This is a genomic window from Chryseobacterium sp. CS2K3, assembly GCF_059515185.1.
Genome location: NZ_JCAKRW010000002.1, coordinates 230,686 through 461,371, shown reverse-complemented (window position 1 = coordinate 461,371; position 230,686 = coordinate 230,686). Strand labels below are relative to the sequence as shown.

221 protein-coding genes, 16 tRNA genes and 1 pseudogene (2 of these 238 running past the window's edge) are annotated in these 230,686 nt (G+C 34.4%); 119 read left to right on the top strand and 119 right to left on the bottom strand.

Annotation, left to right across the window (positions count from 1 at the left end; genetic code table 11):
* Positions 1–59, bottom strand: the start of a protein-coding gene (gene ligA / locus AC5YGG_RS05320; RefSeq protein WP_496143422.1) for an NAD-dependent DNA ligase LigA. The gene continues 1,948 nt to the left of window position 1, outside the view; 59 of the gene's 2,007 nt are visible here — the first part of the coding sequence; it begins with the start codon at positions 57–59; its stop codon lies beyond the left edge, outside the window.
* Positions 60–514: 455 nt separating this feature from the next.
* Between ligA and AC5YGG_RS05315 the strand changes: the two genes are divergently transcribed.
* The 8 genes from AC5YGG_RS05315 (at position 515) to AC5YGG_RS05280 (ending at position 14,105) form a co-directional block, all read left to right on the top strand.
* Positions 515–3,598 (top strand): TonB-dependent receptor, encoded by a 3,084-nt coding sequence (locus tag AC5YGG_RS05315; protein WP_496143421.1) that lies wholly within the window; start codon positions 515–517, stop codon positions 3,596–3,598.
* 163 nt (positions 3,599–3,761) lie between these two features.
* Positions 3,762–4,508, top strand: a complete 747-nt coding sequence (locus tag AC5YGG_RS05310) for a glycerophosphodiester phosphodiesterase family protein (protein WP_496143419.1) — start codon at positions 3,762–3,764, stop codon at positions 4,506–4,508.
* A 515-nt stretch (positions 4,509–5,023) separates the two neighbouring features.
* Positions 5,024–7,996, top strand: a complete 2,973-nt coding sequence (locus AC5YGG_RS05305) for a SusC/RagA family TonB-linked outer membrane protein (RefSeq protein WP_496143417.1) — start codon at positions 5,024–5,026, stop codon at positions 7,994–7,996.
* Positions 7,997–8,008: 12 nt separating this feature from the next.
* Positions 8,009–9,454, top strand: coding sequence for a SusD/RagB family nutrient-binding outer membrane lipoprotein (locus AC5YGG_RS05300; protein ID WP_496143415.1), 1,446 nt, complete (start codon positions 8,009–8,011; stop codon positions 9,452–9,454).
* A gap of 43 nt (positions 9,455–9,497) precedes the next feature.
* On the top strand, positions 9,498–11,063 hold the full coding sequence (locus tag AC5YGG_RS05295) for a calcineurin-like phosphoesterase C-terminal domain-containing protein (RefSeq protein ID WP_496143438.1): 1,566 nt from the start codon (positions 9,498–9,500) through the stop codon (positions 11,061–11,063).
* Between the two features lie 346 nt (positions 11,064–11,409).
* A complete protein-coding gene (locus tag AC5YGG_RS05290) occupies positions 11,410–12,123 on the top strand; it encodes a 3-ketoacyl-ACP reductase (protein ID WP_496143414.1) in 714 nt (237 codons plus the stop codon).
* A 291-nt stretch (positions 12,124–12,414) separates the two neighbouring features.
* Positions 12,415–13,242, top strand: coding sequence for a 50S ribosomal protein L11 methyltransferase (prmA, locus tag AC5YGG_RS05285; protein ID WP_496143413.1), 828 nt, complete (start codon positions 12,415–12,417; stop codon positions 13,240–13,242).
* Between the two features lie 17 nt (positions 13,243–13,259).
* Complete coding sequence (locus AC5YGG_RS05280; RefSeq protein WP_496143412.1) at positions 13,260–14,105, top strand: SH3 domain-containing protein; 846 nt, start codon at positions 13,260–13,262, stop codon at positions 14,103–14,105.
* Between the two features lie 418 nt (positions 14,106–14,523).
* Here the strand turns inward: AC5YGG_RS05280 and AC5YGG_RS05275 are convergent, their stop codons facing one another.
* From AC5YGG_RS05275 to AC5YGG_RS05255, 5 genes are all read right to left on the bottom strand, one after another.
* Positions 14,524–15,348 (bottom strand): 5'-nucleotidase, lipoprotein e(P4) family, encoded by an 825-nt coding sequence (locus AC5YGG_RS05275; protein ID WP_496143411.1) that lies wholly within the window; start codon positions 15,346–15,348, stop codon positions 14,524–14,526.
* Between the two features lie 550 nt (positions 15,349–15,898).
* Positions 15,899–15,972, bottom strand: a tRNA-Arg gene (locus tag AC5YGG_RS05270).
* 33 nt (positions 15,973–16,005) lie between these two features.
* Positions 16,006–16,080: transfer RNA gene (locus AC5YGG_RS05265), tRNA-Pro, on the bottom strand.
* A 106-nt stretch (positions 16,081–16,186) separates the two neighbouring features.
* Positions 16,187–16,260, bottom strand: a tRNA-Arg gene (locus AC5YGG_RS05260).
* Positions 16,261–16,293: 33 nt separating this feature from the next.
* A tRNA-Pro gene (locus AC5YGG_RS05255) sits at positions 16,294–16,368 on the bottom strand.
* Positions 16,369–16,859: 491 nt separating this feature from the next.
* On the opposite strand from AC5YGG_RS05255, the gene AC5YGG_RS05250 reads away from it, so the two are divergent.
* Positions 16,860–17,357, top strand: a complete 498-nt coding sequence (locus AC5YGG_RS05250; protein WP_496143410.1) for a hypothetical protein — start codon at positions 16,860–16,862, stop codon at positions 17,355–17,357.
* Between the two features lie 167 nt (positions 17,358–17,524).
* Positions 17,525–18,049, top strand: coding sequence for a thermonuclease family protein (locus AC5YGG_RS05245; protein WP_496143409.1), 525 nt, complete (start codon positions 17,525–17,527; stop codon positions 18,047–18,049).
* A gap of 102 nt (positions 18,050–18,151) precedes the next feature.
* Here AC5YGG_RS05245 and AC5YGG_RS05240 read toward each other — a convergent pair whose 3' ends face one another.
* The 3 genes from AC5YGG_RS05240 to AC5YGG_RS05230 are packed head-to-tail and all read right to left on the bottom strand — an operon-like array spanning position 18,152 to position 21,106.
* Positions 18,152–18,934, bottom strand: coding sequence for an ABC transporter permease (locus tag AC5YGG_RS05240; RefSeq protein ID WP_496143408.1), 783 nt, complete (start codon positions 18,932–18,934; stop codon positions 18,152–18,154).
* On the bottom strand, positions 18,927–19,829 hold the full coding sequence (locus AC5YGG_RS05235; RefSeq protein ID WP_496143407.1) for an ABC transporter ATP-binding protein: 903 nt from the start codon (positions 19,827–19,829) through the stop codon (positions 18,927–18,929). Before AC5YGG_RS05235 ends, AC5YGG_RS05240 begins: the two co-directional genes overlap by 8 nt.
* Positions 19,829–21,106: an erythromycin esterase family protein gene (locus AC5YGG_RS05230; RefSeq protein ID WP_496143406.1), complete on the bottom strand. Its 1,278-nt coding sequence runs from the start codon at positions 21,104–21,106 to the stop codon at positions 19,829–19,831. The genes AC5YGG_RS05235 and AC5YGG_RS05230 overlap by 1 nt, the downstream gene beginning before the upstream one ends.
* 210 nt (positions 21,107–21,316) lie before the next feature.
* On the opposite strand from AC5YGG_RS05230, the gene AC5YGG_RS05225 reads away from it, so the two are divergent.
* A complete protein-coding gene (locus tag AC5YGG_RS05225; protein ID WP_496143405.1) occupies positions 21,317–21,937 on the top strand; it encodes a Crp/Fnr family transcriptional regulator in 621 nt (206 codons plus the stop codon).
* A gap of 211 nt (positions 21,938–22,148) precedes the next feature.
* On the top strand, positions 22,149–22,427 hold the full coding sequence (locus AC5YGG_RS05220; protein ID WP_496143403.1) for an MBL fold metallo-hydrolase: 279 nt from the start codon (positions 22,149–22,151) through the stop codon (positions 22,425–22,427).
* A gap of 152 nt (positions 22,428–22,579) precedes the next feature.
* On the opposite strand, the gene AC5YGG_RS05215 is transcribed toward AC5YGG_RS05220, so the two are convergent.
* The 4 genes from AC5YGG_RS05215 to AC5YGG_RS05200 form a co-directional block, all read right to left on the bottom strand.
* Positions 22,580–22,720 carry a bacteriocin-like protein gene (locus AC5YGG_RS05215; RefSeq protein ID WP_496143402.1) on the bottom strand — a complete coding sequence of 47 codons (141 nt, stop codon included), beginning with the start codon at positions 22,718–22,720 and terminating at the stop codon, positions 22,580–22,582.
* A 361-nt stretch (positions 22,721–23,081) separates the two neighbouring features.
* A tRNA-Arg gene (locus AC5YGG_RS05210) sits at positions 23,082–23,155 on the bottom strand.
* 41 nt (positions 23,156–23,196) lie between these two features.
* Positions 23,197–23,271: transfer RNA gene (locus AC5YGG_RS05205), tRNA-Pro, on the bottom strand.
* Between the two features lie 14 nt (positions 23,272–23,285).
* Positions 23,286–23,370: transfer RNA gene (locus AC5YGG_RS05200), tRNA-Ser, on the bottom strand.
* Positions 23,371–23,505: 135 nt separating this feature from the next.
* Between AC5YGG_RS05200 and AC5YGG_RS05195 the strand changes: the two are divergent.
* The 4 genes and pseudogenes from AC5YGG_RS05195 (at position 23,506) to AC5YGG_RS05180 (ending at position 28,063) form a co-directional block, all read left to right on the top strand.
* Positions 23,506–24,530, top strand: a pseudogene (locus AC5YGG_RS05195) (N-acetylmuramoyl-L-alanine amidase).
* A gap of 73 nt (positions 24,531–24,603) precedes the next feature.
* Complete coding sequence (gene aspA / locus AC5YGG_RS05190) at positions 24,604–26,004, top strand: aspartate ammonia-lyase (protein WP_496143400.1); 1,401 nt, start codon at positions 24,604–24,606, stop codon at positions 26,002–26,004.
* Between the two features lie 66 nt (positions 26,005–26,070).
* The gene (locus tag AC5YGG_RS05185) at positions 26,071–26,925 is read left to right on the top strand and encodes a glycosyltransferase family 2 protein (RefSeq protein ID WP_496143399.1); all 855 of its coding nucleotides are present in this window, start codon (positions 26,071–26,073) and stop codon (positions 26,923–26,925) included.
* 97 nt (positions 26,926–27,022) lie between these two features.
* Positions 27,023–28,063 (top strand): hypothetical protein, encoded by a 1,041-nt coding sequence (locus AC5YGG_RS05180; protein ID WP_496143398.1) that lies wholly within the window; start codon positions 27,023–27,025, stop codon positions 28,061–28,063.
* Here AC5YGG_RS05180 and AC5YGG_RS05175 read toward each other — a convergent pair.
* The 3 genes from AC5YGG_RS05175 to AC5YGG_RS05165 all read right to left on the bottom strand — a co-directional run bounded on the left by AC5YGG_RS05175 (position 28,056) and on the right by AC5YGG_RS05165 (position 31,274).
* Complete coding sequence (locus AC5YGG_RS05175) at positions 28,056–29,534, bottom strand: lipopolysaccharide biosynthesis protein (RefSeq protein ID WP_496143397.1); 1,479 nt, start codon at positions 29,532–29,534, stop codon at positions 28,056–28,058. The two genes, AC5YGG_RS05180 and AC5YGG_RS05175, sit on opposite strands and share 8 nt — an antisense overlap.
* A gap of 9 nt (positions 29,535–29,543) precedes the next feature.
* On the bottom strand, positions 29,544–30,338 hold the full coding sequence (locus tag AC5YGG_RS05170; RefSeq protein WP_496143396.1) for an FkbM family methyltransferase: 795 nt from the start codon (positions 30,336–30,338) through the stop codon (positions 29,544–29,546).
* Between the two features lie 267 nt (positions 30,339–30,605).
* Positions 30,606–31,274 carry a DUF2461 domain-containing protein gene (locus tag AC5YGG_RS05165; protein WP_496143395.1) on the bottom strand — a complete coding sequence of 223 codons (669 nt, stop codon included), beginning with the start codon at positions 31,272–31,274 and terminating at the stop codon, positions 30,606–30,608.
* 350 nt (positions 31,275–31,624) lie between these two features.
* Here AC5YGG_RS05165 and AC5YGG_RS05160 point away from each other — a divergent pair, with 350 nt between their 5' ends.
* From AC5YGG_RS05160 to AC5YGG_RS05125, 8 genes are all read left to right on the top strand, one after another.
* A complete protein-coding gene (locus AC5YGG_RS05160) occupies positions 31,625–33,328 on the top strand; it encodes a DEAD/DEAH box helicase (protein WP_496143394.1) in 1,704 nt (567 codons plus the stop codon).
* Between the two features lie 152 nt (positions 33,329–33,480).
* Complete coding sequence (locus AC5YGG_RS05155; protein WP_065393534.1) at positions 33,481–34,119, top strand: DUF47 domain-containing protein; 639 nt, start codon at positions 33,481–33,483, stop codon at positions 34,117–34,119.
* A 23-nt stretch (positions 34,120–34,142) separates the two neighbouring features.
* Entirely contained in the window at positions 34,143–35,285 is a 1,143-nt protein-coding gene (locus AC5YGG_RS05150) for an inorganic phosphate transporter (protein ID WP_496143393.1), read from the top strand.
* Positions 35,286–35,388: 103 nt separating this feature from the next.
* Entirely contained in the window at positions 35,389–36,360 is a 972-nt protein-coding gene (locus AC5YGG_RS05145; protein ID WP_496143391.1) for a polyprenyl synthetase family protein, read from the top strand.
* Positions 36,361–36,437: 77 nt separating this feature from the next.
* Positions 36,438–37,394 (top strand): GSCFA domain-containing protein, encoded by a 957-nt coding sequence (locus AC5YGG_RS05140; protein ID WP_496143390.1) that lies wholly within the window; start codon positions 36,438–36,440, stop codon positions 37,392–37,394.
* Positions 37,391–37,918 (top strand): DUF4269 domain-containing protein, encoded by a 528-nt coding sequence (locus AC5YGG_RS05135; protein WP_496143389.1) that lies wholly within the window; start codon positions 37,391–37,393, stop codon positions 37,916–37,918. The genes AC5YGG_RS05140 and AC5YGG_RS05135 overlap by 4 nt, the downstream gene beginning before the upstream one ends.
* 3 nt (positions 37,919–37,921) lie before the next feature.
* Positions 37,922–38,686 (top strand): TatD family hydrolase, encoded by a 765-nt coding sequence (locus tag AC5YGG_RS05130; RefSeq protein ID WP_496143388.1) that lies wholly within the window; start codon positions 37,922–37,924, stop codon positions 38,684–38,686.
* A gap of 8 nt (positions 38,687–38,694) precedes the next feature.
* Positions 38,695–39,759, top strand: a complete 1,065-nt coding sequence (locus AC5YGG_RS05125) for an acyltransferase family protein (protein WP_496143387.1) — start codon at positions 38,695–38,697, stop codon at positions 39,757–39,759.
* A 7-nt stretch (positions 39,760–39,766) separates the two neighbouring features.
* On the opposite strand, the gene AC5YGG_RS05120 is transcribed toward AC5YGG_RS05125, so the two are convergent.
* The 4 genes from AC5YGG_RS05120 to AC5YGG_RS05105 all read right to left on the bottom strand — a co-directional run bounded on the left by AC5YGG_RS05120 (position 39,767) and on the right by AC5YGG_RS05105 (position 43,623).
* Complete coding sequence (locus AC5YGG_RS05120) at positions 39,767–41,071, bottom strand: DEAD/DEAH box helicase (RefSeq protein WP_496143386.1); 1,305 nt, start codon at positions 41,069–41,071, stop codon at positions 39,767–39,769.
* A 214-nt stretch (positions 41,072–41,285) separates the two neighbouring features.
* A complete protein-coding gene (obgE, locus tag AC5YGG_RS05115; RefSeq protein WP_496143385.1) occupies positions 41,286–42,269 on the bottom strand; it encodes a GTPase ObgE in 984 nt (327 codons plus the stop codon).
* Between the two features lie 64 nt (positions 42,270–42,333).
* A complete protein-coding gene (locus AC5YGG_RS05110) occupies positions 42,334–42,912 on the bottom strand; it encodes an adenylate kinase (RefSeq protein ID WP_496143384.1) in 579 nt (192 codons plus the stop codon).
* 156 nt (positions 42,913–43,068) lie between these two features.
* Positions 43,069–43,623 (bottom strand): phosphoribosyltransferase, encoded by a 555-nt coding sequence (locus tag AC5YGG_RS05105; protein WP_065393544.1) that lies wholly within the window; start codon positions 43,621–43,623, stop codon positions 43,069–43,071.
* Positions 43,624–43,818: 195 nt separating this feature from the next.
* Between AC5YGG_RS05105 and AC5YGG_RS05100 the strand changes: the two genes are divergently transcribed.
* Entirely contained in the window at positions 43,819–45,408 is a 1,590-nt protein-coding gene (locus tag AC5YGG_RS05100; protein WP_496143383.1) for an ABC-F family ATP-binding cassette domain-containing protein, read from the top strand.
* A gap of 207 nt (positions 45,409–45,615) precedes the next feature.
* On the opposite strand, the gene AC5YGG_RS05095 is transcribed toward AC5YGG_RS05100, so the two are convergent.
* The 3 genes from AC5YGG_RS05095 to AC5YGG_RS05085 all read right to left on the bottom strand — a co-directional run bounded on the left by AC5YGG_RS05095 (position 45,616) and on the right by AC5YGG_RS05085 (position 47,804).
* Entirely contained in the window at positions 45,616–46,134 is a 519-nt protein-coding gene (locus AC5YGG_RS05095) for a hypothetical protein (RefSeq protein WP_496143382.1), read from the bottom strand.
* 76 nt (positions 46,135–46,210) lie between these two features.
* Positions 46,211–47,137, bottom strand: coding sequence for an alpha/beta fold hydrolase (locus AC5YGG_RS05090; RefSeq protein WP_496143381.1), 927 nt, complete (start codon positions 47,135–47,137; stop codon positions 46,211–46,213).
* Between the two features lie 58 nt (positions 47,138–47,195).
* Positions 47,196–47,804, bottom strand: a complete 609-nt coding sequence (locus tag AC5YGG_RS05085; protein WP_496143380.1) for a YrhB domain-containing protein — start codon at positions 47,802–47,804, stop codon at positions 47,196–47,198.
* Positions 47,805–47,972: 168 nt separating this feature from the next.
* Between AC5YGG_RS05085 and AC5YGG_RS05080 the strand changes: the two genes are divergently transcribed.
* The 24 genes from AC5YGG_RS05080 (at position 47,973) to AC5YGG_RS04965 (ending at position 65,850) form a co-directional block, all read left to right on the top strand.
* Positions 47,973–49,259 (top strand): adenylosuccinate synthase, encoded by a 1,287-nt coding sequence (locus AC5YGG_RS05080; protein ID WP_496143379.1) that lies wholly within the window; start codon positions 47,973–47,975, stop codon positions 49,257–49,259.
* Between the two features lie 338 nt (positions 49,260–49,597).
* Positions 49,598–50,449: an energy transducer TonB gene (locus tag AC5YGG_RS05075; protein WP_496143378.1), complete on the top strand. Its 852-nt coding sequence runs from the start codon at positions 49,598–49,600 to the stop codon at positions 50,447–50,449.
* A gap of 163 nt (positions 50,450–50,612) precedes the next feature.
* A complete protein-coding gene (locus AC5YGG_RS05070; protein WP_496143376.1) occupies positions 50,613–51,386 on the top strand; it encodes a ParA family protein in 774 nt (257 codons plus the stop codon).
* Between the two features lie 69 nt (positions 51,387–51,455).
* Positions 51,456–52,346, top strand: coding sequence for a ParB/RepB/Spo0J family partition protein (locus AC5YGG_RS05065; protein WP_496143375.1), 891 nt, complete (start codon positions 51,456–51,458; stop codon positions 52,344–52,346).
* Positions 52,347–52,985: a DUF5683 domain-containing protein gene (locus AC5YGG_RS05060; protein ID WP_496143374.1), complete on the top strand. Its 639-nt coding sequence runs from the start codon at positions 52,347–52,349 to the stop codon at positions 52,983–52,985.
* Between the two features lie 57 nt (positions 52,986–53,042).
* Entirely contained in the window at positions 53,043–53,744 is a 702-nt protein-coding gene (dapB, locus tag AC5YGG_RS05055) for a 4-hydroxy-tetrahydrodipicolinate reductase (protein ID WP_496143372.1), read from the top strand.
* A gap of 126 nt (positions 53,745–53,870) precedes the next feature.
* Positions 53,871–55,517, top strand: coding sequence for a signal peptidase I (lepB, locus tag AC5YGG_RS05050; RefSeq protein ID WP_496143370.1), 1,647 nt, complete (start codon positions 53,871–53,873; stop codon positions 55,515–55,517).
* Positions 55,518–55,574: 57 nt separating this feature from the next.
* Positions 55,575–56,192, top strand: coding sequence for a WbqC family protein (locus tag AC5YGG_RS05045; RefSeq protein WP_496143369.1), 618 nt, complete (start codon positions 55,575–55,577; stop codon positions 56,190–56,192).
* Positions 56,193–56,263: 71 nt separating this feature from the next.
* Positions 56,264–57,946: a S8 family serine peptidase gene (locus AC5YGG_RS05040; RefSeq protein WP_496143367.1), complete on the top strand. Its 1,683-nt coding sequence runs from the start codon at positions 56,264–56,266 to the stop codon at positions 57,944–57,946.
* A gap of 60 nt (positions 57,947–58,006) precedes the next feature.
* The gene (locus AC5YGG_RS05035) at positions 58,007–58,201 is read left to right on the top strand and encodes a hypothetical protein (protein ID WP_496143366.1); all 195 of its coding nucleotides are present in this window, start codon (positions 58,007–58,009) and stop codon (positions 58,199–58,201) included.
* A 114-nt stretch (positions 58,202–58,315) separates the two neighbouring features.
* Positions 58,316–58,807, top strand: a complete 492-nt coding sequence (locus tag AC5YGG_RS05030; RefSeq protein WP_496143365.1) for a hypothetical protein — start codon at positions 58,316–58,318, stop codon at positions 58,805–58,807.
* Positions 58,808–58,832: 25 nt separating this feature from the next.
* A complete protein-coding gene (locus tag AC5YGG_RS05025) occupies positions 58,833–59,522 on the top strand; it encodes a YiaD family glycine zipper/OmpA-like lipoprotein (protein ID WP_496143363.1) in 690 nt (229 codons plus the stop codon).
* Between the two features lie 107 nt (positions 59,523–59,629).
* Entirely contained in the window at positions 59,630–60,517 is an 888-nt protein-coding gene (locus AC5YGG_RS05020) for a decaprenyl-phosphate phosphoribosyltransferase (RefSeq protein WP_065393561.1), read from the top strand.
* Positions 60,514–61,833 carry an FAD-binding oxidoreductase gene (locus AC5YGG_RS05015; protein WP_496143361.1) on the top strand — a complete coding sequence of 440 codons (1,320 nt, stop codon included), beginning with the start codon at positions 60,514–60,516 and terminating at the stop codon, positions 61,831–61,833. Before AC5YGG_RS05020 ends, AC5YGG_RS05015 begins: the two co-directional genes overlap by 4 nt.
* The gene (locus AC5YGG_RS05010; RefSeq protein WP_496143360.1) at positions 61,833–62,558 is read left to right on the top strand and encodes an SDR family NAD(P)-dependent oxidoreductase; all 726 of its coding nucleotides are present in this window, start codon (positions 61,833–61,835) and stop codon (positions 62,556–62,558) included. The genes AC5YGG_RS05015 and AC5YGG_RS05010 overlap by 1 nt, the downstream gene beginning before the upstream one ends.
* 3 nt (positions 62,559–62,561) lie before the next feature.
* Positions 62,562–63,149, top strand: a complete 588-nt coding sequence (locus AC5YGG_RS05005; RefSeq protein WP_496143359.1) for an HAD family hydrolase — start codon at positions 62,562–62,564, stop codon at positions 63,147–63,149.
* 24 nt (positions 63,150–63,173) lie between these two features.
* Positions 63,174–63,644 (top strand): hypothetical protein, encoded by a 471-nt coding sequence (locus tag AC5YGG_RS05000; RefSeq protein ID WP_496143358.1) that lies wholly within the window; start codon positions 63,174–63,176, stop codon positions 63,642–63,644.
* Between the two features lie 2 nt (positions 63,645–63,646).
* Entirely contained in the window at positions 63,647–64,822 is a 1,176-nt protein-coding gene (locus AC5YGG_RS04995) for a cysteine desulfurase family protein (RefSeq protein WP_496143357.1), read from the top strand.
* A gap of 82 nt (positions 64,823–64,904) precedes the next feature.
* On the top strand, positions 64,905–65,222 hold the full coding sequence (gene trxA, locus AC5YGG_RS04990) for a thioredoxin (protein ID WP_027374941.1): 318 nt from the start codon (positions 64,905–64,907) through the stop codon (positions 65,220–65,222).
* A 128-nt stretch (positions 65,223–65,350) separates the two neighbouring features.
* Positions 65,351–65,424 (top strand) — tRNA-Asp (locus tag AC5YGG_RS04985).
* 32 nt (positions 65,425–65,456) lie between these two features.
* Positions 65,457–65,530: transfer RNA gene (locus tag AC5YGG_RS04980), tRNA-Asp, on the top strand.
* A gap of 34 nt (positions 65,531–65,564) precedes the next feature.
* Positions 65,565–65,638: transfer RNA gene (locus tag AC5YGG_RS04975), tRNA-Asp, on the top strand.
* A 32-nt stretch (positions 65,639–65,670) separates the two neighbouring features.
* Positions 65,671–65,744: transfer RNA gene (locus tag AC5YGG_RS04970), tRNA-Asp, on the top strand.
* A 32-nt stretch (positions 65,745–65,776) separates the two neighbouring features.
* Positions 65,777–65,850: transfer RNA gene (locus AC5YGG_RS04965), tRNA-Asp, on the top strand.
* A gap of 178 nt (positions 65,851–66,028) precedes the next feature.
* Here the strand turns inward: AC5YGG_RS04965 and AC5YGG_RS04960 are convergent.
* From AC5YGG_RS04960 to AC5YGG_RS04950, 3 genes are all read right to left on the bottom strand, one after another.
* Entirely contained in the window at positions 66,029–67,210 is a 1,182-nt protein-coding gene (locus AC5YGG_RS04960) for a phosphatidylinositol-specific phospholipase C domain-containing protein (RefSeq protein ID WP_496143356.1), read from the bottom strand.
* Between the two features lie 19 nt (positions 67,211–67,229).
* Positions 67,230–70,076, bottom strand: coding sequence for a TonB-dependent receptor (locus AC5YGG_RS04955; RefSeq protein WP_496143355.1), 2,847 nt, complete (start codon positions 70,074–70,076; stop codon positions 67,230–67,232).
* 136 nt (positions 70,077–70,212) lie between these two features.
* Complete coding sequence (locus AC5YGG_RS04950; protein ID WP_496143354.1) at positions 70,213–71,265, bottom strand: AraC family transcriptional regulator; 1,053 nt, start codon at positions 71,263–71,265, stop codon at positions 70,213–70,215.
* A gap of 580 nt (positions 71,266–71,845) precedes the next feature.
* Between AC5YGG_RS04950 and AC5YGG_RS04945 the strand changes: the two genes are divergently transcribed.
* From AC5YGG_RS04945 to AC5YGG_RS04935, 3 genes are all read left to right on the top strand, one after another.
* Positions 71,846–72,136 (top strand): hypothetical protein, encoded by a 291-nt coding sequence (locus tag AC5YGG_RS04945; RefSeq protein WP_496143353.1) that lies wholly within the window; start codon positions 71,846–71,848, stop codon positions 72,134–72,136.
* 444 nt (positions 72,137–72,580) lie between these two features.
* Positions 72,581–73,339 (top strand): response regulator transcription factor, encoded by a 759-nt coding sequence (locus AC5YGG_RS04940; protein WP_496143352.1) that lies wholly within the window; start codon positions 72,581–72,583, stop codon positions 73,337–73,339.
* Between the two features lie 111 nt (positions 73,340–73,450).
* The gene (locus AC5YGG_RS04935; protein WP_496143351.1) at positions 73,451–74,494 is read left to right on the top strand and encodes a L,D-transpeptidase; all 1,044 of its coding nucleotides are present in this window, start codon (positions 73,451–73,453) and stop codon (positions 74,492–74,494) included.
* Here the strand turns inward: AC5YGG_RS04935 and AC5YGG_RS04930 are convergent.
* The 3 genes from AC5YGG_RS04930 to AC5YGG_RS04920 all read right to left on the bottom strand — a co-directional run bounded on the left by AC5YGG_RS04930 (position 74,487) and on the right by AC5YGG_RS04920 (position 77,097).
* Positions 74,487–75,014, bottom strand: coding sequence for a hypothetical protein (locus AC5YGG_RS04930; protein WP_496143349.1), 528 nt, complete (start codon positions 75,012–75,014; stop codon positions 74,487–74,489). The two genes, AC5YGG_RS04935 and AC5YGG_RS04930, sit on opposite strands and share 8 nt — an antisense overlap.
* Before the next feature lie 3 nt (positions 75,015–75,017).
* The gene (locus AC5YGG_RS04925) at positions 75,018–76,337 is read right to left on the bottom strand and encodes a PDZ domain-containing protein (RefSeq protein ID WP_496143348.1); all 1,320 of its coding nucleotides are present in this window, start codon (positions 76,335–76,337) and stop codon (positions 75,018–75,020) included.
* Positions 76,338–76,458: 121 nt separating this feature from the next.
* Complete coding sequence (locus AC5YGG_RS04920) at positions 76,459–77,097, bottom strand: alpha/beta hydrolase (RefSeq protein WP_496143346.1); 639 nt, start codon at positions 77,095–77,097, stop codon at positions 76,459–76,461.
* A gap of 284 nt (positions 77,098–77,381) precedes the next feature.
* Here AC5YGG_RS04920 and AC5YGG_RS04915 point away from each other — a divergent pair, with 284 nt between their 5' ends.
* Positions 77,382–77,816, top strand: coding sequence for a hypothetical protein (locus AC5YGG_RS04915; protein WP_496143345.1), 435 nt, complete (start codon positions 77,382–77,384; stop codon positions 77,814–77,816).
* A gap of 50 nt (positions 77,817–77,866) precedes the next feature.
* Here the strand turns inward: AC5YGG_RS04915 and AC5YGG_RS04910 are convergent, their stop codons facing one another.
* Together AC5YGG_RS04910 and AC5YGG_RS04905 are read right to left on the bottom strand one after the other, a co-directional pair.
* Entirely contained in the window at positions 77,867–78,505 is a 639-nt protein-coding gene (locus tag AC5YGG_RS04910; protein WP_496143343.1) for a response regulator, read from the bottom strand.
* On the bottom strand, positions 78,495–80,474 hold the full coding sequence (locus tag AC5YGG_RS04905; RefSeq protein ID WP_496143342.1) for a tetratricopeptide repeat-containing sensor histidine kinase: 1,980 nt from the start codon (positions 80,472–80,474) through the stop codon (positions 78,495–78,497). Before AC5YGG_RS04905 ends, AC5YGG_RS04910 begins: the two co-directional genes overlap by 11 nt.
* Positions 80,475–80,674: 200 nt before the next feature.
* On the opposite strand from AC5YGG_RS04905, the gene AC5YGG_RS04900 reads away from it, so the two are divergent.
* Both AC5YGG_RS04900 and AC5YGG_RS04895 read left to right on the top strand, forming a co-directional pair.
* On the top strand, positions 80,675–81,091 hold the full coding sequence (locus AC5YGG_RS04900) for a hypothetical protein (RefSeq protein WP_496143341.1): 417 nt from the start codon (positions 80,675–80,677) through the stop codon (positions 81,089–81,091).
* A 181-nt stretch (positions 81,092–81,272) separates the two neighbouring features.
* Complete coding sequence (locus AC5YGG_RS04895; RefSeq protein WP_496143340.1) at positions 81,273–82,328, top strand: fatty acid desaturase; 1,056 nt, start codon at positions 81,273–81,275, stop codon at positions 82,326–82,328.
* Between the two features lie 80 nt (positions 82,329–82,408).
* Here the strand turns inward: AC5YGG_RS04895 and tyrS are convergent, their stop codons facing one another.
* Positions 82,409–83,704, bottom strand: coding sequence for a tyrosine--tRNA ligase (gene tyrS / locus AC5YGG_RS04890; protein WP_496143339.1), 1,296 nt, complete (start codon positions 83,702–83,704; stop codon positions 82,409–82,411).
* A gap of 209 nt (positions 83,705–83,913) precedes the next feature.
* Between tyrS and AC5YGG_RS04885 the strand changes: the two genes are divergently transcribed.
* Complete coding sequence (locus AC5YGG_RS04885) at positions 83,914–84,474, top strand: RNA polymerase sigma factor (protein WP_496143338.1); 561 nt, start codon at positions 83,914–83,916, stop codon at positions 84,472–84,474.
* 121 nt (positions 84,475–84,595) lie between these two features.
* Here AC5YGG_RS04885 and AC5YGG_RS04880 read toward each other — a convergent pair whose 3' ends face one another.
* Complete coding sequence (locus tag AC5YGG_RS04880) at positions 84,596–85,225, bottom strand: hypothetical protein (RefSeq protein WP_496143337.1); 630 nt, start codon at positions 85,223–85,225, stop codon at positions 84,596–84,598.
* Positions 85,226–85,332: 107 nt separating this feature from the next.
* Here AC5YGG_RS04880 and lipA point away from each other — a divergent pair, with 107 nt between their 5' ends.
* The gene (lipA, locus tag AC5YGG_RS04875) at positions 85,333–86,199 is read left to right on the top strand and encodes a lipoyl synthase (RefSeq protein WP_066698565.1); all 867 of its coding nucleotides are present in this window, start codon (positions 85,333–85,335) and stop codon (positions 86,197–86,199) included.
* A 229-nt stretch (positions 86,200–86,428) separates the two neighbouring features.
* Here lipA and AC5YGG_RS04870 read toward each other — a convergent pair whose 3' ends face one another.
* Positions 86,429–87,328: an AraC family transcriptional regulator gene (locus AC5YGG_RS04870; RefSeq protein WP_496143336.1), complete on the bottom strand. Its 900-nt coding sequence runs from the start codon at positions 87,326–87,328 to the stop codon at positions 86,429–86,431.
* A gap of 177 nt (positions 87,329–87,505) precedes the next feature.
* Between AC5YGG_RS04870 and AC5YGG_RS04865 the strand changes: the two genes are divergently transcribed.
* The gene (locus AC5YGG_RS04865) at positions 87,506–88,708 is read left to right on the top strand and encodes an MFS transporter (protein WP_496143335.1); all 1,203 of its coding nucleotides are present in this window, start codon (positions 87,506–87,508) and stop codon (positions 88,706–88,708) included.
* A gap of 88 nt (positions 88,709–88,796) precedes the next feature.
* Here AC5YGG_RS04865 and AC5YGG_RS04860 read toward each other — a convergent pair whose 3' ends face one another.
* Entirely contained in the window at positions 88,797–89,177 is a 381-nt protein-coding gene (locus tag AC5YGG_RS04860) for a SpoIIAA family protein (protein WP_496143334.1), read from the bottom strand.
* Between the two features lie 115 nt (positions 89,178–89,292).
* On the opposite strand from AC5YGG_RS04860, the gene AC5YGG_RS04855 reads away from it, so the two are divergent.
* Positions 89,293–90,498, top strand: coding sequence for an NAD(P)/FAD-dependent oxidoreductase (locus AC5YGG_RS04855; protein ID WP_496143333.1), 1,206 nt, complete (start codon positions 89,293–89,295; stop codon positions 90,496–90,498).
* A gap of 57 nt (positions 90,499–90,555) precedes the next feature.
* Here AC5YGG_RS04855 and AC5YGG_RS04850 read toward each other — a convergent pair whose 3' ends face one another.
* A complete protein-coding gene (locus tag AC5YGG_RS04850; protein WP_496143332.1) occupies positions 90,556–92,157 on the bottom strand; it encodes a DUF4139 domain-containing protein in 1,602 nt (533 codons plus the stop codon).
* A 333-nt stretch (positions 92,158–92,490) separates the two neighbouring features.
* Positions 92,491–93,165 carry an SIMPL domain-containing protein gene (locus tag AC5YGG_RS04845; RefSeq protein WP_496143331.1) on the bottom strand — a complete coding sequence of 225 codons (675 nt, stop codon included), beginning with the start codon at positions 93,163–93,165 and terminating at the stop codon, positions 92,491–92,493.
* 407 nt (positions 93,166–93,572) lie between these two features.
* Between AC5YGG_RS04845 and AC5YGG_RS04840 the strand changes: the two genes are divergently transcribed.
* The 3 genes from AC5YGG_RS04840 (at position 93,573) to AC5YGG_RS04830 (ending at position 96,732) form a co-directional block, all read left to right on the top strand.
* Positions 93,573–95,309, top strand: a complete 1,737-nt coding sequence (locus AC5YGG_RS04840) for a tetratricopeptide repeat-containing sensor histidine kinase (RefSeq protein WP_496143330.1) — start codon at positions 93,573–93,575, stop codon at positions 95,307–95,309.
* 73 nt (positions 95,310–95,382) lie between these two features.
* Entirely contained in the window at positions 95,383–96,117 is a 735-nt protein-coding gene (locus tag AC5YGG_RS04835) for a LytR/AlgR family response regulator transcription factor (protein WP_496143329.1), read from the top strand.
* A gap of 72 nt (positions 96,118–96,189) precedes the next feature.
* Positions 96,190–96,732 (top strand): lipocalin family protein, encoded by a 543-nt coding sequence (locus AC5YGG_RS04830; RefSeq protein WP_496143328.1) that lies wholly within the window; start codon positions 96,190–96,192, stop codon positions 96,730–96,732.
* 66 nt (positions 96,733–96,798) lie between these two features.
* On the opposite strand, the gene AC5YGG_RS04825 is transcribed toward AC5YGG_RS04830, so the two are convergent.
* A complete protein-coding gene (locus AC5YGG_RS04825) occupies positions 96,799–97,272 on the bottom strand; it encodes a DUF7832 domain-containing protein (protein ID WP_496143327.1) in 474 nt (157 codons plus the stop codon).
* A 114-nt stretch (positions 97,273–97,386) separates the two neighbouring features.
* On the opposite strand from AC5YGG_RS04825, the gene AC5YGG_RS04820 reads away from it, so the two are divergent.
* The 4 genes from AC5YGG_RS04820 (at position 97,387) to AC5YGG_RS04805 (ending at position 106,540) form a co-directional block, all read left to right on the top strand.
* A complete protein-coding gene (locus AC5YGG_RS04820; RefSeq protein ID WP_496143326.1) occupies positions 97,387–98,637 on the top strand; it encodes a CinA family nicotinamide mononucleotide deamidase-related protein in 1,251 nt (416 codons plus the stop codon).
* 63 nt (positions 98,638–98,700) lie between these two features.
* Positions 98,701–102,123 (top strand): trifunctional glycoside hydrolase family 18/polysaccharide deacetylase/glycosyltransferase family 2 protein, encoded by a 3,423-nt coding sequence (locus tag AC5YGG_RS04815; RefSeq protein WP_496143324.1) that lies wholly within the window; start codon positions 98,701–98,703, stop codon positions 102,121–102,123.
* A gap of 77 nt (positions 102,124–102,200) precedes the next feature.
* Positions 102,201–104,261, top strand: a complete 2,061-nt coding sequence (locus AC5YGG_RS04810) for a M13 family metallopeptidase (RefSeq protein ID WP_496143323.1) — start codon at positions 102,201–102,203, stop codon at positions 104,259–104,261.
* A gap of 182 nt (positions 104,262–104,443) precedes the next feature.
* Positions 104,444–106,540, top strand: a complete 2,097-nt coding sequence (locus AC5YGG_RS04805) for a M13 family metallopeptidase (protein ID WP_496143322.1) — start codon at positions 104,444–104,446, stop codon at positions 106,538–106,540.
* A gap of 64 nt (positions 106,541–106,604) precedes the next feature.
* Here the strand turns inward: AC5YGG_RS04805 and AC5YGG_RS04800 are convergent, their stop codons facing one another.
* A complete protein-coding gene (locus AC5YGG_RS04800) occupies positions 106,605–107,651 on the bottom strand; it encodes a hypothetical protein (protein ID WP_496143321.1) in 1,047 nt (348 codons plus the stop codon).
* A 353-nt stretch (positions 107,652–108,004) separates the two neighbouring features.
* On the opposite strand from AC5YGG_RS04800, the gene AC5YGG_RS04795 reads away from it, so the two are divergent.
* The 9 genes from AC5YGG_RS04795 to AC5YGG_RS04755 all read left to right on the top strand — a co-directional run bounded on the left by AC5YGG_RS04795 (position 108,005) and on the right by AC5YGG_RS04755 (position 116,439).
* Positions 108,005–108,451 (top strand): type VI secretion system contractile sheath small subunit, encoded by a 447-nt coding sequence (locus AC5YGG_RS04795; RefSeq protein ID WP_076552701.1) that lies wholly within the window; start codon positions 108,005–108,007, stop codon positions 108,449–108,451.
* Positions 108,452–108,471: 20 nt separating this feature from the next.
* Positions 108,472–109,836 carry a DUF5458 family protein gene (locus tag AC5YGG_RS04790; protein ID WP_496143320.1) on the top strand — a complete coding sequence of 455 codons (1,365 nt, stop codon included), beginning with the start codon at positions 108,472–108,474 and terminating at the stop codon, positions 109,834–109,836.
* A gap of 65 nt (positions 109,837–109,901) precedes the next feature.
* A complete protein-coding gene (locus AC5YGG_RS04785) occupies positions 109,902–110,372 on the top strand; it encodes a hypothetical protein (protein WP_496143319.1) in 471 nt (156 codons plus the stop codon).
* Between the two features lie 77 nt (positions 110,373–110,449).
* On the top strand, positions 110,450–111,484 hold the full coding sequence (gene mutY / locus AC5YGG_RS04780; RefSeq protein WP_496143318.1) for an A/G-specific adenine glycosylase: 1,035 nt from the start codon (positions 110,450–110,452) through the stop codon (positions 111,482–111,484).
* Positions 111,485–111,528: 44 nt separating this feature from the next.
* Positions 111,529–112,086: a gliding motility lipoprotein GldD gene (gene gldD / locus AC5YGG_RS04775; protein ID WP_496143317.1), complete on the top strand. Its 558-nt coding sequence runs from the start codon at positions 111,529–111,531 to the stop codon at positions 112,084–112,086.
* A 28-nt stretch (positions 112,087–112,114) separates the two neighbouring features.
* Positions 112,115–113,038 (top strand): PfkB family carbohydrate kinase, encoded by a 924-nt coding sequence (locus tag AC5YGG_RS04770; RefSeq protein ID WP_496143316.1) that lies wholly within the window; start codon positions 112,115–112,117, stop codon positions 113,036–113,038.
* Positions 113,039–113,124: 86 nt separating this feature from the next.
* Positions 113,125–114,492: a peptidylprolyl isomerase gene (locus AC5YGG_RS04765; protein WP_496143314.1), complete on the top strand. Its 1,368-nt coding sequence runs from the start codon at positions 113,125–113,127 to the stop codon at positions 114,490–114,492.
* A gap of 172 nt (positions 114,493–114,664) precedes the next feature.
* Positions 114,665–115,654, top strand: coding sequence for an NAD(P)H-dependent flavin oxidoreductase (locus tag AC5YGG_RS04760; RefSeq protein WP_496143313.1), 990 nt, complete (start codon positions 114,665–114,667; stop codon positions 115,652–115,654).
* Between the two features lie 14 nt (positions 115,655–115,668).
* On the top strand, positions 115,669–116,439 hold the full coding sequence (locus AC5YGG_RS04755; protein WP_496143312.1) for an alpha/beta fold hydrolase: 771 nt from the start codon (positions 115,669–115,671) through the stop codon (positions 116,437–116,439).
* Positions 116,440–117,155: 716 nt separating this feature from the next.
* On the opposite strand, the gene AC5YGG_RS04750 is transcribed toward AC5YGG_RS04755, so the two are convergent.
* The 3 genes from AC5YGG_RS04750 to AC5YGG_RS04740 form a co-directional block, all read right to left on the bottom strand.
* Positions 117,156–117,773, bottom strand: a complete 618-nt coding sequence (locus AC5YGG_RS04750; protein ID WP_496143311.1) for an HD domain-containing protein — start codon at positions 117,771–117,773, stop codon at positions 117,156–117,158.
* Positions 117,774–117,800: 27 nt separating this feature from the next.
* Positions 117,801–118,100, bottom strand: a complete 300-nt coding sequence (locus tag AC5YGG_RS04745) for a rhodanese-like domain-containing protein (protein WP_496143310.1) — start codon at positions 118,098–118,100, stop codon at positions 117,801–117,803.
* Positions 118,101–118,173: 73 nt separating this feature from the next.
* Positions 118,174–119,382, bottom strand: a complete 1,209-nt coding sequence (locus AC5YGG_RS04740) for a porin family protein (RefSeq protein WP_496143309.1) — start codon at positions 119,380–119,382, stop codon at positions 118,174–118,176.
* A 77-nt stretch (positions 119,383–119,459) separates the two neighbouring features.
* On the opposite strand from AC5YGG_RS04740, the gene queG reads away from it, so the two are divergent.
* From queG to AC5YGG_RS04700, 8 genes are all read left to right on the top strand, one after another.
* Positions 119,460–120,398 carry a tRNA epoxyqueuosine(34) reductase QueG gene (gene queG, locus AC5YGG_RS04735; protein ID WP_496143437.1) on the top strand — a complete coding sequence of 313 codons (939 nt, stop codon included), beginning with the start codon at positions 119,460–119,462 and terminating at the stop codon, positions 120,396–120,398.
* Between the two features lie 360 nt (positions 120,399–120,758).
* Positions 120,759–121,442 (top strand): TIGR02117 family protein, encoded by a 684-nt coding sequence (locus AC5YGG_RS04730; protein WP_496143308.1) that lies wholly within the window; start codon positions 120,759–120,761, stop codon positions 121,440–121,442.
* A gap of 2 nt (positions 121,443–121,444) precedes the next feature.
* A complete protein-coding gene (locus AC5YGG_RS04725) occupies positions 121,445–122,089 on the top strand; it encodes a murein L,D-transpeptidase catalytic domain-containing protein (protein ID WP_496143307.1) in 645 nt (214 codons plus the stop codon).
* A gap of 12 nt (positions 122,090–122,101) precedes the next feature.
* Positions 122,102–122,554 (top strand): SRPBCC family protein, encoded by a 453-nt coding sequence (locus AC5YGG_RS04720; protein ID WP_496143306.1) that lies wholly within the window; start codon positions 122,102–122,104, stop codon positions 122,552–122,554.
* A gap of 300 nt (positions 122,555–122,854) precedes the next feature.
* Positions 122,855–123,187: a hypothetical protein gene (locus AC5YGG_RS04715; protein ID WP_496143305.1), complete on the top strand. Its 333-nt coding sequence runs from the start codon at positions 122,855–122,857 to the stop codon at positions 123,185–123,187.
* A 59-nt stretch (positions 123,188–123,246) separates the two neighbouring features.
* Positions 123,247–124,335: an efflux RND transporter periplasmic adaptor subunit gene (locus AC5YGG_RS04710; protein WP_496143304.1), complete on the top strand. Its 1,089-nt coding sequence runs from the start codon at positions 123,247–123,249 to the stop codon at positions 124,333–124,335.
* 28 nt (positions 124,336–124,363) lie between these two features.
* Entirely contained in the window at positions 124,364–127,486 is a 3,123-nt protein-coding gene (locus AC5YGG_RS04705) for an efflux RND transporter permease subunit (RefSeq protein ID WP_496143303.1), read from the top strand.
* Positions 127,467–128,909 carry a TolC family protein gene (locus tag AC5YGG_RS04700; RefSeq protein ID WP_496143302.1) on the top strand — a complete coding sequence of 481 codons (1,443 nt, stop codon included), beginning with the start codon at positions 127,467–127,469 and terminating at the stop codon, positions 128,907–128,909. Before AC5YGG_RS04705 ends, AC5YGG_RS04700 begins: the two co-directional genes overlap by 20 nt.
* Before the next feature lie 204 nt (positions 128,910–129,113).
* Here the strand turns inward: AC5YGG_RS04700 and AC5YGG_RS04695 are convergent, their stop codons facing one another.
* Positions 129,114–129,542, bottom strand: a complete 429-nt coding sequence (locus AC5YGG_RS04695) for a cold shock domain-containing protein (RefSeq protein ID WP_047096384.1) — start codon at positions 129,540–129,542, stop codon at positions 129,114–129,116.
* 693 nt (positions 129,543–130,235) lie between these two features.
* Between AC5YGG_RS04695 and AC5YGG_RS04690 the strand changes: the two genes are divergently transcribed.
* Positions 130,236–130,991, top strand: a complete 756-nt coding sequence (locus AC5YGG_RS04690; protein ID WP_496143301.1) for an SDR family oxidoreductase — start codon at positions 130,236–130,238, stop codon at positions 130,989–130,991.
* A gap of 77 nt (positions 130,992–131,068) precedes the next feature.
* On the opposite strand, the gene lgt is transcribed toward AC5YGG_RS04690, so the two are convergent.
* Complete coding sequence (gene lgt, locus AC5YGG_RS04685; RefSeq protein ID WP_496143300.1) at positions 131,069–131,905, bottom strand: prolipoprotein diacylglyceryl transferase; 837 nt, start codon at positions 131,903–131,905, stop codon at positions 131,069–131,071.
* A 237-nt stretch (positions 131,906–132,142) separates the two neighbouring features.
* On the opposite strand from lgt, the gene AC5YGG_RS04680 reads away from it, so the two are divergent.
* From AC5YGG_RS04680 to AC5YGG_RS04670, 3 genes are all read left to right on the top strand, one after another.
* On the top strand, positions 132,143–132,838 hold the full coding sequence (locus AC5YGG_RS04680; RefSeq protein WP_496143299.1) for a VIT1/CCC1 transporter family protein: 696 nt from the start codon (positions 132,143–132,145) through the stop codon (positions 132,836–132,838).
* Between the two features lie 225 nt (positions 132,839–133,063).
* Entirely contained in the window at positions 133,064–133,468 is a 405-nt protein-coding gene (tssD, locus tag AC5YGG_RS04675; RefSeq protein ID WP_076552721.1) for a type VI secretion system tube protein TssD, read from the top strand.
* A gap of 215 nt (positions 133,469–133,683) precedes the next feature.
* On the top strand, positions 133,684–134,562 hold the full coding sequence (locus AC5YGG_RS04670) for a hypothetical protein (RefSeq protein WP_496143298.1): 879 nt from the start codon (positions 133,684–133,686) through the stop codon (positions 134,560–134,562).
* An 83-nt stretch (positions 134,563–134,645) separates the two neighbouring features.
* Here AC5YGG_RS04670 and AC5YGG_RS04665 read toward each other — a convergent pair whose 3' ends face one another.
* The 7 genes from AC5YGG_RS04665 to AC5YGG_RS04635 form a co-directional block, all read right to left on the bottom strand.
* Positions 134,646–135,149 carry a hypothetical protein gene (locus tag AC5YGG_RS04665; RefSeq protein ID WP_496143297.1) on the bottom strand — a complete coding sequence of 168 codons (504 nt, stop codon included), beginning with the start codon at positions 135,147–135,149 and terminating at the stop codon, positions 134,646–134,648.
* 8 nt (positions 135,150–135,157) lie between these two features.
* The gene (locus AC5YGG_RS04660) at positions 135,158–135,679 is read right to left on the bottom strand and encodes a hypothetical protein (protein WP_496143295.1); all 522 of its coding nucleotides are present in this window, start codon (positions 135,677–135,679) and stop codon (positions 135,158–135,160) included.
* A gap of 12 nt (positions 135,680–135,691) precedes the next feature.
* Entirely contained in the window at positions 135,692–136,063 is a 372-nt protein-coding gene (locus AC5YGG_RS04655) for a hypothetical protein (protein WP_496143294.1), read from the bottom strand.
* 199 nt (positions 136,064–136,262) lie between these two features.
* On the bottom strand, positions 136,263–136,772 hold the full coding sequence (locus AC5YGG_RS04650; RefSeq protein WP_496143293.1) for a hypothetical protein: 510 nt from the start codon (positions 136,770–136,772) through the stop codon (positions 136,263–136,265).
* 89 nt (positions 136,773–136,861) lie between these two features.
* Complete coding sequence (locus AC5YGG_RS04645; RefSeq protein WP_496143291.1) at positions 136,862–137,368, bottom strand: hypothetical protein; 507 nt, start codon at positions 137,366–137,368, stop codon at positions 136,862–136,864.
* A 4-nt stretch (positions 137,369–137,372) separates the two neighbouring features.
* Positions 137,373–137,894, bottom strand: a complete 522-nt coding sequence (locus tag AC5YGG_RS04640) for a hypothetical protein (RefSeq protein WP_496143290.1) — start codon at positions 137,892–137,894, stop codon at positions 137,373–137,375.
* Between the two features lie 12 nt (positions 137,895–137,906).
* Positions 137,907–138,278 carry a hypothetical protein gene (locus AC5YGG_RS04635; RefSeq protein ID WP_496143289.1) on the bottom strand — a complete coding sequence of 124 codons (372 nt, stop codon included), beginning with the start codon at positions 138,276–138,278 and terminating at the stop codon, positions 137,907–137,909.
* Between the two features lie 714 nt (positions 138,279–138,992).
* Here AC5YGG_RS04635 and AC5YGG_RS04630 point away from each other — a divergent pair.
* The 3 genes from AC5YGG_RS04630 to AC5YGG_RS04620 are packed head-to-tail and all read left to right on the top strand — an operon-like array spanning position 138,993 to position 141,489.
* A complete protein-coding gene (locus AC5YGG_RS04630) occupies positions 138,993–140,303 on the top strand; it encodes a hypothetical protein (RefSeq protein WP_496143288.1) in 1,311 nt (436 codons plus the stop codon).
* A gap of 16 nt (positions 140,304–140,319) precedes the next feature.
* Positions 140,320–140,871, top strand: a complete 552-nt coding sequence (locus AC5YGG_RS04625) for a DUF6705 family protein (RefSeq protein ID WP_496143287.1) — start codon at positions 140,320–140,322, stop codon at positions 140,869–140,871.
* A gap of 60 nt (positions 140,872–140,931) precedes the next feature.
* Positions 140,932–141,489: a DUF6705 family protein gene (locus AC5YGG_RS04620; RefSeq protein ID WP_496143286.1), complete on the top strand. Its 558-nt coding sequence runs from the start codon at positions 140,932–140,934 to the stop codon at positions 141,487–141,489.
* A gap of 296 nt (positions 141,490–141,785) precedes the next feature.
* On the opposite strand, the gene AC5YGG_RS04615 is transcribed toward AC5YGG_RS04620, so the two are convergent.
* Genes AC5YGG_RS04615 through AC5YGG_RS04590 form a run of 6 tightly spaced genes read right to left on the bottom strand, consistent with a single transcriptional unit; the run spans position 141,786 to position 144,674 of the window.
* Positions 141,786–142,298, bottom strand: coding sequence for a hypothetical protein (locus AC5YGG_RS04615; protein WP_496143285.1), 513 nt, complete (start codon positions 142,296–142,298; stop codon positions 141,786–141,788).
* Between the two features lie 9 nt (positions 142,299–142,307).
* Entirely contained in the window at positions 142,308–142,808 is a 501-nt protein-coding gene (locus AC5YGG_RS04610; protein WP_496143284.1) for a hypothetical protein, read from the bottom strand.
* Positions 142,809–142,842: 34 nt separating this feature from the next.
* Positions 142,843–143,214 (bottom strand): hypothetical protein, encoded by a 372-nt coding sequence (locus AC5YGG_RS04605; protein ID WP_496143283.1) that lies wholly within the window; start codon positions 143,212–143,214, stop codon positions 142,843–142,845.
* Between the two features lie 37 nt (positions 143,215–143,251).
* Positions 143,252–143,758, bottom strand: coding sequence for a hypothetical protein (locus AC5YGG_RS04600; protein ID WP_496143282.1), 507 nt, complete (start codon positions 143,756–143,758; stop codon positions 143,252–143,254).
* A gap of 9 nt (positions 143,759–143,767) precedes the next feature.
* A complete protein-coding gene (locus AC5YGG_RS04595; protein ID WP_496143281.1) occupies positions 143,768–144,292 on the bottom strand; it encodes a hypothetical protein in 525 nt (174 codons plus the stop codon).
* Positions 144,293–144,302: 10 nt separating this feature from the next.
* Positions 144,303–144,674 carry a hypothetical protein gene (locus AC5YGG_RS04590; RefSeq protein ID WP_496143280.1) on the bottom strand — a complete coding sequence of 124 codons (372 nt, stop codon included), beginning with the start codon at positions 144,672–144,674 and terminating at the stop codon, positions 144,303–144,305.
* Positions 144,675–145,268: 594 nt separating this feature from the next.
* On the opposite strand from AC5YGG_RS04590, the gene AC5YGG_RS04585 reads away from it, so the two are divergent.
* The 3 genes from AC5YGG_RS04585 (at position 145,269) to AC5YGG_RS04575 (ending at position 146,548) form a co-directional block, all read left to right on the top strand.
* Complete coding sequence (locus tag AC5YGG_RS04585) at positions 145,269–145,706, top strand: hypothetical protein (RefSeq protein ID WP_496143279.1); 438 nt, start codon at positions 145,269–145,271, stop codon at positions 145,704–145,706.
* A 252-nt stretch (positions 145,707–145,958) separates the two neighbouring features.
* Positions 145,959–146,147 carry an ISAon1 family transposase N-terminal region protein gene (locus AC5YGG_RS04580; protein WP_496143436.1) on the top strand — a complete coding sequence of 63 codons (189 nt, stop codon included), beginning with the start codon at positions 145,959–145,961 and terminating at the stop codon, positions 146,145–146,147.
* Between the two features lie 260 nt (positions 146,148–146,407).
* Positions 146,408–146,548, top strand: coding sequence for a hypothetical protein (locus AC5YGG_RS04575; protein ID WP_496143278.1), 141 nt, complete (start codon positions 146,408–146,410; stop codon positions 146,546–146,548).
* 136 nt (positions 146,549–146,684) lie between these two features.
* Here the strand turns inward: AC5YGG_RS04575 and AC5YGG_RS04570 are convergent.
* From AC5YGG_RS04570 to AC5YGG_RS04560, 3 genes are all read right to left on the bottom strand, one after another.
* Positions 146,685–146,757 (bottom strand) — tRNA-Phe (locus AC5YGG_RS04570).
* Positions 146,758–146,923: 166 nt separating this feature from the next.
* The gene (locus AC5YGG_RS04565) at positions 146,924–147,733 is read right to left on the bottom strand and encodes a helix-turn-helix domain-containing protein (protein ID WP_496143277.1); all 810 of its coding nucleotides are present in this window, start codon (positions 147,731–147,733) and stop codon (positions 146,924–146,926) included.
* Between the two features lie 45 nt (positions 147,734–147,778).
* Positions 147,779–148,252 carry a hypothetical protein gene (locus AC5YGG_RS04560; RefSeq protein WP_496143276.1) on the bottom strand — a complete coding sequence of 158 codons (474 nt, stop codon included), beginning with the start codon at positions 148,250–148,252 and terminating at the stop codon, positions 147,779–147,781.
* A gap of 319 nt (positions 148,253–148,571) precedes the next feature.
* On the opposite strand from AC5YGG_RS04560, the gene AC5YGG_RS04555 reads away from it, so the two are divergent.
* The 4 genes from AC5YGG_RS04555 to AC5YGG_RS04540 all read left to right on the top strand — a co-directional run bounded on the left by AC5YGG_RS04555 (position 148,572) and on the right by AC5YGG_RS04540 (position 152,651).
* A complete protein-coding gene (locus tag AC5YGG_RS04555; protein WP_496143275.1) occupies positions 148,572–149,558 on the top strand; it encodes a class I SAM-dependent methyltransferase in 987 nt (328 codons plus the stop codon).
* Between the two features lie 191 nt (positions 149,559–149,749).
* A complete protein-coding gene (locus tag AC5YGG_RS04550) occupies positions 149,750–150,871 on the top strand; it encodes a hypothetical protein (protein WP_496143274.1) in 1,122 nt (373 codons plus the stop codon).
* Between the two features lie 95 nt (positions 150,872–150,966).
* Positions 150,967–151,284: a helix-turn-helix transcriptional regulator gene (locus AC5YGG_RS04545; protein ID WP_496143273.1), complete on the top strand. Its 318-nt coding sequence runs from the start codon at positions 150,967–150,969 to the stop codon at positions 151,282–151,284.
* 158 nt (positions 151,285–151,442) lie between these two features.
* Positions 151,443–152,651 carry a hypothetical protein gene (locus tag AC5YGG_RS04540; protein ID WP_496143272.1) on the top strand — a complete coding sequence of 403 codons (1,209 nt, stop codon included), beginning with the start codon at positions 151,443–151,445 and terminating at the stop codon, positions 152,649–152,651.
* Between the two features lie 64 nt (positions 152,652–152,715).
* Here AC5YGG_RS04540 and AC5YGG_RS04535 read toward each other — a convergent pair whose 3' ends face one another.
* The 14 genes from AC5YGG_RS04535 to AC5YGG_RS04470 form a co-directional block, all read right to left on the bottom strand.
* The gene (locus AC5YGG_RS04535; RefSeq protein WP_496143271.1) at positions 152,716–152,955 is read right to left on the bottom strand and encodes a hypothetical protein; all 240 of its coding nucleotides are present in this window, start codon (positions 152,953–152,955) and stop codon (positions 152,716–152,718) included.
* A gap of 94 nt (positions 152,956–153,049) precedes the next feature.
* A complete protein-coding gene (locus tag AC5YGG_RS04530; RefSeq protein ID WP_496143270.1) occupies positions 153,050–153,814 on the bottom strand; it encodes a hypothetical protein in 765 nt (254 codons plus the stop codon).
* Positions 153,815–153,981: 167 nt separating this feature from the next.
* Positions 153,982–155,259, bottom strand: a complete 1,278-nt coding sequence (locus tag AC5YGG_RS04525; RefSeq protein WP_496143268.1) for a nucleotide-binding domain-containing protein — start codon at positions 155,257–155,259, stop codon at positions 153,982–153,984.
* The gene (locus tag AC5YGG_RS04520; RefSeq protein ID WP_496143267.1) at positions 155,256–155,777 is read right to left on the bottom strand and encodes a Pycsar system effector family protein; all 522 of its coding nucleotides are present in this window, start codon (positions 155,775–155,777) and stop codon (positions 155,256–155,258) included. The genes AC5YGG_RS04525 and AC5YGG_RS04520 overlap by 4 nt, the downstream gene beginning before the upstream one ends.
* Positions 155,778–155,806: 29 nt before the next feature.
* A complete protein-coding gene (locus AC5YGG_RS04515; protein WP_496143266.1) occupies positions 155,807–156,523 on the bottom strand; it encodes a hypothetical protein in 717 nt (238 codons plus the stop codon).
* A gap of 18 nt (positions 156,524–156,541) precedes the next feature.
* Positions 156,542–157,603: a hypothetical protein gene (locus AC5YGG_RS04510; RefSeq protein ID WP_496143265.1), complete on the bottom strand. Its 1,062-nt coding sequence runs from the start codon at positions 157,601–157,603 to the stop codon at positions 156,542–156,544.
* Between the two features lie 323 nt (positions 157,604–157,926).
* On the bottom strand, positions 157,927–159,183 hold the full coding sequence (locus AC5YGG_RS04505) for an RHS repeat-associated core domain-containing protein (RefSeq protein ID WP_496143264.1): 1,257 nt from the start codon (positions 159,181–159,183) through the stop codon (positions 157,927–157,929).
* Positions 159,184–159,222: 39 nt separating this feature from the next.
* Positions 159,223–160,695: a hypothetical protein gene (locus tag AC5YGG_RS04500; protein ID WP_496143263.1), complete on the bottom strand. Its 1,473-nt coding sequence runs from the start codon at positions 160,693–160,695 to the stop codon at positions 159,223–159,225.
* 319 nt (positions 160,696–161,014) lie between these two features.
* Entirely contained in the window at positions 161,015–161,362 is a 348-nt protein-coding gene (locus AC5YGG_RS04495; RefSeq protein ID WP_496143262.1) for a hypothetical protein, read from the bottom strand.
* 4 nt (positions 161,363–161,366) lie between these two features.
* Entirely contained in the window at positions 161,367–161,777 is a 411-nt protein-coding gene (locus AC5YGG_RS04490) for a hypothetical protein (protein ID WP_496143261.1), read from the bottom strand.
* Between the two features lie 10 nt (positions 161,778–161,787).
* Complete coding sequence (locus AC5YGG_RS04485) at positions 161,788–162,351, bottom strand: hypothetical protein (protein WP_496143260.1); 564 nt, start codon at positions 162,349–162,351, stop codon at positions 161,788–161,790.
* A gap of 345 nt (positions 162,352–162,696) precedes the next feature.
* Positions 162,697–163,392, bottom strand: coding sequence for a hypothetical protein (locus tag AC5YGG_RS04480; RefSeq protein ID WP_496143259.1), 696 nt, complete (start codon positions 163,390–163,392; stop codon positions 162,697–162,699).
* 18 nt (positions 163,393–163,410) lie between these two features.
* Entirely contained in the window at positions 163,411–165,753 is a 2,343-nt protein-coding gene (locus tag AC5YGG_RS04475) for a ThiF family adenylyltransferase (protein WP_496143258.1), read from the bottom strand.
* Entirely contained in the window at positions 165,753–166,841 is a 1,089-nt protein-coding gene (locus AC5YGG_RS04470) for a ComEC/Rec2 family competence protein (RefSeq protein WP_496143257.1), read from the bottom strand. Before AC5YGG_RS04470 ends, AC5YGG_RS04475 begins: the two co-directional genes overlap by 1 nt.
* A gap of 520 nt (positions 166,842–167,361) precedes the next feature.
* Here AC5YGG_RS04470 and AC5YGG_RS04465 point away from each other — a divergent pair.
* Genes AC5YGG_RS04465 through AC5YGG_RS04455 form a run of 3 tightly spaced genes read left to right on the top strand, consistent with a single transcriptional unit; the run spans position 167,362 to position 169,308 of the window.
* The gene (locus tag AC5YGG_RS04465) at positions 167,362–167,904 is read left to right on the top strand and encodes an antirestriction protein ArdA (protein ID WP_496143256.1); all 543 of its coding nucleotides are present in this window, start codon (positions 167,362–167,364) and stop codon (positions 167,902–167,904) included.
* Between the two features lie 60 nt (positions 167,905–167,964).
* Positions 167,965–168,552: a recombinase family protein gene (locus AC5YGG_RS04460; protein ID WP_496143255.1), complete on the top strand. Its 588-nt coding sequence runs from the start codon at positions 167,965–167,967 to the stop codon at positions 168,550–168,552.
* A gap of 12 nt (positions 168,553–168,564) precedes the next feature.
* Positions 168,565–169,308, top strand: coding sequence for a hypothetical protein (locus AC5YGG_RS04455; protein WP_496143254.1), 744 nt, complete (start codon positions 168,565–168,567; stop codon positions 169,306–169,308).
* A gap of 336 nt (positions 169,309–169,644) precedes the next feature.
* Here AC5YGG_RS04455 and AC5YGG_RS04450 read toward each other — a convergent pair whose 3' ends face one another.
* Complete coding sequence (locus AC5YGG_RS04450) at positions 169,645–170,853, bottom strand: tyrosine-type recombinase/integrase (RefSeq protein WP_496143253.1); 1,209 nt, start codon at positions 170,851–170,853, stop codon at positions 169,645–169,647.
* Positions 170,854–171,049: 196 nt separating this feature from the next.
* A tRNA-Phe gene (locus AC5YGG_RS04445) sits at positions 171,050–171,122 on the bottom strand.
* A gap of 277 nt (positions 171,123–171,399) precedes the next feature.
* Between AC5YGG_RS04445 and AC5YGG_RS04440 the strand changes: the two genes are divergently transcribed.
* Complete coding sequence (locus tag AC5YGG_RS04440) at positions 171,400–171,810, top strand: hypothetical protein (protein WP_496143251.1); 411 nt, start codon at positions 171,400–171,402, stop codon at positions 171,808–171,810.
* Positions 171,811–172,124: 314 nt separating this feature from the next.
* Here AC5YGG_RS04440 and AC5YGG_RS04435 read toward each other — a convergent pair.
* Both AC5YGG_RS04435 and AC5YGG_RS04430 read right to left on the bottom strand, forming a co-directional pair.
* Positions 172,125–172,204, bottom strand: a tRNA-Leu gene (locus tag AC5YGG_RS04435).
* 80 nt (positions 172,205–172,284) lie between these two features.
* Positions 172,285–173,052: an MBL fold metallo-hydrolase gene (locus AC5YGG_RS04430; protein ID WP_496143249.1), complete on the bottom strand. Its 768-nt coding sequence runs from the start codon at positions 173,050–173,052 to the stop codon at positions 172,285–172,287.
* Between the two features lie 54 nt (positions 173,053–173,106).
* On the opposite strand from AC5YGG_RS04430, the gene AC5YGG_RS04425 reads away from it, so the two are divergent.
* Complete coding sequence (locus tag AC5YGG_RS04425) at positions 173,107–174,534, top strand: TonB-dependent receptor (protein WP_496143248.1); 1,428 nt, start codon at positions 173,107–173,109, stop codon at positions 174,532–174,534.
* A 12-nt stretch (positions 174,535–174,546) separates the two neighbouring features.
* Positions 174,547–174,996, top strand: coding sequence for a GAF domain-containing protein (locus AC5YGG_RS04420; protein WP_496143247.1), 450 nt, complete (start codon positions 174,547–174,549; stop codon positions 174,994–174,996).
* A 54-nt stretch (positions 174,997–175,050) separates the two neighbouring features.
* Here the strand turns inward: AC5YGG_RS04420 and AC5YGG_RS04415 are convergent, their stop codons facing one another.
* The 8 genes from AC5YGG_RS04415 to AC5YGG_RS04380 all read right to left on the bottom strand — a co-directional run bounded on the left by AC5YGG_RS04415 (position 175,051) and on the right by AC5YGG_RS04380 (position 179,612).
* Positions 175,051–175,518 (bottom strand): cupin domain-containing protein, encoded by a 468-nt coding sequence (locus AC5YGG_RS04415; protein ID WP_496143246.1) that lies wholly within the window; start codon positions 175,516–175,518, stop codon positions 175,051–175,053.
* Between the two features lie 199 nt (positions 175,519–175,717).
* Positions 175,718–176,455 carry an ABC transporter substrate-binding protein gene (locus tag AC5YGG_RS04410; RefSeq protein ID WP_496143245.1) on the bottom strand — a complete coding sequence of 246 codons (738 nt, stop codon included), beginning with the start codon at positions 176,453–176,455 and terminating at the stop codon, positions 175,718–175,720.
* 26 nt (positions 176,456–176,481) lie between these two features.
* Complete coding sequence (gene mgtE, locus AC5YGG_RS04405; RefSeq protein ID WP_496143244.1) at positions 176,482–177,804, bottom strand: magnesium transporter; 1,323 nt, start codon at positions 177,802–177,804, stop codon at positions 176,482–176,484.
* Positions 177,805–178,025: 221 nt separating this feature from the next.
* Positions 178,026–178,169 carry a bacteriocin-like protein gene (locus AC5YGG_RS04400; RefSeq protein ID WP_496143243.1) on the bottom strand — a complete coding sequence of 48 codons (144 nt, stop codon included), beginning with the start codon at positions 178,167–178,169 and terminating at the stop codon, positions 178,026–178,028.
* 144 nt (positions 178,170–178,313) lie between these two features.
* On the bottom strand, positions 178,314–178,460 hold the full coding sequence (locus tag AC5YGG_RS04395; protein WP_167369998.1) for a bacteriocin-like protein: 147 nt from the start codon (positions 178,458–178,460) through the stop codon (positions 178,314–178,316).
* Positions 178,461–178,493: 33 nt separating this feature from the next.
* On the bottom strand, positions 178,494–178,634 hold the full coding sequence (locus tag AC5YGG_RS04390; RefSeq protein ID WP_496143242.1) for a bacteriocin-like protein: 141 nt from the start codon (positions 178,632–178,634) through the stop codon (positions 178,494–178,496).
* A gap of 35 nt (positions 178,635–178,669) precedes the next feature.
* Positions 178,670–178,816 carry a bacteriocin-like protein gene (locus tag AC5YGG_RS04385; RefSeq protein WP_496143240.1) on the bottom strand — a complete coding sequence of 49 codons (147 nt, stop codon included), beginning with the start codon at positions 178,814–178,816 and terminating at the stop codon, positions 178,670–178,672.
* Between the two features lie 247 nt (positions 178,817–179,063).
* Complete coding sequence (locus AC5YGG_RS04380; protein ID WP_496143239.1) at positions 179,064–179,612, bottom strand: pyruvate decarboxylase; 549 nt, start codon at positions 179,610–179,612, stop codon at positions 179,064–179,066.
* A 173-nt stretch (positions 179,613–179,785) separates the two neighbouring features.
* Here AC5YGG_RS04380 and rpsO point away from each other — a divergent pair, with 173 nt between their 5' ends.
* Positions 179,786–180,055, top strand: a complete 270-nt coding sequence (rpsO, locus tag AC5YGG_RS04375) for a 30S ribosomal protein S15 (protein WP_066695614.1) — start codon at positions 179,786–179,788, stop codon at positions 180,053–180,055.
* Positions 180,056–180,583: 528 nt separating this feature from the next.
* On the opposite strand, the gene AC5YGG_RS04370 is transcribed toward rpsO, so the two are convergent.
* Positions 180,584–180,943 carry a DUF4260 domain-containing protein gene (locus AC5YGG_RS04370; protein ID WP_496143238.1) on the bottom strand — a complete coding sequence of 120 codons (360 nt, stop codon included), beginning with the start codon at positions 180,941–180,943 and terminating at the stop codon, positions 180,584–180,586.
* Between the two features lie 284 nt (positions 180,944–181,227).
* Entirely contained in the window at positions 181,228–182,643 is a 1,416-nt protein-coding gene (locus AC5YGG_RS04365; RefSeq protein WP_496143237.1) for a sugar MFS transporter, read from the bottom strand.
* A 589-nt stretch (positions 182,644–183,232) separates the two neighbouring features.
* On the opposite strand from AC5YGG_RS04365, the gene AC5YGG_RS04360 reads away from it, so the two are divergent.
* The gene (locus tag AC5YGG_RS04360) at positions 183,233–185,473 is read left to right on the top strand and encodes a polyribonucleotide nucleotidyltransferase (protein WP_496143236.1); all 2,241 of its coding nucleotides are present in this window, start codon (positions 183,233–183,235) and stop codon (positions 185,471–185,473) included.
* A 395-nt stretch (positions 185,474–185,868) separates the two neighbouring features.
* Here the strand turns inward: AC5YGG_RS04360 and AC5YGG_RS04355 are convergent, their stop codons facing one another.
* From AC5YGG_RS04355 to AC5YGG_RS04310, 10 genes are all read right to left on the bottom strand, one after another.
* A complete protein-coding gene (locus AC5YGG_RS04355) occupies positions 185,869–188,280 on the bottom strand; it encodes a TonB-dependent receptor domain-containing protein (protein WP_496143235.1) in 2,412 nt (803 codons plus the stop codon).
* A 6-nt stretch (positions 188,281–188,286) separates the two neighbouring features.
* Positions 188,287–188,727 (bottom strand): MarR family winged helix-turn-helix transcriptional regulator, encoded by a 441-nt coding sequence (locus tag AC5YGG_RS04350; RefSeq protein ID WP_496143234.1) that lies wholly within the window; start codon positions 188,725–188,727, stop codon positions 188,287–188,289.
* 165 nt (positions 188,728–188,892) lie between these two features.
* The gene (locus AC5YGG_RS04345; protein WP_496143232.1) at positions 188,893–192,063 is read right to left on the bottom strand and encodes an ABC transporter permease/M1 family aminopeptidase; all 3,171 of its coding nucleotides are present in this window, start codon (positions 192,061–192,063) and stop codon (positions 188,893–188,895) included.
* Between the two features lie 2 nt (positions 192,064–192,065).
* Positions 192,066–192,938: an ABC transporter ATP-binding protein gene (locus AC5YGG_RS04340; protein ID WP_496143231.1), complete on the bottom strand. Its 873-nt coding sequence runs from the start codon at positions 192,936–192,938 to the stop codon at positions 192,066–192,068.
* Positions 192,939–193,133: 195 nt separating this feature from the next.
* Positions 193,134–193,337, bottom strand: coding sequence for a helix-turn-helix domain-containing protein (locus tag AC5YGG_RS04335; RefSeq protein WP_045494476.1), 204 nt, complete (start codon positions 193,335–193,337; stop codon positions 193,134–193,136).
* Position 193,338: 1 nt separating this feature from the next.
* Positions 193,339–193,854, bottom strand: a complete 516-nt coding sequence (locus tag AC5YGG_RS04330) for a DUF2975 domain-containing protein (RefSeq protein WP_496143229.1) — start codon at positions 193,852–193,854, stop codon at positions 193,339–193,341.
* Positions 193,855–194,110: 256 nt separating this feature from the next.
* On the bottom strand, positions 194,111–195,181 hold the full coding sequence (locus AC5YGG_RS04325; protein WP_496143228.1) for a nucleotidyltransferase domain-containing protein: 1,071 nt from the start codon (positions 195,179–195,181) through the stop codon (positions 194,111–194,113).
* A gap of 30 nt (positions 195,182–195,211) precedes the next feature.
* Positions 195,212–195,943 (bottom strand): ATP-grasp domain-containing protein, encoded by a 732-nt coding sequence (locus tag AC5YGG_RS04320; RefSeq protein ID WP_496143226.1) that lies wholly within the window; start codon positions 195,941–195,943, stop codon positions 195,212–195,214.
* A gap of 18 nt (positions 195,944–195,961) precedes the next feature.
* Positions 195,962–196,594, bottom strand: a complete 633-nt coding sequence (locus AC5YGG_RS04315; protein ID WP_496143225.1) for a hypothetical protein — start codon at positions 196,592–196,594, stop codon at positions 195,962–195,964.
* Positions 196,595–196,606: 12 nt separating this feature from the next.
* A complete protein-coding gene (locus tag AC5YGG_RS04310; RefSeq protein WP_496143224.1) occupies positions 196,607–197,356 on the bottom strand; it encodes a nucleotidyltransferase domain-containing protein in 750 nt (249 codons plus the stop codon).
* Positions 197,357–197,697: 341 nt separating this feature from the next.
* Here AC5YGG_RS04310 and cobT point away from each other — a divergent pair, with 341 nt between their 5' ends.
* The 3 genes from cobT to cobC are packed head-to-tail and all read left to right on the top strand — an operon-like array spanning position 197,698 to position 200,024.
* Complete coding sequence (cobT, locus tag AC5YGG_RS04305; RefSeq protein WP_496143223.1) at positions 197,698–198,702, top strand: nicotinate-nucleotide--dimethylbenzimidazole phosphoribosyltransferase; 1,005 nt, start codon at positions 197,698–197,700, stop codon at positions 198,700–198,702.
* A complete protein-coding gene (locus AC5YGG_RS04300) occupies positions 198,703–199,485 on the top strand; it encodes an adenosylcobinamide-GDP ribazoletransferase (protein ID WP_496143222.1) in 783 nt (260 codons plus the stop codon).
* Positions 199,470–200,024, top strand: coding sequence for an alpha-ribazole phosphatase family protein (cobC, locus tag AC5YGG_RS04295; protein ID WP_496143221.1), 555 nt, complete (start codon positions 199,470–199,472; stop codon positions 200,022–200,024). The genes AC5YGG_RS04300 and cobC overlap by 16 nt, the downstream gene beginning before the upstream one ends.
* 217 nt (positions 200,025–200,241) lie before the next feature.
* Here the strand turns inward: cobC and AC5YGG_RS04290 are convergent, their stop codons facing one another.
* The 3 genes from AC5YGG_RS04290 to AC5YGG_RS04280 form a co-directional block, all read right to left on the bottom strand.
* The gene (locus AC5YGG_RS04290; protein WP_496143220.1) at positions 200,242–201,996 is read right to left on the bottom strand and encodes a hypothetical protein; all 1,755 of its coding nucleotides are present in this window, start codon (positions 201,994–201,996) and stop codon (positions 200,242–200,244) included.
* Between the two features lie 192 nt (positions 201,997–202,188).
* Positions 202,189–202,296, bottom strand: a tRNA-OTHER gene (locus AC5YGG_RS04285).
* A gap of 128 nt (positions 202,297–202,424) precedes the next feature.
* A complete protein-coding gene (locus AC5YGG_RS04280; RefSeq protein WP_496143219.1) occupies positions 202,425–203,807 on the bottom strand; it encodes an RtcB family protein in 1,383 nt (460 codons plus the stop codon).
* A gap of 161 nt (positions 203,808–203,968) precedes the next feature.
* Between AC5YGG_RS04280 and AC5YGG_RS04275 the strand changes: the two genes are divergently transcribed.
* From AC5YGG_RS04275 to AC5YGG_RS04235, 9 genes are all read left to right on the top strand, one after another.
* Positions 203,969–204,304 (top strand): HopJ type III effector protein, encoded by a 336-nt coding sequence (locus tag AC5YGG_RS04275; protein ID WP_496143218.1) that lies wholly within the window; start codon positions 203,969–203,971, stop codon positions 204,302–204,304.
* A gap of 147 nt (positions 204,305–204,451) precedes the next feature.
* Positions 204,452–205,471 carry a helix-turn-helix transcriptional regulator gene (locus tag AC5YGG_RS04270; RefSeq protein WP_496143217.1) on the top strand — a complete coding sequence of 340 codons (1,020 nt, stop codon included), beginning with the start codon at positions 204,452–204,454 and terminating at the stop codon, positions 205,469–205,471.
* 127 nt (positions 205,472–205,598) lie between these two features.
* Complete coding sequence (locus AC5YGG_RS04265) at positions 205,599–205,736, top strand: hypothetical protein (protein WP_496143216.1); 138 nt, start codon at positions 205,599–205,601, stop codon at positions 205,734–205,736.
* A gap of 533 nt (positions 205,737–206,269) precedes the next feature.
* On the top strand, positions 206,270–206,833 hold the full coding sequence (locus AC5YGG_RS04260; protein WP_065393669.1) for a hypothetical protein: 564 nt from the start codon (positions 206,270–206,272) through the stop codon (positions 206,831–206,833).
* A gap of 116 nt (positions 206,834–206,949) precedes the next feature.
* The gene (locus AC5YGG_RS04255) at positions 206,950–207,999 is read left to right on the top strand and encodes a glucokinase (RefSeq protein WP_496143214.1); all 1,050 of its coding nucleotides are present in this window, start codon (positions 206,950–206,952) and stop codon (positions 207,997–207,999) included.
* Between the two features lie 143 nt (positions 208,000–208,142).
* Positions 208,143–208,709, top strand: a complete 567-nt coding sequence (locus AC5YGG_RS04250) for a YceI family protein (protein WP_496143213.1) — start codon at positions 208,143–208,145, stop codon at positions 208,707–208,709.
* Between the two features lie 78 nt (positions 208,710–208,787).
* Positions 208,788–209,417, top strand: a complete 630-nt coding sequence (locus tag AC5YGG_RS04245) for a YceI family protein (RefSeq protein WP_496143212.1) — start codon at positions 208,788–208,790, stop codon at positions 209,415–209,417.
* 246 nt (positions 209,418–209,663) lie between these two features.
* A complete protein-coding gene (locus AC5YGG_RS04240; RefSeq protein ID WP_496143210.1) occupies positions 209,664–210,353 on the top strand; it encodes an alpha/beta hydrolase in 690 nt (229 codons plus the stop codon).
* A 118-nt stretch (positions 210,354–210,471) separates the two neighbouring features.
* On the top strand, positions 210,472–211,890 hold the full coding sequence (locus tag AC5YGG_RS04235) for an L-serine ammonia-lyase (RefSeq protein WP_496143209.1): 1,419 nt from the start codon (positions 210,472–210,474) through the stop codon (positions 211,888–211,890).
* Positions 211,891–212,079: 189 nt separating this feature from the next.
* Here AC5YGG_RS04235 and AC5YGG_RS04230 read toward each other — a convergent pair whose 3' ends face one another.
* Genes AC5YGG_RS04230 through AC5YGG_RS04220 form a run of 3 tightly spaced genes read right to left on the bottom strand, consistent with a single transcriptional unit; the run spans position 212,080 to position 214,590 of the window.
* On the bottom strand, positions 212,080–213,720 hold the full coding sequence (locus AC5YGG_RS04230) for a serine hydrolase domain-containing protein (RefSeq protein WP_496143207.1): 1,641 nt from the start codon (positions 213,718–213,720) through the stop codon (positions 212,080–212,082).
* A gap of 5 nt (positions 213,721–213,725) precedes the next feature.
* Positions 213,726–214,307 carry a YIP1 family protein gene (locus AC5YGG_RS04225; RefSeq protein ID WP_496143206.1) on the bottom strand — a complete coding sequence of 194 codons (582 nt, stop codon included), beginning with the start codon at positions 214,305–214,307 and terminating at the stop codon, positions 213,726–213,728.
* A 10-nt stretch (positions 214,308–214,317) separates the two neighbouring features.
* Entirely contained in the window at positions 214,318–214,590 is a 273-nt protein-coding gene (locus AC5YGG_RS04220) for a DUF2089 family protein (protein ID WP_496143205.1), read from the bottom strand.
* Between the two features lie 172 nt (positions 214,591–214,762).
* On the opposite strand from AC5YGG_RS04220, the gene AC5YGG_RS04215 reads away from it, so the two are divergent.
* Positions 214,763–215,431: a hypothetical protein gene (locus AC5YGG_RS04215; protein WP_496143204.1), complete on the top strand. Its 669-nt coding sequence runs from the start codon at positions 214,763–214,765 to the stop codon at positions 215,429–215,431.
* 99 nt (positions 215,432–215,530) lie between these two features.
* On the opposite strand, the gene AC5YGG_RS04210 is transcribed toward AC5YGG_RS04215, so the two are convergent.
* The 8 genes from AC5YGG_RS04210 to AC5YGG_RS04175 all read right to left on the bottom strand — a co-directional run bounded on the left by AC5YGG_RS04210 (position 215,531) and on the right by AC5YGG_RS04175 (position 224,004).
* Positions 215,531–216,373 carry a prephenate dehydrogenase gene (locus tag AC5YGG_RS04210; RefSeq protein ID WP_496143202.1) on the bottom strand — a complete coding sequence of 281 codons (843 nt, stop codon included), beginning with the start codon at positions 216,371–216,373 and terminating at the stop codon, positions 215,531–215,533.
* 255 nt (positions 216,374–216,628) lie between these two features.
* Complete coding sequence (locus AC5YGG_RS04205; protein WP_496143200.1) at positions 216,629–216,835, bottom strand: hypothetical protein; 207 nt, start codon at positions 216,833–216,835, stop codon at positions 216,629–216,631.
* A gap of 195 nt (positions 216,836–217,030) precedes the next feature.
* Complete coding sequence (locus tag AC5YGG_RS04200) at positions 217,031–217,846, bottom strand: hypothetical protein (protein WP_496143199.1); 816 nt, start codon at positions 217,844–217,846, stop codon at positions 217,031–217,033.
* 86 nt (positions 217,847–217,932) lie between these two features.
* On the bottom strand, positions 217,933–218,241 hold the full coding sequence (locus AC5YGG_RS04195) for a hypothetical protein (protein WP_496143198.1): 309 nt from the start codon (positions 218,239–218,241) through the stop codon (positions 217,933–217,935).
* A gap of 24 nt (positions 218,242–218,265) precedes the next feature.
* Positions 218,266–219,411, bottom strand: a complete 1,146-nt coding sequence (locus tag AC5YGG_RS04190) for a hypothetical protein (protein ID WP_496143197.1) — start codon at positions 219,409–219,411, stop codon at positions 218,266–218,268.
* Positions 219,412–219,428: 17 nt separating this feature from the next.
* Positions 219,429–222,149 carry a hypothetical protein gene (locus tag AC5YGG_RS04185; protein WP_496143196.1) on the bottom strand — a complete coding sequence of 907 codons (2,721 nt, stop codon included), beginning with the start codon at positions 222,147–222,149 and terminating at the stop codon, positions 219,429–219,431.
* A gap of 18 nt (positions 222,150–222,167) precedes the next feature.
* On the bottom strand, positions 222,168–222,986 hold the full coding sequence (locus AC5YGG_RS04180) for a DUF4280 and LysM peptidoglycan-binding domain-containing protein (RefSeq protein ID WP_496143195.1): 819 nt from the start codon (positions 222,984–222,986) through the stop codon (positions 222,168–222,170).
* A 1-nt stretch (position 222,987) separates the two neighbouring features.
* Positions 222,988–224,004 carry a LysM peptidoglycan-binding domain-containing protein gene (locus AC5YGG_RS04175; RefSeq protein ID WP_496143193.1) on the bottom strand — a complete coding sequence of 339 codons (1,017 nt, stop codon included), beginning with the start codon at positions 224,002–224,004 and terminating at the stop codon, positions 222,988–222,990.
* A 186-nt stretch (positions 224,005–224,190) separates the two neighbouring features.
* On the opposite strand from AC5YGG_RS04175, the gene AC5YGG_RS04170 reads away from it, so the two are divergent.
* A complete protein-coding gene (locus AC5YGG_RS04170; protein ID WP_496143192.1) occupies positions 224,191–224,829 on the top strand; it encodes a hypothetical protein in 639 nt (212 codons plus the stop codon).
* Between the two features lie 330 nt (positions 224,830–225,159).
* Here the strand turns inward: AC5YGG_RS04170 and AC5YGG_RS04165 are convergent, their stop codons facing one another.
* The 7 genes from AC5YGG_RS04165 to AC5YGG_RS04135 all read right to left on the bottom strand — a co-directional run.
* Complete coding sequence (locus AC5YGG_RS04165) at positions 225,160–225,696, bottom strand: hypothetical protein (RefSeq protein ID WP_496143190.1); 537 nt, start codon at positions 225,694–225,696, stop codon at positions 225,160–225,162.
* A gap of 24 nt (positions 225,697–225,720) precedes the next feature.
* Positions 225,721–226,206: a hypothetical protein gene (locus tag AC5YGG_RS04160; RefSeq protein WP_496143189.1), complete on the bottom strand. Its 486-nt coding sequence runs from the start codon at positions 226,204–226,206 to the stop codon at positions 225,721–225,723.
* Between the two features lie 93 nt (positions 226,207–226,299).
* The gene (locus AC5YGG_RS04155) at positions 226,300–228,582 is read right to left on the bottom strand and encodes a cation:proton antiporter (RefSeq protein WP_496143188.1); all 2,283 of its coding nucleotides are present in this window, start codon (positions 228,580–228,582) and stop codon (positions 226,300–226,302) included.
* Positions 228,583–228,776: 194 nt separating this feature from the next.
* A complete protein-coding gene (locus tag AC5YGG_RS04150) occupies positions 228,777–229,493 on the bottom strand; it encodes a LytR/AlgR family response regulator transcription factor (protein ID WP_496143187.1) in 717 nt (238 codons plus the stop codon).
* Positions 229,468–230,241: a sensor histidine kinase gene (locus AC5YGG_RS04145; protein ID WP_496143186.1), complete on the bottom strand. Its 774-nt coding sequence runs from the start codon at positions 230,239–230,241 to the stop codon at positions 229,468–229,470. Before AC5YGG_RS04145 ends, AC5YGG_RS04150 begins: the two co-directional genes overlap by 26 nt.
* 17 nt (positions 230,242–230,258) lie before the next feature.
* Positions 230,259–230,630, bottom strand: a complete 372-nt coding sequence (locus tag AC5YGG_RS04140) for a hypothetical protein (RefSeq protein ID WP_496143185.1) — start codon at positions 230,628–230,630, stop codon at positions 230,259–230,261.
* On the bottom strand, positions 230,631–230,686 hold the 3' end of the coding sequence (locus AC5YGG_RS04135) for an alanine dehydrogenase (RefSeq protein WP_496143184.1). Its footprint extends 1,135 nt past the window's final position; 56 of the gene's 1,191 nt are visible here — the last part of the coding sequence; the start codon falls outside the window, past its right edge; it ends in the stop codon at positions 230,631–230,633.

Genomic DNA, 230,686 nt, shown 5'->3' with positions numbered 1-230,686 from the left:
TTATGCTGATGCAGTTCCTTACGGAGCTGTTCTATTTTTTGTTGAATGTTTTCAGACATCGGTTTTATATCTTTTAAGCAAAAATAACTAAAGTAACGTGAATTCGGAATCAAAATTTTAAAAGGAAAGAAATACAACCGAGTTTTAAGAGCTTCTTTTCTATTATTTATGTTTTATAAAGCCATTTTATTCAATGATATATCCAGGATTTTTCCTGCTGAGTGTTAACACCTTTATAGACTCTCCGTTGTATTGAATTCTTTTTTGAACTTATATAAATAAACTTAATTGTGGTAAAAGGTTTAAAATAATTCCATTTATAAAATAATACAATTAAATATTACAGGTAAATTAAAAATCCGTAACACACTTTAATACTCTGGTTCTGTAAGAAATAAAATAAGTGTTTAAAGTAATTTAACATATCGTTTTAATTTAATTAAAAAAATGTTAAAACTCCCTTAAATAGCCCGCTTCCAAAGTCAGAATACCTTTGCACATCTAATTGTAAGAAATGAGAAAAGTAAAGATTGTACTGGGGTTGTTGTTTTTAGGGCTTGGAACAATGGCTTATGCACAGACCACGCAGGCTTCCATCGTAGGAAAAGTGACTGGACCGGGAAGTTCGGCTCAGGAAAAAGTGAAAGTTACGATTGTAAATGAATCTACAGGATTCAGAACAGAAACGGAAACAAACTCAAAAGGAGAGTATATCTTTAAAGAGATTCCGCTGGGAGGACCTTATACGGTAATTGTAAATGAAGATAAGAAAGAAGGATTCAATGTAAACTTCGGTGATCAGGTAACGGTAAATATGGATCTTGGAAATGATGGCGAAAAGCACATTGAAGAAGTGAAAATTACAGGAAATCTGAAGAATAAGATCGGTAACCTTGGAGCAGCTACCGCTATTTCTGCAAAGAATATCGGAATTCTTCCGGTAAACGGACGAAACTTCGCCAATCTTACAGAGCTTTCACCTTTGAGTGGAAAAGGAGGAAACCTTTCCGGGCAGCTTGGATCTTCTACGAACTTTACGATAGACGGGATGACTGCTAAAAACCCAACTTCTGCCGGAGCTACTACCAGCCGAAGCGGTGCTCCTTTCTCTATTTCAATTGAAGCTGTACGTGAATTTAAAATTACGACCAACCAATATGATGTAACACTGGGAAGAAGCGGTGGTGGAACTGTAAGTGCCGTTACAAAATCAGGAACCAATAAATTCTCAGGAAGCGCATGGGAATATTTGAGAGCCAACTGGCTTTCCAGTCCATACGATATCAGAGGAAATAAAAGACAGAATGATTTCTCTACTTCACAGTTCGGATTCTCATTAGGCGGACCTATCATTAAGAATAAATTACACTTCTTCGTAGCATGGGATCATCAGTTGGATTCAAGACCTTTACTGATTGCTGATATCAAATCGCCTGAAGATGAGAAAAGACTGAATATAAATACACAAACCCTTAATACATTTCTCGATATTGCAAGATCAAAATATGGGGTAGGAAGCGGTCCTCAATTTGGAAGTTTTGATAAAGTGAGAAATTCCGATGCTGCATTTGTACGTTTAGACTGGCAGATCAATGAAAAACATTTATTGACCTTAAGAAATAATTTCACGTACGACCTTAATAAAAACGGATTAGGAGATAATACAAGTATCAACTTCTTTGAGTCTTACGGGAATGATAAAAACTTAGACAACAGTTTATTATTAACCTTAAGATCAAATTTGCAGCCGAATTTAACGAATGAATTAAAGGCTCAGTATTTATATACTTTTCAGGATAGCTACCAGAACAATGAATTAGGAAGACCGGTTCCTAGAGCGATTGTTGAAAGTGTTGCTACACCGGGGCTGGGAACTACCAGTATTCAGATCGGAGGGCATCGTTTTGCTCAGGAAAGCTTTAGAAATAATGTATTCCAGATTGTAGATAATTTGTATTACAATACAGATAAGGTAAAATATACTTTTGGTGCTGATTTAATGTATACCACGGCAAAATCAATCTATGGAAGTGAAGTGAACGGAAGATTCCATTTTCAGGGAATAGAAAATTTTGACAAGATGACTCCTTACAGATTTTACAGAGAAGTTCCTTTAATGGCTGATCCTTCAGTACGATCTAATATCTGGAACCTTGGGGTGTACGGACAGTTCCAGACTAAAATTGCAAAAGGTCTTGATTTGATGGCGGGGATTAGATTAGACTATGGCGGTTATCCTAAGGCTGAATTCAATCAAAAATTATATGATGAGATGGGAATCAGAACGGATAATAAGATCAAATCATTTGTTATTCAGCCGAGATTCCAGTTTGAATGGAATATCAACGAAGAAAATAAGGACTTCCTGAAGTTTGGAGCCGGAGTATTCTCTTCAGATATTAACAATTATATGATCATTAATAATCTTGTATTCGATGGAAAACATCTTGCTACAGTGGATGTAACGGCTAAAGATGTTCCGTTCCCGGATTTCAATAATTATAGAAATGATTATAATAGTATTCCTACACTGTCTCAGTATCAGATTCCTACGATTAATTATACAGGTAAGGATGCTAAAATCCCAATTGTATACAAAGCCAATATCTCATATACCCACTTCTTCAATGAAAGATTCAGAGCAGGAATTGCAGGATATATGGCGTTGGGAAGAAACAATTATTACTATTATGACCGTAATATGCAGGCAAATCCGTTTTTCACATTGGATAATGAAGGCGGAAGAGGAGTTTTCGTTCCGGCAGGTAGCATTACCAATAATGGAAACAGTGTAAGTTTTGACTGGAAAAAAGGAAGAATTAATAATAATTTCGGAAGAGTACTGGAATTGGTAAGTGATGGTAAAGTAAACCAGTTTTCATGGGTAGTAGACACAAGTTACCGTTACTGGAAAGATGGAGAAATCACGGCAAGTTATACATGGTCCGATATTAAGGACAATACTTCTTATAACGGAAACGTAGCCAATTCTGCAACATTATCTACGATGATCCAGAGTGATCCTAGAAACCTGAGAATGACGTATTCTGACAACCAGTTCCGTAATAAAGTAGTAATCTACGGTAACTCGCCTACGATTGCAGGATTCACTTTAGGATTAAGATATTCAGGAATCGGAGGAACACGTTTCTCTGTAACAGCAGGAGGAAATATTAACGGAGATTTCGTGGATTCTAATGACCTTGCTTATATTTTCCCTAACCTGACCCAACCGTTATTGAACGATCCGGAAGTAGGTAAAGCCTTGAAAGATTATATCACCGATTATAATAATAAAATAGCAGAACGTAATGGCGGTAAAAACGGATTCTATGGTGTTTGGGACGTACGTGTTGCTAAGAAAATTAAATTTGATAAAATTGGAGCCTTCGAATTATCTGTAGATATCTTCAATGTTGCTAATTTATTGAATAAAGAATGGGGCGTGAATAAATCTTACGGAAATATGTCACTGTACAGAATAACAAAATTCAATCCGGATACCAGACAGTTTGAATATGCTAAGAATACCAGCGGTTTAGCACCTCTTTCAGGAAATCCATATCAGATTCAGATTGGAGCAAAATATAGTTTTTAATCAGTTGTAAATATGTTAAACCACAAAAGAAAAGGTCAATAATCAATTAAAGATCTTAATTCTTTTGTGGTTTTTGTTTTTTATATGTCCTGGAAGCTATGAATTATAATAACTACCTTTATCAAAAGTTTCAGGACTTTGTTTTAATTATTTAATTTATATTATGAAAAATTTTATCTTAGGGTTAGCAGTTTTAAGTACAGTTTTGATGAAAGCACAAACCCAGATCATTGCCCACAGAGGATACTTCCAGGCGCAGCCTCCTACCACTGAAAATTCCATAAAATCTTTGGAAAATGCTCAGAAACTTAAAGTATATGGCTCTGAATTTGACGTGAGAATGACCAAAGATGGAGTATTGGTAATTAACCATGATGAACACCATGGTAAAATGGAAATCTCAGAAACATCATTCAAAGAATTAGAAGCTTTGAAGCTGTCAAATGGTGAAAAGTTTCCTACTTTAAAAGATTATCTGAAACAGGGTAAAAAAGATGCTTCCGTAAAGCTGATTGTAGAAATTAAACCCGCTAAAACACCTGAAATAGAGAATGAAATCACTCAGAAGACCATCAAAATGATCAAGGATATGAAATTGGAAGCTCAAAGTGAATTCATTTCTTTCAGCCTTAATATCTGTAAAGAAATCAAGAAAATTGCACCAGCATTCAAAGTTCAGTATCTGAACGGAGAATTGTCACCGGAGCAGATCAGAAAAGAAGGATTAGATGGCATGGACTATCATTACAGTGTTTTCCAGAAAAATCCTACATGGATTGCTGAAGCAAAAGCATTAGGTCTTATCACCAATTCATGGACAGTAAATGACGTAGCAGTATATGATGAATTGAAAAAACAAGGCATCGGATTCGTTACAACCAATATTCCTGAACAACTGAAAAATAAGTAAATAGTTTTATTACTAAGCTATAATAAGTTTTCTACTTGTACTATAGAAAGATATTTAAGGAGTAAAACTTCCCGATTTTCACTTATATTACAAGCAAAGGACTAAACATTCCCATCCTGTGGAGGGGTGGCAAAAATTCAAAGAATTTTTGACGGGGTGGTTTTTCAACAAGCATAATTAACAGTCTGTCTCTTTATAGAGGCTGACTGTTTTTTTATATTGAAATCCCCATTGTAAGCAGTTAAATAGCGCTTAAGATATTTAATATAAGTATAATCTGTTGTTTTATAGTGTTTTATATTTTATTATCTCAGAGAAAGACAATAAATATAGGTAAATAAAATTCTAAAATAATGTTAAAAACGCTTAATAGCTTAAAGGTTTATTAATCAGTGTTTTGTGTAATGTTATTAAGGATAAATTAATATACTATTCAATAAACATTTAATAAATGTTAAAATGTTGTTAAAATCATACTCATAATGTCGGATTAATTTTGCGCAAACAAAAAGGAAATGCGTAAAGAGACACAAAAGTTGTTGGTTTTGTCGCTGTTAGGATTTTTCAGTGCCAACCTGACGGCTCAGCAGAAAGCTAAAAAAGACACAATCAAAAGACTTGACGAAGTAGTAGTAACTGCTTTGGGAATCAAAAGGCAGGACAAATCATTAGGATATGCCACCCAGACTATAAAATCTGAAGAAATTCTGAGAACTCAGAACAATAACTGGGCACAGGCTTTAGAAGGAAAAGTGGCTGGTTTGAAAATTCAAACTGTAGGAGCGGGACCATTGGGTACAAGCCGTATCACACTCCGCGGAGACATCTCAATGAACATGGGAAATAACGACGCATTGATCGTTGTAGACGGTGTTCCTTTAAGTGGAAACAAAACCGGAACCGGAACCGCTGCATACGGAGCTGGTTCAGGAGGTGACTTACCGATTGATTACGGAGACAGCTTCAATAGCATTAACCCTGATGATATTGAGTCCATTTCCATTCTAAAAGGTCCTACAGCCGCCGCTTTATATGGTTCCAGAGGTTCAAGGGGAGCAATCATGATCACCACAAAATCCGGAAAAACTAAAAAAGGCAAAGTTCAGATCAGCTTCAATTCATACTCAAGTTATGATACCGTGCTGAAATGGCCCGATTATCAGTATGAATACGGACAGGGAACCCAGCAGAAAGACAAAAACGGAAATTATTACTATTCATACGGAAACTCAGTTGACGGAATCAATACCGGTTCTACAAGTAGCGCTTTCGGACCTAAATTTGCCGGGCAGTATTATTTTCAATACGATCCAAACATAGAAACACAAGGTACAGAAAGACAGCTTTGGAGACCTTATACCAATAATATCAAAGATTTCTGGCAGGTTGGTTCCAATTATTCCAACAGTTTGGCGATAGAACATTCCAATGAAACAACAGCTTTCAGAACTTCACTTACCTATCTTAAAAATGAATGGATGATGCCTAATACAGGTTTCAACAGATTCAGTGCAGCATTGTCCTTAGATCATAAATTAAGCAGCAGATTAAAAATAGGAACCAAGATCAACTTTAGCCAAACTAAAAGTGATAATCTTCCGGCAACAGGTTACAACAACCAGTCGATTTCTTATTTCATGATCTTCCAGAATCCGAATGTAGATCTGGCGTGGTATAGACCTATCTGGAAAAAAGGACAGGAACAGCTTGAGCAGGTTCATCCCTTCAGTTCTTATATCGACAACCCTTATCTGATTGCATATGAAAATCTGAACGGGACCAATAAAAAAACAATTACGGGAAACATTAATATCAGCTATCAGCTGGCAAAAAATCTTGATGTAGTTTATAAGACCGGTCTGGAATGGAATAATGAACTGCGTACCCAAAGAAGACCGTGGAGCTCTGCAAACTACGCAAAAGGTTTTTATAGAGAACAGTATATCAGATATATGGATTTAAATAATGATGTTCTATTTACCTATAAAAATAAATTCGGAAACCTTGGATTTACAGCTTCTGCCGGAGGAAATATCAGATATCATGAATACACTATGAATGATTACAGAGCCAACGGGCTGAATAAAGTAGGGCTTTACCAGCTTTCCAATGCGATACAGGTAGAATATAAACTGCCAAAACCAAACGATAAGCAGGTAAACAGTGTTTATGCATTAGCAAACTTAAGCTATAAAGACATGATATTCCTAGATGTAACGGCAAGAAACGACTGGAGCAGTACTTTACCTAGCCAGAATAGATCTTATTTTTATCCATCTGTAGCATCATCTTTTGTTCTTTCTGATATCTTTAAGATACAATCTGATCAATTAAACTTCTGGAAGCTGAGGTTATCATGGTCCCAGGTAGGAAATGATACTTATACATACATGCTTGATAAATATTATGAAAACAGTTCATTTGTAGGATCCGTAGAATCCCCTTTATTATTTCAGAATCCGAACCTCAGACCCGAAATGATCACCAATATTGAAGGAGGTATGGATTTTACAGTCCTGAAAAACAGACTGACATTCAACTTTACAGCGTATCAGAACAATTCTAAAGACCAGTCTGTTATTATCCCGATGTTATATGAAACAGGTTACAACAAGAGAATTATCAATGCAGGTGAGCTAAGAAACAGAGGAATTGAAATGACTTTGAACGCCTATCCGATCAAAAATAAAAACTTCTCATGGAATGTGAATGCCAACTGGTCTATGAACAGAAACAAAATCCTTTCCCTTCCTGAAGAATTCCAGGGAAAACCTTATACCATGGGAAGTGTAGGAAGCGTGGTGTTTTATAATGCCGTAGTGGGAGGTTCATTAGGAGATATTTACGGTGCAGGATTAGTATACTCGCCGGATGGGCAGGTGGTCTATGATAAAGATGGGCTGACGATGAAATCAACCGATATCAATAAAATAGGAAATGCCTACCCGAAATGGAGAGCAGGGCTTCAGAACGAATTCAGATATAAGAATATTACCTTAAGTTTCTCTTTTGACGGACAATATAAAGGAATGGCATATTCACATTCCCATCACAAAATGTCCGAACAGGGAAAACTTACCCATACATTGGCAGGAAGAGACAATCCGGGTGGTTTGATCGTAGGGCAGGGAGTTGTTCAGAATCCTGACGGTACCTTTTCACCCAATACAAAAGGTGTTTCTGTTTCCAGCTATTATGGAGATTATTACAGAAGAGCGAATGTAGAAACCAATTCATTTGATACCTCATTCATTAAGCTGAGAGACGCAAGAATCTCTTATTCTTTCCCAAAATCAATCGTTGAGCCATTAAAAGTTACCGATATCACCCTTGCTTTATTCGGAAGAAACCTTTGGATGTGGACCAAGTTCCCGCTATTCGATCCGGAAGCAGCTACATTGGATGATTCTACCATTGTACCGGGAGTTGAAATGGGGCAGTTACCTCAGGCAAGAACCGTAGGAATTCAGTTAAATGTTAAATTCTAAAAAATCAGAATAATGAAAAAACTAATCTATATATGTTCATTTCTTACGCTTGTAAGCAGTGTTGTTTCATGTGACAGAAATCTTGATGAGATCAATAAAGACGCAAGCCGAATAAACGAGCCTGTAGCAAGTGCTTTACTCGTACCTATTCAGTATAATATGGCAGCAGTGGGATACAACAGAGCAAACGATTTTACCTTTGATATCATGCAGGTCTCCCTGGATTTTCCAAATGAAGGAAACTCATTAAGCCGTTATTACGTAACAGAAAATACAGGAAATGGTTTCTGGAACAACTCTTATCGCTGGTTGAAACAGGTTGATGATCTTAAAAAAGCAGCGACGTCAGAAGGAGATAAAAACTATCTGGCAATTTCAATGATCTTGAATGCATGGATCTACTCTAATCTTACAGATACCTACGGAGATATTCCCTTCTCACAAGCTTCCAACTTAGACGGAATGATCATGAAGCCTAGGTTTGACAAGCAGAAAGATATTTATATCCAATTATTGAACGATCTAAAAACAGCCAACTCTCTTTTCGTCAATAAAACCCTTACCGGAGGAGACTTATTCTTCAAAGCAGATACAGACGTTAATGGAATTGTTAACTGGAAAAAATTCTGTAATTCTCTTTCATTGAGACTTTTAACTAGGATTTTGAACAGAGACGGAGAAGTAAATGCTAAAGAAAGAATTCAGGAGATCATGAATAACCCAACCGTTTATCCGATTTTCCAAAGTAATGCAGATGGAGTAAAAGTAGATATTACAGGAATTTTCCCATTGATGCCCCCTATTGCAAGATTTCAGGATTTTACAACAGGCAGAGCCGTTTCAGAATTCTTTTTAAATGCTTTGAAAGCTAATAATGATCCGCGTGGTCCTATGCTTTTTACCCAGGCAAAAGATTTAAAAGGAAATAATATAGGATATTTTGGAGCACCTTCAGGATATGCTTTTGGGACAGTATTTAATGTTCAGCCATCCAATTTTAATCAGGCTCTTGCCAAAGCTCCTCTGAAAATTTTTGTATATCCATATGCCGAGCTTCAGTTTACCCTTGCCGAGCTAGCTTTTAAAGGAATTATTCAGGGAAGCGCAAAAACATACTATGAAAATGGCGTAAAAGCTTCTCTTGAACAATGGGGAGCTGTAGTACCTGCAAATTATTTCGATAATCCTGTGGTGGCATACGGAGAAGGAGGAATGAAGAAGATTATGCTTCAGAAATACATCGCACTTTTCTTTGTAGATCAGCAGCAATGGTTTGAAAAAAGAAGAACCGGATTCCCTGAACTTCCGAATAACGGAGGACTTTTAAATGACGGAAATCTCCCTCAAAGATTAATGTATCCTCCTAACTCAAGAGTTTTAAATCCGGAAAACTATCAGGATGCCGTTCAGCAGATGGGTGGTGATAATATCAATGTAAAAGTGTGGTGGAGTAAATAAATTCAATAAAAAAATAAAGATGAATATCAATAAAAAACTTTTAATGCCGTGTATGCTGGTTTCAGCAATGGCATTCTCGCAAACTTCCGTATCAGGATATGTATTCGAAGACAGCAATAAAAATCAAAAAAAAGAAAACCGCGAAAAAGGAGTAGAAGGAGTTGCCGTTTCCAATGGTGTTCAGGTAGTATTGACTGATAAAAACGGGCGTTACAGTTTACCGGTTCAGGAAGATCAGGCTATTTTTGTTATCAAGCCTTCGGGATATCAGACTGCTTTGAACAGCAATAACCTTCCACAATTTTATTACCATCATAAACCAAAAGGCTCTCCGGCAGATTTCAAATACAAAGGAGTAGCTCCTACAGGCGATCTTCCCAAAGAATTAAATTTCCCGTTATATAAACAGAATGAAAATAAAAACTTCGATATTCTGGTTTTCGGAGATCCGCAGCCTTACACAGAAAAAGAACTGGATTATTTCAAAAGAGGAATTGTAAATGAAGTTAGAAATACAAAGAAAAATGCTGTGTTGGGAATAAGTTTAGGTGATCTTGTTGGAGATAACTTAAGTTTACAGAAACCTTATGCAGAGGTAATGAAAGAAGTAGGATTACCTTGGTATAATGTAATGGGAAACCATGACATGAATTATGATGCAAAAGAAGACAAGCTTTCTGATGAAACCTTTGAATCCAATTTTGGACCTGCCAATTACTCTTTTAATTACGGAAATGTTCACTTCCTTATCCTTGATGATATTCTTTACCCGGATCCAAGAGACGGAAAAGGATACTGGGGTGGTTTCCGTGAAGATCAGCTTCAGTTTATAGAAAATGACCTGAAACTGGTAGATAAAAATAAACTGATCGTTATCTCTTTCCATATTCCGTTGGAACATAAGAATGAAGACAGCTTCAGAAATGCAGACCGCCAGAAATTATTCGATTTCCTGAATCCTTTCCAGGATGTACTGCTTTTATCAGCTCATACTCACATTCAGCAGCAGATTTTCTATGGGAAAAAAGAAGGCTGGAACGGTATAAAAGAATTGCATGAGTACAACGTTGGTACTACCTGCGGAGACTGGTATTCCGGAACTCCTAACGAAGAAGGGCTACCTACCTCAACGATGAGAGACGGTACTGCAAAAGGATATTCTTTCATAAGCTTTAATGATAATCAGTATAAAGTAAAATATAAGACCGCCGGAAAACCGGACGATTATCAGATTAAATTATATGTTCCCAAAGTAATTCCGTTCCCGTCAAAAACCTCAGCAAAAATACTGGCTAATTTCTTTATGGGAAGCAAAAAAGACAAGGTAGAATATAGAATAGACAATGGAAAATGGGAGGAAATGGAATACGACGAAACCATAGACCCTAATTTTGCCCTTTCTGTCTTCAAATGGGATACAACAGAAAAAATCCTTGAAGGAAGAAGACCTTCCAACCCTGAAATGTCAAAGCATATCTGGGAAGCCGATTTTCCTAAAAAACTGACACTTGGAAAACATAAAGTTGAGGTTAGAGCCACAGATATGTATGGAAATCAGTTTTCAGCTTCAGAAGAATTTGAAACACAGAACACCATCCAGATTCCCTAAGCTTTCATTTTTTTACTATACTTTTTTTAGATTTTGAAGCCGGTTCATAATGAGCCGGTTTTATTTTTTGCTGAGGTTGAAAATAATGAACCACAAAAGTCACAAAAGATTATTTTTAATGTTTAAGAATATATAAAAGTCCACATAAAACGGCAATCTGCGATTTTCATAAAGCTTAAATGACCTTTTCAGCAACATGCATAAAAGCTTATATTTTACTCAGGTGTTTTAAACTTTTGTGCCTTTTGTGGTTTAATGAAAACCATTAAAAAACTATTAAATATCCTTTCTTTCCATTCCATCAAAATGTTCTTTCGTAACTTTGTAGTATAAAAGTATTACTACTATGAATATAAACGGAAAAAATGCCATTGTAACAGGTGGTGGAAGAGGATTAGGTAAAGCCGTAGCGCTAGCTTTGGCAAATGAAGGAGTAAACGTTGCCATTACAGGAAGAAACGAAGAAAATCTTAAAAATACAGTTGACGAAATCCAGAAATTAGGAGTAAATTCTGCTTATGCAGTATTCACCATCGATGATGAAGCAGCTGTAAAAACAGGAATTGAAAGCTTAGCTGAAAAATTAGGCAGCGTAGATATTCTTGTAAATAATGCTGGAATCGGTGATTTCGGAAGCATTGAAGATATGCCGTCTGAAACATGGGAGCAGGTGATTAAAACCAACTTATTCGGAGTGTATTATGCCGCAAAAGCAGTACACCCATTTATGAAAGCTAAAGGAGAAGGAGATATTGTAAACGTAGCTTCTACTGCCGGATTAAAAGGAGGACCCAATATGTCTGCTTATGCCGCTTCAAAAGCTGCCGTAGTTTCTTTATCCCAATCTATGATGGCAGAATGGAGAAAGCAGAATATCCGTGTTATTACGTTAACACCAAGTACCATTGCATCAGATATGAGCATCCAGGGCGGACTTACAGATGGAAATCCAGACAAAGTTCTACAACCTGAAGATTTCGCAGAATGGGTAAGAGATATCCTTAAAATGAACAGAAGAGCATTAATTGCCAATGGTTCTATTTTCTCTACAAATCCATAAACATTAAATGTTCAAGGTGTAGAGTTTAATGTTTTAAATTTAAAAAATAAATTTTCTCTGTCCTGAACAAAGAAATTCAAAAATTCAATAGAGCGGGCTTTAGCCCGCTTAAAATTTTCCCATCAATCATTTGGCTTCAGCCAAAACTTAAAAAATCTGCATCACAAATAATCCATAAAAAACAAAATCCATCTTCCTGAATTAAAATAAAATGCTCTCACATTCACCAAAACTTGTCCATCCATTTTTTTAACAATAATAACATTAGTATTTTTGCAGCAAATTATTCACATGCAAAATTATTTAGAATTCAATTTCAAGATTACTCCATTGCAACCTTGGAACGAGATATTAATGGCAGAGCTTATAGAAATAGGTTTTGACAGCTTTACAGAAGAAATTCACGGAATTTTAGGATATATCCAGACTGATTTATTTAATGAAGATCAGCTGAAGGCACTCCCAATCTTTGAAAATGAAAACGTAAACATTGAGTATTCTTTTGAAGAAATGCCGAACATCAACTGGAATGAAGAATGGGAAAAGAATTTTTCACCCATCAATATTGATGATAAAGTGTTGATCAGAGCAGAATTTCACGAATCGGTACCTGAAATGCATGAAATTATTATTCAGCCTAAAATGTCATTCGGAACAGGGCATCACCCGACTACCCACCTGATGATTCAGCAGATGATGGATATTGATTTCAATGGGAAGAAAGTCTTGGATATGGGTTGTGGAACTTCGGTATTGGCGATCTATGCAAAACAGCAGGGAGCAGGAGATACCAAAGCAATTGATATTGATGAATGGTCTGTAGAAAACTCAAAAGAAAATGCTGTAAGAAATAATGTTGAGCTTGATATCGAACAGGGAACTGCTGACAACTTAGGAAATGAAAGCTATGATATAATTTTAGCCAATATCAACAGAAATATCTTGATTTCAGATATCCCGACTTATGTTTCCGTGTTGAATGAAGGAGGAAAACTATTGCTTTCAGGACTTTGTTTCTTTGATGTAGATGATATCCTGGAAGTATGTAAAGAAAGTGGACTTACGTTGAAGAAGCAGTTACAGAGAGAAGAATGGGTGAGTCTGTTGCTTGAAAAATAAAAAAACGAAATACAAATATGAAAACCTTATTGACGGCTTTATTACTACTGATGCTGCAATTGCTTACAGCGCAGGAAAATGAAGTATATGCAGACGGAGTTTTTAATTTCACAGAAAATAAAACCCAAAAGATCTTCACAGACTGGACAAGGGTAAGAAAAGAACCCGGAGTAAATGCTCAGATCATAGACTCATTACAGTCTAATCAACAGGTGATGATTCTTCAAAAAGAAGAAACTGTTCCGGTGTTACAGCTTGGAGAAAGAAAAGCCAATTGGTATAAAGTTTCTTATCAGAAAGGAGAGTTGTTATCTGAAGGTTATGTTTGGGGTGGAAATCTGTGTGTAGGTTATCGCAATAAAAACGGTTATGATTTCCTTTTCGGATTATCAAAAACTATTGAGAAGAAGACCAAACCCCTGAACGAAATTGAGAAGAAGAATATCGCAGGAATCAAAGTGATGGAAGGAAACACATTGGTTGATGAAGTCTATTTCGATACAGGTAAAGGAGAAGAGCTGAGCTTTGCATCATTCAATATTGAAAGCAATCATAAATTAGACAATGTTGAACTTACCCTAAAAGCGATGGTTTCCGGTGAAGCTTGCGGAATTGCAGCCTATGATCAGTATGCTCTTTTCAGAGATAAAAAATTAGTTGCCCTTCCTCAGTTGATGAATGTAGGAGATGCCGGAGCCTATTACCATAGTGAAGAATATGTTTTTCCTAATGATAAAGGAGGGATTCCCAATGCATTTATTCTTAAAGCAGAAGATATGGAAGTAGATGAAAAAGACAGAGAAAAGAAAAAGCGTTCCTCAAAAACCTATCTTTGGAATGGAAGTTCTTATCAATTGAAATAAGACTATTTGCTTAAAATATATTAAACCGTTGTATGATTACAACGGTTTTCTTTTAATAAAAATAGGATTGGCTCAATACCAATCCTACCCAAACATGATTAAGTGTATAGTTTAGCCATTAATGGCTACAAGGAATATTAAGTTGCACAAAAAGATTTTTATTGATCCTTAATCAATGTTTCCTTAAAATCATAAATTAAACTAACTTTTCAGGCTTCCTGTTAAGGTTTACCGATGTAAATGTAATGGGAAATGCCGTTCATGCCGAGAAAACTTAAGTTGATCCCGCAAAATAAGTATGTGAAACGGTATTTTCATGCAATGAAACGTATAGCAGCATGTTTCCGAATTCCCATAAATAAAAATGTCTGAACATATGGTTCAGACATTTTTCAGATATATTTGCTAAAGTTTTACATTAAGGATTAGCTTTTACAGCATTGTACATCATTGAATCTTTTTGCTGCTTAGTATAATCATATTTATAATTGTAGAATGAAGCTTCCCAGTCTCCATATCCTACATTAGGAATAATAATGAATTTTTTACCAAACTCTGCTGCTGAATTTTTCACTGCAGCTGAACGTTCTGACTCCGTTTTTTTATCAAATATAGCAGCAAAATCAGCAAGGTTATCTCCTAAAAGTAAGACAATATTGTAATTTTTAGCGATATCTTTTCTTCTTGCTTCCTTACTGCTTTCTTTTGAACGAAGAATCAGGTTAGAATCACTTTGAATCGGAAAATTATACTTTTTTAAGTTGTTCAATGTTCCTTCGCGCTCTTGTTCCGCACGATTGGTAACATAAAACACCTGTATTCCTTTACTAGCGGCATATTGATAAAATTCCTGAGAACCGGTAAGCGGTTTAGCAATTCCTCTAGATGTCCACTCTTCCCATGTTTTTTGGTCATAATCTTTTCCCATTTTAGAACGCTCAACAGCATAATAGGAATTATCTAAAAAAGTTTCATCGATATCGGAAACAATAGCCAAAGGTTTATCTGATTTTTGAGCTAAAGCCTCATCCAAACGAAGTTTACCAATATTATATGCCTGTAGACATAACGCTTCATATTCTGCAGCCCGTTGCTGATAAAACGCTGCATAGAGTTTTCCATCACGTCCAAGGTTTTCATAAGGAGCATTCTGAATAGTATTCTTTGAAGCCTGAGTAGCTGTTTGACATGAAATAACTGAAGCAAACAGAGCGCTTGCGATAATGAGTTTAAAATTTTTCATTGGATTAGAATAGAGAAGACAAAATTATAACAATTTGATTCTTATCACAACTATTTTCTCTATTTATAGGATCAAGCGCAAAAGTTGTGAGGCTTAGAATATTTAGATCAGTTTAATTTTAAAATTTAACGCAAAGTATTTCTATTATCTGGTGTTGTATTTTAGGAAGCAAAGCTTGAATCAATACAATTGATTCTTTCTAAGCATACGCGTATTTACATCGCTTCATCAGCGACTTTTTGTCGCTTTCTTAGCTCCCTTATCAATAATCAATTCCATCATGTCTTTGCGTTTATAGAAAATTTAAGTATAAAGTTTAGAGGAGTAAAAAGATAATTTATTTTCTTCTTCAGATTAACGAAACTTTTTGCGTAGCCCCCAACTTTTGCTCCTGATCCTATTTATGTCTATACTTGATCCGTAAAAATGTTTGAATAATCAATATGGATTTTCAGACATTTTGCAGATTATTATTAATTTGTCTCTAGGTAGTTTAAAAATGTATTATTGGAAATAAAAAAAAGTCTCTGATACAGAGACTTTTATAAAGTGAGCGCGAAAGGATTCGAACCTTTGACCGTCTGCTTAGAAGGCAGATGCTCTATCCAGCTGAGCTACGCACCCATTAAATAGTTTTGAGAAAACTATTAAAAATTGTCGGGGCGGCAGGATTCGAACCTGCGACCTCCTGGTCCCAAACCAGGCGCGATGACCGGACTACGCTACGCCCCGATGAGGTCATCTTTAATGAAATTTACTTCATTGTATTAATTTAAAAAAGCAAAAAATAGCTTTTGAAAATCTAAATAAATTTACAAAAAAAATGTAAATTATTCTGTGAGCGCGAAAGGATTCGAACCTTTGACCGTCTGCTTAGAAGGCAGATGCTCTATCCAGCTGAGCTACGCACCCATTAAATAGTTTTGAGAAAACTATTAAAAATTGTCGGGGCGGCAGGATTCGAACCTGCGACCTCCTGGTCCCAAACCAGGCGCGATGACCGGACTACGCTACGCCCCGATTAATTGTCATCAGTAACGAATTTTATTCGTTTTTGCGGTTGCAAAGGTACAATACTTTTTCAAATAAAAAAATAAATTTTAGGATAATTTTTAATTAAATTTTAGAGAATCTTTTTTGCTAACTTTACTTAATTAATAACCATGGATTTAGGTTTTCAGATAGAATTTTACTTTTTTTCTTCTAACAATATTTTTTATAGGTAATTTTTATTTCCTTGTGAGATTCTATAAAATAAAAAATTGTGTTATCTGTTTCTTTTACTATTTTGCAGAAAACTAAAACCTGACAAATACATGCAAAATTATCTCTGCTTAGCTTATTCCGATTACCCTTACTATTGTGAGTTTTCTGTTATTGACTTTTTTATTAATATATCAAAAATATAAAGTTGAAAGAAGTATATCTCAATGCTTGCTATCTATTAGAGAAAGCTAAATTCAAAATTGAAATCATATCCTAGATATAAAATCCATCAAAAAATAAATAACATGAATTATTTTGTATATGCACTTGAGCATATCTATACAGATGAGACTCACACAGGTTGTAAATTTCTGGGGTATTTTGATGATATAGAACTGCTCGGAAAAGCCAAAGAAATTGCGTTAACTTTACCTGGGTTTAGAACTTATCCTGATGGACTTACTATTAGAAAATATGAATTAAGCAAAATTCATTGGCAAAATGGCTTTAATAGTGTTGTTGGAGAAATTGGACGGGACTATTTAAATGAAGAAGATGTGATTAATCAAGAGAGTAAATCAATAAAAGAGTTGAATTTACAATATGTTTTTCAAGTTAGTCATATTTATACTATCAATACTTTTCTGGATGATGAGAGGATTATTGGTGTCTTTTTAGATGAACATCAAGCAAATGAAACTGTTAATAATTGTAAAATGAAAGATGGATTTAAAGATTATCCTGATGATTTTATAGTGGGAAGGTTTACTTTAAACAATTTGTTATGGATTTCCGGATTTTAGCTCTCTCTTGCCAGTATGATCCGCAGATTTAGTTCTTCAGTAAAATTTAAACTTCTCTTAATAACGAGGGATTTAAATTTTGAAACAATAATCTTGGCATCAATCAAATCTTAACTTAGATTCTTAGTAACTCTTCAGTTTTTTCCTTTAATCCCTATATTTGCTACATGAAACGATTAATGTTGATGAGCTTGCTTTTCCCGGCAATCCTATTTTCACAAACAAGCGGAAAAGTAATCAAAATTTCAGATGGAGATACCATTACAGTACTTTTAAAAGGAAATAAACAGAAGAAACTTAGATTGGCAGACGTCGATTGCCCGGAAAATGGTCAGGCTTTCGGTAAAAATGCTAAACAATTTACCTCTGGGCAGGTATTTGGGAAAACAATTAAGTTTACAGAAACCAGTACAGATCGTTACGGACGTTCCATTGCCAAAGTATATTATGATAATGATAAATATTTGTCAAAAGAGCTGATAAAAGCAGGAATGGGGTGGTGGTACTTCTCTTACTCCAAAGATACTTCTTTAGGAAAAGTACAGGAAAAGGCACAGCAGAATAAGATTGGTCTTTGGCAGGATATTCATGCAATGGCACCCTGGGATTACAGGAAAATGAAAAGAGAACAATCGAAAAATAAAAAAATAGAAGCTTCTAAAGTTCAAATGAAAACAAAAGCAACTATATAAAATAAAACCCTTACAATATGGATTGTAAGGGCTTTTTTATGTTAAACGTGAAAACGATTGATAAAGCTGATTTTAAGATATTTCGAAGATTATACTTTCGTTTTAAATGCTTTTCTTTTTTGTAAAAAGAAAGAAATTAATACCCGTAAAAATCAAAATCGCTGCTATATTACAGTAATCGAGTCTTTCAAAGGCTATATTTTCATTCATGATATTGACATAAGATTTGTATCCACCTGTATAGATCAGAAAATCAGAAAAGTCCTTCTGATAAACAATAACTGAGAATATAAGCATAAACATACTGATCCCTATAGGATAAATGAAGTTTTTAAAAATAAGACTTAAGGTAAACTGCGCCATGGCAATAGCAGAAAGAGTAATGGAGAACTTTAGAAAAGTATAAAATATAACCACCCTGAAATCGTAATTCTGAAAACCCAGTTCCGGAAAAACAATACTCAAAAGATATCCGCTCAGGAGGAAAAATGCATAAGACAATGCTATTGAAAACAAGACAGTAATCAAAATAAAAAGAGTCTTTGAAAAGAAAATATTTGTCTTGGAAACAGGGATGGTGAATAGAATTTTATAATTATTGTTTCTATATTCCACATCACAGCATGCATGTACAAAAAGAGAAACAAGAAGAGGAAATAATAGATAAAAAAACATAAATACCACTCTTCCCAAAACAATTTTCCATGGATTAACCGTTCCTTCCGTTGTATCAACTCCTGATTTTAAAACATCATAAGCTGTATAGATATCTATAGCCAGAATAATGAATAAGGGAATAAGTAGTACCCCAAAAATCTCTTTGTTTTTCGAAAGTTTATATTGCTCAGAAGAGAATGATTTATAAAACGTATTGGTATTAGTCATTTTTTTTAGAAATTAAATTGATAAAGATCTGTTCAAGATTCGTGCTTTGAGATTCTGCTTCATAGATTTCAATTCCATTACTGACCAGACTTTTTAGTAATAAATTAAATTCTTTATCATGAGTGATTTTGACAGAAATTTTATTCGGATTATGCAAAGTAACGGTAAAAGTATCCTGCAAGACCTGAACTGCTTTTTCTGCGGGATCTATCTTTAAAATAACTTCTTTTTCCACTTGATTCAGAAGTTCGTTTTTGGTTCCCTGAAAGATCATTTTTCCTTCTTCGATGATTCCAATATGTGTCGCGATTTTTTCCAATTCACTAAGAATATGGCTTGATAAAAAAATAGTTTTTCCCAGGCTGTTCAAATGTTGGAAAAGTTTTCTCATTTCGAAAATTCCCTGTGGATCAAGACCGTTAAGTGGTTCATCCAGGATCAAAAGTTGGGGATCATTATAAAGTGCCATGGCGATTCCAAGACGTTGCTTCATTCCCATTGATAAAGCATTAGCCTTCTTTTTCTTCTCCTTTTCCAGACCTACAAGTTCAAGGACTTCGTCAATTCTTGCATTCCCTTTGCTGTAAATAATATCAAGGTATTTCAGGTTTTCAAAAACAGTAAGTTTCGTATAAAAACAAGGAGCTTCAATCAGGTTTCCTGTATTGGCAAGGATTTCTGTCCGGTTTTGCTTTAAACTTTTACCCTGAATGAAAATAGGATCATCATTAGTTTCCAAAAGCCCCAGAATAAGTTTAATTGTGGTGGATTTTCCAGCACCGTTTCTTCCCAGGTAGCCATAAATGCTGCCTTCAGGAATATTAAGGTTGATATTGTTTAAAATAGTTTTGGAACCTATCGTATAGTTAAGATTTATAGTCGTAATACTATCCATTATTTATTGATTGGGGTTAAAAAAGTATTGGTATCTATATAAAATATTCCATCTATAAAATGGCTCCATATTTTACGCTGATCTGCTCCCTGGTTAATGGTGGAAACAAATTCCTTCTTTAGGTAAGAACTTATAGGTACATTTCTCAGATCCATAATGAAATAAGGTGTCTTCGTTTCATGAAAAATATTTTCCACAGCCAGCTTTCCCGGTTGATCAGTAAGATTTTTAGAAGTATTTAATTTGGCATAAGATGAAAAATCAAGCATGTAGGAAGACTTTCTATACCTGTCCTTAATGTATGAACCTAGCGGACGGTAATTCTTACTGTAAGGAGCAGAAAACGTATGAATGTTGGCACACCAGACAATGATTTTTTCCTTTGGATATAAAGAATCAATCTGTCGGATCAGATTTTTAGCCATTAATGAATCTCTGAAATGCATACTTGCTAAAGATCCGGATTTGTATTTCCATGCTTTATTGAAATTATTAGCAATGTCATTAAGATATCTTGCGTATATTTCATTTTCAGGGTTTTTCTTTAGCTCTATAATTGTTTTTTCAAGTCGGGAAATTTCATTGAGTAGCTCTTTTTGCTGGGTTTCATTCAGTATTTTGTTGGTATATCCTTTGTAAATAAAGTTTTGAAGTTCATCTATGTATTTTTTTAAGATCGGAAAGTGGTTAATGTTAATGCTGTTTTCACTTAAAAAGCTTTTTAATAATGTACCTCGCTTTTTTGTTAAAACCTCACCTGAAAACTGAATATCAAATCCGCCAAGTTCAATAGGAGAAGAAGATAATTTTGTTTTTTGATAATATTTGATCAAAGGCTGTGTTTCCTTATTATCCCACCAGAAATTGAAAAGTCCCAGACCGCCAATAGAATCCATCGAGGTTTTTAAAGAATGATTTTTCATTTCCTCATTCATTATCCAGCAGTCGTATTGCCCTGCTTCATAAAGAACAACATTGTAACCTAAGTTTTCATGCAGATATTGGATTAATCTGCCTTTCGCCTGAAGCGTAGCACCGTCATAATGTACATTTTCTCCTAACATCAAAATTCTGTTATCCTTTAGAATGGAATTCAGTATTTTCAGATCACTATGATCACTGTATTCCATAGAAATACTTTTGATAGGATGGATGTATCGGGTTGTTTCTGAAAGAAGTTTTTGTTTTTCGTTTTGAGAAATTTCTTTGTAAATAATTTTATTCAGGATAAGGATTGAAATGACTAAAATTATAAGAGTGTAAAATATTTTTTTCATGCATTAAAAACTACACTGGTGTCGATAGGTTATAAGTTTTTTGTAAATCAAATTTAATAAGAAATACCATACGGTTGTGAAAAAGATTATCTATAATGAAAATGTTGAATTGAAAAATAATATTTGAGTTAACTGATAATATTCATGGATTTTTTTTGAACCTACAATAATTGCTAGATTTGGATGGTGGATTTGATAAAAAACCATAAATTGAATATAAATAAAAGAAGAAAAATCTATAAAATGATTGATGTTTTTGAAAATTACCTTTCCTCGACAGGAAGATTGTCAGCTGAGGAAATCAACTTTTCTTTGCAATTTTTCAAACCAATCCACGTAAAAAAAGGTGATTTTTTTATTCGTGAGAGTGAAATATGTTATTATATTGGGTTTATCGCTTGTGGTGCCGTAAAAGCATATGCTCTTGATAAAGAAGGAAGGGAAAATGTAACCTGCTTTAAATTTGAAAATGAATTTGCTGCTTCGTTTTTAGAGTTTGTGGCGCAGGAAAAATCCAAGAGAAGTATAAGAGCTATAGAAGATTGTTTACTCTATAGGATAGATTATTCAGATTATATCTATTTGCTTGGTCAGGTTGCCGCATTGAATGAAGTTATAAAATCAGTGGTAGAACAGGAATATAGCCAAAAAGAACTGTATTTGCTGAATTACAATAATAAATCAGCTGTAGATAAGTATCTTCATGTTCTGTCTAATGAACAAAAGCTTGTACAGCGTGTAACAACGCAGGATCTTGCATCTTATCTAGGGATCACGCAGCGATCACTTACCCGGGCGAAAGGACAAATACATAAGCCTAATGTATTGTAGGATAAATGTCCTTATGAAGAACTGATGAGTACTATAGATTTGCACAAAAAATTATGGTACAACAAATTGCTACTGAAGTGTTTCGTATTTCCTTAATGCCACGGAACAGTATCGATTGTTGTATTATTGAAGGTGTATTAGTAGACTCAGGAATAAGGAGCTCATATTCCATTGTAAAGAAAGCTCTCCAAAAGCTCCCTATATCAACATATTGACGCATGCGCATGCGGATCAACAGGGATGTAGTGATCAGATATGCGATGAGTTCAAGATACCATTGCTTTGTCATCCTGATGAGGTTTTTAGGACAGAAACTGGTTGGGTAACCAATGACTATCCAAGTCCTCAGCATTGGGTGGCAAAACTTCAACAAAAATATTGGGCTGGTCAGGGGTATAAAGTAGAACGGACAATTGTTGAAAATGAAAGTATTGGAAACTTTCGGGTAATAGAGATGCCTAGACATTGCAGTGCGGTTATTAAAAAATAAATTGTTCAATAATTATAATGGAAATGAGAGTAATTGAACAATAAAAGTTGCTCATGGTTAGAATACCAATGGATAATACATGAAAAAAGGACAAATCTGTTGTTTTCAGATTTGTCCTTTTAAAGTTCTTTATTTGGTACGCTTCTTTTATTTTATGGTTCAAGCGCAGGACCACCACATGATTTGTATGGAACACAAGTCAATTTATCATTCACAAAACACATTCTAATGCAATCTCCACCGCCAACAATTGTTTTTAACTCTGCCTTATTAAGCTTTTTTAAATTTTTCATAGTAATAATATTTTATGTTGTAATACAAATTTCATATATAATTATTACACAATAATTACAATTAACAAATTTTAACTTCAATAAAACTAAATATAATAAAGCTCGAAATGAGCCGATATAGTTTCCTTTTTCTTGTAGTAATTTCTAAAATGCTTTGCGCCAATTTTTACACTTACTCCAATTGAGATGATTATATTTAACAAGGCATTTATTTAAAGAATATTGCGCTGTTGTTATAATTTCGCTGTATTAGTGGCTAAAAAAGAAATATATTTGATCAGATGCTCAGAATAAAGTGGCAATAATCCATGTAACTGGTATAAAAACAAAAAAACTCACCATAAAAATGATGAGTTTTTTGTGAGCGCGAAAGGATTCGAACCTTTGACCGTCTGCTTAGAAGGCAGATGCTCTATCCAGCTGAGCTACGCACCCTTAGAAGTTGATTCTCGCTTAGTAATAAGCGCATTAAAAAGTCGGGGCGGCAGGATTCGAACCTGCGACCTCCTGGTCCCAAACCAGGCGCGATGACCGGACTACGCTACGCCCCGAATATATAAGAGAGCGGAGGGTAAGGGATTCGAACCCTTGCGACACTTTCGCGTCGACAGTTTAGCAAACTGCTCCGTTAACCACTCCGGCAACCCTCCTTTTTGTTTATTTTTTAATGATCGTTGTTCCGTTATTGCGAGTGCAAATATAGAACAGATTTCTTTATTTACCAAATAAAATTCAAGAAATTTTTGTGTATTTTTGAAGTAATAAATTGATAAAAAACCAAACTGATGCGTAAGACATTATATATCATCGGATTAAGTACTTTAGTTTTTTCATGTACTTCTCAGAAAAATGTTAAAAAAAATATTTACCAACCGAAAACTCCCGTAGTACAGCCAAAAACAGTAGTTAAGACACAAACTCAGGAAGCTCCAAAACAAAAAGTTGTGACCGATCATGGAGTAGACTTTTTTACTACTAATATAGCAGACCCAACAAAAAATGATAATACGGCAAGTTATGGTTCTATTGTATCTGCAAAACCAGCGGGATTTAAAGTTGTGAAAACTTATTTTCCAGCCATGGCTCAGAATTTTAGACAACGTTATCTTATACTACATTATACCGTATTGCCGGATGACAAGTCTATTACTGTTCTTACTCAACCTGGTGTAAGTGCTCATTATTTGGTAAACAACACAGGAGATAATGAAATCTATCAACTGGTAGATGAAAATAAGAGAGCATATCATGCAGGAGTAAGTGCGTGGAAAGCAGATAAGAATCTTAATGATACTTCTATAGGAATTGAAATTGTAAACCCAGGCTTTACAATTGATGGCACAGGTAAAAGAGTTTTTGTTCCTTTCAGTGATACCCAGATAAGAAAGGTAGCAGCATTGGCAAAAGATATTGTGACCAGATATCAGATTCCTGCAACCAATGTTTTGGGGCATGCAGATATTGCTCCTACAAGAAAACAAGATCCGGGACCAATGTTCCCATGGAAAAAGCTATATGATGAGTATCAAATAGGAATGTGGTATGATGAAGGGCTGAAATCCAACTATCAGGAAATTGCAGAAGCTGACTTTGCTACAAAATACATTGATTCTACATTTATATTCTCTGTTCAGACTGCTTTGCAGAAATTCGGATACGGTATTGAACCTAGTGGAAAATGGGATGATGCCACCAAGAAAACAATTGAGGCATTCCAGTATCATTTCCGCCCACAAATTACGACGGAATAATGGATGCAGAAACTTACGCAATATTACAAGCCTTGAATGTAAAATATTCAATAAAATAAATTTCAGTTAAAGCGCATCTGTTAGATGCGTTTTTGCTATCTTTAAACGATCAAAAACAGTAAAATATCTGTAATGGAAAATTTCAGAAAAGAGAGTGATCTATTGGGCGAACTGAACGTACCATTAGATGCTTATTATGGAGTGCAGACGCAAAGAGCTATCAACAATTTCAAGATTTCGGGACAACTTTTGTCTTCATATCCAGATTTTATCAAAGGATTGGCTTTTGTGAAAAAAGCTGCAGCAAAAACAAATTATGAATTGGGTCTTCTTGATGAAAACCTATATTTCAAAATAGCAGAAGCTTGTGATGAGATTGTAGCAGGAAAATATCATGAACAGTTTCCGGTAGACATGATTCAAGGGGGCGCAGGAACTTCAATCAACATGAATGCGAATGAAGTAATTGCGAACATTGTATTAGAGAAATTAGGTAAAAACAAAGGTGAATATGAATTTTGTTCACCCAATGATCATATCAACCTATCCCAGTCTACAAATGATGCCTATCCTACAGGGATTAAAATGGGATTGCTACAGATGAATATCGGGTTAGTAGAAAAACTTGAAAAAATCATAGCTGCTTTTCGTGCAAAAGGACAGGAATTCCAGGACGTGATCAAAATGGGACGTACGCAGCTTCAGGATGCTGTTCCAATGACATTAGGGCAGGAGTTTGAAGCATTTGCGGCAACACTGGAAGAAGATATTTCGAAACTTAATAACAACGCAAGCCTTTTTGTAGAAGTAAATATGGGAGCTACAGCTATCGGAACAGGATTAAACGCTCCGATAGGATACGCAACACTTTGTGCTAAAAATCTGGCTCAGATTACAGGATTCCCAATTATTTCAGCACCAGATTTAGTAGAAGCTACACCTGATACAGGTTCGTATGTAATCTACTCATCAGCTATGAAGCGTCTTGCAGTGAAATTATCGAAAATCTGTAACGATTTAAGATTGCTTTCATCAGGACCAAGAGCTGGGCTTTTCGAAATCAACCTTCCACCAATGCAGCCGGGATCATCCATTATGCCGGGTAAAGTAAATCCTGTTATCCCTGAAGTGGTGAACCAGGTTTGCTACAAGGTAATCGGAAATGATCTTACAGTAACCTTTGCTGCAGAAGCTGGACAGTTACAGCTTAACGTAATGGAGCCGGTACTTTCGCATGCTATCATGGAAAATATCAACTTCCTTTGTAATGCATTGGATACACTTCATGATAAATGTGTAGTAGGTATTACTGCAAACAAAGAAGTATGTCTGAATATGGTAAAACACAGCATCGGTATTGTAACAGCGCTTAATCCTTATATCGGTTATAAACAATCTACACAGATTGCAAAAGAAGCCCTTGAAACAGGAAAAAGCGTTTACAACCTTGTATTGGAAAAAGGAATTCTTTCTCAGGAAAAACTGGATGAGATTCTTGATCCGAAAAACATGTTAAAACCACATAACAAGTAATAAACAATAAGTGATAAATGATGTTTCATCATTTATCACTTTTCATTCAATATTTATAAATAATCTGTGAGGTTTTTAATCATTATTCCTGCCCACAACGAAGAGCAGAACCTCTCTTTCACTCTGGACTCTCTACAGCAGCAAAGTAGTAAGGATTTTAAAGTGGTTGTCGTTGATGACGGTTCCACAGACAAAACACCTGAAGTTATCAGCAGGTATACAGAGAATGATCCCCGTTTTGAAACCGTTACTCTTCAAAAATCAGAACACCAACCCGGTTCTAAAGTTGTTCATGCCTTTAAAAATGGCTTACAGAAACAATCTTTAGATGAATTCGATATCATTTGTAAATTTGATGCAGATATTATTCTTCCCGAAAATTATCTTGAGACGGTAGAAAAAGCTTTCGTCAATAATCCGGAATATGGATTGGTAGGAGGGCTGTTATACGTTGAAAAAGAGGGGGATTGGGTATATGAAGGAAATTCCAATAAACATCATGTAAGAGGTCCTATGAAAGCGTATCGAAAAGAATGCTTCATTCAGATGGGTGGTCTCAGAGAAACGTTAGGCTGGGATAATATAGATTCCATCCTGCTGGAACATTTAGGTTGGAAAGAGATCGTTTTACCAGAACTTCATGTGAAATTGATCAAAGTAAAAGGAGCCGATTATACCATAAGACCGGCAGACTACTACGGGCGTTATTTTTATTTCTTGGGATTAAACAGATTCCTTGCCTATGTTGCCTCCTCAAAAGAAGCGATGAAAAGTAAATCTCCAGGATTTTTCTTTGATATTATTAAATCCTATGAGAATTGTAAGTCAAAAAACCTGGAATTGAAAATCACAAAGGAAGAACAAAAAGCAGTTAATGATCAGCGTTGGAGAATGCTGAAGAAGAAATGGCTGAAAATGTAGCCCCAAATATATCAATAGGAACGGGCTTTAGCCCGTTTAACAAAAACGATAAAATTCCATTGGCTTAAGCCAAAACCTAAAATAATCCGATTAGTCTGTGAAAAAAATAGCCTACATAGAAATAGATACCCACGCAGAAATAGCACAAGCTTTCATGGATATCATGGAAGGATCTGAATATTTTAGTGTAGATTATTATTTTTCAAAAAAGATCAAAGATCAGATCAATGGAGTAGATGCTGAAGTATTTCTGTCAGACAGTTCTATGATTTTAGATCAGTTAAAAACCAGACAATATGAACTGGTGATCATTGGAACAGCTCATCGTTTTTTCAATACTTTTTTGGTACTAACAAAAAAATACAATACTGTAGTAATTGCGCACAACCTTAATTTTACCAAAGCTTCAAGATTTGAATTAATAAAAAGTGTATTTAAAGGCGATGTCATCTACAGAATGAAGCTGTGGTGGAAGGAAGGATTGCTTTATGCGGCTCAAGTGTATCAGAATTCTAAATCTTTAGTGGTCCTGGATGAAGCATTGATTTCCGAAAGACATCAGTTTCTGCCTCTGTTTTATACAAGAAATTTTGAGAAATCGCAAAGTGAATATCCGGTTATTGTAATTCCGGGAGGTGTTTCTCAGAAAAGAAGAGATTATAATCATATTTTTAAAACCATTCAGAATTTAAAAACAGATAAAAAATACGAATTTGTATTTCTGGGTAAGGCAACAGGTCATGAATTGAAACAGCTTGAACACTTATCTTCAGGTTTGTCGTCAAATATCACCATTACTTATTTTTCCGAAAGAGTTTCTGCGTCAAATTTTGAGAAATGGATGCAAAAAGCAGACGTTCTTTGGTGTCCAATTCAACAAGAAACAGAATTTTTCAGCATTAAAGAAATCTATGGGAAAACAAAAATGACAGGGAATCTTGGAGACTCCATTGCTTATGGGAAATTGGCTGTTTTTCCTGAAAATTACCCATCAAAACTGAATTTCATCTTACCAGAAAAACAAAACATCTTTACACAGCTGGAGAAGCTTCATGATGCTTATTTTGATTTCCAGACAAGCTATGGTAAGAAAGAGGTTCAAAAGAGGTTAGAAGAGCTTTTAGATAAGCTTATTTAAACTTAAAAATACTCTTAATAAATCTTACATTCAGATAATCCTCTAAAGGGAAGATTTTTGTGAAATAATTTCCAACATAGATCAGCGCTAAAACTACAGCAGGTTTATAGATCAGGTTTACGAAACTGCTGTCAAAATTAGGCAGAACAATCGCTACGGTAATTGCCAAAGTACAAATAATTGAAACAAAGATCATTTCAATAGTCAAAGGTGAAACTTTGAAAACAATATAATTAAAGGCAATCTTGATGACGTTGTAGATAGTAAGAGAAATGGCTGTAGATAAAGCAATTCCGATAAGTTTGAGAGAGGTGTTTTTGATGAAATAATAATTTAACCCAATCGTTAATCCTGCTAATAAAAGCATAACGATAATGTTGAATCTGTAATATTTAGAAAGAGAAATAATATTCCCGTTAAATCCCGTTGCAAGATCAATCAAAACAGCAGAACCCCAGATCCATACTACAGGTTCGTACTCCCTTAGCATTGTTCCGTTATTAGGCATAAGCTTAGTCAGATAAGGAAAACCGACCATAATGCACGAGAACAAAACAGCTCCTAGAAAATAAAGTGACAGCGATGTCTTCTTATGAAATCTGTCCAGTTCCACCATATCTCCATCTGCAAGAGTTTTATTAATGATAGGCGCAGAAATATTGAATAGCCCTAATTGAGGAATTGAAATCAAAGAAATCAAAGCATAAAGCACAGAATAGATTCCAACTTCTTCCATTCCCATAAATTCTCCGATCATAAAATTATTGATCGCCAGATAATTCCCGAAAGTTCCTAAAAATCCAAAGAAGCTATAATTGAAAAACTCTTTCCAGAAATTATTCTTTTTAAAATAATCCGTATTGAAATCGAGCTGAATTTTTTCCAGTTTGTTCGTATAATAAATATATCCGAACAGCATTAATGCAAAAACTCCAAAAAAGAAAGCGAAAGCAATATTCTGGGATAATGCAAAATAATAAAACAGGCAAAAAGCCCCAAGGTTCGCAATCTTAGGAAGTAAATTGTCGAAAATATTAGAAACAACGATTCTCTTGTAATTAGAAGTGTATTTATTGAAAACTGCACAAAAAGAAAGAAGTAATATCAAAGGAAGAATCATCTCTTTACTTTTCCATGCTTCCAGATGTCTGAATTTAGGATAAATATAAGGCAGTATGAAAAATACTATAGAGAAAATCAGAAAATTAATAAAAATAGCAAGCAATGACAGTGATAACATGTTCTGTTTCTTACCATCCTTTTCCACCGTGTGAAAAAACTTTACATTAGCATAAGAAATTCCCAATACCACAAAAGGAACCAACATTTCAGCAGTAGGAAGAATATAGCGGAGCTTTCCGTAAAATTCAAAATCGTTTGGAAAAATGAATATTGCAGAAACTGTGCCCAGCAAAAAACCAATATAACCGATAATGGAATATTTGAAGCCTTGTCTCGCTACTACGCTCATAAAGTTGTTTTAAGGGTTTTTAGGTATAAAAATGATATTGTTAATGTACTGAGTTTTATTCTTTTCGTCGCTTATATTTTGTAATAGAATATCTTCTGTAAGAGTTTCCAGAGTAAAGCTGTTTCTGTTCAGATACTTTGCTTCATATCCCCAGTCCTTTACTTCAGATATTTCGTTCCATATGGGTGTTTGGTGGTGTCTTTGTTCCATTTCAACCATTAAAGTCGGAAGAAACTGTTTGATGGTTTCCTTAGCTCCTAAAAGTGTTTTTATTTCATTACCTTCAACATCGATCTTGATAAAATCCAGTCTGTTGAAGTGTTCCAAAGCAGCCCATTCGTCTAGTTTGATGACTTTTACTCTCTCAGTATAGCTTTTTTCTTCTCCTTTTTCTTTATAAGAAGTATTTAAGGTCCCTCTTGAGGCTATCGTTTTTCCATTGATAATCGGAACTTTAAACTCCGCTACCGTATTTTCGTCAGAAAGAGCCAAAGGCAGTACTCTCATAGTTGGGAAGAGTCTTTTTAATCTTCGGTAAAGCTTTTTATTAGGTTCAAAAGCATAAATATGCTCATGATTAAGCTTGTTTTCCAATTGATATAAAAACGTCCCAACATTGGCGCCAATATCCAGAATTACAGCATTTTTAGGAAGGTATTCTTTAATCCATACCAGTTCCGGTTCTACATTGCGTTCCGAAAAATTATTTTTATTAAGATTGTTTAAGCTCTTAAAATATCTTTTTTTATAAAAATTCGGACTTATATATTGTAGCTTTTCTGCAATTTTTTGGTATAAAGACATCCTTGACTTTTTGACGAACAGCAAAGATAAGCAAAAATGTAAAACTTATCTTAAAAAATGTTAAATATAATATATTGATTTTCAGTCGATATACTTTATAGTCCGTTTATAAGAATCTGAATTTTAATATATTTTCAGTTTGTCCCAGAGACGTTTTATAGGTGTGTTATTTTTTAATTGGAAAAATGTTTTAAAAGAATCAGTTATAGATGACAGAGTTTTTTACAAATATGATTTCGGTATGAGAAAAATATAAATTCAATAATCTTACTCTAGGAAAGGAGCGTTCAGGAAATCATTGAAAGGCTTCATCAGTGTGAAAATTTTATTCATATTTTTCACTGCATTCTGATCCAGGACTTCTTCATCTTTAAGTTGATAGATTACGATGAAATTTTTAAGTTTCAGATACTCTGCCATCGGATCTTCTTTTTCAAAGCCTTGAGGAATTTTTTTTAGTTTGTCATCCTGATCAAGTTCCGGAAAATGTTTTTTGAAATCTTTATTGTTTAAAATTTTCAGAAAACTATCTCCGTATAATGAAATTTCTTTTCGAACTTCTTTTAATACCGCAGATTCGGGCATATAAATTCCGCCTGCCAGAAATGATTTTCCAGGTTCTATATGAAGATAATAACCGCCTTTCTGATTTCCTTTTCCCATCCCGAGAGAAGCACCAAAATTAGTTTTATAAGGAGATTTATCCTTTGAAAATCGGGTATCACGATAGATTCTGAACAATGATTTTTTGCTGTCAATCTTAGCAAGCTCTTCATTAAAACCAGACATTTCCAGAATAAGATCATCTAAAAACTGAATAATATTTCCCTGTGCTTCCGTGTACAAATTTTTGTTTTCATTGAACCAGTCACGATTATTATTTTGACTCAGTTTCTTTAAAAAATCAAAGGTTTTAGGAGAAATATTGGCTGACATATAGTATTGGTGTTTTTAATCGTTGAATAGTTTCCGGATTGAATCCAACTATGGAATGTAGACAAAGCCACCTCCAAATTTACGCAATAAATAATAAATTTTAAAAGAAAAAAAACAGATTTTATCATTTTGTTCGAAAACTCATAAATAACTCATAAATAATCAATCCAATTTAATAAAAAAAACTATTATTTGATAAGTCGTTAATATAAGGTGTGTTTTTTTAAATTTAATTTTCAAAAAAATTAAAATACATTAAAAGATTCTGAATTAAAGTTTACATATTTAACACTTTGTTCAAAAACAAATCAAATATTTATTGTATCTTTGCAAAAATTTTAAAATAGTTAATGAATTTATTTACGGAAACCAATTTAAGTCCTGATATTCTTAAGGCAATTGGCGAACTGGGTTACGAAAGCCCAACAGAAATCCAAAAACAGACTATCCCTTTTATTCTTTCAGATATTCGCGACTTGATCGCACTTGCGCAGACAGGGACAGGCAAAACAGCAGCGTTTTCGCTTCCGATTTTGGATATGATTGACGATACGAGTCGCAAAATCCAATTATTGGTGCTTTGTCCGACACGGGAATTATGTCTTCAGATTTCTAAAGACATAAAGAATTATTCTAAGTACATGAACATCAAAACTACTGCGGTTTATGGTGGAAGTAGTATTGTAGATCAGATGAGATCTTTAAAGGATAAGCCACAGATTATTGTGGGAACTCCAGGTAGGGTAATTGACCTTATCAACAGAAAAGCGTTAGATTTTTCTGCGATTCATTGGTTAGTATTAGACGAAGCTGATGAAATGCTTTCTATGGGATTCAAGGATGAATTGGAAACCATTCTAAGCGAAACTCCGGAAACTAAACAAACTTTCTTATTCTCGGCTACGATGAATAAAGAAGTGGAAAGAATTTCCAAAAACTATCTTACAAAGCCACACCGTATTTCAGTAGGTTCTATCAACGAAGTGAAGAAGAACATTACTCACGAATATTATGTGGTAGGATACCGTCAGAAAAAAGAAGCATTAAAAAGATTAATTGATGCTAACCCTAATCAGTATTCCATTATTTTCTGTAGAACAAGAATGGAAACTCAGGAGGTTGCAGATTTCTTAATGCAGAACGGTTATGCAGCAGATGCTCTTCACGGAGACCTTTCTCAGGCTCAGAGAGATACAGTAATGAAGAAATTCAGATTGAAAAACATCGATATTCTTGTAGCGACAGACGTTGCGGCAAGAGGATTGGATGTAAACTCTCTGACTCACGTTATTCACTTCTCTTTACCTGATGATCCTGAAGTATTCGTTCACAGAAGTGGAAGAACTGGTAGAGCCGGAAAAGATGGTATCTCAATGGCTTTAATCAAGCCTGAAGAAAGCAGAAAACTGAAGCAAATCAAATCTGCTACTAAAATTGAAATAAACGAAAAATTCATTCCTACAGGCGGAGATATTATTAAAGCTCAGGTAGGAGGTGTTTTTGAAAAATTATTGACGGAACACGAAGATATTTTCGAATTTGATGATAGCTTAATTCCAGATCTAAGTAACTTTACAAAAGAAGAATTGGTGCACCAGTTGCTACAGTTCCAATTGAAAGATCTTGCTTTATACTACAAGGATAAACATGATCTTGCTGAACAGAAATTGAGCAGCAGAGATGATGATTACTCTAGAAGAGACCGTGGACGTGATAGAGACAGAGATAGAGGAAGAGACAGAGACGGAAGAGACAGAGATCGCGGAAGAGATAGAGAGCGTAGTGGAAAACCAAGAAGAAGAGATGAGAACATGGTAAGATTCTTCTTTAACCTGGGTAAAAAAGACCACTTGAAGAAACTTGATGTTTTAGATATTATTAATAAAGCTACTGCTGATGGAAAGAGCAGAAAAAGAGCAGAAATTGGTGATATCGAAATTCTAGAGAAATTCTCTTTCTTCGAAGTTGAGAAATCATTCAAAGATAATGTTTTAAGTAACATTCAATCAATGAAATTTAAAGGAAAGGACATGAGAGCTGAAGTAGCTAATTAAGTCACTTTTTATACCATACAAAACCGGCAGTAATGTCGGTTTTTTTATTTGATAATCAGTGGATAAGCGAATGTTAACAAAACTTAATGTCATATAGTTTCAGGAGCAATCCTTTTTTAGGAAATTTGCACACGAATTATAAATACTAAAAAATGGGAATTGGTAATATTTTCCACGCTTTTCAACCAAAAGATAAAATCTTCTTTGTACTTTTTGAAAAGGTAACTGAAAACCTAGTTGCAATGTCTGAAGAATTCAACGCTGGAATCAAGGATTTCGATCTTAATGACGATTCAATGTTGAAAAAAATGAGTGATTTCGAGCATAAAAATGACGAGCTTACTCATGAGATCTTCGTAGAACTGGGAAAAAACTTCATTACTCCTTTTGATCGTGAAGATATTCACACGCTGGCAACCGGATTAGATGATATTGCAGATTATATCTACGCTTCTACAAAATATATCTTCCTATATAAATCTCCTGAGATGAAAGCTTACTCAGATTTCTCTCTATTGATTCACAAAGCATGTCTTGAAATTCAGAATGCAATGAAAAACCTTAAAGGGTTCAAGAACATGGAGCAGGTGAAAGAAGCTTGTATTAAAGTAAACTCTATTGAAAATATTGCAGACGATCTGCTTTCCAATTCAATGGTTGAGCTATTCGAAACCAACGATGCTATCAACATCATTAAGGTTTCATCGGTATTGAACTATCTTGAAATCGTAACGGATAAAGCAGAAGATGTTGCCAATACAATTGAGAACATCATGATTAAATACGCCTAAAAGATAACAATACATAGCAAAAAATGGAATTTCCGATTTTACTTGTAGTTATTATTGCGTTGGCGTTAATCTTTGATTATATCAATGGTTTCCATGATGCAGCCAACTCGATTGCAACTATCGTATCTACAAAAGTTTTAACTCCATTCCAGGCTGTACTTTGGGCAGCGCTTTGGAACTTTGCAGCTTTCTTTATTGCTGCTTATATTATTGGAGAATTCAAAATTGGTAATACAATTGCCAAAACAGTTAACGAGAATTTTATCACCCTTGAAGTTATATTTTCCGGTTTGGTGGCAGCTATTGCCTGGAACCTTTTAACATGGTGGTTCGGAATTCCTTCCTCATCATCACATACATTGATTGGAGGATTCCTTGGAGCAGCTTTAATGCACGCTTTCATGATGGATTATCACGATGTAGCAGCAGCACAGCCAGGACTTGGATTCTGGGATACCGCTAAGGAAGCCATGAGCCAGGTTACCCATCAGAGTGTAGTGAAGTTTGATAAAGTAATTCCTATTTTCCTGTTCATTTTCATGGCACCGATTATAGGGATGATTATTTCGATCATTATTACATTAATCATCGTTCACCTTTACAAAAGATCAAACCCTCATAAAGCAGATAAATCTTTCAAGAGATTGCAGCTGGCTTCATCAGCATTGTTCAGTTTAGGACACGGTTTGAATGATGCTCAGAAAGTAATGGGGATCATCGGAGCTGCGGTAATTTATTATCACGTTAATATGCTTCAGGATGTACAGTATTTAGATATTCCTTCTGCAGAACGTTTTGATTATTTTGCACAGCATTATATCTGGGTTCCTTTGGTTTCATTTATTGCCATTGCTTTAGGAACAATGAGTGGAGGTTGGAAGATCATTAAAACAATGGGAACAAAGATCACTAAGGTAACTTCATTAGAAGGTGTAAGTGCAGAAACTGCAGGTGCGATTACTTTATTTATCACAGACCACTTCGGTATTCCTGTATCTACAACACACACCATTACAGGTTCTATCATTGGGGTAGGATTAACGAAAAGAATTTCAGCAGTAAGATGGGGAATTACAGTAAGCTTACTTTGGGCTTGGGTATTAACCATTCCGATTTCAGCTCTTGTAGCAGGAATCACTTATCTTATTGTAACTTTCCTTTCCTAAGATAAAAAATCACAATTATCATATAAACTTTGTCCATTTGGGCAAAGTTTTTTGTTTTATAAAGCCTCGAAAAATCGTATTTTTGTTCAAATTATAAGATTTTATGGAATTTTTAGACAGATACCAACAGATTGTTGCTGACGCCATTAATAAGTACACTTTTAAAGATAAACCTACGGAGTTATATGATCCGATGAATTATATTATTTCCCACGGTGGAAAGCGCCTTCGTCCCATTATGGTACTGATGGCATGTGATCTTTTCGGTGGAGATCTTAAACAGGCTATAAAGCCAGCTTTGGCAATTGAATTTTTCCATAATTTCACCCTGATCCATGATGATATTATGGATGAGGCACCTTTAAGAAGAAATAAACCTACTATTCATACATTACACGGTATCAATGTGGGAATTCTTTCCGGTGATGGATTGATGCTTAAAGCCTACAAGTTTTTTGAAGATCTTGAACCTGAAATTTTCAAAGCTTGTATCAGAATTTTTACGCATACAGGACTTCTTTTGTGTGAAGGACAGCAATACGATATTAATTTTGAAACTCAGGAGAATGTTACTTTTGATGATTATATCAGAATGATCACTTATAAAACCGGCGTATTAAGCGCTTCATCTTTTGAGATCGGTGCATTAATCGCAAGAGCTGACTTTAAAGATGCAAAAGCGATTTTCAACTTTGGAAAACATATCGGAATTGCATTCCAGATTATGGATGATTATCTTGATGTATTCGGAGATCAGGCTCAGTTTGGGAAAAAACATGCAGGAGATATTTATGAAAACAAGAAAACAGTTCTTTATCTGTTAGCAAGAGAACACGCTACAGATGAGGAAAGAAAAGAGCTTGACTACTGGTATTCTAAAAAGACAGATAATGTAGATAAAATCTATGGTGTTGAAAAGATTTTCAGAAGAACAAAAGTAGACGAAAAAGCACTTCGCCTGATCGAAAAACATAACGAAATCGGTCAGAGCTACCTTCAGAAAATTGATATTCCGGAAGAAAAGAAAAAACCGTTTATTGAACTTGCAAACTATCTTTTAAGAAGAGAAAGCTAAATATAAGGTTAAAAAGATGATAGGTAGTAGGCAGAAGAATTGCCTGCCACCTATTATCTGTACCTGAGAAGTATGCTATGAAATTCAGAACAGAAGTAAATATTCCAAAATCAGAGAAGAAAATTGAAATTGAAGATAGAATATTTTCAATAGGATCCTGTTTTGCCTCTGAAATGACTGAATTGCTGAAAGATGGTCAACTTCAGACCCTGAACAATCCTTTTGGTACTATTTTTAACCCTTTTTCCATTAATAATGCGATAAAAAGGCTTCATGATTCATCATTTTATGAAGAAGAGGAACTGATTACGTATAATGAGGAATACATCTCTCTGGATCATCATACCAGCTTTGATACAAGATATATTCATCAGACTTTAGACAAGATCAACGGGGCTATTGAAGAAGGAAATGCTTTTCTTCAGGAAGCGGACTGGATTATTATTACTTATGGGTCCTCTTTCATCTATGAATTTACTCCCAAGAACAAACTTGTTGCAAACTGCCATAAGATTCCACAGAAGTTTTTCGAAAAACGATTGCTTTCCCACCAGGAATTAACAGAGTCTATTTATAATACAATTCTTGAACTTAAAGATATTTGTAAGGAAGGAGTGCAAATTTTGTTCTCCGTTTCGCCAGTAAGGCATACCAAAGATGGAATGGTGGAAAATCAATTGAGCAAATCCAAGTTAATTACAGCAATACATGAGTCTATATCCATGTTTGAAGATTGTCATTACTTGCCGGTTTACGAGATTTTAATGGATGATTTAAGAGATTATCGTTTTTATAAAGAAGACATGATTCACCCAAGTACTCAGGCTGTTAATTATATCTTTGATAAGTTTGGAGATTCTTATTTTTCAGAGGATACTCAAAATTTTATTAAGGAGAATTTTAAGATTAATAAAGCATTGGAGCATAAAACCAATGATGTTAAAGATCCAAAATTCATTGAATTCAGAGAAAAACTGGAGCAGAGAATTGAAAATCAGCGTAAAAAAGTAAAACATACAATATTTCCAAAATGATTGATTTTACCCGAATTGATTATCTTAAAACCGGAAATAAAAGACAGAAAAGAGCCTACGAGGTTTTGACAAAATATAAAGTTTTTGAAAAGTTAAGACCATATTCACCTGTTTTAGCAGGAACTATTCCTATTGAAATTGATATTGAAGGAAGTGATCTTGATATTATTTGTGAAGTTGATCTAAGATTTGAAGACGATTTTTTACGGGATATAACATTGAGCGGATTGTTCCCTGAAGATACAACGGTCAAAGTAGAAAACAGTGTAATAAACGGAGAGAAAATTATTACTCTGAACTTTATGCTGGAAGATTTTCCTATCGAGATTTTTGGACAGAATAAACCTACAACTCAGCAAAACGCCTATCTTCATATGATTGCTGAACACAAAATATTACAGGAAAAAGGAGAAGAATTTAAACAAAAAATAATAGAGCTTAAAAAGCAGGGAATCAAGACAGAGCCGGCATTTGGAATGTTGATGAACCTTGAAAAACCTTATGAAGATCTGTTGAAACTATAAGAAATGATTGATACACATACACATTTATACGCAGAAGAATTTGATGAAGATAGAAAAGAAGCTATTCAGAGAGCTTTAGATAAAGGTATTTCTGAATTTTATCTTCCTGCTATTGATTCAGAATCACACGAAAAAATGTTACAACTGGAAACAGAATATCCGGGACAGATTTTTTCAATGATGGGGCTTCACCCTTGCTATGTAAAGCCTGAATCCTGGGAAAAGGAATTGGAAATTGTGAAGAATTATCTTGACCAGAGAAATTTTCCGGCAATAGGAGAAATCGGAATTGATCTGTATTGGGACAAAACAACGTTGGATATTCAGGTAAAAGCTTTTGAACAGCAAATTGATTGGGCTATAGAAAAAGATCTTCCCATTGTGATTCATACAAGAGAAAGCTTTGATGAAACGTTTGAAGTTCTGGAAAGAAAAAAACACCCGAAATTAAGAGGTATTTTTCACTGTTTTTCAGGAAATCTGGAACAGGCTCAGCATGCTATTGATCTTAATTTTATTCTGGGTATAGGTGGAGTAGTGACCTTCAAAAACGGGAAAATTGATCAGTTTTTAAATGAAGTTCCTTTAGATAAAATAGTTTTGGAAACCGATTCTCCTTATCTTGCTCCGGTTCCGCACAGAGGAAAAAGGAATGAGAGCTCTTATCTTGATCTTGTGGCAGGAAAGCTGGTGGATATCTATGGTAAAGATTTTACTGAGATCGATAGAATTACGACGGAGAATGCGAAGAAACTTTTTGTTATCTGACAGATAATATGAAAATGCTGCCTAATATTACTTCACTGAGGTTTTTCCTTGCTTTACTGGTTGTAATTTTTCATATTCCCCAGTTCTTTGACAATAGAGGTCTACCTACCTTTTATGAATTACCTTTGTTTAATAAAGGGCGCGAAGCCGTATATATGTTTTTCTCTTTAAGTGGGTTTCTTATTATAAGACAGTTGTTTGAAGAGAAAAAGATCAGGGGTAAAATAGATCTGAAAAATTTTTATATCAGAAGAATACTCAGAATCTTCCCTTTGTACTATCTGGTAGCCATTATAGGTCTGTTATACTATAATATTATTCTTCCCAACGCAGGGTTTGATTTTACACGCAACTACAATCTGTGGGAAGGGATTGCGCTTCTGTTTACTTTCTTTCCTAATATTCTTTCTGCTTCCGAACCGGGAGGGATTCTTGAAATTCTTTGGTCTATAGGAATAGAAGAACAGTTTTATCTTCTGATTGCTCCTCTTATTTTGTTGATTTCTTTAAAAAACATAAAAGCATTCTTACTTATTTTTACCATTCTATTTATTGGGCTATATCATATGCCTGGTTTTGAATTTTTAGATGAATATAGAATGATGTTCTTTTATTTTTCGTTTGCCGGATGGTGCTCTTTATTAAAGTTTAAACTCAATAAATATTTAGGAATTCTTCAGATTGGAAGTTGTATTCTTGTACTGATTTACTTTACAACAAACCTTTTTATCAACAATATGTCTGAATTTCAATATAGAGTATTCAGTACAATCTTATTCGGTTTTTTCCTTATTTTCTTTACTCAAAAAAAGATCAGTTTCTTTGAAAATAAAAAACTGATCTATCTTGGTAAAATTTCTTACGGAATATATATGTATCATACTATTGTAATGCAGCCCGTAGGGTTCATATTGCTTAAGCTAGTAGCTAAATACAATGTAAACGACTATATAGTCATTATTTTAAGCTATCTTACAATTCCATTGATCACAATATTGGTAGCTCATTTTTCATATCAATACTATGAAAAAAGATTTCTTAACTTAAAAAGCAGATATAGAAATATATCTTAATAAAATTTTATTTTTTTCTTGTAAAATTCTTATTCTTAGGTTTCTTAAATCCAACAGAAGCCGTAGGAGAAGGCTTTTTCTTGTTTTTATTTGGTCCTGAATTACTGTTATTTGTCGTTTTTGGCTTTTCAGCTCGGGGAGCCATAGGCTTATTATTAGAATCTCTTTTTTGAGCCACCAAGTCATCCGTATGGAAAGGATGGTTTTTAATAACAGGAATCTTCTTTCCGATAAGCTTTTCCGTATTCTTTAAATTTAAAAGATCAAGCCCGTCTACAAAAGAAATCGAAGTTCCTTCAGCACCCGCTCTTCCTGTTCTTCCGATTCTGTGTACATACGTTTCAGAAACATCAGATAATTCAAAATTGATAACGAATTTTAATTCATCAATGTCAATTCCTCTTGCTGCAATGTCTGTAGCTACAAGAACCCTTGTTTTTCCTGATTTGAAATTATTCAGGGCGTTCTGTCTTGCATTTTGAGATTTATTACCATGAATTGCTTCTGCTGAGATCTCATCTTTTTGAAGCTTTCTGGCAATCTTATCCGCACCATGTTTCGTTCTTGCAAATACCAGTACCGATTCTGAAATATCATTTTTAAGAATATGAGATAATAAATTCAGCTTATTATCCTTCTCTACAAAATAAACGGACTGTTTGATAGTGTCAGCAGTAGAAGAAACCGGAGTAACCTCTACCTTTACCGGATTATTTAAGATAGAATTAGCAAGCTTCTGAATTTCCCCAGGCATGGTTGCTGAGAAAAATAAAGTCTGCCTTCTCTGTGGTAAAAGTTTAATGATTCTTTTTACATCATGTACAAAACCCATATCAAGCATTCTGTCAGCTTCATCAAGAACAAATATTTCAAGATTTTTTAAGCTGATAATCCCTTGAGCAATGAAATCAAGAAGTCTTCCCGGTGTAGCCACCAGAATATCAACTCCTTTTTTCAAAGCAGCTTCCTGGTTCCCTTGTTTTACCCCTCCAAAGATCACAAGTTCTTTTAATGGAAGATATTTACCATAAGCATGAATATTTTCCTCAATCTGGATCGCCAACTCTCTGGTTGGTGTAAGAATTAAGGCTTTAATATTCTTATTTGGAATTTTATTTTTAGATAAATTTTGTAAAATTGGAATAGCAAATGCCGCAGTTTTTCCTGTTCCCGTCTGTGCGCAGCCTAAAAAATCTCTGCCATTTAAAATTTCAGGAATTGATCTTTCCTGAATGGGGGTTGGAGCTGTATATCCCTGTTCCTGGATTGCCTTAGCAATAGGTTCTATTAAGTTTAAGTCTGTAAAATTCAAATGAATTATTTTAAAATTTAAATAAAAATTCCCTCGGTTTGAAAGAATTACATTCTGCAAAGGTAGGTTAAAATTTTAAGAGTTGTATTTCAAGGTTGAATAACCTTAATTATACTTCTATTAAAAGGAATATTGAAATATATAGAATTTATAACAAAAAATAAAGAGAAGCAATAAAGCCTCTCTTTTAATTATATTTTATAATTGGATTAAATTATCCATGTAACTGCTTCCAGATAGCATCCTTCAATTCCACAAGCCCTTCACCTGTTACACCAGAGAAGAATAATGGTTGTTTGTTTTCAGGGAACTCTGCCGCAATTTCTTTTTTCAATTCGTCATCCAAAAGATCAGATTTTGAAACGGAAATAATGAAATCTTTATCCAGAAGTTCAGGATTGTATTCCTTTAATTCATTTTCAAGAATCTTAAACTCCTGGAAGTGATCTTCAGAATCAGCAGGAATTAAAAATAAGAGAATTGAGTTTCTTTCAATATGTCTAAGGAATCTGTGTCCTAATCCCTTTCCTTCTGCTGCCCCTTCAATGATTCCAGGGATATCAGCCATTACAAATGATTTGTAATTTCTATAATCAACAATCCCAAGGTTAGGAGTTAATGTAGTAAAGGCATAGTTTGCAATTTTAGGCTTAGCTGCAGAAACAGAGGCTAATAGTGTGGATTTTCCTGCATTTGGAAACCCAACTAATCCTACATCCGCTAAAATCTTAAGCTCGAAAACAACATAGCCTTCCTGACCATCCATTCCGGGTTGAGCATATCTTGGAGTCTGATTAGTAGAAGATTTGAAGAATTCGTTTCCTCTTCCTCCTTTTCCTCCTTCCATCAAAATGATTTCCTGTTTATCTTCAAGAATCTCGCCGATAATTTCTCCTTCTTCATTTTTAGCGATAGTTCCGATAGGAACATCAATATAAATATCAGAACCATCAGCACCGGTAAGCTGGTTTTTTGCTCCGTTTTCACCACGTTCTGCTTTTATGTGACGGGTATAACGAAGCGGAAGTAAAGTCCATTCCTGAGCATTTCCTCTCATGATAACGTGACCTCCACGACCACCGTCACCACCATCGGGACCTCCTTTAGGAATATACTTTTCACGGCGAAGGTGGGCAGATCCAGCACCTCCGTGTCCGCTTTTACAATGGATCTTTACGTAATCTACAAAGTTAGACATATAGTATTTGTTACGAGTTGCGAGCTACGGGACGAAAATACGAATCCCGTATCCCGAATCTCGATTATTTAATTTTCTCTACTTCAGCAAAAAGTTTCTCAGAGATTTCGTTAATTTCTCCTACACCGTTTACTTCAACATATTTACCCTGTTGTTTATAAAGTTCGGCTACTTCTGCTGTTTTAGTATAATATTCTTTAATTCTGTTTTCGATGATCTCTACATTGCTGTCGTCTGATCTACCGCTGGTTTCACCTCTTTTTAAAAGTCTTTCAACCAAAATTTTATCCTCAACGATTAATGAAAGACAAACGTCGATCTCATCATTCAGTTCTTCTTTAACGATTTTTTCCAAAGCTTCTGTCTGAGCAGTTGTTCTTGGATATCCATCAAAAATAAAACCGTTGGTATCAGTAGGCTTTCTGATCTCATCAATCAGCATATCTGTTGTTACCTGATCCGGAACCAATTCTCCCTTATCGATATAAGACTTAGCTAATTTCCCAAGTTCAGTGTCATTTTTCATGTTGTATCTGAAAAGATCACCTGTTGAAACCTGCTTTAAGTTGAATTTTTCGATTAGATTCTGAGCTTGTGTTCCTTTTCCACTTCCTGGAGGGCCGAACAGAACAATGTTTATCATAATTTTGATTCGCTTCCGGCAGTTGGCATTTTGCTCTCAGCGCTTGGCTTTGGGCGAACTGCTTTTTTGCTTTTAGCTTTATTTAGTTAATATTTTACTTTTATTTCAATTTAATATTTAAAGCTAATAGCCAAAAGCTAGAAGCTAATAGCCATATTAATGGTTGATTTGTCCGTCTGCTAATTGGTATAAATTAGGTAGATTTCTTCCCAACTCATCGTAATCCAATCCGTATCCAAGTACAAATTTATTTGGAATTTCTTTTCCGATATAGTCCAATTTGAAGTCTTTCTTATAAATCTCAGGCTTCAATAAGAAACTTGCTAGTTTTACTGACTTAGGACGCTGTGTTTCCTTGAAATATTTGAAAAGACTCTCAACTGTATTTCCTGTATCTACGATATCTTCCACAAGAATGATGTGACGGTCTTTTACATCTTTAGTAAGCTCCATTTTCTGATAAACGATCCCTGTAGATTCAGTTCCTACATAAGAACTCATTTGAATGAAGGCAATCTCGCATTCACCCGGATAATATTTCAAAAGGTCGGAGAAGAACATGATCACCCCATTTAATACACCGATGAAAACAGGAACTTCATCCTTGTAATCTTCATAAATTCTTAATGCTGTCTCTTTTACAATTTCCTGAATTTCGGCTTCCTCTAAATAAGGGACGAAAGTTTTGTCGTGAACTTTAATACTTTCCATAAAATTTTTAGTAGGAGGCAAAGTTACGGAATTTTGATTTTTCAATAAAATCTTTTTGTGTTTAATCCGGGATTTATACTATATTTGTTCTTTCAAAACCCAAAAATACAGACATGTAGGATATAATTTCTTTCAGATTTATTAAAGCAGTAGCGGATGAGTTACTAGTGTTTAACCATTATTAAGAAAGAAATCATGATTTTACTTCAAAATATGTCCTTTGGGTTTCCGGGAGGAAATCTGCTATTTAATCATATCAATTTAACGATACAATCTTATACAAAATCCGCGCTTGTGGGAAGCAACGGCATGGGGAAATCTACCTTGCTGAAAATTATTGCTAATGAATTACAGCCTTTAGAGGGAAACATACACATTCAGGGAGATCTCTTTTATGTTCCTCAGATGTTTGGGAATTTTAATCACTTAACCATTGCTGAATGTCTTAGAATAGATCAAAAGCTTTATGCCCTTGAAAAAATTACCAATGGAGAAATTGATGAAAAATACTTTGACATTTTAAATGACGATTGGGAGATTGAGGAACGTTGTCAAAATGCACTCAAATACTGGGGTCTTCAGAATTTTGATTTAAATCAAAAATTGGAAGGGTTAAGCGGTGGGCAAAAGACTAAGGTTTTTCTTGCTGGAATTCAGATTAACGAACCGGAGATTATTATTCTTGATGAGCCAACGAATCATCTTGATCAGGAAGGGAGAAAACTTCTTTATGAGCTTATTGATAAAACAAATGCCACAATACTGATGGTAAGCCATGACAGGATTTTATTGAACCTTGTGGATACCATATTTGAACTGAGCAACCATGGAATTGCAACCTATGGTGGGAATTTTGATTTTTATACAGAACAAAAAGAAATTGAAGAAGGCGCATTACAAAATGATATTCAAGCGAAAGAAAGAGCACTGAAAAAAGCGAAAGAAAAAGAAAGGGAAACATTGGAACGAAAGCAGAAACTCGATGCAAAAGGTAAACAAAAGCAGGAAAAATCCGGGGTAGCGAGAATTATGATGAATACCCTGAAAAATAATGCTGAAAAAAATACATCAAAGCTAAAAAGTATACATGCTGAGAAGATTAGTGGTATTTCCGGAGATTTGAGAGAGTTGCGCTCTTCACTGAGAAATTATGATCAGATGAAAGTAAATTTTAATGATTCTGGCTTACATTCCGGTAAAATTTTATTGTTTGCAGAGAATATTAATTTCAAATATGGAAATGAAAAGCTATGGAAAGAAAATATTGATCTGGAAATTCGTAGTAGAAACAGAATTTCTATTAAAGGCTCAAACGGATCAGGAAAAACAACATTAATACAACTTTTGCTGGGAAAAATAAGACCATCTGAAGGAAATATTCATAAAACAGATTTCAACAGTATTTATATTGATCAGGAATATTCTTTAATCGATCCCGAGGCTTCTGTGTATGATTTTGCCCAAACTTTTAATGATAATGCCATACAGGAATCTGAGATAAAAACATTGTTGTCCCGATTTTTATTCGGAAAAGAGAGCTGGGATAAGAAATGTGGTTTTCTGAGCGGTGGAGAACGTTTAAGACTTCTTTTGTGCGGGCTTTCGATCAGTAATAAAGCTCCGGATATGATCATTCTTGATGAGCCGACGAATAACCTTGATTTGCAGAATATTGAAATCCTGACTCATTCCATTAAAGATTATCAAGGAACACTTCTGATAATCTCCCACGATGAAGTTTTTCTGAATGAGATTGGAATTGAAAGGGAAGTGGTGTTGAAATGATCTGTTTTCTCAGGAATCACACAGGTTGCGCAGAAATGTGTGTATTAATCAGCAAAATTCGCGAGATATTATTTTGTTTTCAATGAGATCAATTCAATAGGAGCGGGCATTAATCCGTTTATTTTAAATAACAAAATCCCATTGGCTTTAGCATAAACCTAAAAAACAAACCCCGGAAATGGACTTCCGGGGTTTTATTTCATAAAATTATCTCTTCGTTTTTTTGATAGCATCAAGATAAATCTTCTTAATACTATTCTTTTCCTCCTTTTCGCTAAGATTTTCAAGCGTGGGAAGTAAAGTAATATTGTGTGGCGTTTTCAGCTTAAGAATTTCTCCTAAAGCAAAAGCAGCACTCCATCGTACAACAGTTCCTTCATGATCGGTATTCGCTAAAAGGTTGGTAATAGCTCTATCCAAATTTTCTGTGAATAAATGTGCTGTATTACCAATTACCTTAGCACTTTCCCATTTTATTCTCGGAGCTTTTTCAGTAAGAGTATTCGTTACGAAAGCAAATACAGGTTCATCAGCAAGATTGGGATTCTGTTTTGTGGCATATTCTATTGCTTCTATACAGGTTCCTTTTACAGGATCTTTTGTTTTTTCAGCGAAGGCTATCAGTTCGTCTGTAGGGAGGGACGTATCAATAATCCATTTACTTACGATTTCCGTTTTTTCCTTTGCTTTTGTTGTCTTGTCTTTGAAAAGTTCTTCTAGGGTCATGGTAATTAATTTTTGTTTTTTCCAGCGTTCTAATTTAGGAATTCCTTTCGAAAACTTTATAAAGCTGCAAAATTCTTTAATGCTTTAAAATCCAATGACAGATTTCATTTAACACCTGTTCCCGTATCTCTTCATTAAGAATTTCATGACGCATTTCCGGATAAATTTTAATCTCTACATCCTCAAATCCATCAGCCTTTAAATTGTTGGTTGTAAGTATGACTCCCTTACTGAAATCTCCTATCGGATCATTTTCTCCGCTTACAAATAAGAATGGGAAGAATTTGCCAATAGAAGACGCCCAGTCTCTTGAAGTAGCTCTTTTATAAATTGTAAACAGCGTATAAAAAGCATTGTGAGTGAAGGGAATTCCACAGAGTTTATCCTGTTCAAAAGCTATTCTGTTTTTTGGATTAATGCTGAGCCAGCTTGTATCACCAAAGTCTTTATCCTCTTTAAAATGCTTATTGTTGACCTTTGTAAAAACAGAATTCAAAAAAGTGCGATGACGGGGTGCTAGAAGATTAGCGAATGATAAGTAAGCTCTTAAAAAATCAATTCCCGGTAAAGGACCTCCTGTTCCGGTAATAATGGCTCCAGCAAATTTCTTACTAGCCCTCTGAAGAAGACAACGCGTAATGAAAGATCCCATCGAATGCCCCAAAATAAAATGCGGAACATCGGGATATTGTTCTGAAAGATGATCAGCCATCATTGCTGCATCAGCAATAAGTCTTTCATCCGGTTTCTCAAGTTGAAAAAATCCGATATCATTTTTTTCTTTTACAGACTTTCCGTGTCCTAAGTGATCATAAGTCAAAACAGCAACTCCATGATGGGCAAAATATTCTGCTATTTCTGCATATCTTCCGCTGTGCTCCTGCATTCCGTGGACGATAAGAAGCGTGGCTTTTACTGTTTCTGGCGAAAATAGAGTGTGAAACAGCTGAGATTCACTATTGATATTTGAAGATAGGTATGCAGATACTTTGGAAATTGGCATAATAGCTTGTTTAAATGCTTATCAAAGATACGTAATAAAAAAATCTTTATTAAGCATCTTAAGAAAGTGTAAAATCACAATATGGATAATCATTAATCACCTCAATAAGAACATCCGGTAAAAAATTGGAAAAGCTATTGCCCAGATTGACCGGGAATTTTTCAAATTTCTTTTCTAGCTGTTCCCTATTATAATAATGAGATGAATAGTTTTTGTTTTCATCAATAAGATGATATCGAATCTTATTGTTCAAAAGTAGTGAGATAAAACCTTCTATATCATCTTCGTGGAGCTTTTTGATAATTAGGTTGTAACGTATATTACGGGAATAATAATCATTCCATATATCATAATCTTTATAGAATATTCTTATTATCCTTTCCTTATTCAGCTTAGTAATTATATCTATTCGTGCCCTTTTATCTCCCCACGCGCTTCCATAGCTTATAATTCTTCCATCTTTTTTTATAATAAACATGGGACCTTGCCCAATAAGCATATACCTTTCATCTTTTGTTTCCAGATATTTTTTAGATTGATAAGAGAATAAAAAAACATCGTCAAGATCCTCTGCATATTCTTCTACAATATCAATATGATCACCAATATTCTTTAATAAATATTCTCTGGCTACTGTAATATAATCTTTGTTGGGATTGGGCTGCATTAATAATTTTTTATAGTACAATAATACAGAATAAATCTTATTGCTAGTTTGTTTTTTTAACATTAAACCTCATGATTTTCACCCCATCCAAAAATAAATTTCCACTATAATTTGGCTGTCATTTTTTTTCAGAGTAATTTTGCACGAATCTTAAAACAAAAGTAAAATATGTCAACTTATGTAGTTGTAGGTCTTCAGTATGGAGATGAAGGTAAAGGTAAAATCACAGATGTTTTATCTGCAAAATCAGACTATGTAGTGCGTTTCCAGGGAGGAGACAACGCTGGTCACACGGTATATGTAGGTGAAGAAAAATTCGTTTTACACCTTCTTCCTTCAGGAGTTCTTCAATGCAAAGGGAAATGTATCATTGCAAACGGAGTAGTGGTAAACCCTAAGTCTTTTATTAAAGAAGTTGGTCAGATCGAGAGCAAAAACTTGAGAACAGATCACATTTTTATCAGCAGAAGAGCGCATGTTATCATGCCTTACCACATCCTTTTGGATACTTACCGTGAAGAGGAACACGGAGGAACTCAGATCGGAACAACCAAAAAAGGAATCGGACCTTGCTATGAAGATAAAATTGCAAGAGTAGGAATCAGAATGGTTGACCTTTTAAACCCTGAAATTTTAAGAGATAAAATTGAGAAAAACTTAAAAGTTAAAAATTCTCTTTTTGAAAAATATTACGGAAAGCCAGCTTTAGACGTTGAAGAGATCTATAACGAATATTTAGAAATCGGAAAACAGCTTCAGGACAGAATTGTTGATACTGAATTAGAACTAAACGAAGCGATCAGAGAAGGTAAAAACGTATTGTTCGAAGGAGCGCAGGCTTTAATGCTTGATATCGACTTCGGTACTTATCCGTACGTAACTTCATCTTCTCCATCTACAGGAGGTGTTTGTTCAGGAGCAGGAGTTCCGCCTACATCACTTCAAAACCTTATCGGTGTTGCAAAAGCTTACTGTACAAGAGTAGGAAACGGACCTTTCCCATCTGAATTAGACAATGAATTAGGTGAAAAGATCAGACAAATTGGAGGTGAGTTCGGAGCAACTACAGGGAGACCGAGAAGAACAGGTTGGTTAGATCTTGTTTCTTTAAAGCATGCTTGTATGATCAACGGGATCAATAACCTTGTAATTACTAAATTAGACGTTCTTACAGGAATTGAAAACCTTAAAATCGTTACCCACTACAAAACTGAAGACGGAAAGATTATCGATTACTTTACTTCGTCAACAGAAAAGTTATACAATTATGAGCCAATCTATCATGATTTACCAGGTTGGGAAGAAGATATCACAAAAGCTAGAAGCTATGATGAACTTCCTGCCAATGCTCAGAAATATATCGAGTTTATTGAAGAATATTTAGGAATCAATGTTTACTTGGTTTCTGTAGGACCAGAAAGAAGCCAGAACATTATCAGAAAAGAATTATTCTAATACGCTTAGAAAATAAAATAAGAAAGAGACCATCAAAACTGATGGTCTCTTTTTTTGTTTGCTATTCATGTTAAGATTTTAAACCTTGACATGGATAATTTAAACCTGGCATAGACGTCTCTATATTATTGCGTTTTTGTTTTTCTAAAAAAAGTCTTGTTTTTTATGATATATTTTAAATTCTAAAATGTTAAATTTTAAACATTATCATAAAATTTTCTAATATTATGTTGTTTTGATAAAATTTTGGCAGATGTTTTGATATTGAAACATTGCTTATCGATAAGAACTAATAAAACTAATAATCACTTTTTTTAACAGTTTAAATAGTAATAGTGATGAAACACATGAACCAAAACCAGGAATTTCGCTTCAACGAAGTTCTTTTTGAGCATCGTAATAAAGAATATGGTGCTTATGCATTAAGAAACGAATCAGATAGAATATTAACCAAAGCACTTTTTGTAGGAGTGAGCTTATTGGCAGCAATTTCAATTACTCCATTTGCTATTTCAGCATTTAAAACAGAGCCTGTAACAAAAGAACCGGAAGGAGTTATTATAGGCTTTATGCCAGAGACTCCAGATGTACCGGTTACTCCACCTGTGACGATTGCACCGGTAAAACCTGCAACCGCTCCGAATACAAAAACATTTGACAGCACAGTTCCAACACCATCAAGGGATGCTCAGGACAATGTGAAAAAAGATCCTACCCCTGATGATGCAGTAGCAGGCTTTACAGATCATTTTAAAGGGGATGTTGTAGCACCCAATACTCATGTTCCAACAACTGCGCCTGTAGGAAATGGACCTGTAATCAATACACCGCCGCCAGCAATCCAGGTGCCGGTAGATAAAAATATAATTGTAGACGAAGGAGATCTTGGAGTAGAAGCCAATTTTAATGGTGGAATAGACTCTTTCAGAAATAAAGTAATGAACAACTTCGATGCTTCTGGATTTGAATCAGAAAACATTGTAAAAACTACGGTTACCTTCATTGTAGAAATGGATGGAACAATCTCAGGGGTAAAAGCTAATGGAACCAACGCCGATTTTAATAATGAAGCGGTAAGAACAGTGAAGTCTATTTCCAACAAAGGAAAATGGATTCCTGCCAAAAACAAAAAAGGAGAATTTGTAAGAAGTTACTTCAAATTTCCAATCTCCATGAAGTTTGATAATTAATATCGAAACTCAAATTTTAATAGTTATCCACAAAGAATTTTTTTTGTGGATAATTTTTTTTATAGTTAAATTGCTTATTAACAATATTTTAACTCAATTTTGATTTTAGCCATTCATCGAGAGCAAAGAAAAAAGTGTATTTTTGAAACTTAAAGTTCTAATAATGGCAAAAATCATAGGTATTGCTAATCAAAAAGGAGGTGTTGGGAAAACTACCACCGCTGTAAATTTAGCAGCAGCATTAGGAGTATTGGAAAAAAGAATATTAATCATCGATGCTGACCCTCAGGCAAATGCAACGTCTGGGTTGGGAGTGGAAGATGTGCAGTATTCCACATATAATCTTTTGGAGCATAGTGCAGATACAAGAATTTGTATCAAAAGAACAGCTACTCCAAACCTGGATATTATTCCGTCACATATAGATTTGGTAGCAGCAGAGATCGAATTGGTAGACAAAGAAGATCGTGAATATATGCTGAAGAAAGCACTGGCTAGTGTAAGAGATGATTATGATTATATCATTATAGATTGTGCACCGAGTTTAGGGCTTATTACAGTAAATGCGCTTACAGCAGCAGACTCTGTGATCATTCCTATCCAATGTGAGTATTTTGCATTAGAAGGACTTGGGAAACTTTTGAATACAGTGAAGAATGTTCAGAAAATCCATAATAAAGATCTTGGAATAGAAGGTCTTCTTCTTACTATGTATGATAGCAGATTAAGACTGTCTAATCAGGTCGTGGAAGAAGTAAACTTACATTTCCCTGAAATGGTTTTTGAAACAATTATTAGCAGAAACGTAAGATTAAGCGAAGCGCCAAGCTTTGGAGAAAGTATCCTGAACTACGATGCCGAAAGTAAAGGAGCGGTGCAGTATATTCAGTTAGCTGAAGAAGTTCTTTTAAAGAACGAAAATTTAATAAAGAATTAAATTAATCAATAAATGGCAAAAAGTGAATGCTAGCCATCACTTATCAGACATCATTTATCAATTATATCTATGAAGGACAAAAAAAGAGCTATGGGACGCGGTTTGGGCGCCATTTTAAGTGCAGAATCCAAAGCAACTATCAATTCAGCTACTGATGAGGGAGCAGATAAGTTTGTGGGAAATATTGTAGAAGTTGCGCTTGAAGATATCTATCCGAATCCGACGCAGCCGAGAACTTATTTTGATGAAAAAGCATTAAACGAACTAGCTCAATCGATCAAAAACTTAGGGGTAATCCAGCCGATTACCTTAAGGAAAGATGGTGAGAAGTTTGAAATTATATCCGGGGAAAGACGTTACAGAGCAAGTAAAATTGCAGGGTTACAAGCAATTCCGGCATATATCCGTTTGGTGAATGATCAGGAACTTCTTGAGATGGCTCTTGTTGAAAACATTCAGAGAGAAGATCTCGATGCTATTGAAATTGCTTTGACGTATCACAGGCTTTTAGAAGAAATCGGGCTTACTCAGGAAAACCTTAGCCAGAGAGTAGGAAAGGACAGAAGTACAATTACCAACTCAATTAGGTTGTTAAGACTGAATCCGGATATTCAGAATGCTATCAGAAGCGGAGAAATCTCAGCAGGACACGGTAGAGCAATTATCAGTATAGAAAGTGAAGAAGATCAGCAGGTTTTATTTGAACTGATCATCAAGGAAAAACTAAATGTTCGCCAGGCTGAACAGGCTGCTGCTGCATTGAAAAATCCAAAGTCGCCGGCTGCAAAAAAAGTAAATGCCGAGCTATCTAACAATTATAAAAGAGCACAGAAGACAATCGCTGACATCCTGGATGTAAAAGTAGAAATAAAAACTTCTGGAAACGGTAAAAAAGGTAAAATTGTTCTGGATTTCAAGAATGAAGAAGAGCTGGAATATATTTTATCCCACATTAAATAAATGAAGAAAATATTTTTCACATTTTTCTTGTGTATCACGGCATTGGTCTATTCACAAGTTGCACCTATGGATACAGTTCGGGTAGAAAAAACTCAGAAAGAGGAATTTCCTGCTGTAAAACCTGGAAAAACAGAATCAAAGATCATTTCCGATCTGGAGAAAGCCAACGGTCCCACAAAGAAAACAATAAAACTGAACCCTACCAGAGCAGGACTATACTCAGCAGTATTTCCCGGATTAGGACAGTTCTATAATAAAAAATACTGGAAGATTCCCATTGTATGGGGAGCTGTAGGAGCAGGAGTAGGTATTGCTGTATGGAATGATAATCAATACAAAAAGTACAGGGAATACTATATTGCCAAACTGAACGGAACACCCAACGAATTCGTAGACAGCCATCCGTGGTTAGATAAAAAAGCTTTGGGGAATGCACAGGACAGATCAAAAAGACAAAGAGATTATGCCATTGCCATTACAGGATTGATCTACATTTTAAATATCGTAGATGCTGTGGTAGATGCACACCTTTATGAAAGCCGTCATGATCCCGATCTTACTTTTAAACCGTCAATGATTCAGGATCAGTATGGATATGACGCTCCAAAAACAGGATTTAGTTTAAGTTATAGATTTTAATATAATAAATACATCAGACCGAAAGGCAGTATGTTACAATAAAATAAAAAAGATTACATGAAAATAGCATTAGTTGGTTACGGTAAAATGGGTAAAATCATTGATGAGATTGCACAGAAGAGAGGACATGAGGTAGTGGCACGCTTAAAGGAAACTCCAACTGCTGAGAATCTTAATAATCCTGATGTTGTAATCGAATTTTCATTGCCGGAAGTGGCGTATGATAACATCAAGGCTTGTCTTGAAAACAAAATCCCGGTAATCTGCGGAACCACAGGCTGGCTGGAGAAAAAAGAAGAAATAGAACAATTAGCTGTAGAAAATGATACAGCTTTCCTATACGGATCCAATTTTAGCTTAGGAGTAAATTTATTCTTTGCTTTAAACGAAAAGCTGGCTGATCTTATGAAAAACGTAGATGAATATTCTTGCCAACTGGAAGAAATTCACCACATTCATAAAAAAGATGCTCCAAGCGGAACGGCAATTTCTATAGCGGAAGGAATTATCAATAATAATCCGAAATTCGATGCATGGAAATTAGAAGAAACGGAAGGCAAGCAACTAGGTATTTTCGCAGTTCGTGAAGATGAAGTTCCGGGAACTCACAGCGTTTATTACAGAAGTGAAGTAGATGAGATTGAGATCAAACATACCGCTTTCAACCGAAATGGATTTGCATTAGGAGCTGTAGTCGCTGCCGAATGGATCAAAGATAAAAAAGGAAACTTCGGAATGAAAGACGTTTTGGGGCTTTAATTTGTAACAAATTCTGTAAATTGCAGACCAATAACAGAAAATGATGAATAGTAAATTGTAGATAGCAGAACGCTGGAATCATTTATTACTCATCATTTATATATTTAGAATAGGCACAAAAAATTTATGAATTATTTTTTAACTTATACAGTCTATGTTCTCATCTTATCCGTATTGATGGGAATTTCAACTTGGAAGCTGTTCAAGAAAATGGGGTATAATCCTCTATTTGCATTTATACCGTTCTACAACTATTTTATTATTTTAAAAGAAACAAAACACCCGAAATGGTGGGCAATCCTTTCATATCTTCCGATTGTAGGTCCTATCATGATGTCTGTTTTTCATCTTTATCTAATGAAAAAGTTTGGAAAAACCCTTTTCAAAGATCAAATCCTTACAGTGCTTTTGCCGTTTATCTATATGGCAACTGTAAACTATTCTAAAGATGTAGAACTGGAAGACGAAAATGCAAATGACCTGTTTCTTACAGATGAAGAGAAAGAGGCAAAGAAGAAAGATACCTTTCTTGGTTCCATTACATTTGCCGTGGTTTTTGCAACCATTATCCATGTTTTTGTAACACAGCCGTTCGGGATTCCTACAGGATCTATGGAGAGAACATTATTGGTGGGAGACTTCCTTTTCGTAAACAAATGGAGCTATGGATACAGACTTCCAATGCGTCCCGTAGCAATACCTTTCCTTCAGGGAACCATTATGGATACAGGACAGAAAGGAAATCCGAAAGACGATCCAAAGTCTTATGTAGACGGAGTAAAACTGCCTTATACAAGAATTTTACAATTCAATAAGCCACAAAAAAATGACGTAGTTGTTTTCAACTACCCTCAGGATTCCGTTCATACAGCAATCGATAGAAAAGATCCTTACGTAAAAAGATGTGTTGCCACAGCTGGTGATACTTTCGAAATGAGAGCCGGAAGACTTTTTGTAAACGGAAAACCTGAAACCGTTTTAGGAGATCAGGAAGTACAGCACAGATATATTGTAACTACAGGAAGCCAATTGGATATTCCTTCATTATACAATACATATGGATTCTTACCAGTTCAGGAAATACAGACTGATAAAGGATATCTATATGCTTTCCAGGGACTAACTGATAAAACTGCCGCTGAAATTAAAGGTCTTTCTCAGGTTATCGAAATGAAAGAAGACGTTTCTCCAAAAGGAGAAGCAGCTATTGCTTACAAAGATGATCTAAAAACCAAAATTGATACAACACAATCTATCTTCCCTGTTAATAAACCTTGGAATGGAGATTGGTACGGTCCGGTACGAATTCCGAAAAAAGGAGATGTTGTTGCCATCAATAACGAATCTCTTCCAATGTATCAGTGGATTATCTCCGAATATGAGCACAACAGCTTAGAGAAAAAGAACGGGAAAATCTTTATCAACGGAAAAGAAGCTAATCAATATACTATTCAGCAAGATTATTATATGATGATAGGGGACAACAGAGATGCTTCATTAGATGCAAGATTCTTTGGTTTCGTTCCGGAAGAAAATATTGTTGGAAAACCAATGTTCACATGGATGAGCCTTCAGGGAGCTTTCGCAGACAGCAGTTCTACTTATCAGGCTCCGTTCAAAATTCGTTGGGACAGAATGTTTAAAGCAACAAACACGGGAGAAGCTAATAAAACTTCATACTGGTGGATTGCTGCAATGATTTTAATCCTGTTCTTCGGCTGGGAATATTTTATGAAGCTATTCAAAAAGAAAAAGTCTGAAGACGAAATATAAAAAAAATTAAACCTAAAATAGAATGAAGTATTTGAAAAAATACTTCATTTTTGCATTATGAATATGAAGAATGTTTTATTGCCGGTATTTTATATGCCACCGGTTTCATGGTTTTCAGTGTTTTTAGATGCTGAAAATGACGTTGTATTTGAACAGTTTGAAAACTTTCCAAAGCAAACCTATAGAAACAGAGCCAATATCTATGGAGCTAACGGAAAACTATCCCTTATCATTCCTATCAACCATAACGGAAAAAGAGAAATGAAGGATATTGAGATTTCATACCGTGAAGATTGGAGAGGTCTTCATTGGAAATCAATCAAAACTGCATACCAGAGTTCGCCTTACTTCGAGTATTATGAAGATAAGTTCAAAAAGATTTTTGACTTAAAAGAAAAGTATCTTTTAGATTTTAACCTTAAAGGGATAGAAGTAATCCAACAGATATTGAAAACAGAAAAGGCACACTCTTTGAATGAAGAATATATCAAAAATCCGGAAGCAGTCGATTACAGAGAAAAGTTTTCAGCAAAACTTCCTTCAGCATTTGAAATGGAAAGCTATTATCAGACTTTCTCCGATAAATTAGGATTTTTGGAAGACTTATCGGTTTTAGACCTGATCTGTAACAAAGGTCCTGAATCGCTTGTTTACATAAAAAATATAAAACATTAATATAAGATCGTCACTGGCAAAACTTTAAAACAGATGACGATTGCATATGACTTTAAAACAAATATCAACATATGAAAAAGGTATTATTAGCTGCAGTTTTTTTAGCAGGTTTCGGTTTCTCATTCGCGCAGGAATCAAAAGCTAAAAGTATTGATCCAAAAGAAGATAAAGATCTGATGATGTGGTATCATAAAGACTTTACCACTTCAAAAGTATATGGTGTAAATACAGAAAATGCATATAAATATCTGGAATCAAAAGGTTTAAAGCCAAAAACGGTAATCGTAGGAGTTTTAGATAGTGGAGTACAGGTAGATCACCCGGGATTGGTGAAGAATATGTGGTCTAACCCTAATGAAATACCAGGAAACGGAAAAGATGACGACGGAAACGGATATATCGATGATATTCACGGATGGAATTTTATCGGTGGGAAAAACGGAGATATCGACATTGATAATATGGAAGTAACAAGAGTTGTTGCTAAATATAAACCTGTTTTTGAAGGTGATGATTCCACAAAAAACAAAGCCAATCAGGCTAAAATGCCGGAAGAATTTGCAATGTATATGAAGGCAAAAGAACTTTTTAGTAAAAAAAGTCTTGAAGCTCAGCAAAACTTCCGTACCTATTCTATGATCAACGAACTGATTCCTAATATGGTAAAACTTTTAGGAGGAAAATCTGTAACCGCTGAAAATATTGCTGCCATTAAGAAACCTACAGATCAAAGAGACGCAATTGCGCTGGAAGTGCTGGGTAATATCTCTCAAAGTTCCGACTTTAAAGGAAAATCTTCTGAAGAGTTTGAAAAACTGATCAGAAAAGATATGAAAGAAACGATTGAGCATTATGCCCCTGCGGCAAAACAATACGATCTTTCTTATGACCCAAGAAAAGAGATTGTAGGCGATAACTACGATGATTATTCGGAAAAAAGCTATGGTAACAATCATTATGAAGGACCTGATGCAAAACACGGTACACACGTTTCAGGGATTATTGCCGGACTTCCTCAGGGACAGGAAATACAATATGGTATTGCTTCCAGAGTAGCAAAAATTATGACTGTAAGAGCTGTTCCTAACGGTGACGAAAGAGATAAAGATGTTGCAAACGCTATAAGATATGCTGTAGATAACGGAGCAAAAATTCTGAACATGAGCTTTGGTAAGCCTGTTTCTCCAGGTAAAAGTGTAGTTTGGGATGCATTTAAATACGCTCAAGATAAAGGCGTACTTTTAGTGAAAGCTGCAGGTAACGAAAACGAAGACGTAGCTGAGCATTTAGCATATCCTACCAACTTTAAAAATGTTACAGATGAAAAACCATTTGTAAATAACGTGATCGTTGTAGGAGCAAGTACAAATGATAACAAGGCACTTAGAGCAGATTTCTCTAATTTCAATAAGAAAATGGTAGATGTTTTTGCCCCGGGTGAAAGAATTTATTCTACCGTTACAGGAAGTAAGTATGAATACTTAGACGGTACATCAATGGCTTCTCCTGTGGTATCTGGAGCAGCGGCAGTTCTGTTGGCTTATATGCCGAACTTAACACCGGATCAGATTATTGAAACACTTGTAAAGAGTAGCAATGCAAATACAGAAAACGGATTTACAGACCAGTCTCGCGCTGGTGGTGTTATAGATTTGAAAAAAGCTGCTGAATATGCTTATTCTCATTTTTATAATGATAAAACAGTTAAATCTAAAAAACCAGTCAGACCTGTAAAAAAGGCTACTTCAAAATAATAATTTAATTTGCATATTATAAAACTTAATGATATATTTGGTTATTAAAAACTTAATAATATGACAAAGAAATTAGAAAAATTGAAAAAACTTTCAAAAAATGATTTGAAAAAAGTATCTGGTGGTACAGGGAAATGTACAGGTGGATTTCCTATATTTGAATATCATACTTATGATGCTAATGGTAATCCTGTAAGTACAGGAGGAGACGACGGTGGATGGATTATTGTTGGCTATACACCTAGAGTTTGCTAATACATTTTTTGAGTGAATATAAAAAAGTCCGGCTTGTCCGGACTTTTTTTATTTTTTTATGGTTTTTGGCACGGTTTTTTGTAACTTTATTGTAACAAAATAATAAACAACAAAATGAAAAAGTTACTACTTGCAGGGATGTTGGGAACATCACTTTTTGCAGTGTCTTGTTCCTCTGTGAATAAAGCAGCTACATCTCAAAATCAAAGAGCTGAATTTCTTAAATTAAAAGGAGATTGGCAGATCGTGAGCGTAGATTACGATAAAGGATATAAGATTAAACCTTTTGACGAAGGTGCAGATGCACAGTGTTTCGTAGGAAGCCACTGGAGATTGATCCCTAACAACTGGACAGGTGCTTATACGCTGAACGGTGGCGGAAGCTGCCCGGCGATTACCCAGCCGATCAAGTTTGAAATCAAGAACGGTGATACATTTATGTTTAAGAAAATCTATGAAGGTACTAAAGCAAAACAAAATACTGCAGGTTACACTTTAACAGTAGTTAACCAAACTACAGATCAGTTTTCACTTCAACAAGACGTTCCATTCGAAGGAGGTAATGTAAAAGTTGTTTACAACTTCGAGAGAACTGGAATGAAATAATTAAATAACATAAAAGATAGAAAAAATGAAATTTACTAAAACATACGTAGGAGCCCTTTTCTTGTCATCAGCATTATTATTGACAAGTTGTGAAGCGGTTCAGAATTCAAATCACCAACAAAGAGGTACTGCTGTAGGTGCTGCATCAGGAGCCGTACTAGGAGGTATCTTAGGTAACAATGTAGGTAAAGGTGGAAATGGAGCTATCGGTGCTGTACTTGGAGGTATTATCGGTGGTGTTGCTGGTAACGTTATCGGTAACAAAATGGATAAGCAGGCTAAAGATATTAAAGAAACTTTACCAGGAGCTCAGGTAGAAAGAGTAGGAGATGGTATTAAAGTTACAATGAACGAAAGTATTGTAAACTTTGCTTTTGACTCTTCAAACCTTACTTCTGTAGCTCAGACTAACCTTGATAAACTAGCTAAAGTATTAGTTGATAACCCAGATACTAATATCAATATCTATGGTCACACAGACAGCGTAGGTAAAGATGCATACAATATGGCGCTTTCTCAGAGAAGAGCTGATGCTGTAAAAGCTTATTTAGTAGGAAAAGGACTTGCAGGAAGCAGAATGTTCACTAAAGGTGAAGGTAAAAATATGCCGGTTGCAAGCAACGATACAGACGAAGGAAGAGCTAAAAACAGAAGAGTAGAGTTTGCAATTACTGCCAATGAAAAAATGATTAACGATGCTAAGCAAGGGCAATAGTTAATTTAACATATAAATATTTTCGTAAGAGACCGCTTCGGCGGTTTTTTTTGTATTTTTATGCTGGCAATTTTGAATTTATTATTTTTGTATTTGAAATAACATAAATGAAGAAATATTTAAAGCTGCTCCGTGTGGAGCAATGGGTGAAAAACCTTTTTGTATTTGTCCCTCTGTTTTTCTCCGGAAATATTACCAATCTGGAGCTGCTTACCAAAAGTGTATTTGCTTTTATCATCTTTTCACTGGCTGCAAGTATTGTTTATATTCTGAATGATTATAACGACATTGAAGCGGATAAAAAGCATCCCGAAAAAAGAAGACGACCACTGGCAAGTGGTGCTATTTCAAAATCAAAAGCCATAGGAATTCTTATCGGACTTGTAATTGCCGATATAGCTCTCGTGGGTATTGCTCAGCTTTACTTCCATCAGTTGCTATGGAAATTTGCAACCATCATCGCATTTTATGTAGTGATGAACCTTGCTTATACTTTCAGACTGAAACATGTTCCGATCATTGATATTTTTATCATTGCCATTGGATTTGTTTTGCGTGTGCTGGCAGGGGGATATATCACTGGGATCGGAATTTCACAATGGGCTATTTTGCTGACATTTGTATTAGCTTTGGTACTGGCAATAGGGAAAAGAAGAGGAGAGCTTATTAATGCTCAGGTTTCCGGAAAGACAAGAAAGGCGTTGGACGGTTATAATGTTCAGTTTGCAGATATTGCACTTTCTATTTCCATAACATTAGCTATCGTATGTTATCTGATGTTTACCTTATCTCCTGAAGTACAGGCAAGGTTCCATCAAAGGGTTTTCTATACCGTAGTTTTTGTTGTTTTTGCTCTTTTAAGATATTTACAGCAAACCTTAGTTTACAACAGAACGGAATCTCCCACAAAAATTGTTTACAGAGATCGTTATATACAGGTTACTCTATTACTTTGGGTTGCCGCATTTTTAATTCAAATTTACTTTAAAAAATGAAGCCAAATTTCACACAGAAGGTTACAAACTGGGGTAATTTCCCGGTAGTGGAAAAAGAAATGAGATCTGAAGACAGCTTCAAAAAAATAAAGGAGTTCGTACTTAATCATAATGAGGTTATCGCAAGAGGAAACGGAAGATGCTATGGAGATGCCTCGTTGGGAGAAACTATATTTTCCACCAAAAAATTAAATAAATTCATCAGCTTTGATCGTTTGAACGGAATTATTGAATGTGAATCTGGAGTATTGCTTTCGGATGTTCTTGAAATATCTGTTCCGCAAGGATATTTTCTCTATGTAACTCCGGGAACAAAATTTGTTTCAGTAGGAGGAGCCATTGCATCTGATGTGCACGGTAAAAACCACCATGCAGAAGGATGTTTTTCAGAATATGTGATTGAGTTTAAATTAATGACTGAAAACGGAGACATCATTACCTGTTCAAGAGAAGAAAATTCAGAAAAGTTCTGGGCTACCATTGGTGGGATGGGACTTACAGGAATTATTCTTACTGCAAAATTTAAGCTTAAAAATATAGAATCTGCATACATTCGTCAGGAAAGCATAAAAGCAGATAATCTGGATGAAATCTTTGCACTTTTTGATGAAAGTGAAAGCTGGACGTATACTGTAGCATGGATTGATTGCCTTCAAAAAGGGAAAAATATCGGAAGAAGTATTCTCATGAGAGGAGAACACGCTTTTCAGCATGAACTGCCTCAAAATCTTGCCAAAACTCCTTTAAGATTAAAGAAAAAACTACAGCCAACAGTTCCGTTTTATTTTCCGGGATTTGTATTGAATGCTCTGACAGTAAAGATTTTCAATTGGCTGTATTATAAAAAACAATCCAAAAAGGAAGTGAAAAACTTTATCGATTATGAGACGTTTTTCTATCCTTTGGATGCCATTAATGAGTGGAATAAAATCTATGGAAAATCAGGTTTTATACAATATCAGATGGTGATTCCTAAAGAAGCAGGAAAAGAAGGAATGAAGAGAATCCTTGAAACGATTGCAAAAAGTGGAAACGGTTCTTTCTTAGCGGTTTTAAAACTTTTCGGGAAAAATAATCCGGAGGCTTACAACTCTTTCCCTGTAGAAGGGTATACATTGGCTCTTGATTTTAAAGTAAATTCAAAACTGAAAAAGCTGGTGGATGAGCTTGACAGCATTGTACAGGAATTCGGTGGAAGAATTTATCTGACGAAAGACAGCATGAGCCGATCTTCACTCACCAATTACCTGAAAAATATTCGTAGTCCTAAATTTGTGTCTTTACAGCACAAAAGAATTTTAAATAACAACTCATAATGATAGTTCTGGGAAGTACATCTGAAGTAGCACAGGCATTTGTGGAAAAAGCACTTCAGGAAGGAGAAAAATTTGAAAAAATCTATCTTTTTACCTCAAATAGAGAAACAACAGAAAGGTTTGCAAGACATATTGATGTAAAGTTTTTACAACAGTCTGAAGTCATTGAGCTAGACCTTATGAAAGAAATTGATTATAACAAATTTGATTATATCAATTCAAATGTATTATTTTGTGCCGTAGGATATTTAGGTGAAGGAACGGAAGAAGGACTTTATGATAATAAGAATACAGAACGTATCATTACGATCAATTATTCTAAGCTGGTTCCGGTAATGAATTATTTTGCCCATAAATTTGAAAGCAGAAGATCCGGAACGATCATCGGACTTTCATCGGTAGCCGGAGACAGAGGAAGACAGAGTAATTTTATTTACGGGAGTGCTAAAGCAGCTTTTACAGCATATTTAAGTGGGCTTAGAAATTACCTGTTCAGTAAAAAAGTACATGTTCTGACGGTAAAACCTGGATTTATGGCTACCAAAATGACAGAAGGCTTACCTTTAAATCCTAAATTAACAGCTACTCCAAAACAGGCGGCAGCTTGTATCTATAAAGCGTTTAAAAAGCAGAATAATGTGGCGTATGTTTTGCCGATCTGGAGTATTATTATGATGATTATCAGGAATATTCCTGAATTTATATTTAAGAAATTAAAGCTTTAAAAAATGAAAAAATTGTATTGTTTTGATTTTGACGGAACCCTGACGTATAAGGATACAATGTTTATGTATCTTAAATTCTACGATTCTACGAAATATCGGGTACAATTTTTAAAGCATGTACCACTTTTTATTCTTCTGAAACTTAAACTGGCAGAAGCTGAAAAAGTGAAGAAAAGCTTTATCGGATCTATTTTAAAAGGGCAGACACAAGAGAAAATCGAAACCAAATCCAAGCAATTCTTTGAACTTCATTATCCAAGAATTGTAAGAGAAAATGCGCTGGACTTTATTCAAAATATCGATAGGAATAATACACAGAGCTTATTGGTAACTGCTTCATTGGATATCTGGGTAAAACCATTTGCCAAGGAACTGAATATGCAGCTAGTTTCTACGCGTGCAGAGTTTAAAAACGGAGTTTTTACAGGAAATTTTATTGGAAAAAACTGTAACGGAAAAGAGAAATTGGTACGAATAAAGGAAGAAATCAACGATTCTAAATACGATAAAATTATTGCTTTTGGTGATACTTCTGGAGATAAGCCAATGTTGAGATGGGCAAATGAAGGACATTATCAATTTTTTCACTAATTTTGGGTGATAAAATTGTAGAAAATGAAAAGCCTGTTAATTGCGTGTGCAGCGATCTTAATGAGCTGTGCAAGTACATCATCTCAAAAATCACCGGATATGCAGAAGACGGTAGAACTTCTTGTCTCTCAAAATCAGGGAGGTGCTAATGAAAATGGTTTTAGAATCATTAAAGATGAAAAAGAATATCTTGCCGTTGCGAATAGTGGTTTTCAGCTTGTAGAAGAAGGAAAAAATCCGGCAGATAATTACCCGAAATTTCCAAAAGACAAGAAAGTCATTTTGTACAATCTGGGAAGCTTCAGATCAGGAAGTCATGCAATCAATGAAATTAAGAATGTATCTGTAAAGGATAATGTTCTTTTTGTAGAAGTTCCGAATAAGGAATCAATTTCCGGCGGAATGGAAATACAGGTACTTTCAAGTCCTTGGTTTATCTTTGCTGTTCCGGCAAGCTACCAGTTTACCTCCGTACAATTAAAATATTCAAAATAATAATGGATAAAATATATTTAGATAATGCCGCAACCACTCCGCTTGCAGATGAAGTAATAGATGCAATGGTTGGTACGATGAAGATGAACTTCGGAAACCCGTCTTCAACTCACAGCTTTGGACAGGAAGCCAAAATCCTTATTGAAAATGTAAGAAGACAGGTTGCAGACTATCTTCATGTAACTCCTGCTGAAATTATTTTCACTTCCTGTGGTACAGAATCAAACAATATGATCATTAAATCCTCCGTGGAACATCTTGGGGTGGAAAGGATCATCAGCTCTCCTTTGGAACATAAATGTGTTTCCGAGAGTATTTTGGATATGAAAAGCAGAAAAGGAGTAGAAGTAAACTACATCCGCCCGAATGAAAAAGGAGATATTGACCTTAATAAATTAGAAGAATTATTAAAATCTTCAGATAAAAAGACCTTAGTAAGTTTAATGCATGCTAATAACGAGATCGGAAATATTATCGATCTTAAAAAAGTGGCACAACTTTGTAAGGAATACAACGCCCTGTTTCATTCAGACACCGTGCAGACAATGGCTCATATGAACCTTGATTTATCGGATATTCCGGTGGATTTCGCTTCATGCAGTGCTCATAAGTTTCATGGACCGAAAGGCTCTGGTTTTGCCTTCATCAGAAAAGCAACCGGTTTAAAAGGGATTATTACCGGAGGACCTCAGGAAAGAAGCCTTAGAGCCGGAACAGAAAATGTTAGTGGTATCGTAGGACTTGGAAAAGCATTAGAAATTTCTTTGAATCATATGGATGAATATACTCAGCATATGCAGGAAATTAAAGATTATGCGATTGAAAGATTATCTGCTGAAATAGAAGGGATAAAATTCAATGGAAGAAGTGCGGAAAAGGAAAATAGTCTTTATACGGTATTAAGTGCTTTATTGCCTTATAAAAATCCGTTAATCGGGCTTCAGCTGGATATGAAAGGAATTGCGATTTCTCAGGGAAGTGCATGCTCTTCCGGCGCATCAAAGCCATCTATGGTGATGATGATGGTACTTTCTGAAGATGAAATGGATCATTGTACGCCGTTAAGAATCTCTTTCAGCCATATGACGACTAAAACAGAGATTGATGCATTGGTAGATGCGCTAAAGGAGATCTCTAAAGATTTTGCTATAGAAAAAACTAATGTTGAGCATAGATAGTCTTATGATGTAAAAATCGTAATTTTGAACACTCAATAGTTAAAAAGAGAAAATAATATTAATTAAAATAAAAGAAACAAAAATGGCTTTAGAAATTACAGACAGCTCATTCCAGGATACGGTTTTAAAATCAGACAAACCGGTATTAGTTGACTTCTGGGCAGTATGGTGTGGACCTTGCAGAACGTTAGGACCAATCATCGAAGAAGTAGCATCAGATTTTGAAGGAAAAGCAGTAGTAGGGAAGGTGGATGTAGACAACAACCAGGAGATTTCAATGCAGTATGGTATTAGAAATATTCCTACAGTTCTTATTTTCAAGAACGGAGAAGTAGTAGATAAATTAGTAGGTGTAGCTCCGAAAGAGGTAATCGCTGAAAAATTAAGCGCACACTTATAAAAAAATAAGTTTGATAATGAATGCCTTCCACGATTGGGAGGCATTTTTTTTAAAAATAATTTGCAGGTAATAAAAAAAGGTGTAATTTTGCAACCACGAAAAAGAAACGACGTTCTTTCACAAAAAATGATCCGGTAGTTCAGCTGGTTAGAATGCCGCCCTGTCACGGCGGAGGTCGCGGGTTCGAGTCCCGTCCGGATCGCATAAAGTTTTTCAATTACTTTTAAAAAAATTGATCCGGTAGTTCAGCTGGTTAGAATGCCGCCCTGTCACGGCGGAGGTCGCGGGTTCGAGTCCCGTCCGGATCGCAGAAGTTTTCTCAATTTCTTTTAAAAAAAAATTGATCCGGTAGTTCAGCTGGTTAGAATGCCGCCCTGTCACGGCGGAGGTCGCGGGTTCGAGTCCCGTCCGGATCGCAGAAGTTTTCTCAATTTCTTTTAAAAAAATTGATCCGGTAGTTCAGCTGGTTAGAATGCCGCCCTGTCACGGCGGAGGTCGCGGGTTCGAGTCCCGTCCGGATCGCAGAAGTTTTCTCAATTTCTTTAAAAAAAATTGATCCGGTAGTTCAGCTGGTTAGAATGCCGCCCTGTCACGGCGGAGGTCGCGGGTTCGAGTCCCGTCCGGATCGCAAAATAAAAGTCTTTAATTCTTTAGAATTAAAGACTTTTTTATATCTGTTGATTTTAATTAGAAGTGAATTTAAACGGATCAGGGATTAAGCAAAAGTAATTTACTGTAAACAATGTAATACATCTTAATCATATATTGTAAAAGCCCGGCTCTGAAAAAGAGCCGGGCTTTTTATTTTACTTACATGAAGTGTTGATGGGATTATTAAGATAATCTTTCTCCTGAGGAGGCTGTACGAAATAGGGTGTTCCATATGTATTGCCAAGTCGGAAAAAATCGGTGGAAATTACCTGTGCACCACTGCTGAATGCTGCTTTGGAACGGGTGTAATCATTGGTTTTTGCTTCATAGGTTTCTATATCTGATCTTGTTCTTACCATATATCCCTGTTTTACAAGATCCTGTATTTCCTTTTGTCTTACAATGGCATTATCTCTTAATATAAATCCTGCAAAAGAATCATCGGGTTCACTGTTCAGAAACATTACTCTTTCTTTTAATGAACCATTTATAAGATAAGGATTGTTTTTAGAAGATAGCGTTCCTGCGCTTCCCGGTAACAGCATGAAGATGAATTTTCCTTTGCTGTCATTCAGTTTTGGCCAGTTGTTGTGGGTTACCGCTTCTTTTAATGTACTGTATTTTCCCTGAACATCTTTTGGTGTAATGATCTTATCTTTCCCAATATATTTTACAATCTCAGCATCCAGATTATCATAGGCTTTCTTATCGAATGGTAAAACTTTCGTACTGTTTTCGAGAATCGGAAATCCGGAATCTTTAGCTTCGATCATCATAAAAACAGGAGTGTGCCCAGGATGCTGATCAGACCATGTTTTAAGAGCAGTAAGCGCATCTTTCAAGGTAGGATAGTGGGTTCTGAAATCAATATCAGCCATATGCAATACTTTAAATCCGGGCTGATCCAAGCCTTTAGTGTTGAAAGGGGCTAAATCTGTTATTCCTTTCGACTTTAAAACTTCATATGAGGCTGGTTTGCTGAATCTATTGCCTTCAGGATCATTATACACATCTATTTCTAGCCCACGGAGATTGGCATTAAGCTGTTCTGTAAAATCAGGATGATTGTAGTTTAATCCTTCTTTGATATCCATACCGTAAGGATGATATTCTTTGAACTTGGCTTTTTGTTCCTCAGACATCATGGTGTCATATTTCTTCATCATTCCGTTGATGATTGGGGAAACCATATCCAGAACTCTAGGATCTGCCGGCTGTGCATAAGAATTGTGAGTACCTAGGATCTGAAGTTGGTTGATCCTTGGATTTCCGCATTTGTCCTGCGCCTGTAGTAGTGCTGTCATACAAAATGCAGCACCATATATATACTTTTTCATGATAAATAAAAATGTTTGATTAAAAATTGTATGTGAATCCCATCTGTCCGCGCATTCCTGAGTAGGAGATGTTTTCTACCCTGTCTTTCGCTCCCATATAATAGCGGTTGGGTTCATTAAGGATATTATTAAGTTCAATAAAAAGTCGGATTTTCTTTGAAATACTGTAAGAAGTAGAAAGATCCACCGTAAAGTTTTTGTCAAAATGCTGATAATGATCTGCCCCTGCAGCAGCCCTGATCTCACTTACATAATTCCCTTTATAATTTCCGGCAATACGAACCATCAGCTTGCTGGTTTCATAGAATAATATCGTATTGAAAATATGTTTTGCCTGATTAGGAATAGTAGTGGACATCGTTCCTGTCTGCTGACCGTTTTCATAAACCGGCATATCCATTTTAGAAGAGATGTAGGTATAATTTCCTTCAAATCCTAAGTTTTTGAGAAAGCCTGGTAAATTTTCAAATCTTTTGGAGATCCCAAATTCAAATCCGAACAATCGGGCACCCTCCAGATTTTTAGGTGCTGTAAAAGTATAGGTTCTTCCCCCCAGATCTACTACCGACTGATCTTTGTAAATCAAATTGGAAATATCTTTATAGAATACTCCGGCAGTGATCAGGTCCAGCTTTCCGAAGTAGTTTTCAAACATAATATCAAAATTATTAGAAAATGTAGGATCAAGCTTTGTATTTCCCTGCGTAATGGTGTTGGAGATGTCATTGACAATGGTTCCCGGGTTCAGGTCATTAAAGTCAGGTCTTGCAAAAGAGCGGGTGTAGGCAAATCTAAGGATACGGTCATTACTGATATTCCATTTCATATTAACCATAGGAAGAAATACATTATATGTTTTGTTGTCTTTGATATCTTCCGTTTTACTGTCTTTGTCGGAAACTACTTTTTTACCCCAGAAAGTAATATCGTTGTATTCATTTCTGAAACCTCCCAATACCTGAAGCTGATCTGTAACCTTCCACGTGCCCATCAGATAAGCTGCCCATACGTTTTCGGTACCGTGATAAGAACTTGTGATATTGGAGCTGCTGTCTTTACCGCTTACCTGCATCAGCCCTAAACTATTTTGAGTGTCCGGATTGTACATCCGGTCAATCTGCCCATTGGTAATCTGATCAATGATCACAGAATTGTAAGGATTTCCAAGAGGATTCATGAAACCTCCTTTGTATGGGAAACCTTCACGTTCAAGCTGACTCAGGTAGGTAACCGGAGCTCCGGGGATTCCAAGAGATGATTTTGGCATCCAGACCAGTAAAGAACTGTTGACGATTTTATTTTTGTTATTATATTTTGTTCCGAATTTAAGATCAAAATTATCGGATACCTTGTATTTTAAATCAATCTGTCCTCTGAGGTCCGTTTCACTATTGTGGTTTTGGCTAAGTATAATTTGATTTAATTTCAGTTTATCAGCTGCAATAGCCTGCTGGTTATAAGGCAGAGTATAGTTTCCGTTATCTCCAATGCCGTCAGGAGAATCCATTGCCATATATTTTCTTCCGTCACCTGATAGGTTTCCATAAGTCATTGGCTGTATAAAGTTTATCATTGGATATCCCCTTTCAGATTTGTCAAGATTATCCGGAGAGTCAAATTTAAATTCTGAACGTGCTTTAGATAAAGACCAGTTTACTTCCAGGCGTTGTCCCACCTGATGATTACCGCCCAGCTGCATAGAATACAGATCTGTAAGATAATCTGCATGACGTGCCTGAAGGGTTACATTTTTAGTATCAAAATTAAAATAGGTTTCCCGTACAGACTGTCCATCTTTGTATTGGCTGTACAGACCTTTGAAATATAATTTATTTCTGCTGTTTATCTCATAGTCCAGCCCAAGGTTAAAGCCCAGTGTTCTTCTGTTGGCAAGATAATCACGAAGCTGAAGCTGATTGATAGAGTAGGACGCTGTTTTATCTTTTAAACCATAATTGAAAATATTTCTCATCTGATCTATAGCAGTAGAGCGTTCCCAGATGACAGCTGAAGAAATAAATTTCAGTTTGTCGGTAATCTTATTCCCATAAACTATAGAAGTATTGTAAGTGGGAGATTTTGACATATTAACGTAGCCGGAAGCCATACTTACAGCCAGGGTTTCCTTATTCGGAGAGGTCTTGGTAATGAAATCTACATTTCCACCGATAGCATCTCCATCCAGATCCGGAGTCAGGGCTTTTGATAAACGTACATTCTGAATGAGCTCTGAAGGGAAAATATCCATTTGTACTCCACGGTTGGCGTTATCACCGCTTGCGCTTGGCATTCTGTTGCCATTTAAAGTAGAAGCCGTCCATTGGATAGGAGTTCCTCTTACAGCTACAAAACGTCCTTCGCCCATATCCCGTTCAATAGATACCCCCTGCATACGCTGTACTGCATCAGCGGCATTGCGGTCCGGAAGTTTACCAATAGCATCAGCAGAGAGAACCTCTGTGATCGTATTGGAGTTTTTCTTCATGGTAATTGCTCTAGCCTGGGATGCTTTGTAGACACTGGTAACAACAACTTCCTGGATATTGTTTTCCTTAAGCTTTGCTCCAAATTTAATCAATCCAAGGTCTATTTCTTTTTTGTCCGCAATTGCAAAAGGAATGTAAACCGTATCATAGCCTTTATATTCTACTACAAGTTTGTAATTACCATCATAAACATTGTTCAGAACAAAAGATCCATCCGTATTGGAAGTTACCTTTTGCCCGCTATTTTCAATATAAACCAGGGCATTGGGCAGATTTCCCTGATTGTCTACCACAGTTCCGTGAACTGAAGTCTGTGCAAAGGTCATGGAACCCAGAAGAAAAAATGCTGCTTTTGTTAAAAAAAGACTTTCTCGTGACATCTTAGTGAAATTTTTTGCAAAGATGCCGGCTCATTAAAAATTAGGAGTTCATTTAAATTTTATGCAACCACTTCTATGGAGTTCGAGGTGAACTGTATTGTAAATCAATAAGTTATTAATGTTAAATAATTGTTACTTAATGAATGAGCTGAGAAGGCAGGCAATCGAATTCTTTTTTGAAATATTTATAAAAAGTAGATTTAGACTTGAATCCACATTGAAAAGCAAGATCAATGACACTGGCAGAAGGGTCCTCCGATAAAATCTGTTTAAAATGCTGAATCCGGCTTCTGTTTGTGTATTCATGAAAGTTGGAATTAAGATGCTTATTAAAAGTAATACTCAAATCTGCCTTACTGATTTTCAGATAGCCGGAAAGCTGGTCTAAGGTGAACTCTTCATCCAGATAAATATCGGTGTTCTGATAAAATGAAGTAATAGCTGTTTCTACAGACTTAAAATCTATTTTGGAAAGATCTTTATACTGATACGTTTCCTTTGAACCGGAAGATAGAGGAGTATTATACTGCTTTTCCTGTAGTCTGTACTGGTACGTTAAAATATAAACGTACAGAATCCACCCAAACTGGAAAAGAAACAAAAGACTGTAGATCTTCTGATAAATCAACGTATCCCATCCAAGATGATAGACAGTCCAAAAAACCAAAACACCCGTCAGTACATAACAAACTAAATGGCGGAAATTTCCGGCTACAGGATGTGTTATTCTTTTGCGGTATTTTGTCAGTAAATAAATGCAGGTGATAAGGGATGCTACCCAATAATAACTGTAATACTGGAAATAGGATTTATAAGATCTAATCGCAACATCTGCCCAGGATAAATCAAATATTTTTGCAGATAGTGCTGCAACATGATGAATAACAACCAATGTGAGTGGAATAATCAGGTATTTGAGCTTATCTCTCCACCTGGCATGAATCAAATAAGTTGTAATGTACAGGAAAATCAATCCTTTGAAAACACGAAGACTTCCCGGAATTTCATACATGATAGACTCATAGCCAAATCTTTGAATAATAAAATATTCATACCCCATGTCCAATGCAACCACTCCTATATACAATAGCAGCATATTCAGTACAGATTCTCTGTTTTTGATGAGGTAAAGTAATAAAGTAAGCGTTATAAGTGCCTGTAGTACAACTACCATAATGATATATAACATGATAACTGATATTTTGTCAAAATTATAGATAAAATACGCACAGCATCTTTAACAAATTATTAAATATCAATGGGCTGAGAAGAAAGACTGAATGGTTGTATATTCAATAGTAATTGTTACTTTAGTATTTAAAATAAAGAAATTGAATGTCTAAAGCGAAATTTATTTTATTATCAATTCTGAAAACATGGTTGATTGCTACTGTTGTTTCACTTCTTATTATGTTTGTATATATGTATATAACCAGAGATACAACAGTCAGAGAACGTCCCAGGAGTTGTGATATGAGTGGTTTGGCGTATGGGCTTGCTGTCTTTTGGATTCTTTCTCTAAGTATTTTATCATTCAGTAGTTTGTTTTCGGTTTTAAAATTCTTTCAAAGTAGAATAAAAACGACTATATGCTGGTTTTTATTTCCTGTTGTTTCTTTGATAGGTTATTGGTTTCAATTTTTTGGAATAGAAATTAATACAGATGTTATTTTACTTTTTATGATGATAAACCTGCCTTGGTTTGCGCTGTGGATATACTTTTATAATAGATTCAATACTCTTTATTTCAATTAATCCTCATACTATTTATGAAGAAGCAATTTAAAAACTGGACCTTATTTTTTATTCTGGGGCTTATTACTATTGTTCTTGGGGTAGTGGCATCTATTGTTATGATGACAAGTGTTTCTGCACCGGATTCTTTGTACGGAATGTATATCTTGTTGTGGATGATTCCCGTGGCTTTGGTTGTTATTATCGACAGAATTCTGGTAAGTAAATTTGGAAATAGAGCTGTCAATAAAATTCAGTTTGCTATATTGTTATTGTTTGTTCTTTTATGGATACTGAGGGCAATAGCTAATTTGATGTACTCGTAAAGACAAAAAAAATTACTGTCTTAGGACAGTAATAGTAATGATCTGTGACATGGTGTGGATCAGTTTGTGTTTTTAAGCAGAGATTTATACTTAAAGGCTGATCATAAAAGCTGTTTATAACCCGGTCTGTTATTTAATATTTTGTCTGAATTTAGGTATCATTGTCAGAGTTTATTTTACGATAAAAACTTTAATTTGACGAATCAACTTTTATTAGACCGAATTTGATGGACAGCTTCTTTATATCATGGTTATGATTATATTTTTTGGTTGCCTTCTACAGTTTTCAGTTTTGTCATAGACAGGTTTCTGAAAAAGGTACAATCATGCAATTCGTTTGCAAATGTATAATACGGTATTTTGAAAATTGCTACACTTTTGTGTAGATTTGTGGTACTAAAACGAAAACTATCCTTTCGGGTAGTGAGTAGAAGTTTAAAGAAAATGGAACAGATAAAAAGGTTTTTTAACGATAAGAATGATGTGAGTAAAGATGCAGACATTGACTACAGTCAGGCTGGAGATTATCTGGAGGCTGTAAAAGCGCTTGCCAGAACTACTTATCAGAGCCTCTATGTCATTAACTATCAAACCAAGTCATTTGAATATGTCTCGGAGAATCCTTTATTCCTTTGTGGTATGACTTCAGAAGAAGTGAAAGAGCTTGGTTATGCGTTCTATTTTCAAAATGTAAAACCTGAGGACGTTGAAATGCTGGTTAAGATCAATGAAGCAGGGTTTGAGTTTTATGATAAAATTCCGGTTGAAGACAGAAAACTTTATTCCATTTCCTATGATTTTTATCTCATCAATAGTAAGAAAAATTTAGTGCTGGTCAATCATAAGCTTGCGCCGATGTTTCTTACGGAAGAAGGGCAGGTTTGGAAGGCATTGTGTGCAGTATCTCTTTCTAATAACAGCTCTTCGGGAAATGTAGTTCTCAGTAAAGAAGGTTCTGATGAAATCTGGCGATATGATTTGATTGAGAATAAATGGGAGAAAAGTGAGAAAATAAAACTTACTTCGCGGGAATTTGAAATTTTAAGTTTATATGCAAGCGGATTAACAATTAATGAAATTGCAGGTAAACTTTTTATTACGGCAGACACCGTAAAGTTTCATCGTAAAAAGCTTTTTGAAAAGATTGGAGTAAACAACATCGCAGAAGCATTATCATACGCTAAAACAAATAAATTACTTTAAAAATATTCTTTACTACCGTTTTTTTACGGTATTTTTCAGAATGTCTTTTATGATTCAATTTTAGGTCTGATATTTGTACTGGGTAGCCAAACTAAAGGACCTGTTTTATTTATGAAGAACATATCTGTGAAAAAATCATTTCTATATGCCTGTTTATGTGCATTGTTCCTCGTTTCCTGTAAAAAGGAAATAGAAAAAATAAGTGACACTTTTAAGGATACGGCTACTGCTTCTGAGACTCCGGAAGCTGAAAAAGATTCTGTAAAGAAAGATTCCGTACCTGTTGTCAAAAAAGAATCTGCTCCTCCAGTGATGCAGGAGAATGGTTTTTATAATGCTTTTGTCCTTCCAAAGGATAAAAAAATGAGAGACTCTGTGTATGCAGAATTTAGCAAAAAATATGACGAGAAAGAACGTACAGCGATTCTAGCTTTAAACCGTCTGGATTCTAAAAGTAAATGGAATGCCGATACTTTGGTGGTTCCTGCTAAAATAGATACCACTCTGATGGCTTATTCTCCATTTCCAATGCAATTGGATATTTTGAGTGGCGTTAAAAAATTTGTGATCTTTTCATATCCCATTCAGGCTTTTGGCGTATACTCGAACGGAAGTCTTGTAAAATGGGGACCTACAAGTATGGGTAAAAAAACTGCTCAGACTACAAGAGGTCTTACATTTGCCAACTGGAAAAAGAAATTGTCTATCTCTACGGTAAGCAGTGAATGGAAATTGCCGTACAACTTTAATATCCATAATATTGGTGGTATCGGATGGCATGAATATACTCTTCCTGGATATCCGGCTTCCCATTCATGTCTTCGATTGCTGAGAAAAGATGCGCAATGGCTTTATTCTTATGCCGATACTTGGATCTTGAATCCGGGTGGTGCTACCACTAAGGCACGAGGTACAGCTGTAATGGTATTTGGAGATTATAACTGGGGAGGAAGACGTCCTTGGAAAAAGCTTTTGGATGATCCGAATGCCAATAATATTTCTGTGGAAGAACTTACCAAATTATTAGAACCGGATGTTCAGAAAATGTTGAAAGAGCAGGCAAACAGAGAAAAAGTTGCTGATTCTATCAAGACTGCAAGAGCAATGGCTACTCCTATTCAGAATGAAAGAACCTCAGATACATTATCTAAATAATTTTCTTCTCGAACTGTAAAGTAGATTCTTCTGCAAACTGTCTCAATTTAAGCATCTCTTCCTTTCCTTTATGCTGCCCGAATCTTGCGGCAAGATAAGTAAGAAGAATAAAAAATAACATGACAAAAGAAGCGCTGAGTGCCCAAGGGTATTTGGTGCTTTTTATTTGTTTTTCTACGTAATACATGGTGAAGAACGTCATCCAAAGAATAGAAAAAGAGAAATACAGAAACATAAAAAACGTCCATACAGCAGAGCTTGGACCAAATACACCACGGATTACAATATCATCGTCTTCCTTTTCTACCCTTAAAGCAAGGCATGGTTTCCAGTAATTGTCATATTTTGTTTCTACCCAGATTGTAGCAACTTCTTTATTGATATTGCCGGAAAATTCGTTCTTATGTTCAGCGAGATATTTTTTCAGGTTTTCAGCGTACTCTTCCTTGGTAAGATGAGTAAACATTTTAAATCTCGGTCTTGTTCTGATCCTGTCTAAGGTGGTTTCTTCAGTTGTCATAAGCTATTCTTGATAAGGTATTGGATCTTCCAGCGTAAAGCGAAAAGTAAGTTCCTGATCTTTTCTCTGAATGATTATCGTGATGTTACGACCTTCATCGGATTTCATAAGTTCTACAATTTTTTCCAAAGTCATATCTGAAGTTTTCTGCCCGTTGATGCTGATGATTTTGTCATCCTTTTTTAATCCGGCTTCATAGGCGGGAGAATCTTTTCTTACTCCGGCAATGGAAAACGTAGGCTTTAAGCTGAATTTATATTGAAAAGAATCTTTATATACTTCATTTATTACTCCTGTATTTTTTTGAGTCTGGATATTAATTTTATCCTGCTTCCATTCCAGCCCGTCTTGTCGGAAATCAAGCCCGCTCATATTAAAATGGAAAGGATCATCGAAATACTTGTTTTTTCTAAGGTATACCTTTTTGTTTGGATAATCAAATAAAACTGTGAAGCGGCGCATAATTTCTCCACCAATAGAACCTTTTCTGTTTTCCACCAAATTTACATGCTGAATAGAGTATTCATCAGGCATGGCTGTAAGGGGTTTTTCAAATTTAAAATTTCCCAGATAAAAATTATGAATTCTACTTCTTTTCCCATAGATGTCACCATTGAATCCACGCCCAAGAAAATCTTCAATATTAGGTCTGTTGTAGACAAAATTTTTAATAAGCGTAGGGAAAAGCCATATTGCATCACTGTTTCCAAGGTCAATGAGAAGTTTTGAATCTTTCTTTTCACTTGTCATTTCTACACCGCCATACAGATAAGGTTTATCTTTTTCGATGGTGATAGGAAATTCCTGGAACTTTCTGAGTTTCTTTTTTACAGTCTCAATATTCTCATATACCGTTATTTTTTTTGATGCATAATCAATAGCTATGGGATGATCCTTAAAAAAATGATATCCTATGACGCCATTTACAGGAATTCCTACGTGAGGAGAAATATTAAACTCTTCATCTATGATAATATAGAGAGACATAGAAGTATTGACGATAGATTCACCAATGCGTCCGATATTATGGTCGGATTTTAAACCATCAATGCTTAAACTTCCGCCAAGTCCTGAAAACTTCATTTTTTCAACGTTGCTTAAAGTAAGTTCTTTATTTTCAAGACTAAAAAGAATAGTTTCTGATACTCCTGTGTCCAATAAAAAAATTAGATTAACGCCATTAATATTAACAGGAATGAAGACCAGATTGTTGATAAACTGAAAAGGAATAACTGCTTTTTTCGTATTGATGAGTTGAAGAGAGTTCTGGGCATGGATGAAAATGCCAATAAAAAATGCCAGTAAAAAAAGCTTCAGTTTCATATATTGAATTTACTGAATTTATCTGTATTATGCATAAAAAAACATTCCAAATGCAGGAATGTTTGTATAAACTACAATAGAATAGTTTTATCTGTGGAATTTATTTAAATAAAAGCTCTTCTTACTTAGAGAAAAATTCCATTAAATCCATATAATTTTTCTGATTCACACCATGACCGCTCATATACTCTCTGAATGTAAAATAGCAGCTAAGATCATACAGCATATCAGCAGCTTTTCTTCCCCATTCAAGTGGAATAACAGCATCATCTGTACCATGTGAAACAAAGAAACGAAGTCTTTCCAGTTTCTTTTTGTCTTTTACAATATCATCCAGAATTTTTTCTTCAGGATAAGCGCTCAGACATGCTATATAATTGAAAAGCTCAGGATATTTCAATGCTAAAGCATAACATAAAATTCCTCCCTGACTGAATCCGCACAGGTGAACTTTGCTTTCGCTAAGCCCATAATGATTGATTATTTTTAAAATACTTTCCAATACCGAATTTAAAGACTCTTTAGCCTGCGGAACATCAATGAAATTCTCTGGATCATTGAAATTAATATCATACCACGAGTATCCTTCAAACTGAGTATCCAGTGGAGCTCTAAAGCTGATGATGATCCAATCACCTGGTAGTGTTTCCCTGAAACTGAAAAGGTCCTGCTCATTGCTGCCGTAGCCGTGAAGCATAAAAAGTATAGGGGTAGTAGAGGTAATATTTTCCGGCTCTCTTACTATATAATCTAAATTCATACAGCAAATATAAATAATAAATTACATTGTAAATCTTAAGTTTTCTTCTCTTAAATACATTGATTTCTTAATGGCGTTTTTCAGGGTTTTTATTTTAAATAGGGTATACGTTGTCTTATATTTAACAATAGATTGTTTGAACTGTAATATTGGATTTTGGGGTTAGGATTTATTTTTATCAAATTGATATTGTTTGTAAATCTTTATTGGAAAATTTTCATAAAAGTTATTTTTATATTAATAAAAAACTTATATTTGAAACATTAAAAAATCTATTTGGAGAAATGAAGCAATTTTACAATTCAAAAAGTTTACTTAGACTTTCTTTTTTATTCGTTTTATTATTTTCGGCAATCACTGTTTTAAACTCCTGTAAAAAGGATGATGACGAAGAAGAGTTTCAGGATCATATGGTTCAGTTCGAAGTGAAAACAACTTCAGGGGGAGAAATTATTACTGTTGTAACACAGATAGGTACTACTCAGAATACTATTCACAGTACACCTACAGCTCCTTTAAACTCAACTTGGTCAAGTGGAGAAATTTGGGTAAACTCCAATCAGGCTCAGCTAAATCTTGATGCAAATGCTAAATTGCCGGATACGGATTCTGAATTAACCATTAATATCTGGATTGATGGAGAAATTGCAAAAACTGTTAAGAAAAAAGGTAAAGGTGTGCTAGAAGCTTCTCTTGATTACAGCTTCCTGGAACCATAAAATCTTTATCTGATATAAAAAAATTAGACCGCTCTCAATGAGCGGTTTTTTTATTCTTCAATCATGTGAAGTTGTATCGCCTGATTCACAAGTTCTGTAGAATTTTTTGCCTGAAATTTCTGTAGAAGATTCTTCCGGTGAGTATCCACTGTAAGAGGGCTTAAGAATAGTTCTTCGGCAATCATATTACTCGTTTTTCCTCTTGCCACCAGTTGCAGGATCTGCTTCTCTCTTTTAGTAAGCCTGGGAACAGGAATATCATTTTGAGATGGGCGGCTGATGATCTGCTTGGTTTCATGACAAAATACAATATCCCCTGAAAGAGCTCCTTTGATGCAGACGACCAGTTCATGTATCGAAGTATTTTTAAGAAGATAACCGCTGGCTCCGTTTTGTATAGACTGCATGATGATGCTCCTTTCAGAGCGGTTACTGAACATGATAACTGAAGTATCGGGTGAAATTTTCTTGATCTCTCTGCAAAGTTCTGTACCATTGGCATCCGGTAAAGTAATATCCAGAAGGATAATGTCTACCTTATTGGACTGAATAAAACCAATAATCTCTGACCCGGAAGTGAAAGTTTCCGGAATACTAAAGGCGGGCTGGCTCATCAACATCATTTTCAATCCTTCAATTACGATAGGATGATCATCCACAATCGCTATATTTATTTTTTCATTCTCCATCTGTATTGAGTTCTATGTTAATTGTTGTTCCTTGATTATCAGAGCTTATTTCCATGTTTCCTTTCATATAGTCAACTCTGTTTTTTAAATTGCGCAGCCCCATACTTTTTGTCTTTTGTTCCGGGTTGTGTAGAAATCCTTTTCCATTGTCTTCTATGGTAATAAAGAAATCTTTTCCAGATTGGGAACATTGTAGTAAAATATTGCTGGCATTCGCATGTTTTATGGCATTTGCTAATAATTCCTGTACAATTCTGTAAATGTTGAGCTGGATATTTAAGGGCAGTTTCTTCTCTATATTAATAGCCTGAAAATCAATTTCAATGTCTTTTCTGTTATAGAATTCACAAAGATCAGTCAATGCTGTTTCCAATCCAAAATTAAGCAGAGATTCCGGCATAAGATTTCTTGCTACATGTCGAAGTTCACCAACAGAATTATCCAATTGTCCGAGAATCCTGTAAAATTCTTTGTCTTTTTCTATATCTAAATGATTGGCAGACCATGTTGAGAAATTAATTTTTACTCCGGCAAGCATTCCGCCCAAACCATCATGAAGATCTCTGGCAATACGTTCTCTTTCTCTTTCTTCTCCTTCAAGAATTGCTTTAGTTAATGACAATTCTTCCTTTTGCTTAATCTCATTGATTTTTTGTTCATTGATTTTTTTATTTTTTCTGAAGATGATCCATAAAAAGATTAAAAGACTTATCACCAATAATAATACAAGGCTTAATCCCCATAAATAAGAGTTTTTCTTGTTTACTTCCAGATCTTTCTGATTCTTTTCAGCATTTAAAGTAGCTATTTTTCTTTCTTTTTCAGCAGCATTGTATTTAGATTCTATTTTATTGATTTCCAGCTTTACATTTTCTATATTTAAACTGTCGTTAAGCTTAGAATATTTTTGTTCCCAAACTAATGCTTCCTTTGGATTTCCCATTTCCTCATTCAGTGCAGAAAGCTGTTTGTAAAAAGTTTTCCTGTTTTTAAGGTCTATTGCTAAGGATTTTTCTGCCAAAACATCCTCAAGTACTTTCTTGGCTTCCTCGTATCTCTTCAGTTTTTTCAGGATGTCAAACTTATTGAAGTAAAACATCTGTGCCAGCATATTCTGATTGAATTTTTTAGTATAAAAGATTCCTTTGTCAATCACTGGTAATGCCTCTGCATTTTTTTGTCTTGTAATAAAATACAGTGTTTTACCATAATAATAAAATGCATTAACGGAAGAATCGGGATAAGGGCTGATTAGCTTTTCTGCTTTATCCAGAAACTTTTTGGCATCATCTCCTTTTGCCTGATAACAGAAATTATTGGCTATGTTCAGGTAGGTGAAAAATAATTCAGACGAATTCGGATAACGTTTTTCCAGAATTTCTAAGGCTTTATTATTGTATTCCTCAGACTTTTTAAACTCTGCATTATATGTGAAAATCACAGCAAGTTGTGTGTATAAAAACCCGAGATTCCTGCTGTTTTCATATTTTTTAGCAAGTGGAATACTCTTTTCAAGAATTGTTTTCACCAAAAAAGGATAGCCTTCTTTATCTTTTTGTGCAACTCCGTAGCTGTACCATGCAGAAGCCTGTAGAAGATCAGATTCCTGATTTTTAACTTTGGATAATTCGTTGATCGCTTTTTGATAAAAAACGGCTGCCTTTTCTTTGTTTCTGTCAAGATAATATTGTGCCTGATAGAAGCTGTATTTAGCTGAAAGAAAAGAATTTCCCTTGATAAGTTTTTCACCGCTTTCCAGGTATTTTTTACTTAAAACAGAATCAATATTCCTGTAATAATTTGATAAAAGAAAAGAAGCGTTTGCTTTTGACGTATTTGGGGTGATGGCGGTGCTGTTAAATACATTGTGTAAACTGTCCAGATAAGGTCTTTCATTAAGCGGAACTATTTGTTGTGATTGTAAACTAACAGACAGTAATATGCTGAGTAAGATGAATAATCTCTTCATTGGGGCTTTATTCTGTAAAATATATTTTAAAAAACGTTCAATTTAATTAAATATTTCAGGATAAAAAATACCAAAATTTAGGTAGAAAAAATTACTCGTTTTTCAGGATTGATAAAGTTTAATGACTCTAATAGCTTTGCAGATACGAATCACTAATCATAGAATATCAAATAAAGTAACTAAAATTTAAACAAAAAATTATGAAAAAAACGAAAATGAATCAGCTGTTGAGAGGTACATTCGTTGTATTATTGGCGACAATGTTAATGGGATTTGTAGCCTCTTGTAGTAAAGATGATGACGATAATGTGGATGGTTCGAAAAGAAGCCATAAAGTTGTTTTTAAGGCTATTGCTTCTGCGGGAGCTAACATTGATGGGGCTGTATACGGAATTGATAGTAATGCTACAACGGCTACAAGCCTTAGCGGAACAACATGGTCAAGCCCTGAAGTAACTTCAGAATCAGGTGCTTACAATGCTAATGTAGTGGTAAACGCAATTGGAGCGGATGCTTCTTCTACTTTAAAGGTTCAGATCTGGGTAGATGGCGAGCTGAAAAAAGAAGGAACTTCCAGTGGTCAGTATTTATCTGCTTCTGCAAGCTATACATTCTAAAAAAACTAATACTTTCAAAATATAAATGAAGCTTTGAGAATTTTCTCAAAGCTTTTTTTGTATTTAAATTTAAGGCAATAAGAATAAATTATTCATAGCATTATATTTTATTTAATTAATTTTCAATTATATACAGTTTGTATATGAAAATTATTATTTTTGACAATAAAATCACACTATAGTGAAACATCAGGAAGTGTCAAGACAGATAAGGATAGAAATTAATCAGTCCTATCAACAGCTCAAAGAAACATATCCTCTTTTGAAAAGACAAAACAGCATTGGATTTTTGATTTTTTTAATTTCTATAATCATCATTATCGCTGTATCTGTTGGCTGGTATAAAGATCTGGTTCCCACTTGGCTTATGATTATTATCAATGCCTTCTTCATGGGAATCCTTCATGAGATAGAGCACGATCTTATTCACTGGCTTTATTTTAAGAAGAGAAAATCGGTACATCATTGTATGCTTTTCTGTGTCTGGATTTTTCGTCCGCTAACTATTAATCCGTGGATTCGCCGTAAACTTCATTATCATCATCATAAATTTTCAGGAACATTACATGATGTGGAAGAGCGTGGAGTAACCAATGGAGAACCTTGGTCACTTAAAAGGTTATTGACCACTGCTGATATTGTTTTAGGTGGACTTTTACGCCTGCAGCAAATGTTTAAGGACCTGGATAGGGAAGTGGAAAACGGAAACCTTAAAAATGAAACGTCTTCAACTTTAAAACGAATTACATTTCTGGGTTTAATACCTTTAACAATTGCTGCCCACGTAATTTTGTATTTGTTTTTTGCAGATGTATTAATGCACTTCATCAATACAAGGTTTATGACCAATTTCAGTTTTCCTTCTTATATTGAAAATGGATTGAACAGCTTGAACGTGGTTATTTATACCATTCTTCTGCCTAATCTTTTGCGACAGTTTTGTTTACATTTTATAACCTCCAATATGCATTATTTTGGAGATGTGGAAGAAGGAAATGTTATTGAACAAACGCAGGTACTTACGGTGTGGTGGACTTTCCCTATGCAGATATTCTGCTTCTTTTTCGGCTGGACGCACAGTATTCATCATTTTGTCGTCAACGAGACATTTTATGTACGCCATTTCGGAAGAAAGCAGGCACAGGAAGTATTGAGGAAATATGGAATCAGATTTAATGATCTGGGGACTTTCAGAAGAGCCAACCGCTTCCGGGAATTCTCAAATAAGATCAATTGATTCCTTATTAAAATATTGCTAAGCAAAAAAAATAGACGCTGAGACCAGTCTCAGCGTCTATTTTTATATTGTATTAAAAATTAAATAACTTTTACTATAAAGTAACTTTTCTTACCTTTTTGAAGTAACAAAAACTTCCCGTCAATAAGATCGGTTTCATTAGCTGTGAAGGTATCATTTACTTTTTGCTTGTTCACAGAGATAGAATTTCCTTTGATTTCTCTCTGGGCTTCACTCTTAGATTTCAGGAATCCTGATTTTTCAGAAAGAAGATCAACAATGCTAATCCCTAATACATCAGCTTTTGCAACTTCTTTTTGTGGAACTCCGTCAAAAACTTCAAGGAAAGTTTCTTCATCAAGACTTACCAAATCTTCAGCCGTAGAACGCCCGAAAAGAATTTCAGAAGCTTTCAATGCTTTTTCATACTCTTCTCTTCCATGTACCCAAACGGTAACTTCCTCAGCCAGTTTTTTCTGAAGTTTTCTTTCATGTGGAGCTGTTTTGTGCTCTTCAATTAAAGCTTCAATTTCTTCTCTTCCAAGGAAAGTATAGAATTTGATAAATCTTTCAGCATCCTCGTCAGTAGCATTCAGCCAGAATTGGTAGAATTTATATGGAGAAGTTTTCTTTCTGTCCAGCCAATAGTTTTCACCACTTTCAGACTTTCCGAATTTAGAACCGTCAGCTTTTGTAATCAAAGGAACCGTTAAGGCAAACGCTTCACCCTGAGCCTTTCTACGGATCAATTCTGTTCCTGTAGTGATGTTTCCCCACTGGTCAGAACCTCCCATTTGAAGCTTCACATTATTATTCTGATATAAATGAAGGAAATCGTACCCTTGAATCAGCTGGTAAGTGAACTCTGTAAAACTCATCCCATCTGCACCGCTTTCTCCTGAGAATCTTTTCTTTACAGAATCTTTAGCCATCATGTAATTAACGGTGATGTTCTTTCCTACATTCTTAGCAAAATCAAGGAAAGAAATATTTTTCATCCAGTCGTAATTGTTTACAAGCTCAGCTTTGTTAGGTTCGTTCCCTGAGAAATCAAGAAATCTTGAAAGCTGGTTTTTTAAACAATCTACATAATGTAATAAAGTTTCCTCATCCAATAAGTTTCTTTCGGCAGATTTTCCGGATGGGTCGCCGATCATTCCTGTAGCTCCTCCTACCAAAGCAATTGGCTTGTGACCATGCTGCTGAAAATGTGCCAATATTTTTATCTGAATAAGACTTCCGATATGTAAAGAATCGGCAGTTGGATCAAAACCAATATATGCAGTTGTTACCTCTTTGTTCAGTTGTTCATCGGTTCCAGGCATCATATCAGCAAACAGACCACGCCATTTCAGTTCTTCTATAAAGGAATTCATTGATTTTTTACTTTAAAATTTTAAGTTGCAAAGATAATAAATTCAGAAGTATAAAGTCGAAAGGGTAGGATGGGAAATGGTAAAAAGGAGCGAAATAGCGTATAAAACAATATTTTTCATGATGGATTATTCACCTGTGAAGCAAAATTCACGATTGACAGCCCTTCCGTCATTGCATTTTCAACCCAAATACTCTATATTTGTTATTAATGAACGACGAACAGCTATTTCTGCTCATTCAAAAAGCCAAGGATAAAGATCAAAAGGCTCAGACTAAACTCATCAATATTTTTTGGGTGGATGTTTTCTCCTTTGTTATGAAAAAAGTGAGAGATGAAAATGATGCAGATGAAATTACAGTAAATGTTTTTTCTAAAGTATTATCCAAGCTCGATATGTTTGATCCTCATTTTCAGTTTAAGACCTGGATTTTAACTATTGCTCAAAATACAGTCATTGATTTCTGGCGAAAAAAGAGCCGTGAAAATGAAGATGCGATTGAAAATCTTGATGAGGTAAAAAACCAATATGCAAAATCTCCTGAAGAACTTCTTATTTCTGAAGAAGAGCAAAAGAAAATCATTAAAACCATAGAGTCTCTGGATGCCAATTATCAGGACATTATCAAACTGAGGTTTTTTGAGGAAAAAAGCATTAAAGAAATTGCTGAAGAATTAGGGATTTCTGTAGCCAATACAAAAGTTCGTGTGATGCGTGCTAAAAAGGTTCTTGCTGAACTGCTTAAGAATAATGAGTTTGAAGATAATTAATTTTGCAGAAAAATTCTAAACTCTAATTTTTTTTAAGTATTTATATGAAAACTTCAGCTCTGTATTGTATAAACCTAACAGGTTTTTAAAACCTGTTAGGTTTAAGGAAATTTATAGTAAATTATATAAAAATTTCTGCTTTGGTTTTAGAAAGTATAATTTTCACACTTTTATCATTTCTGTTCTGAAGATTAATTTTAATTCCCTTTTTAATATAAATTTCCTTTTGAGAAGGTCCATATTCTTTAGCATTATCAACCTCATTTTTATAGTTAATCTGTCCTGTGGAAAGATTGAAGTCTACAGTTTTGATATAATCTCCCGGTCTTCCTGAACTTGAAGTATATCCTATCAGTTCAAAATGTCCGTTCTGGTATCTGTATTTGTCGGTATATTGCCATTTCCAGCTGCTGCTTCCAAAATGATTAACAATCAGAATTCCTTTTTCTATACTGGTCCCGGAATAAGGATCACCCATAATACCTCCCGATTCACTATCCAGAATAGCATTCGTTGATTTTTCAAGGATAGTCCATTGACCATTAATTTTTTTCAGAATCTGAATTTCACGGATCTCGCCAAGTTCACCTGGATCTTTTGTATTGTAAATGATTACTTTTTCAGGAATTTTATCACCATCCAGATCTCCGTCTACGGTTTGCAGGATAGTGGAAACTTTTGGCTGAAATTGTTTTTGAGCCCAACAAAAGGTATTGGAAATAAGCAATAAGATGCAGAATATCGTCTTCATAAAATATTTTGAGTTCTGAAATTACGCAATTATATGTTTCATCAATGTCTGTCTTTGATTGTTTCGATAAAAAAATCACTAACTTTGAACCTCAATTTGAGAAATAAATGGAGAATTTAGTTCAAGATACTACCGTTCAAAAACCAAAATGGATTCGTGTAAAACTTCCTACAGGAAAGAATTACAGAGAACTAAGAACCTTGGTTGATAAATATAAATTAAATACCATTTGCCAAAGCGGAAGCTGCCCGAATATGGGAGAATGCTGGGGAGAAGGTACGGCAACATTCATGATTTTAGGAAATATCTGTACGAGAAGCTGTGGATTCTGCGGTGTAAAAACAGGTAAACCACTTGATGTAAATTGGGATGAGCCTGAAAAAGTAGCACGTTCCATCAAGTTAATGAAGATCAAGCATGCCGTTCTTACGTCAGTAGACCGTGATGACCTGAAAGATATGGGATCTATTCTTTGGGCAGAAACAGTAAATGCTGTAAGGAGAATTTCTCCGGGAACAACTATGGAAACTTTAATTCCGGACTTCCAGGGAATCACGAAGCATATCGACAGATTGGTAGATGTTGCTCCTGAAGTAATTTCTCACAATATGGAAACGGTAAAACGTTTAACCAGAGAGGTGAGAATCCAGGCAAAATATGAAAGAAGCCTTGAAGTTTTAAGATATTTAAAAGAAGCCGGACAGAGAAGAACAAAAACAGGAGTGATGCTAGGATTGGGAGAAACTAAAGATGAGGTTTTCCAAACAATCGAAGACATCAGAAATGCGAATGTAGACGTTATTACTCTGGGACAATACTTACAACCAACAAAAAAACATCTTCCTGTAAAGAGATTCATTACTCCGGAAGAGTTTGATGAGTTAGGAGATTTTGCAAGAAGTTTAGGTTTCAGACATGTTGAAAGCTCACCTCTTGTAAGAAGTTCTTACCACGCAGAAAAACATATTCATTAATATATACCGCTCAGTAATGGGCGGTTTTTTTATGGGAAATAGAGTGAAGGGTTAAGAAAAATATATCAGAAAGTAGTGTCGTTAGAAGTTGAGAATTTCTAAGGAAAACTTCCATCATTCCCATCCTCTGGAGAGGTGGCAAAGTTCAGAGAATTTTTGACGGGGTGATCGTATAACATATTCATATCAATTTCATTGGCTTAGCCAAAACGAAATCAACAGGATAGTATTATTTATTACATGAAGACTCTCTCGTAATCATACCAATCCGTCCATTGATCTCAATAGGCTTAAAATGCTTTTTCTTGAATTCTGATGGCGTTTCTCCCGTATGCTGCTTAAACAGTTTATTAAAATAAGAAAGACTTTCAAAACCTACCTGAAAACAAACTTCTGTTACAGAAGAATCTTTGAGTAGAAAAATTTTAGCCTGATTGATTCTATAATTATTCACAAAATCTGTAAATGTCATATTGGTTTGTTTTTTAAAATAACGACAGAAAGCAGGAGTGCTTAAGCTGACAATTTGAGCAATTTCATTGACATTTGGTTTCTTATCATGATTTTCGTGAATGTAATCGTAAATGGTTCCCATTCGGATTTTATCGTTCAAAAACCATTTGATTCTTGTATCTTCTTTATTAAGTTCTGCCACTTCTGTAGAGTCAGCCAGAATCTGAAGAATTTCAATTAAACCCACCAGAGATTCAAAAGAATTTTTCTCTTTAATGATCTGTAATTTTTCCACCACAATACTTTTGGTATCTCCGAAGAAAGATAATCCAAGGTAAGAACGGTCTAAAAGATTTTTAATATTTTCAAACTCAGGAACAGGAAGAATAATATCCTGAAGAAAATTTTCCCGCATCTGCAATACCAGCTGTTTACATTCTGTCTGTATTCCGTAATCAAAATTAAGATGGGGCACGTTCGCTCCAATCAATAATAATTCGCTGTCTGCAAATCCTGAAATATTTTTCCCAACGTGACGTATTCCATTTGAAGCCTCTACATAAACCAGTTCTATTTCAGGATGATAATGCCAGAAAAAGCAGTTTTTCAAAGAAGGAGCAAATAACTTGAATGATTTTCCTTTTTCGAACTCAATAATTTCTTTCTGGATTTTCATTTTGTTCTGTTTTGATTGTTTGTGAATTTAAAATTACATAAAAAGGTTAATATGGAGCAAATTTTTATCATTCAAAGAGAAGTGAAATCCAAACTTTCTTTCGAATTTTGCACTTTCAAAAATAAGGATGGGAAACCATTAATAATTTAACAGTTAATTCAGATAAAAGAACATACAATGAAGATTGATAAAAGGATAATACCGCTGGCAATTGGCGGATTGGGAATCGGAACTACGGAATTTACCGTTATGGGGTTGTTGCCGGACATTGCAAAGACATTAGAGATCAGTATTCCGCAGGCAGGACATTTAATTTCAGCATATGCAATGGGGGTAGTGATTGGAGCGCCGCTTCTTATCGGATATTCAGTAAAATATCCTCCTAAAAAAGTGTTGATCGCTTTTATGATCCTGTTTACCATTTTTAACGGGCTTTCTGCAATTGCTCCCAACTATGGGACAATGCTGGTGATCAGATTTATGTCCGGACTTCCTCACGGAGCGTTTTTTGGAGTAGGAACGGTGGTTGCCGCTAAAATGGCAGGAAAAGGAAAAGAAGCATTTTATATATCGATGATGTTTACAGGGCTCACAGTTGCCAACTTGGTGATGGTTCCTCTGGTGACCTATATCGGGCATACATTCCATTGGAGACTATATTTTGCTATTGTGGCTTTAATTGGGATTTTTGCTTTACTATTCTTAAAACTATGGCTTCCTGCGACAGAGGCGAACCAGAATACGCATTTCCTGGAAGAATTGAAATTCCTTAAAAATAAACAATCCTGGCTGGTATTGGCTATCACAGCGATTGGATTTGGGGGGCTTTTTACATGGTTGAGCTATATTACTCCTTTAATGACAGTAATTTCAGGAGTTCAGAGTAGTCAAATGGCATATGTAATGGTGCTTGCCGGAGCCGGAATGGTTGTAGGAAACCTTGCCGGAGGTGTTATTTCAGATAAATTGGGACCTGAGAAAACTTGTGCTTTACTGATCTTTTTGATGATGATTTCTCTGGGAGGAGTATTCTTACTTTCCGAGCATCAGAATATTGCTTTTATATTAACATTTATGTGCGGAGCTCTATCCATGTCTATTGCAGCTCCTATTAATATTATGATGATGAAAGCAGCTCCTAGAAGTGAAATGATGGCTGCAGCTTTTATGCAGGCAGGATTTAATATTGCCAATGCAATGGGGGCTTTCCTGGGAGGAATTCCTTTGGAATATGGATTGCCGTTCAATTATCCATCATTAGTAGGAGTCGGAATGACTTTCATAGGATTTGTGATTAGTGTGAGGTATATATTTTTATACGGATCCGCAACTGCTGAGCAAGAAGAATCTGCTACAGAATGTGTTACCTGTGATAAATAAATTTCATCATAATGTTTATATAAACATAGAGTGAAAACATAAAAAAGCCTGTTTCCAATAGAGAAACAGGCTTTTTGTATTCATAGAATTATACCTCTACTTCATTGCCGTTTTTGCACCAGTATAAGGCATTGTATAAATTTTCTTTTGGGAAAGATTTAAACTCTCCCGGCATCAGAACACTGAAAATATCTGTAAAGTTCTGAACACCTTCTTTGTCTGTAACAATAGCTGCCCGATTCCACTTTGCAAGGTTTTTAATTCCTAAAAGCAGGTCTTCCAGCCATGCTCCTACAGTAAAATTATCCAGATCGGTATCCAAATACAGTAAGTAATTCAGCTCACCAAATTCGTCTACTTTCTCTTTCACACGCGGAATTACAAGTTTTTCAAAATCTTCTTTCGTCACTTCTCCGGTTGCATTAAATGCGGCAACGTTCTCCGGAGCTTCTGGAATAATTGTTATCATAGTAAATATTTTATGGTGGTTGGATTTGAATAAACCAACAATAATTACACCATAAAATCAACATCTATTGTTAAAATTGACACAATTATTGTTATTTTTAATGTAAAATATAAATATGGATCTTAAATCAAATGAACCTTTCTGGCTTTTAAAAAACGGGCTTACAGCTACTTACCCCTCTCTGAAATCAGATGAAAATTGCGATGTTTTAATTATCGGAGGCGGAATTACAGGAAGTCTTATTGCTCATCAGATGATAGAAGATGGCTATGAAACTATTCTTATTGATAAACGTGAGCTTTGTAACGGCAGTACTTCCGCTACAACTTCAATGCTGCAATACGAAATAGATACACCTCTTTATGAACTCATTGAAATGATAGGAGAGAAAGGAGCTGTAGAAAGCTATAAAGCATGTTCAGAGGCTATTGATACGATAGAAAAATTAGCTGGGAAGATTCATTCCAAAGCTGGGTTTAAAAGAAAGAAATCATTGTATTTTGCTTCTAAAAATAAAGATGTTGATGATTTGAAAAAGGAGTATGAGACAAGAAAAAAAGCGGGTTTTGAAGTAAGCTGGCTAAATTCAGATCAGATATTGAAGAAGTTTGGGTTTGAAAATACCTTCGGAGGCATTTTATCAAAACAGGGCGCCAGTATTGATGCTTTCCTTTTTGCTCATGAATTGTTTAAACATAATATCAAGAAAGGATTAAAGATTTTTGATAAGACCGAAATGAAAGAGGTGGAATACCATAAAGGTTTCAATAAGGTTAAAGTAGACAGCGGTTTTCAGATTAAGGCTAAAAAAATAATTTATTGTATTGGCTATGAAAGCAAAAATCTCGTGAAAGAGAACTTTGTTAATTTAAAAAGCACTTATGCTGTTGTTTCCGAAGTGGACAATGATAAGTTTAAAAATATCGGTAGTACATTGGTCTGGAATACGGATGATCCTTATCTCTATATGAGAACTACTGATGATGGCAGATTGCTGATAGGAGGTGGCGACGAAGATTTTTATGATGCCAGTAAAAGAGATTCAATATTGGATAAAAAGGAAAAAGAAATCTTAAAAAGCCTGAAGAAAATAAAACCTGATTATCATTTCTATACAGACTTTGTATGGGCAGGGACTTTCGGTGAAACAAAAGATGGGCTTCCTTACATCGGTGAACATAAGAAGTTTAGAAACTCTTATTTTGTATTGGGGTTCGGAGGAAACGGAATTACTTTCTCAGTTACAGGAATGGAGATGGCTTCTAAGTTTATGAAGAATAAAAAGCACTTGCTGTCAAAGTATTTTAAATTTGGACGGTAATCTGCATATAGATGAGAATAAAAAACCGGTGAGTACATAGAGTCACCGGTTTATCATTTACCTGTTATAATATTGTATCTGCATATCTTTCGGATATTTGATCTCATAAGAAAAACTGATTTTTTCAATTCCTCCGGATCCGATTTTTTTATTCCAGAGAATGCTTCCCGTTTTTTCATCAAAATTTCCATCCCCGATTTCCAGTGCTTTCACTGAAATTTTAGAATTCTCACTGATTGGTAACTGATCAAGAACTTCAAGGTCAACGCTTTCTTTTGTATTGTTTCTTATACTGATCTGGTAAGATTCATTTTCCCATTTGTTAGAATTCATCGCCTTTTGAGAAGTTTTATCTTCAAGCTTAATTCTTTTTATTGTAATTCTTTCATCTACACCAAGAGAGATGGGGAATTCGTCTTTTAAATAATTGCTGGTGATATTGGTCTTACCGATATAATTATCCTCAAAATAAATGTTAGCTTCACCATTGATAAGGTTGAGGTTTTGCCAGTTCTTTACAAATGCCATCAGGAAGACCTGGTTATTAATCTTTGGAACCGTGTGGTATTTATAAGCCGCATCAATCTGTTTTTTATCCAAAATCACATATTGTTCTTTTTCCTGGCTTAAAATGGTCTGATTGTAATTAAGTTCATAGATAACATTCATCTGGCTGTCAGATACCGAAGCTATCGGAACCTGGCTTGGTTTTGCAGCGATCTCCTGTCGCATTTGATAGGCGTTTACCATTGCAGAAGACTTTTTTACTTGATAGTCTGCAACTTCCAACATTGGATTGTGAGCTGTATATTCAGCAATAAAAAGTGGTGAAAGAATCGGTCTGTTTTGATTGTATGACGGTCTGTAGGTAGAGACAAAAAGCTTTACGTTTTTCCAATCTTGTCCGGTTTTTTGGTAGATTTGACCTTTATAAACCATTTCAAGAGGCTTTTTTACAGATTCAGCGCGGAGATCATAAGACGGTATCCATCCCGCATCGTATACAATGTAACTCACTCCCAGATTCAAACTTGTATCGTTATCAGCAAGAATCTCAAGAAGAAGTTCCTTTCTGTTAGTATTTTTATGGGTTTGTTCTTCCGAGGATTGTTTGTTTAGCTTTGTAATATTTTCTTCCAGAATACTTTTTTGCTCATTCAAAACAAATACCTGATTATCAATTTCCAGCATCCTTTTTCTATAAAACTCTGTAAGTTTAATAAGCTGATCCTGAGGTGTTGACTTATCATTAGGAGATACTTTTAAATTATCATTGATAATATGCTGTTCACCCGTAAGATTTTTAATCTGAATGTTCAGAAGGTTTGCCTGTCTTTGAAGCTTTTTCTTTTCATTATCCAGTTTCTTTTCAGAATCGGAGAACTCATCATCCTTTAAGAAATCACTTTGTGGCGTGATAGAAAGAAGAGTTGTATTTTTTTCAAGATTGATTTTATACGTGTTTTCATCCAGATTATTGGGTAGATTTACAATTCTTACTGTGTTTTTTCCTTTTTGAAGACTGATGTTAGTGCTTCCGAATACCTTTGCTCCCTGAAGAAATACAGTGGCTTGCTTTACTTCTATTTCCTTTTTAATTTCCTGCGCCTTTGTGAAGACAGCCGAAATAATGGTGACTATTAAGAGATAGCGTTTCATCGTTTATTATTTTAAATTATGATGTAAAATTACCTGCATTAAAGCCCGGAAATTAGAAAACTTGGTGAAGGAATACTTTCACTTGGTAAATGTTGTATTCTATTTTTTGCCACGGATACACGAATATTTTTGCAATTCCACGTCATCAATAAAATCAACAGAATTACAATAATAATTTTGTCGTTCTAGCAAATCTAGATTTCTTATGGGGTTCAAAATTCTTAAACCCATAGCAACATAGATTTATATCCTAATGTGTAATAATTTATTCGTGCATCCGTGGCAAAAAAAAAGCCGCCAAAAATCTGGCAGCTTCTCTTAAATCTGTTATTGTTAAAGGATCTCGTATCTCGTTTTGATACTGTACTTCAGTTTAATGTTTTCAATATTTCCAAAAGAAAAATCTACAGAAGCATCTGCCATTTCCAGTTGTATATTGTTTGCTCTGCTTTTATAGGCAACAGGCATCACAGTATCGCTGGTATAGTCTTCTATTTCTACAATTTCAAGAGGACTTCCTGTTTTCTTACCCATACTTTCCAACAGATAATCTGCCTTTTCTTTAGCTGCTTTTAGAGCATTGATCTTCACAACTTTTCTGAAATCTGCAATCTTGCTATTCTTTACCTCCGAAACGTTCAGACTGGTTACCCATTTCTGATTCAGATCTTCCATAACTTTGCTGAGGTTTGATTTTGCATTAACTTTAAATTCATAATTCTTGGAAAACTTAGCCGTTTTTGAATAAATATTCTGATACATCGACTTGAATTTAATGTCGTCATTTTTCACTCCGGCATTTTTTAAGAGTTCAAACATTTTCTTTTCATTGTCTGCAAGATCATTTTTATTATCTGCTTTTATTCCGATGCTGAAGATGATTTCATCTGGTTCTACTTCCATTTCTGCAACTCCCGTTACTTCAATTGCATTTTTCTTTACTTCCTGAGCGTTCACAAAACTTCCCAGCGTTAAAATTCCGATTAATAAAAAATGTTTCAATTTCATAATGTTTTTACTTTTAAATTCTGATGTAAAATTAGTCAGATCCAAAACTGAAAACCGGGAGACTTGGTGAAAGGGAAGTTTCACTTGGTGAGAGACAGAAATGCCATGGCATTTTATTCAGCAACGTTAAATATTAATTTGTCCGCTTAGTGTTAACGCCTCTGCGAACGTATAAAATATGATTGTAACAAATTTCCTTTGTAAACGCTGCGTTAAATATAAATAAGCACATCTCATATGAATTAAAAGTATTTCCAAGTAAAATGCTTATCTATTGTAACTTGGTAGAAGAAGGTTTTGACTTGGTAAAGAATACAAATTGATCGATAAAGTTTTACTTACTTTGCAGTAAAGATTTGAAATCCGTGAAATTAGTTTTTAAAATACTTTTTATTTCAATATTTGCTGTGGGAAATACGCTCACTGCACAGGATTCTACAAAGGTTTCCCAGGTACTGAAATCTGCTGCAAAATTGAAAAAAGCAGTAGATAAAAATGATAATAAAGGAGTTGCCGATGCTTATGTTGGGATGGCTAATGATTATTACAGTCAGGGAAATTATGCTAAAAGCGAAGAATATCTGATCAAAGCTAAAAACCTTTATCAGAATCTTAATGATAAGAAAAATCTGGAAATAGTCACCCGAAGATTAGCCCAATCTCAGGAGAGACAAAATAAAATAGCACCAGCTATCAGCAATTACAGCATGGCAGCACAGATGAATTACAGCGAAAAAAGTAAAACTGTCAATTCAAATGATGTGGCAAGGCTCTCTTCTCCTACGCCGGAACTTCGGGCAGAAGCTATTCAGAATAATATCAATATCAGCAAAAAGGAAAATGAACAGGCAAATGTAGCGGAAGGTTACAGCCAATTAGCAGAAATAAATTTACAGCAGAAAGATATTGATAAAGCTGAAGCAAACCTGAATAATGCCTATATTATTTCAAAAAAAGAAGCTCCACAACAGGCGCTGGCAATTAATCAGAAACTAGCCGATCTGTATGTGGAAAATAAAAAGTTTGACAAAGCCATTGAAGCCAAAAAGAAAGTCTTAAAAGAAGATTTTGTCAAAGAAAATTCCCAGGAAAAAGTCAATCAGATTCAGGAGTTGGCGGATATTTATATTAAAAAGAATGATCCGAAAGAAGCTGTAGATCTTTTGAAGAATGCTTACGGAATCGCTCTGGATAAAGGGCATACCCTGGAAGCTCAGAAAAGTGTGAAAAAACTGGATAGTTTGTATGCTATTTCCGGGAATGTAGATGCATCGGTACAGTTGTACAGAGACTTTTTGGGAAAACTTCCGAATTTGGTTTCCAAAGACCGAAGTCTGGTAGATAATAAAATTCTGGAGGACACAGAACAGAGAATTTCTCAGCTGGAAAAAGAAAAAGAATTAAAAGATGAATTGATTCGTAAGAAAAATGTATTTAATTACGGGTTGATTGCTACTTTAATTGTATTGACGGGGTTAATGATATTTATTTTCAGAACCCTGAAAAAAGTTCAGATCAAAAATAAGAAGATCGCCCTTCAATCGCTTCGTCGTGAAATGAATCCACACTTTATTTTTAATAGTCTGAATAGCGTTAATCATTTTATCGCAACAAATAATGAACTGGAAGCGAATCAGTATCTTACAAAATTTTCCAAGCTGATGCGCGGTGTTATGGAAAATTCTACAGATGACTTTATTCCTTTTCAACAGGAGTTGGATCTTTTACAAAATTATCTTGCCCTCGAAAAAACACGTTTTGCCGATAAGTTTGATTATGAAATTGACGTAGATGACAATCTGAATATGCAAAGCCTGCAGATTCCCGGAATGCTGATACAGCCATTTCTTGAAAATGCGATTTGGCACGGACTCCGCTACAGAACAGATAAAGGCTTTTTAAAACTAAGCTTTGAGAAAAATACTCAATATCTTAAAATTATTATTGAAGATAATGGAATAGGAATTGAAGAAAGTAAAAAGCAGAAAACGCAGCACCAGAAAACAAGAGAGGGCAGGGGGATGAAAAACACTTTGGAAAGAATTAAGCTGCTGAACGATCTGTATAAGAAAGATATTACCTGCATTGTTAAAGATAAAGAAAATAACAGTGGTGTTTTGGTTACTATTAAGATTAATCTATAAACCGGAGCATATTTCTTCTTACAAATAGATCACCTGTTAAATTAATATATTCAATATCATATTAAAAAAGACGATGAAAATAAAAGCTGTAATTGTAGACGATGAGCTCATAGCAAGAGAAGTATTGAGAAACTATCTCACAAAATACTGTCCGCAGGTAGAAATTCTTGGGGAAGCAGAGAATATTAAAGAAGCGGTTCCTCTAATTGCTGAAAAACAACCACAATTAGTCTTTCTAGACGTGGAAATGCCTTTCGGGAATGCCTTTGATGTATTGGAAGCAACCAAAGAATTTTCCTACGAAACCATTTTCATTACAGCATTTTCACAATATTCATTACAAGCTTTAAATAAGTCTGCCAGCTATTATATTCTAAAACCAATTGATATTCAGGAGCTGATTCTTGCCGTAAATAAAGTTGCCGAAAGCCTTGAGAAAAAAGAAGAACTTAACAGAAACAAAATTTTACTTGAAAATTTAAAATTAAAACCTGAAAAGCAACAGCTTATCCTTCCAACATTACAAGGATTTGATGTTGTGAAAACAGAAGATATTGTAAGGCTTCAGGCGGATGGAAACTTTACACAGGTTTATCTTACCGATGGCTCTAAGAAAATGGTATGCCGGTTTCTGAAACATTTCGATGATTTGCTGGAAAGCCCTTTTGTACGGGTTCACCGCTCTCATATTATTAATACTTCTTTTGTGAAATCTTATCATAAAAGCGGAACTGTAATGCTTGCTGACGATACTGAAATTGAAGTTTCCGGAAGTTTTAAAGACAATTTTATAAAGGTGTTTTCATAGAATTTATCGTTCCTTAACAGCTCAAAGGCACTATTTTTGACGTTTTCATCACAACCCCGCAAAATTTCTGTTATGAAGACCTTTCACAAAATTATACTTCCCGTCTCATTAGGAGCTCTTGCTCTTATCGCTTTTAATTCTTGCTCAGTAGGAATACCAAAAGGAGCTGTAGCAGTAAAGAATTTTGATGCTAAAAAATATCTCGGACGATGGTATGAAATAGCCCGTTTCGATTACAGGTTTGAGAAAAACATGGATAATGTAACCGCAGAATATTCAGAAAATTCAAATGGATCAATTCAGGTAAGAAATAAAGGGTATGATTACGTAAAAAAAAATTGGAATGAATCTAATGGTGAAGCGAGATTCGTAAAAGATAAAACTGAGGCAAAACTTAAAGTTTCCTTTTTTAAACCCATTTGGGCAGGTTATAATGTGATTGATATTGATGAAGAATATAAGTATGCCTTAGTTGCAGGAAGCAGTTTGAAATACCTTTGGATCTTATCCCGAACCACCACTATTCCTGAAAGTATCAAACAGCGTTTTCTCGAAAAAGCAAAGAAAATCGGATATAATACCGATGAACTGATTTGGGTAAAACATAATCAGTAAACAAAGAGCAAAATTGTAAAAAGTAAATCAGATGATTGAATCACTTACAATTTTGCTCTTTGTCATTTAACTGTTAATATATTCTTTCCATTCCTCGAAACGGTAATCAATGACCTGTTTCATCAGATCATAATTTTCGTAAGTATCTTCAATGTGGTAGAAAGTTTCATATTCATAATCATTTTCCTCCGCCTTAGAATCGAATAGATTTACAAAATCATCCGCAAAAGAACTGTATCGGTTTCCAAAGTCTGTATCATCTGCATAATAATCCTTTGCAAAGCTGTTTCCAAGATCATTAAGGTCATATTCAGAAAACTTTCCGTCACAGGAATCCATAATAAACTCTGCACCGGTAATTTCTCTTCTTTTTACCTTTTCAATTTCTTCAGCGCCATCTTCTTTTAATTCGTCGGAGATCAGATTGTTATTGATACACCAGTTCAGAAACATTCCTGTATGTGTAGCTCCGTTTTTCTGAGGAAGACCTTCCGGAAAATCACCGCCGTAATGCCATGAAGCATCATCATATTTTGACATAATATTCAGTATCGTTTTAAATAATTTTGTCAAAAATAGAAAAAATCAATTTATATTGCCGCAGCCAGAGATTTTTCCGTCATTTGTATGAAATTTTTTTCAAGAATTTGATATATGGATAAAGCAGTTCTGATCACTATCGGTGATGAAATCCTTTCTGGAAATACGATAGATACCAATTCTAATTTTATTGCTTCCGAACTGAAGAATATCGGGATAAAAGTTGTACAGATCTTTACAATTTCAGATGAAATAGAAACGATTAAAAATACACTAAGCGCAGCTTTCGAGATGGGAGATCTGGTGATCACCACAGGCGGATTAGGTCCCACCAGAGATGATAAAACAAAAAAAGCACTTGCCGAGTTTTTCAATGATGAAATTGCTTTGGATGAGGTTACTTTCAATCACCTTAAAGGATATATGGAAAGACGTGGGCGTGCAGATATTTTAGAAAGAAATAGAGAACAGGCTTTTGTCCCTACAAAATCTGTTGTTTTTCAGAATCATTTCGGGACGGCTCCTTGTATGATGATGGAGCTGGATGGAAAATTATCCTACAGTCTTCCCGGAGTTCCTTATGAAGTAAAGCCATTGATTAAAGATCAGATTATTCCTTATTTACAGGGAAGATTTAACCTTCATTATATTCACAGCAGAATTGTTTCTGTGGTGGGAATTCCTGAGAGTATTCTTGCAGACACCATTGAAGATTGGGAATTTGCCTTACCTGAAAATATTTCATTGTCTTACCTTCCGGTGGGGACACGCGTAAAACTGAGATTAACCGCGTCAGGAGATCACGAAGACAGCTTGAAACAACAAACAGAAGACGAAATTCAAAAACTGCTTCCTTTAATCAAAGATAACGTGATTGCAGTTTCCGAAGACAAAATAGAAAATATTCTTGCCGAAATACTGACGGATAGAAAATTAACGATTTCAACGGCAGAAAGTTGTACTGGCGGAGAGCTTGCAAAGATGATCACTTCTGTTTCCGGCAGCTCAAAATACTTTCTTGGAGGCGTCGTTGCTTATGCTACAGAGAAAAAAGTTAAAATTTTAAATGTTTCTCAAGGAACTGTAGATCAGTTTACTGTAGTGAGCGAGCAGGTAGCTCAGGAAATGGCTAAAGGATGTCAGAATTTATTTGAAACCAATATTTCTCTTTCTACTACAGGAGTTGCAGGACCGGGAAAAGGAGAAGATGGTAAAGAAGTAGGAACCGTTTTTTATACTATCAGAATCAATGATCAGGAAGTGACCTCAAAATTGTACATGCCACATCTGGAAAGACTTGATTTTATGAATTTCGTTTCTCAAAAGGTAATTCAGGATCTTGTGGGACTTCTTGTTAACCAGTAATATAAGTTTTGATTTTTTAATTTTTTTTTAATTTAAATTATAGAGTTTTTCATACTTTTTGGAATGGATTCCATAAAGTTCATTAACGTGGAAAACTCTAAACAAATCTTTCAGACCAATAGCAAAAAACGCTGGAAAAGCGTACAGTGGGGAAGTCGTGTTTTCATCTTTATCATGGCGATCCTTCTGTTGGCTTTGGGACTGATGATGATACTGGATAAAAATCCGAAAATCCCTTTTAAAGAAGATTATAAAGCAATCATTACAGCCAATAAACCCTATCTTCAGGAGAATAAAATATCTAAAGAATATCAAGGTTTCAGAAGCTTTATTTCTGAAAAATCCATTCATACGAATCTTGCTAAAGTGGAAAAGGCAAGAGCAGAAAGATATAAAAATCAAAACCGGAATTGGGCTCAGTTTCCCGGTGGAATTCGTTCTGCTTTTTATGTAGCTTGGGATCCTCAATCTCTGATGTCTCTGAAGCGAAATATCAGACACGTAAACCTGGTTTTTCCGGAATGGTTTTTCATTGATCCGAAAACAGGAGATCTCAAAACCAATGTAGATCCTGAAGGCTATAAAATCATCAAGAGAACCGGAGTGGCAGCCATGCCTATTCTGAGTAATAATTCTAATCAGGAATTCCGTTCTGAAGGACTGACAAAAGTATTGAATGATCCTCAGAAAAGAACAGTACTGATCCAAAAAATTACCCAGCAATGTAAAAAATATCATTTCAAAGGAATTAATATTGACTTTGAGGATATGAACCTGAACTCTGATGAAAATCTAATTGCTTTTATGAAAGAGCTTTCAGAGACTTTCAAACAGAATCAATTATTGGTTACCATGGATATTATGACAGATAATGATGATTATAATATTCCAAGATTAGATCCCTATGTAGATTACTTTGTGCTGATGGCTTATGATGAATACTCAGCGGGTAGTGATGCCGGACCGGTTTCTTCACAAAAATGGATAGAGGCTCAAACAGGTAAAATCATTAAACAAACATCACCACAAAAAGTTATTTTGGGACTAGGTGCTTACGGATATGACTGGAGCTCCAATAAAGATGACAATACTTCTGTGACTTATATGCAGGCAATTACAAAAGCAAGTGCGAGTAAAGCCGTTATCGATTTCAATGACAATACTTTTAACTTAAACTATTCTTACACAGATTCCAATAAGAATAGCCATACTGTATTTTTCAATGATGCCGCATCTATTTTTAATACTATGAGGTTTTCATCTGAATATCCTTTAGCAGGAACGGCACTTTGGAGATTAGGAAGTGAAGACAGCCGAATCTGGAATTTTTATGATAAAGATCTTACGTTTGCAGGGCTTTCCAAACTGAACCTGAAAACATTGGAAAATGTAAAAGGACAAACGATGGTAGATTATATCGGAGACGGCGAAGTACTGGATGTGCTAAATACTCCTCATGATGGTAAAATAGCTGTGGAAATTGATCCTAAAGAGAAAATTATAACAGATGAAAACTATATCACCTACCCAAGTTCTTATGAAGTGAAAAAATATGGAAGCGCCCCTCAAAAAGAATTGGTATTGACATTTGATGACGGTCCTGATGAAACGTATACCCCGCAGGTTCTTGATATACTTTCAAAATATCACGTTCCGGCAGCCTTCTTTCTGGTAGGATTGAATGCAGAAAAGAATCTTCCGCTTGTTAAAAGAATCTATCGCGAAGGGCATGAAATAGGAAATCACACCTTTACCCATGAAAATGTAGCGAAAGTGAGCCCCGAAAGAGCCCTTCTTGAAATGAAATTAACAAGACTTCTCATAGAGTGTATCACCGGACACAGTACGATTCTGTTCAGAGCACCTTATAATGCGGATTCCGAACCTACTACTTCTGAGGAAATTATTCCTGTAGCGTTGGCAAGACAGCAAAATTATCTGGACATCGGAGAAAATATTGATCCGGAAGATTGGCAGCCGGGAATAAAAGCGGATGAGATTGTAAAACGTGTGTTAGCAGGAATCAAGAAGCAGAGAGGAAATATTATATTGCTGCACGACGCAGGAGGAGATACAAGAGAAGAAACGGTAAAAGCATTGAAAATTTTGATTCCAACCCTTCAGAAAGAAGGATATCATTTTACAAATCTTACCAATATTCTTCATAAAAGTAGAAATGAGCTGATGCCTGAGGTTCCTAAAACAAGATCCTATTATATCATGCAGCTGAATTTGGTATTGGCAACAGCCATTTATGGATTGAGTCACTTTTTGGTGGCGTTGTTTACCATATTTATTGTTTTGGGATTGATAAGACTAATGTTAATGGCGTATTGGGCATTTAAAGAAAGAAAAAAAGAGAAAAAATTAGGTGGATTTCCGGTTTTGGAGTCTTATCCTAAAGTTTCCATCATTGTTCCGGCTTATAATGAAGAAGTGAATATTGTGTCTTCGTTACAAAACCTATTAAAGCAGACCTATCCGAATTTCAATATCATCATGGTAGATGACGGAAGTAAAGATTCAACCTTTGAGAAGGCTAAAGCTGCATTTCTGAATCACGAAAAACTGAAAATATTCACTAAAACAAATGGCGGAAAAGCAACGGCACTGAATTTTGGAATTGCACAAACCGATGCCGAATATGTAGTCTGTATAGATGCTGATACCAAATTACAACAGGATGCTGTGAAATACCTTATCGCAAGATTCCTGAATTCAGGTCCGGAAGAGAAGATAGCAGCCGTTGCCGGAAATGTAAAAGTAGGAAATACAGTGAACTGGCTGACCAAATGGCAGGCAATTGAATATACAACAAGTCAGAATTTTGACAGATTAGCCTATGCGAATATCAATGCGATTACTGTAATTCCCGGAGCAATCGGAGCGTTCAAAAGATCAGTAGTTCTTGAAGCAGGCGGTTATTCCTCCGATACACTGGCTGAAGATTGTGATATTACGGTGAAAATTTTAAAAGCCGGATATACAGTGGCAAATGAAAACAGAGCCATAGCAGTTACAGAAGCCCCGGAAAGTGTGAAGCAGTTTTTAAAACAACGTTTCCGCTGGACTTATGGAATTATGCAGATGTTCTGGAAACAAAAGCAGACCTTCCTTAATCCTAAATATAAAGGATTAGGACTTTGGGCAATGCCGAATATCTTACTGTTTCAGTATATCATTCCGTTTTTCTCACCATTGGCAGACCTGATTATGTTCTTTGGAATTTTATCAGGAAACGGAAGCAAAATATTCGGATACTATCTGATCTTTCTTTTGGTAGATGCTTCTTTAGCATTGATCGCATTTATTATGCAAAGAGAAAAGCTGACGAATCTTTTCTATATAATTCCGCAAAGATTCGGATACAGATGGCTGATGTATATTGTATTATTTAAAAGCTTAAGAAAGGCACTGAAAGGCGAAATGCAATCGTGGGGATTCCTGAAACGTACAGGAAACGTAAAAGAGATTGTAACTTCTTAATATTTATTTAAATTTGTTTCACTTAAAAAGTAACAAATAAGAAATAAATCATACATATTGTATAAATTGTTATCATAATGAAAAAATTAACGCTTTCTTTGTTCTTAATAGCAGGGATCTGCTCTCAAAATACGATGAGTGCACAAGCTAAAACTGCGAAAGTAGCAGCAGTAAACAATACAGATAAAGGCTTAGACCTTAGCTTAATGGACACTTCGGTGCGTCCACAGGATGATTTTTATAACTATGTGAGTGGAACTTGGATGAAAACGGCTAAAATCCCTTCTGACAAACCGACTTGGGGAAGTTTCAACAAACTGGGTGAGGATACGGATAACAATTCCATGACCATCTTAAATTCTCTTTTAAAAGATAAATTCGCAGACGGAAGTGAAGGTAAAAAGATCCAGGATCTATACGCTTCTTATATGAATATGCAGAAGAGAAATGCAGACGGAATTAAGCCTATTCAGGAAAATCTGAATAAAATTGATGCCATTAAAAATATGGCTGATCTTCAGAATTATCTGATCTCTGTAACAAAGGAAGGTGAAAATGTTTTCTACGGATGGGGAGTATATGCAGACCTGAAGAATTCTAACATGAATGCTGTTTATTTAGGGGAAGCTTCTCTTGGTTTAGGAAGAGATTATTACCAAAAAGTAAACGAAAAAAATACAGAAGCTATTGCTGAATATCAGAAATATGTAGCTTCAATGTTAACAGAATTAGGCTATAAAAATGCTGATGCAGCGGCAAAAGGTATTGTTGAATACGAAAAAAGCATTGCAAAAACATATTTGACAAACGAACAAAGCCGTGATAATACCCTTCAGTATAACCCTCAGACAATGGCTGAGCTTTCAGCGTTGGTAAAAGGTGCTGATATTCCTGCTTACCTTAAGAAAGTAGGTGTAAATACTGATAAAATTATCATCGGAGAACTAGGATATTATAAAAACTTCGATAAATTGGTAAATGCTCAGAATCTTCCTGTAATTAAGGATTATCTGAAATTCCATATGATCAACGGAAGTGCTTCTTACCTAAGTGAGAAATTAGGAGATATGAAGTTTAACTTCTTCGGTAAATATCTGAGAGGTCAACAGGAGCAAAGAGCTCTTAATAAGAGAGGTTTTGAATTAATCAACAGAAACTTAGGAGAAGCATTCGGTAAATTATATGTTGAGAAATATTTCCCTGCTGAAGCAAAAGCTCAGATGGTTGAATTGATCGATTACTTAAAGAAAAGTTTCGCTGTTCACATTAACAACCTGGCGTGGATGTCTTCTACAACAAAGGAAAAAGCAATGCAGAAATTAAATAAATTCACTGTAAAAGTTGCTTATCCGGACAAATGGAAAGACTATTCAAAATTAGAAATCATTCCTGAAGCTAAAGGAGGTACTTTGTATCAAAACCTTCAGAATATTGGAGAATGGCAATATAATAAAGACTTAGCTAAAATTGGAAAACCGGTTGATAAAACAGAATGGGGAATGACTCCACAAACTGTAAATGCTTATTACAACCCGGTATACAACGAAATCGTATTCCCTGCAGCAATCCTTCAGCCACCTTTCTTCAATCCTAAAGCTGATGCAGCTGTAAACTTCGGAGGTATCGGTGCAGTTATCGGTCACGAAATGAGCCACGGATTTGATGATTCAGGAGCTCAGTTTGATGCAGAGGGTAACCTTGTAGACTGGTGGACACCGGAAGATAAGGCTAACTTCGAAAAAGCTACAAAAGCTCTTGCTGCTCAGTATGACAAATATGAGCCGGTAAAAGGAACATTTGTAAACGGAACTTTCACAAACGGTGAAAACATCGCTGACCTAGGAGGAGTGAACATCGCTTATGATGCGCTTCAAATGTATCTTAAAGACAAAGGAAACCCAGGAAAGATCAGTGGATTTACTCAGGATCAGAGATTCTTCTTAAGCTGGGCAACAGTTTGGAGAACTTTATCAAGTGAGAAGTATATGATCAACCAGGTGAAGACAGACCCGCACTCTCCGGGATATTTCAGAAGTTTTGGTCCGCTTATCAACGTTGATGCATTCTACAAAGCATTCGATGTGAAAAAAGGAGACAAATTATACAAAGCTCCAGAGGATAGAATTAAAATCTGGTAATACATACAAACCGTTCAGCAATGAACGGTTTTTGTTTTTTTTGGGAATAGCTGAGGTAACCATTACAAGCATTATATAATGTGATGTTTATACGTATTGACTGTATTGAATAATTATATCCAATACATATTATTAAAGTTCGTATATTTGATAAGTTTGTGTAAAATCAAAAATTATCTTCAATGAAAAAGCTAAATATTGGAATACTTGCCTTTTCGGGTATTGTATTATTAAATTCATGTGGTGCAGCAAAAACTGCAGGGACAGAGACAAAAACAGAGGCTAAAGCAACCGTTGCTACGCCGGTGAAAGAAGAAGTGAAGGAAGAGGGTATTAATCTATCTTATATGGATACAAATGTCCGTCCGCAGGATGACTTTTTTAGCTATGTGAACGGAAATTGGGTGAAAACTACTCAAATCCCTTCAGATAAAGCAAATTGGGGTTCGTTCAATGCATTGAGGGAAAATGTAGATGATGCTTCATTAGATATATTAAACAAAATCCTTACAGAAACATATCCGGCAGGTTCAGAAGGACAAAAGATCCAAAGTCTTTATGCCTCTTTTATGGATACTGCTAAAAGAAATGCTGACGGATTAGCTCCTATTAAAGGAGACTTGGCAAAAATAGATGCCATTAAAACCCTGAACGATCTTCAGAAATACCTTTTAGAAGCTACAAAACTAGGTGATAACTCTTTCTACGGATGGAGAACCGGTGCAGACATGAAGAACTCTAAAATGAATGCAGTCTATCTTGGAGGTCCGGATCTTGGATTAGGAAGAGATTACTATCAGAAAGTAAACGAAGCTAACACTAAAACATTAGGACAATATCAATCTTATATCGGAAAATTATTCGGAGTTTTAGGATATAAAAATTCTACCCAGGCAGCTCAGAATGTAGTGGATTTTGAAAAGCAGCTGGCAAATTATCTTTTGACATTAGAACAGAACAGAGATGCCAATTTAAGATATAATCCTAAAAACGTTTCCGAACTGTCAGGTCTGGTGAAAAACGTTGACCTTGCCAAATACCTTAAAGATGCAGGCGTAAATACAGACAGAGTAATCATCGGTGAACTGAAGTACTACCAGAATATGGATCAGTTTATCACACAGAAAAACCTGCCTTTATTAAAAGACTACCTGAAATATCATTTAATTAACGGTAACGCAAGCAACCTTGATGAAAATCTTGAGCAGATCAGATTTGATTTCTATGCTAAAGAATTACAGGGACAAAAAGAGCAGCGCCCGATGAACAAAAGAGGTTTAACACTTGTAAATGGTGTTCTAGGAGAAGCATTCGGGAAATTATATGTAGATAAATACTTTACTCCTGAAGCCAAACAGCAGATGGAAACCTATATTGATTATCTTTTAAAATCATTCAAATCTCATATTGCCAATATAGACTGGATGTCTCCTGATACAAAAGTAAAAGCTCAGGAAAAACTATCCAAGTTTACCGTAAAGATTGCTTACCCAGACAAATGGAAAGACTATACCCAACTAAAGGTAGAATCTCCAAAACAAGGTGGAACCCTATATTCCAACCTGCAAAATGTAGCAGCTTGGCAATATCAGAGAAATTTAGATAAAGTAGGTAAACCGGTAGATAAAACAGAATGGGGAATGTCTCCGCAAACAGTAAATGCTTACTATAGCGGATCAAACAACGAAATCGTATTCCCTGCCGCAATCCTTCAGCCTCCTTTCTATAATCCTTCAGCTGATGCAGCAGTAAACTTCGGTGGAATCGGAGCAGTGATCGGTCACGAAATTTCTCACGGTTTTGATGATAGTGGATCACGTTTTGACGGTGATGGAAACCTGAATAACTGGTGGACGGAAGCTGACCGTAAAAACTTTGATGCAAAAGTAGGACAGCTAGCCGCTCAATACAGCGCTTACGAACCGGTAAAAGGAAGCTTTGTGAATGGTAAATTTACAAGTGGAGAAAATATCGGAGACTTAGGTGGAGTAGCCGTTGCATACGATGCCCTTCAGATGTATCTTAAAGATAAAGGAAACCCTGGAAAAATCAGTGGATTTACTCAGGATCAGAGATTCTTTATGAGCTGGGCTACCGTTTGGAGAACAAAAGCGACCAACGAATATATGATCAATCAGGTGAAAACAGATCCGCATTCTCCGGGGATGTTCAGAGCTTTCGGTCCTTTGGTAAACCAGGATTCATTCATTAAAGCATTTGATATCAAGCCGGGAGACAAAATGTATAAAGCTCCTGAGGACAGAATAAAAATTTGGTAAGACTACCAAAAAATTGTTAGAAAAGAAAGAATCCGTCTCATTCAATATGAAACGGATTCTCTTTTTAATAAGCTTTTTTGTAATTCCGGATCACAAACTTTATCCCGGTTTCTAAAATATCTCCCATCGTTTTGCAATACTTGAAATTCACATCATAGGTGAGTTTCTGTAAAGCTGTTTTAAGCTCTGTAACATTGGCTTCAGGAGCAATATCTTCCTTTTTCATAATAGAAATAAGCTCATCGAATCTGCTTTTACTGCTGGTCACCCTTTTTACGATTTGAGAACGCACTTCCTTGCGATATTGTTCTATAGAATTAGGTTTCAGTTTTTCCAGCACCATATTCACCATAGTATTATTTTCTTTGAAATACTGGGGAAGATATACTTTCAGATTACCCTCATAGCTTTGCTGGTCAAAATCAATGGGGCGGATTCTGTAAATAACCTGATCAAAATCGTGTATAGGAATAATGACATAATTATAAGAACGCATATCACCGAGCAGCCCAATAAGACAACGCTCATTGAATTTTACAAATTCCTTGGAAATCTGTGCCTTTTCCAGTTCCGTACAGTTGGATAGATGTTTCTGAATAAATACATCTCCGGGAATTCCCAAGATATGTTCCTCGATCAAAGTGTTTTTGTAAATCAGAAAATTAATCCGGTTGGGAGAAAGTAAATCTTCGAGCTCAAGCCCGTATATGCGGGAAGCATCTGCCTGCTTAATGTAAAAATTAGTATAATTGTCGTTAAGAATATTTCTCACCCGAATTCGAAAAGGCTTAGAATTTCCGAAAGTACAGAAATCTATCGTATCCACTTTCAGATAAGGTAAAGTAGCCTCATCTCCGTCGGAGTGAAGAAGCGTATAAATTTTATTTAAATTAGCCTCTATTTCTCTAAATTCATATTCAGGATACATTACCCCCAGCCATAAAGTATCTTTGCCCTCTTTGTCCAGAATATTCACACTATCACTGAATCTTAGCAGATCCTCATAAAGAAACTGAATCTTAGTCGTTCTGTTATGTTTTTCCAGATATTGTTGCAAAGCCTCCGAAACAGGGAATATGGGTTTTCTGAACGCAATTTTTACATCTTTCATTATTCTGTTTACTTTATTTAAATATAAAGAATATTTTCTCTTCGTCCTGATTCGATTCTTATTTTAACACTTGGTTGAAGTTTTTTGTAACTGAAAATTCATCAGGATTTTATTTTATCTTTTATAGTTTATTTTTATTTATTTTTTCATAGCTTAGTGATATTGTAAATGCATGATTTTATGTTAAATAAGTAGAGCCTAATTTAAATAATTCAATAAAAATCTTGACAAAATTTTGTATGTTACAGTTTTTTTTTAAATTTAAACTTTGGATTAGTAATGTAACCGATTAGTTTGTAAATTACTCAAAGACAGATCCAAATCAAAATATTAAATCTCAAAATAATAATAATATGGCAATGTTTAATTATGGTGTTGGCGGAAACGAGGTAAAAGTAGACGCTAATGAAGCTATTCAGGAAATACAGGAAAATAAATCACTGATAGTAAGCCAGCTTACAACAGAAGAATCTTATACTCCTGAAATTGTAACAGGATTAAAAACTGTGGAAGACGTTTTCAAACATTTTCAACCTTCTGTGTCGGTACAGCATGAAGCAGAAGACGGAGGAATGGTAGAAGAAGAATTCCGTTTTCAAAATCTTGGAGACTTTACTCCTAAAAACCTTACTCAAAAATCAGATTATCTGCAGCAATTGAGCATGGAGCAGGAGCAGTACAACAAAATTGTACGTCAGCTGAAAACTAATAAAATTCTTCGTAATATGCTGGAGAACGATCAGACAAGAGCTGCGTTCATTGAAGTATTGAAAGAAGTAGCACAAGAACTTGAAAAATAATTAAAGACTTACATTAAATCATGGATAGCAAATTACAGGCGCAGGAAAGCCAGCAGCAGGGACAACAGCAACAGCACTCCGGGCAACCAAAAGGGAATCCGCTTGCTGAGCTTAATAAAATGGGAGGTTTTGGCTTTGTTGAATCCGTTGTAGACGGTATCGCCAATATGAACCCAACGAGAAAAGCAAGGAAAGAAATTTTCCTTAACGATAGCAATAAAGCAGACGAAAGAAAAGAACTTCTTCAAAAAATCAACCTTTGGGTGAGCCTTTTGGAAGGAAGCGAATCTGCAGATAAAATGGCTGAAACGTGCAAAAGTAAAGCACAACAGGCTGATCAGAATTTAAAGAAAAACCTAAAAAATACACTTGACGCAGTTCGTCTGTTAGAAACTAACTATAGAACTGTAGCTCAATTCTACAAGAATACAGAATTGGATAAAGTGGATAACGTAAGTATTGTTAATGCAAGCCTGGATCAGGTATCAGACTTAGACAATCCTTTATTCATTGATGCTATTTCTGAAGAATTCAAAAATTACTACGACCGTTTAGACCTTAGAGATAACTATTCAATCCTTGCTATCCCAGGATATTTAGGATCAAATAAAGTTATTGAAAAATGGGCGAAAATCTGTAACGAAAACAAAGTAATGATGGTTACAGACTTTGCCAACCTTGATAAACCGGATGATGTGGTAGACTTATTCCACTCTGCCAATCTTACAGGAGGTGAACTTCACAGAAGTAATGTTATTATGACATGTAACTGGCTTGTAGGACGTGGAAAAGCAGAAGAAGTAGGTGAAGAAGAAAACGTAGAACTTCCACCTTCCACTTCATTAGCAGGAAAAATCCATAAAACTTTAATGTCTCAGGTTGCAGCCGGTAAAAAACACGGTAATATCAATGAAGTAGACGCTGTAAAATTCGAATTGAAGAAAAGTGAAATTTCTCAATTAGAAAAAATGGGTCTTGTTCCAATGGTAAATGAATACGGAAAAATTATGGCTTTTTCTGCAAAGACATTATTTACAGGAGACAATATCGGTCTTCAAACATATTCCGTAGTTCGTGTATTCGACTATGTAACTAAAGTATTACTTGACTTCCTGAACAGAAGAGCTTTCGAAAACTGGAATGCTAAAAACGAAGACGATTTAAGAAGACAAATTGTAACGTTCCTGGATAATATCAAAGGACCGGACAAATTGATTGAAAAATTCAAAATCGTTCGTTTCGAGCAGGATAGAGTAAACAAAGACAGAGTATGGCTTGATATCCGTATGACACCTTATTTCCCTACAAAAAGTTTCGTTATCAAACTTGACGGACACAAAGGAGATGACGGTAACGAATGGGATGCAGAATACGCTCAGGAATAAAATACCTTATTTTAAAATAACAAAAACCGATGCAATTTTACATCGGTTTTTTTCTACCAATATCTATGAAACTTAATACGAATAAAAAGCTTATCATTGGCTTACCAGCTTTATTAATGGTTCTTTTGGTAAGTTGTGAAAAAAAATACCAAAGCCCGGCACAATACGAAGAAGACCTTTTTGCAGACGAACGCCAGGAAGGAAAAGCCTATATCATGAATGAAGAAGAATGCTTTGATGCCAGTGAACTGGTTATTGCAAGTTCAGAAGTGAAATTAGCTGACAGTTCCAAGCGTGGGAAACCATTTTTTATCTATAGAGTAAGATCTGGAAGAGTATTGAAAAGCATAAGAGATTCTGTTATAGATTATCCAATTGAATTTTTGTCAACATACAAACTGAAATTAAATAATAATAATGATTCCATGTATGTTTACATGAAAGCTTTACAAGGCTACAAATTTATTGCAAAAGACAGAGACCTTAGATATCAATGGTTGAGAGGAGGATCAGTATATTCTGTGAAAAAAAAGTAAAATAAACCTATCTTTGCAGTCTCAAAATAACACTCGGAGCAAGAATATGATCTTTCCTGGGGTAAATAGATTGGTTTTTGGAAAAAAATAGTTCAGCCTTAGATTTTCAGCATGTAGGAAACAGGCTTTTGGAGTGGTATAAAAATAACGCGAGAGATCTGCCTTTCAGACAGACAAAAGATCCTTATAAAATCTGGATTTGTGAAATTGTATTTCAGCAGACAAGGATTAATCAGGGATTGAATCATTACAATAATTTTATAGCAAGATTTCCGGATGTAAAAACTTTGGCAGAAGCCGAAGAAAATGAAGTCTTATTATATTGGAAAGGACTGGGGTATTATTCAAGAGCAATCAATATTCATAAGGCGGCACAGCAGATCATGAATGATTATCATGGTATTTTTCCTGATCAATATGAAGAAATTCTAAAATTAAAAGGAGTAGGAAAATATACAGCCGCAGCAGTCTCCAGTATTTGCTTCAATGGAAAAATGCCGGCTGTTGACGGAAATTTCTATCGTGTTCTGAGCCGTTTCTTTGCCGATGATTTTGATATCTCAAATTCAAGAGCATTTACTTATTTCTCAGAACTGGCAGCTTTAGTGATGCCTGAAAATGTAGGAAACTTCAATCAGGCAATGATGGATATCGGTTCCGAAATCTGTAAACCTAAAAATCCTTTGTGCGGAGAATGCCCGATCAGTGAAGAATGTCTTGCATTTTCATTAAATAAAACTTCAGAATTTCCTGTAAAAACAAAAAAAGTAAAGGCGGAAGACCTTGCTTTGACCTATTATTTTGTTCATCGAAACGGGCAGTTTTTGATCAGACAGAGAAAAGATGACTTTATCTGGAAGAAGTTATTTGAGTTTCCGGAAGCTATTCCTACAGAAATGGAAGAATTTATTACCAGCTCAAAAACAGTTGCTCATAAATTGACACACAAGAACTTAAGTATTGAAATATTGAACGTAAATGTAACTTCTGAAAAAATATGGAATGCCTTTATTTCTGAAAATGAATACCTGATCACAGACGTTCAGGGTTCTCATGAAAAATCCTTTCCGAAGCCTTTAGAAAATTACATTCAAAACTCATTGAAAGACTGAAATTTGTCTTCCGAAATCTAAAATCTAATTTGTACTTTTGCAAAATGATAAAAAAAGTCATTTTTATTTTTGTATCACTGCTTTTAATTTCATGTGGAAAAGACCCGATCCCGAAACCATACGGAGAACTGCGTCTGGAATATCCTGCACCGAAATATCAAAAGTTTGAAAACAATTGCGCTTATACCTTCGAATATTCAAATTTTGCGAATATCACAGCAGCTAAAAAACCTTGCTGGTACTATTTGAACTATCCAGCAATGAAAGCAAAAGTTTTTGTTACTTATTATCCGATACAGAATGACTTTGCTGAACATATCAGGGAAGCTGAAAAAATGGTATATGAACACACCATTAAAGCCAGTGCCATAGATACAAAATCCTTTGAATACCCTGAGAAAAAGGTATACGGAAATTTCTATGAGCTGAAAGGGCAGAGTGCTTCCAACCTTCAATTTTACATTACAGACAGTACGAAACATTTCGTAACTGCTTATTTATACTTTAATACGAGACCGAAACCGGACTCTCTGGCTCCCGCAGTGAATTATATCAAAAATGATATGAAACATCTGCTGGATTCTTTTGAATGGAAAAAATAATTACTTTTTAATATACATTGAAAAATATATGAAACTTTTAGTTGTAGGAAGTGTTGCATTTGATGCAATTGAAACACCATTTGGTAAAACGGACAAGATTTTAGGCGGAGCTGCCACTTATATTGGGATCACTTCATCTATTTTAGGCGTTAAATCCGGTATTGTTTCTGTAGTAGGAGGGGACTTTCCACAGGAACACCTTGATATGTTTACAGACAGAGAAGTAAATATCGAAGGAATTGAAATCGTAAAAGAAGGGAAAACTTTCTTCTGGTCTGGAAAATACCACAACGATTTGAACACAAGAGATACTTTAGCTACAGAAGTCAACGTGCTGGAAAACTTTGATCCGAAAATCCCGGATTCAATGCAGGATGCCGAAATTTTATTACTTGGAAACCTACACCCTGGAGTTCAGTTATCAGTACTTGAAAAAATGAACAGCCGTCCAAAGCTTGTGATCCTTGATACGATGAACTTCTGGATGGATTGTGCATTGGATATCTTAATGGATATGATTGCCAAAACAGATGTAATTACGATCAATGATGAAGAAGCAAGACAACTTTCAGGAGAATATTCTTTAGTAAAAGCTGCTAAAAAAATCCACACAATGGGTCCTGAATATGTGATCATCAAGAAAGGTGAGCACGGAGCTTTACTTTTCCACGACAATAAAGTATTTGCAATCCCGGCACTTCCGTTAGAAGAAGTTTTTGACCCGACTGGAGCTGGAGATACTTTCGCAGGTGGCTTTGCAGCTTATCTAGCTAAAAAAGGAAAATTCGATTTCGATACTATGAAGTCTGCATTAATCGTAGGTTCTGCAATGGCATCATTCACGGTAGAAAAATTCGGAACAGAAAGAATTCAGGAAGTGGAAGAATCTGATATGTTCAGCAGATTGAGACAATTCAAAGAATTAACGACATTTGATGTTGAACTACAGTAAATAAGTCTTTTTAAGAAATATTTATAATAAAAAATTGAGTGAAATTCGTTAAGAATTCTAAATTTGCAACTTGTTAAAATAGTAAAATGACAAATAAACTAAAAATCACTTATCTTCTTGGGATTTTCATCATGATCTTTTCTTCTAATATGATGAATGCCCAGCTAAAACCAGGAGATTTAGTGGATGGTATTGCTGCTGTTATCGGAGATGAGATTGTTTTGGAATCTGATGTTATTGAGCAGATGAATTATGGAAAACAACAGGGAGCTGCCAATACAGACAAATGTGAATTCCTTGAAAACCTGATCAACAATAAACTTCTTGTATACGAAGCAAAAAAAGATACGCTGATTGAAAACCGTTCCGCAGCAATCAAAGAACAAGCTAATGCAAAATACCGTCAGATGCTTTCTCAGTTTCCTGATGAAAAAACAATGCTAGCCGCTTATAAGTTCAGAAATGCTTATGAATTGAAAAATGCTATCGAAAAAATCGATACGGATCAATATTACGGACAGGCAAAATATCAGAGAGTAACCGACAAAGCTGACGTAACGCCGAATGAGGTGACAGACTTTTATAATTTGTATAAAATGCAGCTGCCACAGATCAAAGATGAAGTTACTTTAGCTCAGATTATGATTTACCCTTCACTGACAGAAGCTCATAAGCAAGATCTTATTAACAGATTGAAAAAGATCAAACAAGATATCCTTGCAGGTGAAACTTTTGAAAGCCAGGCTAGAATTTACTCTGAAGATGAAGGATCTGCTTCTAACGGTGGATTATATAAAAACATCAACAAAGGAACAATGGTAAAGCCATTTGAAGCTGCAGCATTAAACCTTCAGGAAAATGAAATCTCAGATCCTATTGAATCTGAATTCGGTTATCACATCATCCAATTGATCAAAAGATCAGGAAAAGTATATGATGCAAGACACATCCTTTTGAAAGGAACGCCTACAGACGAAGAACTTACAACTGCAAAAGCAAAGCTTGACAGTATCAGAGGTCTTATCCTTGATGGTAAAATTTCATTCAAAGATGCGGCTTTCAAATTCTCAGATGATAAAAAAACTAAGTTTAATGCGGGAATTATTCCTGGAGGAGACGGTTCTGATAAAATCGAAAGAGAAAGTATTCCGGGAACAATCAGCTACGAATTAGCAGGATTGAACAAAGGAGATATCACTACTGCATTTGAAGATGATGAAAACAGAAGAAAAGCAGTTAAGATCATCAAGCTTGAAGATGTAATTCCGGCACACCAGATTACACTGGAAACAGATTTCAGCAGAATCAAACAGATGGCACTGAACAAAAAGAAAAACGAAATGGTTGAGAAGTTTGTAAATTCTAAATTACCTACAACCTTTATTTCTATTGACGGACGCTATGATACTTGTAGTTTTAAAGCCAATTGGAAAAAAGAATCAATCAAAAAATAAAATCAAAACCTTCAGAATTTCTGAAGGTTTTTTTGTGCCTGAAAAGTAATATCGGGAACGAAGTCAAAATCAAGTTTTGCCATTGAAAATCTGTGTTAATTTTATCTTTTAAATTCAAAGATTTCAAGCAGAAATTATTCCCGTAAAACCTTTGTTTTTAGTATTTTTACGCATGAGCAATTTTATAGATTTCAATTCAGCGAAAAAACTTCATGATATGCAGACTAATGAAAATAGAATTTCAGAACTTTTTAATATAAAATACCCAATCATTCAGGCAGGAATGATCTGGCATTCCGGATGGAGACTTGCTTCTGCCGTTTCCAATTGTGGCGGATTAGGATTAATAGGAGCGGGAAGCATGTATCCTGATATCTTAAGAGAAAATATTCAAAAGTGTAAACAAGCTACAGATAAGCCTTTCGGGGTGAATGTACCTATGCTTTACCCAAATCTTGAAGAAATTATTCAGATTATCCTGGAAGAAGGAGTGAAAATCGTATTTACCTCAGCTGGAAATCCGAAAACTTATACAGAAACTCTACAAAAAGAGGGGCTTACAGTTGCTCACGTAGTATCTTCTACCAAATTTGCCGTAAAGTGCGAAGAAGCAGGCGTAGATGCAGTAGTAGCAGAAGGCTTTGAAGCAGGAGGGCATAACGGAAGAGATGAAACTACAACATTCTGCCTCATCCCGAATGTAAAAAAACATATTTCAAAGCCACTAATTGCAGCTGGAGGAATTGCTTTAGGTTCACAAATGAAAGCAGCTATGATCTTGGGGGCAGATGGAGTACAGATTGGTTCTCGTTTTGCAGCAACCACTGAAGCCAGCGCACATGATAACTGGAAAAAAAAAATAACAGAACTTCAGGAAGGGGATACTCATCTTACTTTAAAAGAATTGGCTCCTGTAAGAATGGTTAAAAATAAATTCTTTAATGAACTTGAAGAAATCTATCAGGGCGGAAGAAATAAAGATGCACTGATTGCTTCATTAGGAAGAGCGAGAGCCAAAAAAGGAATGTTTGAAGGAGATATGGAAGACGGAGAATTGGAAATAGGGCAGGTTTCTGCTTTAATTAATGATATTCTTCCGGTTGAAACCGTTTTTAGTCAGCTTTTAAAAGAATTCGAAGAGACAAAGATCCCTAAATTTTAATGTAATTTTATGCAATGGAAGGAAGAATAATTGATGTAAAGGACAAAAAATTATATATAGAATACAACGATTCATTCAAAGATAAGCCTACAATTGTTTTTCTCCATGATTCACTAGGTTCAGTACAACTGTGGAGGGATTTTCCCGTAAAGCTATCTGCTGCTACAGAATGTAATGTGCTTGCTTATGATCGTTTGGGATACGGAAAATCTTATCCGATGCCTACCCACGTAAGACCTGTTAATTATATGGAGCTGGAAGCAGATCTTTTGAATGACCTTTTAACAGAATTAAATATTACTGATGCTGTTTTATTCGGGCATAGTGATGGTGGAACAATAGCATTGATTGCGGCGGCAAAATATCCAGAAAGAGTAAAAGCCGTTGTCTGTGAAGCTGGTCATATTTTCGTAGAAGAGGTAACTCTAAAAGGTGTTTATGATGCCTGGGAAGCCTATAAAACCACCAATCTCCCGGAACGTCTTCAGAAGTATCATGGTGATAAGGTTGAAATGCTGTTCAGAGCATGGACAGAAACATGGACTCGCGAGGATTACAGAACCTGGAACATAGAATATCTCTTAAAAGATATTATTTGCCCACTCTTGTTTATTCAGGGAGAAAAAGATGAATATGGTACACTCGATCAGATGGAAAAGACAGTTTCTCAGGTAAGTGGCAGTACTGAAAAATATATTATTCCAGACGTAGGACATACGCCCCACAAAGAAGTTCCGGAACTTGTATTAAAAAGATCCGTAGAATTCATAGCTAATAATAGCTAAATGTTATCGTATTCAATTGATTATAAAGTAAAAGCATCCTTTCAAAGAGGGTGTTTTTTATTTGCCCTAACTTAAATATGAATTTTTGTACATAATACTTGAAAAATTGTACAAACGGAGAGGTGTCTATCAAAATAAATTTTCTTTTCCCTTTGATAAGTAACGGAATTAATTTCTATAAATAATTTTTTTATATAGTAGAATTTTTGTAACTTTTATTTCATTGTAAAATTATCTATAATATTGATTGTTAGAGGTTAAATTACAACAAATAAACAAATGAAATCACAGATTAGTGATGTTTCGTTTCTTATTTTTGAAATGTCAGAATATAAGACTTAATCATCCTTGTCTTAGTGTGAATATACGTCAAGCTTGAAATGTAGAACTTTATGATGATGAAAATTATTATAAGTTCATGCTTGATATGAATGTGTTTGGGAGATGCAATTTATTTGCATCTCTTTTTTATGATCTATACTTTTTATTGAACCAATAGGTCATTTTCTAATCGCAAAGAAATATCATTCAAATGTTTCGAAGCTAAAAGTGTGATTTTCTCGCTGAAGAAGTCGAAAGTACATGCATTGGCTTAAAAACAATCAATGAAATTCATTCTACCCTTTGCTTCCTTGAAAATATGAGATAAGGAGCTAAAAACTTTGCATTAAATTACATAAATAGAATAATATTATCTCCAGCCTTTAAGACTGGTCTTAAAGAAGTTCAATTTCTCTGACAATATTTTCTTTTGCCTGAACTTCATATTTCTCCCTGAAATATTCGGTTTTAAAAATACTTTCAAGTTCAAGGAAATGCTTCAACACCTTTTTTCTACCAGGCTTATAAAGGAAATCAGGATAAATAGAGTATTCTTTTCTGATCATTTGAGTATAGTTCAAATAGGTATCAAAATCCTTTCCCAATACGGAGAGATCAGCATCTAATAAGTAATTGGTATCTTCGTTTTCTGATTTTTGATGAGACTTTGTAGCTAGAATCTGAGTTGAAATTATAGAAACCCGGTCTTTATTCAATCCAAGTTCAGACAGTCTTTTTTCGGCAGCTAATGCGCTTTTTTCTTCATTAGATTTGGAAGTGGCATCATAAATAATATCATGGTAAAACACAGAGAAAGAAACCACAGTACAATCTGAAATTCTCTCTCTCACCTGTTCAAGTTCCTGAAACATATTTTCAAGGTGAATAAGATTATGATAATGTCTGCCTTTTTCAGAATACTTATTCTCAATCTCTCCCCACAGAGTCCTGATGAATACTTTATCTGCTGAAAATGGTAAGCAAAGTTGCTCAAATCGATTCTTTAGATCCATGATGAAAAGGTATAAAAAAAGGAACTTTTAAAAAGTTCCTCTATTTGCTTCAAGAACAGCCTTTAGTTCAGCCCAGCCTCCGCCGTTGTAACCATCGTTTAGTCCTTGTGAGTTAAGATATTCCAATGCTTTTCCACTTCTGTTTCCACTTCTGCAGAATAAAATTACCGGTTTTTCAATAGATAGAATTTCGTCTTGTCTATCTTCTACTTCACCTAGAGGGATATTTTTGGCACCATCAATATTTCCGTCCATTTCAAGCTCCATAGGCTCACGAACATCGATTAATTCATAGTTTCCTGATTGTATTACTTCTATTAAAGACATAGTTGTTTGTTTTAAACATTAAATTATGAACGAAATTACGTAATTTTTTTCGAAAACTTTATCCGTTTTATATTTAGAACAGAGTATATCCCAATATGAACGATGCAGCTCTGTAGTCACCACCTACATACAAATAATTACGGAACAGTCCTCTGTGCGTTCCTATCCTTACTTCCGCACTGAATTTATCATATTTAAATCCTGCTCCAAATACCATATTTCCTCCAGATTCAATATCCAGTTTTGATCTTTCAACAGTTACGGAAGAATTCAAAGCAAAATCCAGAACATACGCCGCATTTAAAAAGATTTTTGATTTATCACTTAAAAAGAAATAATGTCTCACTCCGAAAGGAACTTCGATAGATTTATAGTCAGCAGTTGCGGTATATCTGGTTTCAAAGAGACTTCCGGGAAGAGTAACAGCTTCTGTACTGTTTTTATAAGATTGGTAAGTAGGCTCAATAAATACTGCCCATTTATTTTTATTAAATGGAAGTACATATTCAAGTTCCAAACCTATTCTGAAAGAATTTTTATTTCCAAAATGATAGTCAGGAGCACTATATGAAGCTTCATAAAAGCTAAATTCCGCAGAATTTATTCCTGGTCTGATATTAAGATGAACAAAACTTTTTGCTTTTTCATCCTTCTTTTCATAATTGATGATTGGGTTTCCTGAACACTCATTATATTGAATAAATGTTTTTGTAAGGTCCTTTGTGGTGTAATCCAGACGCTTAATTTGTTCAGACGTGATACCACATTTTAATTGCTCCGCGATTTGCTTTTTATAATCTTCGTTATATGCAATACTCGCCTGATCAATATAATAAGGCTTATAAATTAATTGTTTAGGCTCTGAATTTTCTGATGAATAAAAATATCTTCTCAGATTACCGTCTTCATAGTAAAGAAGCCCTGCCTTACCTTCCACAACGTACTTAAGAAATATTGTTTCCTCTTTAAAATCAGGATCGTGAGTATAGGACATTGAGTTAAGATTTCCCGAAGAACGGTCAAGCATTACTTTTGCTCTTATAAACTTCCTACCTCCGTTAATACTGAATTCCTGAATATTGCTGATATCCTCTTTCTGAACTTTCGACGCATTGTCTGTTTTGTATTCAATATCTACAGGATTATTTTTCCAGTCCACATTTCTGATTAAAACCTCCTTTTTTGTCCCCGAATTATCAATGAAATATCCTTCTTCAAATTTAATTTGTGCATAATACATGCTTGTGGCAAGAAGCCCCGCCAAAAGGCTTAATCTTTTCATAGTTGTTATTAGTTTTTAAGTAATTTTTTTTCGGGATCAAATATATAAAATAATCTTAATTTTGCATTGTGAAATTAATGAATGCAGGCGCAGAAAAATACTCTCAACTTATAAAATCCAAGGCAAAAAGCTTTGGGTTTCAGAATTGTGGTATTTCTAAAGCAGATTTTTTGGAGGAAGACGCTGTACATCTTGAGAAATGGCTGAAGAATAACTTCAATGGTGAAATGAAGTATATGGAAAATCATTTTGATAAAAGACTTGATCCAAGACTTTTAGTAGAAGGCTCTAAATCTGTTATTTCACTTTCTTACAATTACTTTCCTGAAGAAAAAATTTCTATTCTGGAGAATTTCAAAATCTCAAAATATGCCTATGCAGAAGACTATCATGAAGTCATCAAAGAAATTCTTCGGGAGATGGTAGCTGAACTGCAGGAAGAAATAGGAGAATTTGGATTCAGGGTTTTTGTAGACTCTGCACCGGTTCTCGAAAGAAGCTGGGCAAGGAAATCAGGCATTGGCTGGGTAGGAAAAAATGCAAACCTTATCACAAAGCAAAACGGATCGTTTTATTTTTTGGCGGAAATTATCTGTGATCTGGAACTTATTCCGGATCATGAAACGACAGATCACTGCGGTACATGCAGAAAATGTATAGACGCCTGTCCTACAGATGCCATTGTTTCAGAAAAAATAATTGATGGAAGCCGGTGTATTTCTTATGCTACCATAGAATTGAAAAACGAAATTCCGGATTATTTTAAAGATAAAATGGAAGACTGGATGTTCGGTTGTGATATTTGCCAGGACGTCTGCCCATGGAATAGGTTTTCAGCACCTCATCAGCAAAGCAGATTCAAGCCTAATGAAGCTTTGAAGAACTTTAAAAAAGGAGAATGGAAGGACCTTACCCAGGAAATCTTCTCTGAAATCTTCAGAAAATCGCCTGTGAAAAGGACTAAATTCACGGGGCTGAAGAGAAATATTGAATTTCTACAAAAATCTTCAGATTAATTTTCATTCAGACTTTTGATGATGATTCCTATGTTGGAATTCTTTCGGACTCCAAATAAAAGCGGATAATAAGCCATTCCTTAGATTTTTCATACTAAGGAGGGTAGGATTTAACCGAATAAATTGCTCAAAAAGCCTTTCCTAAAAAGAAAAATTGATTTTCAGGAGATAATAGTCTCACTGAAAATCAACGTTTTTTTTGTATTCTTTTTGGAGCAGTTTTTACTCTTACTTTAAATCTTTTCTGGGATTTGGTATTTTTACGCATATTTGTGAATATTTCGTAATTAAATATAGTCATTTTTCCGATTAAAACAAATACTTTTACTGAAAACTATATATTAAATTTTATTCAAAAACATGACTGTGAAAACTGTATTGATCTATGCATTGAAAGTGATTGGAATTATCCTGGGAATAGTCATCATTTATGTTCTTCTCGGTTTATTGATTCCATATATTCCTGTTTCCGCGAAGGATGACGGCGAAAAGAAGGAGATTCCTATCTATATTTATACCAATGGCGTGCATACCGATATCGTGATGCCGGTGAAAAACGACCTTCAAGACTGGAGTGTAATGATTCCCTTTGCTTATACAAAATCTAAAAAAACAGATTATAATTATGTAGGAATAGGATGGGGAGATAAAGGGTTTTATCTGGATACGCCGACCTGGGCAGATCTTAAATTTTCAACAGCCATAAAAGCAGCATTTTGGTTAAGTGATTCAGCCATGCATTGTACCTATTATTATACTATGAAAGAAGGTGAGGATTGCAAAATGATCATGATCAGCAGAAACCAGTATAAAAATTTAGTAAAATTTGTAGAAGATAAATTTGACAGGGATCAGAATGGAAAATTCATATTGATTCCTACTGATGCTGTATATGGTAATACCGATGCATTTTATGATGCTAAGGGAACTTACAGTTTCCTTTATACTTGCAATACCTGGAGCAATGATGCCCTGAAAGCAGCAGGACAAAAAGCAGCGCTTTGGACGCCCTCTGATTTCGGAATTTTTCAACATTATAAATAGTTATGAGAATTGTTCTTCTGTTCTGTACTATTCTCCTGTTTTTTTCTTGTACTCAAGAGAAAAAAGAAAATAATCAGTTTGAAGAAGCTGTTATAAAAATGGAGAAGAAACCTGAAGCTGATCTGTCTAAGATAAAAGCTAAAGCGGAAGAAGCATTGAAATTCTGTATTTCAAAAGATCTGAATAAGGATTTTTGTATCTTGATTGACATGAGTCTTCATTCAGGAATTAAGCGATTTTTTGTATGGGATTTTAAAAATAATACTGTAACAAAAAAATATCTTGTAGGTCACGGATGTGGCGAAAACCCCTGGAGTAAAGATGATTCAAGAGATAGTCCAAAGTTCAGTAATGAAGACGGAAGTCACCTTTCATCACTGGGAAAATACAAATTACAGAATCGAGGGTATAGCGAGTGGGGAATCAATGTAAAATACCTGATGCATGGTCTTGAAGAAACCAATAGTAATGCTTTGAAGAGATTCATTGTTTTCCATTCCTGGAATAGGATGAATGATGAGGAAGTGTTTCCCAAAGGATCACCGGAAGGTTGGGGTTGTCCTACTGTATCTGATAACGCAATGAAAGAAATAGACCCTTTGATTCAGAATTCAAAAAAGCCTGTTCTGATGTGGATATATAATTAAAAATGAAGTAAGATGAAACATAAGCTTTTCCGTGAGCAGCAATTAAACTGTGATATAGAAACCGCATGGAAATTCTTTTCCTCAGCCAATAACCTGTCTGAAATTACTCCAAAGGATATGGGATTTACGGTATTGACAGAAATGGAAGACGATGAAATATATGAAGGAATGCTCATCGACTATCACGTTTCTCCGCTATTCGGAATTAAAATGAAGTGGCAGACGGAAATTACTCATGTGGATTTTCAGAAAAGCTTTGTTGATTTCCAGAAAAAAGGTCCTTACAAACTATGGAATCATCATCATGAGTTTATTCCTAACGAGCATGGAGTTCTAATGAAAGATACCATAGATTATGAACTTCCAATAGGGTTCTTGGGAGAAATAGCTCATACTTTATTTGTAAAAAACAAACTGGAATATATTTTTGATTATCGCTTTAGAGTATTAAGTAAATTATTCTGAGAAAAATAATTCTTCTGATTCAATAGAAACAAGCTTTGGCTCCTTAATAACAAATCAAAAATTCAAAAAAGCTTAGCCTATATCCTTAATGATTCTTCTTTAGATGTCTTTCGGGTAAAATACAAAATGCTCAAATTATCCGTATATTCTGTCATTTCAGAGAAATTTAAATTATTGTTAATAGAATTATTGAACTATTGTTTAAGTTTTTTTAACAGTTTAAAGACAATAACTCCATTAAAAATTACTAATTTTGCAGAACTATCGTTTTTACTAAAAAACTAATGTATTCTGGTTGACATGGCAGGTCTGAGGTCATTTTTCTTATTCTATATTATATTTGTTTTTACCCTTTTCAATTCGAATTGGGCGGAAGACTCGTTACAGGATATTCCTCACCTTCCTCATGTAAGCAATATTCATCTGCTGGATGTCTACGAAGAAGCAGACATGAATACCCATGCTTTGCCGGCGGCTTCCAAGATTGTAAAACATTCGGGACGTAAAGATGATCACGCAGTAGGAAACTTTTCGGCAATTCTAAAACTTGCTCCTAAAATCAGTCTTCCCGATATTGCGGTTTCTATTATTTGTGGAGTGAAATCCTTCCTCCATCTCCTCCAGTTGTACTAGTTTAAGTTATTGAAATTCAATTTATTTTAACGAAAATTTTATAACTTAAACATCTAAAAATGTATTTTAAAAACGTAATAATTTGCAGTTTTGCAATATTATTCGCTGTGTCATGCAGTAAAGACAAGAAAAATAATAATCAGAATGATAAAGAAGTTCCCGTACTGGAAATCAAGGAAAAAGATACCCTTGTAAGCAATCAGTTTGTAACTGATATCCAGGCAAAAAAGAACGTTGAAATGCGTTCCAGAATTGGCGGGATTATACAGCATATCTATGTAAATGAAGGACAGTTTGTACAACAGGGACAGCCTTTATTTAAAATCAATGACGCTGAATTGCAGATGGAACTTTTAAAGGCAAATGCAGCCTTAAAGCAGACGGAAGCTGATGTTCGTATTGCAGAGGTAGAATTGAAGCAGATTCAAAGTTTACATGCTAAAAAATTTGTAGCAAATAATGAGCTTGAAATGGTAAAAGCTAAGCTTTCATCTGCAAAAGCCAAGCATGCCTTCTCTGATGCGGAAAGAAAAACTGTGCTTCAGAAAATAAGTTTTACAAAGATTACAGCACCCTTTGCAGGAGTAATAGACGTGATTCCTCATAAAGACGGAAGTTTGGTGGAAAATGGAGCTTTGTTGACAACATTATCACAGCTTAATGAGGTTTACGCTTACTTTTCGATTCCTGAAAACCTTTATTTTGAACTTTTAGCCAATGATAAAATCGGAAGTCACCAAAAAATTGAGCTGACATTACCGAATGGGGTAAATTATCAGTTTAATGGAGCTTTAAAAACAGCTGAAGGAGAAATTGACAGAACTACAGGTTCTATTCGTTATAAAGTACTTTTCCCGAATCCTGATCATTTGATCAAGCATGGAACTTCAGGTAAGCTTATCATTTCTGAGAGTCAGGATAACGCAATTCTTATTCCTCAGAAATCTACATTCTCTATCCAGGATAAAACCTATGTTTTTGTAGTGGATAAGCAGAATAAAGTAAAGATGACCAATATCAAGATCGGAGCCACCTTAAGAGATTCTTATATGGTGGAAAGCGGTCTTAAAAAAGGAGATTTAATCATTTATGAAGGAACTCAATCCTTAAAGGATGGCGATATTATCAAAATCAAAAAGAAGTATTAAACTTTCATAATCTTTAAATCAACTTACTATGGTAGAAATGTTTATAAGACGAAAGGTTCTTTCGTTGGTTATTTCCATATTATTTGTATTGCTGGGAATTATGGCATTATTAAAGATGCCTATTACACAGTTCCCGGATATTGTACCACCTTCTGTAACGGTAACAGCTAAATATACAGGGGCAAATGCCGAGGTGTCTGCCAATGCAGTGGCTCTTCCTCTGGAGCGTGCTATTAATGGAGTTCCTGGGATGACATATATGTCGACAGTGACTTCTAATGACGGGCTTACCCTGATCCAGGTTTTCTTTGAAGTGGGTACAGATCCGGATGTGGCTGCTGTAAACGTACAGAACAGGGTGACAACTATTCTGGATGAGCTTCCGGAAGAGGTAATCCGTGCAGGGGTAACCACTGAAAAAGAAGTCAACAGTATGCTGATGTATCTTAATATTACCAGTACAGATCCAAGTCAGGACGAGCAGTTTATTTATAACTTCACGGATATTAACGTACTTCAGGAGCTGAAACGTATTGATGGAGTAGGGCGTGCCGAAATTATGGGACAGAAAGAATACTCGATGAGAGTATGGCTTGATCCGCAGAAAATGGCAGCATATAACATCTCAGCAGATGAAGTAATCACTTCATTGCAGAAACAGAATATCTCCGCTGCTCCGGGAAAAGTAGGTGAAACTTCCGGAAAAACTTCCAGTCAGCTACAATATGTAATTAAATATAAAGGTAAATTTTTTGAGCCTAAGCAATATGAAGAAGTTCCAATCAGATCTGGTGTAGACGGAACTATTTTAAAGCTTAAAGATATTGCCAAAGTAGAATTCGGAGCGATGAACTACGGAATGGTTTCCAAGACAGACGGAAGACCTTCTGCATCTATTATGATGAAACAGCGTCCCGGTTCCAATGCTTCCGAAGTAATCGAAAGTGTAAAGACCAAAATGGACGAATTGAAAGTGACATCTTTCCCTCCCGGAATGGAATATAACATGGCATATGATGTTTCCAGATTCCTTGATGCATCTATAAGTGCGGTATTAACAACTCTTATCGAAGCATTTATCCTGGTGGGAATTGTGGTATTTATCTTCCTTCAGGATTGGCGTTCAACACTTATTCCTGTATTGGCGGTGCCTGTAGCGCTTATAGGAACATTTGCTTTTATGAATATGCTTGATTTCTCAGTAAACTTACTGACTTTATTTGCCTTGGTTCTTGCCATCGGAATTGTGGTGGATAATGCTATTGTCGTCGTAGAAGCCGTCCACGTAAAAATGGAAGAAGGCATGAAGGCAATGGATGCCACCATTAGTGCAACAAAGGAAATTGCAGGAGCGGTAGTCGCTATTACGATTGTAATGTCTGCCGTATTTATTCCGGTAGCATTTCTTGACGGACCGGTGGGAGTATTTTACCGTCAGTTTTCATTAACGCTGGCAATCAGTATTGTGATTTCAGGTGTGAATGCATTGACTCTTACACCAGCATTGTGTGCAATTATTTTAAAGCCACACGATCACAATAAAAAGAAAACAATCATTGACAGAGCTTTCCAGAGTTTCAATACCAGTTTTGAAAGACTTACAAATGGGTATGTAGGGATCTTATCAAAATTTGCTACAAGGACTACAGTAACTTTCGGATTACTGTTTCTATTTGTAGGACTAACTTTTGTAACAAGTAAGTTTTTACCGACAGGATTTATTCCTATGGAAGACCAGGGAATGGTATATGTAAGCGTTACCACACCTCAGGGAGCAACGGTAGAAAGAACAGAGAAAGTTTTAGATGAAGTAACAGTCATTGCCAAGAAAATAAAAGGGGTAGAAAATGTAACAACGCTTGCCGGATACAGTATTGTAACGGAAATTGCAGGTTCATCCTATGGTATGGCGATGATCAACCTTAAAGACTGGAAAGAAAGATCCATTTCAGTGAATGATCTTATCACGGAACTTTCAGATAAGACAAAAGGGATTGCAGATGCTCAGATTGAAATTTTTGCTCCGCCGACAGTTCCAGGTTTCGGAAATACAAGCGGATTTGAATTACGTTTGCTGGACAGAACCGGAGGAACCATTGAAAATACCGATAAAATCACCAAAGATTTCGTCAAAAAGCTGAATGAAGCTCCTGAATTACAGAATAGTTTTACCAGTTTTGATGCTACTTTCCCGCAATACATGATTAATATAGATTATGATATGGCGGCAAAAAAAGGAATCTCTGTAGATAATGCGATGTCAACATTACAGACAATGCTCGGTTCATATTATGCGACCAACTTTATCCGCTTCAGCCAGATGTATAAAGTAATGGTGCAGGCAAGTCCTGAGCACAGAGATACTCCGGAAAGTATTCTGAATTTATACCTTAAAAATGATAAAGGTGAAATGGTTCCGTTCTCTACATTTATTACGATTGAAAAAGTATACGGACCGGAGGTACTTACGAGATATAATATGTATATGTCTGCAATGATCAATGGGGAACCGGCAGACGGTTACAGCTCGGGAGATGCCATTGCAGCAGTAGAACGTGTGGCTAAAGAATCACTTCCAAGAGGTTTTGATATCGAATGGTCAGGAATGACGAGAGAAGAAATTCTTTCCGGAAACCAGACCGTTTATATATTCCTGATCTGTTTACTATTCGTATACCTTCTATTGGCAGCTCAATATGAAAGTTTCCTTCTTCCTTTACCGGTATTATTAAGTCTTCCGACAGGTATTTTCGGGTCTTATATCGCATTGGTATTGGCTGGGCTGGATAATAATATTTATGCACAGGTTGCTTTAGTCATGCTGATCGGACTTCTCGCTAAAAATGCCATTCTGATCGTAGAATTTGCTGTAGCAAGAAATAAACAGGGATATGATATTATTCCGGCTGCTATTGAAGGAGCAAGACAACGTTTGAGACCTATCCTGATGACTTCCTTTGCTTTCGTAGCAGGGCTTATTCCGTTGTGTATTGCATCAGGAGCCGGAGCTATTGGTAACCGTTCTATTGGTACAGCCGCAGCAGGAGGAATGTTAATCGGGACCATCTTCGGATTGGTAGTGATTCCCGGGTTATATATATTCTTTGCAAAACTTGAAAATAAGAAGAAAGATGAAAAGATTACATCATAGAAATATACTATACGGAATAGCAGCATTAAGTTTAGTTTCATGTGCCGTTCCAAAAGTTGCAGACATTAAAAAAGCCCAGGAATTACCGGAAGTTCCCGCTAAAACTGCAAATTCCGAAGAATTTAAACAATTGAATCTTAAAGGCTACTTTTCAGATCCTCATTTACTGGAATTATTTGATAAAGTAGTACAGGCTAATCCTGATTTTCAGATTGCACAGCAAAGGGTAGAAATTGCCAACAGTTTTTTACAGCGCTCAAAGATGGATCTTTTACCATCCCTTGAAGTAGGTGCTGAAGCCAGCGGAAACCGATACGGAAAATATACAATGGAAGGAGTAGGAAATTACGATACCAATCTTTCTCCAAATATTACCGAAGAACAGAAAATTAATCGTGATTTCACCCCGAATTATTGGTTAGGAGCAAGAAGCAGCTGGGAAATTGATGCCTGGGGAAAGCTTAAAAATAAAAAAATAGCAGCCCAGAAGAAGTACCTTGCTTCTACAGAAGGACTGAGATTATTACAGGTAGAGCTTTTCACGGATATTGCCAACCTATATTATCAATTGGTAGCATTGGATAATCGTCTTGCAATTTATCAGAAAAACTACAACCTTCAGCAAAGAGCCTTTGAAATTGTGCTGGCTCAACGAGAAGTAGGAAAAGCAACAGAATTAGCAGTGCAACAATTTAAAGCTCAGAATAATAATTGGCTTGCGGAAATCGAACACATTAAAGTAGAGATCGTAACCGTTGAACAGGCAATTACGACCTTAACGGGAAGCTACGGTGGAGATGTGAAACGTGGTAAAATCCTTATGCCTACCAATATGGATGTTTTAAATAAAACCATTAATGTAGAAGCTGTTATTCATTCAAGACCGGATGTAGCTGCAAACTATTATGTACTGGAAGCTTCCCAGGCAGATGCCAAGGCTGCAAGGGCTGCATTTTATCCAAAGATTGATCTGGGAGTGGGCATTGGGATGAATTCCTTCTCCGTAGAAACACTTTTCAAACCAAGTTCATTGGCTGGGCAGCTATTGGGGGGATTAATGGTTCCTGTTTTTAATAAAGGACAATTGAAATACGAGTTTAACGTAGCGAGTAAGGAGCAGGAAATTGCTTTTTTGAACTATCAGAAGAGTATTACCACCGCTTTCAATGAGCTTCAATCTATTCTAAAGCAGACCAAGATCTATGAAAGAGTTTTAAAATTAAAATCAGAAGAAGTAAGCTTCCTGGATCGTGGTGTAGAAGTTTCCAATGACCTCTATCTTACAGGATATGCCAATTATTTTGAACTGATCAATTCCCAGAAAAGCAAACTGACGGCTGAGCTGGATCTTCTGCAATTCCAACATCAGAACACCATAAATAATGTTTTGTTGTTTAAAGCTTTAGGAGGAAAGCTGGACTAGATCATCTAAATATAAAGTCATTAAGGATGGTGGTTGCAGACAATCTCAGTTTATTTTGAAGCCGTCCTTAATGTTCTTGAAATGTTAGTGATTTACATTTATAATATTCTTTTTCGGTTTTAGAAACCGACCATTTTTATTTTTTACGATGTACAAAGAAAGCCACCTGAAAAGGTGGCTTTTATTATATAAAGTCGTTTATTATTATTTGACTATCTGAATCTCAACTGCTGAAAATCCTTTTGGAGACTTTTCTTTTTCGAAAGATACTTTGTTTCCTTTTTTTACAGGTTCTACACAGTTGTTATTGTGGAAGAAGATATTTTCTTTAGAGTTATCTTCAGTAATGAATCCATATCCTTTTTCACTAAGGAAAGTAACAATTCCTGTTTTTCTTGGATCTTCCTCAATAATAGGAGCAGCACCCAGCTGAATATCATCAAGGTTTACTTCCTGTCTTTGTTCCGGTGGAGTAGAAGTTAATCTTCCGAATTCATCTACGTACATGAAGACGTCCTCCATGTCCTTACCTTTGTTGTTGTTCGTCTTACGTTCTTCGCGTCTTAACGCTTTTTCTTTTTGCTTTTGAATTTTTTTCTTGAAATTTTCCTTTTTAGAAAAAGAATCTGCCATAAATTATTTTTAGTATTTAGTTTCTATAAATTGTATTGTTCAATCCGGTCTGCCTTAGACCTTAAAGCCCATCAATGTTTTCTGTCTTGGATTTTCCCAATCATACAGAGCTTTAAAATTCCGACAAATATTGCTCTTGGTAGAAGAATAAAAGTTAAAAATATGGCTGCTCAAAAAGCAAAGACTGAAGACATTATGTTCCAGTCGTTACAGAAAACAAAGTAGTGACTTGGTTAATTAATATACAAATATACAACAATAAAATGAATAAAGCCGTTTTAAATGATTGATTATCAGAAATGGTTTTCTGCATAATAATCCAAAAACAGCATCATTACACACCTTGAAGCAATATTGAACAAAAAAATCCTCAGTAAGCTGAGGATTAAAAAAAATATATTAAGATTGAAGTGGTGTGTGTTAATACGGGTCAGAAAGTATCAAATGTTATGCCTAAAACTCACTTAAGTTAGAAAAAGATAGAAAGTGTTTAATAGGGAAAGTACGGGCGAAACCGTATCTGTCTGGAAAATAATGAAGTATTAAAATCATTGTGTTTGTATATTGTTTAATTATTTTTTGAATTCAATGTAATCATATTATGAAAATTTAAGAGAACTCCCGAAAATTTCACCATGTTGAGACGCGTTTTATTATCCATCTTTGCTTCATTAACAATTAAAAATAAAACTCATGTCAACACAAGATGTAAAAGGAAAAGTAGTTTTAATTGCCGGAGGTGGTAAAAACCTTGGTGGTTTATTAAGCAGAGACTTTGCCAAAAAAGGAGCAAAACTAGCAATACACTATAATAGTGAAAGTTCTAAAGCAGAAAGTGAAAAAACATTGTCGGAAGTTCAGGCGTTAGGAGCTGAAGCATTCCTGTTTCAGGGTGATCTAACCAAAGTTGATAATATTGTCAAATTTTTTGATGAAACCATTTCCCGTTTCGGAGGGGTGGATATTGCCATCAATACAGTAGGAATGGTATTAAAGAAACCCTTCTCAGAAACTACCGAGGCAGAATATGACACCATGTTCAATGTAAATTCAAAATCAGCGTATTTCTTTTTGCAGGAAGCAGGAAAAAAACTGAATGATCATGGTAAAATCTGTACTATTGTTACTTCATTATTGGCAGCTTATACGGGATTATATTCTACATATGCGGGAGCAAAAGCACCTGTAGAACATTTTACAAGAGCAGCATCTAAAGAATTTGGAGCAAGAGGAATTTCTGTTACAGCCGTAGCACCAGGTCCTATGGATACACCATTCTTCTACGGACAGGAAACTGATGATGCCGTAGCTTATCATAAGTCTGCATCAGCATTAGGTGGGCTTACCGATATTAAAGACATTGCACCATTAGTAGAATTTCTGGTAACTGATGGCTGGTGGATCACAGGGCAGACTATTTTTGCAAATGGTGGTTATACAACCCGATAATTTTGGAATAGTTCCTAAAAAGAAACCTCACTGGAAAATAACTTTCAGTGAGGTTTTTATTATTTAATAAAGATAAGCTATGAAACTTTCATCTTTCCCTTTTCCAGAATACTTTTTACCATAAAGAACAGTCCCAGAATTACAAAAGGAATACTTAAAAGCTGTCCCATATTTAAACTCATTCCATGTTCAAATTCTGCCTGATCTACCTTAATAAATTCAATGAGAATTCTCATGATAAAGATTAAAAGAATACTGATTCCAAAGTAAAAGCCTCTCCCGATTTTAAATATATCTTTTTTGTAGATTATATAAATCAAAAGGAAAATAATAAAATAAGAGATCGCCTCATACAGCTGAGCAGGATGCCTTGGAAGATGATCTACTTTTTCAAATATAAATGCCCATGGAACATCCGTAGGAATCCCTATAATTTCCGAGTTCATAAGATTCGCAAGCCTGATGAAAACACCGGCTAGAGGAAGTACAATAGCGATAGCATCCAAAACCGTCATTAAAGGAATGGAGAATTTTCTTGAATACAGCAAAAGCATGATCATTAACCCGATTCCGCCACCATGACTTGCAAGTCCGGCAAAACCAATAAAATGAAAAGCCCCATCCGGTCCTTTTTGAATCGGTAAAAAGATTTCAATCGGATGCTGTGAATAATAATCAAAGTCGTAGAAAAGGCAGTGTCCTAATCTGGCTCCCACTAAAATTCCGATAAGTGCATATGAAAATAAAGCTTCATGCGCCTGAGTACTTAAATTTTCTTTTTTATAGATTTTCTTTAAAATATTAAGAGATAAAATAAGTCCTGTAAGAAATAATAATCCATAGTATTTTAAGGGGATTCCGAGAATATTAACTATTTCAGGATCCACATTCCAGTTAATGTATAACAGATTCATTGATATTTTTGTAGAATTTTTATGAATGCAAATATAAGAAAATAGGATCTTTTGCTTTTAAAAGCAGGTTGATGACTGGTATGTTTTTGATATGAGGTGTTTTACATGACAAAATTTATTTGTTTTGATGTGATTTAAATCGATTTTTGGAAAAACATTTTATAACTTTAATGGTAAACTAGAAAAATCTTATTATCTGAGATATTTTAAAGACACAAAAAAAATATTTTTCACATTATGCATCATCAATTAGAGAAACATTATGTAAATAGAGTAGGCTGGCTTCGGGCAGCTGTATTAGGAGCTAATGATGGTTTGTTGTCCACCACAAGTATCGTTATTGGTGTTGCTGCAGCAGAACCAGAAAGACATATTATTATTCTCGCTGCTTTAGCCGGGATGATTGCCGGGGCGATGTCTATGGCTGCGGGTGAATATGTTTCTGTAAGCTCACAGGAAGATACAGAAAAAGCGGATTTGATTCGTGAAAAAAGAGAACTTAAAGAAATGCCGGAGATAGAGCTTCGTGAATTAGCAAAGATTTACGAAAAAAGAGGTTGTACCAAAGAAACAGCGATGCAGGTAGCAATAGAGCTTACAGGTCATAATGCTTTGGAAGCCCATGCCCGTGATGAGTTGGGTATTAATGAAATCACACAGGCGAAACCATTGCAGGCAGCCATTGCTTCATTCGGATCATTTGCTGTAGGAGCTTTATTACCTTTTGCAGTCTCTCTTTTAGCTCCTATCAAACAGATGATATACTTTCAGTACGGTTTTTCAATTATATTTCTGATGCTTTTAGGTGCCATTTCTGCTAAAGCGGGAGGATCAAGTATAAAAATTGCCGTATTGAGAATTTGTTTTTGGGGAACTGTTGCTATGGGAGTAACCGCATGGGTAGGACGTATTTTTGGAGTTAATATTTCGTGATTTTTGCAGGTGTTATCAGTATTTTCACTTTGTTTTTTTTAATTTAAACTATTGTAATCTTTTGATTTACAGATGTTGTTTATCCTAACAGGTGTTAGTCATAGAATTACTACACTTTTTCAGTTTTTTGATTAAACGTTATTCTGCTATTATGATTACTTCTATCTTTGGTGATATAGAAAACATCAAATCACACATATTTAATAACGATTAAAATTTACAATCATGGCAGAAAGAAACTCAAGAGGAATTTTAAAATTCAACAACGGGGAAGGACAAAAATTATTAAAGCTTAATTACAGCGTAGCAAGATCTACAGATGTTTCAGGACGTGTAGCATCAGATCCTTCCAATGCATTGATCAAAATTACAGTAGAAGCTACTGAAAAATCAGACATTCTTGAAAGCTTACTAAACGGGAAGTACAAGCCTACTGTAGGTGAAGTAACGTTCAACAAATCTCACGAAGAAGGTACTTTAACAACATTAAAGTGGAACAACGGTTATGTAATCCAGCACGAAGTAGATTTCGATGCAGTAGATGAAAACAGTATGTATATTACTTTTGTTGTAAGTGCAGAAAAAATTGAACTGGGAGCATCTGCTTACGATGGTGCATGGCCTTCATAAGAAGTTAATTCTTAAAATCAATATAAAGCAGAACGGTATTTTTACTGTTCTGTTTTTTATTTAAGATCTTAAATAAAGTATATTGTATATATTGCTGGATATTGTTTTTATGGGTGTAATTATTTGATTTTCATGGGTTAAATGATTTATTTTATTTTAGTTTTTAGTGAAAAATTTGTATATTTAATATATACTAATTCATAAACTATATTACCATGAAAAAAACTATCTTTTTAATGAGTTTTCTGGCTTTTCTTGCCTGCAATCAAAATGATCCTTTGGAAAAAGAAAAACCTGAGAAGATTATTAGCTTAGACGTTTCAAATACTATCAATTCTATTGATCCGTTACTTCCTTATCAGTCCCCTTATGGAAATAATATGTATATGCCCAATGGATATCCTTTTGCTTCACCTGTAGAATATGTTTTCATCAATGAAACGGATTTCGGACTGACTATTTATCCTATGATCGGACTTGCTTACTATGATGGAGTGTACGATAATAAAAATTTTGGATGGAACCTCAGCACAAGTCTGGATCCTAACTTATTTGCAAACAGCCAGGAATATCTTAAAATTGTAACCTGTAAATCCATGTATTTCGGTCCTCATACCTATGAAAGCTCAGTAGGACAGATGCAGTTGCCAACGCAGGGACCAGTTATATTGCCTTCAAAACAGTTTTTTGATGCATCAATTCTAACCTCTCATGAAAACGGAATACTCTATGAAGGAGGAAAGTTTTATGGTATGGAGGCGGGAGTACATATTCCTTACGACCCCAATTTCCCTGTCACCGGAACAGCAGGGGGCTGGCTGAAATTTCGTTTTCTTCCTGATAATGTAAGAGATCCCAGACAGCTATCTCCAGATTGGCAGCCAATGCCTACGAATAATATTTCTTCAAATAAAGATTACTGGTATAATACCAAAACAAGAGAGATTTGTACTGGAAATAATCCGGTTGTAGGGCAGGGGAATATTTTCAGTACGGTTCCTTCAGAAAGAAAATTCTCCTATAAAGGAAAAGATTATGAGTTGAAAGCTTATACAACAGCTACTCAGGTGATTGTTTCGTTGAAGCAGATATAACTCAATGAATCTCATTTTATATTAAAAAATCCCTAAACAAAGGTTTAGGGATATATTATCTAATGTTAGATTGTTTCAATATATTATTGAACTACCAGATAGGTGGCATTTTCTGATGGAATATAAAACCAGAATGCATCCGATAAACTTCCGTCAACAAATGTGGAACCTGATATTCCACAATTAGGAAATGCAGTAGGGTCACCCATTTGGAAATCAATGTCTGGTGTTTGGTTATTGGTCCCGGCGTATCTTGTCTGAAACCATGCAAATGACCAGCGGGTAAGTGGGGAAATAGTTGTCAATAATCCTGATGGAACAGGCTGTGTCAATGCATTTCCGGTATAAGAAAGTCTCACAGACCATTGGTCGATATAAGGAAGTGAATTATTGAAATTAACAATGCTATCCTGTGTATTTGCAGGGTAAGTAAGACTTGCTAAAGCTGATGGATTACAACCGGTTGGGCTGTTTGCCGCAAGACGCATGGTAAGATCATAACCTGAGTAATTATTAATATATAGCTTTCCTTGTGAGAAGGAAAGTGAGAACATCAAACTTAAGGTAAGGATAAGTATTTTTTTCATAATTAATATTATTGAATGACGAAATAGGTTTGACCTGCTGAAACAAACCAGAATGCATCCGAAAATGGATATGGTGTTGCAGGAGATTTTTGTAAATGTGTAATTATTGGAATATTACAACCGGTAGTTCCAATAGATTCTCCACTGTAAGGAAGAGGTGTACCATTCGGATCTTCCACTAAGAATTTATTAAACATCCAGTCAGTTGCAGATCCCAATGCCATTAGTACCGGAGATGATGCAGGCTGTGTAGTGCCGTTATTTATAGACAGGTTTACATGCCATGTATCAATAGGTGGATTTTGAAGGTGACTGTTATAATAGCCATTATAGCTTACTGCTCCCATTGGTGGAACCGGTATTGGGTGATGACCTCCTGTGATTAGAGGGTAGCAGTTGGGGCTGCTTTGATCTCCTGCTCCAAGAAAATTAATTAAATTTAATGATGTATAATTAAATATATTGATCGTTTTTTGAGCAGACACATGAAGGGCACTCATTACGAAAAGTGATACAAGTATTTTTTTCATAATAAGTGGTTTTTAGTTTTCTGCTTTTTGATTTGCTTTAATGGTTTTCAATTTAGCGAAATAAGCTTCGGTAGCTTTTACGATTACCTTTTCTTTTTCTTCTCTGGTGCTATTCTTGTTTACATTGGTTTTGCCCACCAACTCTAAAGAAGCATTAAATAAAATATCCAGCGCTCTGTCATTCAGTTGTGCGCCCCATCTTGCCTGTTCTTCAGGGGAGGATCTGTTTTCAGGCTTCATGATTTCCTTCATTGCTCTGTCAAAAGAAACCATTTCTGTAGATTTCATTTCTTCAGGAGAAGTAAGGCTTGATCTTTCAGAAGAACATGAGAATGATACACAGAAAATTCCGGCAAAGAACGCCGATAAAAGAATTTTTTTCATTGTTATTAAATTTTGTAATAATTAGATTGCTAATATATAAAATATTTCACTATTAAGTTATATATGATTAATATTTTTAATTATAAATGGTTTTTGTTTTGAATTTTTTAAATATTATTATGTTTTGTATTTAAAATTATTAAAGTGTTTAATAATCATATAGAGAGTGTAATCATCTTTATATAAAATGATTATTAATCTATTGATTTTCAATATTAAAATAGGTCTGTCCTCCTACTACATACCAGAAAGCATTGAATGAATAAGGGATAGAAGGAGTAGGATGTATTTCTGTAATGATGGGTAAGCCACAGCCTACGGTTCCAATTGTTTTATTGTTGTAGGGTATAGTACCGCCATTAGGATCACTTAAGAAAAATTTATTCATCATCCAGTCTGTTGACATTCCTAAAGGATTAAGTACAGGAGAAGTAGTCGGAACATAAGTTATATTATTTACAGCAAATGTTACGCTCCAGGTTGGTATTGAGGGGTTGTTATAATAACCTGTGTAGCTTACGGCTCCGCCTGGTGGAACAGGTACATTACTCACTCCAAAAAGACTTGGATAACAGTTACTATTGGTTTGATCAGCACCCATAAGAGCATTGTGTAAGTTATACTTAGTATTATTAAATATATTGATTGTTTTTTGAGCACTTAGCTGAAGGGCGCCTATTACAAATATTGTTAAAAGAGTTTTCTTCATAATTGTTAATAGTATTGATTATTTACTCAATGAAAATCCCTAGTTCATAATAGGCTAGGGATTAATATCTAATAGTTTTTTTCAAGGTATTATTGAATTACTAAATAAGTAGCGTTTTCTGATGCAACATAAAACCAAAATGCATCCGTTAAAGCTCCGTCAACAAAAGAAGCACCTGATACCCACGGACAACTTGGAAATGCAGGATCACCCATATTAAAATTAATATCTGATGTGAAATTATGTGTTCCCGGATCCATCGTATGGAACCAGCAGAATTTCCATTGTGTAATTGGAGAAATGCTTGTCAGTAATCCTGAAGGTGCGGTCTGAGGTATCGGATCTCCAGTGTAAGAAAGTCTTACTGACCAGTTGGGAGCATATGAAGCTGAGCTGTTATAGTCTGCGAACATGGTTTGCGTGTGGGCTGGAAATGTGTTGATACTTCCGACTGCCTCAGGCTGACAATTAGACGGGCTTCCTCCAACAAGGCGCATGGTGAGATCATAAGCTGAAAAATTCTGAATGTATAGTTTTCCCTGCGAAAATGCTAAGGAAAATGTAAGTACAAGAATTAGTGTGATTATATTTTTCATGAATTTAAGGTTGGATGGTAAAATAAGTTTCGCCTCCTGCAACAAACCAGAATGCTTCAAATGGATATGGTGATGAAGGAGTTGGTTGTAAATTGGTAACCAGTTGACCGTTACATCCAATAGTACCAATGGAAGCTCCACTGTAAGGAAGTGAACCGCCATTTGGATCTTCGACATAGAATTTATTCATCATCCAATCTGTTGCAATTCCTAAATTGTCAAGTTGTGGGTCGGGAGCAGCTAATGTGTTAACGATATTTATACCTGATGTGACTGTCCATGAATTGATTGGTGGAACTTGTGTGTCACTGTGACGATAGCTTTTATAAGTTACAGCTCCGTGCGGAGCCACCGGTATTGGATAATTAGTTCCCTGAATGCTAGGGAAACAATTGCTGTTGCTTTGGTCTGCACCCAATAGAGTGTTTACTAAATTTAAATTGCTATAGTTGAATATATGAATGTTTTTTTGCGCACATAACGGAAGAACACTCATTACCAAAACTGAAAAGAATAGTTTTTTCATGATCATGAGTTTTTAGTTTTCTGCTTTTTGATTAGCTTTAATGGTATTCAATTTAGCAAAGTAGGCTTCGGTAGCTTTTACGATTACCTTTTCTTTTTCTTCTCTGCTGCTATTCTTATTTACATTGGTTTTGCCAACCAATTCTAAAGAAGCATTAAATAAAATATCAAGGGCTCTGTCATTCAGTTGTGCGCCCCATCTTGCCTGTTCTTCAGGGGTGGATCTGTTTTCAGGCTTCATAATTTCCTTCATTGCTCTGTCAAAAGAAACCATTTCCGTAGATTTCATCTCTTCAGGAGAAGTATGGCTTGATCGCTCAGAAGAACACGAGAATGATACACACAAAACTCCGGCAAAGAATGCCGATAAAAGAATTTTTTTCATTGTTATTAATTTTTGTAAGATTTAGATTGCTAATATATTGAATATTTCACTGTTTTGTTATATATTTTTTTGAAATTTTTAATAGTAATGGTTTATTGTTGATTTTTCTAAAGTAAAATCTTCATCTTAGAAATGTTTGCTATAAATGAAAAACAGGTTTATTGAGATACTAAATATAAATTTTAAGCGAACTATTTTAGTGATATTGAATAGACTGAGATTGAAAAAATGTTAAAAAATTTATTGAAGGAATTTATAAACAAAGTAGTATGCTAAAAGAAATTGTAAAAAAATCTATCTGCCGTTATTATCACTTTATATGCTTATTCACAAACTATGGGCAGGGACAAAACTAAAAAGATAAACTACTCCTATTCAAATTGAGGTATTGTTCTCAACCAATTTCTGTTTATTAAAAAAGGCTTAAATTATAAAAATACAAACCTTACTTTTTAACTTACATACTTCGTGGGATAAATTTACTTTACAACTGTAGCTTCTGATTCTACGTTCAGGGTCGCGAAAAAAACTTTAGCTTCTAGTAAAGTAGTTGCCTGTTGAATATTATATTCTTGTATAAACGGTACATAGATTTCGATTGGCTCTATTTTTAAAAAAGGCCTTAATTTAAAATAATCTTTTAGCTTGAAAAAAAACACTTATGTAAAATCATATTAATGTGATAAAATTATTATATTTAAAAATTAACATTTTATGATGAAAAAAACAATCATTTGGCAGTTACTGCTGATAATTATTATGACTTCCTTTTTCTCCTGTGTTCACGATGAAACATCTTCTGCATCTGAAGTCCCTACCTTATCTAAGGAATACACCTCAAAAAGTCTTTGGAAGGAAGACGAAAAATACATTAAAAATGTAAAAAAAATATTTGAGACCTATTCAGATCCTAATTATGTAAAAATCAAACATGGTGAAGTTGCCTGGAATTATGCAACAACAGTAGGTAACGAAAGTTTTCTTGAAGTACCCGTTATAAATGATGGAAAGGTTAATTTTACTCTTGTTGTAAAAAGAGAAGGTGACAGAATCTTTTTCAAAATAGATCCTAATGAAAATTCCAAAAAATTTTTTAATCTATTAGTTTTTAAAAATAGAAAAGATCTTTCTGGAACTTTAAAATCAGGAAATGCGCAAAGTAGGAACGATTGTTTGATTGTTGAGAAAACAGTTACATGGACAGATACTGTGACCGGTGAAGTTTTACAGGTTGATCATTTTACAGAAACACGTTGCACATCACCATCCGGACCATATTTAGAATGCATGGATATGTCTCCTGACGCAACATGCGGTAGTGGAAGCGGTGGCGACAGCGGTGGCGGTGGTGGTGGAGATGGTTATTCTTATCCAGGAAACAATCAAAACCAACAATTTTTTGACAATTGTGGTGCATTAAAAAGACAAGCCACAAATATAGATTTTAGAGAAAAAGTTACTGAGTTGGATAAACCTTCTATTTTTAATAAGACTCAAGAAACAGGATATGCTGCTGCTTATGGACCTAAAACAAACTATGAATCACTTGCTAATACAAGTAATGATAACCTAAAACTACCTCCCGGCAATAAATACTTTGGCTATATGCATGTCCATCTCAATAAAGAAGGTGTTGTCAAAATATTCTCGCCCGCAGATATTTTTACTTTTCTTACAGGGTGTGTGAGAAATGCTCAAGAGAAAGGTACTATGGAAGACGCTTATGCAATGGTCGTAACCTCGGAAGGGAGTTATATGCTCAAATATTCAGGAGACGGAAATTACGGTATAGGACCGAATACTTTAGCAAGTTGGCAATCTTGGTATGACAGAGAATATACAGATCTTTTCGAAAACGGTACAATGAATCAACCTAATGTAGAAAAGCTTTTTGCAAAATTTTTAAAAGAAAAAGTAAAAATAGAAGGTCTAGAATTATTTAAAACAAATACAATTACAACTTCTGCTGAAAAACTAATACTAGGATCTGATAATAATTCGCTTGAATTAATAAAATGTCCTTAATTTTAAAAATTAAATTATGAAAAATATATTTTTATTTATACTATTAAGTATATCAATATCTTGTACAGCTCAAACCTATCCATTAAGAACATTTACAGATATTCCTGAAAACGCATATCTCAAAGATCTCAATAATGAACTTAACTATTATGCAGGAACTTGGAAAGGAATTTGGAACAATAAGACAATTTATATTATTTTTAAAAAAAACACTTACACTTATGACAATGTATTAAAATATTATAAAGACAATTTAATTGGAAAATTTAAAGTATTGGATTCTAATGGGAATATCTTATTTGATAATTTTAATTCAGCAGATAATAATGCCAAAATATGGGGTGGAAAGTTCAGAAAGGCAGACGACAAATACTCTCTTACATACAATGATCCTGATCTTTGCAATACATCAGGAAATATCATAATCAACTTCACAGATTCAACTAAGACAAAACTTAATTGGAAACTTAATAAAGGGAGTAATATGATCACAACAGATTGTCAATATTACAATACAACGCTTTTTCCTCAGGCACTTCCTGAAGAAATGATACTGACAAAACAATAATATAAATACCCCGGGTAAAATCCGGGATGTTTGTTTCTCTTGTCCTTAACTGAAAAAACTGTGAAAAATATATTTTTATTTATACTATTAAGTATATCAATATCTTGTACAGCTCAAATCTATCCATTAAGAACCTATACAGCAGTTCCTAACAATGCCTATATAAAGGATCTAAATAATGAATTACTCCCCTATGAAGGAACCTGGAAAGGAACGTGGAATGGAAAAACAATTTATATTTACTTCAAAAAAGTAAAAAACTATTTTACACATTTAGAAAACAACCCTTACTATAAAGATATTTTAAAAGGAAAATTTAAAGTTATAGATTCTAATGGTAATATTTTATTTGATAATTCAAATATTTCTGATGAAAATGTTAAAATATGGGGAAGTGGCATTAGAAAATTAGACGATAAATATTCTCTTATTTACGTTGATCCTGATCTTTGCAATACATCAGGAAATATCATAATCAACTTCACAGATTCAACTAAGACAAAACTTAATTGGAAACTTAATAAAGGGAGTAATATGATCACAACAGATTGTCAATATTATAATACAACACCTTTTCCTCAGGCACTTCCTGAAGAAATGATACTGACAAAAGAATAAAAATAACCTGTTGTACATTTAGAAATCTTATTTATAGAATTTGAAAGTCAATTGATTATGAGAAAATAGTAAAAATGGATTTTCGTAAAAAAAAGAAGATAATTGTACAATATAGTGCACTTTTGAACCTATATTCCTAAAGTAAAATCTTCATCTTAGGGTGTTTGCTCTAAATGCACAACGGGTGTTTTAATGTAAAAGCATTTTGTGTATTAAAAATATAAATTATTTTATTTTTTAATTTTGAAAAAATCCCTAGAACTAAATGTTTTAGGGATTGTATGTTCATATTAATGTTATGATGGCTGAACAACTAAATATGTGGCATTCTCTGATGCGATATAAAACCAAAAGACATCTGTAAAATTTCCGTCTACATATGTATCTCCGTCGCCATATCCACAGGAGGTAATGAAACTAGGGTCTCCCATTTTAAATCTTGGATCACCTGTAGACTGATTGGTATTAGGGTCTACCGTCATCAGGTCACAGAAGTTCCATCGGGTAAGAGGAGAAATCGTAGATAATATTCCTGAAGGAACAGTTTGCACTATTGGGTTGCCGGTAGGAGCAAATCTTACCACCCAACTGGGAGTATAGGGTCCTGAGCTGTTAAAATCAGGAATTTCAACATCTGCATGGGCAGGAAATGACATACTTGCTATTGCATATGGATAGCAGTTATCAGCACTGGCTGCAGAAATTCGCATTTCAAGCCTGTAGTCAGAGTAATTTTTAATATATAATTTTCCTTGAGAAAAAGAGAAGGAAAACAATATTACCGTGATAAGGGTTAATATTTTTTTCATAATTTAATACTATTGAATTACAAAGTAAGTTTGCCCTCCTGCGGTGAACCAGACCGCTTGATAGGTTACAGGAGATGATGGAGAGGAATTTACTTGAGTTATTATTGGATTATTGTAACAACCTCCTCCAACTGTATCTCCTCCGTAGAAAATTCCACTGTTTGGGTCTGTAATGCCAAATTTATTTAAAATCCAGTCGGTTGATGAACCTAATGGTATCAGTATAGGGGAGGTACTGGGTTCAGGTAGAGCATCACCGGCACCAAGTTTTACCATCCACGAATCAATCGGTGGATTCGAAGGGTTTGTTGCTGGTGGGATATGGCTGTTATAATAGCCGGTATAAATAGCAGTTCCTCCCGGAGGTATTGTATTTTTGCTTTCAATTAGCGGTAAGCAGGAATAGTTGCCTCTGTCACCACCTCCAAAAGAATTTGTCACAATATATGAGGTGTAGTTAAACATATTGATAGTCTTTTGAGCATACAGACTAAAAGAGCTTGCAACCAAGAGCGTTAAGAATAATTTTTTCATGGTGAATGTTTTAGTTTTCTGCTTTTTGATTAGCTTTAATGGTATTCAATTTAGCAAAGTAGGCTTCGGTAGCTTTTACGATTACCTTTTCTTTTTCTTCTCTGCTGCTATTCTTATTTACATTGGTTTTGCCAACCAATTCTAAAGAAGCATTAAATAAAATATCAAGGGCTCTGTCATTCAGTTGTGCGCCCCATCTTGCTTGTTCTTCAGGGGTGGATCTGTTTTCAGGCTTCATGATATCTTTCATAGCCTTGTCAAAAGACTGCATTTCCGTAGTCTTTAAATCTTCGGTAGTAGTTAGGGGTGATCTTTCAGTGTTGCAAGAGGTAACAACACAAAAAATACTGGCAAAAAATGCCGATAGAATGATTCTTTTCATGATTATTAGTATAGTTAAATTTTATTGTTTTAATATATTATGATGGCTGAATAACTAAATATGTGGCATTCTCTGATGCTATATAAAACCAAAAAACATCTGTGAAATTTCCATCTACGTATTGGACTCCGTTTCCATATCCACAAGAAGTATTGAAACTAGGATCCCCCATTTTAAAATCCCCCGCTGGTTGATTAGTATTAGGATCTATGATCCACAATTGACAGAAAGACCATCGTGTAAGAGGAGAAATCGTAGATAGTATCCCTGAAGGAATAGTTTGTACTATTGGGTTGCCGGTAGGAACAAATCTTACCGTCCAACTGGCAGTATAGGGTCCTGAGCTGTTAAAATCAGGAATTTCAATATCTGCATTGGCAGGAAATGACATGCTTGCTATTGCATATGGATAGCAGCTATCAGCATTGGCTGCAGAAATTCGCATTTCAAGCCTATAATCAGAGTAATTTTTAATGTATAATTTTCCTTGAGAGAAAGAGAAGGAAAATAATATTACCATGATAAGGGTTAATATTTTTTTCATAATTTAATACTATTGAATTACAAAGTAAGTTTGCCCTCCTGTGGCGAACCAGACCGCTTGATAGGTCACAGGAGATGATGGAGAGGTATTTACTTGAGTTATTATTGGATTATTGTAACAACCTCCTCCAATTGTATCTCCTCCGTAGAAAATTCCACTATTTGGGTCTGTAACGCCAAATTTATTTAAAATCCAGTCGGTTGATGAACCTAATGGTATCAGCATAGGGGACGTACTGGGTTGAGGTACAGCGTTACCAGCACCAAGTTTTACCATCCACGAATCAATCGGTGGATTCGAAGGGTTTGTTGCGGGTGGGATATGGCTGTTATAATAGCCGGTATAAATAGCAGTTCCCCCCGGAGGTATTGTATTGTTGCTTTCAATTATCGGTAAGCAGGAATAGTTGCCTCTGTCACCACCTCCAAAAGAATTTGTCACAATATATGAGCTGTAGTTAAACATATTGATAGTCTTTTGAGCATACAGACTAAAAGAGCTTGCAACCAAGAGTGTTAAGAATAATTTTTTCATGGCGAATGTTTTAGTTTTCTGCTTTTTGATTAGCTTTAATAGTATTCAATTTAGCGAAGTAAGCTTCGGTAGCCTTCACAATCACCTTTTCTTTTTCTTCTCTGCTGCTGTTTTTGTTTACATTGGTTTTGCCCACTAACTCTAAAGAAGCATTAAATAAAATATCCAAAGCTCTATCATTCAGTTGTGCACCCCATCTTGCTTGTTCTTCAGGAGTAGATCTGTTTTCCGGTTTCATAATTTCCTTCATGGCTCTGTCAAAAGAAACCATTTCCGTAGATTTCATTTCTTCAGGAGAGGTAAGACTTGATCGTTCAGAAGAACAGGAGAATGCTGTACAGAAAACTCCGGCAAAGAATGCCGATAAAAGAATTTTTTTCATTGTTATTAATTTTTGTAAGATTTAGATTGCTAATATATAAAATATTTCACTAATTGGTTATATATAGTTAAAAAAATAAATAATTATTATTAATTTGTATTATTTATTTCAATGATGGCTGAGTGTAAAAAAGCCCCAGATTTACTCTGAGGCTTTATATATTTAAAATGTCGTACCTGAATTAAACGGTAGTGAGAATTGTATTAGAAAATAATGTAATGTTTATGAGTTATTGTTTTTGTCACATTTTTACACATACTTTCATGATAAAAATTATAATTTGTCTTTTAGAAAATTTAGTCACCATTAATTTCACTAAACAGTTGTATGCCGCTAATAGATTGTGTACTAAGAATATGCTTTTTATAATGTTATAAAAACAAAAGAAGAAAATTTTTCTACAATATTTATCATGAAATAGAAGACGTGAAAAGGGTAGAAGAGCATCTAACCTATTCGAAATAATCTCAAAAAACGATAAAATAAATATGGTTTATTGTAAAGTTTAATTTTTAAGACATAATTTTAAAGACTAAAAATTAATAATAAAACTCAAAAAACGATGCGAATACAATTAATATTTATTCTATTTTTTTGTTTTCATGTGCAAAACAACCTGAAAAGAAAATAGAGAATGAAACTTGGGAAAAATTAGAGGTTATCACCCTTTTTCAGAAAATTACAATTGAAAATCACTCTGACAGTTCAGAAGTTGAAAATATTGTCTGGAATAAAGAGATTTATAGTATTCCCCCTAAATACATTGTAGAAGACACTGTAAAAACAAAAATTTATCTTGACAAAAGTGAAAAAGACAGCTTAAAAAGTTGGATTAAATCTTCAATTCTTAAACCTAAATTTACAGCTTTAGCTGCTACTGATTATGTAGGAAATGTAGAATTAAATTACATAAACAGAAACACTACGTTGAGTTGTAAATATTATTCTGTTGGTGAATGGGATAAAGTATCAGAAAATACAAAAAAAATTTACAACTTATTGAGTAGTAAAACGGAGTTGTCTAAACAATAAACCTATGGTATATCATAGTGCTTCGCTTAGGTGCAGATTAAAAAGAATTAATAACTCTAGGGAAGTAAATTAGTTAAGGATATTGTTAACTGTAGTAAAAACACGGATAAGGGGCAAAAGTTGGGTTATGTTAAGTTAGAGTATCTTTGTTTAATGCTAAGTGATCATGAGCTTCTTAAATTGCTACTTCCAGAATTTTTAATTGAGTACTTTTAAATCCTCAAAGCCGAAACTTATTAATCGGAACTTCATATTTATTTTGAAGAAAACAACAGTATTCCCGATGAATTCAAAGAAAGGCTACTTGAATCGAAGGGGTTTTTACCTGAAATTATTGTAGATGATTATCCATTACGGGGTAAAATCGTAAAACTCCATATAAAAAGAAGAAGATGGACCGATAAAACCTTTCAAAGAGACTGGCATCTTGAAGCGCAATGAACACGTATGACACAGGAGTTTGTCGCTTTCTTAAAAAAAATTCGCAGACACTAAAGGTTTCTCCTGTAAAGCTATTGCAGAGTTTTGCGGGCTTAATTGCAAAAAGTTCCAGCGGCAACACAAGAATAAGCTCGGTGAATACCATATCTGAAAACAAAAGTCTCATGCAGAAAACTGGATTATTTATCCTGAAAAGCTCTCAGTATCCTTATCTCTGGATGAAGTGACTTGGATCATTTTCCATTTTAAGAAAAACCATAATGCACCATTACAGAGATATTTTAAACTATCTTGATAAAAGAAGCACTAATGCAGCAGCTGAATCTTTTAATGCGAAATCAAAAACTTCAGAATGCAACTCAGAGGAGTCAAAGACAGAAACTTTTTTCTCTTCAGATTAACCAAGCTTTTTGCTTAGTCCCCAACTTTTGAGCTTGATCCAGAAAACTTTGGATAGAGGTTCAAAGAGATTAGTTTAGATGTTATTGAAAGCTTATTATATAAAAAAAAACCTCTGAAAATTCAGAGGTTTTAAAGTGGTTTCTCCAGGAATCGAACCAGGGACACATGGATTTTCAATCCATTGCTCTACCAACTGAGCTAAGAAACCATTGTATTTTTGTTTGTCTTACTTCGTTGTTTTAAAGTGATGCAAAAGTATAGCATTTTGTAATATCTTGCAAGTTTTTACGTGAGTTTTTTGAAAAAATATACAGCCACTAGAAATGGAAAACTAGCAATTGTTTGTTTATCAGTACTTAAATGTTATTTTATATTTACTTTAATAAGTGCCAAAATGTGTCTTCTGTTCCCAACAGAGTCCCTTTCTTTAAAAATTGTTTGGGTGAATGATTGGTAAAGTTTCCAAACATTTTATTAAAATGTGCCTGATCACTGAAATTATACTCATGAGCAAGAGACGTGAAGTTCTTATCAGAATTATTCGAAAGTTTATGTTGTAGAGCTTTCCTGAAAAGAACAATTTTCTGAAACTTTTGTACAGAGATGCCAAAAATAGATTTAAAAACTCTCGTAAGATGTCTACGGCTTATCTGTAATTTGTCCGCCAGATCTTCTATGGAAAGATCTTCAGCATCAAAAATATGTTGAACTGCCTGACTTATTAAGTTGTTATTGTATTCTTTATAACGGATAAAAAGAAATTGGTCCAATAGAGTACATAGTACGTCTGTATCATCGGTTTTAAATAAAAGATCAAGCTCTGGAAGAGTGAAAAATTCGAAATCTCTTATGAAATCATTAAAATCAATCTCATAATAAAACTGATGAATACCTAAGGGATTAAATACAATGACAAGACGATGAATAGGTCCTGCCTGTTTCACATGTAAGATATTTTCCCTTATAGGAGTAAAGATCTGAAGTGGGATCTCCTTTTCTTCATATCGAATGGTACCATCAGAAATTCTCCGATGTGATTTGTAAAGAGAAATAGAATTATTAAAATGAGGAAAACATTCAAACTCTCTGAGAATATTATCCGGTTTAATCTCCAGATAATAATAACTTACATATGATGAAACCACAGGATCTTGTGGTTTAAACGTTTTAAAAATCTCTGTCATTTCTGAAAAAAATAGATTCCGTTTTCTAAATAAAATTTAAAATGTTTATAAATTATTGTAAAATATTATTCTTCTATAGAAAGTAATATTGTAAGATGTTTCAGCACTTTCAGAGAATTTTACTGCACAAAGTTTAGCAAAATAGTCTTTTGACTGATAAGATGAACATTTATCTCTGTCACTGTGTGTAGATTCTAGAAACTGGAATCCTGTTTTATTTATTTCATTTTGTATGCTTTCAAAATTGCTCCTGTTTTCAGGAATATAAGATAAAACAATATTTTGATTGTCTAATACACGCATAACAATCATGGATCGGCTTAGTTTCCCTTTTTCATAATAAATCTGTTTTGTACCATCTCCGGTTGTTCTTTCCTCCCTGAATGCATATCCTTTACTTTGGATAAAGTCTAAATTTTTATCGATTTTGTTATTTGCTAAAAAAGTAAGATCATTATAAGTAAGCTGCGCTATACAAAACAATGGCGATAATAGAAGAAGAATGATAAAGTTTTTCATAACAATAGAAAGTTAAAAGTTTTAATGAATATTTTTTGATAACTATAAAAACATTAAATTTGACTTTCTTGAGAATGTCTTTGGTGATAATTTTATTTCTGAGGTTGGTTTATTCATCGTGTTTTTGTTATGTTTCCCAAATTTAAAAGTTTTTTGAATAAAAAGTTAGTAAAAAATACAGAACCATTGCGAAATAAGAGAGTTTTTATCGTATGGAATTATGTTGTGACCCCTTTAGATTTACCAACAAGATTAATGAAAAATAATATTCTTTTCATTCTTTCATTTTTTAATTAACTTGCAGAGATAAAAATTAATAATGCGTCTTTTAACATTAGAAGATCTCAGAGATATCTATATCAAATTCCATCAAAGAGGTCTGCCTTTTCTTTTTTCCAAATTAAAAATAGACTCTTTTCAAAGGACAAAAAGTGCTTTTAATGAAAAAGAAATTGAATCGGCTAATTTTTGGAGTATTCCTGAAATTAGATTAAGATGGAATGAATTGGTTACGGGAAATCCTGATACTACTTATGAAGAATATCTCAGCAAAAATTATTTTCAGAATGCAGCGGAGGTAAAAATGCTCGCACTCGGTTCAGGAGTTTGTAGTCATGAACTTCGTCTCGCAGAACTTAATCCTCATTGGACGGTAGATTGTTTTGACTTTTCAGACCAACTTCTGTCAATCGCTGATGAGATCGCAAAAAGTAAAGATTTACATAATATTTCTTTCCATGCAGAGAATATTTTAAAATATGATTTTGAGCCCGGAAAATATGATATTGTATTTTTCCACGCTTCTTTACATCATTTTGAAAATATTTTTCAGTTTTTAAAGGAGGTGGTGATCAAAAGTTTAAAACCTGACGGCTGCCTAATCATTAATGAATTCGTGGGAAAAAACAGGCTTCAATATTCAAAAGAGCAAATCTTGTATATCAATAGAGCCTTACAGATTATTCCTAAACCTTATAAAAGAATATTTAAGACTAATCTTTACAAAAACACTTATTACGGAAGTGGTGTGATAAGAATGATTATTGCTGATCCTTCTGAATGTGTAGACTCAGAAAGCATTATTCCTGCTATTCATGAATATTTTGAAACCGTGGAAGAAAAAGCAATAGGTAATAATCTTCTTCAGAGTGTATTTAAAGACATTGCGCATCATTTTGTAGAGAATGAATCAAACATTGAAAAGCAAAGGGTTTTAAAGGCTATTTTCCAATTGGAAGATGATTTCTTAAAATCTAATCCCAGTGATTTTGTATTTGGAATATATAGAGTAAAAAGAACAAAATAATGTTCATTACATATCAATAAAAAAGCCTCTGAAAAGTCAAAGGCTTTTAAGTGGTTTCTCCAGGAACATCCCTTTATTCTGATTTTCAATGATTTAAAACTTTGTTTACTTTCGAGAGGGACAAAGTAGAGACAAAAAATAATAAATGAAATGTTTTTTGCCGATATTTGTTTAACTCTGTTTAGTAGACTATGAAAGCAAAGATAAACAATTTTTACAATCTTCTCAATGAATTTCGATACACCTTTCAACGAATTTTAAAGTCAAAACCTGAAAGCTATGATGATGAAATTTTATTATTAGAATCTATTTATTCAGATAATAAACAGCAATTTCCATTTGATATTAAGACAGCATTTGAGGACTTGTATACAGAAAATCCCGATAAAATGGAACTGATATTTTGGGATAAACTCAAAGAATCTTACTACAATTACGAACAGTTTATAGAATTAGATTATCAGTATTTCCGAAATTCTGAATTGCCTACAGAATTTCAAGACCTATTCTATTATAGCAAATTGCTGTCCTATAATTATTTTGCCTATGTTTCGCGTATCTACTATTGGTATTATGGTAGAAAAAATGAAAGTAGAGGTGAAAAAAAACAAATTTTAGTAGGATTTTTAAATGATTATAGTGAGAAAATTCCTGATTTAGATAATGATAATGCTACATTAAAAATTAGAAATTATTTTTCGCTTCATTTAGATAGGGTAGAGAATTATATAAAATACATTTATGCAAAAAAGGATTTCGACCTTAAAATAACTAAATTCAAATCTTTGGAAAATAGCGATATAAATGAAGAGCTTGAAAAATTAGCAAATGAATATTATTCAAAATTAGAAGTACTTGCAAACTACAAAGACAATATTACAAAGTTAGCGATGAATCTGAGGTTTGAATATCCTTATTTTTTACATAATGAAGGTGCATTTGCAAAAAAAGTTGCTAAAAGTCAAGAGCCTATAAAATTTCTTCACCCAGAAAATGTTCTTAGTTCGCTTGAGCCATATATTAATGAAGAGTTTAGTGCATCTTTGGGAGAACTAATTTTCGGTGAACTGACTAATGTAGACAAGGAAATTACTTTCAGAGGAAGTTCTAATATGCTTGTGTATTTTTTTAAACAACTTTATGAGGATGGTCACCTAATTGCTGATAGCAAAGAGCAGATTTCGGAATGGATAATTAAAAACTTTATGTTTTATGATGAAGAGGATTATAAAAAGTTTAAAAAAGATACCATTCAAAAAACTTTAATGAGAGATTGTAAGCCTCCCAAAAGAGAGATTAAGTATCTAATCTAATTTTTTGAGTCCCTTTTTTGTCCCTATTTAAGTACAGGCATTGATTGAGGATAATTCACTAAAGTATTTTTGTATCATAATTTAAAATAAACATTATGAAACAAGAAAAACTCTTAGAGATTATCACTCAATTAGTGAGTGCTTTTCCGTCAGAAAACCAAACAGACGAGAAATTAGATTTATTAATTTCAAAATTAGAAAGTAAAGACAAAGATTCTGTGGAATCGGAAAAAGATGAACATCTTTTAATAGCTGAAGTATGTGAACTTACCAAAAAAAAGAGAACAACCATTTGGCTTTGGAACAAAAAAGGTTTATTAAAACCTGTTGGTAGGTCTGGAAAAAGCCCTATTTACAAAAGAAGTGATGTTTTGAATTATATTTATAATTCTGAAAAACAACATTCAGACTAACTTTTTCAAGTAAAATTACTTTCTAAACAGCGCTGTTTATCTCATATCAAAGTCTTATTTCTTAAAGACTTAAAAAAAACAAATTTTATCGAACAAATATTAATCCGCAGTGGAAATTCCTTTGCATGGTTTTCCATTGCCCAAAAATTAAGAAGCTTATGTTTTCAGTTATACAAAACGTAAAAAACCGAAATGTTATCGGACAAATAAACTCCGTAGTTGGGTTTGTTGAACATCTTAAAGATGCAAAAAGGGTAGAAGTCCCCCAAATATTAAAATTACGAGAAATAGATAAAAAAAATAAAGAATATCAGGCCATAAAAATAACATTACCTTCAATTTGTTTTAACTACACTTTCAAGAATAACTACGTCAAGACCGAAAATGCAGATGAATCAACGGGATTCTTGTATTTTGATATAGACGGAGAAAAAGACTTTAACTACGACACAACTTATATTACAGCATTATGGAAAAGTGTTGGAGGAAATGGTTTTGGATTACTCGTAAAAGTAAGAAACCTTGTAAAAGAGAATTTCAAGGAAAGTTATGAACATATAGTAGATATATTGGGTATCCCTTATGATAAATCATGCAATGATTGTAGTCGAGTGAACATTATCAGTTTTGATACAGAAGCATACTACAATGAAAATGCTGTTGAAATTGATTTATCAGAGTTCAATACAACTGTTGTACATGAAGTAAAAAAGCTCCCCCATTGTAATAGTAATAAAATAAAAAATTTAGGTTACCCTCTCGATGGGGGTAAAATTCGATTCAACAATTTATCAGATGTTTTATCAGAAAAAAACTTTGAATTTAATAAAGAAGGGTATTATGATTTTGGAAAAGAAAAAGTGGAGTATTGTAAATGCTATGCTCCCCGTAAAATTGTTCCTGAAGGACTAAGGAATCAACGAGTAAGTTCTTACGCTTATTGTCTTATTTCAATTAATCCTGATGCAAGGTTTACTAACTTTAAACGTTATCTACAAAAATATAACTCTAAATGTTGTAATCCACCTCTCGAATGGGAAGAAATAGACGAAATAGCTACTAAAGTCTATAATCGGAGAGGAAATGTCGAACCAAGAAATAATGCTAAAAGAAGGGTTGTTTATGGTGCTGAAATTAATACAATAGACGAAAAGCGAAAAATTAATGGTAAGATTTTAGGAAATGAAAGGTCTGAAAATACCTTTAAAAGTTTAGTGGATTGTGTGTTGAGCTGGGATTATGAAAAGTACCCGAAAATCACTCAAAAAACGTTACGAACAGTTTCAGGCAGGTGTAAAAATACGATTGAAAAATACTACCGTAGCGTTCTTAATACGGTCAGAAGATTAAAGGTTGATGAGCTTTAATGGTTTCAAAATTTTTTTAAAAAAACAGGCTTTAAGAAAAGCCTGTTTCTGTTTTGTGTTAGGTTCAGGAATTGATCATCGTTTTAAACTTTTTCGGAGTAGAATTGCCGTTAAAAATTCCTTTTTTAAAATCCTTGTAATGTTTCAATCTACATTTGATTGAACATGAATATCTACCGAAGCCAAACGGCTCGTAATAATCAATAAATCCACCACATCTTTGCAATCTGAAAATGTAGGAATATTTTTCCTTTGTAACGTAAGCTCTATAAATTGTTCCGTTGTAGCTAATGTTTAATTTCATTTTAATAAAATTTAATTAATACAATTATACAACACGATTTATCTGTTTGAGGGTTTGCTAAAACTATATTGTAAGTTGTTGATTATCAGTTCAATTAATTTATGTCTTTTGTGAAAATTATAAAATCCTGAGTGTTTTTTATTTTCATTTTAACATCATCCCGTTCAATAGGTTTATTGTCCTGTGAAAATACTTGGACAATAGAATTTAAAGCATTGTTTAAATGTTCCTCATTATTTATAGCACTCCTTTTAAGTTTAAAAGCATAAAATTCTTGAAATGCTTTTCCAAAAACTTTTTCTTTGAATGGCACATTATATTTAATAGCTAAACTTTCAATAAATGGAATGCCCTCAGGTTCTATTTCTAAATCTTGAATTACAGAATCATCAACGATACATCCTGACCATTGCTGTGCTTCTGCTATATCATGAGCATAAACTAAGCCTTTGCCATATAGACATTGTATAGAATGTGAGCCTCCAACTTCATTTACGTTTTTTCCTGATACGACTTTAATAAATCCTTTAACAACTGCCCCTCGCAATGGGAAATTTTGATTTACCTCCATTTGATTGAAGTTATATGCAACTTTTATTAATTCTTTTAAATCTTCATAATTGCATTGATTTGTCCAAAATAGGACTGTATCAGATATGTTTAAACTGTTAATTTTAGACTGTGATAAATCAGGTATAATATCGCTCGCAGAAACTTGTTGATAATTACCATTTCCTGAACACATATGTATATCTCTGAAAATATGTTCCATTCGGCGCATTATATGTTCATCATCGTTGTTTATAATAAACTCTTTAAAGCCCATAAAATCAAAATAAGCTAGATAAACTTCTTTCATAGTTTTGTAATTTTTCTGTTATTCGATAAAACCTCATAAATTGTTAGGCTTCCAAAACCAAGATGAATTTTTTTAGTTCTAATTGTAGTCATCTTGTTCATTTTTGATGGTTATAGAATCCCAAAAAATGTTTTTAGAATCTCTAGTGGTTTTTTCTTTTTTTTAATTCAATAAACTATCACAGGGAATTCAACATTAATATTCTCTGAGTTATTTCTAATTAATTTGCATTGAATTTTATGTAAACCTAAATATTTTGCATTTGCACTACATACAATTTGATTTTTAGAAGATTCATCAATTTCTTGTTCTAAGCAATTATCTTCTTTAGCTTCATTTCCAGAGTTATAAATAGTCCATTTTATCTCTTCAAAGCTTTTTCTAATGTATAAATTTCCATTTTCATATAAGGTGAAATTTATTGTTGAAGATTTTGGTATTCCTTTAGAATTTGGAAAGTATTCAAAAGTTTTATTATTAAACTCATATTCACATTTCAAATATAATTTAGGTTTTTCGTATTTAATTGTATCAGATGCTAATAACTTGAAATTCGGATGTTTGCTGAGATATTTTTTCCATTCAAAAACATAAAATTTATAAGTTAATGTAGGTGTTACTTGAAAGACTTCCTCTCGGTTCCCTTCTTTATTATAATAATTACTGACATAATCACGAGTTAAATCAAGTTCTTTAACTAAATTATTTCCAATTACCACACAATTATCGTTAGCCTTTGCCTGTAATTTTGCTGCCATATCCGTATGTAAGCTTGTCGTAGTTAGCTCATCACAACCAGAAATTCCATAATAAGACCATAAAACTTTATTTTCATCCCCATAATCAATGCCTATTCTTATTCTCAAAGGATTTATATCATTTTTTCTGAAAATTTCGGCAAGATCAACAGATATAAATTGAGTGAGTAATGAGCTAGAGTTCAGCGCATTTATAATTGAATTGATATGATGCCTATCTCTCCTTGCAAATAATATAAATACTCCATCACCTTGTAATCTTTGAACATGTCCACCGAATTGGCTTACAACATTTATGACTAATGTTAAAATAGTGTCTTTAATTAATCTTACTTCATAAATCGAATATCTGTCAATTAGTTTTGTAGAACCTTTTATATCAATAAACATCGAAACGCAGTGATGCATTAGAAAATTTGAATGATCTAAGTCATCAAAATCGGGGTGAGTACCAATTTTTATTTCGTTAAATGAATATTCATTATGTCCATAGTTTTCGATAACAAAGTTTCTATCGTACGCAATTAATGTCTTATCGCCTTCATATGGAGTAGGTAATGTCCTACTTTCATTCAAATTAGAATAAGTGTTTCCTTTGCTAAAAACTTCTATAGATGAACTTTGATGCTCATGTTTTGACAAGATGCTATCAATTTTATTTAGTGAGTTGCCAAAAATTGTATTCATTGAAATAATATAAGAGATAGGGTTATTAAAAATAAAAATAGTTCGAGATATATAATTATCATGGAATAATTAAGAAATTTATATTTTCTTGAAACTCCCTTTGCAACAATCCAGATTTGATTGGCTAAATCATGGTTAAAAGAATCATCATCCAATTTCTCAAAAGATTTAATATATTCCTCGGCTGAGCTAAAGCTTTCCACAGAACCATAATATATATGAGAATGATAATTGTCTTTTGAAGAATTTCCTGATTTTAGGTAGGGAAATAATGCTAAAATTGTTGATACAATAATTCCTAAAGCAAGAATGCAAATTAAATAAATTAATACATTTATTGACGTTTGTAGAGCCTTACTATTAACGAAAATATCTACTAAAGGTTTTCTGTTGATTATTATACAACCCACAATAAAAGTATTCAAAGAGACTATAAATGTCCCTTTTACGTTTGATGCATTAATATAATTATCATATCTTGTAAGTATATATTTTAAGTTATCGGATTTTTTTTCCATAATTGTTTGAATTTATAATAATTGTTATTTTATTCCCCTACATTTAGCATTTCTCTAAACTTGTTCTCAATTTCTGCAATTCTTTCAGGTATTTTTTCTTTCAATTCTTTAGAGATTTCGCTCATTTCCTTTATTAAATTACGATAAAAGTCATCTGTTATAGATCTGTTTTCTCTTATCATACCTTCTTTAAATCCAAAATCCCACAATTTATTCCAATATTCATCAAGGATATTATCAAATGCTTCACAAAAGGATTTAGGAAAAAATAATTTATTTAGTAAATAAAAATTTCTAAAATCATTAAAAGCCAAGTTTGCTCTTTCTACTCGCTCTTTTGCTTCTTTTTCAGCATCTTGAATTACAGGGTGCATAAAGTTTGTCCAATTAACCATTGCAGATTGTAATTCCACAAGTTTTTTATACAGGTCTAAAATAACCTTAGCTCTTTCTTGGTGTAAGAATGAAAACTGTATTTGATGAGTAATATTATTTTTAGATAATTCAGCTTTTAAAGGCTCAATTTTATGGGACAGTTCTTCATTTAAATTACTTTTGTGTTCTTCAAGCTGTTTACTAAAATCTAATTTAATGTTTTCTTGAATTTCTGTTAAATCTTTTATGGTAACTAGTTTTGCTACTTCATTGCCAAGTGCTTTCAACCAGCTTTTATAAAAAATAAAATAACTTGCACTTAAAAAAAATAAAACTGTAATAATTATTTCTATAATTTTATCTCCTGTCATATTATTGTATTTTTATTATTATTTCTGCAATCTCGTATCTTCATATTTTAATCGTTCAGTTTTCAAAGACACCAACCAATCCAAATACATTTCCTCTGGCATACTGCGATAGCCTATTTTATGAATGTGGGCGTACTCTTTATTCATTGTTTCAAAAAGCTCTTTAGCCGTAGGATTGCTTAACGTAGCCTGAATATCTTTTGTATTTTGTTCCTTCATCAGCTTTTTAAACTGCTTTGTATGAGTTTCAGCCTGTAATAAAAGAGCATTAGGTAAATAAGGATAAATCTGTATCGCCCTTTCAGCACATTTCAATGCAAAACTACCGTCATTATCTGGATAGCTTCTATTGTAGGCATTTGCTAAATCTACTAATAGCAAAGCAAGACTTTCTTTATTGTTTAAGGCTTTCATAAACACGCCATTTTTAATGGCATCCAAATGAATGAACCCCGAAGCAGACAGCCAGGCATCAATTGGAAAAATACCACTTGTAAGCTCGGTATTGTACCAACCAATTGATTTAATATTATGCTTGATATAAACGTGGTTTGGCGCAAGTGCTAAATTGGCATCAACTCCCAATTCTTCTGCTAAAATCTTATACAGGTATGGCATTGAATTACAGTTGCCTTTTTGTGTATCTAACAATTTTGATACAAACAGATTAGATAGTTCTTTATGTCCGAATACGTCTTCAAAATCATAGACAAAAGGCTTGAATTTTAATGTATCTTCTTTTCCAAAAATAACAGGAGTAGTTTGGCACATTACTGTATAAATAGCTGCATATTTGCTTACTTTTTCTATATCTTTTTCCGTGTAGCTAAGTTTTCTATTTGTAATAAGTCTATTGCAAAATTTCGTTAAAAAACCAATTTTACTGTTCAACTCATCTACGTCTAATTTTCCTTGATAATAAGCATTTTCAACACCAAATACGGCTTCCTTAAAACTGTATTGTTGCTTATCATTAAGCATATTATCAATAGCTTGGTAAGCATCTGAATAAAAATGATTGTCTTGTGCTTTTGAAAGCATTGAAATGAAAAAAATGCTGATTAGTATTATTCTATACATCTTGTAGATTGTGATTTATTAAAGAGGAATTATTGATCGACATCATATAGTTAATACTAAAACAATAAAAGATATTAGGAATATCAGGGATAACCCTGCAATAATAAAATCTTGAATTTTCATTTTCTTATAATTAACTGCTATTGAAATAATTATTACTGCTTGAAATATTATTCCTAAATAAAATACTATATTAAAAATTCCCTGTATTTGTCTTGGGTTTACCACATCATAAACAAAATTAGGTATTAGATTAACATATAGTCTATATCTTACTAACAGGCAAACTATTAAAATTAGTAATAAAAAAAAACTTCTTTTTTTCATCTTTTAGGTGCTTGGTATGTTCCTTTATAAAAATATCTATGTCCTCTCCAAATAGCATTCTGATCTCTAGAGCTATCACTACCAAATTCATTCATTCTTGCTCCCCACATGGCTTTTTCAGCAGAAAGACCTGTGTATTTAGCCCATGCCCCCCACATAAAATTGCCCGCATCAAAAGTATTATAAACCATATTTACATTGCCAAATCTGAAAAAAGCATTTGGAATAAACTTATCTTGTAAATTCTCATTTGTAACATCAACATTTTTGCCTTGTAGAAAAGGGACTAAAAAACTATATGTAAAATCAGAACCCTTCCCAAAACCAAAATTATAAGACCTTAAAAATAAACCAATTGATGCATTGAGTTTACTTCCTAAGTTATTCATGCTGTTCATAAGAATTAATTGATTATTATCAGAAACATCTGTTACTTGTGATTGTAAAGTAGAAAATGAGATAGGGTAATATAGCCTGTCTCCTACATCAAAATTTTGAGATAATATATATTTATCATCATTTTGCGAATCATTAAAAAACAATTGTTTCCCACTTTCATCAAAAAATCTGTTAGGCTGACCATTTCTTAATATACTTGAAATGATTCCTTTGCTGTTAACGGTTATATCATCAGCAGGTTTTGATGACATTGAATTTCTAAGTTGTAAAAAAGCAGATTTTGCATCATCTCCAGTATAAGTAATGTTGTCTCCACTACCAATTACAGCCCTGCCGTCGGGATCAATATTGTGAATAGGATTATTAAGAGCATAATTATATGGAGACCAACTACTATATTCCTCACTTAAAGGGTCGGGAGACATCCAACGCCCATGAGTGTCAGCAATAGGTTGTGCATCGGGATCAGACAAATCAACTTCCCTTACTTCAATGATATTATCTCTTTTTGTATTGAATCGTACTGAACCAATTACTACAATACTGTCTGTGTCGTGAAATTCCAGATACTTACCTTTACTTAATGTTGCAATCTTCGGATAAACCCCATATTTAGCAAAAGGATTTCCGATAGCAATATTTTTTCTACGTCTTTCTGCTTCCTGTGGTGTTAATGAATCCTTTGTTTTCAAAACTTCATCCATGTATGGACGGTTACGTTCTTCTTTTGTCAATTTAACAGGATTTACCCATTTTTTTTCAACTTTGGGTTTTTGTTTCGTTTGGGTTTTCTTGACCTGTGCCTGTGTAAAGCCTGTTATTATTGCAAAAGCAATCAATAATATTCTTTTCATAGTCATTTGTTTTTATGATTGTTAAAATTATTCATTTTTTTATAGTTTATTAGGGTCAATTGGAATATATCTCGGTTTTTGTTCCTGCTTTTTCTTTTCCTGAGCTTTTTTAACAGCTTGCTGTTCCTGTCTTTCCTTTTGCTTTTGAAGTTGATACAAGCGCATTCTTTCTGCCAACGCTTCACTTTCCTGTTTGTTCTTTTCTGTTTTCAGACTTGCCAACCATGATTCATACGCAGATGCAGGCATTTCAGCATATCCTAAATTATCAATCTTATTAAACTGTTCATTGATTTGATTTAACTGTTCAACAGCCTTTGGAAAATAACCTATTCTTTGTAAATCTCTTTTGTCTTCGGGATTAATACCTAATCGTTTCATCACATGGGCAAATCTTACCTGACTGACATTTGCCTTCTCCATATTCGGAGCTATTCCGTTAGGGTAAAGTTCTAATGCCCTGTCTATAACTTCATTAACAAATTCATCATAACCAAACTTGCTTACATACCCTCTCGCTAAATCAAAATAAGCCATTCCTAACAGTTCTTTTTTTGTAAGGTTCTCCAAATAAATTTTATTTTGCAGGGCTTCTGATTTGATGTATCCTGATTCTAAAAATGCATTATCAGTAGGAAACATCCCATTGGTAAGTTCCATATTTCTCAATTTTCCTTCATCATCTACAAAACGGATATAAGAGTGATTCGGGGCTAATGATAAATAGGCTTCTGTATTCATAGCTTCTGCCAACATCAAATAATATAAAGGCATTGAATGACATTGTCCTGAGCCTGTTTTGAGGAGTTTTGAAACAAACATTTTAGAATAATCTTTTTGTCCCATATAATCTTTAAAATCATATTCAAAGGCTTTGTGGGCTGTTCCTCCAAGATTCATATCTTTAGAAAAATACTCGAACAACATCAGGTTTTTAGAAACATTGCTTTCCGCGTCCTGTTTGCGTTCCTTCATTTTCTGTAAGAGTTGTTTTGCTGTCTTTTGTATTCCTGCTTTGAATTTGGATACATCCTGTTTATTATCATAAAAAGCATTTTCTACGGTGAAGTTTACATCTGCTAATGAGTAATTTTCGGAATCCATTCCAGAAAGTTTGCTAAAAGCATCATAATATGCTTGTGTTCCTGCTTTGGCTGATAATGTAGGTAAGTCATACGGCATATTTCTGCCGTCTTCCACCCATTTATGGAATTGCATTTCCCGAACCTCTGCCATATCTTGTTCTATACTCTGCATGACAATGTTATGCTGTGAGCGAGCCTGTGCTTCGTAGTTATTTAGATGATTAGTATTTGAAGATTTTTGATAGGTATTTGGTATAGATGGATAATTTCTCTGAAAACTTCTATTCGTAGAACTACTATAATCGTTGCTCGAATAATTACCCAATCCACTTGCTTGTGGTCTGGAAATAGTCGAAAGGTTAGGAATCTGTGTAAATCCTAATTGGTAAATACTTAATGAAATTGCGGTAAAATAAATTTTTCGCATTACAGAGGTGTTTTTATGATTGCAAGTATAATTAAAATTGGCTAAAATAACATACGGTTTTCCCCATATTTTGAAATATTCTATCTAAGCAAATGTAGTTCGACAAAACGACAAAACCTGTCGTGTTATAAACAGGTTTAAAGTATTTAGCATTTTTCTTTTTTTAAATGCTTTTTGAGCGCATTAATAGTGAATTTCAAACCCTGCATGAGTAAATAAAAACACCCCGTGTACAATACAAGGATTGAAACCATCATCAAAATAAACAATACATCATCCCAAATGCTGTAAGGTTTAAATTTAAATGGTATATGTAACATCATTTTGTAACATCAAAAGGATTTTCATTTGCCTTCATAAACACACTTCCCATGCGTTTATATTTGATATTTTTACCTTTTACACACAAATCATAAAGTCCGTTTCCTTTCTGTTCTGAAATACGCAAGAAAACAACATCACTTTCGTTACAATCATTATCTATTGTAACGTGTTTTCTAAGGTCTTCAATCGTTGCATCAACTTTTTTCAAAAAAGATTGGATTTTTTTATCTGGCGCAGGTTCTTGATAATTTGCAGGTAAATCGCACTTTTTATCTTTCTGTGTGTCCTGTGCAAAATAAAGTGTTGGCAACGCCAATGCAAGAGTAAATAGTAATTTTTTCATTTTGTTATTCTTTAATAAATTCTGTTATTCCGTTTCCGTTGTCAAAGTTGAGTTTGGTTGCTGTTACTCTCTTATATTTAAAAGTTTGAGCAACTCCGCCATTAGCAAGGGTAAAAGTAAATTCCGTATCGCTTGACTTTTGAGAATAACCTCCGTTATCGGCGATATACTTGTAGCTCTGAGAATATCCACCCATCGACATAACAATATCTCCGTTTGAAAATGTATAAGATTGGTAAGCTGTACCACCTAAATAACTCGTCCATTTTCCGATAATCCATGCAGGGGGATTGATTTTGTTGTTGTTTACGGTTGTAGGGTTGGTTGTCTGCTCGTCATTGCCAGATGATGAACATGAAAATAGTGGCAACATTGCCAACATTGCCACCGAAAGTGTAAAAATTAATTTTTTCATATTTTTATTTTTATGAGTTAATTTGTAATATCAATAGGCTAATAATTCCGATTATTAGCAATAGAACTCCCATACATCCACCTTGTGAAGTACTATTTGTATAGGTAGAAGATGATTTGATTGTGTTTTTCTCGGAATTGTATTTGTTGATAACACCTTGAGGATTTAAACCACTCATAAATAACGGCTTATTACCTATCTTTTCTTCAAATACTTCACAACATTCTTTTGCGTAAATGTAAATTGTCGGGGTGAACATGAGACGCGTTATAGCTCCATCAAGGGGATATTTGTCTTCTCTCCAAAATGCAATGTCACCTTTTCCGCCAATCATTTTGTAAGCATTTATTAGATGTGGATTAGGCTGTAAGTCGCCAAACATAATGTTTTTATGGAAGTCCTTGTTAAGAAGGTGCTTTGTTTTGCTTACAAACTCCCAGTATTTCATGTTTGGTTTTTTCTCGCTCCATCCAGTTTGGTTGTAACTGATTTCGGCTTCCATGAAAAGAGTTGTTGCAATCTCTCGAAAGTTCTTTTGTTTTTCTAATTCAATGATTTTGTGTAGATACCCCATTCTATTATATTTTATGCTTGTTATAGGCAAAAAAATAAGCGTGAGCTAATTCACGCTTTGGTAGTAAAGGTATTTGGCGTAACCCGACAAACACAAAGCAGAACGCCCACGCCATTGGTGGGTGCTACTTGTATCTGCTTCGGTTTGCCTTAAAAATCGCCAAATTTCTTACTAGCAAAGCAAATAAGTATCACACTTATTTTCGTTGATGTCTTCTAAAAATAGCTAGACAGCTTTTTAGATAAATTTTTCTATATCAATAATTAAACCATTTTAGATTTTATGTTTTGCAAAAATGAGAAAAAAATGATATTACAAGGTTATTTTTTTACGTTAATATATTTATTACTTCATACTTAAAAATTGTTCATATAGTATCTTCGAATAATAATTACCATATCGACGAATAATGTATCTACTTAAAACAATTGGAACTAGATACAAGATAAAGCAAATTATCCCTGTAATTATTTGGTCTTCTAATTTATTGTATGCTCCGTACCAAAAAATTGCAATTGCAAAAATTACTGCGATTAAGCTTCCTCCAATTAAATTTCTCCAAAAACCATATTCAATATTATGCTGTAGTAACAAATTATTACCTCGCAAAACATTTCTAATTTGAGAAACAGCAGTAACAATTAATTTGCGAGCATTATTTTCATTTTGCGTTTCTGATTGAGCATCAGCCAAAACGATTTTAAATTCCTTTTTAATTTTGTTTCGAATTTTGTCTTTTATTGATGTAGGATAGTGTGTGTCACTAATCAATAAATGGTTGGTAGTTGGCATTAATAATTCTTCTCTAAAATGTAATCGCTGAAAAATTTCTTTTGCAACAATTCGATTTATTTGAACACATAAAAAAATAATTGCTCCTGATAGTCCAAAATGTGCTATAAATGGTAAAATGTCGTAAACATTTTTTAAAGCATCTGCATACTGGACAGCTATAATTTTATTGACAAAAATAAGCATCGGTATGGATGTTATCAATGCGGGGAAAAGGCGAGCACGATAAAAATATGGATTTGTAAGCATTTTTACATTGTATTTTAATTATTTTATTTCCAAATCAGAAAAATAATATGGCTTATCTGCTGGGTGTAAAGTACAAGACGGATTTCCTTGATTTGAGAAAATAATCATAACGGGACAATCCGTCAAGTAATTTTTTTCAATAGCAATTTCCGTAAGACTTTTTACATCTGTTTCGCTCGGGTGATTATTTGTTGAAGGATGGGAATGCCACTCTCCAACATAAATTGTACTTTGATTAGAGTTCTGATAAATTTCATCTAAAAAATTTTGACAAAATTCAATATCTTTTTCAAACTTGGTTGATGACATTACTGCTTTTGGTCCTGGACCTGAAACATGAGTAATGACTATATTACCATTTTCATCCTTAATTCCCGCCATGACTCCGCCTGTTTCTATGGTTGAATTTTCACGGATTAAGTCTTGCATGAATGAGATACAATCTTTACTTATTATAACCTGTATTTTCTGCTTATTATTGCAATAAACGCATTCATTGTGTGGTGGAATGTATTGACTGTATATACTGTGTGAATTTATAACAGTTCCATCAATTGTATCGGTTGACCAAATCCAATGATTATTTTCCGACTCTCCACTTTGGAGATGTTCAATGATAAATCTTGAAGCGATTGAAGCAATTAGTTTTAAATCTGCGGCACTTGCAGGTCTGATAGGATTATTACATTCATTTTTTAGTGTAGGATATTCCGTATCTTCAGGAATCTCAATGAAATATTTATTTTCATTTCTATAAAGGCTTAAACAATGGAAGCAAGCATCTTTTTCAGGGATTACTCTGAAAATTCGAGCAGTTTTCCCACCTCGTAAAGCTCTAACATAAAACGCAGACTTATTTGATAAAACCAACTGCTGATTAATAAATCCTTCAACATTATCATCAGCAACTGAACAGATTGTAATAGAATCATCTACCAAATTTTCTGGATCTAGCTGATATAAATCACCAGTAAATGGTGAAATTTTTATAAAAGGATTGTGGCTATTAAGTATTTGCCATACTGCTATTACCTTCGGAATACCAATGTATTCCATACCAGCTAAATGTCTTATAGCATTATGTGCGTGCATAACTTGGTTATCCACAAGCATAATATCTCCAATACCCGCCTTAGTCGTACAGTCAGCAATTTCGCTTCCTAATGCTCCTACTCCAAAAATATTAATTGACGCATCTTTTAAAATATCATAATCAGCTCTTTTACTATTTCGTTGATGAAATGATTCCTCTGTCAGCTTTTCAGATTGAACGGCTTCAATTTTATCGTAGCAATCAAAAATTTCTTTTATTTTTTGTGTATTGTCAGTTTGTCCTATTATATATCCTTCTGACAATTCTTTTTTTAAAATTTTAAAAAGTTGAAATTCGGTAATACCTTTTCTGTTTGGAAATCTTAATCCTAAATAGAAATATTCATCCAAGTTCTTAAAATTGTGAATCGATTGGGATAGCCTAATTAGCCCATGTTGATAGTCTCCATTACCGATAATAATGATAAGCTCTTCAATTGTACCAAAGGGAGCGGGTTCTGAGTTTATATGAAACCAAGATGCTTTTACTAAAGTTTTATCCTTTAACAATCCTTCAACAGTACTGTTTTTAGAGTATAAATCGAGAGAAGTTTTAATATCTTTTATTCCAAATCTGGTAAGGTCAACATCGATTTGTGTAAAAATCCCATTTTTCTTACCATCAATAAAACAACCGAAGTATATGTATTTGTTTTCAGTGAAAATTGGGTCTTTTGGGATAAATTTAAAAAGGTTAGCATAACAATCACCTTCTGTTAAGGATAAATCCAAAAATTGTTCAGAGTAGAAAAATTTTACATCTGAGCTAATATCATTAAAATGAGCGATGAAATTGACATCTTCACTATCAGGAGGATATTCTCCAGTAATATGTCCTATGTGCCAATCTGTAACACGTTGAAGTATTGTTGAAATTCCATAAATACTTATTGGTTTATCCAAATCCTCCCTTTCTAAAGTACATAATTCCCCCGAGCTATTCTGATGTCGAAGATTATAATAAAATTTTGTGAAAGATTTAATATTTTCAAGCGCTTCAGAAAGCTGTAACTTTGATAGCTCAACAATTTCTTCTTGTAATAATTGCCTTTCCAATGGGAAAATCATTGGCAATCGATAAGGGGTTGCATCTGAATACAAGACTAAGATTGGAAAACGATGTAAGCCATTTGCTCTCACAACAATATTGCCATGAGAGATAAATAGATTATCACGATGTTGAAAGAGTTCCTTATAATTACTATCATTTGCCAAAGCATTACTTTCTCTGCGTAAAAACTCTGGATGTTTTTTAAACCACTGCAACATTACCCCATAGGTTTATTATCAATCCTTGATGTTTGTACTCCGATGTAAACATTTTTGGATGCATCATTTTTTCCATTCTCACTTCCATTCTGAGATATACCGTATTTTTCAATTAATTCTTTATCAGTCTTAACAGTTATATTGCCATAAGAGTCAATGTCTACGATTACCGATTCAATGTTAGCACCAAGATGTAAAATACCATCCTCGTCAATATGCTTCTTATATAGTTCCATAGCATCGTCATGTGGATGTTCATGTGGACTTTCACTTTGCTTGGGAGCACTTATTATTAGGTAAGACGGTTTTATATATTCAATATGTGTTTCATAAACATCCTTATCATCTTTTCCATTTTTAAAAAATGTTCTGGAACCATGGTGGCTTGCACTTAATACGTCAGCAGGTAAACTATCTTTATGATATTCTGTTATATGCTCTTTCCATGCTTCTTTATCAGAATCACCAGTCATTAAAATACTTTTTGGATTCGTTCCATAAGTAAATTTTATTACACCACATTGCTCATGAATTCTTTTATTTCTTTCATCTGCATCACCCTCTTGAATATCTTCACATAAATATTGTGCAGGAGATATGACTTGAAAATCAATTAAACCTAACTTTTTTGTAGTTGGTACATTCTCAGATGTCCTGATTTTGTTAAGTTCATTAGTTCCTAACAAAAAATATTCATTGCTTTTTCCTACTTTTTTTAAAACTTCAGTAAAAACCTCATATTTTTCTTTATGTTTCCCGCCAGCTTTATGATTTGAATGCCAGACTTCAGAAAATCCAATTTCATCATATATTTCTTTAATACCACCTATGTGGTCGTTATGTGGATGAGTATTGATAAAAGTTGAAAGTTTTCCACCGTTACTGAATAGCTCTTTAAATAAGTAAACTAAATCGATTTCATTTTCTTCATTATCCTTGTCAGAATCCACTAATACATACATATAATCATTTACATTTTGACCTGTTGGAATGACCATTAATGTTGCCTCACCTTGTCCTGTGTATAGAAAGACAGTTCGGAAGATACCTGCTTGAGTAGGTTTGATAATTTTTTCTGCTACAGTCATAAAAATATTTTGTGTTATTGTTATAGTAATTAAAACACAATTGTTAATCCAAATTGTATAGAGTGAATAAATTGTCACTTTATTTAATGAAAAAATATTTATTATATATTTTTAATGAAAAAATGACAGTAATGGATTATGAGTAATGCTAAAATGTCAATATTTCTATCTTTACGAAATGTATATAGAAACAATAGGTATCTAAACAAAAGCACCCCACCATAGGGCATGTTTTTGATAGTACCCCCACCTGTTGAAAGTTGGTCAAAAGTTTTCGGGAGGTGCAAAAACCTCAGCCATTTTTTTGAACATTTTTAGACTGTAACCTAGAGTTAAAACAGGTTTGAAGAGATTTTCTATGGATTCAAGATATTTTTGCTATTTCATTGAATATCACCCTATTTTTACAACATTTGGCACAGTTTTCGACTACTATAAACCAACAAAAAACCCCGTCAATACTACCAATATTGAACGGGGAGGTGTAAAAAATTCTAACGCTAATTAAAACTTATTTACAATGGCAAAGTTAACAAATTGTCTTGATACTTTCAGTATCTATGTTGGAACGTACAAAAAGTACAATGAAGGGTCAATCTATGGTGAATGGTTAAACCTTTCAGATTATTCAAATTATGACGAGCTTTTACAGGCTATGCAGGAACTTCACCAAGACGAAGACGACCCTGAATATATGTTTCAGGATTATGAATGTTCAGAGTTCTTTATCAAACAAAAGCTAATCAACGAATGCCATCTTTCAGCAGATATTTACGAAATAGCCGAACAAATCAATAATTCAGATTATGATTTTGAGGTAATAGAAGCCTATGCAGAGTGTATGAGTTATTATCATATGGACATTGAAAACCTATTATATAGTCTTTCAGATTCATATTATGGGGAGTACAGTTCAGACGAGGATTTTGCACAGGACATTTTAGAACAGGATGGCTCAATTCCTGAAAACTTGCCGTCTTACATCTGCATTGATTGGGAAGCAACCGCCAGACATTTGATGTATGATTATATGAGTTCTAACGGCTATTATTTCAAAAACTAATTAAAATACTAATCTTTGTACCTTGCTTAATTGCAGGGTGCTTTATAACAATTTACAGTTATGAAAGCAAGATATATAAGAGTTTCGACAGGAGCGCAGAACACCGCAAGACAGGAAGAAAAACAAGCGCAGGGCGAAAAGGTTTTTATTGATATTGTTAGCGGTTCTACACCTTTCAAAGACAGAGAACACGGAAAGGAACTGATAAGAGCAATTGAAAATAATGAAATCAATTATGTTTCGGTAAGTTCAATTGACAGGCTCGGAAGAAACCTGTATGACATTCTTACTACTTTGGAATTTTTCAAAGAAAAGGGCGTTATTCTCAAAGTGGATAATCTCGGAATAGAAAGTTTGATTAAAGGCAAAGAAAATCAGGCGTTTAAACTGATTATTTCTGTTATGGCTAATATAGCCGAAATGGAACGTGAAACCATTTTAGAGCGCCAGCGTGAGGGCATTGCGCTTGCAAAGGCTAAAGGCATTTACAAAGGGCGTGAGAAGGGTTCTACGGAAAGTGTAGAGGATTTTCTTTCTAAATATAAGGAAGTGATTAAGAGCTTAAAGAAAGGAAATTCAATACGAGATACAGCTAAAATTTGTTCTGTCAGCATTGGAACTGTACAGAAAGTAAAAAATAATATTTAGAAAAATAATTATATGGAATTTTACCAAGATTACAGCGATTTTTTAGGAAAAAACAATATTAACAATACTATTACAACATTGAAAAAAAATAAGTATCGGGATTTAAGCCTATTGTTTTTAGCATTAATAGGATCTCTTATTAGTATTTTATCGTTTGCTGATGAACTACAAAAGATAATAGAATCTCCGTCTGTTCTTTTCAAAATTAAATCCTTTTATTTTTTAATAGTAATGTTGCTTATGATTTATACAACAATTGTGGTTGAGAGAATAAAACTGTTTAAGAATGTTAGAAATAATATAGGCTTTTTGAAGCAAAATATGTTAGATGTAATTTTACATGGTGTAGATTGGAACTCAATAGTCATAAAGTCCTATTGGCATCATAAATTGTATGATATTTACAGTATAATAAGTAATGAGAAAATAGAGTTTTTTAGGGCTGAAATTGATAGAGGATTAGCAAATAGAAATGAACCAAAATTTCCGATTGACTTGTCAAATTTTCTTTCAATGGGTTCGGTATTAGTTTCTTGTATTAGTTTCTTACTATTAACATTTGGAATTAATGGTAAGGAACAGCAGGTAATTATTGTCCTATTATTTCTGTTGATGAGTCCTTTGTTCTTAATGTTTGCGATGAATTTAAGAGATAACTTCAATGAGAAAAAAAATGACTATCAAAAAATGAAAGATTATTCCTCTGCTATGAGCTATATTTTAGATAGGAGGAAGTTAAATGATCTGCCAGAGTGACGATTAGAAGAACATTTCTTAAAAGGCAAAAAACAGTAGGCTTACCCACACCAAGAAAATATAATTATCACTATCGACAGATCAGAAATAAGGCAAAATGAGGTGTTTTTATTATCAAGGTTTGGTGGTTGCTTTTATTATTCTATATAGTTAATATGGTACTTAATTTAGTTACCTGTTGATTTTTCAAAATAATAACATTCCGTAATTTTTAAGGTTTTGAAAAACAAGAAAAGAGCCTGACCTATTACAATTGCATAAGTCAGGCTCTTAAAATATATATTTTTGTTATTTCTATTTTAGGATAAAATAAGAATTTATCAATAAGATAGGGTTTTATTTTTCCCATGCAGAATGTAAACTGTCAGCTACCATTTCACGGGAAAACTGAACGTATTTTTTGAAAGATTTGTAATCCTTATGACCTGTAATCTCTCTGATAAACTCTTCATTCATTCCATTAATCAATGAGTTGGTAATGAAAAATACCCTTCCATAATGCATTGTTAAATAATCGTGAGCATTTTTTTCTACTGTAATCTCATTTTTGCCTGAATATTTTACAAACCGTATTTTATCATCAAAGCCAATCTTTTCAAAGAGTTTTTTGATTTCTCTATTGCAGAATTGATTAGTGGGTACTTTTAGTCTGCCATAGCGTTCCGTGTGAGCTTTAATTATTTCTTTTGGTACATCTAATAAAGGTATATCAAGCATTTCTTTAACTTTTTTGATATGTAAGCGTAAAAAGTCTTCTGTAACATCCTCAGGTCTCATATTTTGAATGTCAACAAATCTCAAACCTGTATAGGAACTAAAAATGAAAATATCCCTTACAATATTACTGTAATCATTTTCAAAATCAGTTGTTCTCAATTTTTCTACAATTTCAGGAGTAAGTTTTATTTTTTCAGAATCATCTTTGAAAACTAAGAACTTTTTAAATTCTATATTATTATGAAATCGTCTTTCTCCTGCCCAATTCATGAAGGTTTTAAGTATTGTTACATATTTTCCAATAGTAGAATTATAGAAATTTTTTTCAATGAAATATGCCAATAACTCATCATAGAAGTTAAGCGTAATGTTTTGAAATGACATATCAAACTTCATTTCGTCTGAAAACGTTTGAAGGTGGTTTTTACACGTTTTATAGGTCTTAATGGTATTTTCTGATACGGATTGCTTTCTAACATCAATAAACTCCTCAAAAACGCTTAATACATCTCTTTTCTTAGCAGTTGCCGTGCCGACGGGGGTAATCTTGTGTTCAAACTCTTTTTCTAAAATCTCTTTAGATAGAGGTTGTTCTTTCAGTAAATACTCCCTTTCAATCTCTTTTAAGATTTTGACAGTGTTTTCAATTTTCAGATTTTTAGTTGCTGATTCGGGAGCGAGTTGTCTCACTTTTGTCCCCGTCCATTGTGAGGGTTTTACTTTTACCCCTGTGGAGCGTTTCAGTCTCTGACCTTTTACGGTTGCTGAGACATATACCATTGTTTCGGTTGCTTTTTTAGGCTCTTTTAAAAAAAATGCAATGTTCATAGTTCTTTTTTTGTTTCAAAATTAGTCTGTGATACAACTGAAAATCTTTTTAAATTGTCCTCAGGGACAACATAGGGACAAAAAAGGACTAAATTTGATGAAACACTATTAAACATCATTAAAACAAAAATCCCTTCTAAACATTGTTTAAAAAGGATTTTTTTGATTGGTTAAGTTAAATTGTGTTTAACTTTTGTGGTTTCTCCAGGAATCGAACCAGGGACACATGGATTTTCAATCCATTGCTCTACCAACTGAGCTAAGAAACCATTGTATTGTTAATTTTTTTTTCTTTTAAAGTGGTGCAAAACTATGCTATTTTATAATACCACGCAAGTTTTTTATGTTCTTTTTTTTGTTGTATACCAATGGAATGGCTAAATATGATATTTTTAACGTTAATCTTACCAAATCATAGTCTGAAGCCTATCTTGAAGCAGAATTGAAAACTATATTAGTTGGTTTTCAGATATAAGATGGATGCGGAAAAAACGAAAGAGCCATTGCCAATCATTTCTTTACCGGACAAGGCAGTCTTTTACCTTTATGGCAAGGCTCCATCCTTCTAATGGAGTAAAAGATTCAGGCAGATCCAAAACTGAATCTATTACAGGATTACAAGCTGAGCTTGAAAAGAGTTATAAAGAAAAGAAATTTATCAGCGAAAATCCTACTAGGATTTATCAGTTTTCTACAAAACTGCCTTATTATTCAGCAGAAGAAAGAATCAATTTCTGGGTGAATGAGATTGCAACTTTTGTAGGCGGAATTAATGGATGTATCGCTAATTATAAACTGAATGAACACCAGGTAAGCAAGAAAATTGAAGTTAAAATTGATAAAGTCACTTTCCTGGATACCTTTGGAACTGGATGGGAAGATGGAGGCGCACAAGGAATAAAAAAACAATGGATTCCCGGATTAGTAGGGATCAAGCGCAAAAGTTGTGGGGCTTAGAATATTTAGATCATTTTAATTTTAAAATTTAACGCAAAGGATTTCTATTATCTGGTGTTGTATTTTAGGAAGCAAAGCTTGAATCAATTGTCTTAGCTCCCTTATTAATAATCAATTCCATCATGTCTTTGCGTTTATAGAAAATTTAAGTATAAAGCTTTAAAAAGATAATTTATTTTTTTCTTCAGATTAACGAAACTTTTTGCGTAGCCCCCAACTTTTGCTCCTGATCCATTTTTACATGGTACCTAACTTAGACGATATGTAATTGAAAATAAAAATCCCTGCAAACATTGTTTGCAGGGATTTTTTTGTACCCAGGACCGGGATCGAACCGGTACTCCTAAGAACTGGTGTTTGAGACCAGCGCGTCTACCAATTCCGCCACCTGGGCAAGTGTGTTACCTTGTTTCGAATCGGTGTGCAAATATAGAAACTTTTCTTAATACTCCAAAGTTTTTTGAAAGGAAATTTTTAGAAATTTATTTCCAAACCATCGTAGGCAAGGTGTATTCCGGGTGGAAGTTGTTTATCTTCAATATCATGCACTCCTAGATGATGGCTAATGTGAGTGAGAAATAATTTTTTAGGTTTTAACTCTTCAAATAGCCTGATAACATCCGGAAGAATAAAATGTGCCGGATGAGGGTCAAATTTTCTGATACAATTTAAGATTAATATATCCAGATTCTTTAATTTTTCTTTTTCAGTGTCGGAAATAAAACCTGCATCAGTAATATAAGCAAGATTTTTAAATTTATATCCAAAGACACTTATTTTAAAATGAATGACCTCAATAGGAGTAATCTCAGTATCTAAAACATGAAAAGGTTTATTTTCAATCTCATGCAATTCAAAAGCGGGCGCACCGGGGTATCTCACATCTGCGAAAGCATAAGGAAAACGGTTTTTAATCTCATGGGCAACCCTGGAATAACAATAAAGCGGGACGTCTTTTCCACTTTTAAAAATTAAAGGGCGCATATCATCCAGCCCAATTACATGATCATTATGTTCATGTGTGATGAGCGCAATATCTACGGTATGCTCATGGTTGGTAAGCATTTGCTGCCTAAAGTCCGGACCACAATCGATGAGTATTTTTTTATTTTCCTCCGTAGTTACCATGACGGAAGAGCGTAAGCGTTTGTCTTTGGGATTTTCGGAAGTACACACTTCACATGTACAGCCTATAACGGGTACACCTTGGGAAGTACCGGTTCCTAAAAATTTCAACTTCATTTTGTTTTGAGGTTGGTTTAATTTTGGTAAATTTACAAAAAATTTAATGTCCTAATGTATCAGAAACTAACTCCTAAACAAAAAGCATTAACAATTAATCTAGATCCTACTATTTATGGTACTTTCGCAGAGATTGGAGCAGGGCAGGAGACTGTTCGTCACTTTTTTAGAGCAGGGGGGGCTTCCGGTACGATCGCTAAGGCAATGTCTGCTTATGATAAAGATTTTAGTGATGCTATCTACGGAAAAGAAGTAAAAAACAGGTATGTTACTCAGAATAGACTTCGCAAAATGCTTCGTTATGAAGTAGCATTGATCGAAGAAAGAATTTCAAGAGACAATAATCCCGACAGAAAGTTCTTTTCTTATGCCAATACTGTAACTACCATCAACTTTGACAAAACTGTAAAAGGCCACGGCTGGGTGGGAATTCGTTTTCAGACCAAAGAAAATGAAAATTACAACGAAATCGTAATCCATGTTAAATTCCAAGAAAATGATGCCACTTTACAACAGGAAACTCTGGGTAATCTTGGGGTAAATCTTATTTTCGGAGCATTTAACTACTTTGATAACCCGAGAACACTGGTAGAATCTTTATACGATGATATTGCAAAAGACAACTTGGAAATCGATATGATTGATTTTAGTGGTCCTGCTTTTGAATACGTAGACAACAGATTGATGTCACTGCAGTTAGTGAAAAACGGAATGACTGATGCAGTAATCTTCAACTCTCAGGGAAGTAATATGCTTCCGGCAGATGTATTATATAAAAAGAATATTTTTGCGGTAAGAGGAAGTTTCAGACCTGTAACAAAGGTAAACATCGATATGCTTAAGAACGGTATGGATATGTTTTTCAAAGATGCCATCTGTACCCATGAAGAAACAGAAGTTCTTATTGAGATCACTATTTCAAATCTTAGGGCAGACGGAGATATTGACGAAAGAGATTTCCTTGATAGAGTAGATATTTTAGGTAAATTAGGATATACAGTTATTATTTCAAACTTCTCAGAATACTATAGACTTATTGATTATTTTGCATCTTATACTAGTGGAAATATCGGGGTTGCAATGGGGGTAAATAACCTATTGATGGTATTTGACGAGAAATATTATAAAAATTTATCCGGTGGAATCCTTGAAGCATTCGGTAAGTTCTTCAGAAACGGAATGAGAGTGTACCTGTACCCTTATAAAGATCCGGAAACCCATCAGCTATTAGACTCATCCAACCTTAAAGTGGAAGAGAACTTAAAAGAACTTTACAAATATTTCAAACGAAACAACCGTATTGTTGATATTACCAACTATAATCCTGAATTCTTAGAAATATATTCAAGAGAAATATTAAGAAAAATAGGATGTTGCATCAAAGGTTGGGAAACTCAGGTTCCGGATGGTGTTGCTGAAATGATCAAAGAGCGTGGAATGTTCGGATATAAAGAAGAACTTCCTTTAAAACAATTCTCTTAAAAAAATAATACAATGTCAGAATTAAAGAAAAGACTTTCCTCTATTCTTGAAAGTCCTAAACATAATACAGAAGAGAAGCTTGAAAAAGTTTGTCATCTGTTAGATCAGGAGATCTCTTATTTTAACTGGACAGGATTCTACTTTAAAAATGGAGATAAAGATGAGCTGATCCTGGGTCCTTACGTAGGAGCACCTACAGATCATACTATTATTCCTTACGGAAAAGGAATTTGTGGTCAGGTTGCCGTTTCCAATGAAACATTCGTAGTGCCGGATGTACACGAGGAAAGCAATTATCTAAGTTGCTCAATTGATACTAAAGCCGAAATCGTTGTTCCTATCTTTAAAGACGGAAAAAACATCGGTCAGATTGATATTGATTCTCATACCATCGATCCTTTCACAAGCGAGGATAGAGAATTATTGGAATGGCTTTGTAATGAAGTTTCCAAAATTTTGTAATTGATTCAGTCAAAATATACAAAAACTCCGGTTCGTTGACCGGAGTTTTTTATTTTATGGGTTATTGGTTGTAATGACAAACATAATTAAAGGCTCATCTCCCGTATTTTCTATAGAATGATACCCGATGGAATGTATGGCTGTAATATCGCCTTTTTGAAGTATCTTTTTGCGGATAGGTCCCTCCGTTCCGGTTCTTTCACGATATTCTCCGGTTCCATGTACCACAACATACAATTCTTCTTCATTTCTTTCATTGTGAGTATGAAATCCCGACTCATCACCCTTGTTCAGTAAAACCATATAAGCAGCCAAACGATTATTGGTAAGTTCTTTCTGGTCAAACATTTGTATCATGTGTACTGTTCCATTTCCACCATACATATTTTCGCGCTTATCAATACGGGTAAAGTTTCGTTCATCCTTTCCAAATGGCATTACATAAAGATGAATGTATTTTGAAACCTCTTGTATAACGTGATCAAATTCTGCTCCTTCAGATAGTATAACAGTGCCAGACATATATTTAAAATATTAATTCACATCAAGGTACCGAAAATAATATTAAAGCACAAGCAGTAATTTTCATGACAGATTTTTTCTATCAGAATTAAGCCTATCATTAAGGAATAAGAAGAAAACTGCAGATGATCAAAAGCTTAAGTGTGCCTCTAAACGGTTTGCAGTTACTTAAAAACAACTTGAGTTTTAAAACTTTCGGTTAAAGTTGCATTGAATGAATTTCAGAAATCAGCTCTTTAAAGTAGTGCTCGCATTTTGCAATATGCGTTCCATACCAGGAAAAAGCTTCTCCGTCTACAATCATGATTTTTTTCTCAGGATAAACTATCCTCAGTTCCTCAATATGTTTTTCTTTAAAAGGAAACGGTTCCGAAGAAAGCATGATAACATCAGCTTCAGCCAGATCTTCAGTAGCAATGATAGGATATCTGGTTTTATCTTTAAATATATTTTCAAAGCCTATTTCCGTTAAAATTTTATGAATAAATGTATCAGCACCTACCGTCATATAAGGTTTGTTCCAAATAAGATAGGCTGCTTTTGCAGGAGTTTCAAGCTTTGACAGAGTAAGGATTTCGTAGATTTTAAGGTTGAATAGCTGTGCTCTTTCTTCCTTTCCTAAAAGTTTGCCGAGGTTTTTAAGCAAATAATAATTATCTTCAATTGTTTCTATATTGGTGACTGTTACTTTAAAACCCTCCATTAAAGCCTCAACCTGTTCTTTACTATTTTCTTCTTTATTGGCAAGAATTAAATCTGGTTGTAAAGCTTTAATCTTTTCAATATTAATGTTTTTCGTTCCTCCGATTACAGCTACATTTTTTACTTTATCCTCAGGATGTATACAGAATTTTGTTCTTCCGATTACTTCATTTTCAGTTAATCCCAAGTCAAATAAAGCCTCCGTAATAGAGGGTACAAGTGAAACGATTTTCATATTGGCATTTTAGATGATGCCTAAAATTACAAAAGTTTTCCGGTTAAGAAAAGTCCGGCTACCGTAAAATAAATAATAAGCCCTGTTACATCCACCAATGTTGCTACAAATGGAGCAGAAGAAGTCGCTGGGTCCAGTTTCAATTTCTTTAAAACAAATGGAATCATAGAACCTGACAAAGTTCCCCATAATACAATGGCAATCAGGGAAACAGAGACACTCAGCCCTACGTACACCCAATATTGTCCATAATCAAAAAGACCTACCTGCTGCCATAGCATGATTCTGACAAATCCGATGATCCCAAGAATTAATCCAAGACATATTCCTGAAATAATTTCTTTTCTCATGACGTACCACCAGTCTTTAAGCCCGATCTCCTGAAGTGCCATAGCACGGATGATCAGTGTAGCAGCCTGTGAACCGGAGTTTCCGCCACTTGAAATAATTAAAGGAACAAATAATGCCAGAACTACGGCTTTCTCGATTTCTTTATCAAAATATCCCATTGCCGAAGCAGTAAGCATTTCTGAGATAAATAAAATAATCAGCCAGGTTGCTCTTTTTTTAATCATTTCCGTCCAGGAAGTCTGTCTATACGGTAGATCCAAGGCTTCCAATCCCCCAAATTTCTGAATATCTTCAGTGTTTTGTTGCTCAATCTGATCCAGGATATCATCAATCGTTACAATCCCAACCAGAACCCCTGCTTCCGTAATGATGGGAAGCGCACCACGGTCATATTTCTCGAAGTACGTTACAGCATCCTCTTTTGAAGTTGTTGTGGTAATTGCTACGAAATGATTATCCGTCATGTCAGAAACTAACGTATCTTCCTCTTCAAGTAATAATGTTCCGATGGCAAGGTCATCAATAAGACGGTTTCTTTCATCTACCACATAAAGGTAATTCATGGTTTCCACCTTTTTTCCTACCTTTTTAATCTGCTGAAGACAACGTTTAACGGTCCACTCTTTACGGATCTGAATATAGTAGGGCGTCATCAGACGGGCGATGGAATCAGAGTTGTAACCCAGTAGTTTTAAAGCAATTCTTCTCTCTTGTGGGTTCAGATGATTGATGGAATACTTGATCAACTCATCTGGAAAATCCTCGAATAAAGCTGTTCTGTCATCGGGAGTCATGGCATTCAGAATTTCAGAAACTTCATCGCTTCCGATACTTCTGATGGTATCTTCCTGAAAGTCAGGATCAAGGTGTGAAAAAACCTCTGCTTTGTACTCTTTAGGAACCTTCAGGAACGCGAGCAGCCTCTCGTCAGCAGGAAGTTCGCTGAGAGTTTCGGCAATATCGGCAGGGTTAAAGATAAGTTCGTCTCTAGAGTTCAAAACGTGAAATTTTTTGGATATGCAAAAATAATTCAAATTTTTAAGACTGAGCAATAAACTGGGAAATTTAAGGATTAATTAAAGTTTAAAGCTCTGAAAAGAACACAAAAAAACACCCGCCAGAACGGATGTTAAAAATTAAATTTAAAAAATATCCTTTAATCAAGAATAAGTTCGCATTCTATAATAAAAATCATTGATTTTAAAAGTCAGAAACTGTTTTATTCTTCAAAACAGGCAAATTCCATACATACACCTCTACAACATGCTCCGTAAATGCATTGTGCATCATAACTGCATTTTTGAGGTCCCGCCCCTTTAATTTGCTTTGCAGCTTCTCTGTTGAGTTTCTTTAGATTTTTCATAGTTATTTGGATTTAAAATGGTATACTAAAATATAAAATATTTTCTAATTATTCATTGAATGGTGATAATGTTTAATTGATATTCAGTGTTTTGTTTGAATAAGATAGAATATGGTTTTACAGACGCTATCCTTAACTTATGATTTAGTCCAATATACAAGGATTTAAAACACATACATTTTGACAGCATGCACCTCCAGGACACTGATAATGTTCAGTACACCTTTTAATAATTCCACTGCCTTTAATCTCTTTTTGCTCTTGTCTGCTGATTTTCTTTAAATTTTTCATGTGATTTGTTTTGATGGTTAATGATAAAGTATTTTATTCCATACAGATAAATGGTGAGCAGATTCCGTTGCAGCACCATCCCACAGGACATGGGTTGAATTCATTACAGCGGTCCATTTTTCCGCCATTAATCTGACTAGCTTTTTCTCTGGAGATTTTTTTTAGATTTTTCATAGTCTACAGGTTTTACTATTGTATTCAATTACTTTTTACCAGTCAATCATGCATCTTTGCGGTTTGCATACTCCCTGACAGCACCATCCATTTATACATGGGATATTTTCATTGCATCTTGAAATAAGCCCGCCATTGATTTGCTTTGCAGCTTCTCTACTGATTTTCTTTAAATTTTTCATATGATTTAGATTTTAATGTTATACTAAATTAGTAAATAATTTTATATTATTCATTTATTGGTGAAAATATTTAACTGAAATTCAGTTGTTTATAATGTGTTTTGTGATTTTATTGTCAAAAATATTGATGCTTTCTTAAAAAACAATTAAGGATAGAAATAAAAAAAATTACCAACGAAACATTGATAATTGATTTGTTTAATAAAACTGTATTGCAATTTTATATATCGTAAAGAATAGCTGTTTTTTACAGCTCCGCTTCTGTAGGCTTTAATTTTCTGAGTTGTTTCAGAATGCCTTTTATAGCTCCTTCAGTACCTATTTTGATAGAGTTGACGGTAGAACCCAATAATCGCATATTTTTACGGTATGTATCGTAATCCGTTTCCGTAATGAGACTCCCTTCGGCATCAAACAGCTTCATACTTACAACAACCTGATTTGAAAAGACATACTTTCCAAGTCCTACTTTGAAATAACGGACTTTTGAGACAATAGCAAAATCTGCATCATTATTGAGACAATAATCGGTGATTGTCTTTTTATCTATACTGTCAAAAGGGATCTGTACTTCTGCACGAAGCATTTTGTTTCTTCTTCCGCTGAAATTGTCGGAAACAGCATCAAAAAAGGCGTTGTTGGTAGGCTCTTTAATTTCATCAATATCAGGGTCTACCTCAGGATTGAAGTATAGAACTTTTTTAATTTTATCATCGGAATTCCTTTGTGCTTTTACTGAAGTAAAGCCAACCAATAAAAAAGTAGTAACTGCTGTAAAGAATATAAATTTTCTCATTTGTAATTCGAATGCAAAATTACTGCCTTTTCGTCGAATTGTGTAAAATTTATTAAGAAATTTTTAACATTTTTTTCTATCAAATTTGATATATGAAATCAATAATGTTTGCAGAATCAAAAAATAGTCGTAATTTTGCACCCGTTACATAATAATCATTAAACAATATTGGAATGTACTTAACAACAGACAAAAAGCAGGAAATTTTCGCACAACACGGAAAATCTGCACAGGACACAGGAAGCGCAGAAGGACAAATCGCTCTTTTCACTTTCAGAATTAATCACTTATCTCAGCACTTAAAGGCTAACCGTCACGATTTCAACACAGAGAGATCTCTAGTGAAATTAGTAGGTAAGAGAAAAAGTTTACTAGATTACCTTAAGAAAAAAGATATCGCAAGATATAGAGCAATTATTGCTACATTAGGACTAAGAAAATAATCTATAAAGATTTTCAAAATAAAGCAACTTCGAAAGAGGTTGCTTTTTTTGTTGTATCTAAATTGAGATTAAATTCCGAGAAAGTATATAGAGCTTAAGCCGGTGGATATACATTTGCTTAGAAAGAATCAATGAAATTGATTCCATCCTTTGTGCTCCCTTGGAAATATGAGATTAGTGGCTGAAAACGGATCAGGTGCAAAAGTTATGGACTAAGTAAAAAGTTTAGTTAATCTGAAGAAAAAAACAAATAAGGGAGCTAAGAAAGCGACAAAAGTCGCTGATGAAGCGATGTAGATACGCGTACGCTTAGAAAGAATCAATACAATTGATTCAAGCTTTGCTTCCTAAAATACAACACCAGATAATAGAAATCCTTTGGGTTAAATTTTAAAATTAAACAGATCTAATATTCTAAGGTCCACAACTTTTGCGCTTGATCCCTGAAAACTTTGCGTTAAATTAAATTGCATAACTACAATATTATCCTCCAGCATTTGAGACTGTGCGAAATAAGAAGTTTATTGCTTAGCCTTTATTTTTTCCAATCTTTCCCAAATGCGTATTCTGAAAACTATCAGGATATTTCAATCCATATCCTAATACTCTATCAAAAGCAGAGTGTGAAAATAAAATAGCTCCAGCCACCTGTAAATAGGGAAGTGATAAGGCTATTCCTATAAGATAGACTGCGACAGCCACGCCAAAGTGGTGAAAAAGATTGTAGCAGAATGCACCCACTTTATTATTAACAGTATATCCCAGCATAGAAATATCCGGAGCAAGGAATAATCCTGCAAACCACCACCAGGAGTATTCGGTTTGTGCAAAAGCTAGAATTCCAAGAGCTAAAAAGGCTGCATATTCGAGTTTTAATTGGATGTTCATCAGAATAGAGAATTTAAGTGATCTACAAAATAGGTCGTAATTTCAAAGATAAAGTTACAGGTTAAGGTTGGTGGAATAATTCGACATTCGATGCTGAAAAATAATGGAAAATACTAAGACGCTAAGGTTTAAAGAATCTGTTGTTTTTAAGGCAAATAGATTGATCTCAGATAAAATTGTATACTGTTTTAGCATGTATGAATTCACCGATGAGATGAAGTTATGAAAAATAATAGGCTGCTTCAAAAAATGAAACAGCCTATAACTTTATTTATATATTTTTTTTAATGTCCCGATTTAGCTTCAGTACTTTCTACATGCCCAAGATATTTAGTGCAATAAGCTCCAAAAATTAAAATAACCAAGTAGCAGAATACAGGAATAATAAACGAATGCTGTACTCCAAACTGATCTGCAAGATAACCCTGGAAAATAGGAACTACAGCACCTCCTAAAATAGCCATTACGACTAACGAAGATCCCTGGCTTGTATACTTTCCTAATCCCGAAATTGCTAGTGTATAAATATTAGAGAACATAATTGAATTGAAGATCCCAATTCCTAAAACACTATACATTGCCAGTTCTCCATGATTTACCATAGTGGAAATCAATAGAATAACATTGATGGCTGCAAATATGGAAAGTGTTCTTGCCGGAGCTGCTTTACCAATAAAGAATGCTATGAAATTCAGTAATATAAATACAAGGAAGAAGCTAATTTGGGCAAAACTAAGGTCTACAATGCTGAAAATTACTAAGAAAACCAATGCTGCTGCACCTAGCATGAAAATAGCTTTTTTTGCCTGGCTGATTGAGTGATTTAATGAAATAGCCCCTAAGAAGCGCCCAATCATGGCACCTCCCCAATATAAAGAAAGGTAATTTTTACTGATTGTTTCATTGAATTTCATGGTCTCTTCAAGGAAACTGATAATGAAACTTCCAACAGCTACTTCACCTCCAACGTAGCAGAACATAGCGAAGACTCCAAATTTTAAATGATTGAATTTCAACGCACCCCAACCCTGTACGGTTTCTTCAGTTTCTGTCTGAAATGAAGGCAGTTTTACTCTTGAAATTAATAAACCTACCAATAATAGGATCGCTGCAAAGATTAAATAAGGAATTCTTGTTGCTACAGCACTGAAAGTCCCGTCTGGTTCAGAAAATAATTCAAAAATCAAGTGCCCTCCCAATACCGGCGCAATCGTTGTACCGAATGCATTGAAAGCCTGGGTCATATTCAGTCGGCTGGACGCGGAGTCTTCTGAACCAAGTAGTGAAACATATGCATTTGCCGTGATCTGTAAAACCGTAAATCCTAAACCTAAAATGAATAAGGCTCCGAGGAATAAAGGATAATATGAGAATGTAGCCGCGGGATAGAATAAAATACATCCTAATGCTGCCAAACCGATTCCGAACAAAATTCCCTTTTTGTATCCTACTTTGTTGATAGGGTCACCTTTGGAAATGGAAATCAGAAAATAAATTAAGGATCCGATAAAGTAAGCTCCGAAGAAACAGAACTGTACCAGCATGGATTCAAAAAAGGTAAGTTTAAAAAGTTGTTTAAGATAAGGGATCAGAATATCATTCATACAGGTGATGAATCCCCACATAAAAAAAAGCAGGGTGATGGTAATCAATGGAACCGTATAATTCCTGCTTTGAGATGGTACTTCTTTATTATTCATATATATTTATTTATTCCTGAGCAATTGGCTATCCTTATTTAGAGCTGCCTAAAAGCGGAGATTTAATTGAAATTTTTATACTTTTAATATTATCCTTTTTTAACTCTTATATTTTTGATCTCAAAATAGGAGTTATTTTGAATCTCATTCATATATTATTAAGTTGATTCTATTATTAAGATGTTTAACAACAGGTTCGCTAATAGTATTTGGTGAGTATGGCAAATATAGGAATCAGCCTATGTTTTTGCAATAATTTTGTCGGTTTTTATAGCGGTCTCAACTTATTTTATTAAATCGAAATATTATTTTCGCTTTTTGGGACAATAATACTAAAAAACAGACTGTTTTTTAGGTGAAATACTAGGAAAAAATACTTTTTAATTTTTTGGGAAAGTGAAAAAGTTTAAATTACCAATGTTAATTTTTGAAACTTTCATAAAACGGATAGCCAAAATTTTGTATTTTGACTGTCTATTTATTCATTCGAAAAAATTAATATATCATTATTATTAGTACCTTTGCATACGAAAATTTAAAGAGTTTAAATATTAATCATACTCAATACGGAGTATAAAGAAGCAATTTTATGAGTATACCTCAAGCGTTTATAGAAACGGTTACCCTTGCAGACGGAAGGGAAATCACTATTGAAACGGGGAAGCTGGCTAAGCAGGCTGACGGATCTGTAGTAGTGAAATGTGGTGGAACAATGCTATTAGCAACTGTTGTAGCCAACAAAGAAGCAAATCCTGGTGTAGACTTTTTACCATTAACGGTAGATTATAGAGAAAAGTTTTATGCAGGTGGAAGAATTCCTGGAAATTTCTTCCGTAGAGAAGCAAAACCATCCGATGATGAAGTGCTTACAATGAGATTAGTGGATAGAGTATTACGTCCGCTTTTCCCTGAAGATTTCCACGCGGAAGTACAGGTGATGATCTCATTAATTTCTTACGATAAAGAAGTAATGCCTGAGGCTCTAGCAGGTCTTGCAGCTTCTGCAGCAATTGCAATCACAGATATTCCTTTTGACGGACCAATGTCTGAAGCGAGAGTAGTAAGAATCGACGGACAATTATCCGTTAACCCAAGCTATGAAAACTTACTGAAAGCTGATATCGATATCATGGTGGGAGCTACTAAAGATTCCATCGTAATGGTAGAAGGTGAAATGAAGGAGATCACTGAGCAGGAAATGCTTGAAGCGATCAACTTCGCTCACGTAGAGATCAAAAAACAGATCGAAGCTCAGGAAAGATTAGCTGCAAAAGTAGGTAAAGCTTTCCCTAAAAGAGAATACAGCCACGAAGAACACGACGAAGAAATTCGTGAAAAAGTATGGAAAGAATGCTATGATAAAGTATATGAAGTAGCAAGAACTCCATCTAATAAAGAAGAAAGAGGAGATAAATTCAAAGCAATCCGTGAAGAGTTCTTAGCACAATATGCTGAAAACGAAGAAGAATTAGCAAGAGTAACTCCTTTCGTTAAAGTATATTACCATGACGTAGAGAAAGAAGCTATGCGTCAGATGATCCTTGAAGACAATATCCGTCTTGATGGTCGTGATCCACAAACAATCCGCCCGATCTGGTCAGAAATCGATTATCTTCCCGGAGCTCACGGTTCAGCAATCTTCACAAGAGGAGAGACTCAGTCTTTAACTGCTGTAACTTTAGGTTCTGTAAAAGATGCCAACATGATCGACAGCGTAATTACGCAACACGACGAAAGATTCTTCCTACATTATAACTTCCCTCCATTCTCAACAGGTGAAGCAAGACCTTTAAGAGGTACTTCAAGAAGAGAAGTAGGACACGGAAACTTAGCTCAAAGAGCATTAACAGCTGTAATTCCTGCGGAAAATCCATATACCATCAGAATCGTTTCTGATATCCTTGAATCTAACGGTTCTTCTTCAATGGCAACAGTTTGTGCTGGTACATTAGCATTAATGGATGCCGGAGTTCAGATTACAAAACCAGTTTCTGGTATTGCAATGGGATTGATCACGGATAAAAAATCAGGAAAATGGACTGTACTTTCTGATATCCTAGGAGATGAGGATCACCTTGGAGATATGGACTTCAAAGTAACAGGTACTGCAGACGGTATCACAGCTTGTCAGATGGATATCAAAATCCAGGGACTATCTATGGACATCATGGAGAAAGCTTTGATGCAGGCTAAAGATGGAAGATTACACATCCTGAACAAAATCACGGAAACTATTTCTCAGCCAAGAACAGACGTGAAGCCTCACGCTCCGAAAATGGTAGTAATGGAGATTCCTAAAGATTTCATTGGTGCTGTAATCGGACCTGGTGGAAAAATTATCCAACAATTACAAAAAGATACTGAAACGGTTATTGCTATCGAAGAGATGGGAGAAATCGGACGTATCGAAATTTCTGGTACAGACAGAGAGAAAATTAATGCTGCTATTGCAAGAATTAATGAAATTACTTTCGTACCGGTTATAGGTGAAGTTTATAAAGGTAAAGTAGTGAAAGTAATGGATTTCGGAGCTTTCGTTGCTATTGCTAAAGGAACAGAAGGTCTTCTTCATATTTCAGAAATTGAATGGGCTCGTTTAGACAAAGTTCCTTATGCTGAAGGTGATGAAGTAGAAGTGAAGTTCATGGGTTACGATGATCGTAAGAAAATGAAGCTTTCCCGTAAAGTTCTTTTACCAAGACCTCCAAAACCAGAAGGAAAACCAAGACCAGAAGGACAAGGCAGACCAGACGGACAAAGAAGACCTGAAGGACAAAAGCCACAAGGTGAAAAACCTGCAGCTAATCAGGAGCCTTCTGCTGAAGCATAAGATTTATTCTTAGATATAAAGAAATCCCTCATTTTTGAGGGATTTTTTGTTTTATATTGCTTCATTTTTGTTGGAATACGCAAAGGCGTAGTTTTTTTGATATGGGGTTGTTTTAAGGCGTAAGAGAATCGAAGATTCTCAGCTAGGGATATTGCCTTATTTTGCCACGGATACACGAATAGGTTTATTCCGTGTGTTGAAAATTATGATATTTTAAATCCAATATATTTTAAAAAAAATTCGTGCATTCGTGGCTATTAAAAGTAATTTAAAGCCAACTGCATAATCGGCAGGATCTGCGAGAGAATTTTTCATTGCTTGATATTATCAGAAAGACTATCAAAAATCTTCGCACCTTTACATATTCAAACAGACTTTTAAGCGATTCCAAAGCTTTAGCTACCTATTCTTTGTTTCAAATCCTCAGCACCTCCGGTTTTTCTAGGTTGTCCGTTTTTAGAAGATCCGAAATTATACGTATAAGAAAGGGTCATTACCCGTGTATCTCTCTTTACTGCAAAGTTTTCGATATAATCTGTGTAATTGGTCTGTCCTTTTATATTACCTGTAAAAAATACATCTGTGAATGAAAATTTCAGTACGCTGTTGTTTTTAAATTTCTTCTGTGCACCGATATTCAGTGACCAATATGGGCTCATATTCAGATAAGCATAAACTTCTCTAGCTCTGTAATTCCCTGTTAATTCTGCAGTGAATCCATTACCAAGTTTGAATGAATTAATACTATTGATATTAAAAGTAAAATTTCCTTTATTATTAATCTGTGTTTCCGAAACATTCCCAGTGTAAGATCCGTAGTAGAAATTAGCACTGTTGTTCATATCCCACCATTTTGTAACCTTTACGGGAGCGATCAGGTATAATCCGAAATATGAAGCAGAGCTTAGGTTTTCAAAAGTCTGTACCGTTACATTTTCTCCATCTTCCACAATAGGTTTCAGAATATCTGTGATATTATCTGATGTTTTGCTGTAGCTTAATGTGGCAAAATATTTATTACTTAAGCTATACGTAAGTTCATAATTCATTGTTGTCTGAGGATTCAGATCCGGATTTCCTGATCTCATGGTGGTAGGATCAAGATAAAGCTTAAAAGGATTCAATTGATTGTAGCTGGGTCTTGTAATCCTTCTGCTGAGATTCACTTCCAGATTACTTTTTTCCGTAAGATCATAAGATAATACTGCACTTGGAAACAATTGAGTATAATTTCTTTTATTGATTTGATTCGTGGTAACCTGCGTACCTTTTACATTGGTATTTTCTAACCTTAAACCCGCTGTAGCTTTAAATTTATCCCACTTTTTAGATAAATTTCCATACACCGCATTGATATTTTCCTCATAAATAAAATGATTGGTTTTTCTAAAGTCTGGCACTAAAGCGTCATCTTTCACATCGAAGAACTTCAGGTCATTATCCGTTTTTACAAAGCTGGTTTTAACGCCGCTTTCAAGCTTCCAGTCGTTATTCAGATTTTTGGTAAGGTCAGATTTTAATGAATAGATATTCAGTTTTCCATCCAGATCACCTTTCATGATATCAAGCTGATTGGTACCATCATTTATTTTGTGTGTTCTTGTTTCAAAATTCTGTAGAGAAGAATTTGAGTAGTTGATATAATCAAAATCGGTAGAGATTTCCGAGCCTAAAGAATCAAGAGTATATTTATGGTTTACATTAAACGAAACATTCGTCCATTTATCATTTGATATATTTTGAGTATTAAAAGTACTTTCGGGTCTGTAGACACTGTTAAGCGTTGTATTGGAATTATCACCATTGAGATTGAATGTATTTGAAATAAGCCCTACAGAAAAACCGAGAACGTTTTTATCATTCATATAATAATCCATTCCGGCTTTAGCAATATGATTATTGAATTTAAATTTCAGATAGTTATCCTGAATATAAGCTTTCTCAAAACTATTATCCTTGTAGAAATTTCTATCCAGAACCAGCCAGTTATAAGCTTCCCTGTAGGCATAACTGTAATTCCCGAAAATATTGATTTTTTTATTTCTGTGATTGATACTGAAACTATTATTGTTTTTTACATATTTTCCCATTCCCAGAGAAGTGGAAACACTTCCGTTGGTCCCTTTTCTCTGCTCTTTTTTAAGCTTGATATTAATAATCGAAGATCCCGCAGCGTCATACTTTGATGATGGATTCGTAATGAATTCTATCTTATCAATGGTGGATGAAGGAATTCCTTTAAGATAATTAGCAAGATCGTTCCCGGTCATTGGTGTATTTTTACCATCAATCTGGATCAGAAGATTACTTTTTCCTCTAAGGCTGATATTATCATTATTGTCAATATTGATGCCCGGAGCCTTTTCCAATACTTCAAAAGCAGAATTTCCGGTGCTGGCAATGCTGTTTTCTACATTCATGATCATTTTACCATCCTGTCTTTCGATCATTGGTTTAGATTTGGTAATGGTAACGCCTTCAATTGATTTTACGTTCAGATCAATAGAAGGAAGTGTTGTATTATCTGCCACTGAAATTATCTCGGAATGGTAAATTTCTGAGCCGTTTCTGTTGATTTTTAAGTGATACGTTCCGCCTTTCAGATCACTGAATCCAAACTTTCCGCTGGAATCTGCAATTTCTGTTTTAATTAGTTTATTATCAGCATCCAAAAGGTTGATTTCCATCTGTTCTGTTTTGTCGGATTTTATGGTTCCGGACAATGAGAAACTCTGTATCTGGGCTGAAAGTAAACTGCTGAATAACATCAGTATCCAGATAAAAATGAGTGAAAATATTCTGGTCATAGTGTTTTATTTTTTAGGGTTAAGACAATTTTCTGAAATAGTAAGCAAAGCCGAATACATTACCTCAAGCTCATCCTTTGTAATCCCTTTTAAAGCAACTTCCCGGTTCTTTTCTACGATATTCTGAACCTCTCGGATTACTTTTTTTCCGGAATCTGTCACCTCCAGATTTGTTTTTCGGCGGTCATCAGGATGAACATGTCTTGTGATATATTCAGATTTTACCATTAAATCAATAATTCTCGTCACAGAAGCATTGTCCTTAAAAACAAGATCACCAATTTCATTCTGGGTAATTCCCGGGTTTTCCAGAATTGCTTTGATGATAAGCCACTGATCAATCGTTATGGTGAATCCATGCGCTTTCAGCTGGCGTTGTGCATAGTTTCTATAGGCTCTGATGGCTTTGTCTATGTTGTAGAATATAATTGAATTTAATTTTTCCATACTTTCAGATTATAATGATTTATCAATTATTGATATATCAATTAATTTGTTGATGACAATTTTCTTTTGTTACATCTTTCTGAAAATATTTTTAATAAAAAATCAAAAACTGTGAATAGAATCACTCATTTTTCCTTTATCATAAGGATTTATATTCAAATAAAATTAATTTTCTTTAAATAATTGATCGATCTGTTTTTTCATATGCTTATTGGGTGCAGTTTTATAAAACTCAGATAGCAGGTCCATTGAAGACGGTTTCTTGGGATATGGATTATTGTTCAGGAAATTTTTCAAAGCAGTATTTACTTTACTTTCACCTATTAAATTACATAATTGGACCATCGCCACAGCTCCTTTGGAATAAGAAATATGAGAAACTTCTCCGGTAGCTCTGTAGATGGGAAGATCGTCGAATAATCCTTTCTCATTATCATAAATCTGCTGATGAACCTTGAGTCTTTCCATCATTTTTGCTTTTCCGTGCATCTTTTTATAAAGCATCATTTCGGTGTACATGGCGAGGGTTTCTGTAAGCATTGCGGAACCTTCTCTGTTATCGGGATTGATCTGGCTGTTTCCCCACCAAAGATGGGAAAGCTCATGTCCTGCAAGCTCATTAATCACATCCTGTTGTTGATCAGCCTTAATATTAGCATGAAAAACCATATCCTCGGGCATAAAAATGGCAGAAGGGTAGGCGGTGGCAGCAAAACCTCTGGTAAATGAAGATATTTCTGCAAAACTGATCGTTTTAAAAGGATATTTTCCAAAATTCTGCTGGCAGTAATCCAAGGTAAGCTTAGCATTTTCAAGAAGATGGTTTACATTTTCAAAATGGTTTTTATGATAGAAAACATTTACGGTTATTCCTTTGTAATCAATACTTTTTACCTGATATTCTGCTGAAGAAACTGCAAAGCGGAAAGGGATATTCTTTGATTTATATCGAAAATAATTGCGTTCTGATGACGTCCAAGACGTTACAGGATCACCAGTACCTATAGCGGTCTGAGTCTTTTCGGTGGAGATAATCAGGTCGAGATTGATAAAATCTTTTTTGAATACTTCTGGGGCTTCTGGTTTTGATCTCGCTGCCAGTTTTCCAAGTTTATATTGGTTTCTGATCTGCTGATCCTGAATTTCAAAATCCTTTTGATAACCAATGGTTGGATAATATCTGCTGATTCTCATAAAAGATCCGTTTTCAATAATGGCATTAAAGGAATGGTGTCCGTTTACCGCCAGCCATTTATAAGAAATTTTAAATTCAAGGGAAGCTGTGGCATTAGGTGATAATGTTTTTTTTAGCCCTATTTGGAAAGTGTTTTGGGTAATAGGTATGGTTTCAGTTTCAGACTTAAATATTGCATTTTCCAAATTCAGATCAGGATTAAAATTGATCAGAATTTTATTAATGGATTGATCCGTTTGGTTTTTTAGGATATATTTTCCGTGAATTTCATAGGAGTTTTCTGAGGGATAAAGCTTTACTTCAGTCGTTACATCTGTAATATCAGGTTGTGGCAGATTTTCATACTTTCTGAAATCCTTTTCATAATTAACGAAACTCAGCAGCTCTTTATTTGAATCCTTAGGAAGATAACCTTTCATGAAATAACTTCCTGCAATGATTCCTGAAACACATAAAATAACGGTGAAAAGTAATTGCTTAAAATGAACTTTTCCAAGTTTGATCAAAGTATTTAGCGTCCATAATGAAGAGATGATGCCCGCTCCGAATAATAATCTTTGAACAAAAACATTTTCATAATTTCCATACCCATTAAAATCACTGTAAGTTCCCTTAAAACCTGAAAATATTCTGATAAGAGGATAGGGGATAATTTTACCGGAAGCAGGACCTGCAAGGGTGAAAACAACCAAAACTGATATTCCCAGAGCAATAAACTTGTGAGGGATCCTATCGTTGATCAGCAAAATGAATCCAGAAAATAAGATGAGCGGAAAAGTATTGAAAAGAAAAACAGCGAGATAAGCATTCCAATCGATATGAAAATACTGATATGCAGCCTGAAATATAATACCTTCTACAATTAAAATTATAGTAAAAAAGAACAATAAAATACTTATGGAAAAGAAATGTCCGGCTAATTTATTTTTTGAAAAAAAAGTACTGTTTTCAATCAGAATGAAAGCTGATGAACGGGATCTCCAGTACAGATCATTAATAAAATAAGCTGTGATAATCAGCCCAATGAAGTGAAAATTCTCTGAAATAGTGGTGGCAAGAAGCCCTGAGCTCGCATATTTCTGAGGAAGACGAATTCCTTTTTCGATTTCTGCATACATTTCCATTCCGACAGCAAAGATCACGAGAATGGAAATTGCAGGAACGGTAATGCTTTTAAAGAGGTATATACTATCAATTTTAGCAAATGATAGTATTGATTTTAATGAAGAAATTGTTCTATACTCGGATTGGACTGTAGAGTATTTCGTTTGTGAAATCTTAGGCAAATAATCAGCTAAAGCAATTGTTTTCTTTACTTTCTGCTTTGAAATCGTAGAAAAGGAAAATAATTTTAAAGAAAGTAATAAAAGCCCCGAAGATATAAGAAAAACAAGGACTCTGTTAAAAAATAAATATCCTGTGATGGGCACAATCTTCATGTTCTTTTGTTCGGCAGTAAGTGATCTTGCCTCCATAAAGTAAGAAGATAATCCAAAAGGATCTAATAGGGCTGAAATCTGTTGTGTTTCTAAAGATTGTGGAATGCTTCCTGCCATGAAAGGTGAATTGGAAAATAGCAAAATAATCATATAGAAAACATACAGCAATAATCCTCCTATGACCACCAGCAGTTTTTTTCTGAGAGAAAAGGAGATTAAAAAAAGAAAACTGCATACCAAAAGTGTATTGATAAATCCGAAAATAAATAAAGGATAGAGATAATGAATACTATTGAATCCCGTCTGAATTTCACTTCCGGTACGAAGGTTCTGACCTATGATAAATCCCAACATCAGAAGGACGAAACTTAAAAATGTCTGTAAAAAATAGATCCCAAATTTTCCTTTCAGGTACGTCTGTTTTGACAGGGGATATGAATAGAGAACGGTATGGAATTTTGAATCTTGTTCTTTAAATAAAATTTGTAAGGCATAAACAGTTGCAAAAAACAGGATGGAAAGACTCAGCATTCCGGTCATAAATCCAATGGTGTATGGTGAGTTCAGATAAATTCCTGCTCCCACAGAAAGATTGAACTGCTGACCACAAAAAATACCAATAAATACAAGAATTAAGGCAATAAGATAGGTAAGCCAGTGCTTGGAATTGCGTCTGACTTCGAAAGAAAATATGGCGTTCATCGCTAAGGTTTTTGAGTTAAGGAATAAAAGTAAAAGTGTTCTAGTAAAGGATTTACAGGACGGAAGTCTTTAGGAGATTTATCGGAGAAAACAGTAATATGATGCTCTCTTTCTATCAATTGTCTGCTAATTACTTCGTATTGTGTGTAATACACTTCCAAATCGTTTTGATTGATAGATCGGGACCAGATTTTATTCTCCAGTTCAGCCATTAATTGTTTAGGTTCACCTTTTCTGATAATCTGTCCATGATTCATGACAGCGATTTCTGAGCATAGATTTCTTACATCTTCAACCAAATGTGTGGATAGAATCACAATTACATCCTGGCTGATGTCATTCAGCAGAATATTGAACCGATTTCTTTCTTCAGGGTCTAAACCTGCCGTAGGTTCATCCACAATAACGATTTTGGGATCTCCCAACAATGCCTGAGCCACTCCGAAACGTTGCTTCATTCCGCCTGAAAAAGTATGAACTTCTTTGCTTTTAAAGTCTGAAAGATTAACTTTTTCAAGCAGAGTTGTGATCTGTTTTTTACGAAACCTGTTATCTGTAATGCCTTTCAGTATTGCGATATGGTCAAGAAGATCATAGGCTGAAACTTTAGGGTAAACTCCAAAGTCCTGAGGAAGAAATCCTAAATTTTTCTTGATAAATTCAGGGTTTTTGACAACATCTGTATCATTGAAAAAAATGGTTCCCGAACTTGGTTTCTGTAAGCCTACGATGGTTTTCATCAGGGAAGACTTTCCGGCTCCATTGGGACCTAAAAGCCCAAACATTCCGTTTTTTATTTCCAATGAAATATTATTAATGGCTTGAAAACCATTTTTATACGTAAGATTAAGATGATTGATAGCTAAGGTGTTCATAATGATGAGTTTAGATAATAGGAAGTGAAGCAATCCTGTGGAGGACTACTGTTGTTAGAGAGACGGATAATAGATGAGAGACTTAGAGTGTCGATAATGAGGATCATGTATAAGACTTTCAGCTTTCAAATACCAGAATATTGAAAAGGATGACAACCTTAAACGATGAACTTTTAACCTTGGACTCTATGAATCTTACTCTTTGTATTCCAGAATATCTCCCGGTTGGCATTCCAGGATTTTGCAGATAGCTTCCAGCGTGTCAAAGCGTACGCCTTTGGCTTTTCCGGTTTTCAGGATAGAGAGGTTGACGGGTGTGATTCCCAGTTTTTCTGCCAATTCTTTACTCTGCATTTTTCGTTTGGCTAGCATCACATCTAAGTTGACTATAATTGGCATGTTAAATAAATAGATCTTGTTCGTTTTGCAAATGTAGCCCTTGCTTAAATATATTGGCAAGAAACAGACAGAAAATTCCAAGCATAAAGTGAATAAACACCAGTCCCCAGATGATACTTTCTACTTCCACAAAGAAATTCGCGATAATGACTACGGGAAGCGGAATAAAAATATTAAAAAGGTAAAATCTCTTGAGTTGTACTATATGTTCTTTTGTAAAAAGTTTTGGCTGGAAAAATACCCTGAAAACCATTGCCGAAAGCCAGAAAAAGATTCCATAAGAAAATAAGACCAGCATAAATGAAAAGATAATATAAGGATAATTGTTTTCTATATTCAGGAACGGTTGTTCCGTAAATGGATAATTGATGTGAAGGAACTCACCATTTTTATAAGGAGTCACAGAAAAATCTGTAACAAGGCAGAATATGGAATACAATGCTGTTATTAAATATCCTCCTGACAGGATGGAGCAGATATAAAATAAAATTCGGGATATAATTTTGGTCTGGTTCATGTCACGATCATTAATTAGTATTACAAATGTATAATTAATTATCGTAAAACAATAATTAATTTAAATAAAATTTTATTTTCAAGACTAGAATTTATTCATGAAAACTGAAAGGAATGTTGTCATAATCAGTGCTTTTAATTCATTTTAAATTAAAAAAATTGAAATCATGGCTTATAATACGAGGAATTTTAGGGTTTGAAAGTATGAGAGTGGGATTTACTGTTGTTATTTCCCACTATTTATTACTCATTATTTATTATGTATAATTTCCGCCGTATAGTTGTTCTCTGATCTGAACAAGTATTTTTGTTGTTTTTTCCAGATCCGGATAATTAGGGAGATTTGAAATAGCATATTGCTTTTCAATAGATTGTATTAAATCATCTGCCTTATTCATCACAGCTTCATAAGACCAGTTTCCGGATTTAATATCCAATAATTCTTCTCGGTTATCAACCTTTGTCTGCAATGATTTTGTTTTAAAAATCTGATCACAGGATTGCAATAAACGGATGGTGTGCATCATGTTTTTGCTGTCATAGTTCTGTCCGTGGGTTTTGTTGACGTTATAACGCTCATCATTGCGCTCTTCTACCCATTTCCAATATTCCCTGTAATCTTTACAATACGTAGAGTAGGCATCCAAATTACAGAACATATATGCATCCGGCTTTTTATCCTTTGGAACAGACGATACAGAAACCTGATTGGCATCTTCGTTTTGAATAATTCCTTTATAGCCCAAAACATCTGCATCATCATAAAATAAGGCAAACATTCCCTTTGTATGATCAATAGCTGTTAATCCACATTTTTCCTGAACTTTTCCTTCTGCGGACAACCATTTGCTTAAAGAAACAGCATTTTGTTCTTTAAGTATAAAGCAAAAATCAAGGATAGATTTTCTTTCTTTATCAATAGGATTCAGGATCTTTTTATTAAGACCTTTTGCCTTTTTGATTTGAGAAACAGCATATCCTGCAAAGGTATCTTTGCATAATTTTGAAATAAAATCTTCAGGTTTCAGTACATCCATCACCGGATCTTTATGAAGTATGCAATCTTCCGGACTTGCCAGGACTTCCAAAATATTAGGATTATTCTTCTGCAATAATTCCACAAATCTTCCGATTTCGTAATACGCAATATCATTCGTTTCATTGGAAATCTGTGGAATGTAGTTCAGCCCAAAGAAATCTTCTTTAGGTAAATAATACACTCCACGGATGTCCGTATCTGAAGTTTCCGTTGCCAGACCGAAAGCGCGGCTACCGGAGATAGCTTCGAAGAGGATGAGGTTTTTGTTTTTGAGGTCTTGGATAGTCATTGTAGTTGTTACATTTTCCTTTATTGTGCCCTAATTTTTAATACAGCTTTCTACAATCACTTCTAAAGCTTTTTCAGCATCACAGGCATATAATCCAGAGCACCATGCCGGGTTAGCTTCAATTAATGCCCAGCCTTTTCCTTTGATAATACCAAAATCCAGAACTATAGCATTGGGTAAAGTAGTAGAATACTTTTTGATAAATTTTTTAAAAAACTCAAGCATATCGTTCTTTTCAGTTTCAGATAAGGAATTGGTATCAAAACTATTGTTTCTCCAATAAGAAGAGTATGTTTTTATTTCATGATGAAGTACAAAACATCTTACTTCAAGCTCCCATTCTACAACTTCCGAAGTGAAAACTGCTGCGCTTGGATCTATAGTATCAAAACCTTTAATATCCGTCACTTTGTGATAAACCCCTGCTTTAAAACTTTTAAAGTCAGAACATTTAATGAAAATATCTTCTTCGTTAATAAAATCGTTCAATTGTGCATAGGAAATTTTACGTTTTGTAAATTCCTCTGAAATACCAGCAAGCCAGTTATCTTTTGGTTTTGTTAAAGTCAGATTACATTGTTCAGCAACAATTTCGGAATAGATATCTTCGCCATATACTGCAATCACATCAGAGCGAAACTCTTCAGGAACATTCCATTTCGCATTGAAACGGTTCAGTTCATATGGTGAATTAAGGGATGCTTTTTTTAGATTATTGCTGTCTTCCGTGTATATGGGGGAAAGTGCTATTATATTTTTCATTGGGTATATTTAACAATATTAATATTGGTTTTTCTGTCTTTCCAAAGCTTCTCTGATAAGTTCCTGTAGTGGCTTAGACTGTGTAAGAACTTTGTATTTTATTCCTTTTGTTGTTTGATAAGATGATATGCTATCTGCCACGTTGCCTTTTTCTTCAGTATTAAGAAGCAGATGATCATAATGTCCAAGCTCCATGGTGATGATTAATTCTTGTCCGGACTTCCTGAATTCTTCATAGCATTTGTTGATAAAATCAAAATCAGGATTTGTTCTGTCAAAACATTTTTCTTTCATGCGATATTCATAAATAGCCTCATCCAGTTGTTTTGATAATTCATTCAAATCAGTATCAAATCCATGAAGGTCTTGGTATCGGGTAACTATCCATTCAATAAAAGCTTCGGTATAGAAAATTTCAAAGCTGTCATCATCTATATCCCAAAAAATACTGTAATAATAATTGTTTTTAGGAAGATCGTATTTTTTGAAACATTCAATGACTGATAATGGAACTTCAAGCCCTAATTCGTTCTTTAATAATTCACATTGTTCAACAAACTCATGTGTTTTTTCTTCTTTAGAAAGCAATTTCTCAACTCTTTTTTGACCATGTGTAACCTCCTTCTTTCTGAAAAAATTAAATATTTTCATTTTGTTTTTCCTTTACATGTTTAATATTTCCCTAAAAACCCTCTCTATTTCAGCTTTATCCGCATTTCCTCCTCTCAAACTTTTCGATTTTTCCTCATTTTCTGCTATTGTTTTCTCCAAAAACTCAAACAATTCCCAATCATTCGGATGATAATAAGCTTCTCCTTTCGTGGCTTTTAAAGTTATAAGGTCTTCTATTTTTGTTCTGGTTTCATCATCCACTAAAACAAGCAACTCACTAAACAATACAGGAGGAACCGTTCCTTTTTCTATGATCCACTTTCCTGTAAGTGCAGTTCTTAGGCAATAAAAATAACTTTTTAATTTTACTTCATCAGCTCTGCAAACTTCAAGGTATTTTTTGCTCATGCTTAAATAATGATACGAAACTGCTATTGGAGAAAAACAGGCATCTGCCAATGGCTTGAAAAGTTCCACAAACTTGTCATTTTTCTCATAAACGATAGGAGAGTAGAACCAACTTAATAATGCTGCATTCGATTTCAGCAAAAGATGAAATGTCTTTCGGAGATCCCATCCGGAACCGTCCAGATCATCTTCTGTCATAAATTCTATGGTTTCATCTTTATCCCAGGGCGAAAGATACCAGTCTTTTTCATGGCGGTATATAAATCGTATGTCATAATCACTGTCAGGCGAGGCAAAACCCCAGGCTCTGCTTCCGGATTCAACGGCAAGAAGTACTTCTACACCTTTTGTTCCTTCTACTTCTTTTATTTTTTCTAATATTCTTGGTGTCATTGTTTTTAATTTATAATGCAAAGTAAGAGAGGTAGTGCGCAGTATTTGTGCGTAGTTTTTTTGTTTGAGAGTATTAGAGTATTAGAGTATTAGAGTATTAGAGTGGCGGAGGTTTAAGATTTTTATTACAATATAAAAGGGTTTTATGCTTAAATTATCTGAGTCTCAAATCTGAAATATTGGTCTCCGTTCCATTTTCAGGGGTTTTTATCTCTCATCTCTTTGTCTATTATCTCTTTTTCTCTCTATCCACCATCAATCCATTGTACAAACATTACCCACAATACTCCTTATTTCACTAATATTGCACTTTCTCTATTTAACATAACTACTTTACATCCATGTTGACCACAGAATTACAGCATAAAATTGATTTTAAAACCAAGCCTCTTGGCGCATTAGGAGATTTGGAAAACCTTGCCCATAAAATTGGGATGGTTCAAGACACAACTTCTCCTCAGCTATCCCATCCGCACATGGTGGTTTTTGCTGCCGATCACGGAATTGCAAAGGCAGGAGTAAGTGCCTATCCGCAGGAAGTGACCTATCAGATGGTGATGAATTTCCTGGGAGGCGGGGCGGCAATTAATGTATTTTGCAGACAACATGATATGAATATAAAAATTGTTGATGCAGGAGTCAATTTTGATTTTCCCGAAGGATTGAATTTAATAGATAAAAAAGTCAGAAAATCCAGCCGTAATATTCTTGAAGAACCTGCAATGACGTTAGAAGAATACCAGAAAGCTTTAAATAACGGAAGTTCTGTAGTTGCCGAAATTGCAGAAACGGGTTGCAATATCATTGGATTTGGTGAAATGGGAATTGGAAATACTTCTGCTTCTTCACTGATGATGAGTAAATTGTTTGATCTTTCCATCGTAAGCTGTATCGGACGCGGAACCGGACTGAATGATGATCAGTTGCAGAATAAAATCAATATTTTATCAGCAGCAATAGAAAAATATCCTGATGCCGTAAGTCCCGATGAGATTGCACAAACCTTTGGAGGTCTGGAAATTGCCCAGATGATCGGAGCAATGGAAGAAGCTTTTCGCCAGAATATGCTGATCATGGTAGATGGATTCATTGCAACGGTTGCAATGGCTACTGCATGGAAAAAGAATCCTGCAATCCTTAAAAATTCTATATTCTGTCATGTAAGTGATGAAAATGCCCACCTTCAGCTTCTCGAACTATTGGGACAAAAAGCGTTGCTGAATTTTAATTTACGCTTGGGAGAAGGAACTGGTTGTGCTTTGGCTTACCCGATTATCCAGAGCGCAGTTAATTTCCTGAATGAAATGTCCAGTTTTGAAGACGCTCAGGTTTCAAATAAAGAATAAATGAAGACCATAAAGAACGAATTGATCTACTTTGCAACGGCACTTATGTTCTTTACAAGAATTCCGGTTCCGTTTACCCTTCCGTATTCCAGTGAGATTATGAATAAATCTCAAAAATATTTTTCTTGGATAGGGTTTCTGGTAGGAGTGATGAATGCTGCTATTCTCTATCTTGCCACACAACTTTTTAATCTGGAGATAGGTATTGTTCTCATGATGATAGGGAGTGTTTTACTTACGGGAGCATTTCATGAGGATGGTTTTACAGATATGTGTGACAGTTTTGGAGGCGGATATGGTAAGGAGAAGATTCTTACGATAATGAAAGACAGCAGAGTAGGAGCTTATGGAACCATAGGGATTATTTTGCTTTTTGCTTTAAAATTCTTTAGTATTCAGGCTTTGGGAACAGCCGATCTCTGGAAGACACTAGCTGTTGTAATTCTTGCTCATACTTCTAGCCGATTTATTTCCGGGACCATGATCTATACGCATCAGTATGTGACTGATATTGATGTAAGCAAATCTAAACCTTTAGCCAATAAACCTTTAGACGGATTGGCTTTGGGAGTAAGCTTTATCGGGGTTTTAATTTCTTTTGCCTTCATTCCGGACTGGCGCTTGATTTTAGCTTTTGCACTCGCATATCTGGGAAAGATCTGTATGGGATGGTATTTTAAAAAACATATCGGAGGATATACCGGCGATTGTCTGGGGTCTGTTCAACAGGTGGCTGAAGTTTTATTTTATCTTGGAACAATGATCGTATGGAAATTCATCTGATCCGGCATACCGCTGTAGATAACCCGGAAAACCTTTGTTATGGATTTGCCGAAATGCCTTTACGAAAAGAGCATAAGGAAGATTTTGAAGTTTTAAATCTTGATCCTGATTTTGATTATATCGTTTCAAGCCCTGCTCAACGATGCTGTCTTTTGGCGGACTTTTTTAAATTCAAATATTCAACGGATGAAAGATTGCGTGAAATGAATTTCGGAGATTGGGAATTAAAGAAATGGACTGATATTCCTGAAAAAGAAATAACTCCCTGGTATGAAGATTTTATTCATGTAAAGGCTTCCGGAGGTGAGAATCTTGTTGAAATGCAAACGCGGGTGCTGAGCTTCTGGAATGAGCTTATTGTAAAAAAAGATATCCGTAAAACTTTAATAATTGCCCATGCCGGTGTTATCCGTCTGATTTTACAATATGTACTGCAATTTCCATTGGAAAATATGTTTACCATTCAGATTGATTATGGTAAGAAAGTAATTGTTGAGAGTAAGGAAGGGTATTTTTCTATTAAAAAGATGAACGTGTAAAGAACGAATATAAGAAAGGCAAATGCTGAATCTTTTTTGTCGAAAACTTTATTAATAATTGAATACATAAGTTTAGATGACAAAGTGTATGTTTACTACAGAAGATCTCTATTTGTCCTTCCGTAGGAATCTATATTCTTATATTTTTAAAAGTATATTTCTTTCTGAATATTATTCCAAAAAACCACGTGACAAAATCACATGGTTTTGAACCTATTTATTTAAAAATATTGATAAAGCTATCTTTTTCTAAAGTTTCCAGTGAAAAATCAAAATCAGCCTCCATTTTTTCTGTTGTAATCTCTGCTCCCAGCTCTTTTACTAGCGCATTGAAAGAGATCGGTTCATACCATTGCTGGTATAAAGCGTTCGTTGCCATCTCTGAAGTTTCAGAATTTTCGGAAACATGAGAATGACCGGCACCAAAATTCAACAGAACAAAAGTTTGTTTTCCTCCTTTTGGAAGTAACATTCCAAGGACAGTCTGTCTCTGAACAGAATTACATTTCACTTCAGCAAAAAGATGGTTTGGATTCATCATATATTCTCTTGAAATATCATCGCCTTTACCGATCACAATTTTATATCCGCATTCAGTGTTTCCTGCATATACATTATTCATGACCAGTGTAGGAACATGCAGCCCTTTATTGGCATACAGATATTCCACAGCACCATTGGGCGCAGAAGTCATATCTCCGGAATACATCAGATTTCCGTCATCCTGATTATAAGCAGCATTCCAGCCTGTTTTTCCCCCGATGTTCAATGCCGAAAGATCAAGATCATACGCTCCCCATCCATCTTCCCAATAGATTCCTACAGCTAGTTTTTCACCAGAGAAACGGGTTCCTGTCGGGATATTTCCTACAAACATCTTTTCAGAAGTAGGAAGTGCGAATTCTATATTCTCAGGGAAATAGAATTTCTTTCCGGAAATATTTTCATACTTCAGTTTTAGGAAATCCAAAATAAATTCATAGTTGAATTGATTCACATAAGTTTCCTTCCCTTTTTTAACCCACGATTTTCCATTTCTGATTCTGTATACAAAAGTATCCTGACCATACATTCTTGAGTAACATGCTGATAAAGCTTTGAATAATGCAAACGGCGTTGCATTTTCCAGCCAATGCCAATCACTATTCTCCAGCAATGTGTTCGTTGCCTCATTTAGCGGATTGGAAATTAATGGCTTATGATATACTTTAGAAAGCTTTGAGATTTTATTAACCGCTTTTGGAGCTCTGTTTTTATAAGCAAGGAATAATGGTTTAAATCTGTTGAAAATTTCTGCCAGTTTTTCCATACCAAAGCTGTTAAACAGAGATGTTGGGTTAAAATTACTCTGTTTAATTAAATCAATCAATTCGTCATTTTTAATTAAAAGCGTCGTTTGGGTTGTTTTATAGATTACATAACGAAAAAACTCAACAGGATTTTCAGGATAAATATCGTACAGATCAGCAATTTTTATAATGGCTTCCTTATTTCGGATATTTTCTTTTCCTGTAAAATCATATTCCAGTTCCGTATGAAGAATATACAGTAAATCATTAATTGTTTCTTCCTTCAAAGCAATTCCGGATTTCAATAGAGAAAGACATTTTTCCTGCATTTCTTCTATTGTATAAGCTTTTATTACTTTAAAAATCAACTTTGTGTCAGGTATATTCAATATTTCTTTAGGAATGTAAATTTCACTCTGAAAATTACTTCCATACGTTGAAATATAATGTTGAATCTGTTCAAAAAATAAGTCAGTTCTGGAAGTATTTTTTATCTTCTCCCAAGATTTATGGAACGTTTTATTCAAATCATTTCCATTCAGCTTTTCTTTTGAATAATAGGCGATGATTTCTTTTTTTGCCCAGACTGCATGAGGTTCAATAATAAAACCGTCATTAGAAATAAATGGCTCTGCATTCGATTCCTTAGCCAGTACAGCATTGAATAATTGTAATGTTTTCATTGTTTTCATTTTAAAAAAATAAGTGAGGAGTAGGTTCATTAAAAGTGAAATTGTATAGGAACTCCTTTTACCTATAGTTTTGAAAAGGCGGGAAGTAAAATCCAGTAAAATAGGAACTCCCTTTGCCTGATAATTTGTAAAAAGCGGAAAGTATTTCTAACATATAGAAACTTTCTTTGCCTTATTTTATTGAGGAGCAGACAGGACTCGAACCTGTGACACACAATTAGGATTCATAGGAACTTCATTTGCCTGTAGCGAAAAGTAATTTTGTTGCTCTACCATCTGAGCTACTGCCCCTGCCTTTATGAAAAAAGTTTTCATGAACCTTACAGACTTTTACATCCGGAAGGTTGGGTTATTAGTTTTTTTGTTTTTTCCAAACCTTATAGATTTCAAAAACCTATAAGGTTTAGATCATAGTAATATTAAGCTTTTCTATATTTTTTCTTTTTCTTCCAGGGTGCATTTTTCTGAACATCACCTGCCATGATACATCCGTAAGGCATCACCTCATCCAATACTTCACAAAGTCCGTATTCTTCGATCTGAGCTCTTACATTAGCTGCATTTTTATAAGCGCTCGGTAATTCAGAAATATCAATTTCATTAGAATAGAAACGAATATCCAGTCCTGCAGTTTCCTCATTAAAGATCTCTTCAGTGGTCTTATGTGCCAGAGATCTCTTATGCTGGCTTCTGCTGAAATTTCTTCCTGCTCCGTGTGGGGCAAAGCCAAGATTTCTATCATTCGTTTTACCCTGAACAATCAATACCGGTTCCGCCATGTTCAAAGGAATCAGTCTAGGTCCTGTAATATCAGGCATAAACTTATCATCCAATGGAGTAGCACCTTTAGCATGATAAAAAAGATCACCATCCTTGAAAACAAAATTATGTTCGTTCCAATATCTGTTCTCTTTCTCCATTTCAAGTTTGTTCAGAACGGCATCATGAATGTTGGTATGGTTTTCCTTTGTCCATGTTCTTATTAGCTGAAGTGCTTCCCAATATGATTTTCCTTCTTCAGTATCATAAGGAATCCATGCATTTTCTCTTAGTGTTTCAGGAGAAATATCCTGTCTGAAACGATTGGCAACCTTCATTCCCTTATCATATAATGCTGCTCCCGGAGCTCTTGATCCGTGATGAGTTACCAGCATGGTATTTCCTGTATTTTTTGAGATTCCTACAAACAGGAAGTGATTTCCGTCACCCTGTGTTCCCATATGAGAACGGGCAATACTGATCAGTTTTTCATCATTCAAGAACTCATTTTCTCTGAAAGCATCCATCAATTCCTGAGACATAGGCATCTGTTCACCTCTTGGTCTTCCTCCATATCCGAAATGAGTAACAGAATGAGCAGCATCAAGAACCTCCTTAGGATTTGCTTTTCCAAAATCTGTTAACATCACAGAACAACAGATATCTGCGCTATGGAATCCCGGATGAATAGCATTTTTTGCTACCACCACACCTCCTACAGGAATCTGTCCCTCCGGTCCCGTAGGACAGGCATCAGGCATTAGAGCACCTCCGGTCAGCGTTGGCGTTTTCATCAGCACTTTCATCGTTTTGATTACCTTTTCTACATTATCATTTTCACTTTCATGTTCAGCTCTGATATTAATAATAAAGTCCTGAGGTGTGTCGTGAAGTGGGATAATATCCGGTTGTCTGAACTGCACCAGATATTCATTGATTTGATCTGCATTCAGATTATTTTCATTGATATAGGTAATGGCATCTTTAAACCATTTCGCTGGTCTATATCCTAATTCGATTAAGTGATTTCCATTAAATTCCATTGTTATTTGATTTTGATAGTGCAAAGTAATACACGTATTGCGCAATAGTTTTGCGTAGATAAGAAAATTTTGATTAATTTTACAAAAAATAGAAAATGACAGAGAAATTCCGGTTCTGTAACTGGCTTTAAGTATCTGTTTACAATATAAATCTACAGACTATGTTATTATTAGAACAACTACAGCATTTTCCAGAAACTATCCAATTCAGTGATGTTATTGCTTATATAGATGCTAATTACGATTTTACCCCTACAGCATTTAAAAACGGAAATACAAGAAATGAAGAAGGGCAGAACAACGGTTCTTGTAAGATTTTCGGTTTTGCCTCTTATAATGGCTTAACGAAAGAACAGACACTTCCGCTTTTTGGAGAATTTTACAGAGATGATGTACTTAAAAACCCTGAAGGAACAGATCATCAGAATATCAGAAACTTCATGGAATTCGGCTGGGACGGATTGATATTTGAAGGGAACCCTTTGAATGAGAAATAATTTTTTAAGCTGAAAAAGTAAAGAATATTGATGGGCATGTTTTGATATGCTGCAGTTTTTGTAGTAGGTAAAATATGGGATAATATTAAATGAAAAATCTCTTTTATCCCTTTCCGGTTTCCTTTGCTTTTAACAAAAAATAAAATCATGTCATCCAATAAAAACGCATTAATCCGTTACAAGACATTAGACAAGTGTCTCAAAAATAAGTATCGTAAATATACACTGGAAGACCTTATTGATGAGTGTTCCGAAGCGTTGTTTGAATTTGAGGGAAAGGAATCCTTTGTAAGCAAAAGAACGGTTCAGCTGGATCTTCAGAATATGCGAAGCGAAAAATTCGGGTATGAAGCGCCTATTGAAGTATATGAAAGAAAATATTACCGTTACAGTGATCCGGAATACAGTATTCATAATATCTCAGTGAACGAAAGTGATCTTAAGGCGATGAACAATGCTATTCAGATTCTGAAGCAGTTTAAAGATTTTTCAATGTTCAAAGAAATGAATGGAGTTATTCAGAAATTGGAAGATTCCATTCACTCCACAAGCCAGAAGTCGATTATTCATTTAGATAAAAATGAACAGCTGAAAGGATTGGAACATATTGATATTTTGTATGAAAATATTTTAAATAAAAAAGTACTGAAAATCCTTTATAAAAGCTTTACTGCCAGGGAATCTAGTATTTACACAGTTCATCCTCAACTCCTGAAAGAATTCAACAACCGCTGGTTTCTTGTTTGTCTTTATAAACAAAAGATGTACAATCTTGCCTTGGATAGAATGGAAACTATTGAAGTTGACGAAAAAGCTTCCTATATTGATAAAAACCTGGATGGTGATGAGTACTTTAAAGATATTGTAGGCGTTACCGTTGCCGAGTCAATAGTTCCGAGAAAAGTAGTTTTCTTTGTAGATTCTGCTAATGCTCCTTATGTAAAAACCAAACCACTTCACAAAAGCCAAGAGATTGTGAGTGAAACAAAAGAAGGAACACTTTTTAGAATCTGTGTACAGATCAATTATGAATTAGAAAGATTATTGCTGGGTTTCGGAGATTCTCTTGTGGTGCATAAACCTCAAAAACTGAGGTTGAGAATGGAGGAAAAATTCAAAGCCGGAAGTAAAAATTATCAGGAACTGGTACTTCCTGAAGAAATTTAGTTTTATATTGATTTTATAGGCTTTATATGAATTTGAATTACTGTTTTTATGACAATTATTAATTAAAAATTCAATTTTGATTTTATCTTGGCTTGGAAATTGTAGTAATCAAGTACAAAATCACACTATGAAATCAAGAATATTTAAAGCATTAATTGCAATTATAGCACCTATAGCGATTGAATATGTCGTTAAAAAAATATCTGAAAAACTTGATAAAAAAGTAGATCAGAAAGAGAAAGAACCCAAGCAGATTACTGCTTAAACGTAAAAGTAGTTTAAATTTAAAATTATCGAAAAGAGACTGTCGTTATTACGAACAGTCTCTTTTTTTGTAAAAAGGTAGTTGGATAGATAAATATTTCATTGACCATTCTTAAGGCGCAAGAAAATCCAAGATTTTCAGCAAGTATTATACTGAGATTTTTTAAGCCACTGCCTAATAAATCATGTGTGTATTCGTGGCAATATAAGCCGTGTACAATTTTATTTTTGATAAAATCTTTGCGCCTTAAAGCATCCATTTTTTAATATCAATTGCGCCTTTGCGATTTCCAACAGTGAAATTTATTTTATAATAATGAATTACATTTTTTATTCTTTAACTTTTTATACATATTTCACATTTTGAGCACTTTTTTTTATAAAAATTGTTAAACGTTTATTTAAATTTTAACATAAAATAAAGCATTGATAATCATTTGTTTAATTGTTTTATGTGTGTTAAAAAACTGAGGGATACGTTACTTGGCACGATTTTTACATCCTCTTGTTTAGTAAAATTTAAAAATTAGAGTTATGAAAATGTTTAAACAAGCAATTTTGCTAGCTGGAATTTTAACAGCAGGTATAGCAAGCGCACAGGATTCAAAAATGAACAACATGATCAAAGTAGGCGCGAATGTTGGTTTAGCAGTTCCTTCAGATAACCTTTCAGCTGCCGTTGGAGTAGATGTAGCTTATCAGAACCTTATTACTCCTGGATTTGGATTAGGTATCGCATCAGGATATACTCACTATTTTGGAAAAGATAACAACGGTTATAAAAATAATGATGTAGGAGTGGTTCCTGTAGCTGCTTTAGTAAGAATTTATCCAAAACAGACAGGTTTCTATTTCGGAACTGACTTAGGATATGGTTTCCTTGTAGGAGATAAAACTGTAGCTTCAAACACGAATGTGGAAAGAGCAAACGGAGGTTTCTACATCAAGCCGGAAATCGGATACCACAACAGAGATTGGAACTTCTTCGTACAATACCAAAAGGTTTTTGTAGGAACTAAAGGAGATTTAGCCGGACAAGACTATAATGTGGGGAATATCGGAGTAGGTTTCGGGTATAATATTCCATTAGGAAAGTAGTTAGATTTAATATATAAACAATTATTAACCAAAACCTTTTCACGAAAGTGGAAAGGTTTTTTTGTTCTGTGCAGGTTTTACAAAAACAATTATTATATTTGGTAAAATTTGAGGTTATGATTCTGAATCCAAAATTTCCACTTTATTTACCAGGAGTAGAGAACAGTAATAATGATAATGTTTCTATCATTGGAGCAAGTCTTCGTGAAGATATAACAATCTTAGGCTATTTTGTTTCCGGTAACGGAGGTCTTGAGATAAAAATTCAAAATACATATTCTACTAAGGAATATGCTTCTTTCAATGATATTCTGAGAAAATTCATTCAGGATAATCAGTTAGAAAATGTAAAACGTTTAGGAATGGCTGTGCCGGGACCTGTGATTGACGGGAAAAGTAACCCTGCTAGATTAGGCTGGAACCTTGATGTGGAAGAATATAAAAGAGATTTCGGTTTTGAAAAAGTAGAGATGCTGAATGACCTTGAAGCTTCTGCTTACGGAATGGCTCTTCTTGAAGATGATGATCTGGATGCCATCTATACAAGTGGGCACCTTGAAAAAGGAAACGTAGCCATCCTTGCTCCTGGAAACGGACTTGGTGAAGCTGGTTATTTCTTTGATGGGAAAAACCTGAGACCATTCGCTACAGAAGGAGGACATTCGGAATTCTCACCGAGAACCAATGTAGAAGTTGAGTTCTATCAGTTCCTAAATAATATTTATGGAATTGTAAGTTGGGAAAATGTATTATCCAAATCAGGATTATTTAATATTTATCGTTTCCTGAGAGATGTAAAAAGGCATCCTGAACCGGAATGGCTAAGTGATCGTCTTTCCAATGGAAATTTCGTTGAAGAATTGTACAAAGCAGCAGTAGAAGAAAATGTGCTGATTTGTAGAATTGCGCTGGATACTTTCCTTGAATTCTTAGCAAGAGAAGCGAATAACCTTACCTTAAAGGTTAAAGCAACCGGCGGATTACTGATCGCAGGTGATATTCCTCAGATGGTAAGAGAATATATTGATAAGGATAAATTCTATGAAAAATTCAAGATCAGTGATAAAATGGAGGGAATGCTTAAAAATATTCCGATCTATCTGGTCAAGCAAAATCATACGGCATTAAAAGGTATGGCATTGTATACTGCCTACTATCAAGAATAAAAAAAGCTCCGAAGAAGTTCGGAGCTTTTTTAATAAGATGATATTATTCATAAAAATAATTGATATTCTTATTATACATCAATGAAATCTATCAAATAAGTTGGCTACCTTTGTGTTTAATTTAATTATAATAATTCTAAACAATGAAGAAAATATTTTTGTTAGCAGTATTAGCTGGTGGCTTAGCTTTCGGACAGTCTAAAAAAGTTGTAGCATCTGATGTTCACTGGTGGGGGTACAAAGTAGCAAAATCTGAAGCGAGTTCTCATGATGGTACTGTAAAAGTAAAATCAGGAGATATGGTAATGAAAGGCAACCAGCTTGTAGGAGGAAGCTTTGTATTGGACATGACTTCTATCAATGCAACTGACGTTTCAGGTGATTCTCAACAAAAACTGAACGGACACCTTAAAAATGGTGATTTCTTTGAAGTTGAAAAATTCCCGACTGCTACTTTTAAAATTACTGCTGTAAAGAAAAACAACGATAAAATCTACAACTCTCTGGTAACTGGAAATCTTACTGTAAAAGGAAAAACCAATGCAATTTCTTTCCCTGCTAAGATTGCTTACAGCAAAGGAGTAGTAAGTTTAGTATCTAATAAGTTTTCTTTTGACAGACAAAAATTTGATGTATCTTACAAGTCTTCTATGCAGGATGTCTTTTTAAAAGATGACATCGATATGATCGTAAAGGTGACTGCTCAATAAATTAATCAAAAAAAGATTATTAAAAGTGTAGAAGTTCTACACTTTTTTTTATTTTTGTTGAATTGTAAATAAAAAAGAATGAAAAGATTACTATTGTTTGCTATGGTGTGCGCAAGCATATCATTTGTTTCTGCCCAAAGGAAATTTGATAAAGTTTCAAAAGTGACTTCGTCAGAGATCAGATGGTGGGGATATAAGGTTGTAAAAACTGAAGCTTCCTCTCACTCCGGAACGGTAAAGTTAAAGAGTGGAAAATTCAACTTTGATCATACTGTTTTGGTAGATGGAGAGTTCATTATAGACATGAGAAGTATAATGGCGGGAGATGTTTCTGATGAAGATCAAATCAAATTAACAGATGATCTGAAAAGCTCCAACTTCTTTGAAGTGAAAAAGTTTCCTATTGCCAAGTTTCATTTGACTAAAATTATTCCTTTAGCAAACAGTGAATTCAATTCTACAGTGTATGGAGATCTTACCCTTAAAGGAGTGAGAAAAACAATATCTTTCCCTGCAAATGTATATGTTACTCAGTTTACGACAGTTATTGAGTCTGCGAAATTCTCATTAAACAGAAGAGATTTCAAAGTGTTCTATCAGTCTTCATTGAAAGATTATTTCATCAAGAACGAAATGGATATCCAATTCAAAGTTTCTACTGAAAAACTGGATAATGATAACAGAGTTCCTGTAAAGAAAAAGAAGTAAGATTAAATACTATATTGATAAAAATGAGCGGTTCTCAGGAGCTGCTCTTTTTTTGTGAATAGACTTTATAAATGATCTATGAGTGCTAATCTAAAGTTTATAATATCCTCAAAACATTTAATTTGTCCTTTTAAGGTTCTAAACAACGTTATCAGCAATTTTTAAACAGAATGTTATAAGTTTTGTACATAGAATTCTTTTCCATCTAAAAGCACATCCTTTCCTTATTTTTTATAAATTAGTACTATGAAAATTTATATTGTAAGCGGTCTTGGAGCAGACTTTAAAGTACTTGAAAGACTGGAGTTTCCCAAGCACTGCGAATTGATTTTTATAGATTGGCTTATTCCAAAGCAAAATGAGCCTTTTCATGCTTATGTAGAGAGAATGGCAGAGAAAGTAGATACTTCAGAACCGTTCTGTTTAGTAGGATATTCTTTTGGCGGAATAATGGTTCAGGAGATTAATCAATTGAAACCTGCTGAGAAAGTTGTGATCTTGGGAAGTATAAAATCCGATAAGGAAAAATCCAAATTCATAAAAACGGGAGAGGTTACTAAAATCCCACGCATATTACCGGTAGGGCTCTTCAATACAAAAGCAGCCAATGTATATGCCATCATCAGAAAGCTTTTTGATCCTAAAAATCCAAGATTGCTTCAGTACTTTAGAGTAAGAGATCCCTATTATCTGAAATGGTCTGTAGAAAAGGTTTCAGAATGGAAATTTGATGAAAATCCGAATGTTATCCAGATATTGGGGGATAAGGATATTGTTTTTCCTATCAGAAATTCAAAACCGGACTATGTGATTAAGGGAGGAACTCATTTATTTCCAGCGACTAAATCTAAAGAAGTTTCCAAAATATTGAATGAGATATTTAAAGATTCTGAAAAGGAAATATCTGCCGAAAAGCAAGATAAAAGTACAGTATAAATTTTTATTTTTCCTATAGCCGCCAAAATTCTTAAATAATCATTAAACCTATTCAGAATACTGATTTTTATTAGGATTTATCATGTATCTTTGCTTTGAGGAAAATGAAGAATCATTTATGGAATCAATATCGGTTTTTGAGATTATTAAAGTAGGGATAGGTCCGTCCAGTTCACATACAATGGGACCCTGGAATGCAGCATCTGCATTTATCAGAATTATAAAAAGAGAAAGATCAATAGCTGAAGTTAAAGAAGTTTTTCTTGAATTTTTTGGTTCATTAGCAAAAACGGGGATCGGACACGGGACAGATATTGCCGGAATGCTGGGATTGAACGGTGAAGATTTTAAGACAATCAATACTTCAAAAATTGATGAGAAGATAGACTATATAAAAAGTACTCAAACCATCAATCTTGGTGGTGAAAAGGTGATTCCGTTTATTTATGGTCATCATTTGATTTTAAATATGAAGAAAAACCTTGATTTTCACCCAAATGGGATGATCTTTAAGGCTGTATTTGAAGATGGAACTGAGCTTGTACAGGATTTTTATTCTGTGGGTGGAGGTTTTATTGCAAGTCAGGAGAAAAACTCTATACAAAAACAATGTGTACGTACTTTGTACCCATGTCATAAAGCTTCTGATATTGCAAAATATTGTGAGAAGCTTGGTCTTAAGAAAATTTCAGATCTTATTTTTATCAACGAGGAAAGCTGGAGAACACAGGAAGAGACAAAGCAGGAGGCACTTTATATCTGGGAACAGATCAAGGAGTGTATTTATAAAGGTGTAAATAAGGAAGGTATTCTTCCGGGAGGATTAAATGTTTCCAGAAGAGCAGCCGGTATCAACAGAAAGCTGCTCGGTGACAAGATCTATAAAAATAAAGATGAGTGGTTTCAGCAGGTAGTAGATGCTGAAGAAAATTTTACCAATATCAATAAATGGATCGCTTGTTTTGCATTGGCGGTGAATGAAGAAAATGCAAGTTTCGGGAGAATTATTACAGCGCCTACCAATGGTGCAAGTGGAGTAATCCCTGCCGTTTTAATGTACTCTCAAGCTTTTACGGATTCAATCAGTGAGGATGATATTATCCGTTTTCTATTGGTAGCTGGAGAAATAGGTACTTTATTCAAAAAAAATGCAACAATCTCTGCAGCAATGGGAGGTTGCCAGGCGGAAATCGGAGTATCGTCTGCAATGGCAGCGGCTGGGCTTACAGAAATTTTAGGAGGAAACGTAGGACAGGTATTGATGGCAGCAGAAATTGCTATGGAGCATCATCTAGGGCTTACTTGTGACCCAATAAAAGGGCTTGTACAGATTCCGTGTATTGAAAGAAATACAATGGGAGCCATGAAAGCGATCACAGCAGCGAATATTGCATTAGAAAGTGATCCCGCTAAAGCAAAAGTAACATTAGATGAGGTCATTCAGACAATGTGGGAAACGGCACAATCTATGAGTGACCGTTTTAAGGAAACTTCAGAAGGAGGATTAGCTATCGCAGTGAACGTTCCTGAATGTTAAGATGATTATTTTAAAATATAAAAAACCTTAGATTTTGTATCTAAGGTTTTTTGTTTGTATGATGGGAGTTTTTGCATCCTTTCTTACAATTCTTATGGATGATAAAGATTGTGATCGTTATTTTAATTTTATCCAGATCCGATTAAATATGAAATAATTATATTGGCTTTAGCCAAAACTATTCATAGTTTATTTTCTATTAAACAAGAAAGTTTTCCCGCCCTGAGTAAGCTTAAGTTGATTGTTTTCAGGGATAAAATGAAACTGTATACCATCTTTATTAAATGTAAACTGATCTTTTTCTGTAGCAGTCAGAGGAAATTCAGCCTGATTGGAAGCCTGAGCATATAGTCCTGGTTCTTTAACAAACACTTTTACTCCCAGGTCAATATCTTTAGACGAATAATCTCCTATATATTTTTCCAGTTGAGTTACAGGTATTTTAGCATTGGTAAATACCGGATATTTATAATCTCTGTTATGAATCAGATTAAGGAGAGCAACGTAAAAACTGTTGTGAGAAAAGTTTTGCCCATTAATGGTAATAGCATAGGATAGCTGGTCATTAGGATCATAGCCAAGCGTAGAGTGACTTCCGGCAGTATCACCACCATGTCCGTAATAAATGATGTTGTAAAACGGCATTTTCATGATTCCAGTACCAAAAAGCTTTTCCTCTTTATTGGAGATCATCATGTCAAGAGTTTCTTTCTTTACAAATTTACCATTGAATAAAGCATTGATAAAAACATTCAAATCTTTCGGGGTGGAAGTAATGTCGCCTAATCCGATACAGTTATGAAAATTAAAGTCTTTAACTTCTGTCCAGCTGTCTTTTTTAAATTCATATGATCTAAAAATATTCTTAGGATGATCAAGAACTGAAAAAGTATCATGCATCGCAACTTTATCAAGAATATTTTCTTTTAAAATGACGTTATAAGGTTTGTTATATATTTTTTCCAGAATTCTACTTAGTAAAAAGTAGGCAGAATTGGAATATCTTGTCTTTTCTCCCGGCTGAAAGCTTACTCCATTTTTTTTAATGGTATCAATGATTGCTTTATCACCCACAGATTTGTCGAATAACCAGTTATTATTACTGGCTTTTCCTACATAATCCGTCAAGCCGCTGGTATGGTTCAGCATATTTTTAATAGTGATTTTTTTAGCATTAGGAATTTCGGGATAGAATTTTGAAAGGGGGTCGGAAAGATTAAGTTTTCCATTTTCAACCAACTGAAGAAGCATAACTGCTGTGATCATTTTACTAATGGAACCTATCTGGTATCCTGTGTTTTGATCATAGATAACATTTGTAGGTAAAAGTTTCTGTCCAAAATCTCTTTTATAAACTTCTGCTCCATTTCTGAAAATAGATATACTTCCGATTTCCTGGTTGTTTTGAACCATATAATTTAAAAAATCATCGATTTTTTGAGTATTAATGGCTTTCCCGTTGAGATAAGGAATATTATCATCTTCAGACTTGATTTCTCTGTAAAGATTCAGTTTTAATTTCTGCCCATTCTGGATAAAATCACCTTCAAAATGATCGGTTTTGTAAACTCCTTTATAGCCTGCATTGATGCTTTTTATTTCAAATGTAAGTTCATTGTTATTGAAATCTGTTTTATCTACAGGGAATTCCTTGGAACTTTGCTGTGGGCTGGCTAAGCTTGAAGTATAGCCTTTTGCTTTTTTTGTTATTGTAATAACCAGAGGAAGTTTTGAAGATTGAGTATCCAATTCGCCGTTCCAGATTCCTTCAATTTGGGCGTAACAACACTGTGCCAGGAAGACTAGCACTAATAATAACTTGATTTTCATGGTGTTTAAATAATATGATTAATAGTAAGCTGACATAATATGGCGCTGATTATCGACACAAAACAAAAGAGTACAATATGTTGCCATTTTTTGATATTTGTTGCTGTTTTAAATCCGTTGTAGTAAAGCGTCATGCTATAGATTAAGGTGGTAATCGTAACAACAGTGAGAGAAATCATGATCAGAAAATCTAAAAAAGGAAATGTTCCTGATGGATTAGACTGATATTGTATTATATTTTTTCCGGCTTGTTGCATATAGGATATTTTCCCGATTAATTGAATGGGAAGAAGAAAAAGCTGGGATATTAAAACTGTATTGACAATATCAATGATCCTGGTTTTTCTGTTCAGAAGTTTCCCGAGTATAAAAAGAACTGCAATAGCAATTGAAAAGCTCAATACTGTTGGAAGCGCAGTATTTCTAATAGAGGTATTTTCCAGAATATCGATTTTATAGATACTGGTGAATGTAGTATTGGTCCAGTAACCTATGATAATAGAAAGAATGACGGTGATGATTCCGATAAGTAAAAGTAGCTTTTCGTCAAACCTTTCAAATGGATTAAAAATTGTTTTCCAGTTCATATATTTTGTTTTACAGGTTATTTTTCAGTTGTTCCACTTTGGTGATAAGGTCATCCATTTTGTTTCTCATGGTAGGATAAGACAAGCCTGCCTGTTTTGCCATTTCTTTGATACTTCCGCTGGATAAGAAAAAGTTGAGAATAAAATCCTGTTCTTCACGATTCAGTTTAAGGAGAACGGGAAGTTCATAATCTCCGCTTACCTCAGTTTTGCAGCTGGGGCATTTCATTTGACTTACATTAAGGGTATTGTCACAACTTGGGCAGATTATAGGTAACTTCATTCTATTTATTTTTTACAAAAGTAATATTTTTTTTAATAAAGTTAAATTAAATTTTAATTTTATTAAAATTTATTTGTGGATAGTATGATTTTTACACTTGAAAATAGAAAAAGTAGAACAGCTATTTGTTCTTATCTAAAAAACAAATATTTTTGCCCCAAAACTAATAAACATGAGAAAAGCTTTTATGCTTCTTTTTGCTTTGGCATCCCTTGCCGTCTACTCACAAATCAGTATTCCTGAATTTTCTGAAAAGGGAATTATTATTACTCAAAATAATCAAACTATCCATTATAAGAAGCTTTCCTATAGTAAAGGAAAAGTGATCTATACAAATAGTCAAAATGGAGAAGAAGAATTTCTATATGACAATTCTGTGAAAGGAATTCAGGAAGAAGGAAAGATGGCATCCGGAACTATATCTTCAGAAGGTCTTACAGAAACGAATAAAAATCAAGACACTTCTAGGCTGACTGCTAAAAAAGATATTAAAAATTACCTGATTCAGCAAAAGAACCCACAATATATGAAAGGAAGAACGCTTAATAATATCGGGACTGGTTTGGTAGTGGGAGGAGCAGCATGTTTTGTTATTGGAGGGTTGTCAAATGTTTCCAAAGCTAATGATAACAATGTAAAAAACGGCGATTCAAAAGGATCTCCGATTCCTCTGATTATAGGATTTATTGGAGCTGGTGCCGGTGTTGTATTTAAATTGGTAGGACACTCACAAATGAAAGAAGCAATGAATAATTACAGCACAGCTGATATAAAGAAATTTAAGCCGGATTATTATGTGCTTAATGACAAAAATGGAGTAGGGCTGATGATGAAGTTTTAAAATCGATTGGATTCATCTGATTATTATAAAAGCCACAAAAGTTTATAATAGAAACTTTCGTGGCTTTAAATATTTTGATAAGTTACAGATCTGTTGTTTTTATCTCAGGATTCCTCTAATTCTGTTAGCATTAGTAATCAACTCTTCAAGGTATTCATAGTTTTCTTTTTCTAAAGCAGACTTGAATTTCCTAAGCTGAGAAATATGCTCATTCAATACATCCAATACATTTTCCTTATTCTGTTTAAAGATAGGAACCCACATTTCAGGGTGAGATTTTGCAAGACGAACTGTACTTGAGAACCCGGAACTTGCAAGTTGAAAAATAGTTTCTTCTTCGCGCTCTTTTTCCAATACAGTATTGGCAAGGGCATAAGATGTGATATGAGAAATATGGGAAATATAAGCTGTGTGGATGTCATGATCCTCTGCATTCATGTAAATCATGTGCATATCAAGGGCATTCACAACATTTTCAACTACTTCCAATGCATCGTCTGCAGATTCTTCCTTGTTACAAATTACTCCGGCTTTCCCTGCAAAGCTGTCTGCAATAGCTGATTTCGGTCCGTTATTTTCTGTACCCCACATCGGGTGAAAAGCTACAAATCTTGAACGTTTTGGGTGATCTTTCACGGCACCTACAATTCCAGCCTTGGTGGAGCCTGCATCCATAACGGTCTGGTGATCCGATACAAGATCCAGCACACTTGGCAATAATTTTCTTGCCGCATCTACCGGAATAGCAAGGATTATAAGGTCTGAATCCTTAATTCCCTGTTCCAGGTCTGCTCCGGCGTCAATTATATTCAAATCTAATGCTTCGTTGATATGCTGTTGGCTGTTGTCGATTCCATAGATAAAGCTGGCGATGTTTTTCTGTCTTAATTTCAGCGCCATTGAACCACCTATTAATCCTACTCCTATAATACTTATTTTCATCTTTTAATTTTTTTAAATAAAAAAACCTCGTCCTAGGACGAGGTTTTAAGTTATGTTCATAAGAATCCCTATCCCAGATCTGAGCTAAAAATTCTATAATAATATGTTCCGTTGTTAAAATTCACGTAGCAAATTTATAAAATATTTTTTTAAGTTGAGAAATTTTATGATGCTTTCTTTGGATGAATATAATTTCATTGCTAATAATAATTCTTTTCAGTCTGTTGTAGCAATTCCAATGGGCTTTTTGAAATATTATTCCATGCCGGGATAGCTGATGCCTCCGGTTTTTGTTTCTTCCCAGGTCTTTTTGAAATCCGAGATATTATAATATTTATTTTTTTTGAATTCCGCTTCATAATTTTTGCCTTCCAGATTACCATTGAGAGTACTGAAAAAGCTATAATATAGAGTGCTGTTTTCTGTAATTTTAGTTGAGTAGTATGCTAATTTACCCAGCATTCAGCTTTTTTATCGAAACTTTTATCAGAGAAAATCAAAGAACGATTGTCTTTGGTTTCTTTAATGATCAGATCGGAAATGGAATTTAAGTATTTGGTTTTATGGCCAGTAGTTTTCCCGTTTGGCTATGCTTGGAACAAGGCAAAATAGGTAAAAGAAAATTAAGAAGTTTTTGATCATTGTTTACCAATATTACTACATGTCTAACCCAATTCCATCTCCTTCAATCTTTGCATCGTTCCAATATTTTTCAAAAGAAAGTAATCCATAATATTTTTGTTTTTTAAATTCTTCATCATATTTCTTTTGTAAATCTTCTGGTGAATGCTTATAAAAAGTTCCCATAAACGCAAAAGTTAAACCTGTTTTTTCTTTATGTTTTTCTCCAAAATATAATAAATATGCAATCAATTTTGATTTTTCTTCAAAACTAAACCCTTTTAGCTGAAGGTTATTGTCTTGAATCTGATTTAGAATCTCCAATATTTCTTTTGAATATTTTTCAGGATCTTTATCAAAATAATTAAATGTTTCTTGATGAACAAAATATTGATTGTCACAAGTTTTAGTATAGAATATTTTAATATAATCATCAAGATTATTGATGTATTTTTCAATCCCGTTTCTTTTGATATACCATTCTAAAAGATCCTTATCTTTTACATAGCCAAAAGTTTTAATAAGAGCTTCAAGAAAATCCTTGTCATGGAATTGTAACCAGGCAAAGCTACCTTTGTTGTCATTGAAAATATATTTGTTTCGATTTACTATTTTTTGAATATTATTTTGACGTTTTTCTTCTAGTGTTGTTAGATCTTTCCAACGAATAACTTCAAATTGGTTTCCATTAATATTTTTTTCTTTTAAAATATGATCTTCTTTATCATAAATGTCTGAAAATTCTTTTTTATAATCAATTAGTTCCGGAATGAAAAAGGCTTCTGTTAATAACTTATGTTCTTTATCTATAAAAATCGGATTATTATTACTAATTACGTAGTTGTCGTCCAATTGATATACAGGGGTTTCTCTAGGGCATGGGTATTCAATCAGGAAATTAATAGGAGATTTAATATTATCAAACCTGAATATTTCTTTTATTTTTTTATTAAATTCTCTGAATCTAAAAATTTAACCCCATTTTTTTTAAGTATGTCGGCAGAAATACTAACAGCAACTTTATAATCCTCTAAAGAATATGGATAATTAGACTCAGCATCCAATCCTTTTTCTTTGATTGCATAACCATTCAATACTTGTTTTTCAAGTATTTTTTTTATTGAGTCATTATCATTAAGAATTTCATTTTTAACTTCTGATATTACTTTAGCCTTTTCTGTTTCATTACTTTTTGAGCATGAAAAAATAAGTAGGAGACATACTAGGATTATAAAGTTTTTCATCATTTGTTTTTATCTTAATTATTAAGATTATTGTCCATCATCTTGTGGAGAAGAAGGGCTCTCATTTTGCAGTTCTCCACTTTCAATATATTTTTTCAAAAATGGAAATCCAAAATAATTATGTTTTTTAAAAATATCTAATACTTCAGGATGATTCAATGCATTTGTACTTTGTACATAGAAAAGAGTAGAAGCTTGGGCGGTCCAAGAATCTGTACTTTGTCCTTTAAATTCGTTAAATGCAGGAATTTCTATGTTTGATATGTAGGCGAGAATTTTAGCTTTCTCTTCTGCCGAAAATCGTGATTTAGTAGTGTCGTTATATAATATATCAATCACATATCTTGATAAAGCGGAAATATATTTATCATTATTTTTTGAAGTGTTTTTTTCAATATATTTGAGTAAGTTTTTTCTAATGCTTAATTTTCCTTTGCAATTTTTTACAAACAAAAGAGTTCCTATTTTTTGAGTAGATTCTGGAGTCTCTTTAGAGTATTCTTTGTATAATTCGTTGAATATAACTTCATTTATTTTTTCATCTTTATCATATCCAAAATTTACGAGTAATGTTCTTAAAAATTCTTTATCATTAGCTAGTAGCCAAGCTAAGTCTCCTTTACTATTATTAAACAGGAACTTATTCCTTGCAATAATTTTTTGATTTAGATTTACTCTTAATTTATTATTGTTGATCTCTGTAATATCGTTTAGAAGAGGTAAATCTGATAAAATTTTAAGATTTGGATACACAAAGATATGATCATAGGTATAATCAAATTCGGTTTGTTCAATATTTGGCTCTTGTGATGAATTAATTAGAAAAGTAATAAAGTTTTGATGACGTTTTACTGATGTACAAGAGCAGTCTTCATTGGTTTCAAAAATATCTTTCACCTGTTTTGAAAAAAAAATGTTTTCAGGGACTTGATATCCATTGTTTGTTAATCCTTGTAATACTATATCCCCTCCTAATTCTATATCTTTATCTGTTAGCTTATACTGGTTTAATGTGTTAGTATCATTTTCAGAAAGCTCAATTTTTTCCTGAAGTTTCATATGTTTTTGGATTAAATCTATATTGTTATTTACGTTTTCAATGACTTCTTTTTTCTTATCCTGGCAGCAAAGAAGACTCGTAGCTGAAAAAAAGATTATTATAAATTTCTTCATGTTTTATTGTTACTAAATTATCTATATCCTATATGAAAATGATCTTGATGAACATTTGTTGCTTTGTCAGTAGTATGTTTTATTCCTTTTTTATAGGCATAATTTTTAATGAATTTCCATTTACCAGCAACTGCTAATATATTTTCCAATTCCTTAACAAATGCATCTTCATTTTTGTAAGTTTTCATAGCATCTTGCCAAAGAGTTTTACCTCCATTTGTACTACCTGGGTATCTAATATCTACGTCATTACCTGCCAAATTATGTCCGGAATGCCCTATATTTCGTCCATCGTTGGCGGAAATATCATTGAAATATAATGTCTTTGAATATCCATTTAATGGTAATGAGTAAAAAAAGCCTAATAGAGCAGCACATACTTTCTCATTTACCCAGTTATCTCCACCTTTATCTCTTGAACCAAATCTTCCCCAGTTAGGTCCTGTTTCAGGAAAAGGTAAAAGATTGTGATTGTTTTTCTGAAGATTATATGTTTGAATTTTTTTTCCAGATTTGTACACATTATATTCATATTCATTACTGTCAGGTTTTGTTGTTATTTTTTGAACATCAAAGGTATCTATATTAATATCATATTGATTCTTATCTCCCTTTTTAGTATTATCTTTTTTACCATAGATGCATTCATTTACTTTAAATAGGACTGAGGTTATATCATCAAATGATTTCTTTTTACCCTTCCAGTCAACATCGGTTCCAATTAATTTTGAAATTAAATCTACATTTTTCTCTCCATTGGCTTTAGTTTGAATAGCTCTTCCATCGGCGACCCAGTAACCCATACAGGCAAGCATTGAGACTTCTGCATCTGTTCCTACTTTACTAGCCCCACTATCAGATATTATTTCAACATTAGCATATTTTTCGGTGTATTTACTGGATGCTGTATAATTATTTCTACCCGTTATCTGAATAAATCCTCTTCCTCGAAATCTCCAACCATCTCCTGTTTGTGTATTACCTAGTTTTGCTTTACTAGGGCGGTTTTTATCATCATATACTAAATTAGCTATCATTTCTTGATTCGCTTTTTGTATACCATTGTCGTTGGCTTTATTTAAATCTTTTCGGCCATATTTATCTGCTTCGTCTTTATGGGTGTCAAAATATGAAAAAGGACGGGATTTAAATTCACCATCCAGAAAATAACCTCCTATTTTTTTAACGGAATCTCCTTTTATCCATTTTGTTCCTTTATACCTATCTCCTTCAGTTAGCCTTTTTACAGAGTAATTCAATCCTTCATCTTTAATATGCAACGTAGTTCCTGCTTCTATTCTGGTTTGTGCAAAGAAATGAGCTTTATTCCAGCATGTATTCATTTGAAATTTTGCCATGTACTTATTATATGCACCCATAACTGCTTTGAGTTTGGTTTCTTCTTTACAATCAGGAAAGATTTTCTTCATTTCATCCAAAGTAATTTCTTTATCACAATTAGGGCATCCTCCTGATGTTGTATTCGGCTTCGGCTGATCCTTCACCCCACTTGCTGAATTCCCATTATTCTGTGGTTTCGGAGCTTCCAAAATATCAACATCAATAGTTTGTGACTTGGCAGATAGATCTACAAAGATCACTTCTGCAAAAATTTCCTGCTGTCCTCCTTTCCAATATTCACCACTGTCAGGCTTTTTAGGATTATTTCCTATTTCTCCTGTCTTCTGTATTTCCTCTGTTAGGGGAATAAGAACATCTACATGATTCGTTAGAAAAGTATGGTCTTTACTGTAGAGCAGATCATCTCCTATAAGGTCATGTTCCCAGATTTTAAGCGTATACTTTTTACCTACAAGGTTGTAAGAATCTATAGAAACTCTTATGGTTTCTCCAAATTTAGGATTTTTAGTGAAGTCCTTACCATTTTGATCCGTTAGTTTTATCTGCTTAATGACTCCCTTTTTATCCGGTTGATTATTAGGCGAATTAGTTCTGGTAGATCCTTTTGGAGAATCTGGCTTAGGTTGAGGTTTACTACCTCCTGTAGGTTTTGGTGGAGCAGAAGGAGCTTTATATTCAGGATTATTGGCATTGGCATTATCAGATGCTTTAATTTTTCCGTTGTATTCTGCCGTAACATAATATTCATGCTGTTTTTTATCATCTTCTCTTTTGTTGGCAATAGCAATATAGGTATTAAACAGTGCAAAATTCCAGCGTGCATATCCTTGGCTATCTACGAGTATAGGCGGAGATTTTACAATAGATTGATTCTTTTTATTGTGACCGTCACCTCTTTCATCGTCTTCCCAAAGTGTGAAGACAATATGTTCGCCTTCCAGCCCCTGGCACTTAGCAGTAGCCCATAGGCGGTCCCTATAGCTTAATTTTTTATTAACCGGGCTTCCATCCTGAAAAGTAAGCTTCACTCCAAGAATGTCTTTCTCTTTTGGGGCTGCTTTCTGATCATTCTTTTTAGGCTGTACAATAATAGACATCGGTTCTTTACCTTCAGGTTTATCAAGATATCCTTCAACTCGAAATGTATATTTCCATGCATCTTTACCAAATGTAAAGTGATTTATTCCTTGTTTTTTTATTGTAGTTGTGGTAAACTTACCATTCTCTCGCTTTCTGAACAATTCCCAGGTCACAAGTGATTCTTTACGTTCACTTGGTGGAGTATCTGGATACCATTCGGTTACTTTATAAAATGTTTTTTCTCCGGTTTTTGGAGATGTATTTCCTGTAATTCTTAAAACGCCTTTTTTAGCCATAATCTTTAGTTTTTAGGGTTACCAGGCTTCAGCCTCATTCTCTTCAGTTTCAGCTTTGAATTCATCAAAATTGATAACAGGATTATACACTTGCTGCTCCTTACTTTTGGCACTGGCAACATTGCTTTTACCAGTTTCGCTTTGCTGACCATGTTTTAAGATGGTTATTTTTCCGCCTGTGGTACACATTAATTCAGAGATTTCTGTCAGGCAGCTTTTTCCCATGACTTTTACTTTTTCGTAAGGCTTTTGCCATTTTCCAGCTGCAGCATAAGCGCAGGGAAGATAACCTCCTGCAGTAGGCTTTAGCTTACATTGTCCAAAGGGTTGTGCAGACGGATCAAGCTGTACATCATCTTCCGTAACTGCAAGATAGTCAGCTTCTCCTTCTTTACTATTCCAGTAATGTTTTTGGTGGCTGGTTACTTTGAATTTAGGAAATTTAAAACCCTGGTTACATTGTACGGTTCCTTTTTGTATGACAAAATATTTTCCATCATGCGGACCGGAGCTGCTTTCTTCACTTTTATCTTGTTCTTTTTCTAACGATTGATTTTCATCGGATGATTGTTCCGAATAAGATGTATCATGAGTTTCGTTCTCTGTAGCTTCTTCTTTGGAATCATTAGCCGTGGAAGATTGAGCATCCTTTTCCTCATCCATAAATTGAGGATCTTCCGGAATTAAAATTTTCTTTCCGGGGATAGGCTCCTGCATAATATCTTCTTCCGAGCAGTGGAGATTATGATAGGTCTTTAAAATATCTTCATTTTTGAGTTTAAATTGCCGGGCTAACGAACTGAGTGTATCGCCCTGCTGTACGACATAATTTTTCATATTATCCTTGTGTTATAGTAAGTGTTTGTTGTTGAATTGATTCTTCTTCCCGCCAAAGGGCAAGAGTGACTGATGCCTGAACCAGATTTTTATTTTTCTTATGTGTGGTGTATTCAATAATAATAGTTCCTGATACAGGATCATCAACAGGCTCATTGTATTTTATTCCTGTTCTTAATTCCTGCAAACTGTAAAAATCTGTGCAGCTTCCTGTTAAAATGGTTGTGATATGATCCAGATCTTCATTTTCCTGCTTAATTTCCATTTTGCATGGTATGGGAAAGGAGTTTTGTAAAAAATAAAATGACTCTATCCATTCCGTTTTCTTGTGAAACCATTCTAATTTTGGGAATATAATCTGAAAGAGCAGGGTACTTTGTAATTGACGGAGAAAGAAAAATTCATCCGAAATGTTCTTTTCAAACTTATCCATGTAGCGTTCTGAGATTTCTCCTGCAAAGAAATCAAGGTCTTTACGCTTGTCAGAAAAGGATTGAAGGATCTTCATATGATCAGTGAATGCTGTAATTTTCCCCTGTTCATTCATCATGAAATCAATAGGCATAATGCTTTTCATACAGGCAATGGATAATTCACTGATCTTATCCTTCGGGTTTTCTCCGTGAACTTTAAAATGATCCTGACTGTAAGACAATATATTTTGATTTTTCTCTTTACGGATTTTAATATTTACAGTATAATCTATTGTTAAGGAAGATTCAAAAGGACTTTCGAAATTTTCTGTGACGATATAAGTTTTGGCGAAAAAAGAACCTAATATTTCTTGAGAAGGTAGAATTTTTTTCTTTTCATCCTCTTTTTGTCTCTCTGTTTTGAAAGCTGTGGGAACAAGGATAATTTTGACTTCATTAATGCTGTCAAACCAAATTCTATCCGTTTTTTGACAATGGGAATTGTGAAATAACTTAAGTTCTTCACTGGTTATACCTGCCCTGATAGCAATGGATTGCAGCGTGTCGCCATGGCGTACTTTGTGTTGTAAAATGTTGATTTCCATCAAATATGTGTTTAGTTATAAAACTATAAAAAATCTACATTTTGAAATTAATTTTTAAGATTAAATTTTAAAAATTGTAGTAAAATTACGACAAGAGACTTCAGTGAAGATTGATTCAAAACGAAGGAAGTTTACTAATTTTGTACAAAGAACTCAATAAGCCTATCAATGCCTCAATACAACTCTATGAAAAGTAAATGCCTGCAAGTAATTTTTCTCCTGTTCATTAATATTAGCTCGGTTTATGCAGGAGGTTTACAACTTACATTTATTCCTCAAAATGATACGATTAGTATAAAAGAAAGTCTTAATGAAGACGATATGGATACGAACGAGTATTTGAAGAACCGCCTGAAACCTATTCAAGTTAATTTTAAACGGATTAATTCTATCACAAAATGGACCTCCATCAAAAAGAAATCTATCGAAGATGAATCTGCTGAAGGAGGCGAGGCAACCTATTATTATAAAAATGAAAGGCTGGAAAAGATAATGGCAAGACATTACGGTGAAACAGGTCAGGTTTTAATAGAATACTATCTGTTAAACGGGAATCTGTCCTTTGTCTTTGAAAAAGATTATAAGTATAACCGTCCTCTGTTTTATGATAAAAAAGCTATGAAAGAAAATAATGATACTGAAGCTTTTGACTTTGAAAAATCAGAGATCACTGAAACCAGAAATTATTTTGAGAAAGGAAGTCTTATCCATATTGTGAACAGTCAGGATTGTGGTGCTCCTTTCAGTGGGAAGTATATGAATGAAGAAGATAAAAGGATGAAGGATGATTTTAAAAGGCTTTTGAGGCTGGAAAAAGAAAAATAAGATGATTAAAAATAAATAATAAACTTGAATCTGTAAAGCAGCGTTGTATTGGCGAAGTTTTATTATTAACGCAATGTCTGCTAAGATTTATAAGTATTGTATATTCTTTAAAGATCAAAGGCATTTCACTCAGCAAGAGTTACTTTTTTTTAGCTAATCTGCCTTAGCTGAATGAAATATCTTAGGGATCAAAAATTTTCAGGTTTATGATATCTTTCTTTGAGTCTTAGCGTTTAAAAAATCTATAGAATTATCAACCAGAATAGAGAACTATAAATACTATTGATTTTGTAGTATAGATAAGATTGAGAAGTCAATCTCCATTAGTTTTTATTTACTATTTCTGATGATGCTCAGGCGTTCTTCTACCTCTTTAATCTTACCGATCCAATAATTAATTCCTTCCTGATTGGTGACTGTTTGCTTAAAAGCATTTTGACTGATCGCCCATAGTTTGGGACCATTTTTCTGATACTCAATTTCGCGTTCCCTTTTTGTTTCAGGTTCTACACGATATCGCCAGAAGACCAGTGAGCGCATATATTCTGAACGTATTTTTTCAAAATATTTGATAATAGCTTCCCGGTCTTGAGGAATATAGCCGGGACCCGAACATCCGCAAGAATGAAAAGTGATTCCTACTTTATACAGATTTTTAATGTGTGCCCATTGCTTATGATCATTTTTTGCCGGAGATTCAAAATCCAGTCCCATATTTGCCATCAGCTCTCCACATTCAGGACATTTGGCTGCCACAGAAAATTGAGCATGTTTGTCGACATCTCTTAAAACTTTACGTTTAAAAGTTTTTTGGCAGTTAAAACAGGCATAATGACCTTTGTAAACCATCATGGCATATCGGCACATAGTATAATCTTTTGTTTTTTGTGGTTATTTTTTGTTTACCTCTTCATTATAATGGATTCCCATCAGGCTGCTCGCGCTTCTAGGGTCATAGACAGACCATATTTCTCCCCATGAGAAACTGAATGTACACCTTGGGTAAGGTGTTTTCGTTTTTCGGGTTGGTGATATTCCTAAAACTGAAGTCAGGAACTTATTGTTTCTGTAAAATACCTGCATTTCCTTTTCCTCACTCCATTCATTCCAGTCTTTGGCATCGGTGCTTTCCTGTGTATTCATATGGATGCTGTGAAGCTGGCTGCCCCAAAAGCACAATTGAAAATGAACCTGATAACCCTTAAGGTCTGTGGGAAGGAAGTAGTACCAGAAATATCCGGTCTTTACATCCCATAAATTATAATACTTTTCTTTATAAAAATCAGTTTCCTGAAGCTGACTAAGCAGCATTCCATTATAAAGATTGGTATTGAAGGCTTCCAGTTCTAGGGTACCATTTTCATGATTAATCAGCATATCCAAAAAAATGAAGCTATAAATATATACGTTTTTTCTTTACAGACAACGAATAATATTCACAGCTTCAAATAGAAATAGAAAATATCTGTGTTACGGATTTGATATAATTAAAGTAGAAGGAATATCAGAAAGCCAAAGACTCTTCGTATCGATCAGGTTTTTCCAGCTTTTGCTGCTGATAAGCATAAGATCCTGAGCGTTTAAAAATTCCTTTTCAATTTTTTTCTCATTGTACAAGGTAATATGATTCGGGGCAACCTGTTCAATGCTTCTGATCAGTTCTTTTACCTCAATATTGTTGCGGATCTGTCCTGCAGCATCCAGGATGATAATTTGAGAATTGTTATTATTGATCAGTCTTTTGGCATATTCAAGAAGATAAAAATCACTCAGATTGAAAATAGGTACAAATACCTTATCTGCCGCTGTAAAATCTTTTTCTACTAAAACACCTACAGGAATATGAGCTTTATCTAAAATCTGTAATGTAAAATCGTCAAAAGGAGAGTTGTTGAAGATATTTCCTTTACCTTTCACAGTATTCAAAAGCTTTTCAGGATTGATAATTTTAGTGGTGAAACCTAATAATCTGCCCAGTAAACTCCCTTCATACATAGATTTTCCAAGCATAATGAGTAAAAGATCATAATTTCCCTTATTTGTAATGCTGGTAAGGTCATTTTCTATATCGGTAGAGGCTTTGAAAAGGGTAGTGACCTCCAGATTCAGTTCGTGAGAGGTTTCAATAACATTCTGAAACTGGGAATCCTCATATTCATCAATATCATAAGCATGCATTTCATCTACAGGAGCAATATTCATCGCAGTAATGCTTTTATTGCCATTCATTTTATTGGTAAAATCATGGGCTAATTTTAATAGTGTACTTCCCGATTCCGGTTTGTCAAATGAAAGTAATACCCTGTATTTTGAGTCATTTTTATCATGAATAAGCTCGTCGTCGTTCTTTTTTGATTTAAAAATAAAATTAATGAAGTCCAATGCCGGACCCGTCATGAAAGTTGTAAATAAAGCCATTATCACAAGCATGGCGAAGATTTCAGGACCTAATACTCCAAGGTCATAACCAATATTCAGGACGATAAGCTCCATAAGTCCTCTGGTATTCATCAAAGCGCCAATCGTTAAGCTTTCCTTCCAGTTGATTCCGACAAATTTTGCCGTTAAGGCACTTCCCGCAAATTTTCCAACAACAGCGGTAAGAATAATAAATCCGGCTGTCATCCAAAGGTGGCTGTCATTTAAAAGACCGATCTGGGTACGAAGTCCCGTGAATACAAAGAATAAGGGAAGGAGAAGGACCAATGCCACGTCTTCTACTTTATCAATAAATAAAGTACGGAATTTAGTGTTTTCAGGCATAATAGCTCCTGCCATAAAAGCTCCGAATAAAGCATGAATACCGATAACTTCAGTCACATATGATGATAAGATCAGAGTAAGGAAGAAAATAGCAACCATAGGTTTACTGATTGTATTTTTTCCTGCCTGAAGATCTCCAATCCTTTTCAGGAAAGGTCTTACGATTTTGATCATTAAGAATACATAAGCAATTGCCATGATGATAACGTAGATGGAGCTTGCAAAAGAACCGGCTTTTACAATAGCAATCACTGCAGCAAGGATACACCAGGCTGTAATATCATCGGCGGCGGCACAGGTGATGACAATGGTTCCGAGTTTGGTTTTCTGAAGATTCCTTTCCTGCACAATTCTTGCCAATACCGGAAAAGCAGTGATGCTCATGGATATTGCAATAAACAACGCAAAAGAAGTAAACTGAATGCCATCCGGTGAGAACTCCTGATAAATAAAGTAAGAAAGTCCAATTCCCAGCGCAAAAGGAATGATAATACTGGCATGGCTGATCACCACGGCGTCATGTGCTTTTTTTCTCAAAACACTCAGATCCAGCTCCATACCTACAATATACATGAATAGGATTAAACCTATCTGGCTCAAAAACTGTAAGTTACCTAATGATTCTTTAGGAAAAAGAAAAGCTGAAAATTCCGGAAAGTACATTCCTACAAGTGAGGGTCCCAGCACAATACCCGCAATCATTTCACCGATTACACTTGGCTGCTTTATTTTCATACATATCCATCCGAAAAGCCTTGCAGTAAGGATAATCGTAACAATCTGAGCTAATAATAATGCTAAGGGATGATGAAGATTTGTTTTGAAGGACTCAAGGAAATTATCCCAGGTTGAGCCCGTGCTGGTTTTAGTAACAATATTCTCCTTTACTTCCAGTGTTTGTCCTTCAATAATGAAGAAGTACATCAGGCAGGAAAAGATAGCTATTGTAGTGATGTAGAAAATTAAATTTCTGTATTTACCCAAGTTCATGATTCCTATATTTTGATGCAAAGTTGATAAGAATATCTTTATCTCAAAAGACCTTGGTTTTTAAAATGTAATGAATGCAGTAAAAAATGTAATAAAAATCCTGGATTGAATGTTTTTCTAAAGTTATGAGAATAATAGCAACAGTTCCGGAGTTATCCCATTGTATTTTTGCTTCAGAAGGAAAGAGGGAATTTTTAAAAATATTTGGTAAACAACTCCATTAATGAACTTTTGTAAGCATCACCGATCTGAAGCTTAAGAAAATGCTCGTTCTCGGTAAGAATGGTGGTAATAATTTCGTTGGTACCAAGCACTTTGATTGAAGATAATGCGATAATTTCTTTTTTATTAACCTGTGCAAAATCCTTAGAAGGAAGCATTTCCAGAAGGTTTTTAAAATTAAGATTTTTCAGAACGATAGGAGTTCCGTCATTGAGAATAATGTCTTTATCACGGCTGTCGATTTCTGATGTTTTGATGTAAGCAATCTGTTCCGTCAGGATCACTGTTTTACCGATATTGGTATTCCATTCGATAAAGTTTTTTTTCTGAACGGTGTTGATTTGTTCTTTTGCTTTTTCAAAAGCCTGGATCAGTCGTTCTTTTTTGATAGGTTTTCTTACATAATCTACCACATTAAGATCAAAAGCTTCGGCAGCATATTCCTTATAAGCAGTTGTAAAAATAACTTTATGAGAACCGGAGAGAAGTTCAGCTACCTGAAGACCGGTCATGCCAGGCATTTCAATATCCAGAATACAGAGATTGCAGTCCAGAGAATGAATTTCATTTAAAAAGATTTTAGGATCATTGAATGCCTTTACCACTTCTACATCATCAATTTGCTCGCATAGAAGTTTCAAATAGCTTATTGCCAATAATTCATCATCCAGAATAACGCATTTTATCATAGAATTCTCCTAAATTGATTTTTAATTCTGCAGTGAAGATACCGTTTTTTGAACTTTTTTCCAGTTGGTAATATGTGCTGTAGATCATTTTAAGCCTTTGATCCAAAGACTGGCTTCCGAATCCGCTTTTCTCCTTCTCAAGGCTGTTCTTTTGGGAAGCCTTATTGCTTACTTTCATGGTAAACATACCGCTTTCAAGCTCCAGATAAATGGAAATAAAAGAATCCTGAGCCAGGAAATCCGTGTGTTTGAAGGCATTTTCAATAAGATCAACAGAGATCAGCGGAGCGAAAACTTTTTCCTCATATACAGAATCAGATTTATTGATCCTGGATTTAATTCTAAAATCAAAAAGAGGATTGATCTTAATTTTATTGATTTCTATAAGGCTTAAAGCGAAGTTAAGCTCTTCTTTAGGACTTACATACTTATTGTTACTTTCATATAAAATATAATCAAGAACATTGGCAAGCTTATCCAATGACATATACGTCTGGTACGCGTGAGACTGAACAGAATTGAGAATGTTTTTGAACAGATGAGGGTTCAGCTTTGTTCCGATATGTTCCAGGCGAACTTCATTCAGGCGCTGTTCAATAATTTTATTGGCTTCTGAAAGTTTAGCATTTCTCAGCATCAGTTTTTGATTTTTGCTGAAGAAATATATGCTTGTTGTAAGAAAAAGGAAAATGGCAAAAACTCCGATGAATATCAGATAATCATGAATCATGTAGTAATTGCCTTCCATAAAAGTGATTATAAAGACTATTTCAGCTTTTTAAGACTATTTACCGTCACAGTTTCCTCACATTTTTCATAAGAGATCTCGTAAGACGGATTTTTTTCAGGATAAGTCAAAAGATAATCCGGACATGGTTTCTTTTGTGCGTGGCTTCTGTCAAAATCTACTTTTCCATTGGTAATGATACTGTCTTTTATAAACTTTTCATCAATCTTGTAAGTAGTCATAGCGGTTTTAGCTTCCTCAGAATATTTGAATTCTTTGGAAAGCGTTTCTGCAATTACACGGCTGTTCGGAAGATAACCGCTGCAGCTTGCTCCTTTTTTGTTTAATATAAAAAATACGATGATGAGCCCCGGAACGAAGCCTATTGCATAAAATTTAAGTTTTTTCATTTAGAAAATTAAAAGATTGATATCGTGGTACGTAAGTCCGAAACGGTCACAGATGA

What these genes read in the sequence shown, in the direction of transcription:
- AC5YGG_RS05315 (WP_496143421.1), top strand. Translation starts at nt 515, where the DNA reads ATGAGAAAAGTAAAGATTGTACTGGGGTTGTTGTTTTTAGGGCTTGGA.
- AC5YGG_RS05310 (WP_496143419.1), top strand. Translation starts at nt 3,762, where the DNA reads ATGAAAAATTTTATCTTAGGGTTAGCAGTTTTAAGTACAGTTTTGATG.
- AC5YGG_RS05305 (WP_496143417.1), top strand. Translation starts at nt 5,024, where the DNA reads ATGCGTAAAGAGACACAAAAGTTGTTGGTTTTGTCGCTGTTAGGATTT.
- AC5YGG_RS05300 (WP_496143415.1), top strand. Translation starts at nt 8,009, where the DNA reads ATGAAAAAACTAATCTATATATGTTCATTTCTTACGCTTGTAAGCAGT.
- AC5YGG_RS05295 (WP_496143438.1), top strand. Translation starts at nt 9,498, where the DNA reads ATGCCGTGTATGCTGGTTTCAGCAATGGCATTCTCGCAAACTTCCGTA.
- AC5YGG_RS05290 (WP_496143414.1), top strand. Translation starts at nt 11,410, where the DNA reads ATGAATATAAACGGAAAAAATGCCATTGTAACAGGTGGTGGAAGAGGA.
- prmA (WP_496143413.1), top strand. Translation starts at nt 12,415, where the DNA reads ATGCAAAATTATTTAGAATTCAATTTCAAGATTACTCCATTGCAACCT.
- AC5YGG_RS05280 (WP_496143412.1), top strand. Translation starts at nt 13,260, where the DNA reads ATGAAAACCTTATTGACGGCTTTATTACTACTGATGCTGCAATTGCTT.
- AC5YGG_RS05275 (WP_496143411.1), bottom strand. Translation starts at nt 15,348, where the DNA reads ATGAAAAATTTTAAACTCATTATCGCAAGCGCTCTGTTTGCTTCAGTT.
- AC5YGG_RS05250 (WP_496143410.1), top strand. Translation starts at nt 16,860, where the DNA reads ATGAATTATTTTGTATATGCACTTGAGCATATCTATACAGATGAGACT.
- AC5YGG_RS05245 (WP_496143409.1), top strand. Translation starts at nt 17,525, where the DNA reads ATGAAACGATTAATGTTGATGAGCTTGCTTTTCCCGGCAATCCTATTT.
- AC5YGG_RS05240 (WP_496143408.1), bottom strand. Translation starts at nt 18,934, where the DNA reads ATGACTAATACCAATACGTTTTATAAATCATTCTCTTCTGAGCAATAT.
- AC5YGG_RS05235 (WP_496143407.1), bottom strand. Translation starts at nt 19,829, where the DNA reads ATGGATAGTATTACGACTATAAATCTTAACTATACGATAGGTTCCAAA.
- AC5YGG_RS05230 (WP_496143406.1), bottom strand. Translation starts at nt 21,106, where the DNA reads ATGAAAAAAATATTTTACACTCTTATAATTTTAGTCATTTCAATCCTT.
- AC5YGG_RS05215 (WP_496143402.1), bottom strand. Translation starts at nt 22,720, where the DNA reads ATGAAAAATTTAAAAAAGCTTAATAAGGCAGAGTTAAAAACAATTGTT.
- aspA (WP_496143400.1), top strand. Translation starts at nt 24,604, where the DNA reads ATGGAAAATTTCAGAAAAGAGAGTGATCTATTGGGCGAACTGAACGTA.
- AC5YGG_RS05175 (WP_496143397.1), bottom strand. Translation starts at nt 29,534, where the DNA reads ATGAGCGTAGTAGCGAGACAAGGCTTCAAATATTCCATTATCGGTTAT.
- AC5YGG_RS05170 (WP_496143396.1), bottom strand. Translation starts at nt 30,338, where the DNA reads ATGTCTTTATACCAAAAAATTGCAGAAAAGCTACAATATATAAGTCCG.
- AC5YGG_RS05165 (WP_496143395.1), bottom strand. Translation starts at nt 31,274, where the DNA reads ATGTCAGCCAATATTTCTCCTAAAACCTTTGATTTTTTAAAGAAACTG.
- AC5YGG_RS05160 (WP_496143394.1), top strand. Translation starts at nt 31,625, where the DNA reads ATGAATTTATTTACGGAAACCAATTTAAGTCCTGATATTCTTAAGGCA.
- AC5YGG_RS05155 (WP_065393534.1), top strand. Translation starts at nt 33,481, where the DNA reads ATGGGAATTGGTAATATTTTCCACGCTTTTCAACCAAAAGATAAAATC.
- AC5YGG_RS05150 (WP_496143393.1), top strand. Translation starts at nt 34,143, where the DNA reads ATGGAATTTCCGATTTTACTTGTAGTTATTATTGCGTTGGCGTTAATC.
- AC5YGG_RS05145 (WP_496143391.1), top strand. Translation starts at nt 35,389, where the DNA reads ATGGAATTTTTAGACAGATACCAACAGATTGTTGCTGACGCCATTAAT.
- AC5YGG_RS05140 (WP_496143390.1), top strand. Translation starts at nt 36,438, where the DNA reads ATGAAATTCAGAACAGAAGTAAATATTCCAAAATCAGAGAAGAAAATT.
- AC5YGG_RS05135 (WP_496143389.1), top strand. Translation starts at nt 37,391, where the DNA reads ATGATTGATTTTACCCGAATTGATTATCTTAAAACCGGAAATAAAAGA.
- AC5YGG_RS05130 (WP_496143388.1), top strand. Translation starts at nt 37,922, where the DNA reads ATGATTGATACACATACACATTTATACGCAGAAGAATTTGATGAAGAT.
- AC5YGG_RS05125 (WP_496143387.1), top strand. Translation starts at nt 38,695, where the DNA reads ATGAAAATGCTGCCTAATATTACTTCACTGAGGTTTTTCCTTGCTTTA.
- obgE (WP_496143385.1), bottom strand. Translation starts at nt 42,269, where the DNA reads ATGTCTAACTTTGTAGATTACGTAAAGATCCATTGTAAAAGCGGACAC.
- AC5YGG_RS05110 (WP_496143384.1), bottom strand. Translation starts at nt 42,912, where the DNA reads ATGATAAACATTGTTCTGTTCGGCCCTCCAGGAAGTGGAAAAGGAACA.
- AC5YGG_RS05105 (WP_065393544.1), bottom strand. Translation starts at nt 43,623, where the DNA reads ATGGAAAGTATTAAAGTTCACGACAAAACTTTCGTCCCTTATTTAGAG.
- AC5YGG_RS05100 (WP_496143383.1), top strand. Translation starts at nt 43,819, where the DNA reads ATGATTTTACTTCAAAATATGTCCTTTGGGTTTCCGGGAGGAAATCTG.
- AC5YGG_RS05095 (WP_496143382.1), bottom strand. Translation starts at nt 46,134, where the DNA reads ATGACCCTAGAAGAACTTTTCAAAGACAAGACAACAAAAGCAAAGGAA.
- AC5YGG_RS05090 (WP_496143381.1), bottom strand. Translation starts at nt 47,137, where the DNA reads ATGCCAATTTCCAAAGTATCTGCATACCTATCTTCAAATATCAATAGT.
- AC5YGG_RS05085 (WP_496143380.1), bottom strand. Translation starts at nt 47,804, where the DNA reads ATGCAGCCCAATCCCAACAAAGATTATATTACAGTAGCCAGAGAATAT.
- AC5YGG_RS05080 (WP_496143379.1), top strand. Translation starts at nt 47,973, where the DNA reads ATGTCAACTTATGTAGTTGTAGGTCTTCAGTATGGAGATGAAGGTAAA.
- AC5YGG_RS05075 (WP_496143378.1), top strand. Translation starts at nt 49,598, where the DNA reads ATGAAACACATGAACCAAAACCAGGAATTTCGCTTCAACGAAGTTCTT.
- AC5YGG_RS05070 (WP_496143376.1), top strand. Translation starts at nt 50,613, where the DNA reads ATGGCAAAAATCATAGGTATTGCTAATCAAAAAGGAGGTGTTGGGAAA.
- AC5YGG_RS05065 (WP_496143375.1), top strand. Translation starts at nt 51,456, where the DNA reads ATGAAGGACAAAAAAAGAGCTATGGGACGCGGTTTGGGCGCCATTTTA.
- AC5YGG_RS05060 (WP_496143374.1), top strand. Translation starts at nt 52,347, where the DNA reads ATGAAGAAAATATTTTTCACATTTTTCTTGTGTATCACGGCATTGGTC.
- dapB (WP_496143372.1), top strand. Translation starts at nt 53,043, where the DNA reads ATGAAAATAGCATTAGTTGGTTACGGTAAAATGGGTAAAATCATTGAT.
- lepB (WP_496143370.1), top strand. Translation starts at nt 53,871, where the DNA reads ATGAATTATTTTTTAACTTATACAGTCTATGTTCTCATCTTATCCGTA.
- AC5YGG_RS05045 (WP_496143369.1), top strand. Translation starts at nt 55,575, where the DNA reads ATGAATATGAAGAATGTTTTATTGCCGGTATTTTATATGCCACCGGTT.
- AC5YGG_RS05040 (WP_496143367.1), top strand. Translation starts at nt 56,264, where the DNA reads ATGAAAAAGGTATTATTAGCTGCAGTTTTTTTAGCAGGTTTCGGTTTC.
- AC5YGG_RS05035 (WP_496143366.1), top strand. Translation starts at nt 58,007, where the DNA reads ATGACAAAGAAATTAGAAAAATTGAAAAAACTTTCAAAAAATGATTTG.
- AC5YGG_RS05030 (WP_496143365.1), top strand. Translation starts at nt 58,316, where the DNA reads ATGAAAAAGTTACTACTTGCAGGGATGTTGGGAACATCACTTTTTGCA.
- AC5YGG_RS05025 (WP_496143363.1), top strand. Translation starts at nt 58,833, where the DNA reads ATGAAATTTACTAAAACATACGTAGGAGCCCTTTTCTTGTCATCAGCA.
- AC5YGG_RS05020 (WP_065393561.1), top strand. Translation starts at nt 59,630, where the DNA reads ATGAAGAAATATTTAAAGCTGCTCCGTGTGGAGCAATGGGTGAAAAAC.
- AC5YGG_RS05015 (WP_496143361.1), top strand. Translation starts at nt 60,514, where the DNA reads ATGAAGCCAAATTTCACACAGAAGGTTACAAACTGGGGTAATTTCCCG.
- AC5YGG_RS05010 (WP_496143360.1), top strand. Translation starts at nt 61,833, where the DNA reads ATGATAGTTCTGGGAAGTACATCTGAAGTAGCACAGGCATTTGTGGAA.
- AC5YGG_RS05005 (WP_496143359.1), top strand. Translation starts at nt 62,562, where the DNA reads ATGAAAAAATTGTATTGTTTTGATTTTGACGGAACCCTGACGTATAAG.
- AC5YGG_RS05000 (WP_496143358.1), top strand. Translation starts at nt 63,174, where the DNA reads ATGAAAAGCCTGTTAATTGCGTGTGCAGCGATCTTAATGAGCTGTGCA.
- AC5YGG_RS04995 (WP_496143357.1), top strand. Translation starts at nt 63,647, where the DNA reads ATGGATAAAATATATTTAGATAATGCCGCAACCACTCCGCTTGCAGAT.
- trxA (WP_027374941.1), top strand. Translation starts at nt 64,905, where the DNA reads ATGGCTTTAGAAATTACAGACAGCTCATTCCAGGATACGGTTTTAAAA.
- AC5YGG_RS04960 (WP_496143356.1), bottom strand. Translation starts at nt 67,210, where the DNA reads ATGAAAAAGTATATATATGGTGCTGCATTTTGTATGACAGCACTACTA.
- AC5YGG_RS04955 (WP_496143355.1), bottom strand. Translation starts at nt 70,076, where the DNA reads ATGTCACGAGAAAGTCTTTTTTTAACAAAAGCAGCATTTTTTCTTCTG.
- AC5YGG_RS04950 (WP_496143354.1), bottom strand. Translation starts at nt 71,265, where the DNA reads ATGTTATATATCATTATGGTAGTTGTACTACAGGCACTTATAACGCTT.
- AC5YGG_RS04945 (WP_496143353.1), top strand. Translation starts at nt 71,846, where the DNA reads ATGAAGAAGCAATTTAAAAACTGGACCTTATTTTTTATTCTGGGGCTT.
- AC5YGG_RS04940 (WP_496143352.1), top strand. Translation starts at nt 72,581, where the DNA reads ATGGAACAGATAAAAAGGTTTTTTAACGATAAGAATGATGTGAGTAAA.
- AC5YGG_RS04935 (WP_496143351.1), top strand. Translation starts at nt 73,451, where the DNA reads ATGAAGAACATATCTGTGAAAAAATCATTTCTATATGCCTGTTTATGT.
- AC5YGG_RS04930 (WP_496143349.1), bottom strand. Translation starts at nt 75,014, where the DNA reads ATGACAACTGAAGAAACCACCTTAGACAGGATCAGAACAAGACCGAGA.
- AC5YGG_RS04925 (WP_496143348.1), bottom strand. Translation starts at nt 76,337, where the DNA reads ATGAAACTGAAGCTTTTTTTACTGGCATTTTTTATTGGCATTTTCATC.
- AC5YGG_RS04920 (WP_496143346.1), bottom strand. Translation starts at nt 77,097, where the DNA reads ATGAATTTAGATTATATAGTAAGAGAGCCGGAAAATATTACCTCTACT.
- AC5YGG_RS04915 (WP_496143345.1), top strand. Translation starts at nt 77,382, where the DNA reads ATGAAGCAATTTTACAATTCAAAAAGTTTACTTAGACTTTCTTTTTTA.
- AC5YGG_RS04910 (WP_496143343.1), bottom strand. Translation starts at nt 78,505, where the DNA reads ATGGAGAATGAAAAAATAAATATAGCGATTGTGGATGATCATCCTATC.
- AC5YGG_RS04905 (WP_496143342.1), bottom strand. Translation starts at nt 80,474, where the DNA reads ATGAAGAGATTATTCATCTTACTCAGCATATTACTGTCTGTTAGTTTA.
- AC5YGG_RS04900 (WP_496143341.1), top strand. Translation starts at nt 80,675, where the DNA reads ATGAAAAAAACGAAAATGAATCAGCTGTTGAGAGGTACATTCGTTGTA.
- tyrS (WP_496143339.1), bottom strand. Translation starts at nt 83,704, where the DNA reads ATGAATTCCTTTATAGAAGAACTGAAATGGCGTGGTCTGTTTGCTGAT.
- AC5YGG_RS04885 (WP_496143338.1), top strand. Translation starts at nt 83,914, where the DNA reads ATGAACGACGAACAGCTATTTCTGCTCATTCAAAAAGCCAAGGATAAA.
- AC5YGG_RS04880 (WP_496143337.1), bottom strand. Translation starts at nt 85,225, where the DNA reads ATGAAGACGATATTCTGCATCTTATTGCTTATTTCCAATACCTTTTGT.
- lipA (WP_066698565.1), top strand. Translation starts at nt 85,333, where the DNA reads ATGGAGAATTTAGTTCAAGATACTACCGTTCAAAAACCAAAATGGATT.
- AC5YGG_RS04870 (WP_496143336.1), bottom strand. Translation starts at nt 87,328, where the DNA reads ATGAAAATCCAGAAAGAAATTATTGAGTTCGAAAAAGGAAAATCATTC.
- AC5YGG_RS04865 (WP_496143335.1), top strand. Translation starts at nt 87,506, where the DNA reads ATGAAGATTGATAAAAGGATAATACCGCTGGCAATTGGCGGATTGGGA.
- AC5YGG_RS04860 (WP_496143334.1), bottom strand. Translation starts at nt 89,177, where the DNA reads ATGATAACAATTATTCCAGAAGCTCCGGAGAACGTTGCCGCATTTAAT.
- AC5YGG_RS04855 (WP_496143333.1), top strand. Translation starts at nt 89,293, where the DNA reads ATGGATCTTAAATCAAATGAACCTTTCTGGCTTTTAAAAAACGGGCTT.
- AC5YGG_RS04850 (WP_496143332.1), bottom strand. Translation starts at nt 92,157, where the DNA reads ATGAAACGCTATCTCTTAATAGTCACCATTATTTCGGCTGTCTTCACA.
- AC5YGG_RS04845 (WP_496143331.1), bottom strand. Translation starts at nt 93,165, where the DNA reads ATGAAATTGAAACATTTTTTATTAATCGGAATTTTAACGCTGGGAAGT.
- AC5YGG_RS04835 (WP_496143329.1), top strand. Translation starts at nt 95,383, where the DNA reads ATGAAAATAAAAGCTGTAATTGTAGACGATGAGCTCATAGCAAGAGAA.
- AC5YGG_RS04830 (WP_496143328.1), top strand. Translation starts at nt 96,190, where the DNA reads ATGAAGACCTTTCACAAAATTATACTTCCCGTCTCATTAGGAGCTCTT.
- AC5YGG_RS04825 (WP_496143327.1), bottom strand. Translation starts at nt 97,272, where the DNA reads ATGTCAAAATATGATGATGCTTCATGGCATTACGGCGGTGATTTTCCG.
- AC5YGG_RS04820 (WP_496143326.1), top strand. Translation starts at nt 97,387, where the DNA reads ATGGATAAAGCAGTTCTGATCACTATCGGTGATGAAATCCTTTCTGGA.
- AC5YGG_RS04815 (WP_496143324.1), top strand. Translation starts at nt 98,701, where the DNA reads ATGGATTCCATAAAGTTCATTAACGTGGAAAACTCTAAACAAATCTTT.
- AC5YGG_RS04810 (WP_496143323.1), top strand. Translation starts at nt 102,201, where the DNA reads ATGAAAAAATTAACGCTTTCTTTGTTCTTAATAGCAGGGATCTGCTCT.
- AC5YGG_RS04805 (WP_496143322.1), top strand. Translation starts at nt 104,444, where the DNA reads ATGAAAAAGCTAAATATTGGAATACTTGCCTTTTCGGGTATTGTATTA.
- AC5YGG_RS04800 (WP_496143321.1), bottom strand. Translation starts at nt 107,651, where the DNA reads ATGAAAGATGTAAAAATTGCGTTCAGAAAACCCATATTCCCTGTTTCG.
- AC5YGG_RS04795 (WP_076552701.1), top strand. Translation starts at nt 108,005, where the DNA reads ATGGCAATGTTTAATTATGGTGTTGGCGGAAACGAGGTAAAAGTAGAC.
- AC5YGG_RS04790 (WP_496143320.1), top strand. Translation starts at nt 108,472, where the DNA reads ATGGATAGCAAATTACAGGCGCAGGAAAGCCAGCAGCAGGGACAACAG.
- AC5YGG_RS04785 (WP_496143319.1), top strand. Translation starts at nt 109,902, where the DNA reads ATGAAACTTAATACGAATAAAAAGCTTATCATTGGCTTACCAGCTTTA.
- gldD (WP_496143317.1), top strand. Translation starts at nt 111,529, where the DNA reads ATGATAAAAAAAGTCATTTTTATTTTTGTATCACTGCTTTTAATTTCA.
- AC5YGG_RS04770 (WP_496143316.1), top strand. Translation starts at nt 112,115, where the DNA reads ATGAAACTTTTAGTTGTAGGAAGTGTTGCATTTGATGCAATTGAAACA.
- AC5YGG_RS04765 (WP_496143314.1), top strand. Translation starts at nt 113,125, where the DNA reads ATGACAAATAAACTAAAAATCACTTATCTTCTTGGGATTTTCATCATG.
- AC5YGG_RS04760 (WP_496143313.1), top strand. Translation starts at nt 114,665, where the DNA reads ATGAGCAATTTTATAGATTTCAATTCAGCGAAAAAACTTCATGATATG.
- AC5YGG_RS04755 (WP_496143312.1), top strand. Translation starts at nt 115,669, where the DNA reads ATGGAAGGAAGAATAATTGATGTAAAGGACAAAAAATTATATATAGAA.
- AC5YGG_RS04750 (WP_496143311.1), bottom strand. Translation starts at nt 117,773, where the DNA reads ATGGATCTAAAGAATCGATTTGAGCAACTTTGCTTACCATTTTCAGCA.
- AC5YGG_RS04745 (WP_496143310.1), bottom strand. Translation starts at nt 118,100, where the DNA reads ATGTCTTTAATAGAAGTAATACAATCAGGAAACTATGAATTAATCGAT.
- AC5YGG_RS04740 (WP_496143309.1), bottom strand. Translation starts at nt 119,382, where the DNA reads ATGAAAAGATTAAGCCTTTTGGCGGGGCTTCTTGCCACAAGCATGTAT.
- queG (WP_496143437.1), top strand. Translation starts at nt 119,460, where the DNA reads ATGAATGCAGGCGCAGAAAAATACTCTCAACTTATAAAATCCAAGGCA.
- AC5YGG_RS04730 (WP_496143308.1), top strand. Translation starts at nt 120,759, where the DNA reads ATGACTGTGAAAACTGTATTGATCTATGCATTGAAAGTGATTGGAATT.
- AC5YGG_RS04725 (WP_496143307.1), top strand. Translation starts at nt 121,445, where the DNA reads ATGAGAATTGTTCTTCTGTTCTGTACTATTCTCCTGTTTTTTTCTTGT.
- AC5YGG_RS04720 (WP_496143306.1), top strand. Translation starts at nt 122,102, where the DNA reads ATGAAACATAAGCTTTTCCGTGAGCAGCAATTAAACTGTGATATAGAA.
- AC5YGG_RS04715 (WP_496143305.1), top strand. Translation starts at nt 122,855, where the DNA reads ATGGCAGGTCTGAGGTCATTTTTCTTATTCTATATTATATTTGTTTTT.
- AC5YGG_RS04710 (WP_496143304.1), top strand. Translation starts at nt 123,247, where the DNA reads ATGTATTTTAAAAACGTAATAATTTGCAGTTTTGCAATATTATTCGCT.
- AC5YGG_RS04705 (WP_496143303.1), top strand. Translation starts at nt 124,364, where the DNA reads ATGGTAGAAATGTTTATAAGACGAAAGGTTCTTTCGTTGGTTATTTCC.
- AC5YGG_RS04700 (WP_496143302.1), top strand. Translation starts at nt 127,467, where the DNA reads ATGAAAAGATTACATCATAGAAATATACTATACGGAATAGCAGCATTA.
- AC5YGG_RS04695 (WP_047096384.1), bottom strand. Translation starts at nt 129,542, where the DNA reads ATGGCAGATTCTTTTTCTAAAAAGGAAAATTTCAAGAAAAAAATTCAA.
- AC5YGG_RS04690 (WP_496143301.1), top strand. Translation starts at nt 130,236, where the DNA reads ATGTCAACACAAGATGTAAAAGGAAAAGTAGTTTTAATTGCCGGAGGT.
- lgt (WP_496143300.1), bottom strand. Translation starts at nt 131,905, where the DNA reads ATGAATCTGTTATACATTAACTGGAATGTGGATCCTGAAATAGTTAAT.
- AC5YGG_RS04680 (WP_496143299.1), top strand. Translation starts at nt 132,143, where the DNA reads ATGCATCATCAATTAGAGAAACATTATGTAAATAGAGTAGGCTGGCTT.
- tssD (WP_076552721.1), top strand. Translation starts at nt 133,064, where the DNA reads ATGGCAGAAAGAAACTCAAGAGGAATTTTAAAATTCAACAACGGGGAA.
- AC5YGG_RS04670 (WP_496143298.1), top strand. Translation starts at nt 133,684, where the DNA reads ATGAAAAAAACTATCTTTTTAATGAGTTTTCTGGCTTTTCTTGCCTGC.
- AC5YGG_RS04665 (WP_496143297.1), bottom strand. Translation starts at nt 135,149, where the DNA reads ATGAAAAAAATACTTATCCTTACCTTAAGTTTGATGTTCTCACTTTCC.
- AC5YGG_RS04660 (WP_496143295.1), bottom strand. Translation starts at nt 135,679, where the DNA reads ATGAAAAAAATACTTGTATCACTTTTCGTAATGAGTGCCCTTCATGTG.
- AC5YGG_RS04655 (WP_496143294.1), bottom strand. Translation starts at nt 136,063, where the DNA reads ATGAAAAAAATTCTTTTATCGGCGTTCTTTGCCGGAATTTTCTGTGTA.
- AC5YGG_RS04650 (WP_496143293.1), bottom strand. Translation starts at nt 136,772, where the DNA reads ATGAAGAAAACTCTTTTAACAATATTTGTAATAGGCGCCCTTCAGCTA.
- AC5YGG_RS04645 (WP_496143291.1), bottom strand. Translation starts at nt 137,368, where the DNA reads ATGAAAAATATAATCACACTAATTCTTGTACTTACATTTTCCTTAGCA.
- AC5YGG_RS04640 (WP_496143290.1), bottom strand. Translation starts at nt 137,894, where the DNA reads ATGAAAAAACTATTCTTTTCAGTTTTGGTAATGAGTGTTCTTCCGTTA.
- AC5YGG_RS04635 (WP_496143289.1), bottom strand. Translation starts at nt 138,278, where the DNA reads ATGAAAAAAATTCTTTTATCGGCATTCTTTGCCGGAGTTTTGTGTGTA.
- AC5YGG_RS04630 (WP_496143288.1), top strand. Translation starts at nt 138,993, where the DNA reads ATGATGAAAAAAACAATCATTTGGCAGTTACTGCTGATAATTATTATG.
- AC5YGG_RS04625 (WP_496143287.1), top strand. Translation starts at nt 140,320, where the DNA reads ATGAAAAATATATTTTTATTTATACTATTAAGTATATCAATATCTTGT.
- AC5YGG_RS04615 (WP_496143285.1), bottom strand. Translation starts at nt 142,298, where the DNA reads ATGAAAAAAATATTAACCCTTATCACGGTAATATTGTTTTCCTTCTCT.
- AC5YGG_RS04605 (WP_496143283.1), bottom strand. Translation starts at nt 143,214, where the DNA reads ATGAAAAGAATCATTCTATCGGCATTTTTTGCCAGTATTTTTTGTGTT.
- AC5YGG_RS04600 (WP_496143282.1), bottom strand. Translation starts at nt 143,758, where the DNA reads ATGAAAAAAATATTAACCCTTATCATGGTAATATTATTTTCCTTCTCT.
- AC5YGG_RS04595 (WP_496143281.1), bottom strand. Translation starts at nt 144,292, where the DNA reads ATGAAAAAATTATTCTTAACACTCTTGGTTGCAAGCTCTTTTAGTCTG.
- AC5YGG_RS04590 (WP_496143280.1), bottom strand. Translation starts at nt 144,674, where the DNA reads ATGAAAAAAATTCTTTTATCGGCATTCTTTGCCGGAGTTTTCTGTACA.
- AC5YGG_RS04575 (WP_496143278.1), top strand. Translation starts at nt 146,408, where the DNA reads ATGCACCATTACAGAGATATTTTAAACTATCTTGATAAAAGAAGCACT.
- AC5YGG_RS04565 (WP_496143277.1), bottom strand. Translation starts at nt 147,733, where the DNA reads ATGACAGAGATTTTTAAAACGTTTAAACCACAAGATCCTGTGGTTTCA.
- AC5YGG_RS04560 (WP_496143276.1), bottom strand. Translation starts at nt 148,252, where the DNA reads ATGAAAAACTTTATCATTCTTCTTCTATTATCGCCATTGTTTTGTATA.
- AC5YGG_RS04555 (WP_496143275.1), top strand. Translation starts at nt 148,572, where the DNA reads ATGCGTCTTTTAACATTAGAAGATCTCAGAGATATCTATATCAAATTC.
- AC5YGG_RS04550 (WP_496143274.1), top strand. Translation starts at nt 149,750, where the DNA reads ATGAAAGCAAAGATAAACAATTTTTACAATCTTCTCAATGAATTTCGA.
- AC5YGG_RS04545 (WP_496143273.1), top strand. Translation starts at nt 150,967, where the DNA reads ATGAAACAAGAAAAACTCTTAGAGATTATCACTCAATTAGTGAGTGCT.
- AC5YGG_RS04540 (WP_496143272.1), top strand. Translation starts at nt 151,443, where the DNA reads ATGTTTTCAGTTATACAAAACGTAAAAAACCGAAATGTTATCGGACAA.
- AC5YGG_RS04535 (WP_496143271.1), bottom strand. Translation starts at nt 152,955, where the DNA reads ATGAAATTAAACATTAGCTACAACGGAACAATTTATAGAGCTTACGTT.
- AC5YGG_RS04530 (WP_496143270.1), bottom strand. Translation starts at nt 153,814, where the DNA reads ATGAAAGAAGTTTATCTAGCTTATTTTGATTTTATGGGCTTTAAAGAG.
- AC5YGG_RS04525 (WP_496143268.1), bottom strand. Translation starts at nt 155,259, where the DNA reads ATGAATACAATTTTTGGCAACTCACTAAATAAAATTGATAGCATCTTG.
- AC5YGG_RS04520 (WP_496143267.1), bottom strand. Translation starts at nt 155,777, where the DNA reads ATGGAAAAAAAATCCGATAACTTAAAATATATACTTACAAGATATGAT.
- AC5YGG_RS04515 (WP_496143266.1), bottom strand. Translation starts at nt 156,523, where the DNA reads ATGACAGGAGATAAAATTATAGAAATAATTATTACAGTTTTATTTTTT.
- AC5YGG_RS04510 (WP_496143265.1), bottom strand. Translation starts at nt 157,603, where the DNA reads ATGTATAGAATAATACTAATCAGCATTTTTTTCATTTCAATGCTTTCA.
- AC5YGG_RS04505 (WP_496143264.1), bottom strand. Translation starts at nt 159,183, where the DNA reads ATGAAAAGAATATTATTGATTGCTTTTGCAATAATAACAGGCTTTACA.
- AC5YGG_RS04500 (WP_496143263.1), bottom strand. Translation starts at nt 160,695, where the DNA reads ATGCGAAAAATTTATTTTACCGCAATTTCATTAAGTATTTACCAATTA.
- AC5YGG_RS04495 (WP_496143262.1), bottom strand. Translation starts at nt 161,362, where the DNA reads ATGAAAAAATTACTATTTACTCTTGCATTGGCGTTGCCAACACTTTAT.
- AC5YGG_RS04490 (WP_496143261.1), bottom strand. Translation starts at nt 161,777, where the DNA reads ATGAAAAAATTAATTTTTACACTTTCGGTGGCAATGTTGGCAATGTTG.
- AC5YGG_RS04485 (WP_496143260.1), bottom strand. Translation starts at nt 162,351, where the DNA reads ATGGGGTATCTACACAAAATCATTGAATTAGAAAAACAAAAGAACTTT.
- AC5YGG_RS04480 (WP_496143259.1), bottom strand. Translation starts at nt 163,392, where the DNA reads ATGCTTACAAATCCATATTTTTATCGTGCTCGCCTTTTCCCCGCATTG.
- AC5YGG_RS04475 (WP_496143258.1), bottom strand. Translation starts at nt 165,753, where the DNA reads ATGTTGCAGTGGTTTAAAAAACATCCAGAGTTTTTACGCAGAGAAAGT.
- AC5YGG_RS04470 (WP_496143257.1), bottom strand. Translation starts at nt 166,841, where the DNA reads ATGACTGTAGCAGAAAAAATTATCAAACCTACTCAAGCAGGTATCTTC.
- AC5YGG_RS04465 (WP_496143256.1), top strand. Translation starts at nt 167,362, where the DNA reads ATGGCAAAGTTAACAAATTGTCTTGATACTTTCAGTATCTATGTTGGA.
- AC5YGG_RS04460 (WP_496143255.1), top strand. Translation starts at nt 167,965, where the DNA reads ATGAAAGCAAGATATATAAGAGTTTCGACAGGAGCGCAGAACACCGCA.
- AC5YGG_RS04455 (WP_496143254.1), top strand. Translation starts at nt 168,565, where the DNA reads ATGGAATTTTACCAAGATTACAGCGATTTTTTAGGAAAAAACAATATT.
- AC5YGG_RS04450 (WP_496143253.1), bottom strand. Translation starts at nt 170,853, where the DNA reads ATGAACATTGCATTTTTTTTAAAAGAGCCTAAAAAAGCAACCGAAACA.
- AC5YGG_RS04440 (WP_496143251.1), top strand. Translation starts at nt 171,400, where the DNA reads ATGGCAAGGCTCCATCCTTCTAATGGAGTAAAAGATTCAGGCAGATCC.
- AC5YGG_RS04430 (WP_496143249.1), bottom strand. Translation starts at nt 173,052, where the DNA reads ATGAAGTTGAAATTTTTAGGAACCGGTACTTCCCAAGGTGTACCCGTT.
- AC5YGG_RS04425 (WP_496143248.1), top strand. Translation starts at nt 173,107, where the DNA reads ATGTATCAGAAACTAACTCCTAAACAAAAAGCATTAACAATTAATCTA.
- AC5YGG_RS04420 (WP_496143247.1), top strand. Translation starts at nt 174,547, where the DNA reads ATGTCAGAATTAAAGAAAAGACTTTCCTCTATTCTTGAAAGTCCTAAA.
- AC5YGG_RS04415 (WP_496143246.1), bottom strand. Translation starts at nt 175,518, where the DNA reads ATGTCTGGCACTGTTATACTATCTGAAGGAGCAGAATTTGATCACGTT.
- AC5YGG_RS04410 (WP_496143245.1), bottom strand. Translation starts at nt 176,455, where the DNA reads ATGAAAATCGTTTCACTTGTACCCTCTATTACGGAGGCTTTATTTGAC.
- AC5YGG_RS04400 (WP_496143243.1), bottom strand. Translation starts at nt 178,169, where the DNA reads ATGAAAAATCTAAAGAAACTCAACAGAGAAGCTGCAAAGCAAATTAAA.
- AC5YGG_RS04395 (WP_167369998.1), bottom strand. Translation starts at nt 178,460, where the DNA reads ATGAAAAATTTAAAGAAAATCAGCAGACAAGAGCAAAAAGAGATTAAA.
- AC5YGG_RS04390 (WP_496143242.1), bottom strand. Translation starts at nt 178,634, where the DNA reads ATGAAAAATCTAAAAAAAATCTCCAGAGAAAAAGCTAGTCAGATTAAT.
- AC5YGG_RS04385 (WP_496143240.1), bottom strand. Translation starts at nt 178,816, where the DNA reads ATGAAAAATTTAAAGAAAATCAGTAGAGAAGCTGCAAAGCAAATCAAT.
- AC5YGG_RS04380 (WP_496143239.1), bottom strand. Translation starts at nt 179,612, where the DNA reads ATGAGAAAATTTATATTCTTTACAGCAGTTACTACTTTTTTATTGGTT.
- rpsO (WP_066695614.1), top strand. Translation starts at nt 179,786, where the DNA reads ATGTACTTAACAACAGACAAAAAGCAGGAAATTTTCGCACAACACGGA.
- AC5YGG_RS04370 (WP_496143238.1), bottom strand. Translation starts at nt 180,943, where the DNA reads ATGAACATCCAATTAAAACTCGAATATGCAGCCTTTTTAGCTCTTGGA.
- AC5YGG_RS04365 (WP_496143237.1), bottom strand. Translation starts at nt 182,643, where the DNA reads ATGAATAATAAAGAAGTACCATCTCAAAGCAGGAATTATACGGTTCCA.
- AC5YGG_RS04360 (WP_496143236.1), top strand. Translation starts at nt 183,233, where the DNA reads ATGAGTATACCTCAAGCGTTTATAGAAACGGTTACCCTTGCAGACGGA.
- AC5YGG_RS04355 (WP_496143235.1), bottom strand. Translation starts at nt 188,280, where the DNA reads ATGACCAGAATATTTTCACTCATTTTTATCTGGATACTGATGTTATTC.
- AC5YGG_RS04350 (WP_496143234.1), bottom strand. Translation starts at nt 188,727, where the DNA reads ATGGAAAAATTAAATTCAATTATATTCTACAACATAGACAAAGCCATC.
- AC5YGG_RS04345 (WP_496143232.1), bottom strand. Translation starts at nt 192,063, where the DNA reads ATGAACGCCATATTTTCTTTCGAAGTCAGACGCAATTCCAAGCACTGG.
- AC5YGG_RS04340 (WP_496143231.1), bottom strand. Translation starts at nt 192,938, where the DNA reads ATGAACACCTTAGCTATCAATCATCTTAATCTTACGTATAAAAATGGT.
- AC5YGG_RS04335 (WP_045494476.1), bottom strand. Translation starts at nt 193,337, where the DNA reads ATGCCAATTATAGTCAACTTAGATGTGATGCTAGCCAAACGAAAAATG.
- AC5YGG_RS04330 (WP_496143229.1), bottom strand. Translation starts at nt 193,854, where the DNA reads ATGAACCAGACCAAAATTATATCCCGAATTTTATTTTATATCTGCTCC.
- AC5YGG_RS04325 (WP_496143228.1), bottom strand. Translation starts at nt 195,181, where the DNA reads ATGACTATCCAAGACCTCAAAAACAAAAACCTCATCCTCTTCGAAGCT.
- AC5YGG_RS04320 (WP_496143226.1), bottom strand. Translation starts at nt 195,943, where the DNA reads ATGAAAAATATAATAGCACTTTCCCCCATATACACGGAAGACAGCAAT.
- AC5YGG_RS04315 (WP_496143225.1), bottom strand. Translation starts at nt 196,594, where the DNA reads ATGAAAATATTTAATTTTTTCAGAAAGAAGGAGGTTACACATGGTCAA.
- AC5YGG_RS04310 (WP_496143224.1), bottom strand. Translation starts at nt 197,356, where the DNA reads ATGACACCAAGAATATTAGAAAAAATAAAAGAAGTAGAAGGAACAAAA.
- cobT (WP_496143223.1), top strand. Translation starts at nt 197,698, where the DNA reads ATGTTGACCACAGAATTACAGCATAAAATTGATTTTAAAACCAAGCCT.
- AC5YGG_RS04300 (WP_496143222.1), top strand. Translation starts at nt 198,703, where the DNA reads ATGAAGACCATAAAGAACGAATTGATCTACTTTGCAACGGCACTTATG.
- cobC (WP_496143221.1), top strand. Translation starts at nt 199,470, where the DNA reads ATGGAAATTCATCTGATCCGGCATACCGCTGTAGATAACCCGGAAAAC.
- AC5YGG_RS04290 (WP_496143220.1), bottom strand. Translation starts at nt 201,996, where the DNA reads ATGAAAACATTACAATTATTCAATGCTGTACTGGCTAAGGAATCGAAT.
- AC5YGG_RS04280 (WP_496143219.1), bottom strand. Translation starts at nt 203,807, where the DNA reads ATGGAATTTAATGGAAATCACTTAATCGAATTAGGATATAGACCAGCG.
- AC5YGG_RS04275 (WP_496143218.1), top strand. Translation starts at nt 203,969, where the DNA reads ATGTTATTATTAGAACAACTACAGCATTTTCCAGAAACTATCCAATTC.
- AC5YGG_RS04270 (WP_496143217.1), top strand. Translation starts at nt 204,452, where the DNA reads ATGTCATCCAATAAAAACGCATTAATCCGTTACAAGACATTAGACAAG.
- AC5YGG_RS04265 (WP_496143216.1), top strand. Translation starts at nt 205,599, where the DNA reads ATGAAATCAAGAATATTTAAAGCATTAATTGCAATTATAGCACCTATA.
- AC5YGG_RS04260 (WP_065393669.1), top strand. Translation starts at nt 206,270, where the DNA reads ATGAAAATGTTTAAACAAGCAATTTTGCTAGCTGGAATTTTAACAGCA.
- AC5YGG_RS04255 (WP_496143214.1), top strand. Translation starts at nt 206,950, where the DNA reads ATGATTCTGAATCCAAAATTTCCACTTTATTTACCAGGAGTAGAGAAC.
- AC5YGG_RS04250 (WP_496143213.1), top strand. Translation starts at nt 208,143, where the DNA reads ATGAAGAAAATATTTTTGTTAGCAGTATTAGCTGGTGGCTTAGCTTTC.
- AC5YGG_RS04245 (WP_496143212.1), top strand. Translation starts at nt 208,788, where the DNA reads ATGAAAAGATTACTATTGTTTGCTATGGTGTGCGCAAGCATATCATTT.
- AC5YGG_RS04240 (WP_496143210.1), top strand. Translation starts at nt 209,664, where the DNA reads ATGAAAATTTATATTGTAAGCGGTCTTGGAGCAGACTTTAAAGTACTT.
- AC5YGG_RS04235 (WP_496143209.1), top strand. Translation starts at nt 210,472, where the DNA reads ATGGAATCAATATCGGTTTTTGAGATTATTAAAGTAGGGATAGGTCCG.
- AC5YGG_RS04230 (WP_496143207.1), bottom strand. Translation starts at nt 213,720, where the DNA reads ATGAAAATCAAGTTATTATTAGTGCTAGTCTTCCTGGCACAGTGTTGT.
- AC5YGG_RS04225 (WP_496143206.1), bottom strand. Translation starts at nt 214,307, where the DNA reads ATGAACTGGAAAACAATTTTTAATCCATTTGAAAGGTTTGACGAAAAG.
- AC5YGG_RS04220 (WP_496143205.1), bottom strand. Translation starts at nt 214,590, where the DNA reads ATGAAGTTACCTATAATCTGCCCAAGTTGTGACAATACCCTTAATGTA.
- AC5YGG_RS04215 (WP_496143204.1), top strand. Translation starts at nt 214,763, where the DNA reads ATGAGAAAAGCTTTTATGCTTCTTTTTGCTTTGGCATCCCTTGCCGTC.
- AC5YGG_RS04210 (WP_496143202.1), bottom strand. Translation starts at nt 216,373, where the DNA reads ATGAAAATAAGTATTATAGGAGTAGGATTAATAGGTGGTTCAATGGCG.
- AC5YGG_RS04205 (WP_496143200.1), bottom strand. Translation starts at nt 216,835, where the DNA reads ATGCTGGGTAAATTAGCATACTACTCAACTAAAATTACAGAAAACAGC.
- AC5YGG_RS04195 (WP_496143198.1), bottom strand. Translation starts at nt 218,241, where the DNA reads ATGATGAAAAACTTTATAATCCTAGTATGTCTCCTACTTATTTTTTCA.
- AC5YGG_RS04190 (WP_496143197.1), bottom strand. Translation starts at nt 219,411, where the DNA reads ATGAAGAAATTTATAATAATCTTTTTTTCAGCTACGAGTCTTCTTTGC.
- AC5YGG_RS04185 (WP_496143196.1), bottom strand. Translation starts at nt 222,149, where the DNA reads ATGGCTAAAAAAGGCGTTTTAAGAATTACAGGAAATACATCTCCAAAA.
- AC5YGG_RS04180 (WP_496143195.1), bottom strand. Translation starts at nt 222,986, where the DNA reads ATGAAAAATTATGTCGTACAGCAGGGCGATACACTCAGTTCGTTAGCC.
- AC5YGG_RS04175 (WP_496143193.1), bottom strand. Translation starts at nt 224,004, where the DNA reads ATGGAAATCAACATTTTACAACACAAAGTACGCCATGGCGACACGCTG.
- AC5YGG_RS04170 (WP_496143192.1), top strand. Translation starts at nt 224,191, where the DNA reads ATGAAAAGTAAATGCCTGCAAGTAATTTTTCTCCTGTTCATTAATATT.
- AC5YGG_RS04165 (WP_496143190.1), bottom strand. Translation starts at nt 225,696, where the DNA reads ATGTGCCGATATGCCATGATGGTTTACAAAGGTCATTATGCCTGTTTT.
- AC5YGG_RS04160 (WP_496143189.1), bottom strand. Translation starts at nt 226,206, where the DNA reads ATGCTGATTAATCATGAAAATGGTACCCTAGAACTGGAAGCCTTCAAT.
- AC5YGG_RS04155 (WP_496143188.1), bottom strand. Translation starts at nt 228,582, where the DNA reads ATGAACTTGGGTAAATACAGAAATTTAATTTTCTACATCACTACAATA.
- AC5YGG_RS04150 (WP_496143187.1), bottom strand. Translation starts at nt 229,493, where the DNA reads ATGATAAAATGCGTTATTCTGGATGATGAATTATTGGCAATAAGCTAT.
- AC5YGG_RS04145 (WP_496143186.1), bottom strand. Translation starts at nt 230,241, where the DNA reads ATGGAAGGCAATTACTACATGATTCATGATTATCTGATATTCATCGGA.
- AC5YGG_RS04140 (WP_496143185.1), bottom strand. Translation starts at nt 230,630, where the DNA reads ATGAAAAAACTTAAATTTTATGCAATAGGCTTCGTTCCGGGGCTCATC.